Genomic DNA, 173,279 nt, shown 5'->3' on the forward strand with positions numbered 1-173,279 from the left:
GCCGAACAGGCCGAACAATCGAAAAACCCACACCTGTCTCAGACAGGTTGACAACTTCCGAATTGCGGGTGGGCACTGGGAATTCAGATGAGGGTAGACCTCTACCGGTGGCCCAGGGCGGATCAGATCCCATCGATCCACGAGAGCGCATGGTCGAAGAACTCCCGATTGTTCAGGGCGAGGTTCATCGAATGCCCCGCCCTCGGTAGTACGTACGTGCTGAGGTCGGCCTTGGGGAAGAACGGTTGTTCGGACCGGTAGAGGCTCTCGGCATCGGTGCAGTCGGTGAGCGAACCACCTCCGCCCTGGGCGCAGAAGACCTTGTCGGCGCGACCGTTTGCGATGAGCACGGGGACGTCGATGTCGAAGGTCGTCGGGATGAACACCGGGATGGTCGCGAGAACGCCGATCGTCCCGGCAACCCGGCTCGCCTCGTCGGCGGCGACGACCGCCGGATCCGAGTCGCCAGGTGCATGAAAAGCTTTCGCTCGGGCGTCGGGCACGCTGAGGTAGGTGTAGTCGCCCGCGGGCACGGAGTTCTTGGTGAGGGGATCGAGAAGTGCGGGCCGCACGGTTCCTTGGATCTGCAGGATTCCGGCCGGTCCGGGAGCGTGCGAGGCGCCGCTTATCACCAGTCCGTCGACGTCGCGATAGGTGCCGACCTCCATCATGGCCGTGAGGGAACCGAACGAGTGGCCGACCAGCACGATCTTCTCCCAGCGACGGCCCAAGTGGCCGTTGCGGGCGGCTGCGATCACTTCGTGAACAGTCTGCGCGGCCGTGTACGCGGAGACCTGAGCGCCTGGTGGCTTCGAGCTCGCCCCGACGCCGATGGGATCGATCGCCAGTGTCGCGCTTCCGGATTCCAAGGCGTGCGCGACGTACGAGTACCGTCCGTCGAATCCAGGGAAGTCCCAGTACGAGCGGTCATAGGTCGCGCCCGGTATCAGAATCTGCAGAGTGGTTCCCGGATCACCGCTCGGGAGGCAGTAGCTACCGGCTATGTGGGAGGTGTCCGGGCCGCTGGGATCGAGCGTGACCGGAACCGAGACCTCAGTGCACCCGGCGGTCGGAGGTGGGGTTGCGCCGGCAACCGGTGCGCACAGTCCGACGGCCACGGCAGATGCGATCACCGGGACGATGCAATAGCGGAGTGGAAGGGTGAGTTTCATCGCTTTACCTACTTTCCTCGAGCTAGAAGTTCGTGCCACCGTCGATGTTGATGAGGGACCCGGTGAGAAAACCCGCGCGTGGTGACAGGAGGAAAGCGATCAGCTCGCCGACCTCTTCGGGTTTGCCGGGCCGGCCCAAGGCCGCGTCAAATCCCCACTCTTCGACCATGACTCGTTCGAGTGCGGTCTCCAGTGGGTAACCGCGTTGCTCGGCGAGCTGGATACGCAGTGCCGCCATTGGACCGGTCTCGACGGCGCCTGGACAGACGCAGTTCGCTCGGATGCCGTGCTTGCCGTAGGTCTTTGCGATTCCCTTCGTGAAGACCGCGACACCGGCCTTCAGCGAGGCGTAAGGGAGCCTGGCGATTTCGGGGGAGCGGATCGAGTATGCGGCAGTGGTGACGACGGTGCCGCGAGACTGCGTCAAGTAGGGAAGGGCCGCCTCGACCGATCGGGTGGTGGCCAGGAGGACGTCACGGAATGCAGACGTCCAGACGTCGTCCGTCGATTCGACCGGGACCATACCTTCGGTTCCCATGGTCACGGACAGTCCGTCGATACCACCCAGAAGGTCGACAGCGGCGTCGATGGCGGCTTGAGCGCCGCCGGCGACGCTCGCGTCGTGGGCGATTCCGAACGCCTTCGTGGCACCGGCCTCTTCGGCGGTGCGAGCGGCGGATCGGGCTCGCGAATCATCCCGGCCGACGAGGACCAGCGAGGCGCCGTCCTCTGCGAGGACCTTCGCGGTCGCGAGCCCCATCCCCGCGGTACCGCCGATGAGGACAAACCGTTTGTCACGTACCTGCAAGTCCACTGGCAACCAACCTTCTCTAGTGACATTGATGTCAGACACAAACGGTACCTGGTTGGCTCGAGGGCCAGTGAGTTTTCTGTATATCGAAGAAAGATGCTGGTAGGGCTTGACAGTTGTGATCGCTGTCACTAGCGTGACGTAGTGTCAGATACACGGGAACGGCGCCGTAGTCACAGGTGCCCCGTTTCTTCTTCAGCCCGTCATACGTAGCAGGAGGCGTTGTGCCGCTCCAGGATTACATGCATTTGATTTCAGTCGACGATCACTTGATCGAGCCACCGGATGTCTGGTCGACGCGGTTACCGCAGAAGTTCCTCGATCAGGGTCCCCGGATCGTCGAGATGGACATGAGCGAGCAACACGGCGATGAGGGCCTCTCGGCTCTGCTTCTCGACGCCGCGCGCGGCGAGGGTGGCCGTGCCGCTCAGAAGAAAATCGCTGAGGTGTGGACCTACGAAGGACGCATCTACCCGAACATCGGTTTGAATGCGGTTGCCGGAAAGAAGCCGCAGGAGTACGGCATGGATCCGACGCGTTACTCGGACATGCTGCCCGGCTGCTACGACCCCAAGGCCCGTGTCGCCGACATGGACATCGACGGCGTGCAGGCTGCCCTGTGCTTCCCGTCGTTCCCGCGCTTCGCCGGCACGGTGTTCCTCGAGGGCAAGGACAAAGAGCTCGCCCTGCTGTCGGTGAAGGCCTGGAACGACTTCCACCTCGATGAGTGGGCGGCAGCGGCACCGGATCGCATCATCCCACTGATCATTCTGCCGTTGTGGGATCCACAAGAGGCCGCGGCCGAGATCTACCGCTGCGCAGCCAAGGGTGCGAAGGCCATCACGTTCCCGGAAAATACGGTTTCGCTTGGCCTTCCGTCGTTCTACACCGATCACTGGGATCCGGTATTCCGCGCCGCCGAGGAGACCAAACTGCCGTTGTGCATGCACTTCGGGTCGTCGGGCCGTGCGCCCATCACCTCCCCGGAAGCACCGATGGCGGTGATGATCGCGCTGTTTGGTACCAACTCGATGTACGCGACCGCCGATCTGCTGTTCTCGCCGGTGTTCTACAAGTTCCCGAACCTGAAGGTTGCACTGTCCGAGGGTGGAATTGGCTGGATGCCTTACCTGCTCGAGCGGATCGACCTCACGTGGGAGAAGCACCGCTGGTACCAGAACGTCAACAAAGAGGTCCGCCCTTCGGATCTGTTCCGTTCGAATATCTACGGCTGCTTCATCGATGACCACGAAGGCGTGGCCCGTCGCCACAAGGTCGGCATCGACAACATCACCTGGGAATGCGACTACCCGCATTCGGATTCCAACTGGCCCAACAGTCGCCGGTACACCGAGAAGCTCCTCGCCGAGGTTCCCGACGACGAAGCCCACAAGATCGTCGAACTCAACGCGCGCAAGTTGTACAACTTCCCGCGCGTCGAGGCCGCGGCACTGTAGGGACGTCTGACATGGCCCACGGAAAAGACATCGATGCAGCCGACTGGATCGATCAGGACCTGCTCACCCGCGAAGAATCCCGTGATCGTCTCGACGAGGAAATCGAGATCGAGCGGAACAAGCTCAAAGATCTCGAATCTGTTCAAAGCAGTGAGGATTCGCTGACCTTGACGAGGCGCAGACTAGTGGCCATGGAGAACTTGAGGGATTCATTGTGAGCGCACAGGGCCCGCGCCTACAGGGCAAAGTGGCATTGGTTTCCGGTTCCACTCGGGGTATCGGGCGGTCCATCGCTCAGCACTTCGCCGCCGAGGGTGCCAAGGTCGCTGTGACCGGACGAACCGTCGAGCGTGGCAACAAGGTCGTGAAGTTCATCCGCGATGCGGGTGGTGAGGCCGAGTTCTTCCCACTCGACGTCACCTCTGAGGACAGCGTGCGAAGCACGATCGATGCAGTGGTGGCGCGGTTCGGTGGACTGTCGACTCTCGTCAACAACGCGGCTCCGACCGAGGTGGTCGCCACGACGGTGAAGCCGCTGCACGAATACACCACCGCCGAATGGGATTCGATCATGACCGGAACCCTGACCGGAAATGTGTTCTGGGCATCGAAGTACGCCTGGCCACATCTGGTGTCGGCGGAGGGTGCGTCGATCTTGAACATCTCGTCGGGACAAGCGATCGCGGGCTTCAAGGGCTTCGGCGCCTACGGAGCGGCCAAGTCCGCGGTGACGAGCCTGACGCGCTCGCTCGCCGTCGAAGGTGGCCCTGACGGCATCCGGGCGAACTGCATCCTGGTGGGCCGAGTGGTCTCCGGGCGTGGGGATTCCGGGCACCACACCGGCGGGGGTCGCCTCACCCGTATCGGCAACCCGATGGATATTGCATACGCGGCAACCTATCTGGCTTCCGACGAGGCGGCCTTTGCCACAGGTTCGATGGTCACCGTCGACGGAGGGTTCTCCATCAACGGTGATGCGGTGTCCGACGCGGAAGCTGCGGCGTTCGCCACCAACTGAATATCGCGGATCATCACCCCGGCAGCCGGCCGATCACGTCGGCTGCCGGGGTGATTCGCGTCAGCATCGCCAGCATGTTCTTCACCATGTAGTCGTGGCCTTCAGCGGTTGTCCCGGCGGTGCAGTCCTCGGCGAGGACGATGTCGTACCCCCGGTTCACGGCTTCCATCGCCAGTCCGGGAATCGCGACGTTGGTGGAGATGCCGGCCAGGACAAGGGTCTGAACACGCTGTAAACGGAGCATGGCATCGAGATTGGTGCCGTAGAACGCCGTCAGACCGGTTGCGCGCGAGCTGACCAGGTCGGTGGGCTCGGGCCCGAGCTCGGCGGGAATCGCGACGTCCGGGGTCCCCTCGACCATCATCCGGCCACGGATGGCGAGCTTTCCGAGGTAGGAATTGGGCACCATGCCCATCTGATCGGCGCGATGGGAAATGATGCAGTGCACCACGGGTAATGAACGCGCGCGAAAGGCGCGGGCCAGCTCTGCCGTGTGCTCGACCAGCCGGCGGTCCGCGGCCTGCTCGGCGAGCCCGGAGAAGGCACCCGGGGGTGGATCGAGCAGCCCTTGCTGACATTCGCTGATAACAAGGGCGGGTGCGGCGTATTTGGTCATTCTTCCTCCGTGATTGAAGTGACGTGGTAGCCAGTTATGTTCGGATAGCGTGCAATAGAAAAGACTGAACATGCAGTTCAGCACGGTTGCCAAAACGTGACACCAATGCCAGAATGAATCCAGCATATCTATCAGAGGCGGTGCCCATGATCGAAACCGACGAGATCGCGTCGACCCCGTTACATGACCTTTCCTGGTGGCAGCAGTCGCCGGCCGAACGGGACGCGGCCTTCGCAAGCCTGCGCCGTGACCGGCCGCGGATGTTCGTTCCGCTGGGACCGGCCAAGGAAGGCTCGCGACCCAAGGGCTTCTGGGCCTTGACCACCTACGAGGACATCCTTGAAGTGAGCCGGCGTCCCGAGGACTTCTCGTCGGGAATCGGCGGAACGCAGATCTTCGACCAGCCGGCCGAGCTCCAGGAATATCGCGGTTCCATCATCGACATGGACAACCCTGAGCATGCGCGTCTGCGCAAGATCGTCTCGCGTGGATTCACCGCCCGCAATCTGTCGGGGCTGCGAGACGAGATCGAGGAGACCGTCAGCGAAATCCTCGACGAGATGTCCGAGACGGGGGAGTGCGACTTCGTGGAGGAGTTCGCGTCGTTGTTGCCTCTTCGTATCATCGACAACCTGCTCGGAATCCCGCGTGAGCACGAGAAATTCATCCTGGAGGCGACCAACACCATTCTCGGTGCGTCGGACTCGGAGTACATCGAGGACCAGTCGGCCCGAGGAATCGGCAAGGCGGTCACCGCGGCGAGTGAGGCGCTCATCGCGCTCCTCAATGATCTCGCCGAGGACCGGATCGCCAACCCGCAGGACGATCTGATCACCAAACTGGTCGCCGCTGACGATGAGAACCTTACTCCGCAGGAGATGGCGAAATTCTTCATCTTGCTGGTCGGTGCCGGCAACGAGACCACTCGCAATGTGATTTCGCACGGTCTCCACGTTCTGACCCAGCATCCGGAACAACGTGACCTCTGGCTGTCGGACTACGAGGAGTACGCGACGACGGCCATCGAAGAGATGCTCCGCTGGGCGACACCGGTCATCCACTTCCGCCGGACGGTGACGCGCGATGGCGTGATGCTGGGGGACCTCGAATTGTTCGAGGGCGACAAGGTCGTGATGTGGTACACCTCGGCCAACCGCGACGAGACCATCTTCGATGACCCCGAGAAGTTCGACATCACCCGGGATCCCAACCCTCACGTGGCATTCGGCGGCGCCGGCGCGCACTTCTGCTTGGGTGCACATCTGGCCCGGCTCGAACTCGACGTCGCCTTCCGCATGCTCTTCGAGCGGTATCCGGACATCCGGGCAGTAGGGGAGCCGGTGCGGTTGCGGTCGAACTTCCTCAACGGGATCAAGCACCTTCGCGCCGAGTACACCGTGGCTCCGCGATGACGGATGTGACAGACGTGCGGATCGAAGAGGAAGCCATCCAGAGCGAGCTGGCCGACGGCGTCCTCACGATTAATCTGAACCGTCCGAAGGCGGCCAATGCGATCCGGCCCGACGACCGCAACAGGTTGATCGATCTGTTCACCGACGCGAGCGTCGACCATGAGGTGCGCGTTGTGGTGTTGCGGGCCCGGGGCAGACAGTTCTGTGCCGGAGCCGATGTGGTGAAACTCGCCGACGGTCATGCGAAGGACGTTAAGCGGACCACCGGACCGATGAAGACCATCATGGGTGGTGCGCAGCGGCTGGTCGCCTCTGTGCTCGATTGCAGCAAACCGGTGGTCACGGCGGTCCAGGGTGCGGCAGCCGGTATCGGTGCCCATCTCGCGTACGCCTCTGACCTGGTGGTCGCGACCGACAATGCCTACTTCGCGGAGTCCTTCGTCAAACGTGGACTTGTCGTGGACGGTGGCGGCGCCTACCTGCTGCCCCGTCGTATCGGTATGCAGAAGGCCAAAGAGATGGCGTTCTTCGGCGAAAAGCTCTCGGCTACCGAAGCATTCGATCTCGGTCTCGTCAACAAGGTTGTGCCGGCGGAAGACCTCGACGCAGCCATCGACGACTACGTCCACCGATTGGCGGGCGCCCCCACCAGCGCGATCGGCTTGACCAAGCGGCTGTTCAACGAATCTCCCGACGTCGACCGCGCCGGATCGTTCGTGACCGAGGCCATGGCCCAGGAGATCCAGTCGTATTCACTGGATGCCCGCGAGGGTGTCCAGGCGTTCGTGCAGAAGCGGCCGGCGAACTTTGTGGGGTGGTGACGATGGCGGGGACAGCTAAGTCGGATGCGACCAGGCCCGCGAAGCCGCGCGCAGACATCCCGACAGTCGAGACCGCGACCAAGTCGTACTGGGACGCAGCGGCTGAGGGCAAACTCCTCATCGCGAAATGTGAGGACTGCGGCAAGGTCCATCATTATCCGCGGCCGTTCTGCCCGTCCTGCTGGAGCGAGAACGTGACCAGCATCGAATCAACCGGTCGCGGAACGCTGTACACGTACTCGACGGTCTACATGAACGATCTGCATCCGTTCAAAGAACGACTGCCCTATGTTGCGGCCATCGTCGAACTCGACGAGGGCCCGCGGTTGATGACCAACATGGAGGACTGCGAACCCGCCGACCTCGAGGTCGGGATGCCGGTGACGGTCGGATTCCGTCCGATCACCGATGACTTCACGGCGATCATATTTCGCCCGGCCTGATCTTTCGACGGGACCGTGTTCAGACGGTCGCATACACATATCTATTCAAGAGGGAGTACCACCACTATGAGCGGATTGCTCGACGGCAAGGTTGCACTGGTCACCGGTTCCGGACACGGCATCGGACGGGGCCACGCACTCGAACTCGCGAAACACGGCGCCACCGTGATCGTCAACGACCTGGGTACCTCCCTCGATGGTCAGGGCACCGGCAAAGTCGCCGACGAGGTCGTCCAGATCATCGAAGATCGTGGTGGCAAGGCGATCTCGGACTTCAGCGATGTCGGTGACGAAGAGTCGGTCGACCTGCTCGTCGAACGCGCGTACTCACAGCTGGGCCGCCTCGACATCGTCGTCAACAACGCCGGAATCGTCCGGGACAAAGCCATCTGGAACATGAGTGTCGACGACTTCGATCTCGTGATGCGCGTGCATGTGCGCGGCAGCTGGTTGACCAGCCGCGCCGTCGCCCGTAAGTGGCGTGACGAATCCAAGGAGACCGGTGGGAAGGTCTACGGCCGCATCATCAACACCACATCCGGTGCCGGCCTGCAGGGCCACTTCGGACAGACCAACTACAGCGCAGCAAAGGCGGCCATCGTTGGTCTGACGCAGACGCTCAGTCTCGAACTGGCGTCGACGGGTGCAACGGTCAACGCCATCAGCCCGGGTGGGCGCACTCGCATGTCCGCCACCATGGCCGGCGCCGCAGCTCCGATCGAACCCGATGAGCGTTCCGAGGACGAGTTCGATCCCAAGGATCCGTCTCTGGGTTCGCCGGTCGTCGCGTGGCTTGCGAGCCCGGAAGCCGGACACGTCAGCGGCCAGGTCATCAAGGCGCTCGGCGAGAACATCCAGTGGCTCAAGGGCTGGACACCCATCAGCGTGGTGTCCAACGGTGGAAAACGTTGGGATGCCAACAAGCTCGGTAGCATCATGGGTATCGACCTGTTCGGTACGCGCGCCTCGGGTCTACGTATGGGCGGATAGTCGCGATGTCGTCTTCGCCGCGTCCGCCCGAAGGGGACTGGCTGGGCACTCCGTTCCTCGACCTGGAACGACGCGGCCCCTTCGCGGTGGTGACGGTGGATCGTCCGGACGCGCGCAATGCGCTGAGTCCGGCGATGTACTTCGGTCTGCGATACGCCATTGCTCACTGCGAGGCAGATCCGAATATCCACGGGTTGATCCTGACCGGCACCGGTGACGTCTTCATACCCGGTGGCGATCTCGGACGGACCGGTGTCGACGACTGGATGGACATGGGCCATCTCGGAATGGACGCCACTCCGTTCGACTCGCTGCGCGTCACGTCGTTGCCCGTCGTGGTGGCTGTCAACGGCATCTGCCAGGGTGGCGGGTTCATGATCACGCTCTGCAGCGATATCTCGGTGGTCAGCGAGCGGGCGACCTTCCGGGTCCCGGAACTCCTCCGCGGCATCAGCGATACGTACTACGCGCAGATTCTGGCGCGGACCATCGGCCCGGTCCGGACCCGGGATCTCATGCTGACCGGACGGGTGCTCACCGCTGATGAAGCACTGGACTGGGGACTCGTGAACCGGGTCGTACCGCACGACCAGCTCATGGAACGCGCGACCGAGATCTTGACCGGTATCTGCCGGACCGCGCCGGTAGCGCGACTCGACATCAAGAAGAGCCTGGACGACTATCTTGGGCTGTTCGATCGGATCGCCATGCGGCAGAGCCAAACCGGAGCCGAGGCAATCGAGGGATTTCGTGCCTTCAAGGAACGCCGCTCACCCTCCTGGGTGCCCGAAGAGCTTCGCGTCGAAGGCCGCCTCTAATCCGATGATGTGCCCTTTTGGCGGACCCGACCTGGGGTTATGTTCGCCAAAAGGGCACATCATCGGTTGGGTCAGGGACGGATGATGACCTTGCCGAGCGCTTTGCGGTCGGCTACGTGGCGAAGTGCTGCCGCGGTCTCGGCCAGTGGGTACACCTCGTGCACATAGGGCGTCAGTGCACCGGTCGCGAACAGTCGGTGTAGTTCGGCCCGGCCTTGCTTTTCGACGTCGGGATGATGGATGGACATCGTTCCGATGTCCACGCTTGTGATCGTGATCCCCTTGAGTAGAACAAGATTGAGTGGGATCGCCGGTATCTCGCCGGATGCGTAGCCGACGGTGACGAACGTTCCTCCGCGGCGCAGGGCCCGCAGCGCGGATTCCGACGCTGCGCCGCCCACAGGGTCGACGACAACATGTGCGCCCTCACCGGTGATCTCCTTGATTCGACGCCGCAGATCCTCGTTCCGATAGTCGACGGCCGCGGTGGCTCCTCTGTCGAGGCAGAACGCCGTCTTCTCGTGGCCGGAGGCCGCCGCGATCACCCGAGCGCCGAGATGGCGGGCGAGATCGACCGTCGCCAGCCCGACACCACCGGCTGCACCGATGACGACGATCCAGTCACCGCGGCGGATTCCGCCCGCAGTGCTCAGCGCGTGGTAGGCCGTCGTGTACGCGACCCCGAAGCCCGCAGCGGCGTCGAAGTCGACGGCGTCCGGCATTCGCTGCACCTGACCTGCGGGAAGAGTCACACACTCTGCGAACGCCCCGGTGGGGACGGTGCCGTACACACGGTCGCCAGGGGCGAAGCCGCTGTCGGTGCCGGCGTCTGTCACGACGCCGGCGAACTCGCTTCCTGGCACGTAGGGCAACGGGGTCGAGCGCTGGTACTCATCGGCCAGCACGAGCACGTCGGGAAAGTTGACTGCGGCTGACCGCACGGCCACCAGGACGTCATCCGCCGCCGGTTCGGGGTCGGGAAACTCTCCGACCTCGATCACCTCCGGTGGACCGTACTGCCGGCAGATCGCTGCACGCATATGAGAAACCTATTCTGCTCCAAGCCCTTTCAGGCAGAACGAGATGAAGTAATCGACATCGTCGGCGACCGCGGGCTGGTCCAACGAGAGTTGTCTGCGCATCATTCCCAGCGCCGCCGTGAACACCGTGTCGGTGGCGCGATCAGGTTCGTCGATACCCAATTCGGAGACGGGCCGGTACAGCAGATCGCGTAACGGCTGGGTGACCCGCAGGTCTGCCTGCCCCGAGTTCTGGGTGACGCTGAGTTGCCGGGTGACCGCCCGACTCATGTTCGCGAGCTGGGGATCACCCACCTGTGCGAGCACGCCCCTGATCCACCGGGCGATCTGCGCAGTGGGTTCGGATTCCTTGGACATCTGGTGGTCGAGATACGACGCAACGATTCCGATACCGCGCTCCATCACGGCCAGGATCAAATCGTCCTTGCCCGTGAAGTATCGGTAAAAGGTCTTGTTCGAGGTACCCGCTTCGGCAACGATGTCGGACACCCTCGGGTCGGCGGGAGTGGTCCGTTCCATCACGGCAGCCGCGGCGACCAGGATTCGCTCGACATCGGCAGTCGCCTGGCGCTGCCTCTTGTCCAGCGCCCGGTCGACCGCCGCGGTTGCACGTGAACTCATTTGCGACTCCTGATGATGACTGCGAGATTCGAGGATATCGCTCGTCGTCACGGACCGTTCGGAGGTCCGGCCGGTACCGTCGGTACGGCGTCGACCAGATCGCCGTACTTGATCTGCGCCGCCTCGATCTTGCGTCCGAGGAACTGCGACGGCCACATGGGGTCGTCGGCCTTGTAACCCTTGAGCAGGCCGCGAGCCAGATTCATCTTGTGGACGTCGGTGGGTCCGTCGGCCAGTCCCAGGGCGATGCCGGTCATCAGCATGTCCACAAGTGGTAGCTGCTCGGTGGCCCCCAGCCCGCCGTGGATCTGGATGGCCCGCAGGGTGATCGACTGGAGCACCTTGGGTGTGAGCACCTTGAGAGCACCGATGTCGGTTCGGGCCGCGTGCTCACCGCGTTCGTCGATCAGCCAGGCAGCGTGCAGCACGGCCAAGCGGAACGGCATGAGCTCGGTGTAGGAGTCGGCGATCGCGGCCTGCACCAGCTGCTTGTCGGCGAGCAACGAGCCTTTGGTCTCACGACTCAGGGCCCGTTCGGCCATCATGTCGATGGCTTTCTGGGCGACACCGATGGACCGCATGGCGTGATGCAATCGGCCGCCGGCCAGCCGGGACTGGGCGACCTCGAACCCGGCGCCCTCGGTGCCGAGCATCGCATCACTGCTGACCCGGACGCTCTCGTAGCGGACCAGTGAATGTCCGGGTTCGTGCCGGTGGGCTCCGAACAGGTGGTGACTGGCCTCGATGACCACACCTTCGGATTCGGCCGGGACCAGGAAGGTGGTGGCGCCTTTGTGGACCGAGACGTCGGGGTTGGTGATCGCGACGACGATAAAGAACGATGCGACCGCCGCGTTCGACGACCAGTATTTGCTGCCGGTGATGATCCAGTCGTCGCCGTCGCGCTCGGCGCGGGTGGTGAACACACCCGGATCGGCCCCGCCTTGGGGTTCGGTCATCGAGAAGCACGAGAAGACCTCACCGGCGAGCAGCGGCGCGAGGTAGCGCTCACGTTGAGCGTCGGTCCCGAACCGGGCCAGGATCTCGGCGTTGCCGGTGTCGGGTGCCTGGGTGCCGAAGATGATGGGTCCCCAGTCGGTCCGACCGAGGATTTCGTTGATGAGTGTCAGTTTGACGGCACCGTAACCCTGTCCACCGAGCTCGGGGCCCAGGTGCGCGGCCCACAATCCTTGATCGCGGACTCGTTGTTTGAGTGGGTCGACGATCTTGCGACGCTCATCGTCGAGTGGCAGATACTCACATCCGGGGAAGAGGACGTCGAGGGGCTCGACTTCCTGCTCGACGAATGTTTTTATCCAGTCGAGCTTTTCCTGGAATTCCGGTTCGGTGGAAAAGTCCCATGTCATGGTCAATGCTCCTTCGTGTTCACGGGATGCCGCCGTCGACCCGAAGGGTCGCGCCGCTGGTGTAGCTGGATGCGCCGGACATCAGATAGAGGGCGGCGCCGATGATTTCGGGTGGATCGCCGGCCCGCTGTAGGGCGTGGGCTTTGGTTGCCTCTTTGGTCGCCTCGAGATCCCAATGTTTGCTGACGTCGGTGTAGAACGGCCCGGACATCAGTGTGTTGACGCGGACGGTGGGTCCCAGGGTCAGTGCCAGGCCCTCGGTGAGTGCGTTGAGCCCGGCTTTGGCCGCGGCGTAGGGAATGATCCAGGGCGCTGGCCGGATGGAACCAGTCGAGCTGACGTTGATGATCGATCCACCGCCGGCCTTCGCCATCCGCTCACCGAAGAGGACCGAAAGGCGGAAAGGTCCTTTAAGATTGAGGTTGACCACCGAGTCGAACATCTTCTCGCTGATGTCGGACACCGAGTCGTAGACCGGGGACATTCCGGCATTGTTGATCAGGACATCCGCGCGACCAAATCGGTCGTAGACGGCGTCGGTCAGTCCGTCGAGTTGATCCCAGCGACCGACGTGAACCCCGAAAGGCATGGCGGTGCGGCCGGTCGCGTCCTCGATTTCCTTGGCCGTGGTCGCGCACGACTCGAAGTCGCGACTGGCGATCACCACATCGGCCCCGCACTGCGCCGCACCGAAAGCCATCTGACGCCCCAGGCCGCGGCTCCCGCCGGTGACGACGACCACCTTGTCGGTCAGATCGAACAGAGTATCGGCATATCCCATGTCACACACTCTCTTTCTGCGTGGTCAGGTCGGCGGCGGTCGCGATCAGGTCGAGGATCAGTGGGCCGAAAGTCTCGATCTTGTCGTCCTTGCGGTCGCCCTTGACCAGTGCCGCGTAGCTCTTCTCGAGGACCACACCGAGTTTCCAGTTGGCCAGCACCAGGTAGTAGTGGATGTCAGCTGTCGACCGCCCGCTGATCTTCTCGTAATGGGCGATCAGTTCTGACCGTTTCGGCATGCCCTCGAGGTCGACGTAGAAGTCGGTCTTCGGGGATTCGCCGTCCCAGCCCAGCAGTGCCCAACCGAGGTCGAGCAGGGGATCACCGATGGTGGTCATCTCCCAGTCGATGATCGCCGCGAGCTTCGCCGGCGCACCGTTCTCGAACATCACGTTCGCAAATTGATAGTCGCCGTGCATGATTCCCGGAGACCAGCTGGCCGGCCGGTTGTTGCGAAGCCAGTCCGCGGCTACGTCGAGCCCGGGGAGTTCACGGAACCGGTAGCTTTCCAAGAACGCGAGCCAGCGGTCTACCTGACGTTCGTGAAAGTTCTCCGGCCGTCCGAATCCCGTCAGACCGCGGGCCTGCCAGTCCACCTTGGACAGCTGGGCTATTCCGCCGACCAGTTCGAACGCCAGCTCGCCGCGGGCTTTGAGGTCGGTGTCGAACGGCGCGGCCCACGACCCTGTCGGGCTCCACCCGTCGATGGCCTCCATCAGATAGAACGGCGATCCCAGTACCTCGCCGGTCGGCTCGCCACCGATGAGTTCGGCGTGAGGAACTTCAGAACCCTTGAGTGCGGCCAGTAGTCGTAACTCACGGCGCAACCCATCGAGCCGGGCATCGTCGGCGCCCGTCGGCGGCATCCGCAGCACACCGGTGAGGCCACTACGTGTGACAGTGAACAGCTCGTTCTGAGATCCACCGGTCAGGCGTTCGATCTCCGGTGCCTCACCGATGCCGGGTGCCCCGACGTCATCGAGCCATTTGGCCAACGCGGCCTTGTCTTCTTGATTTTCCACAGCTACCTCCGAATCGAGAATGTCGATACCTGGAGAATAGCGTTCTCCATTATGGAGGTCAAGAGGTTCCCAAAATGAGGTTCAGATGTGACCGCCAGCCGTGCTGGATGTTGACTCGCCAGGTCGCACGGCCCTATGGTCGGGGACATCGGTTCGGCGCGTGGATGATTGGATCGCACTCGAACGGATGTGGGTGACTTGGCCCGGTTCTCGGTGGAGAGGATGAGGAATGCCTTCAGTAGTGGGCTTTGTCGGTGCGGGCCAGATGGGTGAGCCCATGGTGATACGCATGCTCGCGGCGGGCCACGAAGTGCATGTGTATGCCCGCAGGGACAAAGTACTGGACAGATTGCGGGCCCGGGGAGCGTATTCGGCACCGTCAGTGGCGGAGCTCGGGCCGTGCGACGTCGTCGTCTGCACGCTGTTCTTAGACCTGCAGCTCGAGGATGTGGCGCTGGGCAACGGAGGTCTCATCGCTGCGATGAAAGTCGGAAGCACGTTGGTCTCGCACACCACGGGTAGCGTCGAGACGATCCGTCGACTCGCCGACGTTGCGGCAGCGGGCGGGGTAAACGTGGTCGACGCGCCCATCAGTGGGACTGCGGATGAGATCCTTGCCGGTACGTTGACTGTGTTGCTCGGCGGAGACCTCGAGCCGATCAACCGCGCAGTGCCAATCCTGGAAAGCTATGCACAACAGATTGTTCGGACCGGAGAGCTCGGATCTGCGTTGAAGGTGAAACTGATCAACAACCTGCTGTTCGCCGCCAACCTCCAACTGGTTGCGGACGCTGTGAGGCTCGGCCGGGAACTCGGCATCGAAGTTGACGGTCTCTTGGATGCGGTGCAGCACTGCAGCGGTGCCAGCTCGGCATCCAAGCGAGTCGTCGAAGTCGGCGGACTGGCGAACTTTGTGGACCGGGCGCGCCCGTTTCTCAGCAAGGACATCGCGGTGTGCCTCGATGCGGTGCGAGATCTCGGTGCACAGGAAGGAGTCCTCGGCGACGTCGCCGTCGACGGACCGCTGGAGTTGCGCGCAGATCCGTCTCGGTGAATGGTCCACGACGAGCTGTCAGTCCTCGACGACCTTGATCGCGCTCATCGGGCAGCGACTTGCGCCGTTGCGTGCTGCGGCCTCCATACCCTGGGGGACAGGAAAATCCGCGTCGGCGGCGTAACCGTCATCGTCGAGTTCGTACAGATCGGGCTCGTGTAGGGCGCACATCCCGTGCGCCTCGCATTCGTCGAGGGCGATGTGGATCCGCATGGTGATCTCCTAAGAGTCGTGTGGCAGTTCAGGGCGTGTCGCCGAGGGTGAGTCGGCGTCGCCAGTGGTGTAAGTCGGTCTCCGCGGCGCCGGCGTCGGCGAACCATCCGTCCACGCCGCCAGGCCATCCGGTGAGATGACCGATCACTTCGTCGATGGCCTCCGGTGACGTGGTCAGCCAACTGCGCGGCAAGGCGATCGTCGGTGCTGATCTGGGTCCCTTGGCTTTCCACCGATCACGAAGAAGCGCCATGTTGGCTGTGGTGGCCAGGTAGTCATCTCGGACCGCGCAGGGTTCGACGCCCGCGACCAGCAGCAGTGCGGCAACGACGAGGCCGGTGCGGTCTTTGCCCGCCGTGCAGTGCACGAGGACCGGTCCGTCGCCGTGGGCGACGATCGCCAGGATCCGGGCGGCCCGATCAGCCTTGGTCTCGAGCGTGGTGAGGTAGAGAGCGCGCAGGTCGGGGGGTAGGACGTCGCCGGGCGCGGCCGCGTCGTTGAGCGGAAGGGGGTGCACGACGGTGCCGCTGTCCCAGTCGAACCCGGTGCGTTGCCGCTCTTTGACCGATCGCAGATCGACGACGGTGGCGGGTGGCCACGCACCGACGTGCGCCGGAACGGAGTCGCCGACATGGGGCGCATCGCTGCGATACAGCACGCCGGAGACGGTGTGCCCGCCTGTGGTCAAGGGCAGACCCCCGACATCTCGCAAGTTCACCAATTGATCGATCGTCGGCGCGCTCATGAGCGCGCCGGGGGTGGATCGGCGACAACGAGTTCCCTCAGCCGGGCCCGATCGGTCTTGGCCATCGCGGTCTGGGGGATGGAATCAACAACGACAACGTGATCGGGGGCCTTGTAGTCGGCCAGCATGGTCTTGGTCCAAGCCCGCAGTTCGGCCAGTGTCGGTGGGTGGGCAGGATCGGCCGGTACGACGAATGCCACCCCGATCTCACCGATGACCGGGGCGCTGTGACCGATGACAGCGGCATCGCGGACGGCGGTGTGGCGGGCGATGACCTGTTCGACCTCGACGGGATGGACGTTGAAACCTCCGCGGATGTACATATCGCCGGAGCGGCCTGCCAACACGAGATTGCCTTGCGGCGTGAACTTTCCGAGGTCGCCGGTCACGAGGAACCCTTCGGAATCGAATGCATCGGACGTCAACTCGGGATCGCGCCAATATCCCCGCATCACGCATCCGCCCTTGATCCGGACGCGACCGACCTCACCGGACGGCAGTGTGGTGCCGTCGCTGCCGGTGACGTGCACGGTCATCCCGTACTGAGGTCGGCCGACAGTCCGGAACTGGACCTCGGGAGAGTCCTCCGGGTCCGTCCCGCAGACTGTGGGCGACTCGGTCATGGCGTAACGGACGACCAGTGGCACCCCGATCAATTCGGCGGTGCGTTGGACCAGGTCGGGGGAGGCCGGTGCCGTGGCGACGACACCGACACGGAGGTCCGGGAAAGACGTGCGATCGAGACCAGGTTGTTCCAGCAGCTTGGCCCACTGGGTCGGTACACCGCCGCCGACCGTGACCCGTTCATCGGTCAGGGTGCGCGCCATGCCGGCTGCCGTCCATGGCGTCGGCGGGATGACAAGGGCAGTGCCCCAGAGTAGTTGGTCCCACAACTTGGACATGTATCCGGCATGGGAGAACGGAGTGGATGTCATCCGGCGGTCGTACGGGGCACTCATGATCCCGGCGGCCTGGGCGGAGGCGGCGAGGTTGGCGGCGTCGAACCAGGCGCCCTTGGGCAGACCGGTGGTGCCGCTACTGAAGATGATGGCCACCGGATCGTCGCGACCGATATCGACGGCCGGCAGATCGCCACCCTGATCGGAATACCACGTTCGGAGTTCTTCGAGGCTCACGCTCGCTCTGGTGGACTCCAATTCGGGCGGCGGCTGCGATCCGTACACCACGAGCGCCGGCGCGGACACCGCCAAGATAGATCGGGTCTCGGTCGGACCCAGTCGACCGTTCACACCCGAGGTGATGGCTCCGAGCATCGCGGCCGCGGCATAGCAGGTGGCGTAGTCGATTCCGGAGGGGAGCAGCAACGTGACTACGTCACCCTTGCCGACCCCGGCATCGACGAAGTGTCGGGCTACGGCCTTCGACTGAGATATCCACTGTGCAAACGTGGTTCGTGATCCTGGCTGGACGTAAGCGTCACGGTCTCCGTGCACCCTGGCGGCGGCGTCGAGCAGTTCGCGAGTATTGGCAAAGGTGTCCTCTAGTGGCGGACGGATCGTTGTCGAGCGCGTCTGGGTGGTCACGGCTCTTCCGAGCCGAGCAGTACCGTGCCACTCGAGCAGAACCAACCCCCGGTTCCGCTGACACAGGCGATTTTCGCGTCCGGGACCTGTCGGGCACCACTCTCGCCCCGCAGCTGTCGGGCCGCTTCGACGAGGAGGAAGAGGCCACGCTGGCCCGGATGGCAGGCCGACAGACCGCCGCCGTCGGTGTTGGTCGGCAACTCGCCCCCGAGGCGCAGGCTCTGCTTGGCCGCAAAGGCACCGCCTTCGCCCTTTTCGCAGAATCCGAGGTCTTCGATGGTCAGCAGGAGCATGTAGGTGAACGCGTCGTAGATCTCGGCGACATCGACGTCGGACGGCTTGAGGCCGGCCCGTTCGAAGGCGAGGGGACCGGTCACCGCGGCGGGACCCACGGTCATGTCGTCCCATTGGCTGGTCAGCATGTGCGAGGTGGCATCGGCCGATCCTAAGACCCAGACCGGTGGCGACTTGAGGTCGGGTACCCGGTCTTCGGCGACCAGGATGACCGCAGCCCCACCGTCGGAGCGGATGCAGCAGTGCAGCTTCGTGAACGGATCGGCGATCATCGGTCCGGACAGCACGTCGTCGATGGTGATCGGATCCCGGTACATCGCTTCCGGGTTCTCGGCGGCGTTGAATCGCGCCGACACCGCGACCTCGGCGAGTTGCTCGATCGTTGTCCCGTACTGGTGCATGTGCCGGCGGGCGGCCATGGCGTACTTGGAGATCAGGGTGTGCCCATAGGGTGCATCCCACTGCAAGGGACCGCGCGCGCCCCAGTTGATGTTCGCGCCGCGCAGTCCCTTCTTGATGTCGGCACGTGCGGTGGATCCGTAGGTCAGCAAGACGACGTCGGCGTGCCCGGCGGCGATCGCGTCGGTGGCGTGGGAGACCATGACCTCCCATGACGCCCCGCCGACCGAGGTGGAGTCGATCCACCGTGGCTTGATGCCGAGGTATTCGCCGACATCGGTGGGGGGCAACGTGCCCTGACTGGTCGACGCGAGCCCGTCGATGTCGGCGGGAGTCAGGCCGGTGTCCGCGAGCGCTCGCCGACTGGCCTGGGCCATGAGTTCGTAGGCATTCTTGTTGTCCACCTTGCCCACATCGGACAATGCGATACCGGCGATGGCAACTTTGCGATTCACTGTGCGGCCTCCAGATCGAGCAGATCGGCGAGTACTTCGGACGCGCCGGCGAACAGCTGCTTGTAGACGATGGCCCGCTTCAGGTAGAGGTGGGCGTTGTGCTCGTAGGTGTAGCCCATGCCACCGTGCACCTGAATGCTGCCGCTGCCGTTGCTGATCGCCGCCTGACCTGCGACCGTCTTGGCCGCCAGGATCTGGAACTCGGTGTCGGGGCGGTCGGCCTTGAGGGCGGCAGCCGCGAACAACGTTTGTGCCGATGCGGATTCGGCGCGAACAGCCATGTCCACGACGGCATGTTTGATGGCCTGGTGGACCCCGATCGGACGCCCGAACTGTTCGCGAGTTTTCGCGTGCTCGGTGCAGATCTCGGTGATCGCCTCGGCCAGGCCCGCGAGATACGCCGAGGCGAGGATCTGACCCCGGCCCCAGATCCACTCGGTCTCCGCCGGAAGCCAGGCGGTGACGCTGCCCGAGGTGACCGTGGCCCCACCCAATCGCGTTCCGGGATCTACCGATTCGGCTGAGGTGATCTCCCCGAACTCGCTGAGTTCGATGAGCGCGGCACCTTCGCGGGAGACGAGCAGGGCGTGGCTGCACCCTGCGCAGTCCAAGAGGTCGAACGACCCCTTGAAGCCGTCGGCCCCGATCTCTCCGTCTCCGCGCAGTTCGGCGAGACCGATCATCGCGGTTCCGGCGCCGATCCGGCCGACGAGTTCGTCCTCTCCGGTGGCGGCGGCGACCCGGGCGCCCAGGGTGGAAGCGAGGAAAGGACCGACCGCGAGGTGTTTGGCCAGCTCCATGAACAGCATGACCTCGTCGTCGATCGACTGGCCGGACCCGCCGAACTCTTCGCCGAGACCGAGTGTCAGCAAACCCAGTTCCGCGCCGTCGCGCCAGACTTCGGGATCGACCAGCGTCGTATCGTCCCGGTGTTTGCGGATCTCGTCGATGGGCGGCCGAGAGCTGATGAAATCTCCGGCGGCAGCGACCAATTCGAGTTGATCGTCAGAGGGGAGCAGATTCATGGTGTGCTTCTTTCCTTCAGCGCGGGAGTCCGAGGACCCGGTCGCCGACGATGTTTCGCTGGATCTCGGAGGTGCCGCCGCCGATGGACTGGGAGAACGCGTAGAGGTAGTTGCCGACCCAACCGTTCTTGTCCCATCGGGAGGTGCTGCGCAGGGCGTCCGTCCCGATGATGTCCATCGCCAGTTCCGCCACCTGTTTGGCCAAGTCGGCGTAGAACAGTTTGAGCATCGACCCCTTGGGGCCCGGGGTGTCCGTCTGCATGCTGCGGCAGATGCCGACGTACGTCATGGCTCGCAGCGAGGTCACGGCCGCGCGGGCACGTGCCAGTCGCCGGGCGATCTCGTCGTCGGCGATGGCGGGGCGGCGGCCGTCCGGTCCGACGTGGTCACGGGAGAACTCGATGAGGTCCTCGACGACCTTGGCGAGACGGACCTGGTTGGCCGTGAATGCGGTGCCACGCTCGAACGAGAGCGTCGACATCGCGACACTCCAGCCGTCATTGATCTCACCCACGACGTTGGACAACGGGATTCGAACGTCGTCGTAGAACACCTCGCAGAACTCGGCGCCACCCTCGATGGTCTCGATCGGACGGATCTCGATGCCGGGCGTTGCCATGTCGCAGATGATCCAGGTGATGCCCTGGTGTTTGGATCCGGTGTTGTCGGTGCGTACCAGCAGCTCTTGGTAGTCGGCGATCGTCGCGAAGCTGGTCCAGATCTTCTGGCCGTTGACCACGAGATGATCGCCGTCGATGACGGCCTTGGCGCGCAGTGAGGCGAGGTCGGAACCGGCTTCGGGCTCCGAGAACCCCTGGCACCAGATCACTTCTCCGCGCAGGATCTTTCGGAGGTGGAAGTCTTTCATGGCTTCGTCGGCTCTGGTGATCAGGGTGGGGCCGGCGTGCGAGAGCCCGACGAAGTTGGCGTCGATTCCTGGAAATCCCTGCGCCGCATACTCTTCGTACCAGATGAGCTGCTGCAGCAGGGTCAGGCCGCCGCCACCGTATTCCTTCGGCCAGGCAATGCCCGCCCAGCCGCCGTTCCACTGGGTGCGCTGCCACGCGGTGTCGTACTCACGGATGCCGTCGGCCTCGCGGGGGCGGGGCTCGGTGGGCTTGTTCTCCCGGAGCCACGTGCGCACCTCATCCCGGAACTCCAACTGTTCGGTGCTGAAGTCCAAATCCATGTGGGGGCCTTCCGTCGTCGTGCGTCGCGTACTTCACTTCTATAGTGACACTATTGTCAGATTATATTCACTCGTAGTCAAGTGTCAGATTTCGTCGGACTGCGGGATGAAGCGCGTGGCCAGTGCCTCGCTGCCGCGAGCGAGCACTGTGACGTCGGCGCCGACCAAGACGAACGAGGCACCTGCGGCCATGTATCGCTGAGCGAGCTCTGGGTTGAACGCGTTGACGCCTGCCGCTTTGCCGGTGGCCCTGATCTGCGACAACGACTTCTCTATTAGGGCAACCATCTCGGGATGTTCGGGCTTGCCCAGGTATCCCAACGACGCTGCCAGATCGGCGGGACCGATGAAGACGGCGTCGACACCGTCGACTGCGGCGATTTCCTCGAGGTGCTCGAGTGCGGCGGCGGATTCGACTTGGACGGTCAGTGACACTGAGCCATCTGCTGTGGCCAGATAGTCAGAAATCCGGTTCCAGCGAGAGGCTCGGGCAAGGGCGCTACCGACTCCACGAATGCCCTCAGGCGGGTAACGCGTGGCGGCGACCAACGCTCGGGCCTCGTCGGCGGACTCGACCATCGGGATGATCAGATTGGTCGCACCGATGTCGAGGAGCTGTTTGATCGCGATCGGGTCCCCGGACGCCGGTCGCACCAGCACCTGCACCGGGTAGGCCGCGAGGGCCTGGAGCTGGGCCAGAGTCGACCTGATGTCGTTGGGGACGTGCTCGAGGTCGAGCATCAGCCAGTCGAGACCGGCCCCCGCGCAGATCTCAGCGCTGTAGGCGTTGCCAGACGCGATCCACATCCCGATCTGGGCGCGATCTCCGTGGATCTGCCGATTCCAGATGTTGGATTGCGCAGCGTTCGTCATTCGGAACTCTCCTTGGCGAAATGTATCGACACGGTCCCCATCGGTCCGTAGTCGGCGACGAAGGTGTCACCGGGCTCGGCGAAGACCGGTGCGGTGAAGGAGCCGGCCAGGATCACCTCGCCTGCGTTCAACGAAACCCCATGAGGTGCAAGTCGGTTGGCGAGCCACGCCACACCGTTGGCCGGGTGACCCAGTACCGACGCCGCCACACCGGAATCTTCGATCGAGCCGTTCTTGAGCAGCAGTGCGGCAACCCAACGAAGGTCGACGTCCATCGGCTTCATCACCCGCCCACCGAGCACGATGCCGGCATCGGCCGCGTTGTCGCTGATGGTGTCGACGATGGTGCGCAGGTGTCCGGTCTCCGGGTCGGCCATCTGCACGCGCGCGTCGAGGATCTCGAGTGCCGGCGTCACGTACTCCGCCGCCCGCAGCACGTCGTACAGGGTCACGCCGGGTCCGGTCAGCGGCTCACCGAGGATGAAGGCGAGTTCGACCTCGATGCGTGGCCGGATGAAGCGGCCGGCCGGCACGATTCCGCCATCGTCGAAGAACATGTCGTCGAGCAGCGCGCCGTAGTCGGGTTCGGTGATGGAGACGGCGCGTTGCATCACCTTGGATGTGAGACCGATCTTGCGGCCGCGCACCACGGCGCCGCCGGCGACCTTCAGGCGGATCAGTTCCCGCTGCACCGCATACGAGTCCTCGATGGTCATCTCCGGATACTGCAGCGAGATCTGCCGGATCGGGACCCGCGTCTGTTCGGCCTCGTTCAAGCGGCGTGCCAGCTCGACGACCTCCGTATCTAGCAGGGTGGTGTTTTTCATCGCCGCAAGAACTCCAGCGCAGCCGGGTTGAAGGCCGCGGGATCCTCGAAGTGCGGCCAGTGCCGGACCGCGGCCATCTGGAACACCTCGGCATTCGGGATCAGGCCGGCGACGATGTGCGCGGTGCTCTGATATTCGCCGTCGTCCTTGCCCGATGCCACCACCATGGTCGGGGCGGCGATGGTCGCCCACTTCTCCTCGGGGATGAGGTTGCGATCACGGGCTTCGGCCTCCTGCAGGATCAGCAGATGGTCGATCGTGGTGCGGGTGTCGTCGCGGCGGTAGATGGCCTGCCGGAGTGCGATGAGGTCGGGCAACCGGTTTGATTCGTCCGCGATCAGGTGCGCGAACACCTTGTGGAGGGACTCCCAGCTCGGGTTGTTGACCGCTTCGGTGCGCTCGGCGCGGATGCGGGCCATGTTCGACGCGGTGGCGATGAGGCCGGCGGGCGACATCAGGATCACCTTGTCGACCCGTTTCGGGTGCTCCACCGCGATGGCAGCCGAGACCCAGGCGCCCAGGGACATGCCGATGAAGTGCGCCTTCTCCATTCCGAAGTGCTCCATCACGCCGAGGATCTGTTTGACGTAGACCGCGATCTCGTAGTCGTAGTCGGGCTTGTCGGAGAACCCATTGCCGACCATGTCGATCGCGACGCAGTGGTAGTCCTCCGAGAGCGGCCCGAGGTTGGGCGCGAAGGTCTCCCAGTGTCCGCCGGTCCCGTGCAGCAGGATGGCGTGGGGTTTGTCGGGAGATCCCGCCTCGACGAACCGGGTTCGCACCCCTCCGATGTCCACGAAGCCCTGGCGGAACTCCAGTTCCCGTAGATGGCTCCAGATGCTGCGGTACTCGTCGGTGTCGGCCGCGGGGGCGGAAATCACTGTCTCAGTCATGGTCGGGGCCTCCGTTGTAGTACGTACTTATCCACTGTGTGCACTTTCAGTCTTAGCACTTTTAGCGCCTTGAACTGGGTAGGTACCAGAAAACTGGGCCCGGATTCTCGGAATCGAGGGATTGTTTCTGACACCCGTATACGATATGACTATGAGGCGGGATCACCGCAAGAGCAAGTGCCTTGGACTAGTTGGTCGCAACTTTTCCGAAAGTCACCAGAACAAGGTTGGGCGAACGGGTCGTCGATGACTATGACCGAACATGAAAGTGCTGACGCCGGACACGGCGACGCCGATGCGCGCCGGGTGCGCCGTCGAGAACTTGCATCCCTGATCAACGAGTTCGCGGCGGTACGCGTATCGCTGGACTCGACCGGTAACGGGGACAGGCTGCTCGTCGAAGACCTCGAGAGTGACGACTACATCTTCCTGTCACCGCTCGAACTCGTCAGCCTGTGCTTGGCGACGCCCGACGACCGGGAGGACTGGCTGCGCGTCGGGAACTACCGGGACGAGCGCCGTGACCGCTCTCTGGGACCCGTGCGCGGGAGGACACCGTGACGGCGACCGCAGCAATCGTTGGCTTGGGTATGACGCCGATGTCCCTCAAGCCGGGGGACAGCCCCCTCGAACTCGCCTGTAGCGCGAGCCGAGATGCAGTGGCCGACGCCGGGATCGAGCTGTCGGACGTGGACGGACTGCTGGTCGGTTCGTCACAGGGGATCCGGCCGGACCGGCTCGGCGTCGGGTTCGCATCGTCGGGTGGATTCTCTGATCTGCGACTGCTCGAGCACGTGGAGATCAAGGGCGCCACCACCATTGCGATGATCCAGCGGGCTCAGCACGCGGTGGAGACCGGGGCCGCACGCGTGGTCATGTGCGTCTTTGCCGACGCGCCCCTCGTTGCCGGGAAGGCTGCGGGCTCCACCTATGCGCAGAGCGGCGGCCAATCCGGATCACGTGGCCTGGAGCGCGCCAGTGGCGTGCTCGGCTCAGTACCCACCTACGCCCTGCTCACTCAGCGATGGATGCATGTCAGTGATGGTTTGCCCGAGGATCTCTGCGCGGTGGCCACGACGACGCGCGCCTGGGCGCTCGACAATCCCGATGCGGTGATCCGCACACCGCTGGACATCCAGGGCTACCTGGACAGCCCGATGATCTCCGATCCGCTGCGACGGCTCGACTGCGCACGGCCCGTCAATGGCGCCGTAGCGGTCATCGTCAGTGCCGACCCGGCAGTGGGAAACCCGGTGCGCGTGGACATCCGCGGTACCGGCCGGGATCATCCGGTCCGTCACCGGCGCACCGGAGCAGAGTCCTGGTTCGGCGGGGGCAGGCGATGCGTGGACGACGCGCTGGCCGAGGCCGGGATGACTCGCGACAACTTGGACACGGTCCAACTCTATGACCCCTTCTCGGTGGTAACGCTGATCCTCCTCGAAGAATACGGACTCACCGGGGGAGCGCCGGCCGGAAAGTATGTGCGCGAAGGCAACACTGCTGCGGGCGGCACTCTGCCCACCAACACCGGCGGCGGTCAGCTGTCCGGGTTCTACTTGCAGGGGATGACCCCGTTGGCTGAGGCGCTCGTGCAGTTGCGCGGTACCGGCGGCGGTCGGCAGGTACCGGGCGCCTCGACGGCGTTGGTCGGCGGCATCGGGGGTCGGATCGATCACCATGCCGCCCTGATCCTGGAGCGTGCGGCATGACCATCGCGACCGATTGGCTGCTCAGCGATTCTCTCGCACCAATGGTGACGGGTGACCCGCTCGAACCGCTGTACGTCGGCGCCGCCCGGGGAGCGCTGGTGCTCCCGTTCTGCGCGGTGTGCTCTCTTGCACTGGACCTCGAGCAGCACGTCTGCGATGGCTGCGGGTCTCACCGGATCGATTGGCTCGAAACAGCTCCGACCGGAGTTGTTCATTCGTCGACCCTGATGCACCGCCTCGAACCGGGACTGGTCACCGCGTCCGGTCCGTACCCGATCGTCGACATCGAACTCGCCGGCGGCCACCGGTTGATCATGACCACGGTCGAGTCGGTGACCCGGGCGCCGCGGATCGGCGATGTCGTCGACATCGGTTTCAGAAATCTCGCCGGAGTAGCGATCCCGGCCGTACAGCCCATCAATTCCCCTGATACGGAGGCCATCAATGACAACCACTGAGTCGAACCCCGGCACCGCCAATGACTTCGACGTGTCGAAGATCGTGCAGGAAGACCGCGTGCATGGTTCGGTTTACACGTCACCGGAGATCTTCCAGCGCGAGATGGACACCATCTTCCGCACCGGTTGGGTCTACGTCGCGCATGACAGCGAGGTTGCCGAACCCGGCGACTACCTGACCCGTCGGATCGGCAGCGAACCGGTCGTCGTGTCCCATGGCAAGGACGGTGAGATCAGGGTTCTGCTCAACCGGTGCTCGCACCGCGCGAACAAGCTGTGCAACGCCGAGAAGGGCAATGCCAGCTCGTTCCGGTGCCCGTACCACGGGTGGACGTTCAGCAACACCGGTTCGCTGACCGCTGTTCCGATGAAGGAGGGCTACGGCGAGGCTTTCCGCGCTGTGAGGTCCGAGCTCGGGATGGCCGAGGCGCCTCGGGTCGACAGCTACGGCGGCTTCATCTTCGCTTCTCTGGCCGCCGAAGGCCCTTCGCTCACCGAACATCTCGGTGGCTCGATCGCGGCCTTCGACCGCCTGCTGAACCTGTCGCCGACCGGGACCATCGATCTGCGTGCCAACTGGATGAAGCACCTGCATCACGCCAACTGGAAAATGGTGGTGGAGAACAACGTCGACGGCTATCACGCGCTGTTCACCCATGCGTCGGTCTACGACGCGATCCGCCCGGCGAAGGTATCGCACATCCCGTCGAAGACCGACGTGGTGGTTCGGGACCTCGGCGACGGTCACTCCGAGATCGACTACTCTGCCGAATATCGAAAGCTGGACGAGGAGTTCATCTGGTATGGCCGGATGCCCCGCACTAAACTGCCCAAATATGTTGCGGCGCTGGAGAAGAAATACGGCGAAGAAAAGGCCCACGATTCGATGGTCGTCGGTCCGCCGCACACACTGATCTGGCCCAATCTGTTCCTGGCTGAGATGAACGTGATGTTCGTCGAACCCATCGGTCCCGACGAGACGATCGCGTACACCACGGCGGCCCTGATCCCGGGACAAGATGATCTGAACGTGCGCACCCTGCGCCGCTCCGAGGGCGCCATGGGACCGGCCGGATTCCTCATCGCCGACGACGGTGAGATCGGCATGCGTAACCAGGCAGGTCTGGCAGCCCGTGATCCGGAATGGCTGCGGCTGTCCCGTGGACTTGAGACCGACATCACCGACGAGACCGGAATCGTGAACAGCGACAAAAGCGCCGAGACACCCCAGCGAGGCTTCTATCGCCAGTGGGCCGGCGTCGTGGGACGGGAGATCAGCAAATGAGCACCATCGATGATACCGACGTCTTCTCGTCGGCTCTGCAGCCGCTGCCGGCGCCGTCGCCGGAGGTGGCAGGCTTCTTGTATCTCGAGGCCCGGCTGGCCGACGAGGCGCGGTATTCCGAGTGGGAGTTGCTGTGGGACGACGACGCGCTGTATTGGGTGCCCATGCATCCCGACGACGATCCCGCGACCAACCTGTCGTACATCTATGACAATCGTCGGCGCATCAAAAGTCGTGTCGCACAGCTCAACACCGGGAACCGGCATTCGCAGACCCCACCGTCGGTGATGCGACGCCAGTTGACCAACATGGAGGTTCTCGACTCCACCGACGACACCGTGACGGTCGGCTCGAACTTCGCCCTCTTCGAATACCGGCACACCCAACGGGTCTGGGCCGGCCGTGTGATCCACAAGGTCCGCCGCCATGCCGGCGGATTCAAGCTGGTGAGCAAAACCGTCCACATGATCAGCGCCGGTGGACCGGTCGACACCCTCGCTTTCCTGATCTGAACCACCATCCCATCCCGCGAAGGCCACCCCTTCGCGCCGAAGTACCTGTGAGGCAACGTGCTTGTAGGCGACATCTCCACGAACAACGCTCGTCGATACCCGGACAAACCCGCCGTCGTCGAGTCCGGGCGGACGCACACCTGGGGTGACGTCGACGAGCGCGCCCGCCGCCTGGCCAATCACATGCATGCCACGGGACTGCGCAAGGGCGACCGGGTCATCGTGATCGCCCGCAACTGCATCGAATGGCCGGAGATCACCTTCGCCTTCGCCAAGGCGGGACTCGTGACCGTCCCGGTGAATATTCGGCTGGCGCCAGACGAGCTGGCCCATGTCCGTGACGACTCGGGGGCGGTGGCCGCGGTGGTCCATACCGATCAGGTCGAGCGGTTCGGTTCAGAGCTGGGCGATCTGAAGGCACTTCTCGAAATCGGCGGCAGCACGATGGGAGCTGACTACGAGACAGCGCTGCGGGCCGCCGACGACAGCGATCCGACGCCGGAATCGCTGCGGCCGGACGACATCCAGTTCATCTTGTACACGAGCGGCACCACGGGCCGTTCCAAGGGCGTGATCAACACCCACCGCGGCATGCTCGCCCAGGCCGTCGACACCAGTCTGGTCACCGAGGCCAACCGCAGCGACGTGTTCCTCGCGACCACTCCGTTCTTCACCGCGGGCGGAATGGTTCGGACGCTGTCGTGGACGTACCTCGGCCAGACCATGGTGATCCACAAGCGATTCGATCCGCAGGCGGTCATCGACGAGATCGAGCGGAGCGGAGTCACCTTCACGACATTCATCCCCACCATGCTGCAGCGCACCCTGCGGATCCTCGAAGAAGGCCCGGCGCGGGACATGTCGAGTCTGCGCCGGATCAGCTACGGCTCGGCACCCGTCCCTCCGGGCCTGGCCAAGAAGGCCATGGATCTGCTCGGATGCGACCTGCAGCAGCGCTACGGACTCACCGAATGTGGCGGTCAGGCAACCATCCTGACGCCGCAGGATCATCGCGACATGGTCGACGGCAAGACGAGCATCCTGACCTCGTGCGGTCAGGAGACCCCCATGTGCTCGATCAGGATCGTCGATGCCGACGGCAATGACCTGCCCACCGGTGAGGTCGGCGAGATCGTCATCGTCAGCGAAGCCAACGCCGTCGGGTACTGGAAACGTCCGGATCAGACCAAGCAGTCGTTCCGCCCGAGCGGCCTGTGGTCCGGTGACCTCGGATTCTTGGACGCCGAGCGCTACCTTCACATCACCGGTCGCAAGACGGACATGATCATCTCCGGTGGCTTCAATGTGTATCCGGCCGAGATCGAACGCGTCATCGGACATCATCCCGCAATAGAGATGGTCGCCGTCGTCGGTATCCCGGACCCGGAATGGGGCGAGACACCCATCGCGGTCGTCGTCCCCAAGGGTGACGTCGACGAAGACGCGGTCACGGCCGAACTCACCGCGCTGTGCCGCGCCGAATTGGCCGGCTACAAGCAACCTCGACGCTTCGAGTTCCGGACGGAACTCCCGCTCGGTCCGGCCGGCAAGATCCTCAAGCGTGTGATCGCCGATTCGCTGGTCCCGGCACCGGAGAAAGTTGCGGCCTCCCAGGTGTCGTCGTGACCTCCACACAGAACAAACCGGTGGTCGCGATCGCAAAGGCGACGAACTACTGGGATCTCCTGAGCGAGCGGGTGGAACTGAGCCCGTCGCGGGAGTTCGCCGTCGACGAACACGGACGCCGCTTCACGTTCGCCGCCCTGTCCGATCTGGCAGAGACCACGGCAGCAGCCCTTCACGGCCACGGCGTCCGCGCCGGCGACGTGGTGTCGTGGCAGCTCCCGAGCAGTGTGGAATCCATGGCGCTGTCGCTGGCCTTGTCGCGCCTGGGCGCGGTGCAGAATCCGATCATCCCGATGCTGCGGGAGAGTGAGGTCGCGTTCATCACCGGGCAGGTCGGCGCCTCGCTGCTGATCGTGCCCACCGAGTTCCGGGGTTTTGATCACGGTGCCATGGCGACTGCGGTCGCCGAGCGGACCGACGGCCTGCGGACGCTGATCGTCGACGACACGTGGATGTCCGGGGATACCTCGACGTTGCCGACCCGCGCGCAACGCGACGACAACGCGGTGAGCTGGATCTTCTATACCTCCGGAACCACGGCGGCGCCCAAGGGCGTCAAGCACGGCGACGCCGGATTGATCTCTGCTGCAAAAACCTTTGTCACCAATGTGCAGGTCACTCCCGATGAGCGCTGCGCCGCCTACGTACCGATCACACACGTCGGAGGCATCGCCCACGTCCTGAGCAGTCTGTTGGTCGGGCACACCCTGATCACAGCTGCCGCCTTTGTTCCCGAGGACAATGCGAAACAGCTGATCTCCGAGGGCGCCACCCTGATCGGTTCGGGCCTGCCGTTCACCACCGAATACCTGCGCATCTCACGTGAGCGCGGTGTCGCGCCGCTGTTCCCGCAGGCGCGCGCCACGCTCGGCGGCGGGTCGGGTCGACCGGCCGAATTGAGCCGGGCGACATCACAACATCTCGGGGGAGTAGGCATCATCTCCGGATACGGGATGACCGAATGCCCGTACTTGACCTGGGGCAGTCCGGACGACACCGACGACGAACATGCAATTTTCGAAGGTACACCCGGTCCGCAGGGCCGAGTGCGAATCGTGGGTGCTGATGGCACCGAACTGCCGGTCGGTGAGATCGGGGAGATCCGGGTTCACGGCCCACAACTGTTTCACGGTTATGTGGACTCGGCCCAGGACGAGGGTGCGCTCGACGAGCAGGGATTCTTCCGCACGGGCGATCTCGGTTTCCTGAACGCTGCCGGCCGACTCTCGGTGACCGGACGGATCAAGGACATCATCGTGCGCAAGATGGAGAACATCTCGGCGCGTGAGGTCGAGGAAGCGCTGATCAACGATCCGTCCATTGCCGATCTCACCGTGATCGGCATGCCCGACAACGCATCAGGAGAGCGAGTGTGCGCTGTGGTGGTGCCGGACGACCCGGCCGCACCACCGAACCTCCATTCGATCCGCACGTACCTCGCGACCACGACCCTGAACAAACGCAAGTACCCGGAACAGGTTGAAGTAGTCGACCGGATTCCCCGCAACTCTCTCGGGAAGATCACCAAGTCGCAGGTGCGCAGCGATCTCCTCGACCCCGCAGCAAAGGTCTCGGTGTCCACGATGACGTCCGAATCGCAGTACACAACAGTGGAGTTCGAGGTCGCCGACCACATCGCCACCATCACGCTGAATCGGCCTGATCGCCTGAATTGTTTCAACGAGACGATGGCCAATGAAATGGCGGAGATCTGGGGACGGGTCCGCGATGACGACGGCATCCGCGTCGCTGTGCTGCAGGCCAACGGCGACCGCGCCTTCTGCACGGGTGTGGACGTCAGCGAAGGCGCTTGGTGGACACACATCAACCGGTTCAACCAGGAAGACCCCGGCGTGCTGCTGGGACCGAAACAACACCGGGTCTGGAAACCGGTCGTCTGCGCCCTGCACGGGATGGTGGCAGGTGGCGCGATGTATTTCGTCAACGAGTCCGACATCGTCATCTGCAGTGACGACACCACCTTCTTCGACCCGCATGCCAACGCCGGCATCGTCTCCGCGCTCGAACCGATGGGCATGCTGGCCCGTGGAATACCACTGGGCGAGGTTCTGCGGTGGGCGCTGATCGGTAGTGACGAGAGGATGACCGCTGACAGTGCTCTGCGGACCGGCATCGTCACCGAGATCACGTCCCGACCCGAACTGCGTGATCGTGCGCAACAACTTGCAGCCGAGATCGCAGGACGGCGACCGGAGGCCATCCAGGGCACGGTGCGTGCGATTTGGGAATCGCTGGATATGACACCGTCCACTGCGCTGCGAACCGGTCTGTCGTACACGCAGATCGGGAATGTGGGATCGGGTCGGAGCGATTCCCGGAAGAACAAGCGAATCCCACGTTTTCGCTGACCCGCCCGCCAGGTTTTCTAAGGAGTTCACGTGAGCACACATATCCTCACCGACCAGATCGCCAGCTATCCACTGCTCATCGGAGGCGACGAGGTGGCGGCGGAATCAGGCAAGACATACGAGAGTGTCGATCCGTTCACCGGTGAGCCATGGGTGCAGGTTCCCGACGCCGGTGCCGCAGATATCGACAGGGCTGTCCGTGCCGCTCGGGCGGCGCTATCGGGTCCGTGGGGTGAACTGACTGCTTCCGCTCGCGGAAAACTGATCTGGCGCCTGGCCGAGTTGATCGCACGCGACGCCGATGAACTGGCTGAACTCGAGGTGCGCGACGGCGGCAAGCTGTTGCGCGAGATGTCCGGGCAGATGCGCGGACTGCCCGAGTACTTCTATTACTACGCGGGTATGGCCGACAAGCTCGAAGGCAGTGTCATCCCCACCGACAAGCCCAATTTTCTCGTCTACACCACCCACGAGCCGGTCGGTGTGGTCGGCGCGATCACCCCGTGGAACTCCCCATTGCTGTTGCTGTCCTGGAAATTGGCCGCCGGCCTCGCCGCGGGCTGCACGTTCGTGATCAAGCCGAGCGACCACACCCCGGCGTCCACCCTGGCATTCGGGAAGCTCTTCGCCGAAGCCGGCTTCCCACCGGGCGTGGTCAACGTGGTCACCGGCTGGGGCCCGGAGACCGGCGCCGCGCTGGCCTCGCATCCCGACGTCGACAAGATCGCGTTCACGGGCTCGACCGGAACCGGAATCCGGGTCGGTCAGGCCGCGGTGGCGAACATGACCCGGTTCACCCTCGAACTCGGCGGGAAGTCGGCGCAGGTGGTCTTCGGAGATGCCGACCTCGATGCCGCGGCCAACGGAGTCATCTCCGGGATCTTCGCCGCCACCGGACAAACCTGTCTGGCGGGCTCCCGGCTGCTCGTCCACGAGAGTGTGGCCGACGAACTGATCAAGAAGGTCGTCGCCCGTGCGTCGACGATCGTCCTCGGCGATCCCAAAGACCCACGTACCGAGATGGGGCCAGTGTCCAACGAGCCGCAGTACCAGAAAGTGCTGTCGCACTTCGACTCCGCGCGCGAGCAGGGCGCAACCATCGCCTACGGCGGTGAGCCCGCCGACGAACTGGGCGGGTACTTCGTCAAACCGACCGTACTGACCGGAGTCACCGCGGACATGCGCGCGGTGTCCGAGGAGATCTTCGGACCGGTGCTCACGGTCTCGACGTTCGCCGACGAGGACGAGGCGATCACGGCCGCGAACTCCACCGAGTTCGGGCTGGCCGGTTCGGTGTGGACCAAGGATGTGCACCGCGCCCACCGGGTCGCCGCGAAGCTGCGGGCGGGCACGGTCTGGATCAATTCCTACCGGACCGTCGCACCACACGTCCCCTTCGGTGGAGTGGGTGCCAGCGGTATCGGCCGCGAGAACGGCATCGACGCCGTCAAGGATTTCACCGAAACCAAATCCGTCTGGGTCGAACTCAGCGGTGCCACGCGCGACCCCTTCACGCTCGGCTGAGGCCGCGCACCCCGAACGAAAGGTTCACACCATGTCAGCCATCGAAGCCGTCATCGTCGCCGGAGCGCGCACACCGGTCGGCACCTCCTTCAAGGGAACCCTGCGCGACACGACGGCGATGGAACTCGCCGAAGTCGTTGTCGCAGAAGTCCAGAAGCGCTCGGGCCTCGAGCCTTCGCAGATCGATGACATCATCCTCGCCGAGTCGAACTACGGCGGCGGCGATGTCGCGCGGCACGCGGCGGTGGTGACCGGGATGACCCAGGTCCCCGGCCAGGCCATCAACCGGCATTGTGCGGGCAGCCTGACCGCGGTCGGAAACGCGGCAGCACAGATCATTTCCGGTGCCGAGCGGGCAATCATCGCCGGCGGCACGCAATCGATCTCCACCAGTCCACTGCAGTCCTTCCGGACGCCCGGCACCGTCGACGAGTTCACCAACAAGTGGATGCCGCCGACCCATCCGGACAGCCCTGAGGCCCCGAACATGGACATGTCGATCACGGTCGGGTGGAACACCGCCACCGAACTCGACCTGACCCGCGAAGAAATGGACGCCTGGGCACTTCGTTCACATCATCGAGCCATCGCCGCCATCGACTCGGGGGCCTTTGTCGAGGAGATCATCCCGGTCTCTGCACGCCGGCAAGACGGCACGTTCGTCGAGTTCACCACGGACGAGCACCCCCGTCGCGACACCACCGCAGATCGGCTGGCAGGTCTGAAGACCCTGCACCCCGAGATCGAGGGATTCTCGATCACGGCCGGTAACTCCAGCGGCATCAATGACGCCGCCGCCGCCGTCATGGTGGTCGGCTCCGATCTTGCCGCGTCCGAAGAGCTCGAGGTCTTGGCCACCGTGAAGGCCTGGGCAGCAACCGGTATCAATCCGGCCCACACCGGCCTTGCCGTGCTGGACGTCATCCCCAAGGTCCTCGACCGCGCCGGCATCGGGGTGTCCGATGTGGCGCTCTGGGAAATCAATGAGGCATTTGCCGCGGTGCCGGTCGCAGCGTGCAAGAAGCTCGGCATCAGCGAGGACATCGTCAACGTACTCGGAAGCGGATGCTCCATCGGTCATCCGGTGGCGGCGTCGGGTGCGCGCATGATTCTCTCCCTGATCAACGAATTACGCCGTCGCGGAGGCGGATACGGCGTCGCGGCGATGTGCGCCGGCGGGGGACAAGCCGGAGCCGTTGTCATCGACGTCCCCGCACCCGTCAACAGCTGAACCCAACTCAACAATCCTAAGGAATTGACATGACGGTAGATATCAACGCAGCAAACAAAACGCTGGCCGGCCTGCGCCCGTTCCCGGTCGCCATCACGACAGTCGACGGCGGGTTCGCCAACGGCCTGATGTCCTTGTCAGCCGGGTCGGCGAGCATCATCCCCGAAGCTCCGAGGGCGATGTGTGGGCTGACCAAATACAACATGACCCATGACATGGTCCTGAACTCGGGTGTATTCGTCATGCACATGCTCAGTGCCGGTGACGACGAGGTCGATGCGTCGATGGAAATCCTGATGACACTGGGCGGCAGCTCGGGCCGCGATGGTGACAAGATCGGGAAGCTGCGAACCAAGACCGGCGAGACGGGAGCGCCGATCCTGCTCGACGCGCACAGCTACGTAGAGTGCCGCGTGGTCGGATCCCTCGACGTCCAGGAGAGCACCATCTTCGTCGGTGACGTTGTCGCCTCCGAGGTGTTCAGCCAGGCTCAACGCATCAAGATCGGTGAGGCCTGGGGCAAACTGCCCGAGGACTGGATCAAGCAATACGACGCCAACCACGTTCCACAGTTGCAGAGCGCCAAGGACCACCGCTTCGGTCAGAAGGTCTGAGGCCACACATGACTGTGGATGCCGTCACAGACGTCGAAGGTCCGCCGCTCGGATCTTGGGAGCTGCCCGATGAGTTGCGCATGCTTCGCGAGACGGTGCGGCGGTTCATGGAGCGCGAGGTGCACCCGCTCGAGGCTACCCTTCCGCACGACGCCGCCGGACTTCCTCGGGATCAGTTGATCCGGTTGCAGGACATAGCCCGCCGACTCGGACTGTGGGCCCTGCAGACCCCGGAGGAGTTCGGCGGTGCGGGACTGAGCGTGCTCGGCCAGGTGGTGGTGGCCGAAGAAGCGTCCAAGTGCCGAATGGGAGCGTTCTTCCCGGCGCTGGGTGCTTTTGGCGGCAATCCACCCAACGTGATGTTCAAGGCGTCGGCCGAGCAGTTCGAGAAGTTCGCGCAACCGATCCTCGATGGCCGGATGACCAAGGCCTACACGGCCATCAGTGAGGCGACCGGCGGTTCGGACCCGGCCCGGGCCATCACCCTCAAGGCAGTACGAGACGGCGACGACTACGTTCTCAATGGCAGCAAGATGTGGACCTCACACGCAGAGAACGCCGACTGGGGTGTGGTGTACGCCCGGACCGGTGAGGGCCGGGCCGGCATCTCGTGCTTCATCGTCGAAAAGGACACACCCGGACTGTCCTTCAGCCGTATCGGTGTGATGGCGTCGTTCTCGCCGTACGAGCTGCATTTCGACAACGTGCGACTGCCGGCGGCGAACCTGATCGGCGCCGAAGGCGGCGGGTTCAAACTGGCCAGCGACTTCCTGATCTACAGCCGGATCATCTACGCCGCCGGGCCGATCGGTATCGCGCAAGAAGCCCTGGACGCGGCGTGCCGCTGGGCCAAGGACCGAGAGGTTTTCGGCGGCAAACTCTCTGACAAGCAAGGCATTGCCTGGATGCTGGTCGACGCTGAAGTTGAACTGCGGGCGGCGCGGCTGCTGATGTATCAGGCGGCCTGGAATGCCGACCTAGGCAAGGACGTCAAGGTCGATGCGTCGATCGCCAAGATGTACGGAACCGAGGTGGCCTACAAGGTCATCGACAAGTGCATCCAGGTCCACGGTGCTCTCGGCCTCTCCGATGAATTGCCCCTGGAGCGGTGGTTCCGTGATCTGCGCGTGAAACGGCTCGGCGAAGGCGCCACCGAAGTGCAGCGTGTCGTGATCGCCCGCGAACTCTTCAAATGAAGGTGTGACGATGGCTTTGAAGTTCAACCTGATGTTCCCGATGCGTGCGGTCAAGCATTACCGCGAATGGATCGGGAACGGCAGTCTCGGTGAGGTCGCGAAGTATTGCGAAGAAGTTGGGTTCGACGGCTTCTCGATGAGCGAACATCCCTATCCGGACCGTGAGTGGCTCGCGAACGGCGGCCACCACGCGTTCGATCCGTTTGTGTCGCTGGCGATCGCTGCCGAGGCGACGAAAGACATCCGACTGATCACTTACCTGATGGTGGTCGGATACCGCAGCCCGTATCTCGGTGCCAAAGCTGTTGCCAGTCTGGATCTCTTGTCCGGCGGCCGGGTGACACTGGGTCTCGGTGCCGGTTACCTGGAATCAGAGTTCGATGCGCTTCGCGTCGACTACAAAGGTCGCGGCAAACTCTTCGACGAGGGCATCGACGCCATGCGCGCGACCTGGCGAGGCGAGGAGCACGACGGTCCGGCGTTTGGTGTCGCAGGCCACGTGGCGTTGCCGTTGCCGCTGACCGTCGGCGGTCCACCGATCTGGATCGGCGGCAACAGCAAGGCTGCGCGGCGTCGGGTGATCGAGAAGGCCGACGGCTGGATGCCCATCGCCCAGAAGGCCGAGATGGCAGCGATCACCAAAACCCCGCCCCTCGAGGACATCGAGGCTCTCGGTGCTCAGGTCACTGCACAGAACAGGCTGCGCGCGGAGGCAGGCAAGTCCGACATCGACGTCTCGTTCGTTCCGTTCGAGAGTGGCGTGCTTCGCACGGGTGGCGCCAAGGAGTTCGTAGCCGCCGTGGCGCCGAAGCTGGCCGCCTACGAGGATGCCGGGGTCACCTGGATCACTATCGAGCCGACCAGCCGCACGTTCGCTGACTTCAGAACAGACCTCGCCGTGATGAGCGATGGACTCGTCAACCGGCCGCCCGCCCGCGCGTAGAAGGAGTCACAGATGACAGAGGCGCAGGCCTACGACACCGACGTTTTCGTCGACATGATCGAAGCGTTCCGAGAACTGCAGGCGACACTTTGCCTGGTCGCGCCGCCGCCCGAGGCGACCACCGAGCTGACGGCGACAATTGAGGATGTGACTAATCGGCTCAAAGAATTCGAGGCACCCGAGGGGGATCGCGTCGCTCGTGAGCTGGGGTTGCGGGGGATCGGACATCCGGTCCTCGTTCCGTACCAGGCGACCGACATGTCCGACACCGGCATGCTCGGATCGGTCACGTTCAGTTACGCACACATGGGAAGCACCAATACCGTCCACGGTGGAGTGATCACTATGCTCTTCGACGACGTCCTCGGGATGTTCGTCAGCCGTAAGGGTCAACCGAATTCCCGAACGGCGTTTCTGAAGGTCAACTACCGCAACGCCACCCCCGTCAACCGCGAACTGCGGATGACCGCATCAATCGACAAGATCGAAGGGCGCAAGACGTTTGTGACCGGCACCCTGTCCGATGGCGACATCGTGTGCGCCGAGGCGGAAGCACTGTTCGTCCAGCTTCTGCCGGGTCGTCCGTGATCGACGGCTTCGGCCGGACCCAATTAGGGAGAAGATGATGACATTTGAGGATGCCGGTGTTTTGGTTACCGGGGCGGGATCCGGTCTCGGCCGGGCAATCGCGATCCGTCTGGCGAAAGACGGTGCGAAAGTAGTTGTTTCGGACATCAGCCAAGAAGGCGGCGCTGTCACGGTCGACGCCATCGAGGCGGCGGGAGGAAAGGCTGCCTTCATCGAGGCGGACGTTTCTGATGCCGACAGCGTCGAGGCGCTGATCGCAGGGTCGATCGAATACCTCGGCGGACTGGATCTGGCCGTCAACAACGCCGGTATCGCCCACACGCCGGGGGATCTGCACCAATTGTCGATCGCGGAGTGGGATGCGGTGATGGGTGTCGACCTGCGCGGCACGTTCCTGTGCATGCGTGGCGAATTGGCACATATGGTGGAGACCGGTCACGGCAAGATCGTCAACATGGCGTCGAATGCCGGCACCAAGAATGCGCCCGGTATGGCCGCCTATACCGCTGCCAAGCACGGTGTCGTGGGTCTGACGAAGAATGCCGCGCTGCAGTACGCTCGTCGCAACATCCAGGTCAACGCGGTGGGCCCCGGGACGATCCTGACCGAAGGGATCATCGCTTTCGGTGCCGACCAGCAGGAAAGATGGGCGGATCTCATTCCGGTCGGCCGCATGGGAAAGCCCGAAGAGGTTGCAGCCGCCGTCGCCTACCTGTTGTCGGATGAGGCAGGCTTCGTCACTGGGCACACCCTTCTCATCGACGGCGGCCTGATGTGGGATTGACCTCCCGCGAGACAGCCGCCGACCGTGCCTTTGATTCCGTTGAGCGGGTCTCTATGCCGATCGAGCGGGCCGTTGAACTCCGCGGCGGCACGTTCGGTTGCAAGAAGGGCACGCTCGGCGGAACGAAAGGCACGGTCGACGTAACCAAAGGCCCGCTCGGCGGAGGGTCAGGTGGTTGTGAATCCGTTGCGCACCAGAGCGAAAGCTTCCTCGAGCAGTCGATCCGGCCGAGCTTCGTCGGAATCGGCCCAGACGGTCAGTGCGGTCCAACCGGCGCTGAAGAGGCTCTGCGCCAACAATTTCGTGAACAGATCGTCAGCGTTGTGATGCGTGCGTTCCGTGATGAACCCGATCACCACGGATTCCCAGGGATTGAACCGGGTCGATCCGAGGGGCCAACCGTTGGACGACTCCGCGATGATCGACACTTGCGTGCGCAAGAGATCGATCTCGGAATCAAGGTAGGTGAGCATCGCGGGGAGCTCGACACAGAGAACGGCGATCGGCTCTTCGGAGTCCGGCACCGTCCGCAGCTTCTCGGCCAGCGCGGTGACTTCGTCGGTGGACCGATCCCAGAGGATGTCGGCCTTGGCGGCAAAGTACCGCAGGAGCGTGCTGCGTCCGATGCCGCATTCCTCCGCGATGTCGGCCATCGTGACCGAGTCGTAGCCGCGATCGGCGAACAATCGCAGCCCGACCGCCGCAATTGCGCTCTTGTCGGTGACGCGGGGCCGTCCGCCGCGGTTCGTCTTCTGTAGCTCGGTCATCGGGCCTCCTTCACGCGAGAACTGTACTACGAACAGGGGTTGTGGACCTGAGGTCCAAAAGGTACCGTATGTGACAGGGGACACAGGTCGCCCCGCACATGGATGTGCGGGATTGGAGGACACAAATGTCAGCAGCACAATCGGTTTCGGTCACCCACGAGGAGCGATTTCTCCTCGATGGCACCCTGAGGCACTCCGGAAACGGAGCGACCATCGACGTCGTGAACCCGGCGACCGGCGGGGTGGTCGGCGTCGTCGCCGATGCCACCGGCGGCGACATGGACGCGGCGATCGCGGCGGCTCGTCGGGCCTTCGACACCACGACATGGGCTACGGACCTCGAGTTCCGGCAGCGGTGCCTGCGTCAGCTTCATAAGGCGATCAGTTCAGAAGCGGAAGAGCTTCGAATGGAGCTGGTCACCGAAGTGGGCGCTCCGCTCATGACAACGTATATGGCACAACTCGATTGGCCCTTGTCCGACGGACTTCTGTGGCCGGCCGAGGCTGTCGGGGATCTTCCCTGGCATCGGCGCATTGCCGACAGTTCGCTGCTCGGGATGATCAACATGCGCTACGTGTTCAAAGAGCCCGTCGGCGTCGTGGCGGGCATCATCCCGTGGAACTTCCCGTTCGAGATCTTGATCAGCAAGCTGGGACCGATTCTTGCGACGGGGAACACGGTGGTCATCAAAGCGGCGTCGGAGACACCCTGGAACGCCACGCGCGTCGGGCGGTTGATCGCAGAGAAGACCGAAATCCCCGCCGGCGTCGTCAACATCATCACGACCGGCGACACCACCGTTGCGCAGCAGTTGGTCACCGACCCTCGTATCGACATGATCTCGTTCACCGGATCCACCAGGACCGGGCAGCTGATCACCGAGAAGTCCGCCCCGACGTTCAAGAAGCTCCTGCTCGAGCTGGGTGGCAAGAGCGCCGGAATCATCTTGGAAGATGCTGATCTCGCGTTGGCTCTGCCATCTGCAATGTCGGCGTGTATGCATGCCGGTCAGGGGTGCGCACTGCCGACTCGTCTGCTGGTTCACCGGTCCAAGTACGACGAGGCGGTCGCCACCCTGGAGCAGGTCTACGCCGCACTCCCGTACGGTGATCCCGCCGATCCCGGCGTGTTCTGTGGTCCGGTGATCACAGAGAAGCAGCGGACCAACATTCTCGATCTGATCGCGCGCGGTCAGTCCGAGGGTGGAAGGTTGGTCGTCGGTGGAAAAATCCCCGAGGACCAACCGAACGGCTACTTCGTGCAGCCGACGCTGTTCGCTGATGTCGACAACTCGGCCACGATCTCGCAGGCCGAGATCTTCGGCCCGGTCTTGTCGGTGACACCGTTCGACGACGACGCCGACGCGATCAGGATTGCCAATGACAGTGTCTACGGATTGTCCGGCAACGTGTTCACGAGTTCGCCTGAGCGCGCGCTGAATGTTGCTCGCGGGGTTCGCACCGGTTCTTTCATGATCAACGGCGGGATGTTCTACGGGTCGGACTCTCCGTACGGCGGCTACAAGCGCAGCGGCGTCGGCAGGCAAGGTGGCATCGAGGGCCTAGAGACCTACCTCGAGACCAAAGCGGTGGCCACCACGCTGCCGCTCGACATCCCCTGAACAACACATACAACACCATCGAGAACTGAACGAGGAGAACACATCATGGCGGGAAGAGTCGAAGGCAAAGTTGCTTTCATCACCGGTGCGGCACGCGGCCAGGGCCGAAGTCACGCAGTGCGACTGGCTGAAGAGGGCGCCGACATCATCGCAGTCGACATCTGCGAGCAGATCGAGTCGAATCCCTATCCACTTGCCACTGAGGAAGATCTGGCCGAGACCGCCAAGCTGGTCGAAAAGCTGGACCGTCGGATCGTGACCGTCAAGGCGGATGTGCGCGACCGGTCGCAGCTGCAGGCGGCGCTCGATGAAGGATTGGCCGCGCTCGGCCATCTCGACATCGTGGTCGCCAACGCCGGCATCCTGCCGATGGCCATGGGTGACCCGCACGCGTCCGACTTCGTTGATGCCGTCGACGTCGACCTCGTCGGTGTGATGAACGCTGTGGCGGTGTCCATGCCGCACCTGGGCAAGCAGGCTTCGGTCGTGATCACCGGGTCGACTGCCGCAATGTTGCCCAACACGACTGACAATCCAGCGATGGGACCAGGGTCTGCCGGATACGGATGGGCCAAGAAGACCTTGATGGGCTACTCAGAGCAGCTCGCGTTGCACCTGGCGCCAGAGTTCATCCGTGTCAACGTAATCCACCCGACCAACGTCAACACCCATCTCCTGCACAACGACGGCCTCTACTCGATGTTCCGGCCGGATCTGGAGAACCCGACCCGTGAGGACGTCGAACCCGCCTTCACGATGTTCCAGGCGATGCCCATCCCATACGTGGAAACAGTGGACATCTCGAACGCCGTGCTCTTCTTCGCGTCGGACGAATCGCGTTACATCACAGGCCAGCAACTCCGTGTTGATGCGGGGTCGCTTCTGAAGATGCCGGGCGGACCCACCAACATGTAGGTAGCTGTTAGTTCCCTGTGGTCACCCTGCGCAAGGGTGACCACAGGTGTGGTCTGCGGTCAGTGCCCGGCGGCATTCTGCGACCGGCCGTGTGCGAAGACCGCTCTGGTGGACTGGGCGACTGCGCTCACTTCGGCGGTCCAGGCCCGGTTGACTTCGGTCTCCCGGGCGAGGGCGTCAGCGATCCCGTCATCGGATCGCCCGTCGTAGAGCGACCACACCTGCTGCAGTGTGGTCGAATCGGCCGCCGGTGAAGGCTTCAGCGACGGCCAGTCCGCGGTCGTGCAACGCTGTCGGTTGTGCTTTCATACTCAGCCATTCCTAGCCCTACGACCGTCCGATACGGGCAGTCCGAACCCAGGAGTTCTTCATGAGTGCAGATGGATCCACGAGTCGTCCGTTGCTGAGGCAATCGGCGGAACCGATTGGGGTGAGCCGCGTTCGCGCACCGTGACTTGGCACGACCCGTCAATTTCATGCGTGGGGTGATACTCGATTCCGGACAATTGGCGGCGCGCGGTTGGGTGAGGAAACGTACGTCATCGGCGGCTCGGGTAGCGGGTGTGCCCGCTCGGCCCGGTAGGCGTCGGGCATGAGATAGAGGTAACGTCGCCATGCCCTGGGGCGCATCAACACTGGTGGCGTCGATGATTCGGCCCTTCGACCAGATGAGGTTGACGATGGCAGCGTAGGTGATGTCGACACGTGCCTCCGAGACACCAAGGAGGACTTCATCATGACGACCACCATCAGCATCATCGGCTCGGCCACGGAACCACCGTCGGCACGTTCGGCGTAATTCCGTCAGGTGACATCGTCTTCGTGGCCGTCCCGTACACCACTGTGGTTCCAGCGGTCGCGAATCTACGGGGAACCGCTGGCCGCAAGATCCTCGTCGACATCTCCAACACGTTCGACGCCGACGCCCGGCGGATTGACAACTGCCACAGGCACATCGGCGGCCAGGAGATCGCGGCTGTTGCCCCTGAGAGCGCACATGTGAAGGCATCTGAATACGATCTTCGGCCACGTCCTTGCTCAAGACAAGCCCTTGGGCGCGTTCGGTGCCATCGACCAGGTAGATTGCCGGTCGTCGAAAGGCTGAGCCCCGGCGTCGGCGCTAATTCGGCACAGGTCGGTGGAAAGTGGCCAGCTGTGCACCTGCGGCAATGAGCCCGAGACCGGCAGTCAATGCCGCAGCGTGATTTCCACTGATAGTGGTGTCGAGTCCGAGCGCCCGATCGACACTCCAACGACCGGGACCGATGCCGGCCAGGGCGACAGCGCCGACGGCGAGGTTGGCGACGTACTCCCATCCTTCCGAGGTTATGAAGAATCCTTTCGAGGCGTGCACTGAGCGGGCCGCGACGGCCATTGTCCCGACCACCGCCGCGGCAGCCAGCGGTGTTGCGGCGCCGGCGACTATCGCAGCTCCGGAACCGACTTCTACGACCGCACTGGCCTGGGCCTGAAGTCTGGGCCGGCGAAAGCCAATCGATCCGAACCAGCCGGCCGTGCCGTCGATGCTGCGGCCGTGCTTGACCCCATGAGCGATCATTGTGGCGCCGATTGCCGCGCGCAGTAGCAGCTGGACGCTGGAGTGGCCGGAATGGGTTGTTGCTGAATCGGGCTTGATTCGGACGCGGGTCATATGTGTAGTCCTTGGATCAGATGATGCGAGATCGGTTTGCGGCACACTCGTTCCGCAAACCCGATCCCCGGTTGCTCACAAGATGGCGGAGCTGATCTTGAGTTCGATGATCTCTTCTTCGCTCAGACCAAGTTCGGTGAGGATCGCGTCGGTGTGCTCTCCATGGCTTGGGGCCCGACGAAGTTCCAGTGGTGCCTCGTCGAATTGAACGGGACTCGCCGCGAGCGCGAACTCGTTTCCGCTGCTGTCCGAAGTCCTCGGCAAGTAGCCGTTTGCGATGACCTGCGGGTCGTTGTGCACCTCGTATGGGGTTCGCAGGACGTCCCAGACGCCGTCAAAGCCGCTGAACGCTGCTTCCCAGTGGCTCAACGGCTTCGACTCGAATGTGCCCCGCAGCTCCGTGATGCATTCGACCCGATTCTGAAAACGGACGAGCGCGTGTGAGAAGCGCTCGTCCTCGATGAGGTCGGTGCGACTGAGTCGGGTGCAGAAATCACTCCAGAATCGATCGGCCTGCAGCAATACGAAGCTGATGAATCGGCTGTCCTGAGTCTTGTAGATGTTGGCCACTGGGTTCGGCATGGCGCTCAGATCGAACTTGGGGATGTCGGCGCCGAGAACCCCGGCGCCAACGATGTCTGGCCCCAGTTGCCAGATGGCGGCGTTCAGAAGTGAGACGTCAACGACAGATCCTTCTCCGGTGCGTTCGCGCTTGAGCAAAGCCGCAGTGATGCCTGCGGCAATCGCGAGCCCGCCATACGAGTCGCCGAAAGCGGGCCGTTGCACCGGTGGGTAGTCGCCGTTGCCGGCCGAATAAGCTTCGGCGATGCCGCCGCGCGACCAGTAGGCCGCTAGATCGTAGCCACCCTGCGCGGCCAGATTGCCCTTCGTGCCGTAGCCGTGCCCGCGCGCGTAGATGATCTTCGGGTTGCGGGAGCGGATGGCGTCGACATCGACGCCCATGCGCGCACGCGAATCAGGCAGCAGGTTTGTCACGAACACATCGGCGGTCTCGACCAGCTTCATCAGGACTTCGAGGCCTTCGGGGGTTCCTGTGTCGATACCGACACTTCGCTTGCCGCGATTGGGTTGTTCGACGAAGTGATTGACGCCTCCGGAGCCGGTGACCACCCCGGAACTGATCAGTCCGCGCTGAGGATCGCCGGTCTCAGGGTGTTCGATCTTGATCACATCGGCGCCCCAGTCCGCGAGCACTGCGCCGGCAGCGGGAACAAAAGTCCAGGCAGCGAGCTCAACTACGCGGATACCGGAGAGAGTGTCGTTCATGGCGTTTCCTTTCATGCCGTCGAATCGGCGAGGCGACAGGCGGCGACCGAATAGCCCTCACAAGCGAGGTTTGGTGGGTCCGACGGGAGCTTGAACCACAACTCGGCCCGCGAACTCTTCTAGTGTACGTCCGTATAGATAACTAATTAACCGGTTTCGCAAAATCGGACATATTCTGACGGGATGAACTACTTGACCGGAGCCTCCTGAGGATTCGGCTGAACTGAGGGTCGCGGCCGGCAGCGGACCGGCGGTGGCAGCTGTGGAGCCGAGCCCTGTCGAACGCAGGTTCGGCATAACAATCGTGGAGGCTGATCCGAGGACCGGTCGCAGTTTGCTGACCATGGATGTCGCCTCTCTCGAGAACACGGAGACGGGAGTGAGGAGCCTGGGGCCACTGGCGCTGATGCTCGACGGATCCGGTGGGTTGTCGAACCATATTGTGCGACCGGACGACACGAGCACGCAACGTTGTTGGAGCAATTGTCACTCCGACTGGACGGCGCCGCGTCAGGATACAGCTTGATTCCGATGCCCTGCAATCGAAGCAGGGTGAGTCGGATGCCCATTATCTTGGCTCGCTGCGTATCAACTACCTCCGGCCGATGAAGGTGGGGGATGGGGCCCGTTACGACGCGACCCCGGTTCGGATCGGGCGCGGCAGCGCAGTGGCCGACAGCGTGGCCATCGGCGCCGATGGCCAGGCATCGGCGATAGCGCGCGTCAAACACGTACCGATGATCGGTGCCACCGACCGGAAGCACCCCGGCTGTGGACCCCGGATGACTCTGCACCGATTGTGATCACCTACCGGAGGCGATCTGCGGTGCTGATCTATGACACCCGCCGCATTCTTTGAAAGTGTTCCGTCTTGTCCGGATCGGGGATAGCGTTATGAGGTCTTTCATTTAACTATTTGCTCCACTAGGGTGCGCAAAGGGAGCATACGGAGGTTATGCGTTGAACGTCGAACATCTCATCGCTCGGGAGCTGGTTCGCGATCGGTATGCCCGATACAACCGGGCGGGTGACAAGGGGCGACTGGACGAGCTTGCGGCATGCTTCACGGAGGATGGGTCTCTGGAGGCGCGAAACTCCTTTGCCACAACGGGGCGTCAGAACATCATCGACACGCTGACCTCGGTGTCTGCGGAACTGGTGGCGCATGCCACCGCTCAGGCGGCGACGACGCGACCCATCGTCCGGCACTTTGTCGCGAGCCTTCGCTTCGATTCGATCACGCCCGACCGGATCGAGTCCTCGGCCTACTTCGCGGTCTTCCATGCCGATGCCGCCGATCACTGGGGCACGTATCGCGATGTTCTGGTGCCGGTGGGAGATGAGTGGTTGTTCAAGCGCCGACTCGTTGTGATCGATGGAACACGCCCGGGTTCGTCTGCCGCGTCGAGCATGATCGGAGGATGAGGACTCGTCATGGATTTACAGCTCAAAGGCAAACGCGCACTGGTGACCGGTAGTAACGGGGGCATCGGCGCGGCAATTGCGCAGGCGCTCGCCGATGAGGGCGTATCGGTGGTGCTGCACGGCCGAAACGAGGAGAAACTGGCGGCGGCGGAGGCCGAGATCTCAGGTCGAGGTGGTGCCGTCGCATCGGCAGCCGGTGATCTGTCGACCGATGAGGGCGCCCACGGCGTCGCCGCGAAAGCCGTCGACGCGTTCGGGGGAATCGACATCTTGGTGAACAACGCCGGGGGCGCCTCGGAGACCGGAGGTGGTTCGTGGTTCGATCTCGCGCCCAGCGAGTGGGCCGCCACCTATCAGAGCAACGTCATTTCGGCGGGCCGACTGATCCACCAGGTCGTGCCGGGCATGAAGGCCGACGGTTGGGGACGGATCATTCAGATCTCCAGCGCCGCAGGCATCATCCCGACGTCTGGTCAACCTGACTACGGTCCGTCCAAGGCGGCGCTGGTCAACATGTCGATGGGCCTGTCGAAGGCGCTCGCCGGCTCGGGGATCACCGTGAACACGGTGTCGCCCGGCATGATCATGACCGACAAGCTCGTCGAGTTCCTGCGCAGATTTGCAGAGAAGCGCGGCTGGGGCGACGATGTCGACCGAGCGACCGACTACGTGCTCAAGGGCACTGGCCAAACCGTCACCCGAATCGGGCAGGTCGAGGACGTCGCGTATGCAGTGACCATGCTCGCCAGCCCTAACTCCGGCTTCATCAACGGGGTGAACCTCCACCTCGACGGCGGCGGAACCGGATCCATCTACTAGCGGTCGGAGACCGAGATGAAACTCAACTTTCAATTTCCCACCGGGTCGGTCAAGCACTGGGACACCTGGATCGGTGCACACGAGTTCGCCGAGATCGCCGTGGTAGCCGAGGCCAGTGGATTCGACATCGTCTCCACCACAGATCATCCATTTCCCTCGGAGGAGTGGTTGGTGGGCGGAGGTCACCACGCGCTCGACCCGTTTGTGGCGCTGTCGTTCATGGCTGCTACAACGTCCAGAATTCGACTGCTGACGTTCATTCTCGTTGCGGGATACCGTAATCCGTACACAACAGCGAAGTCTGCGGCGTCGCTGGATCTGTTGTCCGGCGGCCGGTTGATTGCCGGGATGGGTGCGGGGTACCAGGCAAATGAGTTCGACGTCCTGGGTGCGTCGTTCGATGACCGCGGACCGCGTTTCGACGAGGCGATCGTGGCGATGCAGGAAGCGTGGACCGGCGAAGTGATCGACCGGGAGGGGCCGTTTTTTCCCGCCCACGGGCACCGGATGCTCCCACGTCCGGCGCAGCGTCCGGGGCCACCGATCTGGATCGGCGGGAACAGTAAGGCGTCGATCCGCCGCGTTGCCGAGCTCGCCGACGGCTGGCTGCCGTTCGAGCAATCCGCGGCAATGTCTGCCATCACGAATACGCCTGCGCTGCAGATTGATCAGCTTGCCGAGCGGATCGATCAGATCAGGGATATGCGGAGCGTTCTGGGGCGGTCAGCCGACTTCGAGGTGTGCTTCACACCGACCGCGCGACGCGACTCGGATGAGACGGCCGACGCAGTGGCACAGCAGATCGGCCCGTTGTCCGAGGCCGGCGTCACCCACATCTCGGTGGAATCGAAGACGCGCAGCATGGATGCCTGCCTGGCGGAGATCGAACTGCTGGGCACGCGACTGGCCGGTGTCGGAACAGTCGGCTGAGGTGTCACTGCTGCCGTTGCGCGGACGTTATGACAACCATGTCACCGCTGTGGATGGTCTATAACTGCTTTTCAAGACAGTGATAGGTCGGTCTCACCGACACTTATTGACGTTTTCGTCAAACTCGTGCAAGCTGAACGAAGACTTCAGCCACCCGATAGAAAAGGCGGACCCATGACAGATTTGAACGATGTGCCGATTTTCGACGCCGATACGCACATGTACGAGACGCCGGATGCCCTGACCAAGTTCCTGCCTGAAAAGTTCTCGCCGGCAGTGCAATACGTCCAGGTCGGTAAGCGCACCCGGATCGCGATCCTGAACAAGATCACGGAGTTCATCCCGAATCCGACCTTCGAGAAGGTGGCCGCGCCGGGCGCGCACGAGAAGTTCTACTCCGGTCAAAATGTCGAAGGTCTGACCTTGCGAGAGATGCAGGGAACGGCCATCGAGGCGCCGCCTGCCTCTCGGGAGCCCCGCGCGCGGATCGAAGAGATCAACCGACAGGGCGTGGACGCCGCGCTCGTCTACCCGACCCTGGCCAACCTGGTGGAGCATTCTGCCGCCGAGGATCCCGACCTCACCGTCGCGATGATCCATGCCCTCAACCAGTGGATGCTCGAGACGTGGGGCTTCACCCACGAGAACCGGTTGTTCATGACGCCGGTCATCACGTGCGCTCTTGTGGATGAGGCACGTCGCGAGCTGGAATACCTGGTCGACAACGGTGCCAAGGTGGTGCTGATCAAGCCCGCGCCCGTCAACGGCTACAGAGGCTGGCGGTCGCCGGCATTGCCCGAGTTCGACCCGTTCTGGAAAGACGTCGAGGATGCGGGTATGCCCGTTGTGCTGCACGCCAGCCAGCCCCCGCTCGATGAATACATCAACAAGTGGGAACCGCCGTCCACCAACAACTTCATGACCATGAGCTCTTTCCGTTGGCTGGCGCTGGGCCACCGCGAGATCTCGGACATGCTGGGGTCGCTCATCTGCCACGGCACGCTGACTCGCTTCCCGAAGCTGCGCATCGCGTCGGTGGAGAACGGCAGCGCCTGGATTCATCCGCTGTTCCACGACCTCGCGGATCTGAACAAGAAGATGCCGCAGAACTTCCCGGAGGACCCGCTCGAGGTCTTCCGTCGGAACGTGTGGGTGAGCCCCTTCTGGGAAGGGTCGGTCAGTGATGTCGTGGAAACCGTCGGCTGGGACAAGGTCATGTTCGGTTCGGACTACCCGCATCCCGAAGGGTTGACCGAGCCGAAGGGCTTCTACAAGTATGCCGAGGGCATGAGTGAACGGCGTGCCTACGACTTCATGGGTGACAACGCACGCCGGTTCCTCGGTCTACCGCTGCGCAACCCGAGTCCGGACGCCGCCGAGGCGCCCGCGGACGCCATCTCGGTCTGACCCGCACACACGGGACGACCAGGGTCCGAGCACATTGTGCTCGGGCCCTGGTCCAGTCCTGCTCGGAGGAACTGGCTGTGTCCGAGTCAGCCGCACCCGGTCGCCCGTGCTCAGGGGCCGCTGTCCTGGTAGTTGCCGATCAACCCGTGAAGGGTCTCGAACTCAGAACGCATCACGTCTTCGAGTAACGAGCCTGGCGACCGTATCCACCGGTCGATCGAGCGTTCGACGACCAGCATCCCGACTGAAGCCAGGAGGATGCACCGCTCGTCGGCCACCGCGATCTTGCGACGCTCCGCGATGGCGTCAGTGACCGTCCTGGCGCTGGTGTCGTGGTTTTTTCGTTCTTGGCCGATGAGCTTGACCGATGAAGAGACAGCCTCCCGATAGAGCGTGATGCGCCCCCGTTGTCTCGACAATCCCGGTGCCAAAGTGATGAAAGCCTGTGCCATCGCATCGAGTTCGGACATCGACTCCGGTTGCGCCAGGTACACACCGCTGAAAGCCCGTACGAAGTCGTACTCACCGAGGAAGAGAACCGATTCCTTCGTCGGGAAATAGCGGAAGAACGTCCGCGGTGACACGCCGGCGCCCTTGGCGATCTGATCCGTGGTGGTCTGATCGAAACCGTTCGTGCTGAACAGGTTCAACGCCGCGTCGACCAATGCCAGCCGAGTCTGGGTGGCACGATCTTGCCGCCGTGACCGGTCGCCGGATTGCATCGCTGTGGTGGTCCTTTCGAAGCGGCACCTGCCTTCGGTGGATGTCGCCGGGATGTCGACCGTCCCGCGCGGTGATCACCATACTGCTCTATCGACACTCAACCGTCATTTAGACACGGCGCATGGCGGCACGGACGTCGGACGGCTCCAATACAGATTTGGTTGATTGCAGGCCATCTGGCGAGTCTTCAACCAACATCGTCGTTGACGTGTGACAGTTGACTGCCATAAAGTCGAGAATGCGAACTGCGAAACGTATCAAGCGAAAGTAGGCGCCCTATGGCGGACAGCTATCTCTTTGTCTTCTCCAATCCAACAGAGGGCAACGACGACGAGTTCAACAGCTGGTACGAGACCCGGCACGTCCCTGACGTTCTCGAGGTCGAGGGGGTCACCGCCGCGCAACGCTACGATTTGGCTCCGATCACACCGCCGGAGGTCGAGGGAATCGCCGCGCCCCCGGCCCCGGCACACCGCTATCTCGCGGTCTATGAACTCGGCCGCGACCCAGACATCGTGATGGGGTCATTTCTCGAGCGGGTCGGTTCGGGGCAGATGCCGCTGAGCGATTCTCTCGACCTTGCGGGGGTGTCGATGGCGGTATGGCGGCCACGGGGCGAGCGGAAAGTCGCCGGACCAGTCAGATGAGTTGTGCAGTTGTCGGCATCGGCAGAACCGAGTATTCGCGTCGATCGAACCGAACCCCACTCGCGATGGCCATCGAGGCGTGCCGCGGTGCCATCGACGATGCGGGATTGACGCCTGCGGACGTCGACGGGATGAGTACCTTCATGGTCAACGACTCAGCCCAACCGATCACCGTCGGTTGGGGATTGGGCATCGACGAGTTGTCGTGGGCCAATGCCATGTATGGCGGCGGTAACCTTGTTGCCGATCAGATCGCAACGGCGGCAGCGGTGATCGAGGCCGGGATGTGCCGGGCAGTTCTGGTGTACCGATCCCTCAACGGCCGGTCCGGGCACCGTTTCGGAACGGTAGAAGGTCCGATGCTGGTGGATCAGGAAAACCAGTTCGACGCCGCATCGGGATTCCTTGTGCCGCCGCAGTGGTTTGCGATGTGGGCGCGGCGCCATCAGCATGACCATGGTTCCACCGAAGAGGATCTCGGGCACATCGCGATCACCCAGCGAACCCACGCCGGGCCCAACGACCATGCGCTGCGGCGTGAACCACTGACCATGGACGACTACCTGGCCGCTCGCTGGATCAACGAGCCCTTCCGGGTGCTCGACTGCACGTCTGAGGTCGACGGCGCTGTGGCCGTGCTCGTGGTGGGCGAGGACATCGCCGCCGGCACCGCACACGATCCGGTCTGGCTCGTCGGGTCATCCAATTCGCAGAGCGGGGCGGGCTGGACACAATGGGACGACCCGGCGGCGATGTACGCGCGTTCGGCGGGCCCGAAGATCTGGGAGCGCACCGGACTCCGCCCGGCCGACATGGATGTGGCGTGCATGTACGACTGCTTCACGTACACGGTGATGGCCACCATGGAAGGGTACGGATTCTGTGAGAAGGGAGAGGTCGGCACGTTCTTTGCCACGGGGCGAGCTACCTATGGCGGCGACGTGGTGGTCAATCCGCACGGAGGACTGTTGTCCGAGGGGTACATACACGGTCTCAATCACCACTTCGAAGCCGTGACCCAGCTGAGGCATTCGGCCGGGGTGCGGCAGGTCGAGGGAGCCGAACTCGCGCTGGTCACCGCCGGTGGTGGCCCGTTCGGCGGCGCCAACATCTACAGCAGGCAGCACCCATGACCGACGCACTCATGTCGGCGCCGCTGCCCGTTCCCGATCCTGACTCGGCGTCGTACTGGGATGCCCTCGCGGAGGGCAAGCTCAAGATCTGCCGTTGCGTGGACACCGGAACATGGATCCACCCACCCCTCGAACGCAGCCGAATCACCGGCGGGCCGGTGCGATTCGACGAAGTGAGTGGTTACGGAACGATATTCAGCTTCATCGTCATTCGTCAGCCCACGGTGCCCGGCCACCGACCACCGTATGTGACAGCGCTCATCGAACTCGATGAACAGTCGGGGCTGCGCATGAGCGCGGTGGTGGACGCGCAGCCGCACACGATCCGAATCGGCCAGCGGGTGAGAGCCCGGATCGTCGAGATCGGCGACAGCGGCGTGTATGCGCCCGAGTTCGTCCCCATCGGCACCGACGAAGAATGAAAGCTGGGCCCGAGTGCACACAAGGTCGGCGCGACAGCGTCACATCCGGCCGTGGGAGCGCGACCTGTGTGCAACCAGGCACGCCGATCGACGTGGGTGGACGTTCAGAACGCCGATCGGTGATGGGCGCCGTCGACACAAATGTAATGGCCGTTGAGATATCCGGCCTGGTCTGAGCACAGATAGGCGATCGTCGACGCGATCTCCTCGGGCTCACCCGCCCGGCCTGCCGGCACACCGGCCTTCTCCATGAGCCACTTCTTGCGAGCGTCGTCATCGGTGAGCCCCTCGTGAGTAGAGAGGTACCAGTTGGTGGTCTTGGTCGCGATCCAGCCCGGGGCCACGGTGTTGATGGTGATACCGAACTGGGCATACTCGTCGGCCACGCTCTTGAGGAGTCCGACCGTCGACGGACGTGTCGCGTTGGCGACCGTGTGGGGCGGCAGGCTCTGCGGTTCCTTGGCGGTTCCTGACCCGATGTGGACAAAACGCCCCCATCCGGCCTCGCGCATGGCGGGCAGTACGGCGTGCAGCATGTGCACCTGGCTGAGCGTGTACGTACGGTATGAGTCGACGTAGTCCTCGGCGCGGGTGATCTCCTCGAAGTAACCGCGCACGTGAAAGTCGGCCTGTGTCACCACGATCAGGGGGTTGCCGAGTTGTTCGGTGACTGTCGCGACCGCGGATTCGATGCCTTCTCGTGAACTCATGTCCGCCGGGACCCCGAGTGCCTCGCCGCCTGCTGCGGCGATCTCCTCGACCGCGCGGTCGATGTGTTTCTGGGTACGGGCGACGATGGCGACGCGGCTGCCCTCCGCAGCGAGCATCTTCGCCGTCTCCTTGCCGATGCCCTTGCTGCCGCCGACGACAAGTGCCACTCGTCCTTTGATCCGGTAGTCCATGGATGTGTCCTTTGATCGCTTGTGGTGCTCGGCAGCCGAGCAAGGCCGGGGACTGAGGCCGCACATGACGTGTATCACTAGTAAGTTAGATAAATCAATGAGTTACACCCTTTGTTGACAGGATCTGATCGCGCTTTGCGGTCTGAAAGCGTTTGCCGTGCAGCATGATTAGTGCGGCAGGGGCGTATGTGGAGAAATCCGGCAACGGGTTGGTGTTTACAGAGTGCCGCTCACGGGCGTATGGTCGGGCTATCAATTTTTGACGTCCGCGCCAAAAATGTCAGCCAATTCTTCAGGAGGTCTGATCGATGGGTCAGCTCAGCATGCATCCCACCGGGTGGTTCCAGGTCGCGTGGTCGGCCGATCTGGCGATCGGTGATGTTGTCCCCTTGCACTACTTCGGTGCTGAGTTGGTCGCGTATCGCGGCAACGACGGCCTTGCGCACGTGCTCGATGCCCACTGCCAGCATCTCGGTGCCAATCTCGCCTTCGGTGGTTGTGTTGTGGACGACGGGATCCAGTGCCCGTTTCACGGGTGGGTGTGGGATGGGCGAGGGCGTAATGTCCGGATTCCTTACGAGGCCAAACCGAACCGTGCCCGTAAGGTACGCAGCTGGCCGGTCAGCGAGCGCAATGATTCCATCTACGTCTGGCATGACCTTCTCGGCCGAGACCCGATGTGGGAGGTACCGGACGCTCTGCAGAGTCTGGGTGGCCACATCAGCGCAACAACGTTCCGGCCGATCGAAGCGAACGCACGTGTGCTCACCAAGAACGTGCGGGTTCATCCGCAGACCATTGCGGAGAATGCGGTCGACCCACATCACTTCCGATATGTGCATCGCACACCGATCAGCCCGGTTGTCCTGCGGGAGAGCACCGATGACGCCTCGTGGGCGGCCAAGGTGGGGTTCGGCAACAAGTGGCAGCACGGCGTGGACAACTCTGACGACACCATCAACACGCTCGAAATCCTCTGGAGCGGAGTGGGGTTGAGCTTCAGCGGTGAGCACATGCGCAACGGCATCCGGGTCACCGGGATCTGCCCGACACCGGTCGATGACGAGGTGAGTGACATCTTCGGCACGTACTGGATCGACGAGGGCAGCGACGACCCCGAAGGGTTCATCGAAAACGGGAAGGGCGCGCTCGTCGACGACGTCAAGATCTGGAATCACCAGCGCTACATAGACCCTCCGGGGCTGTCTCCGTCTGAGGCGGCCGGATTCCGCAGATTGCGCTTGTGGGCGCGCAGTTTCTATCCGCCGGCCGAGAACGCCGAGGTCGAACGTCAGACTGTCTCCGCAGAGTAATTCGTCCGGTGAAACTGAGTGAAGCGAAACATCCGAAGTCGGCGGTAACCCGACAAGCTTTCCTTGATGCGGCCCGGGATGTGTTCGAGCGCAAGGGTTATTCCGGTACTCAGGTGAAAGACATCACCGATCGGCTTTCGGTTGCGCGGGGAAGTTTCTACTACTACTTCCGAGACAAGCGGCACATCTTCATCGAGCTGGGTACCGTCACCACACGCGAGACAGCGGACGCCGTGCGGGCGCTCGAGCTCATCGAAATCGGTGCTGACAAGTCCGCCTTCGAAGCATGGGTACGTCAGCTGTTCGACTATCTCGACCGAACCGGAGCCTTCTCGATCAGGTCCGTTGATGATTCGCCACCGGACGCCCGGTTCCAGGCAGCGGTGGCACGAGTTCATGCCGAGACAGCCGGCGTCATCGGTCGCGAGCTGGAACGATTGTCTGGGCGCTCCCTGAGCGATCCCGCCACCTCGGGGGTGTGTGTGATGGCGATGTTGGAGCGGTCGTGGTTCCTCGCACGCAACACCAAGGCTCAAATGACCCGGGAGGGCACGATCGCGGCGATCACCGATTTGATATATGCGATGGTGGGTCCTGCGCGCGTCGAGAGTTCACCGGTGTCTGCCCGTGTCGCCCACTGATCAGGCGACCGGCAGCACGCTTGGGGCGCCCGCACCGAGTTCCCCGGGGGCGGTCGCGCTACGGGTGCGAGAGGTCATCGCCGAGACCCCCGATGCCAAGACGATCGTGTTCGATGCTCCCGGTGATCAATTCTCCTACCGGCCTGGGCAATTCCTCACCCTGAGGATTCCGAGTGATCGCACGGGGTCGGTGGCGCGGTGTTACTCCCTGTCGAGCTCGCCGAGACACGACGACACGCTGATGGTCACCGTCAAGCGGACAGTCGACGGCTACGGGTCCAACTGGTTGTGTGACAACATCGCCGCGGGTCAGATCATCGAAAGTCTGCCTCCGGCCGGCGCATTCACGCCCAAAGATGTCGACCGCGACCTGCTGCTGGTCGGTGCCGGGAGTGGCATCACACCGTTGTTGTCCATCATGAAGACCGCGCTCCTGGACGGCAGTGGACGTGTGGTGCTGTTCTATGCCAATCGTTATCCCGAGTCGGTGATCTTCGCGACCCAGTTGCGCTCTCTGTTCGGCGAGTATCCCGAGAGACTCACGGTGGTGCACTGGATCGAAAGCGTGCAAGGGTTGCCGACACACCTTGCGCTGCGGTCGGTGTTGCAACCGTACGGTGATTTCGAAGCGTTCATCTGTGGTCCGAAACCCTTCATGCAGGGAGCACGCCAGGCGCTCGAACAGATCGGACTGCCGCGGGCCCGGATCCACATCGAGAACTTCGTGTCGCTGTCCGACGATCCGTTCGGCCACCACGGGCCACCAATTGTCACTGCGGACAGCGTTGAGGACAAGCGGGATGCCGCCAGGGTCACCGTCGAGCTCCACGGCGCCACCCATGAACTCGCCTGGCCCCGGTCGAAGACGCTGATCGACGTACTACTCGCTCACGGAGTAGAGGCGCCGTACTCGTGCCGGGAGGGTGAATGCGGGTCGTGCCAGGCCACGGTGCTCTCCGGACAGGTCGAGATGGCGAACGCAGGCGCTCTCGACGAGGAGGACATCGCGGACGGACTCGTCCTCGGCTGCCAGGCACATCCGGTGTCTGACCATGTGGCTGTCGAGTTCTGATTGCCGGCAGTGACTTACGGCTCAGGACCGGCGATCTGGCCGGCGTTTTCTGGAGGTGGCACCAAGGAGAGGTTCATCGAGCTCGGAACGGTGACGTACAAGGAGGAATGCCGGCCGTCGAATAAGTCAGACGTGTTGCGCCCATATAGTGGTCCTGCGGCCCCCTAGCTGACCTTGCCCTCGCTGCCCAGCGCAAATACCTCGCGGACGTGGTGCGTGTCATTGAATCCCCACAGCCGCACAACAGCTTCCCCCTCGAACTCGAAGAGGAAATGGTACATCTGCTGGTAGGCGACGCCACTCACCGTGGTCGCGGCACTTTCTGAAACGACCGCCACCCCGGTTCGCCTCAGCGGTGAACATGATCGTTCGCTGCTCGATGGGGGCGCGCAGCATGCCGTTGTTCACCCGCCGGATCAGGCCGCGCATGTGCTCCTTGTCCGAGAACTGCCGACTCGCAGGAACCACGAACAGTCCGCTCTGAGAACGCCTCTTCGGTTCGGGGACGTTGTCGAACGAGGCGGTTCTGTACCGACGCTGTCGTGGGGCGGTACTGACGATTGGCTTGGCGACTGAAAAACGAGAGCTGCTGCATCGCGCTTCTTGCAAGCGATCCGGGCATCGGCGAGTCGGCGTCACCTACGAACGCTCGGTCACCGGCGGCCGTGAATATCTGGCGGCGTTCGAAACCTACGCCGCGGAAGCGCGGATCGACATCGTGCGTGCGTTGCCGGCGGCCCACATCGGGACTCGAACGCGTCCGGATGCTGCCATCCGCGGGCGGCAGCGAAGGGTTGAGGCTCTCGTTCGGTCCGGTTGGGCATCGTGCCTGGCAGGACGGCCGGTATCTCACTGCCCGCGAGGCGGTCGTACTATCGAATGCCAGCAGGGCATCCTCGGCAAGAAATCGATACTGCCGGACCTGCAATGCGACTCGGCGGCATTGGTTCCGCGATCGATGTCCTGCTCGATGCGGCCCGGACTTCGAGCGCCACCGTGGTGCATGCAATGCTCGAAGGGCCGCTGGATGGTAAACCGTCGGGCACCGCACGGGTGTGGCGCAGCATGGGGCCGGCGACTCGGGACTGGACGCCCGAGTCCGAGCCCACTCGGGTCATCTCGGCGCTGCATGCGCCCGGCGTTCTCGTGATACCGCGCCACCACGGGTGGTTCCCGACCTCGGACTCCGAACTGATAGGCGGTCCTGCGCGGGCGTGGTGTACGGACCGTCGTCCTCGTCGGGGTGTCGCTCAATCTCGCGATCCCGCACACCGTCGGCCACCTGTCGCAGGCGGGCTTCCGGGTATTTGTACCCCGTGACGCCGTCGCGGGTACTCCGGCGGAGTACGGGGACCAGGTCCTGCGTAACACCGTTGCCCTCATGGCCAGGATCACCACCACCGGCGACCGAGCCCCTTGTCGTGGGCCATGCGGAACGACGCAACTACACAAAAGACGATCCGCCCAGCACGCGGACCGTCTTTCGTATCTCGGGGAGTGCAAGGTCTCAGGCGTTACCGGTGATCGGGCTCAGTTCCTGGATCAAGTTGCGACGCAGTATCTTACCGGTCGCCGTGGTGGGAAGTACGTCCCGGAAGACCACTCGGTCGGGGGTTCGGGAACCGCGCAGCGCCTTGCGCGCGTATGCCCGCAACTCTTCGCCGTCTGGCTCGGTACCTGGCTCCGGCACCACGATCGCGACGATGCTCTGACCCCACTCCGGGTCCTCCACACCGATCACGACAACCTGGTGCACTGCAGGGTGTTCGACGAGGACATCCTCGAGTTCGGCGGGAGCGATGTTCTCACCCCCGCGGATGATCGTGTCGTCGGATCGCCCGGTGATGAACAGGTAACCGTCGGCGTCCAGTGTCGCGATGTCTTTGGTGGGAAACCAGCCCTCCTCGTCAAGAACCGATCCGATCTCGTCGTATTTGCCGGATACCTGTTCGCCGCGGACGTACAACTCACCCGGCTCGCCCTGCGGGACCACCTCGCCGTCCGCGCCACGGATCTGCAAATCGATTCCGGGTACGGGTTGGCCCACCGAAGCCAGTCGCGCGGCCACAACGGGATCCGACGAACTGAGCGCCGCCCGATGATCGTCCGGTGTCAGGACGGCGATAGTGGAACTCGTCTCGGTCAGACCGTATGCGTTGACGAATCCGACGTCGGGTAGCAGCGCGAGAGCCTTGCGTACCAGCGGAAGACCCACCTTTGCGCCACCGTAGGCGAGGTTGCGCAGCGTGGGCAGTTCCACCGGATTCTGCTCGAGCGTGGTGATGATCCGGTCGAGCATCGTCGGAACGACGGTGGCAGTGGTGACGCCCTCTTGCCGGATGAGGCGTATCCACTCCACGGGATCAAAACGGCGCAGGTACACCATCTTGCGCCCGGAGTAGACGTTCGACAGCGCGGCGCCCACCCCGGCGATGTGATATGGCGGGACCGCGATCAGAACCGCGTCTTCTGGTGCGGCGCTGTCGAACTCGACGGTTTGCATGACGTAGCTGGTGAGATTGCTGTGCGACAGCTGGACCGCTTTGGGTCGTGACGTGGTGCCGGAGGTGAACAGCACCACCGCGAGATCATCAGGATCGACGAACCTGGTGAACGGCTCGGCGGTATGGGCACGGTCGAGGATTTCGTCGGAATCCTGAAGACGCTGCGCGGGAACGTCGATCATGTCGCGATACTCACGGTCCACGACGACCAGCGGATCCGGCAGGCGCGCGATCAGGCTGTTGATGCCCTCCGCGCTCAGTCGGTAATTGAGAGGGGTGAACGGGATCCCCGCCTGGGCGGACGCGAACAACAGGAACGGCAGATGGGCGCCGCCGGTGCCCACGTACACGACGTGCTGAGCACCGGACTCCGTGATCACACCGGCGCCGCCTGATGCGACGGTGGCCAGCTCGGTCACGGTCAACCTCAGCTCATCGGCCACCACCGCGGTGCGGTCTGGTTGTGCGGATGCGGCCATTTCCAACAGCAATGAGATCGACACGCGTAACCCTTTCCATAGCGCTTCGGCAGCGCAGAACCAGAGACTATTACCAGTCAGCCATATGATTAGACTATTTGGATGCCGGAGCGGAATTGCCCGGCGGGTCAGCCCCGATCGTTCGACAGAATGGTCACAGCCGACACCGCGGTCGGTCCACCGATATTGTGGGCGAGCGCGATCCGCGCGCCGTCCACCTGGTTTTCCGACTCGCCGCGCAACTGGTTGAACAGCTCGTAGCACTGCGCCACCCCGGTGGCGCCCGGCGGATGTCCCTTGGCTTTCAACCCTCCGCTCGGATTGATCGGGATCGATCCGCCCACATAGTGTTCTCGCGCCTCGACCAGTTTGTACGCCTCGAATCGGTCAGCGAAACCGAGGTCTTCGTAGCTGATCAACTCGACGCCGGTGAAGCAGTCGTGGACTTCGGCGACATCGATGTCGGAGGGTGTCACGCCGGCCATCGTCATGGCGGCCTTGGCGGCCTTGACGGTCGGCGGGAAGGTGGTCATGTCCTTCTTGTGCTGATGCATGACCCGGTCCATGCCGAGGCCGACCCCACGCACCCACACAGGACGGTCGGTGAATCGATCCACCGCATCCTCTGATGCCAGGATCACGGCCGCCGCCCCGTCGCTTTGCGGTGTGCAGTCGTACAGTCCGAACGGCGCGACAACCGTCGGTGCCGCCAGCGCCTGCTCGACCGTTATCTCGTATCGCAGTTGCGCTTTCGGGTTGTTCAGGGCGTGGAAGTGGTTCTTGACCGCGACCATCGCCATGTGCTCTTTCGTGGCAGGCGACTCGTGTAGGTACCGCGTCACGTGCAGTGCGAAGTTGGCAGGCGCCACCAGGCCGAGGGGATAGTCCCACGCGTTGTCGCGGGTCATGGCCGCCCACTCCCAGAAAGTGGTGTTCGACGCCGTCTCGCGGACCTTGTCCGCACCCACCACCAGTACGACGTCGTAGAGTCCGGACGCGATCGCGAGCGTCGCGTTCCGGATGGCGTCATTGCCGGTGGCGCAGGCGTTTTCGACACGGGTCACCGGGATGTCGGTCAGGTCGAGGGTGTCGGCGAGAATACCCGACGGAAAGCCGTCGGTGGTGGCGAGCTCGCCGAACCACGCGGCCTCGATGTCGGCCTTGCTGAGCCCTTTGTCCACAGAGCCCGCAGCCTCGGAGTAGGCCATCGGGATGAGGTCCTTGATGCCGAGGTCGAAATGCTCGGCGAACGGCGTCATCCCGGCGCCGACGATCGCAACTTTCCTCATTGACGTGCTCCTTCGGTCGCGGCAGCGGTCACCGCGGTTGTGGGTTCGGCGGGCCGCCCTGGCCAGAATGCGTATCCGTAGTCGGGAATGCCGTTGCGCATCGCGACCCGGCGCAGCACCACTGCTCCGGGCTGACCGATCTCGATGTCGCCGGCGAGTGCGCCGGTGACCTTTAGGAGCACACGCACCGGGCTGTCGGTGAGCTGGACCAGCGCAATGATGTACGGGCTGGGCAGGTCCGGCACCGGGATCTGGATCGTCGTGTGGGTGTAGACCTCACCCGTGCGCGGCAGCGGCTGCAGCGTGTAGTCCGATTGCAGGTTCCCGGCGTCGTCGACCCGTCGCCGCGGGGGGAAGACCGGCTCGTCATCACCGGGGAAGATGGCAGCTTCCCATCGCAATTTGGGTTCGAAGGCGCGCGCGTAGGCGGCCAGTGAGATGGGGATACCGATTCCTGGTGCGATGGTCGCCTTGGGGAGTTCGCCGGAGATCGTCTCGTCGCGGGCAACGACCGGGGGAGTGTCTCCGAGGTGCAGCGTGGCAACGCTTGCAACCGACTGCTCGGTGGCCAGGATCAGCCCGGCCTGGCCGGCTTCGACGGCTTCTGCGAGTACCCGGATCGCGGCGCTCGCCGATGTGCTCGGATCGTTGATCGCAGCTCGACCGAAGGCGCCACCGATGAGTGCGGCCTTGACGCCGGCGACGGCGGCGACCACGAGATCGGGCTGTTCGGAAACGCCGAGCCGGGCCACTGTCGTCTTGACGCCGACCTCCCGTTGGAGGCGCGGGTCGGCGTATTCGCGGCGTTCGCCCTGGTCGTTGCGAATCACCACCGGCAGGCTCCGGGTCTGCCCGCCCGCCGCGACCAGTCGGGTGCCCGTCGGCGCGGTCCCGGTCAGTACGGCCCCGGCCCCGGCCGCTGTCGGAGAGTCGTCGGCCGCGATCACCAGGGTATGCGGATCGGCCGTGGCCACCTGGTCGAGCGCCGCGGGAGCGCCGCCGAGGACTTCGGTGATGGGTACGTCGGGATCGAGCGAGAGACCGGCGAGCAATACCGCCGCATTACCGCCCTCGATGAGTGGCATGTTGCGGGACACCACAACGATCCGCTGGGCGCGGACGTCGGGATCGGCGGCCCGTCCGGCCGCGACGGCCATGGTGACCGCGTCCTCGTCAGGACCGCGAACCCGTTTGCCTGCTTTCGTCCATGGCGGCACATACGTCCCGATAGCTACGATCTCACTCAAGGTTTCGCCATTCATCCAATGTGCGCCAGTGCGGCCCAACGACTTTCTAATAGGGTATATAGTTAGCTGATTAGGGGCAACTGTGCGATCAGTTCGCAACGGTAGGTCGACGGTGCCCGGAAGGGGTCCACGTGAGCGGTTCATATGCCCTGCTGGGCATGCATCAATCCGAGCTGGACGCGGTTCGCGGGCGAATCCGCGACTTCCTGGCGACCGACCGCGATCGGTTCGGCTGGCGTCCGGCCGTGGACTCCTGGTTGTCGCGCTGGGATGCCGACTTCAGCCTCAGACTCGGCGAGGCCGGCCTCCTGGGACTGACCATTCCGGAGAGTTACGGCGGCCGCGGCAGCGAGCATCTACAGCGCTACGTCGTCACCGAAGAGCTGCTCGCGCAGGGCGCGCCGGTGGCAGCGCACTGGGTGGCCGACCGCCAGGTGGCGCCGACACTGCTTCGTTTCGGTACCGAGGAACAGAAAACCCGCATCCTTCCCCAAATCGCCAGCGGCCGTTTCTATTCGGCCATCGGTATGAGTGAACACGGTGCCGGTTCCGATCTGGCGGCGGTGAAGACCAAGGCCACCAGGGCAGATGGCGGCTGGGTCATCAACGGCACGAAGGTGTGGACGAGCGGCGCTCATCATGCGGACATGGTGGTGGTGCTGGCCAGGACCTCGCCCGCCGATCCCGAAGCCCGGCACAAGGGCTTCAGTCAGTTCCTGGTTCCGACCGATGCTGCGGGCGTCGGCATCAGCCCGATCGAATTGCTCTCGGGTGAGCATCATTTCAACGAGGTCGCCTTCACCGACGTCTTCGTCCCCGACTCCGAGGTCCTCGGTGAGATCGGTAACGGATGGCATCAGGTGACGGCCGAACTGTCATACGAACGCAGTGGTCCAGAGCGCCTTCTTTCCACGATGCCGCTATTGCTGGCGGTCATCGGCTGGCTGAGCTCCGACGACGTCTCGCCGTCCCCGTCCGTCACGGCCGCCGTCGGAGACCTGGGCGCGCGGGTGATCTCGCTGCGTCAGTTGTCCACGGCCGTGGCGCGAGCACTCGAGGCCGGCGAATCCCCGGCGAATCAGGCGGCGCTGGTGAAAGATCTCGGGACCAGGTTCGAGCAGGAATCGGTTGATCTCGTCGCGCGTTTGCTCGACGACGTCGAGGCCGAGACAGGCTGGCGACCAACCCCCGAGATCGCCGGCCTGCTGCGAGACGCCCGGCTGCATCAGGCGTTGTTCACCTTGCGCGGCGGAACCAACGAAGTGCTGCGTGGCGTTGTCGCCCGCGGCCTCGGGCTGCGTTAGAGGAAGTCGGGAATGACCACAGTCGACCCTGGAAGGGATGCGATGGCAGCGCTCGGTGACGCGCCGGCAGAAGGCAACGACGATCTGAGGGCACTGGTCATCGATCTGGGCACGCGGTCGCGAGATCGGCTCACCGGACAGCGCAGTCGGCCGGTCGGGCTCGACGAGGTTCTCTGGGCGAACCTCGAGGAAACAGGTCTGAGCCGGCTGACGAGCACCGCCGAGTTGGAGGCGGGGCCCGCGCAGGCGGCGGTGCTGCTGAGCGAGCTGGCCGGGTTCGCGTGTCCGGTTCCGATCGCCGAGACCGATCTGTTGGCGGCGTGGCTGTCGGCAGAGATCGGGCTGGTGGTGCCGGAATCAGGACCTCTGACAGTAGGTTTCGGCACCGCTGCCGCGGATGGCGACGTGCTGATCGCGACGGTGGAGGGCATTCCGTGGGCATCGGACTGTGCGGCAGTGCTGGTGGTGCTCGAGCGCGACGAAGGCCGACGCATCACCGTGATCGACCCGGCCGTGCATCCGGTGAGCACCACTGACAATCTGGCCGGTGAGCCGCGCGGACGCATCGAGGTGTCGGTGCGCGACGGCGAGTGCACCGAACTGCCAGAGTCGACGTACGCCGAACTGATCCGGAGAGGGGCCTGGGCGCGATGTGTGCAAACTCTGGGCAGTGTGCAGTCGGCGGTGGAACTCACCGTCTCCCACACCCGCGAGCGTGAACAGTTCGGCCGTAGCCTCAGCAAGTTCCAGTCGGTGCAGCACCAACTGGCCGCGATAGCCGGCTCACTCGAGAGAGGCAGGGCGGCAGTGGCATTGGCAGTGGCCGCGGCCGACGACATGGGCTTTGGCGCAGACGAGGCGGACTTCGCGGTGGCCGTTGCGAAGGTCACGCTCGGACAATGTGTCGATGAGATCGTCGGTACCGCGCACCAATTGCACGGCGCGATCGGCGTCACTGCCGAACACTCACTCTGGTTGCACACCATGCGAGCTCGCAGCACAATCTCCGAATTCGGGGCGCCGCGCCGCTGGTCCGAACAGCTGGGTCGGCGGCTCCTTGCCGGTAATCCGTGGGACGTGCTGACGGCTTCGATTCGTCTTGACACCGAGCACGCGACGGACGGCTCGCGCCATGCCTGACCACGAGTGGGTGGTCGACGATCACATCGGTACGTTGACGCTGGACCGGCTGAATCGGGGCAACGCTCTCACGTTCACGATGGTCGACGCGATGACCGACGTGATCCGGCGGGCCGTCGCAGACGAGTCCGTGCGCGTCATCGTCATCACCGGCCGAGGTGACCGCTCGTTCTGCTCGGGTATGGATACCCGCGAGTTCGCCGGACTCGAGCTGACGCCGCTGCAGCGCAAACGCCACCTCCACGAGCACGTGCATGAGCTGATCAGGACGATCAATGCGTGCGACAAACCGATCATCGCGGCGATCAATGGCAATGCCCAGGGTGCCGGCCTCGACCTGGCACTCGCGTGCGATATGCGAGTGATGTCGCGTGGCGCCAGGGCTTCGGAGGTGTACGTCTCTCTGGGGCTGACCTCCGGGGCCGGTGGCGCCTACTTCCTGCCGCGCCTGGTGGGTCGGGCCAAGGCGATGGAATTGTTGCTCAGCGGTGCAGCGATCGATGCCGAGGAGGCAGAGAGGATCGGCTTGGTCAACAGTGTTGCCGACAGTGCCGATCTGCCCGCCGCTGCCCACCGGCTCGCGAGATCGATTGCCAGACACGCGCCTACAACAGTTCGGGCGATGAAGCGTTCCATCGATCAGGCTTCGCGCTCGGACCTCGATACCTCCCTGGACCTGCTGTCATCGCACTATGCCGTCCTTGCCACCACCGACGATGCCGCCGAGGCGATCGCCGCGTTGCGGGACAAGCGAACTCCGAACTACACCGGGAACTGAGCGTGCGCTCGTCAATCCTCGTCGCCTGCCCAGACGCCGTGGATTGAGCGTTCGTGCACCGGCAGTGTCGGTGGTGGCGATGGGGTTCGCGAAAAGCGCGGAGCCGCAGCGGGCTGGGTCACACCCTCGAACTCGATGATCGAGTCGCGGTGACGGAACTGCGGATCGTCGGGGGCTTCGGAAAAGTCGAGGACCGGGGTGACGCAGCAGTCCACGGTCGCGAAGATCTGCGCCCACTGGTCACGTGGCTTTCGTTGAAAGCGGTTGGCGATCATTGTGCGCAACGCCGGCCAGGCATCTCGGTCGTACTGTGCCGGTGCGGCGGCCTGGTCGATGTCGAGTGTGGTCAGAAACCGGGAATAAAACTGCGGCTCAAATGCTCCCACTGCCATATATCGGCCGTCGGAGCACTCATAGGTATCCCAGAACGGGCAGCTGCCGTCAACCAGGTTGGTCCCGCGGATGTCGGACCAGTAGCCGCTCGGCCGCAGTGTCCACGCCTGCTGACTCAATATCAGAGCGCCCTCGGCCATCGACACATCGATGACTTGTCCCTGCCCGGATGTGTTGCGTTCCCACAGTGCCGACAAGATGCCGGTCACCGCGAACATGGATCCGCCCGCAAATCCGGCGACGAGGTTCAACGGCGGCGTCGGCCGGGAATCTGCCGATCCCATCGAATGCAAGATGCCGGTGGGCGCGATGAAATTGATGTCGTGCCCGGCAGCGCCGCTCCGCGGACCGTCTTGGCCCCACCCGGTCAGGCGGGCGAAGACGAGGCGCGGATTCCGCGGGAGCAGGTCGCCGGGTCCGAGGCCCAGACGTTCGGCCACCCCGGGTCGAAATCCTTCCAACAGGACATCGGCGCGGGTGGCGAGTGCGACGACGTCGGCGATCGCGGCCGGGTTCTTGAGATCGGCGGTGATGAGCCGACGCCCGCGCAGCATGTGGAGGGGTGTGCCGCCACCATCCCCGGGACGCTGCACTCGAACCACGTCGGCACCGAGGTCCGCGAGCACCATGGCTGCGTGCCCGGTGGGACCGATGTTCGCCAGCTCCACCACTTTCAACCCGGCCAAGGGGCCGAGTGCCCGCTCGCCGGTAGAGTCCCCCGCCGAATTGACCGGACCGCAGGGCGACACCGTCAACGTGCGCTCTTGTTTTGCGCGCGACCGTGTTCGAGGACAGCTTTGGTGGTGTCGACCAGAGCGAGGGCCTGTGCGGACCACGCCTTGTTGATGTCCGCCTCACGGTCGACGGCCTGCGCGATGTGGTCTCGCGACACTGCATCGTAGAGTTGCCAGACCTCGGCGAGAGTGGCGGCATCGGTGGCGGTGAACGCCTCCGCGATGGCCAGCCCGCGTTCGCGCAGGCCGGCGGACTCCACCACCTGGTTGACCAGACCCCAGTCGAGCGCCGTCGTGGCATCGATGTACTGCCCGGTTCCGCTCATCTGCCGGGCGCGCCGGACTCCGATCGCTTCGACGAGTCTCGCGGTGAGGCCGCCGCCGGGCACGATACCGACCCGGGAGTGGGTGTCGGCGAATCGCGCGTTCTCGGACGCGATCAGGAAATCACACGCCAGCGCGAGTTCGAAACCACCGGTCACCGCCGATCCGTCGATCAGACCGATCACCGGCGTGCGGCAGTTCGACACCCGATCGATGCAATTCTCGGTCTTATCGGTCCCGGTGAATCCCCGTTCGGCCAGCTCCTTGAGGTCCATTCCTGCGCAGAACGCGCCGCCGGCGCCCGCCAGGAGGATGACCGAGGTGTCCGCGGCGGTGTCGGCCGCCGCCAAGGCGTCGATGAGCTGCCGATTCAGGGCTTGGGAGAGTGCATTGCGGGCCTCGGGCCGGTTCAGCGTGATGAGGCGGCATGCACCGATCTGTTCGATGAGCACCAGGTCTGGGGATGTCATGACTCTCCTGTTGTGGGCGTGGATGGAATGCGGGTGGAGGAGACCGATCGGCGACGGCTCATTCCGCGGATGCGACGGCGAACGCTGCGAACCGCCGCCACAGTGTCACCGACCTCGAGCGCCTCGACGAGTTCCACGCTGTGTTTGTGTATCCACTGGTGTTCACTCTGCGAAGGACGGACGCCGTGTGTGCGCGCGAGATTGTTTCCGATGTGGATGAACAACGAGAGCACGGGATTGCCCGACAGCCGTGCCAGCTCGGTGTGGACAGTCACCGGCTCGAACCGCAGGTCGCCGACATCGACCTCGGCCGCGAGTACCTCTCGAAGTCGGGCCAGGCCCTCGGCGTCGATGGTTGCCGAAACATGCTCGACAGCAGCAACCTCGAGAAGTTCCATAATCTGGAACAGGTCGTCAGCAGCGAATCCGTCGTATTCCAGGAACAGTGATGCCTGGTCGAGCACGGCCGACCGGTCAGGGGCCGTCACCACAAGCCCTCCACCTGGCCCTCGGCGCGGTGTGGCGACGTGGCGGCTCTCCAGGATCCGGAAGGCCTCGCGCACAACTGATCTGCCGACCTCGAATCGAGCCATGAATGCGGTCTCGGACCCGAGGGCGGTGCCCACACGCCAGCCGTCGGCTATCACCTCGTCTTCGATACGGCGGGCGATCTCGGCGGCGCGGGTGCGTGAACCGTCTGGGCCGATGGTCATACGTGGACGGGGTTTGGCGTCGGCTCGGCGAGACCGATCAGGCGGGCGAGGGTGCTTTTGTGAACGTCGGCATCGCCGAATACCACGGTGTCGGCGAACGCGCGCTTGAGGTATAGGTGGAGCGGATGATCCCAGGTGAAACCGATGCCACCGTGCATCTGAATCGTTTCTTCGACTACTCGCAAGGCCGTTGCACCGCAATAGGTCTGGGCGAGCGCTGCCGCGATCGTGTGGTCGGCGACCGCGTCTGCCAGGGTCGAGGCCGCATAGATCGCCGCCGCCCGAGCATGGTTGATGTCGATCCACAGGTGGGCGGCGCGGTGCCGCAGCGTCTGATAGGAACCGATCGGGCGGCCGAACTGGTGACGAACCGTGAGGTATTCGGTGGCCTGGGCCAACGCCCATTCGCAGACTCCGACCTGCTCGGACGCGAGGAGCGCCGCTCCCGTCTCCAGCGCAGTCGTCACCGCGTCGCCGGCCTCCACGCCTGTCGCGATGACCGTGCCGCTGACCTCATCGAGGCCCAGATCCCGCGTGGGCCGGGTCATGTCGACATTGGATCGCCGGGTGGCCCTGACTTTCGGTGTGTCAGCGTTGACCAGCGCCAGGACAAGTTCGTCGCCGCGTCGCGCCGGCACCACAAGGGCAAGTGCATCTGCGGTACCGATGACCTGTTTGACGGTGCCGGACAACACAACCGTATCCAAGCCGGTGTTCGTTGCCCGTACGGTCGGCTCGGCACCGTCGCCGAACGACTGGGTGGCGGGGACGGCGAGGGCGGCGATCGCACCGTCGGCGAGTCGGGCAACCACGTCTGCGGCAGCAGACGACCCGTTGCGTGCGCAGCGCACCAGCGCGGTGGTCGCGACCACCGCACTCGACAAGTACGGCACCGGTGCCAGCGCGCGACCGAGTTCGATCACTACCGCGGCACTTTCACGCGTTGACGCACCGGCGCCACCGAGGACTTCGGGAATGAGTAGCCCGGTGAGGCCCAGATCATGCGAGAGGGCCGACCACAGCGCGTCGTCGAAATCTGCGCCGCCGGCGACGAATTCGAGCCGGAAAGCGGGTGTATAACGGGCGTCCAACAGCGAACGTACAGTGGCCCGGACTTCCTGGGCGGTCGAGTCTTCCACCATGGGAACCGGCGGGGGAGTGGTAATCGTCATTTCGGATGTCCTGCCACGGGAGGTTCGGATCGAGCTTGAGTTCACGAGGGAGATCGAGGATTCGGTCGGCAATCTGACCGAGGAGGATCTCGGTGGTTCCCCCCTCGATGGTGTTGGCCCTTGCTCGTAGGTAATGGAAGGTCTCCGGCCGGATCGCCGCGTCGTACTCCACCGACCAATCGTCGTAGTCCAGTGCAGCGGACGGATCGAGTTGTGCGAGCAATCTGGTGATGATCTGGTTGTTGGTGGCGGCGGTGACCTTGGCTCCCGAGCCCTCCACCCCGGGCTCGCCGGAAACCATCAGTTGGCGGGTCCGCTCATTCGACAGTCGTGCAACCTCTGCGCGGATCCATGCATCGACCACCACGCCGAACCTGTCGCCGGTTCGCAACTGCGGCCGGTCTCTCCACATCTCGGTGAGTCGACCCATGTGGCCGCCTTCTCGGCATGGCTCGCTGCCCCCGATGATGGCCCGTTCGTTCACCAGTGTTGTGCGTGCGGTGGACCATCCTGCTCCCGGCTCGCTGATCCGGTAGGTATCGGAGATCCTGACGTCGTCCAGGAAGACCTCGTTGAAGTCCGCCTGGCCGGTGGCCTGGCGAAGTGGCCGAGCGTGCACCCCGGGAGTTGTCATGTCCAGCAGAAAATAGGTCATACCGGCGTGTTTGGGCGCGGACGGATCAGTTCGGGCGAGCAGCATCGCCCACTTCGAGATGTGCGCGTAGGTGGTCCATACCTTCTGGCCGTTGATGATCCAGTCGTCGCCGTCCGCAATGGCGCGCGTGGCCAGCCCTGCCAGGTCCGAGCCGGCCCCTGGTTCGGAGAACAGCTGACACCACATCTCTTCCCCCGTCCACAACGGACGAAGGAGCCGCGACTTCAGTTCGGGTGCGGCATGTGCCAGCACGGTCGGTGCCGCCATCCCGAGTCCGATCGGGTTGCGCATGATGTCGGCATGCTCGGCGCCGGCGGCCTCCATGGCCTGCTCTACGTCGGCCTGCAGGCCGCGCTCCCAGCCCAATCCGCCTGAACCCACCGGTGCGTGGACCCAGGCCAGCCCCGCGTCGAAGCGGCGCCCGAGGAACTCGATCGCTGACATCGCGGTGGGATCGTTCTTCGCGAGGAAATCGCGAAGTGTCTGTGCAATACCGTCGCGGTGCGCCGCCGGAGTCTGTTGTGTTGCTGTCATCGCGCCAACTCTCTGGAGTCAATTAGCTACCGAAATATACTGTATCTGCTGTTACATTCTCTGGGAAGAGGCAGAATCGGCCCAATTCCGCCGACGTTATTGCCCGATGAGGAGTGTCATGACAACAAAGACGGAAACCACGGCATCGCTCGACGTGGCGATCGACCCGGGGATGGGCAGTGTTGGCCAGATCGCGGCCGATGTGGAGCGAAGCGGCTTCGGCGGGATGTTCCTCGGGGAAACGTGCCACGACCCCCTGCTGTTGCTGGCGGCCGCATCTCAGACGACATCGACCTTGCGTCTGGGTACCAGCATCTATGTGGCGTTCGCCCGAAGTCCCATGGTGACGGCGATCGCCGCGAACGACGTCCAGGCCCTGTCGGCAGGCCGATTGACGCTGGGTCTGGGAAGTCAGATCAAACCGCACATCACCCGGCGATTCTCGATGCCCTGGTCTCAGCCGGCCGCGCGGATGCGTGAATACGTGCTGGCCCTGCGGGCGATCTGGGCGAGCTGGGAGAACTCTGCCCCGCTGCGATTCGAGGGTGAGTTCTACACACACAGCTTGATGACCCCGATGTTTGATCCAGGGCCCAATCCATACGGGAATCCGCCGGTGATCGTCGCCGGGGTCGGTGAGCACATGACCCGGGTGGCCGGGGAGGTGGCCGATGGCCTGCTGGTGCATTCCTTTGTCACCAAACGCTATCTCCAGGAGGTTCTGTTGCCCAATGTAGAAGGTGCACTCGCGGCGGCCGGCCGCTCCCGGGCACAGTTCGAGGTGATCGTCTCTCCCATGTTCGCCACCGGTTCTACCGACGAGGAGGTTGCCGAGGCGCGGGAGTTCGTCCGCGGTCAGATCGCCTTCTACGGTTCGACGCCGGCATATCGGGGTGTCCTCGATCTGCACGGCTGGGCCGGTTTGCACGAGGATCTGTACCGCTCGTCCAAGCAGGGAGACTGGGCGCAGATGCCGTTGATGGTGTCCGACGAGGTGGTCGACGAATTCGCCGTGTCGGCTCCGGTTGAGCGTGCGGCAGCCGAGGTCGACCGGCGTTGGGGTCCGGTGGCCGACCGGATCTCGGTGACGGCAGCCACCGACGCTGCGCTGTCGGCTTGGCGGGATGCACCGAAGTTCTACGGTGGTCGGTCCCAATCAGATAAATGATTATGCGGTAATCTGTCTGCAACGTGCGCGGTGTGCGGCACCTCTTGCTGCCTGAAACGAGACCGTATCAGAGTCGAATTCTCTGATGCAGAGCGTGAGCGCATTCGGCAGAGAGGTTTTCGTATTGATGTTCAAGACCGATTTCACCGAGGCGTTCGGCATCGAACACCCCATCGTCTGTGGTGGTATGACGGGACTGGGCACCGCCGAGCTCATCTCGGCGGTCGCGGAGGCAGGGGCCCTGGGATTTCTCACCGCCCTGACCCAGCCGTCGCCCGAAGCGCTTGCGAAAGAGATCACTCGCACGCAGGCGATGACGGACAAGCCTTTTGGCGTCAATCTGACGATTCTGCCGACCATCGAACCGGTTCCGTACGACGAATACCGAGCAGCGATCATCGAGTCAGGTATCAAGATCGTCGAGACCGCCGGCAGTAGCCCGGCGCCACATCTGCCGGACTTCAAGGCAGCTGGTGTCAAAGTGATCCACAAGGCGGTCGCCGTTCGGCATGCGGTCAAAGCGCAATCCCTTGGGGTCGACGCGATCAGCGTCGATGGATTCGAATGCGCTGGACATCCGGGAGAGGACGACATCGGCGGTCTGGTGCTCATCCCGGCCGCCGCAGCGCAGTTGACCATCCCGATCATCGCCAGTGGTGGAATCGCCACCGGTGCAGGGCTCGTCGCGGCGCTGGCGCTCGGAGCCCATGCGGTCAACATGGGTACCCGGTTCATGGCCACTGCCGAGGCACCGATCCATGACAATGTGAAGAATCGGATCGTCGCGAACTCCGAACGCGACACCATCGTGGTGTTCCGGCAATTCCACAACTCAGCCCGTGTGGCGCGCAACGCGGTGTCCGAAGAGATCGCGGAGATCGCCACGAGGCCTGGCGCGACATTCAAGGACGTCGCCCACCTCGCCTCGGGTGTTCGCGGTCGCGAGCGCGTGCTCGGCGCCGGCGACACCGGAGACGGCATGTGGTGGGCCAGTCAGGCACAGGGCCTGATCACCGAGATCGGCACGTGCGCCAACGTCGTCGACACGATCATGACGTCGGCTCGCGACATTGTCGCTGACCGGCTACCAGGTATGCTGGCCTAGCACCGCCAGGACGCCGGGCCCGTCGAATGGTCCCCGGATCGACGAGAACGGCGATCCGCACACTGTGCGGATCGCCGTTCTCGATGCAGTGTCGTCAGACGCGCGGGAAGTTGAGCATCCGGCGAGCATTGGTCTCGGTGATCATCTCGACCTCGTTGTCAGGAACGTTGGCGAGTACCTCGGCCGCACGCTTGCGGCTGTTCGGCCAGTTCGAGTCCGAGTGCGGGTAGTCGATCTCCAGCATGATGCGGTCGATCCCCGCCTTGTGACGGTTCTCGACACCGAACTCATCGTCGATGAAGCAGCCCCAGAAGTGCTTGAAGTAGAGATCTGAGGGACGGGCATCGAAGTCGATCGGCTGGTAGTAGCGGTGACGCTCCCAGACGAAATCGGCCCGTTCGAGGATGTACGGAATCCACCCGATGCCACCCTCGGCCAGCGAGAACTGCAGCTTCGGATGCCGTTGCAGCACACCGGAGAAGATCAGATCGACCAGTGACCACATCAAGTTCGTGGAGAACACGGTGATCGCCACCGCGAAGGGTGCGTCGGGCAGCACGACCTGACCGGGTATCGCTTTTGTTCCCGAGAACGAGAAGCCGGGAACATATGACCCGGAGCCGAAGTGCAGGGACAGCACTTGGCCGGTCTCCTCGCAGGCGTCCCACACCGGTTCCCAGTAGGTCTTGTCGTGGAACGACGGCAATCCCAGCGGAACCGGAGCATCCGGGAAGCTGATGGTACGGGAACCCATCGCGGCGGTCCGGCGGATCTCCGCGGCCGACAGTTCCGGATCCCACATCGGGATCAGCGACATCGGGATGAATCGGCTCGGGGCGGTGGCGCACCACTCGTCGATGTAGAAGTCGTTCCAGGCCTTGACGTTCAGCAGCGCAAGGTCTTTGTCCTTGGCACGTTGGAAGACGCCTCCGCCGAAGCCTGGAAGGGACGGGAAGCACAACGCCGCTTCCACACCGTCGACGTCCATGTCCTTCACCCGGGCCTTGGGGTCATAGCAACCGGGAATCATGTCTTCGTAACGGACCGGATCGATGCCCCACTCCTCCGGCGGCTTGCCGGCCACGGCGTTGAGACCGACCGTCGGAAAGATGTCACCGTCGTAGTGCCACACGTGCTTGTTGTTCTGCTCGATGATCCGCGGGCCCCGCTCTTTGAGCTTTTCTGGAAGGCGATCCTGCCACACCATGGGGTGCTCGATGAGGTGGTCGTCGACCGAGACGATCTGGTGATAGTCCTGCAGTGGCATTGTTGCGTCTCCTTTGACGAGGGTCGTTGGCTGCTCGTCCTGAGCGGAAGTATCTAACTGATTGGCCTATTTCGGCCGCCATTCCAGTGAACCAGATCACCTCACCAGATGCGAGGCATTGGCGCACCTTTTTTGGCAATCTTGATTGCCTTCGGGTCGTGCCGCCGGTCAGAGGTCCAGCTCAGTGCCGGCTCGGCGACGCGATGGTCCTCGATAAGGGCATTTATTAACCTGATTATCGGCGGCCGAGTAGAGTGCTGTCCAGATGCCGTTCGAGACGATGGAGGTTGCGATGGCGGAGAACGTTGGTTACGCCCCAGAGCGTGACGACAAGGACGATCACGATCTGCTCACATACAGTGAGGCGGCCGTCCGGTTGCACGAGGAGATCGAGTCCCTCAAGCAGCAGGCGCGCGACCTCATTGCCGCCGGAGAGTCAGAAGCGCTGACGAAAGCCCAAGAGCGACTCGCTGCGCTGGAAGGTGCTCGCGACCGCAACAGCCGCCAGCCCATCAACGACGAGAACTTCGAGAAGTTCTTCGGATACAAGGGTGTTGCGAGACGGAACGTCTGAGTGCGGCCGCCCGCAGCGCCGGTCAAGGTCTACACCGCTCCCCTCACTCACCGTCCTGAGCGCGACGGCACCGTCTCCGGCAGCGCACACGTTCCCTTCTACCTCGCGATGGAGTACTCCGCAGCTGCGTGGCGTTCGCTGCTCGTCGAGACGTGCGGCGATCTGCTCACCGCCGGCGACCTCGGTGTTGTGGACGTGTCCGCGCAGTTCTCTCGCGAGATGTTCGTCGGCGAGGCGTGGGCCGAGGTGAGCCTGGTCCGACTCGGTTCCAGCAGTCTGGGGTTTCGGGTCGTCATCTTCCAGGACGGCGCGGCCTGTGCGGTGATCACCAACGTGCTCGTGCGACTTGCCCCCGGCCGCACCAGTTCATTACCTCTGACGCCCGCCCAACGTGCCACGCTGAACCGAGTTCTGATAGAGCAGTGAGGTAGGGCCACGCGTTGCGCGCGACGTGGCGGGAAAACGTCAACTACGAGACCAGGAGATCCGTTGGGTACAGAAGCCATTGGAAACAAGCGAGTTGATCTACCCGGCGCCGGACTCACGATGGCTGCCGATCGCTGGTCCGACGCCACCGGTCCAGCCAAGGGAGTCGTCGTGCTGTTGCACGGCGGCGGACAGACCCGGCATTCGTGGCGTGCGACGGGCGAGCGGTTGGGCGGGCTCGGTTGGATCGCCTTCGCCGTCGACCTTCGTGGCCACGGCGACAGCGAGTGGTCCGAGCAGGGCGAATATGGTCTCACCGCTCACCTCGGTGATGTGCTGACCCTGGTCGGCGAGATCCGTTGTCGCGAACCCGGACTGCCGATTGCGCTTGTCGGTGCATCCCTCGGTGGGGTGGTGTCGCTGATCGCCACCGGAGAGAACCCGGGTTTTGCGCAGGCACTGGTGCTTGTCGATGTTGTGGTGAAAGTCGAGGAGACCGGGAGCGCCCGGGTGCGCGATTTCATGATGAGTGCGCCTGACGGATTCGGGAGTCTCGAAGACGCGTCGGCCGCCATCGCGTCGTACAACCCGCATCGGCGGCGGAGCGGCAGCCTCGAGGGATTGAAGAAGAACCTGCGTCTTCGCGGCGGCCGGTGGTACTGGCACTGGGATCCACGCAGCATGGAGATCGCCTACACGCAGACCAATCCCGAGCTCCCCAATAGCGCGGTGTCGTATGAGCGGTCCAAGAGTGCCGCGCGCGACATCACCTGCCCGGTGCTGCTCGTCCGGGGCAAGATGTCCGACGTCGTTTCGGACGAAGGTGTGGCCGAGATGCGCGAACTCGTTCCGCAGACGCGTGTGGTGGACATCCGAGACGCCGGCCACATGGTGGCGGGGGACGACAACGATGTATTCACCGACGGACTGGTCGAGTTCCTCGACAGCTCGATCTCCGTGTCTCGCTGACAATCGCGGGACGGGCACACCAAGTCGGTCGAAGGAGCGCCAGACCAGGGGGCGCCGGGCGAGCTCTTCGGCCTCGCCGAGACGGCGTCGCTGTACCTTGCCGACTCCCGGACCGCGGGGAAGTGCGTCCGTCTGGATCATCCACGCCGGTCGCATGAACCTCGGCAGGTCGTCGAGAAGCTGGGACACCGCGGAGGGATCGGGATCGCCGACGACGTAGACGGCCAGCTCTGCGGTGTCCTCGGTGGTCCACGCCGAAGCTTCCTGGACGCCCTCGAGATTCGCGAACATGCTGTCGAGATACGACAGGGGTACGTACTCGCCTCTCATCCGGACCGATTCGCCCATCCGCTCGATGAACACCAGTTCATCGCCTTCGGCCCGGCCAGGGTCACCGGTGCGGAACCATCCGTCGTCGGCGGGGGCCTGGTCCACCACCGCCCGGCAGCGCGGTCATGCCCTCCGGAATGCTCAGCCGTTCTCCGTGACGCCGCAACCTGGTGTGGGTCAATCCACCGAACTCGGTGGAACCATAGCCCGTGACCCCGAGTGGGATACGGAAACGAGTCAGGAGTTCCTCGTTGGCGAAGAATAAGGCCCGCACCGTGTGTGCCCGTGAGGGCCGGATTCTTGAGCAGGATCTGAACCGGGGTCCGTGCAAGATCAGGACGGTCGCATGGTGTTCGGCGACCGTCGCCCAGAACCGGGATGCCGAGAAGCGCGGTGAGGTGGCAAAGTCCGACAGCCCACACAGGGCGCCCATCAGTCCGTATCCGAGTGGGTTGATGTGGAACAGCGGCAACGGCGCGTACACGACGTCGGCGGGCGACAGGCAGAAGGTGTCCGCCACATACTGGCCGATCTCGAGCAGATAGCGGTGCGATTGTGCGCACAGTTTGGGCTTTCCCGACGTACCAGAGGTGTACATCAGCGTGGCGATGTCGAGAGGGTCGCGGTCGGTTCCCCAGTCGCCTCTCCGGTCACCGGTGCGCAGCACCCCGTCAACGGATACGGCGCCGGACAGCACGGCCGAATAGTCGATCTGGTGACCGTCGCCTGCCGCGATTGACCCGGACTCAGAGGCGACTGCAGCGGCACCCACCTCGCCGATGAGGCCGGTTATCAGATCGGCCGGATACTCGGGGTTCATCAGAATCGTCTGCAGTCCGGAGATCTGGGCCGCGAACCAGAACACCGTGTACTGGAGGGGATTGGTGCCGACGAGTAAGAGGGTGGATCCAGGGCTCAGGCCGACATCGGTCAGTGCTGCCGAGACCCGTTGTGCCGCATCGATCGCCACGATTGGGACCAGGTCAGGGGACCGGTACCGAGATCCGATGCCACTTCCGAAGGACTGGCCGTGTCGTTGTCGTGATAGGTCGCGATGGCGTCGATCTAGTCCACCGAGATACCGGCGTCGGCGATGGCGCCCAGGGCGGCCTCGGTGGCCAATTCCAGTACGGTTCGGCCTGATCGACGGGAGAATGCGGTACGACCCACACCGGCGATGACCGAGGTGCCACTCATTGCGGCCACATCGCGGCAGGTCTCGCCGGGATGTCGCGCACTACAGGCGTTCGAAGATGGTCGCGTTGGCGGTGCCACCACCCTCACACATCGACTGCAGCCCGTATCGGCCGCCGGTGCGTTGCAGGTATGCCAGCAGAGTCGTGGCCAGCCGGGTGCCGGACGCGCCGAGCGGGTGCCCGAGTGCGATCGCGCCTCCGGCCGGATTCAGCTTGGCATCGGATGCTCCGGTCTCGATCTGCCATGCCAGCGGTACGGGTGCAAATGCCTCGTTGATCTCGAAGGCGTCGATGTCGTCGATGGTGAGCCCGGATCGTTTGAGAGCCAACGTAGTTGCCGGAATGGGTCCGGTGAGCATCTTGACCGGATCGTCCCCGGTGACCACCGCGGTGTGCACCCGTGCGAGGGGGGTGAGCCCGAGTGACGCCGCCTTCTGCGAGGTCATGACCAGCACGGCCGACGCGCCGTCGGAGATCTGCGACGCGTTACCGGCGCTGATCACGCCACCGTCGAGGAACGGGGTCTTAAGCGTTCCGAGTTTCTCGACGGTTGATCCCGGCCGGATGCCCTCGTCACGGCTGATCACGTCCTCGCCCACGGTGATCGGGACGATCTCCGCGTCGAAGTCTCCGTTCTTTTGCGCTGCCGCCGCACGTTCGTGAGAACGAGCGGAGTACTCGTCAACCTGTTGACGGGACAGTTTCCACTCGCGGGCGATCCGCTCGGCGCCGGCGCCTTGGTTGAACGAACCGAAGAATCCGGGACCGGTGAGTTCCTCGGCGTACCGATCTACGGCCAGCCCACCGGACTTGCCGGCACCTTCGACCGCGGTGGTGGCGCCCATCGGAATCGCAGACATCATCTCCACTCCACCGGCCACGATGACATCGGCCTGACCGGAGATGACCGTTGCGGCCGCGGTCGAGATCGCTTGCTGCGACGACCCACATTGGCGATCGATCGTGAAGCCGGGAACGTGTTCGGGCCAGCCTGCCGCCAGAACGGCCATTCGTCCGACATTGCCGGACTGTTGCCCCACGCTGAGCACATTGCCCCAGTGCACGTCGTCCACCAGATCGGCCGATATCCCGGCCCGCTCGATGAGCGCGTTCAGTATCTGTGCCGACAACGCCACGGCGTGGACACTCGCCAGGCCACCATTGCGCTTGCCGATGGGAGTTCGCGCGGTCTCGACGATGACGGCATCACGCATGCTCGTTCCAATCTTCCGATGAGTATCTTGCTTTCGAGATTATACCGCTAATTAAATTAGCGGTATAATTTTGGGAAGGCAACGGATGGTTCTTCCGTGTCGGTCAACCCCTCGTGTTCGGTGGTAGTGTTCCCGAGTCACCGAGCACGCTCAGCGACAACGATTATTGGAGCCGACGAATGGCAGAGCGGGACCCAGGTGACGCCTCGGACTCGCCCGTGAGCACGGCTCGCGGAGCGGAGAACCTGGCGCTCTTGATCACACTGCTCGAGCTCGAGCCGCTCGACGTCGATCGTTTCCGCGCGGTCAACGACATGGCTCTGACCCCGGACCGACTGTTCGGAGGTCTGATCGCCGCACAGGCGCTGCAGGCCGCGCAGCGGACCGTCCCTGCGGGATTTGCCGTGCACTCGCTGCACACCGCCTTCCTGCGGACGGGCCCCGCCGATGTCCCGCTCACGCTGGTGGTGCATCGGTCCCGCGATGGCCGCTCCGTTGCCTCGCGGACGGTCACGGTCATCCAATCCGACCAGGTGATCTGCACGCTGACAGCGTCATTCCACGTCGAAGAACCGAGCGCGGTTCACGAGGCGCTGATGCCCATCGTCCCCGGGCCCGATGCTGACGGCTGGTCCGAGCCGCTCGACGCGGACTGGGGTCCTCAGCTGGCATTCGAGCACCGGGGACGGGTGGAGAAGGTCGACGGTGCCGTTGTCCGGCGGTACTGGACCCGTCCGGTCGGGGCGGTCCCCGATGATCCCGCGTTGCGCGCGTGCCTGTTCACCGTGTTGACGGACTTCTGGGCAATGCTGCCTGCCGTGGAATCGATCGGGCTCGACCCGACCGGCCCGACCCAGCACATCTCACTCGACCACTCGATCTGGTTTCACCGGTCCGTCCCGCTCGAAGAATGGCTCCTGGTCGAGCAGAGGTCGGTCGCCACGGTCAATTCGCGTGGGCTGGTCTTCGGTTCAGTGTTCACCGCCGACGGTGCGACGATCGCCAGTGTCGCGCAAGAAGCGCTGATTCGTGGACCCCGCGAAGCGTGACTCGGCTGGCTGCTCGCAACTGATCCAAGGCAGAACACCTGCAAATAGCGAAGATTCGCGTTGACCGGAGGGCTCCGCGAGGCGGAACTACTCCCGAATCGAGTAGGTGGCCCGCAACGCTTTCTTGTCGATCTTTCCGTTGCTCAAGGTGGGTAGGTCGGGAACAAAATACATCTTGCGCGGGCACTTGTAGCCGGCCAGCCGGGTCTTGACGAAAGTTCGGATCTCGGTCTCGTCGACGTGTGAGTCCGCAGCCGGCACGATCACCGCGGTCACTGCTTCTCCCCAACGCGGATCAGGCGTTCCGATCACGGCGCACTCCTCGATCCCCGGATGCGTGGCGAGTGCGTTCTCGACCTCCAGTGAATAGATATTCTCCCCGCCGGAGATCACGACATCCTTCTTGCGGTCGACCAGGAACAGCAGCCCGTCGTCGACCACGCCGATGTCGCCGGTATGGCACCAACCGTCGCGCAGGACTTCGGCCGTTCGGACACTGTCGTTCCAGTAGCCGCGGAACATGGCCTCGCAACGGACCGTGATCTCGCCGGGATGCCCAGGGTCCGCATCGTCGCCGCTGTCGGTCACGATGCGCACCCGGGTACCCGGGAACGGATAGCCCACCGAGCGCAGCCGACGCGCGTCCGCGTCCGTATCGGCGGTCCGGTGCAGCTCCGGTGGAAGCCCTGAGGTGATGACCTCGGTCTGTCCGTACAGGTTCATGAAGTTGACGTTCGGCATGGTCTCGAGGGCGGCGGCAAGCGCGGTGCTGGTGATCGGTGCAGCCGAATAGACCACCGTGCGAACAGTCTTCAACGTCGCGGCATCGTGTCGCGCAGCGGCGACGACCTCGGCCAGCATGGTCGGCGCCAGGTGCAGGACGGTGATCTGTTCGTCGGCAGCGGTGGCCAGCACATGTGCCGGATCGAAAGCTTCATGAAGGACGGCACCGCCACCGCGTGCGTGGATGCCCAGCGCCATCGCCATGGCTCCGACGTGGAACATCGGCATACACAACAGGATCTTGTCCGCCGATCCCGATCGCATCTCACCGTTCATGGTGAGGGCGAGGCGGTGCATCTCGTGCTGCCCGAGTATGCAGCCCTTCGGCTTTCCCGTGGTGCCACTTGTGTAGATGAGGCACGCGATGTCGTCGGGACGCGCCTCGTAGGGTGGATCTTCGGCGAGTTCGGCCAAGAGTGCGTCGAGGTTCAGCACCCCAGGGGTCGCCGGACGATCCGGCGCACCCATCCGGACGAACAGCTCCACCTCCGGGAGTTCCTCTCGGACGTCGGCGATCATGTCCTCGTATTCGGCACCGTAGAACAGGACCCGAGGCGCGGCGTCCGCCATGATGTTCACGATCTCGGGAGCGGCGAGCCGGAAATTGATGGTGGCCACCACGATTCCGCTCAACTGCCCTGCGGCCAGCACTCGCGCGAAATCAAGGGTGTTGCGATCGAGAACCGCGATGCGATCCTGTCGCCGGATTCCGCGGGCACTGAGCGCAGTGGCGATGGTCGCCGCATCGATACGAAGCCGGCCATGAGTGAGCACCGAGCCTGCCGATACGTACGCAGGCTGGTCGGGGAAGCGAATCGCGTTGTGGGAGATGGTCTGTCCGAGTGTCGAATCGGGTGACATGGTGATCTTTCGTCAGTCCGCGACTTCAGACGCAGAAGCGATGCCGGTGTGAGACATCTGTGGAATGCCCGGACCGGCGCGGTTGTGGGAGGTTGACGAAACTGTCAAAAACCCATAGCTTAAGTTAGCGTCGGCGCCGTCTGCAGTCAATGACGCGTGGAGTCAATTGGCGCCGGCGAGTCGAACAGACGCCGGCACCGAGTGTGAGGACACAACCATGGGATCGCGTACCGAGTGGGATCTGGCCGGAACCGCGGTGGTCGCCATCGAGTGTCAGAACGGCACACTAGGGGACGACGTGGCCATACCCGCGTTGCGTGACGCCGCGGGAGATCTTGTCGATCGCATCGACGAGGTGCTGCAGGCCGCGCGGGCCCACGGCGTCCGAGTGGTGCATGCAATCTACGAAGGAGCGCTCGGCGCAGCCAATCTCGGCACCGAGCCCCTCTGGCGACATATCGGACCGGCGTCGGCGAACTGGACTCCGGGCAGCCTTCCGACCCAGGTGCTGCCCCGCCTGCTCGACCCGGCCGACGTCGTATCGCCGCGCCACCACGGCCTGTCGCCGGTCCAGGGCACCGAGCTGCTCCCTCTGCTCAAGAACTTCGGTATTCACACGGTGGTGCTCGTGGGTGTATCGGTGAACGTTGCGGTCCTGGTCACTGCGGCCGCCGCGGCTGGTGAGGGTTTCCATGTCGTGGTGGCGCGTGATGCGGTACGTGGCGTCCCGCCCGAGTATGGCGAGATGGTCCTGGAGAACTCGATCCGCCAGGTCGCCCGGCTGGCCCGGTCCACTGATCTGGCTTCCCAGTGGCAGGCTGCTGCAGCCAACGCACAGGTCGCGGCACGCTGAGAAAGCCGTTGACCCTCACCCCCACAATCGGAACCGAGGACATCCATGACTCTTGACAAGTCCGTAGATCTGAGCGGCCGGACCGCCTTCATCACCGGCGGCAGTCGAGGTATCGGCGCGGCCATCGCGCGCGCTTTCTCCGACGCCGGCGCGACAGTGGTGTTGTTCGCGAAATCAGGTTCGGCGCATGCCACCTTGCCGGGAACGGTGTACAGCGTCGCCGAGGAGATCGAGCGGGCCGGGGGCCGCGCATTGGCCATCCCGGGGGACCTCCGCATCGACGCGGATGTCGAATCGGCCATCGCCCGGACAGCGGAGGTCTTCGGGGGCCTCGACATCGTTGTCAACAACGCGGCCGCCTTCGACACGACCCCCACATCCAAGGTGTCGATGAAGCGCTACGACCTCCTGCAGGCCATCAATGCCCGAGGGAGCTTCGCGGTGTCCCGGGCGGCAATCCCGTACCTCACACAATCGCCGGCGGGGCACATTCTCTCTATTTCTCCGCCGCTCGACCTCGAACCGAAATGGCTTGGCGCGCACCTGGCTTACACGACATCGAAGTACGCCGTCAGCCTTGCGACGCTCGGGCTCGCGGCAGAACTCGCCAATTCGGGTGTCGCGGCCAACTCGCTGTGGCCGGCAACGGCTGTCGCCACCGAGGCCATCCGCTCGATCCTCGGCGAGGAAGTCGCCGAACACAAGGCCCGTTCGGTCGACATCATGGCCGATGCGGCGCTGGCCGTCGTGCGCCGGGACCCGCGGACGTGTTCGGGCAATCTCTTCACCGACGAGCAGGTACTCGCGGCCGAGGGCAAAACGGATCTGTCCGAGTACAGCGTCGGTGAGGGCGAATTGTCCCGCAGCTTCTTTGTCGCCGACTCGGCTGAGGTGAGCGCGTGAACACGGTCGCGGTGGCCCGCACGGAATCACGGCGGGCCGAGCATGCCCATTCGGTGATGCACTGCAATCTCAACAGTGCCGACGTGATCCGTTCGCAGCAGTTTTATGCGGATCTGTTCGCGGTACGCGACCGGATGCGTTCGATCAGTGAAGACACCGACGGCCGGTTCATGGGACTGTCCGAACACACCGCGAGCGAGACGGTCTTCCTGTACGACGGACGTGGACCGAGATCCGCGCCGGCCCTCGAACTGGTGCAGTGGCATGATCCCCAGCTCATCCGACGCTCCGATCTGGGTGCCGACGCACCGGGTTTCCGGGTGATCGGATACCGCGTCAACTCGTTGGCATCCGTTCCTGGTGCCGGAGGAGGCGAATCCGTTGTCGTCCGGGGACGGGCGCGGAAGGCGATTCGAGTCACCGACCCCGATGGAGTGATCGTCGAGATCGTGGAAGTCGCAGCGGTGGAATCAGATCCGAAGACACCGATGCTGAGCCACACCCGAATGGTGGTGAGCGATCTGGAACGCTCGGTGGCCTGGTATTCGACCATCGGATTTGTTGTTCGGCCCGACGACACCGACGTGACGCGATCGGTACCCGGTGCATCGCTGTACCTGCCGGAGGATCCGACCTTCTCCTTCGAACTCGAGTGCCCGGTCGAGCAGGTGGAGATCGAGCCGAAGGTCGCCAACACGCAGGGCCTCTACCGCGTCGCAGCTGCGGTCGAGGATGTGAAGGCCGCCTATACGGCGCTCGCGAAAGCTGATCCGGCCACTCCGGAGCCCGGCTTTGTCCCGATGCCCGACGTGCCGACCGGAGGCTTCACGGTTCTGTTCCTGTCCGACCCCGACGGGCTCGTCGTCGAATTGGTCGACCGGCCGCGGAACACTGTTCGACGCCCGCTGCAGCCGCTGTGATGAACCACCGGGCGAAGCCATGATCGAGATGTCGGTCGCCGACCGCGTTGCCCTCGACGCCTTGCTCTCGCGGTACACGGGTCTCGGCGACAGCGGCCGCGTCGAAGAGTTCGCGGCGCTGTTCACCGAGGACGGTGTACTCACTGTTGCCGGTCGTCGGTTCGTCGGCCCGGACGAGATTGTCGCCTTCGCCGAGCAGTCCGGTGCGGCGATGGCCGCCATCACGAGTTTGCTTCCCGGCTCCCATCACGTGTCGTCGCGGATGACCGAGCTCGTTTCCGACGATTCTGCGACGTCGCAGAGTCTGTTCATGTTTGTCGGAACATCCGGTCCCGATCACTGGGGTACGTATCGAGATCACCTGATTCGTATCGGTGATGGGTGGCGATTCCTCTCTCGGAGTGTACGTTTCACCGGTTTTTCGCCGAGTTCCGGCGTGCGCGGCTATGTGGAATCATTGGCGCGGTCCTGAATGTATCGGCCCGGACGGCTGCTGATCTGCGTTGAGTAGATGGTGCGGTGCGGTGCGGTGCTCGCTCCGCCAGGGGCGTGCTGGGGAGCACACCCCTGGCGGAGCGTTGCACGTTATCGCGGACCGGGAGTCGCGTCGTCGAGCACCTCGGGATCGTCGTTGTCGTCCTCGGGTTGCGGATTCGTCGCGTCCGTCACCGTCTTCTTGTCACCGAGGCCCGCTTCTTCGAGACTTGTCTCGTCCGTGACCTGCTGACTGTTGTCCAACCCTGACATAGCCGCTCCTCTCGTGTTATGAATAGCTAACTATTTAGACTGTATCCTTTCGGGTGCGAGACTGGTGCACTTCGCGGCCACCCGATTCGGGAAGCGGAGTCGCCGATCGACTCGACGATTGCGTCAACTGACGGGTAGCCGCGAGTGCGACCTGTTGAAGTGGGAAAATGCGCGGAATATTTAACATGGCGGCGTGGCAGCCTGCGAATTGTCGACGATACTTGACGATAGCGTTGACAATCGCTTCACTGAACTCCTACCGTGTAGGTTCAGCGGGTTGACCGGCGTGACCGCGGTCACGTACGTCGCACGATCACCTTGCGATGGAAAGGGACAACATATGACCGAACAAGTGCCGCTGGCCGAGGGATTGTTCACCTGGCCTGCCGACAAGCCGGCGCTACTCGCCGGAAAATCCTCGGACGGAAAGCTTGTGTTCCCCTATCGGAGTCACAAGATCGTGGGGAAAGTCCGCGAAGAGCTCGAGCAGGTCGAGCTACCTCGGCGCGGAACACTGTGGACCTTCACCACTCAGAGGTTCCGGCCGCCGCAGCCGCCGTACAACGGCAACGACGACGCCAAGACCTTCCAGCCGTTTGCTGTCGGGTACGTGGAACTCGAGGGCGCGCTGCGGGTGGAAGCCCGCCTCACCGAGGCGGACCCCGAGAAGCTCACCATCGGCCAGGAGATGGAACTCGCGATCGTGCCTTTCGGTGTCGATGCCGAAGGCCGCGAAACAATGATCTACGCGTTTGCGCCGGTCGAGAAAGGTCAGGACGATGTCGTCGAGTGACGTAGCGATCATCGGTGTCGGGTTGCACCCCTTCGGTCGGTATCCCGGAAAGTCCGCGCTCGAGATGGGTGAAGACGCTGTCTTCGACGCACTCACCGACGCGGGCATCGAGTGGTCCGACGTGCAGGAGCTGTATGCGGGCAGCATGGAGGTCAAGAATCCAGAGGCCATCGTGGGCCTTCTCGGTTTGACGGGTGTGCCGGGGCGGGCGGTCTTCACCGGTTGCGCCACCGGCGCGACGTCGCTGGCGATGGCCGCCAATTCGATCAAGCTCGGTGAGCACGACATCACCATCGCGGTCGGTCTGGACAAGCACGAACGTGGTGCCTTCGCTGCCCATCCCTCGGTCTCGGGACTGCCGGACTGGTATGGCGAAGCCGGGCTGTTTCTCACGACCCACTTCTTCGGCATGAAGATCAACCGCTACATGCACGACTTCGGGATCACGCCCGAGACCCTTGCCAAAGTGTCCGCGAAAGCGATGCGCAACGGCGCGGCGAACCCGTCGGCCTGGCGGCGTAAGGCTCTGTCGGAGGAAGAGATCCTCAACTCTCAGATCCTCAACTACCCGTTGACCCAATACATGTACTGCGGGCCGGATGAGGGCGCAGCGGCCGTTGTCCTGTGCCGGGCCGACAAGGCGCACTTGTACACCGACACGCCCGTGTACCTACGGGCGAGCACACTGCGCAGCCGACGTGAAGGGGCGTTCGAACTCCTCAGTCCCTCATTGCCGTTGGAGTCCGTGCCGAGCCCTACCGTCGACGCGTCGAAGGAGGCGTACGAGATCGCCGGGATCGCGCCGTCGGACGTCGACGTGATCCAGCTGCAGGACACCGACGCCGGTTCGGAGATCATCCATATGGCGGAGAACGGATTCTGCGCTGACGGTGATCAGGAGAAGCTCATCGCCGCCGGGGAAACCGAGATCGCCGGGCGGCTGCCGATCAACACCGACGGCGGTTTGCTGGCCAACGGTGAACCGGTCGGCGCGTCCGGGTTGCGACAGATCTTCGAACTGGTCAATCAGTTGCGTGGGCGCGCCGGTGATCGTCAGGTCAACGACGCCAAAGTCGGTTACGCCCAGCTCTACGGCGCTCCCGGGACCGCAGCGGTCACGATCCTCTCGACCTGATCGCTCGCTCCGATCCGATCGGGAGTGAGGCGTAGGGTCCCCGTCCACGATTCGCTCGCCAACGGCGTCACCGGCCGTTGGCGAGCAAGTCGTGTATCTGCTCGGCGAGCGTGGAGATCATGTCCTCGTCGTCCACCGGCAACCGCCACACGCGGCTGTAGAAGTACGACTGGTCGAGCATGGCCATCATCGTCAGGCCGAGCGCCTCGGGTGCCTCGTAGCGCCGCTCCTGTCGAGAGACCAGGTTCGTTCCCAGCAGCCAGGCCACCCGCATCTGAGTGCGCTGAGACGTGCGCCGGAACTCGTCATCGGTTGGGGCGGACTGGGTCGAGGAGAAGATGAACGCGCCGTGCCGGTCCATGAAGTCGAAGTATTGACGCACCCACGAGGCCACATCGGACAGCGCGGCCGGAGAAGGGATGTCCGACCACAGCGACACCACCGCGAGGATCTCTTTGTACGTCTCCTCGCCGATCGTGTTGAACACCTCTCGCTTATCGCGGAAGTAAGTGTAAAAGCCTGCGCGGGATATGCCGCAGGCGTCGGTGATGTTGTTTATCCGGGTGCCGGCGTAGCCACGTTCGAGGAACAGTTTGCGGGAGGCTTCGAGAATCGCCTCGCGGGTCCGTACCGCGCGTTCACCGAGAGCAGCGCCGCCCTCGGGCGTCGCCACGGTGCCCGAGGTCGCGCCGACACTATCTGGTGACTCGTGTGATGTCATATGTGATGATCCCCGTGGGTTGTCCGGAGACGGTCTCCGGCGGTCGCTGCGCGAGATCTACAAACGGGCTCTGCCTCCTTGACGTGTGGGTCAACTATACGGCCATCACCTCCGAATGCGGCAACACAAACGCTGGAGGGGATGCTGGCGACGACCCGGAGCGCACTTGACGCTGTCGTCAAAACAGGCATAGCGTGATGGTTGAACCACAATCGGTGTAATCGGTTAACCCGATGCCAGGCACCGACTTCAGATCTCCAGGAGCAGATGTGACCATCCCGTATGTACGACCGGAGTTCCGGATGCTTCCGGCTCCGACACCGCAATCTCAGGATTATTGGGCCGGGGGCCGCGATGGCGAGTTGCTCATCCACCGGTGTCACACCTGCCAGAACTTCTTCCTTCCGGGTGCGCCGGTGTGCTGGCGGTGCCGAAGCACCGACGTGGCGCCCGAACCCGTCTCAGGCTGCGGATCGGTTGCTGCTTTCACCGTGAATCGGCAAACCTGGATTCCGGCATTTCCGCCGCCGTATACCGTCGCGCTGATCGAACTGGCCGAACAGCCGGATACCCGGGTTGTCAGCAACATCGTGGACATCGATCCTGCTGACGTGACGATCGGTCTCGAGGTCGAGGTCTTCTTTGAAGAGTGGGAAGACGTCTGGATTCCCCTATTCCGTCCAGTGGACGTGTCCCGTCCCGCAAAGGAGTCGAACTGATGGGTGGCCGCGGAGGTCCTTTCGAAGGCAAGGCCCTGGTGACCGGCGCCGGCAAGTCCCAGGTGGGACGTAGACTCGGTCGAACCGGTCTCGACCTCACCGTCGAGGCTTCACTCCGTGCGATCGCGGACGCCGGTCTCTCACCCGACGACATCGACGGAGTTGCCAGTTACCCCGGTCCGGGCATGCCTGATCCGGGTTTCTCCGGGGCGAGCGTGCACGAACTCCGCAACGCGCTGGGACTGCGGAGCAATTGGTACGTCAGCAGTTCGGAGACCGCCGGGCAGATCGGTCCGGTGATCGAGGCATGCATGGCCGTGGCGACCGGCCTGGCCGACCACGTGTTGTGCTTCCGGTCGGTGTGGGAGTCAACCGCGCAGGCATCCAAAGGTCGCGGTTCGGTACTGATGGGTACCGGTCGCGCGAATCCCCACCACGAGTTCTTCGGTCCGTACGGCGCCATCTCTGCCGCCAACTGGTTGGCGATGCCCGCGCAGCGGTACATGCACGAGTTCGGCCTCACTCGTGAACAGCTCGGCGCGATCGCGGTCAACGCGAGAAAGAATGCTGCGCTCAACCCTGATGCGATCTATCGCGACCCGATGTCGTTGCAGGACTATCTCGATGCGCGGATGATCTCGGATCCGTTCTGTCTCTACGACTGTGACGTGCCGTGTGATGGCGCGACCGCGGTGATCATCTCACGCAGAGATGCCGCGAAAGGCCTGCCGCGACAGCCACTGACAGTCGAATCGGTGGGTACGGGGATGTTCGAACGGGCCACCTGGGACCAGCGCAAGGATCTGACCACCATGGCGGCGCACGATGCGTCCGCAACGTTGTGGAACCGCACCGACATGACCGTCGGGGATGTGGACTTCGCGCAGCTCTACGATGGTTTCAGCTTCCTGACGGTGCAATGGCTCGAGGCACTTGGTTTCTGCGAGCGCGGCAAGGTCGGTCAGTACATCGAAGGCGGCGAGCGCATTTCGTTGCAGGGTGAACTACCGGTCAATTCCAGCGGTGGACAGCTCTCCGGCGGACGCCTGCACGGTATGGGGTTCCTGCACGAGGCGTGCGTGCAGCTGTGGGGCGAGGGAGGTCCGCGGCAGGTCGGTGGTGACGCAGAGGTTGCCGTCGTTGCCGTGGGTGGTGGTCCGGTGGCCGGGGCGATGCTGCTCAGCACCCGCTAGTCTTCGTCCGTCATCACCCCATGCTGTCGCGGGGTTCGAACAATCGATTCAAACACTGAGAGAAGGAAATTGCACATGGAGGTCTACCGAGGGATCGCCGATCTCGAAGCGGCAGTCGGTAAAGAACTGGGGCCGTCCGATTGGTTCCCGATCGAACAAGATCGGGTCGACGGGTTCGCCGACGTCACCGAGGACCATCAGTGGATTCACGTCGACACGGAAAAGGCCGTGAACGGACCGTTCGGGGCGACGATCGCGCACGGGTTCCTATCTTTGTCGCTCGTGCCCTATTTCGTGAGCCAGTTACGCCGCATCGAAGGCGCGAAGATGGGGGTCAACTACGGTCTCGACCGGGTGCGGTTCCCGTCGCCGGTCCGAGCGGGTAGTCGCATCCGTGCTCGTACGATTGTCAAGACCGTCGACCGGATCGACGAAGACTCTGTCCAGTTGGTCATGCGCACCACGATCGAGGTCGAGGGTAGTGAGAAGCCGGGCTGCGTGGCGGATCTGGTGAGTCGCTATTACTTCTGACCCGCCACCGGTTCGCGCGGCCGAGACGGCAAAAGGCCCGCAGGTCCCAAGGACCTGCGGGCCTTTGTCATGCCTCCTGGACGATCAGACCTCGATGACCATGGCCGCGCCCATGCCACCGCCGGCGCACATCGCGATGACACCGATGCCGCCACCGAGACGGCGAAGTTCGTAGACCATGGTGGTTGCCATCCGCGCTCCGGTGGCCGCGATGGGATGTCCGAGGCTGATTCCCGAGCCCGACACGTTGACCCGGTCCTCGTCCAGCTCGAGCACCTTGGTGCAGGCGATGACCTGCGCCGCGAATGCCTCGTTGATGTCGAACAGGCGAACGTCCCTGAGCGACAAGCCGGCCCGGGCCAACGCGCGTGGGATGGCGATCGTCGGTCCGATCGCCGTCCTGTTGGGTTCGACGCCCACCGCCGACCACGACCGGATCACACCGAGCGTCTCCAGACCCTCTGCCTTCGCGAGCCCGTCAGAGACGACGGTCAGCGCGGCGGCCGCGTCGTTGATACCCGACGAGTTGCCTGCCGTCACCGAGAACCCCTCGATCTCCGGATGGATGACTCGCAGACCGGACAGCACCTCGAGATTGGTGCCGCGCCTTGGGTGCTCGTCGACGGCGAAATCCACGGTCTCGCCGGCCTTGTTTGTCACGGTGATGGGGACGATCTCGGAGTCGAAACGGCCGTCGTCGATGGCCGCGATGGCGCGCTCATGTGACCGCGCCGCCCATTCGTCCTGCTGCTGTCGGGTGATGTCGTACTGAACTGCGGCATTCCAGCCAACGGTGATCGACATGTCCATCGCCGGTGCGTCCGGCGTTCCCGGATGCGACGGCGAAAACCACGGATCAGTCCAGTCGTCGGCGTTCTTTCCGGACGTACCCGGCGTCCGGCGGCGTCCGACGGGCGACATCGACGCGGCCTCGGTTCCTCCGGCGATCACCGCATCACCCATACCGGACATGATTGTTGCGGCGGCGGATGCGACCGCGGTGAGGCCGGTGGCGCACTGCCGGTTCACGGCCATCCCGGGTATCGAGGTCAATCCGTTCGCGGCCGCGACGTAGCGGGCGATGTCACCGCCACCCTGGTACACCTCGCCGAGTACCAGGTCGTCGAAGACCTCCGGTGACAGGCCTGACCGCTTCACGACATTGGTGACGACGTGGCCGGCGAGTTCTTCGGCAGTGGTCTCGGTCAGCGTTCCCTTGCGGGCGGTTCCGATCGGCGTTCGGCAGGCGGCCGTTATCACCGCCCGGGGCTGTTCAGTGCCCACCTGGTCCTCCTCGATGTGCGGCCGACGTCGGTCGCCGGCCGGAGTGAGATCGCCGCATGAGCCTGGGACGGCAATCAGTTATAAGATAATCCCAATTTAGCATGGGAGCCGGGCGATCCTACGCGCTCGCCGAGTCTGCCTGAATTGTCGAAACGGTATTGCCTATTCTCCAAATCATTGTACTGTATGGCCTGTATATCGGTGCCTGCCGTCGGTTGTTCCGGCCGGTCGCGTGCCCTGACGAATCTGTCTCCCTCCCCGGAAAGGACACTGCTGTGGTCGCCGCGACATCGAGCAGAGCGCAATACGGATCCCTGACGGACTTCGCAGCCCGACTGCAGCCCGCAGAAACCTTTTGGGGGGTGGTCGCCGGCCGCGCCGACACAACTCCCGACGGTGTCCTGCTGATCGGCGACGACGGCACAAAGGTGACCTTTGCCGAGTACCGCGATCGGTCCGAACGGATCGCGGCGTCCCTGGCCGAACAGGGCATCACGCCCGGATCCCGCGTTGCCTGGCAGCTGCCGACGCGCATCGGCAGTGCCCTGTTGATTGCCGCGCTTGCGCGCATCGGCGCAGTTCAGGCCCCGGTGATACCGCTGTTCGGGGAACGTGAGACCGTTGCCGCGCTGAGGACTTCAAGGGTGGATTTTGTTCTGGTCCCGCAGGATTGGCCCGGTCTGGCCTACGACAGCCTCCAACAATTGCGCGAGGACCGCCAGGGGTCCCCCGAGATCATCGCCCTCCCGCGTGATCTACCCGAGTCCGGTGAGGTGCAATCGCTTGCCCCGCCCCCGGAAAGCCCGGAGGAGGTCCGATGGATTTATTTCACCTCGGGCACCAGTGGCACTCCCAAAGGAGTTCAGCACACCGACTCCTCCATCTTGGCTGCCGCGCGGGGTTTTGTCCTGAACGGCCGGCTCGGAGAGTTGCCCGACGAAGTCGGGTCGATCCCGTTCCCGATCACGCACGTCGGTGGCGTCGTCTATCTCTCGTCAATGTTGCTCTCCGGGTTCGCCTCGGTGCTGATCGAGGTCTTTCGGCCGGACACCGCCACGGAGATCTTCCGCCGTCACCGGGTCACGTTGTCCGGTGGCAGCACTGTTTTCTACACCATGCTGGTCGCTCAGCAACGAGAGGCCGAACCCGGTACCCGGGTTCTCCCCGACCTCCGGCTTCTCAAAGGCGGTGGTGCGCCATGTCCTCCGGCAGTGTTCGCCGCGGTACGCAGCGAGCTCGGTATCCCGGTTGCGCACGACTACGGGATGACGGAGTGTCCGATGATCGGCGTCGCCTCGCCCCTGGATTCGGACGACGTCCTCGCCGAATCCGACGGCCGTCCCGTCCCGGGCGTCGAAGTGCGGATCATGGAGAACGGCGTACCCGTCTCGCCGGGAGCCGAAGGCGACGTCGAAGTCCGTGGCGTCACCGTCTGCCGTGGATACACCGATCCGGCGTTGGATGCCGACGCGTTCACCGCGGACGGCTGGTACCGGACGGGCGACCGTGGCCGAATTCGGTCCAGCGGCTGCATCGAGGTCACCGGTCGGCTCAAAGACGTCATCATCCGCAAGGGCGAGAACATCTCGCCGCTCGAGATCGAATCGCTGCTGTCTCAACACCAGGCGATCGACGAGGTCGCCGTGATCGGCCTCCCCGACATCGATCGTGGAGAACGGGTGTGCGCGGTTCTCACCGTGGCATCGGGACAGCAGGCACCGTCACTGGCCGACATCGCGGACTTCCTCTCCAAGGCGGGAATCATGAAACAGAAGATTCCCGAGCAGGTGGAGGTCGTCTCCAGCATGCCCAGATCGGGTGTTGGCAAGCTTGCCAAACCGGCTCTCCGGCAACAACTCCTGACCAAAATGGAAACATCGACCAGCTAGGAGTCCCGCATGGGATTGCCCATCAGCACCGAACACATCGAACTCGCTGAATCGGTGCGCAAGGTCTTGTCCGACAGAGGTGCCATCGGCGCAGCCAGGACGACGACCGATACCGGATGCACCACAGTGCCGTTCTGGAAAGATCTGGTCTCCCTTGGCTGGTTGGGGTTGCACATCCCGGAGCAGTACGGCGGACAGGGTTTCGGAACCGCGGAACTCGCGGTTGTACTCGAAGAACTCGGCCGTGCCGTTGCGCCAGGCGACTTTCTCCCGACGGTGATCGCCTCCGAGCTGATCCGACTGGCGGGGTCCGAGGACCAGCGCACCGCGCTGCTCCCAGAGCTCTCTGCCGGTGAAGTCACTGCCGCCATCGGGCTCGGTGGCGACATCACGGTTGACGCCGACGGTGCGGTCGGTGGTGCCGGCGGTGCCCTGCTCGGTGGCGGGTCGGCCGAGGTCTTTGTCCTCCGGTCCGAAGCCGACGTGGTGTTGGTCCGGCGGGGACGTGGAGTCGAGGTCGAGGTCGTGGTCGGGATGGATGGGACGCGCCCGTCGGCGCGCGTGTCGTGTTCCGCTGCAACCCCACTGGCAGTCCTGCCGGGCGCGTGTGCCACTCTCCTCGCGGTGGCACAGGCGTTTTCCGCCGCCGAGGCCGCTGGCGGCGCCCGCGCTTGTACGGAGGCCGCGGTTGCCTATGCCATGACACGGTCGCAGTTCGGTCGCACCATCGGGAGCTTCCAGGCCGTCAAGCACTTGTGCGCGAACATGTTCGTGGACACCGAGATAGCAACGGCTGCTGCCTGGGATGCGTCGCGGGCAGATCTGGACTCGGCCGAAGGCAGGTTTGCCGCCGCGGTTGCCGCAGACCAGGCCATCGGCGCCTTCGCAGTATCGGCGCAGCGCAACATCCAGGTACACGGTGGGGTCGGTTTCACGTGGGAACACGACGCCCACCTGCTCCTTCGCCGGGCCTATGTGCTGCGAGCGGTCTTCGGTCACGATGCCGCTCGTCAGGTGGCACGGCTGGCGATCGATGGGGTACACCGCCCACCGAGTCTCGAGCTCCCGGAGGACGCCGACACATTTCGGCGCGGTGCGCGGGCGTTCCGAGATCAGTATCTGACCACACCTGCGGGTGAGCGGGTGTCACTGCTCGCGCGATCCGGGTTTGCGTTTTCCCATTGGCCCGCGCCATATGGTCGTTCGGCGGGACCAGTCGAGCAACTCGTCATCGAGGAGGAGCTGGCCGTGATCCCGAAGCTCGATCTCGGCATCGGCAACTGGATCGTTCCGACACTGCTCCAGCAGGGAACAGACGAGCAGATCGACCGCTGGATCTGGTCGTCACTCGACGGCGACATCAGGTGGTGTCAGTTGTTCAGCGAACCCGGCGCGGGATCGGATGCGGCGGCGATCAGTACCCGGGGAGTGCGCACAGAAGGTGGCTGGCTGGTTACCGGCCAGAAGGTCTGGACCAGCGACGCGCAGAACTGCAACCGCGGACTCGCGACCGTACGCACCAACAAGGACGCTCCGAAACATGCCGGCGTTTCGATGCTGGTCATCGACCTCGAATCCGACGGGGTCGAGATCCGGCCGCTGCGTGACATCACCGGCGATGCCACCTTCAACGAGGTCTTTCTCGACAACGTCTTCGTCCCGGATGCAGATGTCGTCGGCGCCGTCGACCAAGGGTGGAAGGTCGCCCGGGCCACGCTGGGCAACGAGCGTGTGACGATCGGTGGCGGTGTAGCAGAGTTCGTCGACCTCGATGTGGCGGTCCAGGCTGTCGCCGGCGCCGAAAAGGTAACTGACACAGAATTGTTAAGCAGGGTCGGCCACCTGGTTGCCGAACGGCAGGCCATGCGTATGCTGTCTTTGCGTCTGGCAGCACGTGCGGTGTCCGGCGCCGGTCCGGGACCCGAAGGTAACGTGACAAAGCTGTTGGCCGGCGAACACCAGCAGCGGGTCGCTGATCTGCTTCTGCAGGTGGGCGGTGCGGAATGGGCTCTTGGAGGCACCGCGGATGTGCATGAAGGTGTGTTGTTCGTGCGCGGACTCACCATCGCCGGGGGAACGTCTGAGGTCGTCCGGAATCAGATCGCCGAGCGAGTTCTCGGTCTGCCGCGCGAAAAGATGTGACGTCCCGGGGCGGTTTTCGCGCCGGAGAAAGAAGAGAAACCGATGATGGAGTACCGGCAGTGAGTGTTCTGATCGATCAGCGTGATGCCGTCCTGGTGATCACTATCAATCGTCCCGAAGTGCGCAACGCCCTTGATGCCGAGACGATGGCCGGGATCGGCGAAGCGCTTGTCGCGGCCGAGGCCGACGATTCGGTAGGGGCCGTGGTCCTCACCGGTGCCGGTGACCGATCCTTCTGTGCGGGAATGGATCTGCGTGCGTTTGCGGCCGGCGGTCAGATGGTCGACAAGTCGCGACCGGGCCTCGAGGTCTTCACCGATCGGGTGTATCCAAAGCCGATCATCTGCGCTGCAGGGGGCGCTGCGGTCGCCGGTGGATTCGAGCTGTTGCTGGCCTGCGACCTCGCCGTGGTCGCCGATCACGCGAAGTTCGGTCTGCCCGAGGTCAAACGAGGGCTGGTGGCCGCCGGTGGCGGCACGCGCCTGCCGCGACGGATCCCGCTGGCTCTCGCCCTCGAACTCGGACTCACCGGCGAGATCGTCTCGGCGCAGCGGGTACTCGAACTCGGACTGGTCAACCGGGTGGTCCCGGGCACCGAGGTACTAGACGAGGCAATCGCCCTGGCGGCCACCATCGCCGAGAACGGACCGCTCGCACTTCGAATTACCAAGCAGCTCATGGTGACCGAGGCGGCGGGAATGTCCGCGGCACAGATCGCCGAGGCATCCGCGCCGGCCTTCATCAGTGCGGACGCCAAGGAAGGCGCAGTCGCTTTCGCCGAGAAGCGAAAGCCCCGCTGGACTGGGAAGTAGACCGTGATTCCGTCTTTCGACGGGTGAATGCCATTTCAGATCATCTGATTTTCAGACGTAATCGACATATCGCCGGAGGTTGACATGAAGCTTGCAGACAGCGTTGCCATTGTGACAGGAGGAGCCGGAGGCCTCGGTGAGGCCACCGTGCGGGAGCTGGCCGAAGCCGGCGCATCGGTGGTCATCGCCGACCTCGCCGACGATAAGGCGGAGAAGCTGGCCGAAGACCTTGGTCGGAAGGTCAAGTACGTACGTACCGACGTCACCTCCGAGGCGAGTGTGCTCGAGACCGTCGAAGCGGCGAAGGCGCTGGGCACCCTTCGCTACGCGGTGGTTGCACATGGCGGCTTCGGAGTGGCGGAAAAAGTTGTGCAGCGCGACGGCAGTCCCGCGCCTCTCGCGGGGTTCACCAAGACAGTCGATCTGTACCTGACCGGCACCTATAACGTCCTGCGTCTCGCGGCCGCAGCGATCGCGCAGAACGAGCCCGACGCCGACGGCCAGCGCGGCGCGATCGTCACAACAGCGAGCATTGCAGCCTTCGAAGGCCAGATCGGCCAATCAGCGTACGCCGCGTCGAAAGCCGGCGTGGTGGGTCTGACGCTGGTGGCTGCTCGCGATCTGAGCTCACTCGGAATACGGGTAGTGACCGTCGCCCCGGGCACCATGCGAACACCGATCATGGAATCGGTGGGTGACGAGGCGCTCGCCAAGTTCGCCGCGAACATACCCAATCCGAAACGTCTCGGACTTCCCGCAGAATATGCCTCGCTCGTGCACCACATCCTGGAGAATCCGTACCTCAACGGGGAGACCATTCGCCTGGACGGGGCTCAGCGGTTCGGACCGCGATAGAGGCCACGGTAGACCAGTATCGGCTAGGCTGTACACTGTACAATCAGAATAATCATTGCGCTATATTTGTAGCGCACCGAGAGCGACGTAGGGCACATCATGGCGTTGAAGGCGGGAGCCCGGCTGCGGAGTCAGATCGACACCACCGAGGTCGTTGTCATCAAGCCACCTGCCGGAGACGAAGTTCTCACGTGTGGCGGCCAGCCGATGATCGAGGTGTCGCAAACCCCGGCCGAGGGTCTGACGTCGGAAACCGGCGCCGGAACGCAGATCGGGAAGCGCTACACCTGTTCGTCGGATGCCCAACTCGAGGTCCTCGTCACCAAAGCTGGCTCGGCAGATCTGAGTCTGGGGGCGACAACGCTGGCCAGGAAAGAGGCCAAACCCCTTCCTGCCAGCGACTGATTCACACACGCGACTCGATGAAGGGGTAGCCAAGTGCCATCGACGAGTGGACGCAGCGCCAGGGGTGCAGGTGGCGGCTCCGTCGTCACGGTGCGGGTGCCGAAGATGGCCGAATTGGTTGTCGCGCAGCTGCGGCGTCAGATCATCCGGGGCGAACTCCAGGAGGGTGACGCTCTGCCTTCCGAGTCGGAACTGATGACGCGTTACGGGGTTTCGCGTCCGACCCTCCGAGAAGCTTTTCGGGTGCTGGAGTCCGAATCGCTGATCAGCGTCCGTCGAGGAGCCCATGGCGGCGCGCGGGTGCACACACCGAGCCGTCGGGTCGCTGCCAAGTATGCGAGTTTCATGCTCGAATACCGTGGCGTCACGCTTCGGGATGTCTATGAAGCCCGCGTTGCACTCGAAGTGCCCGGAGTGGGCGAGCTGGCTCGTACCCGCACTCGGGCTGATCTCGCGGCCCTGCTCGACAGCCTCAACCGGCATGCTGCCGCCGAGGAGGAGGATTCGCGCCTGGCGATCATGCTGCACGGCGAATTCCACACGCTGGTCATCCAGCGCGCTGGGAACGGCACGTTGTTGCTCCTCAGTGAGATGTTGCAGGACATCATCGACCTGGGCAACGTGTCTCTACACGCCGACGCAGAAATCACTGAAGAACAGGCTCGTGCGGCCGCAGTGCGAACGCATCGCCGCTTGTACGACCACATTGTGGCGCGCGATATCAGCGGGGCCGAATCCCTCTGGAGGCGGCACCTCGACGAGTCGATGGGCTACTTGCTGGGGGAGAACGCAGCCATGACAGTGTCCGATCTCTTCGACTAGGACAACACGTCCAGTACGGCCTCGGTGGGATCGGTGATCATCAGTTCACTGATTCGGTTGACGTGCTTGCGCCAGTGCGCCGTCGCTTTCTCGCTCTGCTTGTCTCGAATCAAGGCGGCGACCTTTTGGTGCGACCGGAAGGTGGTGCGAATGCCTGCGTCTACATCCGCATCATCCCGGTGTTGCCTGATGTAGCTGGTGTTGTGACTCTCAACGATCGCGAATAGCATCTCTGACAGAACTGCCATGGTCTGGTTTCCGGCCAGTTCCATCAATAATTGGGGAAACGCCAGCAGATGTTGTTCGGCGAAGGCGACCGGGTCGCTGAGAAGGCTCTGGCCTTCGGCCAGGCAGGCATCGATGCGTCGCAGGTCCGCGGCGGTTCGCTTGTTGGCGAGGATTCCGACACCGGCCGACTCCAGACGCGCTCGTGCCTCATACACATCTGCAAGGGTGGTGCCACGGTACTGCAACAGTGTGCCGGCGTACCTGGCAGCGGCTGCGGGATCGGGCACCAGCACGTACGCGCCACCGTGGGCACCCCGCCGGATACGGATGATCTGCTCTGACTCCAAGATCCGGAACGCTTCGCGCAGTGTGGGCCGGGACACCCCGAACTGTTCCATCAATGCGGTTTCGGATGGGAGACTGGCGCCTTCGGTCAGTTCGCCCGTGACGACCTGCCGACGGAGCTGGGCGGCGACCATCTCACCGGCCTTCGGGACGCGGACAGTCTGAGGCGTACCTGTCGGCCTTGCTCTCTGCGTCGCAGCCATCAATCCTCTTCGTTAGACGTGATTCAAGTGAACTCATAGTACCTATTCACTGCATTGTGACCGAGTGCCCCGCCGATGTGCGATGAAAGACTCGATGGCACTGATTGCGCCGGCGGACTTCATCAGAGGTCCGACTACATCCCCGAGAGAGTGCCGGGACCGCAAATATTCGGGGCGCTACTAGTGCAATCAATTATCTGATTGGTAGGGTGGAGTGCATGCCGGCAACGGGTCGGTGGTGCTTTGCGAACTCGCCACGGCAGAGATGGGGCTTCTCCCCGGCCGTGCCGTCCAGCGAATAGTCGATACAGAATAGAGGCCACATGTATTCGGACCTGGGACCAGAACTCCTGGTCGAGAGTGACGGCGGCGTACGTATGGTGACGCTCAACAGGCCTGAGGCTCTCAACTCCGCCAACAAAGCCCTGCACGGCGCGTTGATCGCGGTGTGGGGACGTATCGCCAAGGATCCCGATGCCCGTTCTGTCGTCTTGACCGGCGCTGGGCGCGCTTTCAGTGCCGGAGGCGACATGCACCATCTCCAGTCGTTGCAGACGGATCCGGTCAAACGGCGCGGGGAGATCGACGGCGCGCGCGAATTGGTGACCGCCATGGTCGATTTCCCGCTTCCGGTGGTCGCTGCGGTCAACGGGCCCGCAGTCGGGCTGGGGTGCAACCTCGCGGTCTGCAGCGACATCGTGCTGATCGGCAGCAGCGCATTTCTGGCCGACCCGCACGTCGGTATCGGTCTGACCGCTGCCGACGGTGGAGCGCCGACCTGGCCACTGCTGATGGGCATGTTGCGGGCGAAGGAGTATCTCTACACCAGCGCTAGGATTCCCGCCGAAACGGCGGTATCGCTGGGGCTGGCCAATCGGCTGGTCGATGACGCGGACCTGCAGACCGAGGCACTGGCTCTGGCGAAGCAGCTGGCTGCGCAGCCGCCGCAGGCGATCCAGTCGACCAAGCGTGCGCTCAACCTGCACATCAAGCGCGCAATCGCCGGAGTTCTCGACTACGCCCTCACCGAGGAGTACGTCTCCTTCGATCAGCCCGAACACCAGGCGATCGTGAACAAGTTCGTCGAACGCAGCAACAACGCGGCACCGGCCGCAAGCCGCAGCTGACTGTCGGCAGCTTCGTCTGCACCACCAGATTCACAAATGATCGACCTTGCCGTCGCCCACCAGAAGGAGCCACATGCGCGGGGTATTGACCGAGGAGCAGGAACAACTCGGCGCGGCAGTGAACGCGCTGTTCGCTGACAAGTCGCCCGAAGCGGCCGTGCGAAAGAGCATGGAGAGCGCCGAGGGTTACGACCGGGAACTGTGGGACCAGATGGCCGAGCAGATGGGGTTGTTCGGGCTGGCGATCCCCGAGCAATTCGGCGGTGACGGTTACGGCAGCGAAGAGATCGGTGTCGTGATGACCGAGATGGGGCGGGCTCTCTACTGCGGCCCGTATCTCAGCAGCGTTGTCATGTTCGCCACCGCGCTCGGCGCAGCCGGCGACAACGATGCCGCCGCCCGGTATCTTCCGGCGATCGCCTCCGGTGCCACGATCGGCACGGTCGCGCTGACCGAGGACAAAGAGAGCTGGGAACCCGAGGGCGTCACGCTCTCAGCGCGTGCCGATGGTTCCGGATACACCTTGCACGGGACCAAGACTCACGTACTCGACGGTCACATCGCCGATGTGATCCTGGTGGTCGGACGTACCGATTCCGGCATCAGTCTGTTCCTGGTCGACGCGGCGGATCCGGCGGTCACCAGAACGCCACTGCCGACGCTCGATCGCACGCGCCGGCAGGCAACGCTGACGTTCGACGGTGCCCGCGGCCGGTTGGTGGGCATCGACGGCGAGGGCTGGGCGGCGGTCGCCCGGATGCTCGATGTCGCCGCGATCGCCCTGGCGAACGAGCAGGTGGGGGGTATCGAGCGAGTGCTGGACATGTCTGTGAGGTATGCGCAAGAACGCACTCAGTTCGGGCGCCCGATCGGATCCTTTCAAGCGGTCAAACACAAGTGCGCCGACATGCTGGTCGCTCTCGAATCAGCGAAATCGACTGCGCGGCTGGCAGCTGCGGCCGACGCCGACGGTGATCCGGGGGTGTCCGCGTTGGCCGATTTGAGCAAGTCCGTGTGCTCGGAGGCCTACAGCAGATGTGCGAGTGAGACGATCCAGCTGCACGGCGGCATCGGTTTCACCTGGGAGCATCCGGCGCACCTGTACTTCAAGAGGGCTCGAAGCAGTGAAGTGCTTTTCGGGGGACCTTCACACCATCGGCGCTTGCTGGGTGAGCGGGTCGGGTTGTTACCTGCCCGCTGAGCGGGACCGAACCACGAGTAGGGCCGGAAGAGTGAATACCCTTCCGGCCCTGTCGTTTGCCTCTATCGACGCTATGCCGTGTCGATTTCGGTGACGTGCAAGATCGGCGCGCCTGCCAGCAGGGACGATCCCAGTTGCTCCACCATGATCAGATGCGGTGTGAGCAGCGCGTCGAGGACGGCCGCTCGTTCGACAAAACGGTGCATCGGGTGTTCGGCGGAGATCCCGACCGCCCCGCACACCTGGAGGACCGTCCGGGTGGCGATCGCCTGGGCCCGCCCCGCCAGCGCCTTGGCGACGGTGGCGGTGTCGGGATCCAGGTCGGCCCAGGCCGCGTCCAGCATGCCCTGCGCCGCAGCAATGGCGACGTGAGCCTCGGAGAGTCGGTGGCGAACGGCCTGGAAACGCGAGATCGGCTGACCGAACTGATTGCGTGAACTGGTGTGTTCGATTGCGAGTTGCAGGGCCGCGCCGCAGGCTCCGATGATCTCGGCGGCCAGTGCGCGTCGTCCCGAGGCGACCGCTCTATCCCAGTCCGCGCTCGCGTCGGCGGTGACGGTGGGGACACGGTTGCCGCGCACTCGCACCATGGTCGAGTCGGCTTCGATACTGCCGACGGGTTCGGACTCGACGTCGGCAACCGGTACCACGACGACGCCCGTGCCGTGCGTCGTGGACACGGGCACGATCAGCTCGTCGACGTCGTCCAAGCCCGTCAGCACAACTCCGTCGATCGAGTTCTCGTCACTGGTCAGGCCGGCTGAGGGTGACGGCAACGGATATACGACCGCGCGCATGCCCCGGGGCGCGGGCAGGACATCCGCCAGGCCGCGCACGATCACGGCGTCCAGTGATCGTGAATGTGCCAGCGCTCGTCCGTGTTCGGCGAACAGGAGTTCGGTGGCGGCAGGGTAGGTATCGATGACGTCGTCCCAGCCCAGTTCGGCCAGAGCCGCCTCGATGTCGACTCCCTCACCCTCGAACATCTCCTTGAGCGAGCCGGCAAGGAGCGTTCTGGTCTCGTTGTCCATCTGAGTTCCTTTCACGGCAGCTTCAGGACGCGGTCGGCGATGATTCCGCGCTGCACTTCTGCCGAACCGCCGAGGATCGTGGCGGCGCGGCTGTACCACCACTCGTCGCGCCAGGTGTCGAGATCGGGTCCGGTGCCGATGTCGATCAGTGGTCCGAGCAGATCGCGGGCTGCGTCGTAGAGCGCCTGCTCCGCGGTACCCAGCAGGATCTTGTCGGTGCTGGCTTCGGGGCCGATCGTTTCGCCTTCGGCGAGTCGCTGCACGGTCTGGGCACTGCGGGCCCGCAAGGCGACGATGTCGAGGTAGACGTTGCCGAGTCGAACGGCAGAGCCATCGCGGCGAATTCCGCGGTCGTGCAGTTGATTCCGCAGCGTGTTCAGACGTTGCAGGAGCACGGTGGAGGTGAGCCAGGCGTACATCCCCCGCTCGAATTGCAACAAGTACATCGCCACCGCCCAGCCCTGGTCGTGCTCGCCGATGAGCCGACTCGCCGGAACCCGGACGGAATCGAAGAAGACTTCCGCCAATTCTTCGCGACCACTCGCCAGCGCGATCGGTCGGGTCTGCAGGCCGGGGGTGTCCACGTCGATCAGCAACATACTCAGACCGCGATGCCGGCTCTCGGTGGTGCCCGTGCGCACGAGGCACACGAGTCGGCGTGCGGTGGCGCCGTAACTGGTCCACAGCTTCTGGCCGTTGACGATGTAGTCGTCGCCCTCTCGGGTGGCCCGGCACCGCAGGGAGGCGAGGTCGCTTCCCGCCTCCGGTTCGGAGAATCCCTGTCCCCACCATTCGGTGCCGCCGAGAAAGCCCGGGAAGAGCGTACGTGCGACCTCGGGCGCGAACCGTACCGTCGGCGGTCCGAGGGTCTCCATCACCAAATGCTGACCCGGGACTGGCAAGCCGTGCGCACTGAGTTCGTCGTAGAGGACCGCTCGATGTCGTTCGTCACCGCCGAGGCCACCGGCGGACACGGGCCAGCCGTACCTGTTCCAGCCACCGGTATAAAGCAGTTTCATGAGCTGGGCATGGTGCTGGAGCTCGGCCGGAACCGTCGGATAGTGGCGTCCACGCCACTCGTCCAGGGCGGTGTCGGATTCGAGAAATTCTCTCAGCGCCGCGCGATAGGCCGAGAGACTCTTCCGGTCGTCACCACGGGGTGCCGTTGTGCTGGTCATCTGTCCTCACCTGTCGGTGTTGATGGGTCTCGGGGTAACAGGGTTAATAGTTGTATTATTGTAGTATATTCGCAACAGCCGATCTGGAGGACCCATCGATGCGCCGCCACCATCTCGAAGATGAGCATGAACAGTTTCGCGCAACTGCGAGAACATTTTTCGAAAAGGAGTGCGTTCCGTACACCGAACAGTGGGAACGTGAGGGACGCGTCAGTCGCGAAGCATGGCTTCGGGCAGGCGAACAAGGATTGATCGGGTGGGAGGCACCCGAAGAGTACGGCGGCCTGGGCATCAAAGACTACCGGTACAACCAGATCCTCAGCGAGGAGATGTTCGGAACGGGCGCGGTCGGGATCGGCCTGGGCGTGCAGAACGACATCATGGCCTCCTACCTCGTCGGTCTCACCAATGACGAACAGAAAAAGCGTTGGCTCCCGAAGTACGTGTCCGGCGAATACATCACCTCGATCGCCATGTCTGAGCCTGCCGCGGGATCCGATGTGGCGGGCATCAAGACCACGGCAAAGCGGGTCGGAGACAGCTATGTCATCAACGGTTCGAAGACGTTCATCAGCAACGGACTGTCGTCTGACCTCATCATGGTGGCCTGCAAAACCGATCCGTCAGCGGGCCGTAAAGGACTGAGCCTCATCGTTGTCGAGGCAACGAGGGAGGGCTTCTCGCGCGGGCGCAAACTCGACAAGATCGGGCAACACTCGGCGGACACCGCCGAACTGTTCTTCGACAACGTCGAGGTTCCGGTGGAGAACCTGCTGGGCGAAGAGAACCGTGGCTTCTATCACCTGATGGGTAACCTGCCCGCCGAGCGGGTGGGCATAGCAACCTATGCCGTGCCGATGGCACGGCGAGCCTTCGATCTGACGGTCGACTACGCGGCGAACCGCAAGGCCTTCGGTACCGAGATCGGTAAGTTTCAGGTCAACCGCCACTTCCTCGCCGAGATGAAGACCAAACTGAACGTGGCGCAGAGCTACCTCGACCAGTGTGTGATGGCGGCCAACGCCGGCGAGCTGTCCGCGGAAGAGGCCGCCGGGCTCAAGTGGTGGAGCACCGAGCTCCAGTGGGAAATCCTGGACCGCTGCCTTCAACTGCACGGTGGCTACGGGTACATCAACGAGTACGAGGTGGCGCGACTGTGGCGCGACTCGCGGGTACAGCGTCTCTACGGCGGTACCACCGAAATCATGAAAGACCTCATCGGTCGGTCGATGGGCTTCTAGGCACCGAGAGCTGAATGGACGAGGGGAAGTTATGAGTTCGAAGTCGCCGCTGGGTCAAGACGGTGGAGAAGGCGAAGACTTCCGGTACGAGGTGCAGTCGTGGTTAGCGACCGCTCCGCGTCCTGAAGGTCTGCGGGCATACGGCGGCACCCCGGACGCGGCAGACGTCGCGCCGGGACGGCAGTGGCATCAGACCCTTGCTCAAGCCGGTTACGCGTGCCTGCACTGGCCGACCGAGTTCGGTGGGCGCGAGGCCACTGCGATGGAGCAGGCGATCTTTGCCGAGGAAGCGGCGAAGGCGGGTGTACCGACTCAGCTCGGAATCGTCGGGCCCAACCTGGCCGGACCGGTCATCATGCAGTTCGGCACGGCGGAACAAAAGGCGAAGTACCTGCCTCCCATCGTCTCGGGTGAGCATCTGTGGTGTCAGCTGTTCTCCGAGCCGGGTGCAGGCTCGGACCTCGCGTCGGTGCGAACACGGGTGCGCCCGGGGGACGGGGGCTGGATCGTGGAGGGCCAGAAGGTCTGGACCAGTGCCGCCAAAGCGGCGCAGTTCGGATTACTGCTCGCACGTACCGGTGACGAGCGCTACAAGGGTCTGACCGCGTTCATCGTCCCGATGGTCCTGCCCGGCATCCTGGTCCGGCCCCTCGAGCAGATGGACGGCGAGAAGAAGTTCAATGAGGTCTTCTTGTCGGACGTGCGACTGGGTCCCGAACACCTCCTGGGTCAGGTCGGCGAAGGGTGGCGGGTGGCCACCGCGACGCTCGGCCAAGAGCGACTGAGTTTGGGATCGCAGGCCGTTGGTATGTTCGCCGCGCTCGATGAACTGATCGAAGCCGCAACCGACAAGGGCCGACTCGATGACCTACTGGCGGACAAGTTCGTCCAGCTGTGGAGCCGGGTGTGGATCCTGCGGGCCACCTGGCTGCGGGCGATCTCCACCGGAGACGGGGCGAACTCACCGACGATGTCGGTCCTCAAGCTGATGGCCTCGGAGGTCCATCGCGATCTCGGAGATGTGGCCACCGACGTACTGGGCATGGATGCGACCGTCGACCCGGAGCTGTCACCGATCGTGCACCGGATGTTGGTCGGCCGGGCACAGACCATCCTGGGTGGGACCAGCGAGATCCAGCGAAACATATTGTCGGAGCGGGTGCTCGGGCTGCCCCGAGAGCCCGCACGGTGACGCATTCGTCCGACGACCGTGTCCTCGGAACCCTCCTGCGCAGCGGGTGCACCGTCGCTGTGGGCGACGGATTCGGCACACCACAGGTGGTGTTCGAAGAACTGTCCGAGGCCGCCCGCGCAGTCGGTGGTGTTCGGCTGTTGCTGGGCTGGATGCCGGCAGAGCCCCGCGGACTCGATCTCACCGCGTTCGCCGACGTGCGCACGGTGATGCCGGGCTGGGGACTGCGCAAGGCGGTGGCCGCCGGACTCGCCCACTTTGTGCCGATTCGGTTGTCGCAGGTTCCGGCGTTGATACACAACGTAATTCGGCCCGATGTGTTGGTCGCCACCGTGGTTGCGACCGGCGGTGGGCACACGTTCGCCAATGAGATCTCGTGGCAGAAGGCTGCGGTGGACGCAGGCGCGAGAGTCGCGGCGATCACGTCGTCGGCGGCGCCGATGTGTGCTGCAGGCGCGTTGTTGCCCGCCGACCAGGTCGTCATCGTCGGGAGCACCGACCAACCGCCGGGCGATATGCCCGGCGCCCGCACCGATCCGATCACCGAACGACTGGCCGCGAGATTACTGCCACTCATCCCGGAGGGCACTCGACTACAGGTCGGCCCGGGGTCGCTGGGGTCGCTTCTGCTCAGCACCCTGACGGTCCCGGTGCGCATCGATTCGGGCCTGCTGCCCGATGAGGTTGTCGACCTCGACAACCGTGGCCTGTTGCTCGGCGAACCCGTGACGACCTATCTCGCCGGAGGACCCCGACTGCGCGAGTGGGCAGAGGGCCGTCCGGTCCTGCATCCGGTCGAGTACACCCACGACGTCAGCAGACTGTCGGCCGATCCGTTTGTCGCGGTGAACACCGCCGTCGAAGTGGACGTGCACGGTCAGATCAACGTCGAAGGTACGGCGACCGCAGTGTTCGGCGGTATCGGCGGCCACGGTGACTACGCCGCAGCAGCGGCGACCACCGTTGGCGGTGTCAGCATCATCGCCGTCTCGACCACCCACAACGGCGCATCAACTCTCGTCTCGTCACTGTCGCGTCCGGTGAGCACTCCGGCACATGACGTCGGGATCGTGGTCACCGAGCGAGGTTCGGTCGACCTGCGAGGCCTGGACCGGACCGAACGAACCGCGGCCTTGGCGGATCTGTGGGGCGAGGCCGGCGTTCGCAAACAAGCAGTCGAAAGGTAGAACTCATGGGAGAAGTACGGCTCGACGGCAAGGTCGCCATCGTCACCGGCGGCGGACGCGGAATCGGGCGGGCGCACTGCCTCGAATTGGCCCGGCACGGTGCAACGGTTGTTGTCAACGATCCGGGTGTGTCCCGCGACGGCACCGATTCAGGCGAGAGCCCGGCCGACCAGGTTGCTCGTGAGATCGTCGAGGCTGGCGGCAAAGCGGTTGCCAACAAAGGATCGGTCACCAGCTGGACCGACAGCGACGCTCTCATCGCCCAGGCGGTTGCCGAGTTCGGCCGCCTCGACATCGTTGTCAACAACGCCGGAATCGTTCGCGACAAGCTGATCACCCGAATGACCGAGGAAGACTGGGATGCCGTTGTCTCGGTACATCTCAAAGGTACCTTCGCAGTAACCAAACACGCCTGCGATTACTGGCGGAACGAATCGAAGGCCGGCGCAGACGTCCGAGGCAGAATCATCAACACGACCTCGGGCGCGGGGCTCAAAGGCAATGCGGGACAGGCGGCCTACAGCGCGGCCAAAGCCGCGATCGTCGGTCTCACGCTGACAACTGCACTGGAGATGGAGCGTTACAACGTCACCGCCAACGCGATTTCGCCGGTGGCCGCGACCCGGTTGTCCGCCGATGTCTTCACCGGTGAGAAGGCCAATGATCCAAGCCTGGATCCCGGACAGAGCTCGCCGGTGGTCGCGTGGCTCGCTTCCGACGAGGCCGCCTGGCTGACCGGACAGATCCTGCGGGTCGACGGAGACCTGTTGATCCGGATGATCGGCTGGAACCAGAAGCCGGAGAGGTATCGCGCCCGCGCCGGAGGCAAACTCGATAGCGGCGAATTGACCCAGGCCGCACGCTTACTCTACGGCACGGCACCGGACGGGTTCGTCGCCCAATTGGTCACCAACTGACGCGAGCAATTCGCCAACCGGGCCGAAGTCCCCGCTGACCGGGCCGAAACGGTCAACGGGGGTTTCGGCCCGGTGGACGGCTGGGCTGCGCCGCTGGGTACGGACCGTCGCCGCGTCGTCGGTTCCCTCCCGCGCCCGTACGCCGCGAGAACAACCTCCCGGATCGCCCGCCTGCGACCCGCAGCAGCCGTCCCAAAACACGCTTCCCAATACAGGCAGAGGATTAGACGCAATCGTATAGGAAACCACGCCCGTCGAACGGTAGGGCCAGGCACTTCGCCGGCTCATGAGGTGTTCCTCAGCAATCTCGCCAGCATTTGGTTGCGGGTTGCTAAACAGTTAGATGAAACAACTGTTCGTACTTTTTCAAAACGTGAACACCGGTGTGGTTGCTGTCCTATCGTCAAGCGATACTCGACCGATTTCGATGACAAGGATCGTCACCCTGATGACGCAACACCTCGTATTTCTCTTGCTCGGTCTCGGCAATGGGGCTGTGTTCGGCGCCCTCGCCCTCGCAGTTGTGATGACCTACCGGAGTTCAGGCGTCCTGAACTTCGCAACCGGTTCGATCGCCCTCTACACCGCGTATGCCTATGCGTACCTGCGGCAGGGTGAGCTGCTGATCCTTGTTCCGGGATTCCCCGTCACGGTCGACATCGGCGATTCGATGAGCCTGTGGCCGGCGATGGTGATCGCCCTCGCGATGGCCGCGATCCTCGGACTACTCCTGTATGTGATCGTGTTCCGGCCCCTGCGCACCGCACCGCCCGTCGCAAAGGCAGTTGCAGCGTTGGGTATTTCGCTCCTCATCAGCGGTCTGGTCGCACAGATGATCGGCACCACGCCCATCGCGGTCGACCCGATCTTCCCCACGGAGGTGTGGTCCGCAGGTGACTTCCGCGTGTCCTCTGACCGCATATACTTCGCCATCACCGTGATCGTCGTCGCGGTGTTACTCGCCGCTGTCTTCCGGTTCACCAAGTTCGGTCTGGCGACGCGGGCCGCTGCCGAGAGCGAGCGTGGTGCCTACCTCAGTGGTATCTCTCCGGACCGGGTGGCGATCTACAACTGGATGATCAGCTCGGCCGTTGCTGGTCTGGCTGGCATCCTCATCGCCCCCATCGTTCCGCTGGTGCCGGTGGCGTACACACTCTTCATCGTCCCCGCCTTGGCGGCGGCGATCGCGGCACGATTCCAGTTCATCGTGGTGGCAGCCGTTGCCGGACTCGTCATCGGCATGTTCCAGTCCGAAGCGCAGAACTTGGCTGCCAAGTTCGACTGGCTACCGTCGGCGGGTCTGCCGGAACTGGTACCACTGATCATCATCCTGGTGCTGCTCGTGGTCCGGGCTCAGCCTTTGCCCTCTCGTGGGGCGGTCATCGAGCGCAACCTCGGCAGGGCGCCGCGACCCGAGCACCTGGTCTGGACCACGATCGTGTTCGGAGTCATCGCGCTGCTGGGACTTGTTCTCCTGGAAGACCGGTTTCGCACCGGACTCATCGTCAGTTTGATCATGGCGATCGTTGCGCTCTCGACCGTGGTCGTCACCGGATATGCCGGCCAGGTGTCGTTGGCGCAATTGACGATCGCCGGCGTCGCGGGCTTCACGGTAGGGCCGCTCACCTCCGACCTCCACATACCTTTCCCGATCGCTCCTCTGCTCGCGGCGCTCATCGCTGCTGTGCTCGGTGTCATCATCGGGCTGCCGGCATTGCGAATACGAGGCCTCACCGTCGCGGTGGTCACACTCGCCATGGCCTACGCGGTGGAGGCCGTGTGGTTCCGTAACAGCGACTTCGTCGGGTCCGCGGGTCAGGCGGTGCCGGCCCCGAAGATCTTCGGGTGGGACCTGGGAATCGGTGCGGGGCTGGAGTATCCACGACTGCGGTTCGGGGTCTTGTGCCTCATCGTCCTGATTTCCGTCGGTATCGGGGTCGCCGTCCTTCGACGTAGCAAGCTCGGGGCACAGATGCTGGCGGTGAGGGCCAACGAACGTTCGGCCGCTGCCGCGGGCGTCAACGTGACGGTCATCAAGATCGCAGCGTTCGCGATCGCCGCGTTCATTGCCGGACTCGGTGGTTCGTTACTGGCCTATCAGCAGCAATCGGTCACCTTCGACTCGTTCTCCGCGCTCAACGGCCTGATCCTCTTCGGCGCGGTGTATCTTGCGGGAGCCACATCGGTATCCGGAGGCAACCTCGCAGGTATCACCGCCGCAGGCGGATTGCTGATCATCGTGATCGACGAAGCGTTCACCGTCAGTGGCTGGTACCCGGTGGTGGCGAGTCTGCTGCTGGTACTCACCGTGATCTTCAACCCGGAGGGCGTGGTGGGGCCGGTGCACGCCCTGATAGCCAGGTGGCGGAGCCGGTCGACGGCTCCCGACGACACGGCGACGGGCGCCGCCGCCGCGATCGACGTGCAGGCGCGCGAGCGTCCGGCCGTCGATCCCGACGCTCCTCCGGTGCTCGAGCTGCGGAACGTGTCGGTGCGGTACGGCGGCGTCGTCGCGGTGGACAATGTGTCGTTCTCGGTCGGCAAGGGCACGGTTGTCGGTCTGATCGGACCCAACGGCGCGGGCAAGACCACTCTGATCGACGCGATCAGCGGATTCGCCCCACACAGCGGCGATGTGGTGCTCAACAGCAAGTCGATCGACAAGCTGGTGCCCCACAAACGGATTCGTGCCGGACTCGGCCGGACGTTCCAGGCGATCGAGCTGTACGACGACCTGAGCGTTCTCGAAAACATCAAGGTGGGACTGACGGCTGCGAGTTCCGCCGACGGCCGCGTCTCGGAGATGAACGACGAGGCGAGAGTCGACGCTGTGTTCGCTCTGCTCGGTCTGGATCCGGTGCGGGACCGGCCGGCATCCGAGTTGTCGCAAGGCCAGCGCCAACTGGTTTCGATCGCCCGTGCACTCGTCGGCTCTCCGACCGCGTTGTTGCTCGACGAACCCGCCGGTGGCCTGGATACATCTGAGAGCCGTTGGTTGGCAGAGCAATTGCGGGCAGTTCGGGACAGCGGCGTCAGTATCCTGCTCGTCGATCACGACATGGGATTTGTGCTCGGTCTCTGTGACCGCATCCACGTACTCAACTTCGGCAAGGTGATCGTGTCCGGGACTCCGGACGAGGTGCGAAACGACCGCTCCGTGGCCGAGGCCTACCTGGGCAATGCCCACGCAGAGGAGATCACGTCATGACAGACACCACGTCGACACCGGGGTACGCCCTCGAGTGCAAGGGCCTGACCGTAGGTCACGGGTCGGTGGCAGTCCTGCGTGATTTCGATCTCGCGCTCAGGCAGGGCGAGGTGCTGGCGTTGCTCGGCCCCAACGGTGCCGGTAAGACAACTCTGCTCGCGACATTGGCGGGCCTGTTGCCACGGCTCGCGGGTGGGGTGTCGGTCGGCGGACGAGCGCTGCCCAGCGGCAGACCCGCGTCGGCGAACAAGGCAAATCTGGTGTTGGTGCCGGATGATCGTGCGCTGTTCACTACCCTGACCGTCAAAGAGAACCTGACCATCGCCAACAAGTCCGGTGGTCTCGACGTCGATGGCGCGATGGACCTGTTCCCTTCGTTGACAAAGCGTCTCAAGGTCGCGGCGGGTTCGTTGTCGGGCGGCGAACAGCAGATGCTGGCCGTGGCACGCGCACTCGTGCAGAATCCCAGGGTCCTGCTCATCGACGAGATGAGCATGGGACTGGCGCCGGTCATCGTCGAGGACCTGTTGCCTTTGGTCCGGCGTATCGCCGACGAGACCAACGCGGTGGTGGTCCTGGTCGAACAACACGTCAGCCTCGCCCTGAGTGTTGCCGACCAGGCCATCGTCGTGGTGCACGGCGACGTTCACCTGCGGGGTCCCGCAGGTGAACTCGCGGCCGACCCGGCGCTGCTGGAAACGGCATATCTGGGGGAGACCACCTCGGTATGAGCGCGGTTGAGCCGCAGCCCCTGTGCATCGTCCAGGCAAGCGATCAGTTCGTTTTCGCCGACCCAGTCATCACCGTACGTTCGCAGCCATCGACTGGGTCAAACCCAAAGGAGAAGAAATGAAGTTCCATGGACGCCGGCGGCAAATCGCCTCGGTCCTGTTTGCAGGAGTGTTGGTTGCGGGTCTCGCCGCGTGTGGTTCCGACGACGACGGCGGCGGAGGGGGATCATCAACAGCCGCTGACCAATCGGCGCTGGGGACTGCGAACAAGGCCACCGGGACCCCGGTGACCTTCGGCTTCATCAGTGAGGGTGCCGGGCAGACGATCAACACGACCGACGAGATTAAGGGCGCGCAGGCGGCAGCCGCCTATGCCAACGACTACCTGGGCGGCCTCGGCGGTCACCCCATCGAGGTGAAGGTCTGTGAGACCCTCGGCGTTCCGGCGACGGCAACCGATTGCGCGAACCAGATGGTCGCGGCGAAGGTCTCGGCTGTGTTGGGCGGTTCGATCGGTGTCCTCGATTCGGTGATCTCCGTTCTCGCCCCGGCGAAGATTCCGCTGATCATGCAGACCGCGCCGACGCAGGCCGGACTGACAACACCGGGTGTATTCTCCCTCTTCAACAGTCTGTCGTTGTTCGGCGGTCCGGCCGAATGGGCGAAAGAGGAAGGACTCAAGAAGGTTGATCAGGTTGTCATCGCCGTCCCGGCTGCCCAGGGTGCGGCGAAGGTCGGCGAGACGTTGTTCAGGAACGCCGGGCTCGAGGTCAACACCACGGCCGTCCCGCCGGGTACCGCTGACATGAGTCCGCAGATCGCCTCAGCAGCCGAAGCCGACCCGGATCTTTACCATATCGCCGGCAGTACCGATTTCTGCACGAGTGCGATCAAGGCGATCAAAACCGTGTCTCCTCAGGCCAAGGTCGTGATCATCGAACGCTGCATCTCACCGCAGAGCAGCTCGGCCATCCCCGGAGGTTATGACGGGGTCAAGGTCTCGGCTTCCGCCGACCTCAACCCTGATCTCGAATCGGTCAAGCTGTTCACCGCGGTTCTTGACAAATACGGTGACGGAACGAAGGTCTCGTCCATGTCCAACTACGGATACTCGCCGATGCTGGGTGCGATCAACGCGCTCAACGCTGCGAAGATCGCCGACGTGACACCTGCCGGTGTCATGGCTGCCATCAAGTCGGCACCTCCAACCGAACTGCCGAATTCCAACGGCATCATGTTCCAGTGCAACGGGAAACAGATCGCGTTTTCACCCAATACCTGCAGCGCTGACGGAATTCTGGCGACTGCGGACAAGGACGGCAACCTCAGTGGCTTCCAACGTATTCCGGCCGATCCCGCGCTCTACAAGCTCCCGGGTAGCTGAGCGGGGCGGTGAATAGCCACGCCATGCGCGCCGATACAACTTCGGTGCGCATGGCGTCGGCTGTCAACCAAACTGAGAGCCGACGTGTCTGCGCACTTCACGAGAGCCCTTTGTAAGTGACGTGCGAGTGAAGCGAGCCTCGTCCAGGTCGGGTTGAGCAGCTTGAGCGTTCGGGTGGGCTATACCAAGAATGTACCGCTCGCGGTCACAACGCTCCGGGGGAATCGTCGTCTCCTGCATCGGGGGGCCGAGGTCCGGCGTCGCGACCCAGGGTTGCAGGTGGCGGGTCGTCGATGTTCGCGAGGCGGGCCATCCGGGCGCCGGTGACGACAGTGACGTCTTCACGGCCGGTTTGGGGGATTACTCGATCATCCGGCTACTGCGGCGAAATCGTGAGATCTGTTGGCGTCCTTGCGTAAGAATCCATATCGGCGCTACGATCGGAGTTAAGAGGAGCCAGTAACTCCGTTTAAGCCTGATGGAAGGCAAGCACATGAGCGTGCAGGATCTCAGCGGACGTCGAATCATCGTGACCGGCGGCGCGAGCGGCATGGGAGAGGGAATCGTGCGTGCTTTCCCGGCGCTGGGAGCCCGGGTGGTGTCGTTGGACCTGGTCGAGGAATCGGGCCGGGCCATCGCGGAGGAAGCCGGCGCATCGTTCCACCAGGTCGATGTGTCGGACCAGGCGTCTGTCGATCACGCAATAGATACAGCGGTCACAACCCTTGGTGGCCTGGATGTCCTGATCCACGCAGCCGGCATCGCGCCTTTCGCGCCGTCGGAGTCGACTCCGTTGGACCTTTGGAACACCGTGATGGCGATCAACGCCACCGGAACGATGTTGACCAACCAGGCTGCCTTCCGGCATCTGAAAGCCGATGGCGGCGCGATCCTGAATTTCGCGTCAGCAGCCGGATTGGACGGATTGCCACGCAAAGCCGCTTACTCGGCGAGCAAGGGTGCAGTTCTCGCCTGGACGCGTACCGTCGCGGCCGAATGGGGCCAGCACGGCATCACCGTCAACGCGATCGCCCCGGCGATCTGGACACCCATGTACGACAAGACGCGCTCGGAGATGTCCGAGGAGCAGCTGGTCCAGCACGACGCCGTGATGGCCCAACGGATTCCAATCGGTGGGCAGCTCGGCGACATCGCCAAAGACTTCGTGCCCGTCATGGCGTTTTATTCGTCAGAAGGTGCCGGATTCGTCACCGGGCAGACGATTTCGATCGACGGCGGCACGCTGAAGGTGCGATGATCCGCGCTGACGCTTCAGCACGACGCCGGCCCCGCGTCGACGGACTCCGCAATCGTGAGAAATTGCTTGCGATCGGGCGAGAGCATCTGTGGAACAGGGGATACGAACTCTCGGCTGCGGCAGTCGCATCGGATGCCGGAGTGGGAATCGGGACTCTGTATCGACACTTTTCGACCCGTGACGAGCTGATCGAGGCCGTTCTCGCCGATTTTCTGACCCAGGTGGAAGCCGAGCTCGATGTGGTTGAAGAGATGGCGTCGGCAATCGATGCGATGCAGGAGTATGCACGACGGTTGTCCGGGGTGGGTGGTCGCGGTCTTGCCGATATCGTTTTGGCCGATCCCGACAGCACTCCTGGTCTGACCCGACGTCGCGAGGAAATCCGGAGGCGAGGCCGCGCCCTCATTTCGCAGGCGCAGGTGCAAGGAACGGTACGTGCAGACTTCACCCTGGACGACCTACACGTATTCCTCTGTGCGGTAGCTGGTCTACGGGCCGACGCACGGGTGGACGACGGCTTGGTCGACCGGTTTGTCCGCGACCACCTGGAGGGACTGGCATGATCGTCGACGATCTGGCCGAGATCCTCGATCCTGAATCCTTGGGAAAAAATGTCTTCCGCGCGCGATCGCGTCCTTCGCTGCCTGGTCGGGTATTCGGTGGCCAAATGCTCGGACAGGCGGTCATCAGCGCCGGACGAACCGTTCCGGCGCAGCAACTCCCGCATTCGTTGCACGCATACTTCGAGCGCGCCGGCGACTGGGCTCTGCCGATCGATTATTCGGTTCAGTGTGAGCGCGACGGGCGCTCGAGCTCGCGCAGACGCGTGGTCGCAACGCAGGGAGAGCACCGACTACTGACTGCGGAGCTGTCATTCCATACCTCAACCAATGATGCGCCGGAACCGGTGCGGCAGCCGATCGACGTGGAACAGGCGTCGTGGGCCACCACCGAGTCCGACACCGACATGGTGGAGACGATCAACACCTGGCTTGGCAAGCTCGGTCAGATGCTGCGGCTCGAGGTTCGCTTCTTTGAGGAGCCGATGCGCGCGCGCACCTTGCGGACGGGCTCGGCTCCGGCGGAGCAACGATTTCTGGTGAGGCCGCTCGACCGGCTCCCGGACGATCCATTGGTCAACGCTGCCGCGCTCGCGTACCTGTCCGACATGTTCTTGCTGGCCACTTCTCTGGGGCCGCGGGGCATGATCATGGGTGACCCCCGGGTCCGTGCCGCCAGCCTCGACCACGCCCTGTGGTTCCAAGGGGGTCCGTTGACCGGCGGGTGGCTCCTTCACGAAACGGCGTCCGTGTGGTCGTCGTCGAATCGCGCTCTTTGCCAAGGACACATCCTTGATGTGACCGGTCGACACGTCGCCCGCACGACACAAGAAGGGCTGGTTCGAATCACCCATGACCGACCGTCGTAGTCCTGCGCTCCGGTTCGGCATCTTCATGCCGCAACTGGGAGTTTCCGCCACGGAGATGATCGCCGCCGCCCGCAATGCAGAGGAGGCTGGTTTCGATTCCTTCTGGATCATGGACCACCTCTACGCTCCTGGTGCGCCGCAGTTCGACACACTCGAGAGCTGGACGCTTCTCTCCGCGATCGCAGCCTCGACGTCGACAATTCGTCTCGGGCATCTGGTGGGATGCAATCCCTTCCGCCATCCGTCGCTCCTGGCCAAGATGGCGGCCACCGTGGATCAGATCTCCGGCGGCCGCTTGGAGCTGGGTCTCGGGTGGGGTTCGGTGGACGACGAGTTCGGAATGTTCGGCTTCGACGTCGGCACCCGCCGAGAACGTGCCGAACAGCTCGGCGAGACGATCTACATCCTCCGGATGATGTTCTCGGGAGAACCGTTCGACTATGCAGGCAAACACTTTCAGTTGTCGGGCGCCTATGGTCTACCGACTCCGGTGCGAGGGACGATCCCCATCCATATCGGCGGTGCCGGTAAGCAATTGACGATGCCGCTCGTGGCGGAACACGCAGACTGGTGGAATTGCGTTGCCGCCGCACGCCCGAGATTCGACGAGCTCGCGCCGCTACGCGGAACCGCGAAGATTTCGGTGCAGTATCCGGTCGGTGTCGTGGTCGAGGAAGAATCCCGCGCGAAGGTAGCCGAACGAGCGGCTCGCAGAATGCCCGAATCAGGTTGGGGGCCGACGCTGATCGAGACACCGGGGGAGTTGGCGGCGACGTTCACGTCAGAGGCCGAGCGGGGTGTCGAACTCGCGATCGTGCGGTTCCACGATCGCGCCGACCCGGACACCATCGCCGTGTTCGGCAGTGATGTCATTGCCGCTCTGCGTGGTTACTGACTGATCGTCGGCATCGCGCGCGCAGCCGTCACGCCTCCAGATCCAGATCACGGAGAAGCGAATCCATCTGTGCTCCGCCCCTGCCGCGACACCCGCGCCGGCCACGATGTGCACGGCGTCCGCCTCGATACCGGCAACGTTCAGTTCGGCCAGCTCTGCGGGGTCGATGACCGATCCCGCGAGATCTTGTGTATTCCCGGTCGCCGCAGCACCTACCGAGGGTTGGAAAGCCTGCGGGTTGGTGCCGAGTCCGGTCGCCACGCGGCCCGGGCACAAGACAGACGCGCCCACTCCGGGGGCCACCGCCGCAGTTCGAGATTCAGGGACTCGGTCAGCCCGACCACTGCGTGCATCGTTGCGTTGTAAGGGGCGTCGTCGGCAGCGGCATCAAACCACCGGCAGATGCGGTGTTGAGGATGTGACCGGTGCCGTGCTGGAGTAGCAGGGGCGCGAATGTTGTGACCTCGTGCACCCCGCCCATCAACTTGATGTTGCTGAGCCACTGCCATGTTTGTGGTTGTTGCTCCCACATCGGTGCCCGGGCCCGACAACCCCGGCGTTGTTGCAGACGATGTCGACATGTCGTCCTTGATCGCGGCCAGCACGAGATAGTCGGCGTCAGGATCGCTGCCACCGAGGATGGCAGTCGCCCGGGTGCTCATCGCGGACAGGGGAGGATGATCGTCCCTGTGGGCGAACGTGGCATGACCACGCATTAGATCCCTCTCATCGACATCATCAGTCAGCAAACGACCGGAGCGGTCCTCCAAATTAGCCATCATCACCTTCCCTAGCAATCCTGGCCGCACCTGCGGGCCGCGGACATCGGTAAGAACCCAGCCGCTCGCTGCGAGTTCGTCAAATGGATACACCAACATGAAGGCCGCCCGCTGGAGGAGGTCTTCGGTGACAGTAGTGCTGTGGTGTCGCCGGCCGCCCGCAGCGCGCGCAGCCCTTCACGCTGGCAGCTGACACGGTCGAGTTGGTCGATGACACAGCTTTTGCATTGGTCTGCAACGCTTTTGCTGGTTGTAGAATTCGCTGTCTACGCCCAGTTCTGTTGTCTGTCATCGTAGATGTACAGCGGAGCCCGCGGGGTTCAGGCTTAGGTATCGCTGAAACTCCGGATGTTTGGCGGCCAGTAGCGGCTGGATTCGGTGCATTTACGATCGGCCAACTTCGCGGTCGGCCCGCGAGATGTGAACGAGCACTCGGATCAAGCGTCTAGACGATTTCCCCTAAGCTTCCCCTATGACGGTGGCAAAGAGTTCCGACCCAAGGGTCTCGCGGACGCAAGCCGCAGTGCGCGATACGGCTCGGGCGCTCTTCGAAGAAGAGGGCGCGGCGGGTCTAACGCATCAGCGGGTGGCGCAACGCTCGGGCGTCGGGCGCGCCACGATCTATCGGCATTGGCCCGAAACCGTTGACTTGCTGTCAGAGGCGCTTCAAACGGTCGACGAGCCTCTTCTGCGCCCCGGACGTGGTCCGCTACGGGCGTGGCTGCGTCGAGAGATGACACGGTTGGCAACGGATCTGGCTGAGCCGACCGGGACTCAGTTCGTTGCTGCGATTATCACCAGCGCCGATAGCGATCCGCGGATCGCGAGTATTCGCGACGACTTGATGCGGCGGACTGTACACACCCTGGCGTCGATGCTGGACCGTTTTGAACCAACAGACTCGGACGAGCCGTCGGACCCGGAGCTGTTGTTGACCCAGTTGGTCGGGCCGCTGATCGTGCAGGTGTCGATTATGCGTAATCGGGTTGATCGCCGGTTCATCGACCAAGTAATAAATTCAGCCCTCGCGGGCCGGGGTATCTCCTCACGTGGGCAAGGTTCAGCGCGTACAGGCCCACGACCTGCACGTTGAGGGCTCGTCAGATCGGCTTGAACTCGTCGACGAGCCAGTGGCCGTCGACGTGGACGAGATTGACTTGGACGGTGCTGGCCACCTTGGTCGGTTGCGGGTTGTCGACAGTGGTAGTGGTCTGGTTGATGAATACCAGGACTGTGGCGTTGTGTGCATCCGCGGAGACGACACCGGCGCCGACTGCTTCGGCTTGGGTGTCGACCTTCTTTTCTTTTGCGGCGGGTATCACGACCTCTTTGGTGTATTTCGAGTAGTAGTCCAGGAAGCCGCCAGTCAGGGTTTTGGCCGCCGAATTGAGATCTGCCTCGACGCTGTCGGGTTGGTAGGACAGCAGCGCGACGGTACTTGACTGCGCTACTCTCGCCACGTCGTCGTACGCCGCCGCGGAGGCCTGGTCCTGGCGGTATTGGTCGAAATACTGCGTCGCCACCAGTGTGCCTACCGCCAGGACCGTGGCGGCCAAGACGCCGATCGACCAACCGATCGTTCGAGTCGGCGCGGCTCGGTCTGTTGTGATGACCCTTGTTCCGTGAATTATGTCGGCAAATGTTCGACGCTTCCGATCGCGCAGGGGGTAGAACCATCCGACCAAGAGCGGGACAGTGTCGATCACGTGTGTCACCTGACGTGCCCCGGACCGGACGATACCGATCGGATCACCGGTTTCCGCGCTTTCGGTGGTGATGGACATCGCCGACTTTCCCATCGTAAGACCGGAACGCCCTTGTAGAACAACTACATTGAAAACGAGAAAACCTACGATTGCGACGGCGGCGATCCCGCATACGATTGTTGGCCACGTCTCGACTCCAGTGGTCAGGATGATCCCCACAAGGGAAGTGATGGCGATCGCGGGTAACACCACATCGATGCCGTACGCGTAGAGTTGGCGGCTCCACGATGCGTAGGTAATCGTGTCGTTGTCCATATCGTTGTCGGGGTCACTGGTAGCGCGGTCGTCGGTGCCGGGTGACGTGCCCGGTTCATCTGGCGTGGTGATCAGCCCGTCGTCGGGAGCGTCTGTGGAGAGTTCGGTGTCGGTGGTCATGATGCGATGTACTCCATATTCGAGACTTTCAACCAGTCGCCCTGTGGTGCGACTGTGACGCGGACCCGAAACGTTCGGGGCTCTTCCTGTGCTCCTGCTGAATTAGTGACTTTGGCGGTCGCGGCGATGACAACCTGTGCGCTGTTGTCCGGGTTGACCTTCTCCAGACCTGCGCCGCTGATCGATGCGGTGGTGGTGACCTTCGCCTGTTTCACGACGTCGACGAACGGGGCGGCTTGGGGGCTGAATTCTTCCTGCCACTTGCCGGTGGCGTTGTCTAGGATGCGCTTGATGTCGGCGTCAGCGGAGTTGAAGTTGACTGACAAGATGTTCAGAACGCCTTGCCGGGCGGCCTGGATGTATGCCGTGTGCTTCGCGGTGGTGTCGTCTGCTTGTTGATGCTTGTCGAAAAAATAGGCACTTAGGCCTATTCCGGCGACGACCAGGGCCACCAATACAACCGCAGCCAGTGGGAGCAGCAGCCGCCTCGTCTTCGTCGATGTGACCTCGTTGTCCGATGGATCGGAGGCGTTCTGGGCCCCATCGGTGTCTAAGGCTGCGCCGGCGTCCAGGGTCTGGGCGTCATCGTCGATGGAGTCTGTCGTCTCGGATGATTCTTCCTTTTTGGTGGCGGCAGTGGTCGACGTCGACTCCAACTGTACCGAGGTGGTCGGTGCGCTGTCGGTCTTGTGTGCGGCGATCGCCGCGGCCAGCGCGGCTGAGCGTGCTTGCGCAAGTTTGAGTTCGGCCTCGGCTTCGATGGCCCGGGCCTGGGCGAGTTCGGCCTGTGCCTGTAGTCCGTGTGTGTCAGCGCTGTCTGAGGCAGTCCGGTTCAGCTCTGTGGAGTCATCATTGTCTGCCATGATGTTTCCTTTCGGTTAGGGTCGTCGTTTGTTGCGACGTCAGCCTGTTTGTATGACTTGCCGTCGCTGCCGACGTAACTGCCGGTGGCGGGGTCGTAGGAGGCGGTGCCGACGGCCGGTGCTCCCGCAGGCCGCCCGCCCGCGACGGTCGAGGCCAACTGGTCGTATAGGGGGTTGTCTACATAGGGCCTGGGATCACCGATCCACGGGTTTGTTCCTACCGGCTTGTAGGTTTGGTCGCTCTTGCAGATGTCCACGGTCGGGGCGCGCTTGCCAGGTTTGTCCATGCAGGGGTAGTTGCGTGCCCCGCGACTCGCGTTCTGATCGTCCTGCGGTAGTGCGCAATACAGTGATTCCGGGGTGCGGACCGGGGAATCGACTGCGGCAGCGCTGCGTCGTTCTGAGGCCGGAAGGAAACCGACGGTGCAAGGTTCTGGCAGGTTCAGGTTCAAGTTGAATGACAAGTAGCCAGCTTTGTTCCCGCTGCGGTTCGGATAGGTGATGGTATCCATCGCGGCGGCTCCGAGCGGCAGGATCACCAGTAACTGTTCCAGGCTCGCGTTGTAGGTCACCGCGACCTGTCCGAGGCTGACCAGATTGGCCAGCAGTATGGGTGCGGTCGGTTTGAGTTGCTGGAAGAGTTTGGTCGATTCGTCCAACGCGGGCTTTCCCGAGGTGATCAGGTGTCGGACGGTTGCATCGCTGCCGGCCAATTGGCCAGTGAGTGACTTGACGTTGCCCGACCACTGTCGGATGGCAGGGTCGCTGGCTTCGATGGCACCGAGCAGCGGCGCGGCCCCGTCGATCAATCCAGTGATCGGTTGCAGATTTGTCGCGGCATCCTCGACGACCGCATGCGTGGAGTCGAGGAGTCGTTGCCAGGTCGGTCCGGCGTTGTTGAAGGCGAGGTAACTCTCGTCCACGACGGTCTGGAGTTGGTCACGGGGCAAAGCGTCGAGGCTGGTGTTGACGGTGTCGATCAGCGGCCCGACCTCCTGTGGGACAGAGGTTCTGTCCAGGCCGATCAGGTCGCCATCACGGAGGTAGGGTTCGTTGTCGTTGCGCGGGACGAGATCGATGAATTGTTCGCCGATGGCCGATCGACTGTGCACGTCGGCGTTCAGATCGGCTGGTACCGGGGTGTCGCTGGACAGTTTCATGGTCGCCTGGACCCCGGACGGTGTGATGTCGATCTTCTCGACCTTGCCGATCTGTGTTCCGCGGTAGGTGATGTTGGCCGTCGGGTAGAGCCCGCCGGTGCTGGTGAACTCGGCACGGACCGTGTAAGTCCCCCACCCCGCAAGGGTCGGTACCTGCAGATACTTGACCGCCATTGTGACCACGGCCACCATGGTCAGCGCGGAGAAGATCACCAGCTGGATTCGGATGAATCTCGAGAGTTGCACTACTACCCACCTCCGGTGACGGGGTCGGTCAATGGATTTGGGGTTCCGAGACCGGGCTGGCGGACCTTCGTTCTACCCATCGCAGTCTCCAGCGCCGTGAGCTGGCCTTCGACCGGTGTGCCCTGCAGCATGGAGTTGTCGATCCGCCCCAGCGTCAGATCGATGATCGCCGACAGGTTCGCGTAGTCGCCGCGCACCCACTTCGACAGAGTTGTCTCCGGCCACGGCCAGGTGGCGTACAGCCCGAACGCCTTGGTGAGGTCGTCGCCGGGGGAATCAGCCAGCGCCTTCATCACCGGGCCCAGGTTGCGCAGATTGTCGATGATGTCGTTCTTGCTCGCGGTGAGGACCTCGTCGCTCACCGCCGCAAAGTCACCGACGACCTGGACAGCACCGAGAATGTTCGCGCGTTGCTTGTTGAGCACCTCAAGGGCCGGAGGGATGGCCTTGAGAGCATTGGCGAGGACGTCGGTCTGCCGATTGACGTTCTCCGACAGCCGGTTCAAGCCCTCCATCGCTGAGATGATGTCGTCTTTCTGGTTCACCAGGCGATCGGAGAAGGTATCGAGATCACCGAGCAGAGACCGCACCTGGGACTCGCGTCCGGACAGAGCGGCATTGACCTCACCGGTGATCTCTTGGATCTGGCCCAGGCCACTGCCGTTGAACACAGTTGATACGACGGCCAGAGTCTGTTCGGTGGTCGGGTAGTTCGCCGCCCGCTCCAGTGGGATCGTGTCGCCATCGACGAGCCGACCTTCAGGCCTGGCTTCGATCGGAGGAGCAAGTTCGATGTGCTGGCTGCCGAGCAAACTTGTCTGACCCACGGTGGCCGTGGAGTTTGCGGGAAGCTCGACGTCCTCGGCGAGGGAGACGGTTACCCGGGCGTGCCAGCCTTCCCGCTGGATGTCGGTGACGTTTCCGACCGTGACGTCAGCAACCCGCACTCGTGAGTTTTGTTCTATGGCAGTGACATCGGGCATTTGGATGTACACGTGATAGGCGTCGGAGCCGCCGCCGGTACCCGGCAGTGGCACAGAGTTCAGACCCCGCCACTGTCCGCACCCGCTGAGTACGAGAACAGCGACGGTCGCAGCGGCGATTGTCATCTTCCCGCCCAAGGACAAACGCATGATGTGGCGGATCATCTAATTACCTCCCAGCAGTCCCGGTAGCCCTGCACGAGGGTCGACCGTGCGCGATCGGGTCACCGGTGCACCGATGTTCGGGTTGAGGAAAGGTTCGGAGTAGTCGACCTGCTCCTTGCGAGCCTGCACACCCTCTACGGGATTCACCCCGAAAGGCGGGTAGTTGAACTGGATGCTCTTGAGGACCGGGGCGAGATACTGGACACAGAGTTTGGCGGACTCCTCGGCACCCTTTTGGCTGGCTGCTTGGATGGCACCGCAGATGAATTGGACTGGATTCTGGAATTGGGTTACCGCGAGCGCGCCGGTGAGCGCGCCCTGGGCCGGCTGATAGATGTTGAGCGCGTTGGCGAAGGCGTTCGGCGCGACGTGGAGGAGCTGTTCGAGGGCTGGTTTGCTGTTGTTGAGGGTCGTGGTGACCTCGGTCAAGCGCTCTACCGCGTGGCTGAGTTTGTCCCGATTGTCGGCGACAAAGGTTGTGATCTCGTCGGTGACATTGTCGATGTCGGAAAGAGCGCCGCTCAGTTCGTTGTCGGTGTTGGTCAACACCTGCGTCACCGAGGCGAGCCGTCCGTTAAACTGGACGATCTGCTGATCGCTCGAAGCCAGCGCGTCGACGAAGACCTGGAGATCGCGGATCACCGCGAACAGGTCGTCGCGGCCATCGGAAAGCGTTGTCATCGCATCGGACAGCTTGGAGACGGTGTCGTTGATCTGCTGGCCCCGCCCGTCGAGATTGTTCGCCGCGGAATCGATGAATCCTCCGAGCGGGCCGCTGGGCTCGGATGTGGTGGGGGCCAACGACGACGCGAGACGTTCGAGTTGGGCCCGGAAATCGTCCCACTCGACCGGAACTGCGGTCCGGTCCAGGCCGATCCTGGCGCCGTCCACCATCGTTGGTCCGCTGCCGTATGCAGGAGTCAGCTGGATGGCACGCGAGGACACCAGGCTCGGCGAGAGGATGACCGCTTTGGCATCAGCCGGTACTTTGACCGACGAGTCATAGTGGAAGGTGATCTTGACCTTGTCGCCCTGGGGAACGATCGTGTCGATCGCACCCACCTTGATTCCGAGTACGTAGACGTCGTCGCCCTCGTAGATCCCCGATGCGGTGGGGAACTCCGCTGTGACGGACGTTCGTCCGACCGACTCGTAAAGATGCCAGCCGCCGGCAACGGCAGCGCCGACGACGAGCACTGCCACCGTCACCACCGCCACGCTCGCAACGGTGCCCAGGCGACCCCACGCCGCTGATAGTCTGCGCTTCATCAGTTCCCTCCCGTGCTGGGTGTCGCCGGGATGGTCGGGAAAGGCGGCGCCGGTGAACTGGGTACCGGGGTACGCGCGCCACCGCGATCGCTGGGCGGAATGGTGCCGGCAGGTGCGTTGTTCCCGCCAGGGACCGGGAAGTAGTTCGATCCGAGCACGCCCGGATTGACTCCTTGCTGCGAAAAGGCGGCATCGATAAACGGCTGCAGGAACTGTCCGGGCAGCAAGTTCGGGATGTATGCCTTGAAGAACGGGCCCGACGCCACAGACTCTCCGAGTGAGGTCGCGTACTGGCTCAAGGGCAACAGTGCGTCGGCCAGATCCTGCCGTCGCCGGCTGAGCATGTCGACCAATGTGTTGACCTTGTCCAGGGTCGGAGCGAGCGTGGCCTGATTCTCGTCGATCAGACCTCGCAGCTCGGTCGCGACCGAAGACAGGTTGGTCAGCAGGAGGTCGATGGCTTGGCGTTTGTTGTCCAGGGCGCCGAAGAGGGTGTTCCCGTCCAGGATCAATTGATTGATCTGCGTCGATCGCTTCGACAGTATGTCGGTGACGCCCGATGCGTTCGACAAGAGGTTTCTGAGCAGGTCGTCACGATTGTTGATCGATGACGACAGCCGAGAAACACCCTGTAGCGCGACATCGAGATTCGGCGCTGTCTTGTCCAGCGTTTGGCTCATCACATCGAGCGATTTGGTCAACGAACCGGTGTCGATCCCACTGATGGTCGTGGTCAACTCGCCGAGGATATCGGTCAGGATGTACGGCGTCGTGGTGTGATCGAGGTCGATGATTGCATCGGCTCCGAGCTGTTCGCCGCCACGCGGCTCGATACTGAGCGCTTTGCTACCGAGCACGGTACTGGTGACAATCGAGGCCTCGGTCTGGGTGCCCAGCTCCACGCCGTTCGCCGAGAACCGCACGAGGACTTTGTCTCCGGCCAGTTCCATCCCTTCGACGTTGCCGACTTTGACGCCGGCCACCTCGACCGTCGCGCCGGATCGCAAGCCGGCCGCATCGCCGAAGTAAGCGCTGTATTCCCGGTTGTCGCCCAGGAGCGGGACTTTGTCGTAGTTTTGTGCGCTGATGACAACTGCGACGATGAGCACCAAGCCGATGATGCCGATGCGCAGTGTGTTCGGTGATCGCAGCGATTGTCCGATACTCATTCTGGTGTGCACCTCCCCGCTTGCTGGCCCGCCAAGTCGATGTAGACGGGATCTCCGTTGGGGCCGTTGACCTTCAAGGTGACATCGCACAAGTAGAAGCTGAAGAAATCGCCGTAGAGGCCCAATCGCGACAGCCGTCGGTAGTCGCCGGGCAAACGGCCGAGTAGACCTTCGAACCACTCGCCGTCGTTGTTGATGTTGGTACTGAGCCGGTTTAGTTGGTTGACGTCGTCGGCGATTGCCGGCCGGGTGGCACCGAGGAGGTCGGCGACCGTTTTCGATGCCCCTGAGACGTGTTCGAGGGCAGCGGCGACCGGATCGGCGCGCTCGGCGATTCCCGAGACCAGCTGTTGCAGGTTGTCGATCATTGAGTCGAACTGACCGTGGTTACGGTTCACTGTGGTGAGGGTGGTGTTGAGGTTGGTGAGGACCGCGCCGATCAGTTGGTCGCGGTCGGCCAGCGAATTGGTGAGCTCGCCGATTTGAGAGAGAACGTTTGCCACGGTGCCGCCTTGGCCTTGGAACACCGCGATTAGCTCGCCGCTGAGCCGGTTGACGCTGTCGGGGTCCAGAGCTTTGAACAATGGCCGAAAGCCCCCCATCAGGGCGTCGAGATCCAGTGCGGGGTCTGTCCTTTGAACGGGGATCACCGAGCCTTTGCGTAGCGGCGCCGACGAGCCGACCCCCTCTGTGAGTTCGAGGTAGCGGTCGCCGGTCAGGTTCTTGTAGCGAATGACGGCGCGGGTCGATTGGGTCAGTTTCACATCTCGGTCCAGTGTGAAGTCGACGTTGGCCCGGACGTTGCCGGCCACCGACACCCCGGTCACACGTCCCACCTCGACCCCGGCGATGCGGACGAACTCGCCCGATTTCAGGCCCGATGCGCTGGTGAACTCCGCATGGTAGCCGTCCTGTTTGTCGAATCGGAGTTGACCGAAGACCACGATGATCGCGACCATGAAGAAAATCATCACGATGACGAAGGCCAGGAAACGGATCAGTACCGCTCTGCCGCTGTTCATGGGCGTCCGGTACCTCCCCCGGCAGAGGTGCCGTTGGTGTAATCAAGCAGAAACGGAGACCCCAGCCGCGGCTTGTCGGTGCCCGGGCCGTTGAGCGGTGCGCCGGTGTCCATCCGCAGGTAAGGCGCCGGATAGGTATTCCAGCTCTGCGTTGGATAGCAGCCTGGTTTGCCGCCGGGCCCGTTTTCTGCGCTGACCTTCGGCAGGTTTTCCGGGTAGGTGTAGGCGGCATCGCCGAACAGCAGACCAGCGTCGAGCAGCGCCGAGTAGTTGGTGGCGTCGACCACGGGCAGTTCATTCTTGAACGCCGTTGCACCGACGTGCGCCAAGCACGCGAAGGTGGGGCTGTACTTGGTGAGCAGCTCGGTGGTGGGGGTGAGCAGCTGCATCGAATTGACGAAGTTGGCCTTGTTCGGGCCGAGCAGTTCGGTTCCGTTCTGTCCAAAGCCTATCGCCGACAACAGCAGAGCCTCGGTGTTCTTGTCTTCTGCGGAGATCGTTTGGGCGGTTACCGTCGAGTCGCCGAGGATGCCCATGATCTCGTCACTGACGTCGGCGAGATTGTTGGCAACGACATTGGTGAGGCGCAGATCGTGTTGCAGGGTCTTCATGTGGGTGTTCACTTCGCTGGTGACGATCTGCGCGTCGGACAATGTTTCGCCGAGCTCCGCGCCTCGGCCGCGTAGTCCGGCGGCGATGCCGCCGAGCGCTCCATTGAGTTTGGCCGGGTCGACCTTGTCCAACACTGACGTTAGGTTCTCGAAGACCGTGTTGATCTCGGTGGTGACGTTTTGGGCGGAGATGGTGGCATGGGCGTGCAGAGCGGTTCGTGCCGGTGTCGCGGGGTCGAGGAACTCGACGTACTTGGCACCGAAGACCGTCGTGGGCTTGATGACTGCGACGACGTTGGCCGGGATCGCGCTGAGCTTGCCCGGATCGATACCTAGCTTCAGGACCGCACGCGAGTTCTCTAGTTCAACTGTCTGCACTTTACCCACCTGCAGGCCGTGGTATTTGACCTTCGACCCGACGTCCATCACCAAGCCAGATCGCTCTGATTCCACAGTCACACGTGTGGTGTCGTCGAAACCTCCTCGAAACGCCGTGACGCAGACTCCCACCACGAGTACCAGCAAGATGATCATGATCAGACCGGCCGTCTTATACGGCGGCGTCTTGCGATGCCCGACCTGTTTGATGCTCATCGTCATCAGCCCGCCAGATCGAAGTTGCCGGAGGTGCCGTACACCGCAAGGGACACAAGCAATGTGACCATTACGACGGCCATCAGTGATGCCCGCACGGCGCGACCAACGGCTTCGCCCACACCCGAAGGGCCACCTGAGGCATTGAATCCGTAGTAGCAGTGGATCAGCATGACAGCCAAAGACATCGCGATCGCCTGCACGAATGACCACATGAGGTCTGTAGGACGGAGAAACGTCATAAAGTAATGGTTGTAGACGCCCGCAGATTGACCGGCGATGAACGTTGTGTAGACCTGTGTGGAGAGGAAGGACATCAGGATCGCCATCGAGTACAGCGGCACGATCGCGATCAGTCCGCCGACGATGCGCGTCGACACGAGGTAGGAGATACTTTGGATTCCCATGACCTCGAGGGCATCGATCTCTTCGCTGATCCGCATGGCGCCGAGTTGCGCCGTCGCTCCGGCGCCGATGGTTGCCGCGAGCGCGATACCGGCCACGACCGGTGCGATGATGCGGACGTTGATGAATGCGGCGAAAAATCCGGTTAGCGCTTCGACACCGATGTCGCCCAGTGATGCGTAGCCCTGAATCGCCAGCAAGGTGCCACCGGCCAAGGTCATGAATGCCACGATCACCACGGTGCCGCCGATGATGGCCAAGGCTCCAGTACCCATGCCGATTTCGGCGATGAGGCGGATTGTCTCTTTGCGATAGCTGCGCAGGGCGTGCCCGATGGACATGAGTCCCCGGCCATAGAAGTAGCCGTGCTCGCCGACCGTCCGGAGCATTGCAGAGGGGCGGCTGAGGTTTTTGGTGGCCTTGGGGTATCGCGCTTTGAGCGTGGAGGAAACAGTCATGTCAGCCCAGTGTCGCTTTCACTCCGATGGCGGTGACGACGACGTTCACCGCGAAAAGCGCAAGGAAGGCGTAGACAACGGTTTCGTTGACCGCGTTACCAACACCTTTGGCGCCGCCCTTGACCTTGAGTCCCATGTGGCTGGCGACAAGCGCCGCCACCATGCCGAACAGGCCGGCCTTGATCTCCGAGATGATCACCTCGGGAAGTCCGGTGACCAAGGTCAGGCTCGAGACATAGGCGCCGGGCGTCACGTTCTGCGCGTACACGGAGAAGAAGAAGCCGCCGATCAAGGCAATGGAGATGACCAACCCGTTGAGCAATACCGCGACCAGGGTCGATGCAAGCACCCTCGGAACCACCAGGCGCACGATCGGATCGATCCCCAGAACCCGCATGGCGTCAATCTCTTCACGCACAGTGCGTGATCCGAGGTCGGCGCAAATGGCGGTCGCGCCGGCGCCGGCCACGATCAGCACCGTCACGAGCGGCCCGACCTGGGTGACTGCACCCAGCCCGGCACCCGCGCCCGATAGGTCGGCAGCACCGAACTCGACGAGAAGGATGTTCAGGGTGAAGATGACCAGAACGGTGAAGGGCATGGCCACCATCAGTGTGGGGAACAGTGCCACCCTGACCAGGAACCACCCCTGCTCATAGAACTCACGCCACTGGAACGGGCGCTTGAACACTCCCGTCGCTGTCTGCTGACAGATGACGAAAAAAGCGCCCACCGACCGAACCGGCGACTCGATCAACCGTGCCACTGCCACTGTGTCCTCCCATGGGTGTCTCTCTGGCCGACCGATCGTCCAACGAGGCAACCAGTGAGACATTCTGTATTGCAAGTCACACTACAACAAGTATCAAACGTGATTGTCAGAAATCGCGAAGTTGTTGTGCCGGGACGGTTCGGGGAGGCAATGTCCGGTTCGTGCCCGATGGCACAGTAGGTCAGTATATGTAGTGCTAGAGCCTTATCGCGTCATCGTTAGGGCACGCGCATGCCCGCTATGTCAATAGTGTTTAGAGGTGTCAGAAATGGAACCGATTCGGCTAGAGCCACAAGTAGCTGGCAGCCAATACAGCCCACAGCCCCAGGCAGTAACCTTCGAACGCGAGGCGTAAGGCCGGGGGCGCGTGGCGAAGTTCCATGAAGTCCAGGCCGACCAGGCGCATCTTGATCGCCGCGACCCCGAGGACGGCGACGCCGACGAGCGAACTGGTGCTGTGTTCGATACCGATGGCGAACGACAGCAGTGTCGCCGCGATCAACATGCTCCAGGTGAAGGCTGCGCGACTTCGAAAGAGGACGGGAAACACTGCCTTTGCGTTGTTTTCGGGCATGTCAACTCACCACGTAGAGGAGCGGAAACAGCATGATCCAGAGAAGATCGACGAGATGCCAGAAGCTGGCGCCACTCTCAATCATCCCCATCCTCGTTGCGCCGAATGTGTCTCGCCTCGCCTGTCGCACCAGGGCCGCGAGCACGCCAATGCCCAGCAGCACATGGAAAAGGTGCAAGCCCGTCAGAACGAAATAGAACTGATAAAACGTGTTCGACCCTGGCCCGTGCCCGTCATCGAGTTTCTGCGTGTATTCGAGGATCTTGAGCGCGACGAATATGAGTCCGCACGTCAGCGCAGCGGCAAATGCGTAGCTGCCGATGGAGCGGACGTGCGAGCGAATCGCCGTCAGACCTGCATAAACGAACAGCGAACTCGTCAACAGGACGACGGTCATGGCCAAGCCCAACCCGAGGTTCATCTGACGCTGCGCGGTCTCGAACACATCTGGATCTTTGCCACGTTCGACGAGGAAGATTGTGAAGAAGGCCGCGAACACAACCATGTCACCCATGAGGAAAACCCAAGTGCCGGGTTCGCCGGGAACTCGACGTTCAGCTTGGGTGTCACGGTGAGATGGATCGGTCCGCCTCGGCAGCACGGTCACGTCGCCACCGGGTGCCGCATCTCGGGTGACTCGGATCGGGGGCAGCCATCCAGGGTGCCGCTGTCGTGGCGCTCGCGAGTATTTTGTTCGTTGATCGACCGCAGCATCATGACGGGCATCAGCACCATCCATGTGCCGAAGACGACAAGCGGCACCCAGAACGCGAATGCGCCATTCCAGGCCAGCGGGCCGTCATTGAACAGCACAATCGATCCGCCGGGCACAAACAACACCGCGCACCACAGGTTGAAGTAGCCAACCCAGCGCGGCAGTACCGGGTGCGGTCCGCGGTCGATGAGCACCCCCAGTGCCACGCACACAGCCTGCACTACGAGCGTCCCGACGATGCCGACGAAGATCATCCAGAAGACGTCGTTGAGCATCAATGTGAGCTCTGGTGGACGGGATTCAGGACGGTAGGTTGCGACTCCCAGGATCATGGCGGGAAACATGAAGCCGATCGGGAAGACGATCCCCGCGGCAAACTGGCACAACGACAAGACCCCGAGGCGCCCCTCGATCTGACGCAATCGCAGGGTGATGGCGACGATGAAACCGAACGCCAAAGGGGATGCAAGCATCATCACCGCGATACCGAAACGCATCCGTATCTTGTCGTTGATCAAGTGTTGGCGGATTTCTTGGGCGCTGGACGTCGGCGACAGTGGCGGGATCAGGCCGGCGATGAGACAAAACGACAGACCGAAGGCGACCATGAACACCAGGCCGGCCCACGCTGCGATCCGTTCCAGTTTCAAATCCACGGCAGCGCTACTCGTCGACCAGGGTCAGGGCACGTTCAGGGCAGGCTTTTACTCCGGCGATTGCCTGCTGGCGAACGATGTCCGATATCTCCGCCGCGGGCGGTATGCAGTAACCGTCGTCGTCCAGGTCGAAGACGTCGGGAGCCGCGACGTTGCACATGGCGTGTCCGACACAGCCATTCAGCTCGATCCTCGCCATCATTCGACGGTGAACTCGAGCGGCAACGAGTCAAGGTGCAAGGTCCCACCGGGGAACACCACCTGCGGAGTGAACCCTTCGGGGATGTGATAGTCGGTGATGCGGGCGTGAAATTCTTCGATGGTCAACCGCAGTTCCCGACGAGCAAGATGCGAGCCGAGGCACCGGTGCACACCGCCCCCGAAGGACAAGTGGCTCACGGGGTCTTCGATGTCGATGGTGTCCGGATGATCGGAGTTCTCCGGCTCGCGGTTCGCTGTTGCCAGCACCAACATGACACGTGAATCAGCTGGGATCGTGAGCCCATCGACCTCGACCTCTTCTGTGGTGATGCGCGGCGTCAACGGTGCCGGCAGTTCCAGTCGCACCGACTCCTCGATGAACGGAGCGATGAGATCGGGGTCGGCAATGATCGCACGTCGCAGTTGCTCGTTTTCGGCAAGGTTCATCATCGTGAAGCCAATGGTCGCGGTCACCGTATCTAAACCGGCCAACACGAATAGGAAGCCGAGTCCCAGGACCTCGGAATCCTCCCAGGCATCGTCGCCGCTGAGAGACAAGATGTCGCTGAGCATGTCATCGCCGGGATTCGCACGTTTGCGTTCGATGTGCGTCTGGAGATATCCGAACAAGCCGAGCGCGGCCGTCATCTGCGCCTCGCTCGGCGCTGCCAATTCGGCAACGGCTCCACCGATCAAAGCGTCGACCCAATCGAGGAATTGTTGCAGATCCTCCAAGGGCAACCCGAAGAGTGTCAAGATCGCCTGAGTCGGAAACTTGAGCGCAATGTCTTGTACCACATCGCATCTACCGGTCGTAGCGAATGCGTCAATCAGTTCGCGGACCTGGTCTCGCAGGCGGTCTTCGATGCGATCGATCATCTTTGGCGCCAGCATCGGGTCCAAGATGCGTCGGTACCGCTTGTGCTCAGGCGGATCCACCGCGAGTGGTATCAGTTTGACGACCGCGCTGATCGCATCGAACGCCTTTGCGGAGGAAAAGATCTCCGGGTTCCGTTGGGCGTAACGGACCGCGTCGTAGCTCGTGAGGTAATAGGTGTCGCCGGCTTGATACGCAGAGCCTGGCTTTCGCATGTAGTTCCACCCGGTCGTGCGGTTGTCGGCAATCGGCGCCGAGTCGTAGTAGCCCTGTTTCAGTTCACTGGTAGTCGTCATGACAGTACATCTCCTCGCGTCTCCGGGACCGATCGTTCCGGGAATCTATGAGACAGGATGACCCATAAGTGAGGCGTTCGTCAATCTTTTCGGAGATTAGGTATTGATCAGCCCGGTGGAAGTTGCCCTCGGAGGAGACCCCATGCGATGAGCTTGATGAAGTACTCGATGGGTTCGATCAGATCGATGATCATGTTAGGCAGTTCCTCTGAATGAGATTGACGGACAGATGTTATGGATATGGCTGCGTCCGGCCCTGCTGCACCTTGTTGCGGTCGCCAAGCCGCCGGAGGATGTGGTCTGTGAGACAGAATGCCTCTCAGGTGTGGAGGAGTCAATGGCTCGACCTAGATTGAACCGCCACCGCGACACTCGGTGTTCTCTCGCAGTGCGTCACGAGACTCAGCGTCCTCGCAACGGGGGGTGTCCTTATGGTCTTCGTCAAGCCGCGGTCGCTGTCGGGTGACGGCAGAGCTCGTGGTCTTCGAGCATGGCGTAGAGGACGTCGCAGCGGCGTCGGGCGAGGCAGATGAGGGCTGCGTTGTCGCTTTTTGGCCTTCGGCTCGTTTGCGGTTGCCTGATCGAGCGGGGTGTTCTGCGCGGATCGAGGTTCCTGATCGGTGGGTGACCGGGGCGATTCCGGCGTAGGCGGTCAGGTGGCCGGCGGAAGCGGATGCTGATCCGTCACCGACTTCGAGCAGGATCCTCGCTCCGGTCCTGACTCCCACGCCCGGCATGGAGGTCAGGACCCGGGAAAGAGGGTGGGCATCGAGCATCCTCTCCACGTCGTCACCGATGGATTTGCGTTGCTGCAGAATCGCGTTCAGCGAGACCGCGAGCTTCGGTAGCACGATCTCCGCCGGCTGCGGGTCCGGGTACGACAACGGTTGCGCCTCGGGCGCTGTACGTATGTCTGCGGCCAGACGGGCACCCATACGTGGCGCAGGTTTGGTGGCGAGCGCAGTGAGTTTGCGGGTGCCGGCCGCGCGTATGCCGATCGGGCCGCCGCAGCGAGACAGAATTTCCAGCAGCGCTCGATGGGTTACCCACGGACCCAGGACGCGTTCCTGAGCCGGATGTATGCCGGTCAACCAGCTCTCGGATTCGGTTGCTGATGCGATTGGCTTCGCCAGGGAGGTCGTCGTCGAAACCGACGAGCACGCCTAGCTCGGTGAGGGTGTCATCGCCGGTATCGCCGGTCGCAATGTGTGCGGTATGGTCCGGGCAGTGTCGGCGATGATGAACGCATCACGAGCATCAGTCTTCACGTTCCCGGGATACAGATCGGCGATCCGGCGCATCAACAACCAGGGCAGGTAGGCCACCTGACGTCCGCAAGCGCGGGCCACGGTCACCGGCAACGCACCGATGGTGTGGGTTGATCGACCACGATTAACACCGGACCGTGCGCGGCGAGCTGGTCGAACACCGCCCGCAAACGATACTGGGGGTGTGGTTTGGCTGCGCTCCGTGCTTGTCCAAGATTTCCACCCGGGGCCTTGTTGATCGATTGGAACTGGCGCCTTTGCGCACTTCGCAGCTGATCGGGCCGTTGAACGGGGGCGGCGGTTGGCTTTTAGCTTGGTGCGCACAGACGAGGTACCGCCGGCAGAAGCCCACGCTGAAGCGTGTCGACTCGAGACGTGATCGGCGAAGCCGCGGAATGGCATCCCTTTAAACGCTAACCCCGGACGCGGCAGATGCAAGGCTTCGATGAGCACCCGGCCGTACGCGTTCATAACAAGAACTACACTGCTCCGATTCGAGTGTTGTTTCGGAACTGGCGACATAACCCATTTCGTGGGTAGTGGATAATACGCCGGCTAAAGGCTCCGGCGCTTACTGAGACGATGTTGACGGGCAAGCCGGTGACGCGTTCCCGTGAACCTCTCGACGCGGGGGAACGGCGACTTGCGCGGCAGACGCAGCGGGTCAACTGCGATGTCGGGCATGTCTGGCGAATGATGGAGTTTTCCACACTCGCCCAGATATGCACATAACCCGAGCAAGCGCCTGGCCGTTCGAGAGCCGGTCCGAGCAATCAAATCCGACTCGACGTCTTGCCCCCTGTTCCGATTGGCGCATCGCGATTCATGGGGCAAATGGGGACTGACTACGGGGTAGATATGGGGTTAAAATATTGGATAGGGTGGTTTGAGGGGTCTTAACTGCGGCGCGTGGACTGGCTGGCCTAGGCAGACTGGTTTCGCCAGGTGTTACCTCCATTTGACGAGCGGAAGGGCACCGCGCGTGCTAAGCCGATAATCGGTAACTATGTCGGGTGATGCCAGTCCACCGGGCCGGTGGTCTAGTCGTCGGCGTCAGCAGTCCGCACGCCAGTCACGGTGATCTCGATATCGTTGTGGTAGAGCTCGAGGATGATTGCGGCAAGGTCGATCGCCATAACGGTGATCTCGTCGCGAGTTCGGGCTTGGGTGAAGGCGGTGCCGAACCCGTTGATTCCGTCGAGTTCGGGAAGTCGGACCAGCCAACAGTGTCCGACTGGCTCGACGTCGGCTCGTATCGTTCGCATTCGTGAAGGGTAGGCACTGCCTCCGACAGTTGCGTCCGTCCGAGCATTGTGGCTCGGTCGTCGGTTTAGCGCAGGCCGCGGGCGTGTCACCTGCAGCGACAATCTGCTGTCGGTAGCCTGCAGTAGGACTGGACGCAGGTGACGGTAGGAGGGTGCGAGGTGAGGGCAACTGAACCGGTCAGTGCCGCCCTTCACTGTGCGATCGGCCCCTGCCCGACGTGGGTAGGTGCGGTGTTCGCGGACATGTATCCCGATGACGCGACGGTGCTGCCTATCGTGAGCACGGCCACGGTGTTGGCGCGTGACGAGGATTGGGAGTGGATCGCCGATCACGCTGCCGCTGTCGCTGCTGCCGTCGACGAGGCGTGCATGACGGTCGTGGGAGCGGGCGCTGGTGAGTGGGTCGTAGGCCGCGGCGGTGTCGACGGCGACGGGTTCTTGGTGTGCACGGCCGCGAACGCAGTAGGCAGTGTCGTTGCCGGGGTGGGGAATGTGGTGTTGGTGCTGCGTCCGGCTACCGCGGGAAGCTTCGTCGACACCATCGGTACGGTGTCGCGATGACCGATGTTTTGCCTGCGCCGATATCGGCACAGGCGCTGGGACTGTCGCAGGACTTGCTGGCGCGAGTGGAGACATCGCTGCTCGATACGCGGGCCGAGTCCACCCGCCGCAATTACACCCGCGCCTGGGCCGCGTTCGAAACCTACTGCCGCCGCGGTGGCCATCAGGCGCTTCCGGCGAACCCGCATGTGGTGGCAGACTACTTTCTGTCGCTGGAGAACACGGTCAAAGGTGATGGGAGCGCGGCGTATTCGATGTCGGCGATCGAGGGCGCGGCGGCGGCGATCAAGTTTGTCCACAAAGCCCACAGCCCCCACCAGCAGGAGGCGGACGCGGTGGGGGAGTCGGCGCCGTTGTGGCTCAGCCCGGTGGTGTCGGGGACGCTGTCGGCAATCCGCCGCCGCGGCGCCGACTCGGGCCGGCGGCCCCGCCGCCCGGAAGATCCCTTCGACCTGGTCGATTTGCGAGAGGCGGTGTCCGTCGCCCGGACGGGCGCGTTGACGTGGCGGACCAAGCTGCGGGAGCGCCGCGACACCGCCGCCCTGGTGTTGGGGTGGGCGGGGGCGATGCGCCGCTCGGAGATCGTGGCGTTGGCGGTGGGGGATGTGCGCCGCACTCGCGACGGCTGGATCATCAGTGTCCGCAAGTCCAAGACCGACCAGGACGGCGCCGGGTTCAAAAAAGCCTTGCCAACGGGGGAGCACCTGGAGACCTGTGGGCCGTGTGCGTATCTGCGGTGGCTGGACTGCCACCTGGCTTACGACCGCCTCGGAAGGGCCGGGCTGATCCGGCTGCTGGCCGCCGACCGACCGCACGAGAAGCATATCTGCGGCGGCACCCTCCCCGAGACCAATCCCGCGGTGGATCTGTTCCGCAGCATCACCGCCGCCAGCGACCTCACCGAGACTGCCCCGGGCGGGCAACTGATCCACACCATCGTCCGCCGGCGGCTGGCGGCGGCACGCCCCGACCTGGACATCACCCGCTACGGCGCCCACAGCCTGCGGGCAGGGTTTGTCACCGAGGCGTTCCGTACCGGACATGAGCCGACGACCATCATGAAGCAGACCGGCCACAAATCGGTGGAATCACTGTTGAACTACGCGCGCGAGAACAACATTCACCACCAGAACGCCGCCACCACCATCGGCATGTGAGCTGCGACCGTGACCATCCCTTCTGCGTCGGCAGCACTGTCCGACGCCGCGATGATTTACCGGATGCCGGCCTCGCACCGCGGGCACTGGCTGTTGTTTACTGACTGGGCCGCCGCGTTCAACCTGGCGTCGTTGCCGGCGTCTGCGGTCACGGTCGCCCGGTTCCTCGACTGCGAACCGGGAGTCTCCCGCGCAACGTTGCGCCGGCGGGTGTCAGCGATCAACGCCGCGCACCGGATCGCCGGACACACTCCACCCGGGACTGTCACCGCCGTGCGCGCGTTGTTGTCGGCGCGCGATCGCTACGCCGGCACCGCCCGCCAGGTGATCGAGCGGTTGCCGGTCAGTGGCTGGCCTGCAGGGCTTTTCGGGCGCCGCGACGCACTGGTCCTCACTTTGGTGTGCCGCCTCGGGATACCGATCGCGCAGGTAGGGGAATTGCGGTGCGGGGACATCACCGTCGACGTCGCCCGTGGTGTGCTGCGGATTGGCGGTGGACACGACATCACCGCGCCGTTGGAGGCAGACGATCCGTACGGCGTGCATGCAGTGTGGGCCCGGTGGGCAGGCGTCCGCGACCTCACGGTGCGGCGCCCGTCGCCGATGGCGTGGGCACCGGTCCTGCACACCGCGCCGCCCCGCGCCCAGGCGCCGCAGGTCTCGTGGCACGAGCACTATGACCCCGACGCTGCGTTGTTGCCGACGTTCGACCGCTGGGGTAATCCGACCGCTCCGATCGGCGACACCACCACCGGGCTTTCCAAGCGTGCGGTCGATGCAATTCTGCATACCCACCTGCGGGCACCGGGCCGGCCGAACACAGGACGGACCGCGTGGACGGCGGGGGTCCTCGAGCGCCGCGCCCGCCCCATCGAGCCTGCACCGACTCCCGTTGTTGTGCCTGTCTTGGACGACACGCACGACGACGGGGTCGATGCGCGCCGCCGCGCCGCCGCCGAATTGGAGGACCTCGACGCCGTGTTCGACGCACTCGATCACCAGATGACCGCGCTGCTGGCCCGCACCGAGCAACTACTCGACGACACCGACTGAAAACCGCTGCCGTACAGCCACTGCCGAGACTGGCGGCTTGCCCGGCTAGTCGTATCCTCCCCGCCCGAAATGCTGTCACAGGCGGATGTGGGCCAGTGCAAGCTGACGTGCGCCCGCTAGTGGGCGCACGTCACCGGAGTGGACGTGGCGACAGCTGCCGACCATCGGGAGAACGCCTCGGTGAGACTTGGCATCGGCGGTGCTGTGCGCGAGGATCCCCAGTTCGCTCTGCATCGCTGGTCGGCGGTACGTTCGGGCGAACGATCAACGACTCAATACATCCCGCGCTTCCACGCGCCACCACGACACGAAGGGGCCAACCACTGTGGCACGCAGGACTATCGAGTACATCACCGACGACTTCGACGGATCTGAACTCGATCCTTCGGAGGTGATCGTGGAAACGTTCACCGTCAACGGGGTGGACTACTCACTCGATCTCGGTGGCAAGTCGGCAGAAAAGTTCGACAAGGACATGCAGAAGTGGATCGACAAGGCCACCAAGATCGGAGGCCGGCAAAAGCGGTCCACGACCAAGCAGGCACCGGCACCCGCTCGCGCAGCCACCCCCGCAGCCGTCAGGGGCGGCGACAAAGCGCAACTATCAGCGGTCCGCGAGTGGGCACGCGCGAACGGTTACGAGGTCTCCGACCGCGGCCACATCCCGCGCGCCATCGTCGAAGAATTCGACGCAGCGCACTGACGTGCCCTCGCCAAGGAGGTGTTTCTGTTGAACTACACAAAATCGTGACAACTATTTCCCCTCGATATAGAGAGCGCGCTACTTCGATTCGTGGAAGGGCTTCGCGAGGCTGCGCGCCACATTTGCAGTGCCGGTCGGTAAGCTCCTTGCGAGTCCGGTCACGTTCCGGCGTGAATCGGGGAGCTTGTGGACATGACAACGAACACCGCAGGCACGTACGAGATCAAGACGGTTCGCGCGGTTCGCGGCATGGAGTCCCGACCATCGAGAAGTGGGAAGACACAGGCTGGGAGGTTGTTGCTCGGACGCCCGGGGAGATCCAGACGAAGATCACGTTCCGACGCCCTGCGCCCCGGTCTCGCCGGCTCCTCTGGATCGTCGGTGGCGGCGTGTTCACGCTTGCGCTCGCGACCATCATCGTAGTCGGAGTGATCGGCGAAAATGAGACCGCGTCAGCAGAATCGGCCGGCCATGCGTCAAGTGAGGCAGCTGCATCGAGCGAGCAACCGGTCCCTCAAGCGATAGGCACGGCGCCGACATCATCGCCGGAGCCGAATGACTTTGTTCTCACGCCTGAAAACAGTTCGGAGCTCGCGACTGTGCTCGCATCGACTGACTATTGTTCATTTGAAATCGCAGCGTTCGCTGCGGCTCATCGTGGTCAGACGATCTCGTTCCCGGGCAGCATCGGCGCGATGGCACCCCACGAGGGCGCAAGCACAAGATACGACATTCTCATCAACGCGGGCGACTTCAGCGAAGCATCCGCGCCCGGGCCTGCTTTCCAGTTCCGCGATGTGAACACCACGAACGACCTTCACTGGGTCGGCTCGGTATCAGACACGATCAGCGTCAGGGCGGACCTAAGCGTCACGGCGAAGGTCGACCGCTACGAGGAGAAGTCGTGCCTGTTCCTTCTTGAGCCGGTTGCCACTGCCGCCCGTTAGCTTTAGTGCACTCATGCCGATCTGACTTGGACGTGCCGGAGTCCGGGAACCCCAGGCAGATGTGGTCAATGTTCTACGGAGCGAGCGCACGGTCTCGTGACTGAACACGCCACGGAAAGCGGCCACGGCGCTGCAGAGATGAACCCTTGAAGCTGTTGTAGTACAAACGAACTACGTGGCGGATGAATTTTTCTGACCCGGTATTCTTCGGGTGCGTCGCAGAAGCGGCTACCCCTGATTCTGGCAAGGATTTTAAATGAGGACACGTGCACATCGCACTCTGCGGGCATCGGCCATTGTTACCGCCACCGTGGCAGTTATATTCGGATTGTCATCAGCTCCCGCCTCGGCTGAGACGTACGCGATCGATCTTCAAAACGTCCCCACGACAGTAGAAGTAGGAGCACGGGTAGCGCTCACCGCCCAGATCACACCGGAGTCCAACTACGGGTACATCAGCATCTACGGCACAGATGTCAACGGGCGTGTCGTGCCGCGACCTGCGGGCGAGGCCTTGCAGAAGGCGCCAGTCAATGGAGCCGCTACATTCACCCTTACTCCCGAGGTGCTTGGCCCTACGAAGCTCTCTGCTTTCGGCGACGATCCGAGCGGACGAACTCTCGCCGACTACGACACAACAACCGTCGTACTCACTCCAAGTGAAGTTGAAATCGCCGCGGTTCCACCGGCGCAGCGAGGCAGCACGGTAGCTGTCCATCTGCGTGCGTTTGTCCCGCGAGCGGCCCGCGTTCAGGTCGAGTGTGCTCCGGTAGACGGCACCGCCAGTTCAACCTTCAGTGGTCAGAACATTGTTGACGGTGAATGGACGTTCGACTGCCCGGTGACTGACCGGGCAGCAACGGAATACTACGTTAAAGCGTGGACCATTGGGAACAAGTGGGAAGACTCGATCACTAAAGAGATTCGCTTTCCGGTAGTCGGCCAGGTCTTGCCTGAACAGCCCGGCGGCGATGGCGGAGCCGGCAGCCTGTCTGGTGTCGGCATCGCCGATCTGGCAGGGAACCTGGTCGAGGTTGCCGGGCAGCGGTAGACATGCGGTGGAGGGTTGGCATGAGCTCGTCCGTTCCCGCCGAACCAGTGCCCGCAACCACTCGGCGTTCGTTGATGTCGAGGAAGTCGAACACGTAAGGGTCGCGGACCAGTTGATGGGCCAGGTCGGAGTCCGCCGGCGGTAGGTGGTCGCCGAAGTTGGTGGGCGCTGCACCGACCCGCTGGTCGAGGTGGTTGCGGATCTGGTGCGTCAATACTGCCCCGTGACCAGCCGTGCTGGACCGCTGCGGTGGCGTACCAGTCGCGGGTAGCGTGGTCGTCGAGCTTGTCGATCAGGACGGTGAGGTGGCCCCACGGCAATTGTCCAACAGGCTGTTGGACAATTGCCTCCCGCGGCCACGTGCTGGCGATGGTGCGCATGTAGTGCAGGTTGCTGCGGGAGAATCCCCGCATGTCGGGGAACTCGGCCCGCAGATCGGCCGCTAGCCGATCGATGACCCGGCTACCCAGCCGCGGGCGTCCTGGCGGTCGAGCATCGTCCAGCCGATATCCCAGTACAACACCAACAGCTGAGTGTTGACGGTGCGGGTGGCCTGCACCCGAGCGCTACGAACCTGGGTCTTGAGCTGCTCGAGTACCTCGCTGTAGTCGTCGGGTACCTGCGCCAGTTCGCTCACACCGGCCATCTTCCCCCACCACCGTTCATGTAGCCGAGATCACCCAACCTGCGGGTCGTGACCGCGGTTACGCAGGTGGCGGGACCCTACCGGCGTGGGGCCGCGGCACCGCCGTGACTGGCAGTCGCAGTGGGCATGCCTTGATCGTCGCCGGAGCTGGTGCGGGTGACTACCCAGCCAAAGATGGCAGCCAACGGGTACATCACGATGGAGTAGACGGCAATGGGGATGGCGACGTCGATGCTGTCGAGAACACTGAGTGCGATGGTCAGGGCGACGGTGGTGTTGTGCACGCCCACTTCCATCGACGTAGCAATGGCCTGGCGGTCATCAAGCCGCAGCAGGCGCGCGCCGAGGTACCCGATGGTCAAGCTCAGGGCGCAGAACAGTGTCACCGCGCCCCCGGCCTGGCGAACACAGTCGAGCGCGTTCTCGCGTTCGCTGATCAGCGCGCCCACAGTGACCACGAACAGGACAGCGATCGAAAAGATCCGCACAGGTTTGTCTGCCCTGGCAGCGAACGCGGGCGCGACGTGGCGAATGGCCATCCCAATCAGCACCGGTATGAGGACGATCGCGATGACCTGTACGATCTTCGCGAACTGCAGTCCGAGTGTGCCGCCGCTGTCGAAGTGGTCGATCGCCAGGTTGGTCACCACGGGGATGGTGACGACGGCCAGAACCGAATTGACTGCCGTCAGTGTCACGTTGAGGGCGACATCGCCACCGAAGAGGTGGCTCAGCAGGTTCGCGGTGGTCCCGCCGGGGGAGGCAGCGAGCAGCATGATCCCTACCGCGATCAAGGGTGGGAGTTCGAAGGCGACCGCGAGTCCGAACGCGATGGCGGGCAGGATGAGGATCTGCAGGACCAAGGCAATCACGACCGCACGAGGCGATCGAAGGACGCGGACAAAGTCGCCCGGGGTCAGGGACAGGCCCAGACCACACATGATGATGGCCAAGGCGATCGGCAGTCCGATCGAAATCAGCGCGGAATCCTTCATGCGACGAAGTCTGCACTACACGTCCGTAGAGTGCGGACACCCCAGCCCGCCGACGGACGCGTACGAGGCTGTCGACCGCTATCGGCGGGTGAGTAGCTCGTTCCGGTGCTGTTGGCTCAGGTTGTCTGCGCGGGGGCCTACGGGGACTGGCCGAGCGTGGGCACAGCTACGTGCGTGTGCTGGGGCCGCCCTCAGCTATTTTCTTGACCTGATGGGACGTGGGGGTCTTGGTCTTCTTATTGGCTGCAATCACGACCCGGGCGGCAGCTTGGCGTACGCGTGCTGTTCGCGCTGGTTTGCGTGAGGGCGCGGCTTGTGCGCTGGTCATGGCCGGTCCCTTTCCTGGTCGGTTGGATCGTTGTCTTCATTATCGGCTTCGAGTGCCTGTTGCGCTAGTGCGGTGACCATGTCGCGTTCGGTGGCTGTGATCAGGTTGGACTGAACCAGCACGGCCAGCACCGCAAATCCTGTGGCTGCTTCTTCTTCGGTTTCGCTGAACGTTCGCTCGACTGCCCATGTCGCTCGCCGCCACCACTCACTGCGGCGGTCGGCCCGGTCGCGTTGGTACAACGTGATGAGGACACCGACGATTCCTACGGTCCCGACCACGAGTGTCACCCACGCTTGCGCGGTCACGGCAGCCCTGCGTGCTGGATATGCCCGACGCGCACCTTGAGGTGCGCGCGGCGCTGCAACTGCTGGACGGGCGATGAACGCGATGTCATCGCCGCAGACTATCGCCCCCGGGGCCCCGGCACGCGATGGCTTCTACTTCTATGACCACAATATGGATCGCACGGACGGACCTTGGGCAACATTCGGCTCGCCTGGCACAATAGCCTTCTTCGTGGTCCTCTGCGCGTCTCGGCGCAGGTCAGGCGGCTCGCTATCTGCGCTATAACCATTTAGCGCGGACAGCCAGCGTCCTACCAGCATGAGGGCGCGATCAGTAGGCAACGGCCGACGCTCGCGTGGCTTTCGTCCTCGACCACCACGCGGCGACGAGGTTCAGCGACTCGCACAGTTCCACGTTGCTTCTGACGAGTAGGTAGGTCGCGGAATCCACCTCAGTGCCGTTGATCTCGGTTTCGTAGGTGACCTCGCGTGCGAGGTGCTTGATCCACGAGTGGCTGGCCCGTGTTCGGGTGGATTTGCGGGCATCTCCGACGACAAGAATGCGACAGGAATCCGGCATCGAAGTGGCGTCGGCCGCGGCTGCGAGCAAACGCGCCGTCTCGACGCGTCGGTGGCACCGACGTCGCCACCGACCCAGCAGCGACCGGTGCTCGTCATCAATCTCTTGGGTGACGGTGACGACATAGGACGGCTCGGCGTCGCGGTAAGCGTTGGGAACGTCGTCGAGGTGACGCGCCCGATGGTGTCCGCTGTGTTGAGTTCGCAGTCCAGGCCGGTCGGGGTCGATGACCTCGACAACCGCACCCGAATCGACCAGCGCGTTACATACCCGTCGTCTGAGGTCGCCGGCGTAGCCGATGACCACTACCGGTACTCCGCCTGATGTTGAGGAACTGTCGACTGGCCCGGTCACCAATGGTGGTGAACGCAGTCCACTACCGTTGCCGTGCATACCCGTCCCGTCGGCAGTACGTAGGTGCGTTCGTCTCCCACTGCCGAACCCAGTATCGCTTGGCCGAGTGGCGAATTGGGAGAGCAGATTTCGACATCGACCAGCTCGTGCTGTTCATGTGCACCGAGCAGAAATCGGGCGCGATCGAAGTGATCGTGATCGAACTCGACGGTGACTACTGAACCGATCCGAACGGTGTCGTCTCCGAGGTCCGGTTCATCTATGACCTCGAGCACAGCGTGGATGCGAGCTATCTGGCCGTCGAGGGCTTCGAGGTCTGTCACGCTTCGGTGGTAAGCGTCGTTGTTGTCTAAGTCACCCATGCGGCGATGGCCGATCATCTCGGCACTGACTTCCGTCCGCAATCGACGCAGTTCAGACAACTGTTGCTCGCGGCGACCCTCGGGGCGTTCTTTGGATAACGGAACGGTGGTCATTGCATGACTTCCTGCGTAGCGAAATTCTTGAAGCGCGTCACATCGTCAGGAACGGTGCTGGCGCTGGTGTGCAGAGTCGGGTGTCTGTCGGTCATCTGACGTCGGTACGCAGCATCGACGTGTGTCGTCAGCGTGAGGATCCACGGAACAGTCTCGATCGACGTCTCCACTGTGCTGGTATCGAGTGTGGCCAGGATGTCGCGGGACAGCGCCTCGAGTTTCGCCGGGGTCACCCGGGCCGGATTGCCGGCGAAGGCCAAACACAACTCTCGGCACTGCGGTTCACCAAGACGTGTTAGGTCGTTCAGCATGTGCCACTGCCGCAGCAACAGGCGGGGCCCCGCATCGACCGTCGCGCTCGAACGCCGCGTTCGTCCCGAGAACGCCGCGTTGGCGAGTCGCTCCGCGTCGTGTCGAAACGCCAGAAACCGCGCCGGCGTCGCGCAGACCCGAATACAGCACTCCATGACAACCGCTTTCACGGCCACACTCCTTTGTTTATCTGTTCCTCGGACTCTAGCCGGAAAAAAAATAAATGCCAGTCGATCCTCTCTGCAGGGGTTGCCCCGAAATCTACTGGGGAAGAAACGATGTCGAAATTCTGTGGTACGCGCTGAGGTCTGAGCGGAGCCGTCCGGGGGCAGGCTGGATTTTATTTATTCTTGGGCTATGGTCGGTCGGTGAGCGGTCCTTGCGGCCGCGATTGACCTATGGCATTGAGGGACGATGGCAGAGAAGAATTCGAGCTCGAAGAAGAAGCGTCTAGCGATCAAGGAGAAGCGCGATCAGAAACGGGCAGTGGCGGAACGGACGATCGTGCGAAGGCGTAAGAATGCCTGACCCCGGTCGACGCAATTGGACACTCGCTCAGGTACTAGCTGCTTTACACGAGCATTTCTCGACCACGGCGCGCTTGGACCGTCGTGCGTCGCTGTTCTGTGTCGGCCACGAGGCCGGCATGCGCTTCGCCAGGATCTGCGTGCTTGACACATTGGCGTCGGAGGTCGGGCACACCGACGCCTCAATACCCAGAGGACGCTCCGATGGTCGACGTGAGCGGGCGAACCTGCAGGCCATCGGAGATCGGTTGACCAGTGCGCTCAGTACGGCCCCCAAGCGTGATCCCGAGTATGACGCGGGGTACAGAACGGGTGTGGAGTTGGCACTGCGCTACCTAGCTCTGGCTCACAGCACGCTCGACTTGGAAGCGGCCGCCGTCGACGGCACGTCGAACCGAAAAACGAAAGGCCCGCTGACGACCAGCTGCTGAGCGACGCGAGGCCCCATGAACGCTCTCGGTTACTGGTTGATGTCGCGGTGTGCTGAGGGGTCCGCTCGGGGACCCATACTGCGGATGCAGCGGCGTAGGGGACGGGAGCCTACGTCGTTACCGGCGGTCGGGATCGCCGTCCCAAATTATGTGTCCGTCCGCTCTGATGCGGGCGCCGGCTGCCGGTGAGTGTGGCGTGAGTCGTCCGGTATGCATGAGATGTTCAACGGGTGCGTTCCATCGCATCACGACGACGTCGGCCACGAGTCTGCGGTGGCATCGCCACCACACGCTTTCACTGCACATCATCGCGGTGCGTCCCCCAGAATCGAGGAGTTCACGAACGGCGGCCGTGAACTCTGGTGTGCGGGTATGGGCTGCGTAGGCAGCGAACTGCTGTACTCGCCACCAGGAATCCTCGACCACAGTATCGGCTGGGAGGCGACGCCGCCCTCCGAGTCGAGGATCGGTGCGGTATCTAATACCGCCCTGAGCCACCCACTGAGTCATGGCATCGCTACCGACATCTGGATTGTGCCGACTACCCGGGAAACGACGAATATCAACAATCTCGTCAATCGAGGATTGCTGCAGCAGCGCCAGTAGTTCGTCTTTGTTCAGACGTCCGTGACCAACAGAAATCAGCATGTTCTGGCACCTGTTTGTTCACGATGAGACCCTGACGTTACGACTCTGCCGGAGCGGAATGCAGTGGGCAAGGGGGTTGTCCCATGCACCCTCACCCTGAGCTCGTGCTTCCTTGTCGAGGCGGTAGGCGGTTGTGACAGCCGGCGTATCAACTCATCAGCACAATTCCGGTGGCCAATAGGCCCAGGACCTTGGCCACCTCGAGAGCGATATAAGCATGGTGTGCGTACGAGCGGGGTACGTCGTTCCCGGCAAGAACAAGGTTGGTTCGGCGCGTTAGCCGGGGCCGTACAAGGACTACTTGTATGGCGAGAATCGCTACCGTCACACCGGCCGTCACTGCTGTCGTTGCATCTGGACGGTCGGTGACAAGTACGGCGACGAGCGCTAACGCGAGCACTACTTCAACCGTGTTCAATGCACGAAAAACCAGCCGGCCAATTCCAAGACCCGTTGGCACGTCCACACCCGGCGCCCGGAATTTCAAGGGGGTTTCTAGGAACGAGATAGCCAACACCATGCCTAACCAGACAAAGACAATTGCTATCGCGAGGGATTGCTCGAGATTCATGACGGTGACGCTTCCCATTGTCGAGGCATTCTCACCTGTGCCAGAGGGTGGACGACCGCGTGATGGCCTTCCTCGTCACGAGGTGAACTCGTCCAGTGAGCTTCTTCGCCGGCGTTCGTGTACTCCGGCTACACATCATCGTTCACATCCCCGACCGCTGCGCAGAGATGGACGTTGCCGTCTGCGAGGCGGTAGGTGAGACCAATGATCCCTATGTCACCATCGGCCACACCTGCAGAAATTATTTTGCTGCGTTCCATCAGTAACTTGCCGGTTTCTTGGACATGGCGGGCCTCGAACTCGTCGACAGTGGTGAGGCCTTCACTCCGGCCCAGCAGAATGCTCGGTGTGACGCGTTCGACCAGGTCGCGAATATGACCGCCGGCGATGTCCAAGTTATCGAGGGCGACGAGTGCTGCTTCGACCGCACCGCAGCTGTCGTGCCCGAGGATCACGATCAGAGGTACGTCGAGGATGTCTACGGCGTACTCGATCGAACCCAGCACAGAACTGTCGATGACATGTCCAGCAGTGCGGACTACAAATACAGCACCTAGTCCCTGGTCGAAGATGATCTCAGCAGCTACCCGGGAATCTGCGCATCCGAATATGACCGCTTTAGGGTGTTGTCCGTGAGCCAGTCGCTCACGATCACCGATGTCTTGGCTGGGATGATGCGGGCGTCCAGCGACGAATCTGTTATTGCCCTCGCGTAACTGTGCCCACGCATCCGCCGGTGCCAATGCTGCCACGTTCATACCGAAGCCTCACTGTGCGTCATAGAATTGAACCTCTCCTTGTGCCGCCGCCGGGTGGGATGTCCGGACGATAACGACGTGTTGTACGTCAGTCGTAGTTTTACGTTGTCAGGTCTTCAGGTGACGTAGCACCGCGCCTGATATTCGGCTGGGGCGCTGTTGGTCCTGGGCACAATCGCCCCATCTGGATTGGGCGGCTGTGTGGTGGGCGGGTCCTCAGGTGGGGTCGCACGTTCGAGAAACCGCAGCAGCTCCACCGGGAACGGAAGTACCAACGTCGAATTCTTCTCGGCAGCAACTTCTACCACGGTTTGCAACAGGCGAAGCTGTAATGCTGCGGGATGCTCAGTCATCGCTTCGGCGGCCTGCGCCAACTTTGCCGATGCTTGGAGTTCGCCATCGGCGGTGATCACTCGTGCCCGCCGCTCTCGTTCGGCTTCAGCCTGTCTGGACATCGAGCGCTTCATCGAATCGGGGAGCACGACATCTTTGATCTCGACCCGGTCGATGTGGACGCCCCATCCAAGGGCCGGGCTGTCGATCATCAACTCGAGGCCCTCGTTGAGGCGCTCGCGGTTCGATAACAGGTCGTCGAGGTCACTTTTACCAATGATGGAACGTAGGGACGTCTGGGCGACTTGACCGATAGCGGAGATGTAGTCTTGCACATCCACGGCCGCGCGTACGGGGTCAGAAACGTTGAAGTAGACCACAGCGTCCACTCGGACGGTGACGTTGTCACGGGTGATCCCATCCTGGGCCGGGACCGGCATGGTGACGATCTGCATGCTCACCTTCTCCAGGCGGTCGACAATGGGAATCAGCGTGACCAGGCCAGGAGCACGAACGTCAGGCATCACTCTGCCGAGTCGAAACACGACTCCCTGCTCGTACTGCTTGATGACGCGCACGCTCATCGCCGCCAACAACGCGGCGAGGCCGCCTATCGCGGCGAGTGCATACAGAAGTATTGCGATCATTGCCAACTCCTACCTAGTCAGTGGCGTCCCTGTTCCACCTGGGGAGCCGCAGCAGCCAGGTAACGAGGATTACGCGACCTGCGGCGGCGCGCGCCGCCTGACGGTCGTCTGTCGTACCTGTCAACCGGTCAGCACTTCAGCGTGACAGGTACATCGTAACACGATAGAAATTAGTTTCGACCTACCTGGCGGCAGGGCGGGGTGGGGTGTTGAGCGAACGACGAATGCGCCGTGCAGCGGCTTATTTGAGCCTCGACTTATTTAGACAGCGCGGAATGCTAGCCCCCGAGCTGTATCGTGTAACGATGGAAGTGAGGTGACTGTGAGTGAAATGATGACCCCTGACGACGATGCTTGTAGGGATGGTGAGCACGACCCAGAGCCGCTATCGAAGCGGGAGTTTGAGGCGCTGGCGCGCTTCCGGTTTGGCATCCGGCGCTACTTGCGGTTCAGTGAGGAAGCGGTTCGGGCTCATGGAATTGCGCCTCAGCAGTACCAGATGATGTTGGCGCTCAAGGGTTACCCCGATCGGGAATGGGCGAGCATAGCTGAGCTCTCCGATCGCTTGCAGCTGCGTCATCACAGTGTGGTGGAACTGGTGAACCGGGCGCAGAAGCAGCAGCTTGTGGAGCGGGCAGTCCATCCGGACGACGCCCGCATGGTGCGGGTCGAGCTCACTGAACAAGGCCAACGGATTTTGGCACGTCTGAGTGCGATGCATCGAGACGAACTCAAACACCTCGGGTCGATGCTGACGTTGCCGACGTGGGACGACCGTGGGCGGTAGGTGAGACATGTCGCTACAGCGAGGTCGGTCACTGTGCATGGTTGGGAACGCTCCGTTTTGGAGTTCTGTAGTGGAAGGCTGACGATGACATCGACCGAGAATTGCGGGAACGTCCTTGCGGATCTGCCCATTCCGATCGTCGGTGCGCCCATGGCCGGCGGGCTACAACAGTCGATCTGGTGACCGCCGTCTCTGGCGCTGGCGCGTTGGGCTTCCTCGCGGGGGCAACGATCAGTCCCGCGGCGATACGCTACGCCGTCGCCGGGGTCCGCGATCGTGGAGTGGAGCGGTTCGGCGTGAATGTTTTTGTCCCCGAACCAGGCTTCACACCTGACTACGCTGCCCTGCGCGCCTATCGTCATCGCTTGAGCCCTGTAGCCGCCGCTCTGGGCGCACAGGTGCCCGACGTGGTGGACGGTGTCAATGACTATGCGGCCAAAGTCGACGTCCTCGTTGAATCACGGGTGCCGTGGGTGTCGTTTACCTTCGGGCTACCCCGTATGGTCGACGTGGCTCGCCTCAAGGAGGTGCACGCGCAGGTGGTGGTGACCGTCACCTCGCCGCACGACGCGCGCGACGCGGCAGATCGAGGAGCTGACTACCTCGTAGTGCAAGGCCCCTTAGCGGGCGGGCATCGGTCAACATTTTCCGTTGGTGCGGAACCGCCCGACATCGAACTGCGCGTGCTCCTCGACAAAGTGTCACAGGTGACGAGTCTGCCGCTGATTGCCGCCGGGGGAGTCTCAACCGGCGCCGACGTCGCACAATTGCTCAACGCAGGTGCTTCAGCGGTCGCCGTCGGAACCCTGCTGTTGCGCTGTCCCGAAGCTGGGACCCATCCCGTTCGTCGCGACGCTTTGGCCGACCCCCGGTTCAGTGCAACGGTCGTGACGAGGGCGTTTTCCGGCCGACCAGCGCGAGGGTTGTCGAATCTTTTCCACCGCGAGTTCAATCGTTACGCACCCGCGGCCTACCCAGAGGTCAACGCGATGACCGGACCGCTACGAGAGGCCGCGATGCACGCCGCCAATGCAGACATGACCAATGTGTGGGCCGGTGCGGGCTATCGATCAGCCCGCACCGACCCCGCCGCCGACGTCATCAAGCGACTGTGGGACGAGGCGCAAAGCCACCTCGCCAATCCCGGCAGCTAAATGCCAGAGGCACATCAGCGGCCCTTCTGGAGCGAGGCGGGTGCGGGAATGCTGTAGCCGTAGCCAAACGTATTGCACTGTGCAAGACTTGCACTATGCAAGAGAATGCTGTTTCTGCACCCGTCACCGAAGGCGACCTCGACGTATTCGAAGTGGCTACCCGCGACCTGATCGGTGTCGCGCTGCGCAGCCTCACCGCGATCAACGATGTGCTCACTTTGCCGCAGTTTCGATTAATGCTGGTCTTGCATGAGCAACGCGCGCTTCCCTCCACCCACGTGGCCCAAGCTCTGGGATTGGCGGGTTCTTCTGTGACCAGGATGGCCGACAAGCTCTGCGCAGCAGGCTACGTCGAGCGCGGGAATGAGCCTTCGCACCGGAGTGTGGTGACATTGAGCTTGACCACCCGCGGTCATGCTGTGGTGCGCGAGGCTGTCGCTGATCGACGGCGTGAACTGGCGCAGTTGCTCGAGCGGCTGGATCCACAGACACGCGCAGCGTGCGTCGCCGGGCTGCGTGAGTTGCATTTCCACGCCGGCGACGAGTACACCATTGGTACGCAGAGCCCGGTGCCGCTATGACTGCAGGAGCGACTCCTCGAGCGCGTCCCCGAGCAGTCCGCACTCGCAGTGAGGGGCAGTGGGCTCATGGGTATCGTGAACCGCTGAACTCCACCGAACGGTTCAAACGCGGCAGCGACGGCCTCGATGTTCGCGATCGCATCATCGGTGTGTATGCGCGCAACGGGTTCGCCTCCATTGATCCTTCTGATCTGCGTGGCCGTTTTCGGTGGTACGGCTTGTATACCCAGCGGCGCCCAGGGATCGAGGGAGGCAGGACAGCCAAGCTCGACGCCGAGGACCTCGAGGACAGCTACTTCATGCTTCGGGTTCGCATTGCCGGCGGTCAACTGTCGACCGCCCAAATGCGGGTCATCGGTGAACTGTCGCGGCAGTACGCCCGAAACACTGCCGACATCACCAACCGGCAGAACATACAGTTCCATTGGGTACGCATTGAAGACGTCCCGGCGATCTGGGAACAGTTGGAGTCGGTGGGGCTCTCGACCATCGAAGCCTGCGGGGACACGCCCCGGAACATGCTCGGCTGCCCGGTCGCCGGCATCGCTGCCGACGAGGTGATCGACGGCACACCATCGCTCAACGCACTGGCCCCGTTCGTCGGCGACCCCGCCTTCTCCAATTTGCCGCGCAAGTACAAAACCGCCATCTCCGGATGTTCCCGGCACTGCACCATTCACGAGATCAACGATGTCGCGTTTGTAGGAGTTTTTGGGCCAGAAGGGCAACGAGGTTTTGATCGGTGGGTGGGCGGGGGCCTGTCCACCAACCCCATGTATGCCCAGCGGCTCGGAGTGTTCGTCCCGCCAGAGCAAGTACCTGCAGTCTGGGTGGCTGTCACGTCCTTGTTCCGTGACTACGGTTACCGTCGCGCACGGGCCAAAGCGCGCCTGAAGTTCCTGCTCGCGGACTGGGGAACCGAGAAGTTCCGCACCGTTCTGCAGGAGGAATTCCTTGGGTTCACTCTTGCGGAAGGGCCGGCAGCTGCACCACCCAGCACCCTGCGACGCGACCATGTCGGTATACACCCGCAAAAAGACGGCCGGTTCTACGTGGGTGTGACACCGAGCGTGGGACGCACATCAGGCGACATGTTGACGCGAGTTGGTGAGCTGGCAGAACGCTACGGCTCCCAGCGGGTACGCACCACGATCGACCAAAAACTAATCATCCTCGACGTACCAGAAGCACACACCACTCCACTTGCCGAGGAACTCGAAAAGCTGGGACTGTCGGCTAATCCCAGCGTCTTTCGCCGGCACACCATGGCGTGCACCGGTATCGAGTTCTGCAAACTCGCGATCGTCAACACCAAAGACCGCGCGGAACAGATCATCGCTGAACTCGAACGTCGGCTACCTGACTTTGAGGTACCGGTCACCATCAATGTCAACGGGTGCCCCAACTCCTGTGCCCGAATACAAACCGCCGACATCGGCCTGCGGGGGCAGATCATCACCACCGATACCGGCCAGCACGTCGAGGGGTTCCACGTGCAACTGGGAGGCGGTCTCTCCGCCGACGTCGGCTTCGGACGGAAAGTACGCGGCCTCAAACTGACTGCCGACGACCTACCGAGCTATATCGAACACCTTCTCCAGACGTATCAAAAGAATTGCTTACTGCTGAGACTTTCGCTGCATGGGTTCGGCGGGTTGACGAATCGACTCTTACCCCGGCACCGCGATGAAGTCACACCACAAGGTCAACCCGGACATGGAGTTCTTCTACTGCCCCTATTGCGGCGAACAAGATCTCTACCCCCGCGAGGACCGGGGATGGGAATGTCACCAGTGTCAACGTGCTTTCACCCTCACATTGACAGCCACCCGACTGGCCGACCGGCCACACACTATTGCGCCGCCCACCCGCCAGGAGCCCACTCTGCCATGACATCGACGCGAACGTACGACTCGGAGCTGCTGACCACGGTGGCGCAGCGGGTCATCGTCGGAGACGGCGCGATGGGAACCATGCTGCAAAACGCCGACCTGTCTGTGGACGACTTCGCTGGTCTCGACGGTTGCAACGAAATCCTCAACGACACCAGACCGGATGTCCTTTCCGCCATACACCGGGCCTACTTCGAAGCCGGTGCGGACGCAGTAGAAACGAATACCTTCGGTTGCAATCTATCGAATCTCGGGGACTACGGGATCGGTGATCGCATTCGTGAACTCTCGCGTAAAGGCACCGAAATCGCCCGCGTCGCAGCTGATGAATGTACTTCGGCCTCTGATGCGAGCCCCCGCTTCGTGTTGGGCTCGATGGGGCCGGGAACCAAGCTGCCTAGCCTGGGTCACACCACGTTCGCGGTCTTGCGTGATGCCTACATCGAGTGCGCCCTAGGAATGATCGAGGCCGGCGCCGATGCGCTGCTCATCGAGACATCGCAGGACCTACTCCAAGTCAAAGCGGCAGTACTCGGGGCCCGACACGCGATGACGTCGTTGGGCCGCCACATCCCGGTCATCACCCATGTCACTGTCGAGACCACCGGCACCATGCTCCTGGGCAGCGACATCGGCGCAGCATCGGCAGCGATCGAGCCACTAGGTGTAGACCTGATCGGATTGAACTGCGCTACCGGACCAGCAGAGATGAGTGAACATCTGCGGTACCTGTCCACCCACTGCGGCGTCCCAGTGTCCGTCATGCCCAACGCCGGACTCCCCACGCTCGGCCCCGATGGGGCGCTCTACCCGTTGGGCCCGGAAGAACTCGCCCACGCGCTGCAAGGATTTGTCCGCGACTACGGACTGTCACTGGTCGGTGGGTGCTGCGGCACCACGCCTGAGCACATCAAGCACGTCTGCCAAGCACTGCGCGCGATGACCCGGCCATCGCGCACGATCGAACACGAACCCGGAATATCGTCGTTGTACACGGCAGTGCCCTTCCACCAAGACTCCAGTTTTTTGGTGATCGGGGAACGCACCAATTCCAATGGATCCAAAGCCTTTCGCGAGGCGATGATCACCGAAAACTACCAGCAGTGCCTCGCTATAGCGAAGGACCAAACCCGCGACGGTGCACACATGCTCGATCTCAACGTCGACTACGTCGGACGCGACGGCGCCGCGGACATGTCCGCATTAGCCAGCCGTTTGGCCACCAGTTCGACGCTGCCGATCATGCTCGACTCGACTGAACCTGCAGTACTGCAAGCTGGGCTGGAGGCACTCGGCGGTCGATGTGTGGTTAATTCTGTGAACTACGAAGACGGAGACGGCCCGCAATCACGATTCCAGCGCATCATGGCGCTGGTGTCACAGCATGGCGCTGCCGTCGTGGCACTGACCATCGACGAGCAAGGACAAGCACGCACCGCGACGGGGAAAGTCGCAATCGCTCAACGGCTGATCGCTGATATAACGACCAACTGGGATGTGGCTGAAGAAGACATCATCATCGACACGTTGACATTTCCGGTATCCACCGGACAGGAGGAAGTGCGCCGCGACGCTATCGACACCATCGAAGCCATCCGAGAGCTGAAGCAACTTCACCCCAAAGTGCACTTCACCCTAGGGGTTTCGAACGTCTCCTTTGGTCTCAATCCCGCTGCACGGCAAGTGTTGAACTCGGTGTTCCTCCATGAATGTGTACAAGCCGGCCTCGACACGGCGATCGTGCACGCCTCTAAAATTCTGCCCATCGCGCGGATCCCCGACGAGCATCGAACCATTGCTTTGGACGTGGTCTACGACCGTCGACGCGACGGCTACGATCCTCTGCAAGAGCTGATGGCACTGTTCGAGGGTGTCTCAGCGGCCTCCGCTCGTGAAAGCCGCGCACAAGAGCTTGCTCAACTGCCGTTATTCGACCGTCTCGAGCGACGCATCGTCGACGGCGAACGCGAAGGCCTGAGCAGCGATCTCGATGCCGCTATGGAGCGCACGCCGCCACTGGCAATCATCAACGACACCCTGCTATCGGGCATGAAGACAGTCGGCGAACTCTTCGGCTCGGGTCAGATGCAACTACCGTTCGTGCTGCAGTCTGCCGAAGTAATGAAATCCGCTGTCTCACATCTAGAACCACATATGGAGGCAGCTGAGGCCGACGGTAAGGGTCGCATCGTGCTCGCGACCGTCAAAGGCGACGTCCACGACATCGGCAAGAACCTCGTCGACATCATCCTGTCGAACAACGGCTACGACGTAGTCAACCTCGGCATCAAGCAACCCATCACCTCAATCCTCGACGCCGCCGAAGGCGAACGGGCCGATGTCATCGGTATGTCCGGGTTATTGGTCAAATCCACCGTTGTCATGAAAGACAATCTGCACGAGATCAGCGCGCGAGGTCTCGCCGAAAGGTATCCGGTATTGCTCGGTGGAGCCGCACTGACGCGCGCATTTGTTGAAACCGATCTCGCCATCACCTACCCCGGCCAGGTCCACTATGCCCGCGACGCGTTCGAAGGTCTACGACTGATGGACGACATCATGGCCACCAAACGTGGGCACGGCCCGCCACCGAACAGCCCCGAGGCCGACGCTGCCGCAGCGAAACTCGCTGAACGTAAGGCACGCCACGAACGTTCACAACGCATCGCACTGCAGCGCAGAGCCACCGAGATACCTGTAGAGGTGCCAATTCGGTCCGACGTGAAGGACGATCACCCCGTCCCGACCCCACCGTTCTGGGGAACCCGCATCGCCGCCGGCGTGCCCGTCACCGACTACCTCGAACTCCTCGACGAGCGTGCACTGTTCTTAGGTCAATGGGGGCTGCGCGGGACGCGCGGCGCCACCGGCCCCAGCTACGACGACCTAGTCGAATCCGAAGGACGACCACGGCTACGCCAATGGATCGAACGCCTCACCACCGAAGGCATCATCCAACACGCAAAGGTGGTCTACGGATACTTCCCGGCGATCAGCGACGGCGATACCGTCCACGTCTTGGAGCATCCATCGCCAACAGCGAAAACCCGAGTCACCTTCCAGTTTCCGCGGCAGCAACGAAGTCGGTTCCTGTGCATCGCAGACTTCATTCGATCGCGCCGCAGCGCGCTCGCCACCGGTCAGGTCGATGTCTTCCCCATGCAGTTGGTCACGATGGGCCAACCCATCGCCGACTATGCCGCACAGTTGTTCGCCGACAACGCATACCGCGACTATCTGGAAGTCCACGGCATCGGGGTGCAACTGACCGAGGCGCTCGCAGAATTCTGGCACCAGCGGGTCCGCGCAGAACTAAACTTCGGCGGACGAACCGCGGGTGCCGACGATCCCGACACACCACAGGGATTCTTCGACCTCGACTATCGGGGCGCACGTTACGCCTTCGGTTACGGAGCCTGCCCCAATCTCGACGATCGCACCAAGCTCGTCGCACTGCTCGACGCACAGCGCATCGGGGTCCACCTGTCTGAGGAACTACAGCTACATCCCGAGCAGTCGACCGATGCTTTCGTCCTTCATCACCCCGAAGCGAAGTACTTCAACACCTGACCTAGTGGAGGTACTCGATGTATCCAGAATTTGAGGAACGCTCGAGTCAATTACCGATCATAGTCGGCGTGGACGCCTCGTCGGCATCGCGCCAAGCACTATTGTGGGCTGCGCACGAGTCCCGGCGACGGCGAACCCGGTTGATGCTTGTACCGACCACACGACCACCCGTCCTCTATTACGGCAACGGAATGGGAGTCTGGGCCTCGATAGACGTCGATACTTTCCGCACAGACGAGTGCCAAGCACTGTTGGACGAAGCACTAACGGTTGCCGCCGACGTCACCAAGGGCGCAGTGGCAGCAGAGATCACGAACAATCAGCCCACAGTTCAGCCCGTCGTAGACCTCATCGAACGATCACACCGGGCGCAAATGATCGTCCTCGGGGCCCACGGCCCGGGCAAGCACGTGGGCGCTCTTGCTCGATCAGTAGCCGCTCACTCACCATGTCCGGTAGTGATACTTCACCACAGCCCGAAACATCAAATACCAGCGACTGGGCCGGTAGTCCTTGGCATCAACGACGCCACCACGAGTGCGCCGACGGTGGAAGCGGCGTTCGAGGAGGCGTCGTTGCGGTGCGTGGATCTCGTGGTGATTCACCGATGGAGCACCGACGCGACGGAGGCCTGCGACGATTCTGTGCTCGAGTGGGCGCTCGAACTCGAGGAGTACACCGCATTGTCCGAGGAGCTCAAGCCATGGCAACAACGTTTCCCCAGTGTCACAGTGCGTTTGGGAGCCGTACGAACCTCAGCCCGCCGTGCCCTGGTTGAAGCAGCAAGCGACGCTCAGTTGGTCGTCGTCGGCCGCCGGGATACGACGTGGCTCGGGGCCTTGCGCCCCACCACGGCAACGGCACTGCTGCGACGACTCGAATGCCCGCTGATGATCGTGCACCACAGCTGAAGCGACGCACACCGAAACGGTGACGAATACATCAACATCACCGCTGACGGCCAGCGAGAAAAATCGCACTGATGATACCGAGAGGCTAGCTATGAACGAGAAAGTGTTCCACATTGCATTCGCCGACGACTGGGAGGGTGCGCAACGCTTCGGCGAGTACGAAGTGTCCACTCGCGGCAAGACCCTCGACGATGTCGGATACATCCACGCCACCACAGAGGACAAAATATGTCAGACCGCCAGCACCGTCTATCAGGACGCCGGCCTGCCCCTGGTCGCCCTCGTCATCGACTGTCAGGCACTGCGCGCAGCCGGAGGCAGCATCGCCTGGGACGACCACGAGCAGCAGGCCGCCCCCCATGCCCAACGTCCCCGAATCATGGGTCCGTTACCCGTTGACTCCGACGTTGTAGAGCCCCACACGCTGGTGGAAACATCCCCGGGCGAGTGGATACTGGGCTGACCGGCGACCTGCACTGTAGTGCTGAGTCTGTTGCGGTGAAGGCGCCTATTCGCAGGTCTCCACACATGACCTGACGTGGCAACTTCGCCGCTGACACGATCACGCACGATTACCGAAACGCGCACACCGTCGCGGTTCGTAGAGAGCCGATGCGAGAGAACTGGTTTCGCCATACTCTTCGGCGAACGGATTCGCCGAGACGAACGTACATATGTCTCCGCTCACATAATTGGTATATAGGATGCCAATTCAAGTAACTTCGCAGTGTGCAACTCACTCGATTCACCGACGTCGGACTTCGCGTCGTCATGCGCCTCGCGGTGGATGATAGCGAGGACCGACCGGGCACTCGCCAGATCGCTGCAGAGCTCTCGGTGTCGTACGCGCATACGGCAAAGGTCATATCCAGGCTCAGCGAGCTCGGCATCGTGGATGCCCAACGCGGACGCAGCGGTGGGCTCGCGATCACCGAGTTGGGTCGAGTCGCTTCAATCGGGTGGATCGCGCGTCGCCTCGAAGGTGATGGTGAGGTCGTCGACTGCGACGGCGCGCAGCCCTGCCCGCTGCGCGGAGGATGCCTCTTGCGGTCTGCGCTCCGCGGTGCCCAGGAGTCCTTCTTCGAGTCCTTGGACACCGTCACAGTCGAGGACCTCACACGCAGTCCTACACGCGGCGTATTGCTGTCGCTTCCGCGATTTGGTGGTAGTGATCCTCAGATTCCCTCAAAGACAGGAGATTGAAATGCTCTCGGCCACTTCAACGGAACTCATACGGGCGACTCTACCGGCGGTCGGCGCGGCCATCGACGAGATAACGACCCTCTTCTACCGGAACCTATTCACTGCCGAACCCGACCTCGAACGAAATCTCTTCAATCGCGGCAACCAAAAGCAGGGCGAGCAGCAACGCGCGCTCGCCGGGGCAATCGCAGCATTCGCTGCGCTGCAACTCGAACCAGATCAAGTACGGGTGGACCGGATCCTTTCTCGGATCGCTCACAAACATGCTTCGCTGGGTATCGAGCCCGCCCAGTACGAGGTCGTACATACACACCTGTTCGCAGCCATTGTCGAGGTGCTGGGCGACGCCATCACGCCACCGGTGGCAGCGGCATGGGACGAGGTCTACTGGCTGATGGCGGAGACGTTGATCGCGATGGAGGCCGGACTCTACCAGCGGGCCGGCGTCGCTGTGGGGGATGTCTGGCGAGACGTCCGCGTCCGCGATCGACGGCACGAATCACCCGATACACTGTCGTTTGTTCTTGCGTCCCTGGACGGCTCTGCGCTACCGAAATTCGCGCCGGGGCAGTACCTGTCGGTGGGAGTGCTTCTTGCCGACGGCGCGCGTCAGATACGGCAGTACAGCCTCTCGTCGGCACCGTCTAGTTCCGACTGGCGCATCACTGTTAAGCGAATCGCCGGTCAATTGGACGACGAGCGAGTGGCAACCCCGGCCGGCGAGGTTTCGAACTATATGCATGACAACGTTTTCGAGGGTGATGTTCTCAGTGTCACCACACCCTTCGGTGATCTCACTCTGCAACCGGACAATTCTCCCATCTTGCTCGCCTCGGCGGGTATCGGTTGCACGCCCATGATCGGAATGCTGCGTCATCTGGCAGAGACAAGTGATAGCCGACCCATTTCGGTGCTTCATGCCGACCGATCGCCGAACAGTCATGCCCATCGGGTGGAGCTGACGCAGCTGGTCGAGAAGTTGCCCACGGCCGTCATGCACCGGTGGTACGAGGATCTGGGTGGTCGTGTTCCGGAGTCCGGCCTGCAGGTGGGTCGCGCCGACTTGGACAACGTAACGATCACAAAAGGCACCCACGCTTACCTATGTGGTCCGCTGCCGTTCATGTTGGGTCTGCGGTCAGCTCTTCTCGAGAAGGAAGTCGCGGACGAGAACATTCACTTCGAGGTTTTCGGACCCGACAATTGGACGAACGGAAAGGCCGACGAACTGACGCCGGTTGCTGGCTGACCCATATTCGCACCCCGGGAGTGTGATCGGCCCGCGGTTCGGCCGTCAACCTGGTGCGAGAGCTGTGCGTATGCCACCATTAACGCAATGGGTCCGATTGAATTGGAACGAACTTACGACAAGCGATCAATCAAGAAGACCTCGCCAACCTTCTTGATAGATCGGCTGTGGCCTCGGGGGATTGCGAAATCCGATCTCGACGTCGACGCCTGGGTCAAAGCCGTGGCACCGAGTCCAGAACTTCGGTCCTGGTTCGGCCACCGGGCAGACCGCTTCGTTGAATTCCGTCAGCAATATCTCGCTGAGCTCGATGCCAACCCGACACCGGCAGAGCCGATTATCGAGGCGGCGACGGTCAGCTCCATTGTGTTGCTGTATTCAGCCAAAGACGACGTACACAACCACGCAGTAGTGTTCCGCGACTGGTTACTGGGTGATCGGTGATACACAGCTCATACCACCTAGATCCCTCCGGCACGGGGGTGGGCGGTGGTGGATGATGTCGTGCAGACCCTGGTCCGTTGGTCCGATTCAGGCGGGATATGGCGTGTCGTGGCGAAGAACTCGTCCGCGGTGACATTGACCTTACTCACCTGCGACGGTGGGGAGGAAATGCAGCAGATTCACTCATGCGACCCGGAAGTTGTTGCGTGGATTGGGAATCGCAGCTCCAGCGAAGACTAGAACCATCAATCCCTCATGTCGGGCAAGTCCGGTGTGAACGCGGTTCCGGCGTGATCACTCGTACGCGTCCACGCTCGAAGGTCAACGGCGTGGGAGTATTGCCGCGGCAGTTCTTCCGGGGCCTGCGCCATCGTGAAGGCTGACTACCCGCGAGGTCAGGTGACGGCGCGGATCGACACTTCGGCCGGGCAGTCGTACTTCAACCAAAACGGGATCGAGTCCAACGTCAGCAGCTCGAACAGTCTTACTCCACTCGTACAGAACAAAGGACACTCCATGATGAAGCGCTCGTTGGAAGCACTTGCCCGCGAACAACTCGAGAAGGCGGCATCGGCCACGAGCGGACGCGCCGCGCACACGGTGTACGGCGGTCACGAACACGTCCTGCGTCAGACGCTGCTCGCGCTGACGGCGGGCCAAGAATTGAGTGAGCACGAGAATCCAGGCGAAGCGACAGTGCAGGTCCTCTTTGGGCGAGTGCAGCTCCGAGCAGGGCCCGACTCGTGGGAGGGCCGTCGCGGCGATCTTCTCATAGTGCCGCAGCTACCGCACTCCTTGGAATCCATCGAAAATTCTGTAGTGCTCATGACCGTGGCGAAACTTCCCTGACTATCGATAACCATTCTCGGGCTCGGTGAGCTGCATACGGCGTCTGATCCAGTATTGTCAGACTTCTGAGACTGACACCTGGCCAGCCACGAACAATGTTGTGTTCACAAACGGCCTCTGTCAGTGATCGCTCCAGCACGTGGATTGCTCAGCCGACAATGGTCTGTCGTGCGCGTGACATGTCGACTCGAGTGCCGCGCATCGGGGTTCGCTCCTGGGCCAGCAGCAGTGGCGCTTGCCCGTCGTGGCAGCGTGCAGGGGTTCCGTCGCTGTAGACAACACGCCACCAGGGCATTCCTTGTGCTGCGATGAGGGCCATTGCACGGCCGACCTGCCGGGGGCCGAGTCCAACAAGTACGCCGATGTCGCCGTAGGACATCACGTGTCCTGATTCGATGGCGAAGACAACCTCGCATACCTCGTCGAGGCGCAAGTTCGTCGTGCTGGGCGCTACGCTGCCGACCGGCACACGCCCACGCACACGCTCGATGATCACCTGCCCACGTTAGCGCAGGCAGTGCGCTTGACGGGCGTCCTGGAATGACTCTGTGATGCTCACCTGCGACTCGCTCACCGTGTGACGCGCCAATGCGGCAATCAGGTCTGTCTGGGTAACGATCCCAACAATGATGTCGTCGTCAAGAATCGGAACTGCATCGCAGTCGCTGGCGGCGAGCAACGGTAGCAGCGCAGCCACAGGTGTTCGCACGGAAGCCGTCGGCGACCCCACATCCATGATGTCCGCAGCGCATACTGCTGACCGTTCACGGGCATTCCCTCGTCGGAACAGGGTATCGAGCCTGCCTTTGATCGATGACTCTCGAAGTCGGACAAGCAGATGAATTTGGAAGACCACGCCCGCCAAGCGGTCTGCCGGGTGTACCACTGGCAGACAGGTGAACTCGTGGCGGTGAAATAGATCGACCAATTCGTTGACCGATGCCGTTGGTCTAACCGTCACCAGGTCCGTGGACATGATGTCGCCGGCAACGATGGGTTCGGTTCGGTGCCCGGCCGCTTGTATTTCGGCGGCACCTACCAATCGTGCAAGATCGGCTACGCCGAGATTCAGTGATTGCTCATACCGAGCCAGGATGTCGTGCAACTCACTTTCCGTGAGACCTATCCGCTCCACCGCCGCCGGAGCAGACTCAAACTGACGAAGTGGATAGCGATGTCGTGTTATGCGACCGTAGACCGCGGCGACGATCACGAGTAAGAGAGTGCCGGCGGCAACAGGAACAAAAGCAAACAAAAAACCGAACGAATGTCCAGCCTCGGGTGCTAGAGCAACGGTCATGGCAACGGCCCCAGCAGGCGGATGAACGGCCCGAAGCGTCAGCATCACCGCCACCGTCACCGCAACGGCGACGCACACCCGGGCAATCGAACTAGCCATCAGTGGCGTGACGGTAATACCCACGAGTGCCGCAGATGTGTTGCCGACCACAACGGGCCATGGTTGCGCTAAAGGGCTGCTCGGCGCGGCAAATAGCAGCACAGCGGTCGCACCAAAGGGCGCAACCAGGTACAGCGCGGCATCGACATGGGCGTTAAGAACGAAGAACGTCAGACCCGTCAGTCCAAGGCCAACCGACGCGCCGACGCTGGCACGCACGACCTCGACTGACAACCCCGGCGCGCCGACGGGACGCAACGTGCGAAGAGCCGTGTAGAGCCGGCGACGTCCGGGATGAGGCACCGGCCGGCCCTGTCCACTTACCAACGTCTATCCAGGTTGATCCGCACCCGACGAAGACTATGCGACGCTGACCACGCCACCGAAAAGCCCCCAAAGGTACCGACTACGGGCGTTGACTGTTAAGAGGCGGATCGCACGCACATCCGTCGCGACGTCAGTCGCCAGCGGAGGGTGACGGTGGCGGCGACGGCTTCGTGCACTGCGAGGACGATGTCGGCGCGCTGCGCGGCCGTGCAGCGACATTCGTCAGTGAGTCACGGGGTGAAGTGGTGGCGGAGGGCGGCGGCACTGGCGGCGTCGGCGGGTACCTCGTGCAGGGTGAACCCGCAGGTCTGCGGCGGTGCGCCGGATCTGGGGTGTGGGGGCCATAGGAGGTAGCTACCCACCGCCGAACGGTTCTAAGGGTAGGGCGCACTCACGCCATGTCGGCGATCGCCTGATCCAGGGTGGGGTAGAGGGTGAAAGTCTGATTCAGACCGACCAGGTGCAAGGGTCGCGAGGTGGCCGGCCCGTCTGCGACGACTCCGAACAGCCCGGTCGGTGCGATCGCCTCGTAGGCGGTCACCAGGGCGGTCATACCTGCAGAGGCCAGGAACTCGGTCGTCGACAGGTCGATGATCACACCGCGTGGGGCGCCGGTGAGGGCGTCATTGATCGACTCGGACAGCTGGGGTGCGGTGAGGGCGTCCACGGCGCCCTGCACGGTGAGAATGACTAACTCGCTATGCGCGACGGTCACCACGGTGAGAGCGGCACTGCCGACGGTGTCTGCGCTGTCGTCGGCAATGAACGCTTTGTTGTTTCCCTCCACTGGCACCGGGCGATCCCCTCTTCGACGAACAGCAGCGAACTTGCACCCATCGGGCGGCGAGCGTCGGTCCCGATCAGGGCGGCGGCATCATCTCTACCGGCATATCATCCTGTCACAATCTGTCCCGGGTGCATCCACGAAAGCTGTCCCGACCTGCCCACGAGGGTGCCTGTGCCGGATTCGCACGAGGGCACCCAGAGTGCGTGCATGCGTGTTGCACAACATCGCTGATGCGCCCGGCAGTCGAGCGTGCGCTCGCAATCGGTCGGCGAGCTTGCGCCGCACAGGTGGCGTGCGCGATGCCCTCGCCCCGCCAGCCAGCTCTCCTATGTCATCACCGTTGTAATGGGCGATGAGCAACAGCAATTGACCTGACCGTCGACGATCCCGGCGCCACATATGACGGCTGGCCAAGAGGCGTTCACCAACATCGAGCCGGTGCGGCGTACGCGGGCCAGGAATGGCTTGGCCCGGAAGTGGGTTAGTCCTTCTGCGTCGGGCATGCATCGACCGCGACGTTGATAGTGAGGGTTCCTGCCCGTTCGAATTGGAACGCCACGGGGACGGACTTTCCCGGTTGCAGGGTGTTTTTTACCCCTTGAAGGGTGACGTGGAAGGGTTCGTCGGGCGCTGTCGTTTCGTTGGTGTTCTCGACCGGTTGACCGGCAGCGATCGAGCTTTGGGGCTCCATGGCGAGAACACTGTCGGGTGCGGTGATTGTGACGTCGGAGGCTGCGGGGGTTGAAATCCTCTGCAGTGTTTCGGTGGTGGTCGAGCTGTTGTTGGTGGCAGTGAAACTCAAGTCTGCAGGCGCATCGGTTTGTAGGGCACACGACTGATCGAAAGCGGGGACGATGTAGGCATTGTCGATCGAGGTGTCGGCGGGTTCTGCAGTGTTGTCCGACTGATTTTCGCTGCACCCTGACAGTGCAATTGCTAGTGCAGTGACGGCAGCGGCAACAGCTGGTCGAGCAAAATGGGTGCTCATATGACCGAGGTTAGAACGCCGTGGACGGCACGTGCCGGACTCTTACGATATGCACCGACAACTTTCAGCCAGCACCAAGGCGTCCTCTACCGCGGCGCGGCTTCACACTCAGCACGTCCTCGCCGTGGTGTGTGGCCGGGCGAGCCAGCGTCCGGACGTGATTGTTGTGGAAGACATGATGGTGCAGGCCGCACACGGTCAAAGCCGAACGGTGAAGGCGTGTACCACCGCATGTGCCCACAGCTACGTCATTGGCGACGACATAAGTTTCGTAGTAAGTGATTACGTCAAGCGAGCATGGCTACGTGCTGGGTGAGGTCTCATGGAGGACGCGGTGAACCGATAGCCAGATGGCATCGACGTGACGGAGCGGCGCCGCGCCCGCCTCTCCCGCCGCGAGCACGCGGTCGCGCCCGGCCCGCAACTGTTGCGCTTGTGCAAGATAGTCTGCACGATAAGGGTATGGCGAGAGGCGAGGTATCGGCTGGTTCGGCCGCAACGGCATCGTTTGATGCACAGGTGGATGCGGTGTTGTCGGCGTCGAGGGCCTTGGTCGGGATTGCTGCAACGTCGATCGCTGATATCGAAGGAATCGTGACCATTGGGCAGTTGCGGGTGTTGATGTTGCTGGCCACGCGCGATGAGGTGAATCTTGCGGCGGTGGCGCGCGAGCTTGATGTCAATCCGTCGAACGCCAGCCGTACCGTGGATCGGTTGCACAAAGCGGGCCTGCTCGATCGCTACGACTCTCCCACGGACCGCCGCCATCTGGCGCTGACCCTGACCGACGCCGGGTCAGCCCTGGTGCAGGGGGTCAACGGCCGGCGACGCGCGGCCGTCGAGTCGATCTTGCACACCATGACACCCAGTGCCCGACAGAGTTTGGCGGCGTCGTTGCGCAAGTTCGCGGCCGCCGCCGGCGAGCCCGCCGAAGGGGGAGCGGCCGCACTGCTGTGGCCACCCATCACGTAGGACCTGACACATCCGCTGCCCCACCCATTGCGCTGCCGCAAGCATTGCGAGTAAGCAGAAAGGGTAGGGAAGGCGTTCGAAACGGATGGAAGGGGCGCAGGATGAAGCAGGAGCGCGGCACTGGCACCGATCGAGTGGCGCAGCCGTGGGGTACCCGAACCCCATACGGCCCCGGCCAGCCGTGGCCGGCGCGGGTAGACATGTACCTGGCCGACGGGATCAAAGAGGAAGAGGTTGATCGGTGGGTGCGGTCGGCGTCGGTGTTGCACTCCAACGGCGACGGGTTCGATATCGCGGTCAAAGATGAACAGATCGTCGGGGTCCGCGGCCGCGAAATGGATCGGGTCAATCACGGACGCCTGGGTCCCAAGGACCTGTTCGGTTGGCAGGCCAACAGTTCTCCAGACCGGTTGACGCAGCCGCTGGTGCGGGTCGACGGCGTGCTTGTCGAGACGGACTGGGACACCGCCATGGACCGGATCGTCGAGCACACCCGCCACCTTCTCGATGACCAAGGTCCCAGCGCCATCGGCTTTTACACCAGTGGCCAATTGTTCTTGGAGGAGTACTACACCCTCGGGGTCATCGCGCATGGGGCTATCGGCACCAATCATGTGGACGGCAACACCCGGCTGTGCACTGCTACAGCCGCCGAAGCCCTCAAAGAATCGTTCGCCAGCGACGGACAACCCGGCTCGTATGCCGACATCGACCACGCCGATGTCATCGCGCTGTACGGCCACAATGTGGCCGAGACGCAAACCGTGCTGTGGACCCGCATGCTGGACCGCCTCGCGGGCCCCAACCCGCCGAAACTGCTGTGCGTGGACCCCCGCCTGACCGAGGTGGCCCGACACGCCACGGTGCACTTGGCGCCGCTCCCGGGAACGAACATGGCCTTGATGAACGCACTACTGCACGACATCATCGCCCAGGGGTGGATCGACGAGCAGTACGTGGACGCTCACACCGTGGGATTCGCTGACCTCAAGGCCTGTGTCGCCGAGTACCCACCCGAGCGTGCCGCCGACATCTGCGGACTCGATGCCGCCGACATTCGCTCAGCAGCACGGCTTCTGGGCACTGCGGAGAAGTTGTTGTCCACTGTGCTTCAGGGGTTTTATCAATCCCACCAGGCCACCGCTGCGGCGGTGCAGGTCAACAATGTGCACCTGGTGCGGGGAATGCTCGGTGCGCCCGGTTGCGGTGTGCTGCAGATGAACGGTCAACCCACTGCGCAGAACACCCGAGAATGCGGTGCTGACGGCGACCTGGCAGGGTTTCGGAACTGGTCCAACGATGAACACATCGAACAGTTGGCGCGGTTGTGGAACATCGACTCCCACCAGATTCCGCATTACGCGCCGCCCACCCATGCCATGCAAATGTTTCGGTACGCCGAGCAGGGCTCGATTCGTATGTTGTGGATCAGTGCTACCAATCCGGCCGTGTCGATGCCTGAGTTGGCGCGTATCCGCGCCATTCTCGGCCAAGAGCGGGTCTTCGTCGTGGCCCAGGACATCTTCCCCACCGAAACCACCGAGCTCGCCGATGTGGTGTTGCCCGCTGCGGCCTGGGCAGAAAAGACCGGCACCTTCACCAACGTCGATCGCACCGTGCACCTGTCGGACAAGGCCGTCGAACCGCCCGGGCAGGCGCGACCGGATCTGGACATTTTCCTCGACTTCGCCCGGCGCATGAACTTTCGGGACAACGACGGACAGCAGCTGCCGCCGTGGACGGACGCCGAATCAGCCTTTGAGGCATGGAAGAAATGCAGTGCCGGACGACCGTGCGACTACAGTGCCATGAGCTACGACATGCTCCGCACGCGTGATGGCGTGCAGTGGCCCTGCACCGCCGACGCCCCGGATGGAACTGAACGCCTCTACGCGGGCGGCTCTTTTTTCAGTGCACCGGACTATTGCGAGAGTTACGGCAAAGACCTGGTCACCGGCGCCCCCGTCGAACCCACCGACTACCGGGCGCTCAACCCCGACGCGAAAGCGATCGTCAAAGCGGCCCACTATGTCCGACCCCACGAAGTTCCCGACGCCGACCACCCACTGGTCTTGACCACCGGACGTACTCTGTTCCATTTCCACACCCGCACCAAAACCGCACGAGCTCCGCAACTGCAGGACGCCGCCCCGCAACCGTGGGTGGAGGTGTCGGCCGCCGACGCTGCCCGGTACGACATCTCCGAAGGGGACCTGGTGGAGGTGTTCACCCCACGCTCGTCGATCCGCGTGCACGTCCGGGTCAGTGGCATCCGCCCAGGAGTGGTGTTCGTGCCCTTCCACTACGGGTATTGGGACACTGGCAACCCCCACGCCCAACATGAGCGGGCCGCCAATGAACTCACCCTCACCGACTGGGATCCGGCTTCGAAGCAACCCTTGTTCAAGACTGCTGCCGCCGGGATCCGCAAGATCTCCACGGGGTCGGCGCCCTCTGCGGCGCCGACCAACACCGCCTCAGCCCCCGTCGACCCCGCAGCAGCACCAGCAACAGTGGGCACGGCCGCGGCCACCAGCCTCGACCGGGTGGTGCAGCGATGAGTCACCTGACGATGGCTCTGACCGAGCTGCACCGCTCCGAAATCGGTCTGGCCCGACTGCTGCGTGCGGTGGCTGCCCGCCATCGGGTCGAGCACGAAATCCACCACGTCGCCCTCGATCTCGCACACTGGTCCGACGACCACATCGAGCAACTCAGCGACGCTGGAGCACGATACGGATTGACCCTGAAAGCTCCCTCCGCCGCAGTCGATCTCGCTCACACCCTGACCGACTCAATGCAGCAACAGCTCAGTGAGGCACTCGGGCGGCGCCCCGAACCGGCTCTGCTGCTCCTGGTGGATCTGCGGCACCTTTACCGCACCGCAGCCGGGGTCGCGATGGATTGGGAACTGCTCGCCCAAGGCACGCAAGCCATGAAGAACACCCACCTGCTCGATCTGGCCGAACGATGCCACCCCGAATCGCTGCGACAGATGCGGTGGGCCAATGCAATGGTCAAAACCCTGTCCCCGCAGGTGCTCGCCACGTAACTCCTGGCTGCGTTCTTGTGGGCAAGGGGGACTGCCCAGAAGCACAATGGCACGGCGCGCTCGGTGCGGAGCAAAAATCACACCGACAGCTGCCCCAGACTTTTGGTGGTCCGATGCGGATAGTGACCCCGGGTTTGGTGCACTCCTTCATGTGAGGGAAGTTGGCATCATGCCGAAGAAGTACGACGAGGCAACCCTGCCGAAGGCTGTGCGGTTGGTGGTCGAGCATCGAGATGAGTATCCGAGTGAGTACGCGGCGATCACCGCCACGGCCAAGCGGTTGAAGTTGACACCGGAAACGCTACGTAAGTGGGTTCGCCAGCAGGAGGTCGCTCAGGACGACAAGCCTGGGGTCACGCGGGAGGAAGCGGCTGAGGTCCGCGCCCTCAAACGTAAAGTCCCGGAGTTGGAGGAGACAGTCGAAATCCTCAAGGCGGTAACGACTTTCTTCGCGTGGGAGAGCGACCCGCGACAGCAATAGTGTGCGCGTTCATCGCCGAGCATCGTGCTCGGTTCGGGGTCGCTCAGATCTGCCGTGTGCTGACCGCACACGGTGCGAAGATCTCCCCGAGAACGTTCTACGCATGGGCGGCGCGACCGCTGTCTAAACGGGCCCTGTGGGACACCACGATCACCGAGATCATGGCCGGCTACTACGAACCCGATGCCGAGGGTAGACGGCCACCGGAATCGCTGTACGGGGCCGTGAAGATGTGGGCCCATCTGCAACGACAAGGCATACCGGTAGCGAGGTGCACGGTGGAACGGCTCATGCGCAGCAACGGCTGGCAGGGAGTCACTCACCGCAAACGAGAACGGACAACCGTCGCCAACCCCTCCGATGAGCGGGCACCGGACCTCGTTGATCGGCAGTTCAAGGTCCCAGCACCGAACCAGCTGATCGTCGCGGACTTCACGTACGTGCCGATGGCCGGTGGGTCACACATGTACACCGCGTTTCGCTATCGATGCATACGCTGGCCGGATCGTGGGCTGGGAATGCTCATCGACCAAGACCGACACGTTCGTTCGCACCGCGATTCGCCACGCTGCAGAGACTCCGCAGATTCGAAGGTAAGCCGTTCTTGGGCAACACTATTCATCATTCCGATGCCGGTTCGCAGTATACGTCGGTGCGGTGTGCGTTGAGCGCTCCCGCAACTACGACGCAGTCACCAACATGGTCGACGAACGCGTCAAGAGATCGACCGGGAGAATGCGAGCACAGCGCGGAACACGTGCAGGCCGCCGACGACGGCCCAATCGATGACCAGATAGTCACCCGGCGCCCACACCGCGGGACGCCGACCGCGGTGAAGATCTCTGCGCCGCGCAATACGTCCGATTCGCCAAGGTCGCGGCTGGCCGCGACGACGTGGTCCTGGATGTGCATCAGGCCAACGCAGCCGCCCGGAAGTGGTGCGTCGAGGTCGATTCTAGGCAGCACTCGGATACGTTCGCCATCCCGAACGAGCGACTAGAGGCTGAGCGGGACGTGTTGGGCCAGTTACCTTCTCTGCGGATGCAGGTCGGGCCGCCGCCGGTGACCCGCAAAGTCGACCGACTCTCGTGCATCCGGTACGCCTCGGCCCGCTACTCGGTGCCCACTCGGCTGATCGGAACCACCGTCACCCTCGTGCAGGACGCGGGCCGGTTGCTGATCATCGAACCGAAGTCCGGAGAGGTGGTCGCCGATCACCAGCTCGCCGCACGGGTGAAGCGATCATTCTCGATGAGCACTACGGCGGCCCACGCCCGGCACCGAACCGCGGACCCAGACCGAAAAATGCTGTGGAGAAACGGTTCTGCGCACTCGGTGAACCCGCTGAGCAGTTCCTCATCGGTGCCGCCGCGATCGGCAAGACCCGCCTGAGCTCGGAGTTGGATGCACTGTTGGCGTTGGGCGCGGCCTACAGCGACACCCTGCTGCTCGAAGCGCTGACCGGGGCGGTGGCGTTCAAACGGTTCCGGGCCGCTGACGTGCGTTCCATCCTGGCCACCGGCGCCGCAGCACCCACCCCACGCCCACCCGGCGACGCCCTGATAGTGGACCTCCCCTCGGCGCCGACCAGATCGCTGCAGGCCTACAAACACACCCCGGCCACCGATAGCGAGGCCTCCTCATGACCGCTAAGGCACCTACAACAGCACACAGACGATCCCGGAACTACCAGCCGATCTGGACCTTGCCCTGCGCCGGTTGAAGTTGGCGACGAGCCGCCGCACCGCACCCGAAGTCCTGCTGACCGCGAAAACCCACCGCTGGACCCCCGAAGAGGTGGTGCGGACCCTGGTCGAGACGGAGATCGCTGCCCGCGATGCCTCCAACATCCGCACCCGACGCAAAGCCGCGGCGCGTTCCCGGTGGCCAAGGGTGGCCATCGGAACGCGCCCGTTTTCGATCTTGTCAAGGTGTGCGGTCGTGGTGTCCAACTCGTAATCGGTTCCTTGCCAGGATCATTCGATTCTGACCGCGTTCTGCGGATCTATGGAATCACCGTCAAGGTCATCAAAGTACTCAATAGCGATCTTTGTTGCCATAGCTGATGACATTGCTATATCAAGCGGGGATTGCTAGTCGAGCGCGCCATAACGAAGACAGTCGGGGCACCCTCGCGCACCATGGCACATCCTCGAGCCCGTCGGTCGTCGTAACCCTGCACGGGCCGTGCGGCTCGACGAAGCGATTGAAGTGCGCCGGCGGGTGTCCGCCGAAGGCCCTGGCCACGGCAACGAAATGGTTCATGTCCGACCGCCTGGGGCCTACCAATGATGAGGTGCTAGGGCTGGGGAACGTCTGGCGCTGGTTCGCGATGCGGCGCTGGCGAGTGGATTTGATTAATCAGATCTCCGGAAAGCGGTTCGCGACCAGGCGGATCGCCCTACCGTGAGTAAGCAGCGGACGCGGCAACAGCGTCCTGATCACGTTGAGAGGGCGAAACATGAAGCGATCAGAAATTACAGGACTTTGTGCGGCTGCTGCTGCCACGGTTGTCGCGTCGTTTGCCGGGGCCGGCGCTGCATCTGCTGCGACCAAAGGCACGGAGATCGGTGGCGCCAATAACGGCAACTGCACCGCCACGATCACGGAGATCAATCACACGAATTCGACAAACTACCAGCCTGATTGGTGGTTCGAGCAGGAGAATGATGTGGCGTTGGTCAACGCCACCCAGCTTCCGGCGAGCATGCCGACACCGTGGCGTGCGGTCAACGGCATTCCGTGGCCAATCGCCAGGTGGGTCGGCACCGAGTCTCCGTACCTCACGTCGGGTCTCGCTCCGGGGATTCTGCCATGGGGATCTGGCAACCCGTATAACGGCAGCGCACAGCCTGAAGGATTCGTCACCGAAAGGACCATCGACCTGAAGACCGCGGTCGATGCTCCACCGGCATCAGCCGACGGAACGAAGACGATCTGGTTCCGTATTCGCACGGGTCCGCAGACTGCTGACAGAGCCCCCACCCCACAGCAGCTCGTCGTCACCGGATGCGAGGAGACACCAGGAGGTGGGTCAACCTCCGGGTCCAGTGGCGGAGGATCAAGTATCGGTTCGTTCGATCTGGGTACACTCTTTAACTGAAGCCCGCATTGGCACGCCTGGCGCAGGTCTTGATCCAAGGTTCGTTTCGTCACTATCGACGAAGGACGTTGTGCTACAAAGGGTTACGCCGATTTTAGATATTACGGCGGCTCAAGGCGCTGGCCTTGACTGGGACGATGTCACGGCGAACCCGGGGCGCCCAATACGGGAAACTCTCATTCGGCGTCGGTGCCCTGCGCGGACCGAGCAGGCGCAGATCTTCAACTGCGATATCTGGGGATGTCTGGTGGAGTATCTAGTTTTTCCCATACTTGCCCAGATATGTAGATATTCCAGCGGAGGGCTGCCGTTCGGGAGCCGGTTGGAGCAATCAAAACCGAGTTGACGTGTCGCACGGACCCACTGGTCAGTCCGGGAGGCGTCATCTATGGGGCATATGGGGCACCCGCCATGGGGCAAAGATCCCGGATGGGGTGGTCCGAAGGTCTGAACGGGCGGGTGCGGACCGGTCTGACCTGGGCAAACCGTTTTCACCTGGTGTTACTTTTATCTGAAAAGCGGAAGGTCATTACGGCGGACCGCGCGCCGATAATCGGTAACTATGTCGGCTCCGGGTTGAGCTTGGAACACCCCAATCCGTCGGAGCAGCTGCTATGACCAGTTAACTCGGATGGCCTGGCAAACGCCGGAGAGACAATGGATCCTCCGCTACGTTGGCTGACTCGGGCAGAATGTTTGCGTGATGCGTGCGGTCGAGGGGTTCGGCATCCGGTCGGTCCCGTCGTCGGGTGCGCGTGTCAGCCCTGTCTGGAAGGCAATGGCGACGAGCTGCCCTAACGCGCGTGGAGTGGTTCGGCCTCACTTGAGGAGTGCGCGCGACATCACCACGCGCTGGATCTGGTTGGTGCCCTCGTAGATCTGGGTGATCTTGGCATCACGCATCATGCGCTCTACCGGGAAATCGCGGGTGTAACCGGCGCCACCGAAGAGTTGCACGGCGTCGGTGGTGACCTCCATGGCGACATCGGAGGCGAAACACTTGGCCGCCGCAGAGATGAACCCGAGGTTTTTCTCTCCGCGCTCGGCACGCGCGGCGGAGGTGTAGACCATCAGCCGGGCGGCCTCGATCTTCATCGCCATG

At 63.2% G+C, this 173,279-nt stretch carries 169 protein-coding genes and 7 pseudogenes; 100 read left to right on the top strand and 76 right to left on the bottom strand.

Annotated elements, in window-relative coordinates:
* Window positions 1-122: 122 nt before the first annotated feature.
* Window positions 123-1,172 (bottom strand): alpha/beta hydrolase, encoded by a 1,050-nt coding sequence (locus tag BH683_RS11770; RefSeq protein ID WP_084836460.1) that lies wholly within the window; start codon window positions 1,170-1,172, stop codon window positions 123-125.
* Window positions 1,173-1,194: 22 nt separating this feature from the next.
* The gene (locus BH683_RS11775) at window positions 1,195-1,986 is read right to left on the bottom strand and encodes an SDR family oxidoreductase (RefSeq protein ID WP_084836461.1); all 792 of its coding nucleotides are present in this window, start codon (window positions 1,984-1,986) and stop codon (window positions 1,195-1,197) included.
* A 221-nt stretch (window positions 1,987-2,207) separates the two neighbouring features.
* On the opposite strand from BH683_RS11775, the gene BH683_RS11780 reads away from it, so the two are divergent.
* The 3 genes from BH683_RS11780 to BH683_RS11790 are packed head-to-tail and all read left to right on the top strand — an operon-like array spanning window position 2,208 to window position 4,458.
* The gene (locus tag BH683_RS11780; protein WP_084836462.1) at window positions 2,208-3,440 is read left to right on the top strand and encodes an amidohydrolase family protein; all 1,233 of its coding nucleotides are present in this window, start codon (window positions 2,208-2,210) and stop codon (window positions 3,438-3,440) included.
* Between the two features lie 11 nt (window positions 3,441-3,451).
* Window positions 3,452-3,658: a hypothetical protein gene (locus tag BH683_RS11785; RefSeq protein WP_084836463.1), complete on the top strand. Its 207-nt coding sequence runs from the start codon at window positions 3,452-3,454 to the stop codon at window positions 3,656-3,658.
* Window positions 3,655-4,458 (top strand): SDR family NAD(P)-dependent oxidoreductase, encoded by an 804-nt coding sequence (locus BH683_RS11790; RefSeq protein WP_084836464.1) that lies wholly within the window; start codon window positions 3,655-3,657, stop codon window positions 4,456-4,458. Before BH683_RS11785 ends, BH683_RS11790 begins: the two co-directional genes overlap by 4 nt.
* A 13-nt stretch (window positions 4,459-4,471) precedes the next feature.
* Here BH683_RS11790 and BH683_RS11795 read toward each other — a convergent pair whose 3' ends face one another.
* Window positions 4,472-5,074 carry a cysteine hydrolase gene (locus BH683_RS11795; RefSeq protein ID WP_084836465.1) on the bottom strand — a complete coding sequence of 201 codons (603 nt, stop codon included), beginning with the start codon at window positions 5,072-5,074 and terminating at the stop codon, window positions 4,472-4,474.
* A gap of 146 nt (window positions 5,075-5,220) precedes the next feature.
* Here BH683_RS11795 and BH683_RS11800 point away from each other — a divergent pair, with 146 nt between their 5' ends.
* The 5 genes from BH683_RS11800 to BH683_RS11820 all read left to right on the top strand — a co-directional run bounded on the left by BH683_RS11800 (window position 5,221) and on the right by BH683_RS11820 (window position 9,558).
* A complete protein-coding gene (locus tag BH683_RS11800; RefSeq protein WP_084836466.1) occupies window positions 5,221-6,486 on the top strand; it encodes a cytochrome P450 in 1,266 nt (421 codons plus the stop codon).
* Window positions 6,483-7,307 (top strand): enoyl-CoA hydratase-related protein, encoded by an 825-nt coding sequence (locus tag BH683_RS11805; protein ID WP_084836467.1) that lies wholly within the window; start codon window positions 6,483-6,485, stop codon window positions 7,305-7,307. Before BH683_RS11800 ends, BH683_RS11805 begins: the two co-directional genes overlap by 4 nt.
* A gap of 2 nt (window positions 7,308-7,309) precedes the next feature.
* Window positions 7,310-7,750, top strand: coding sequence for a Zn-ribbon domain-containing OB-fold protein (locus tag BH683_RS11810; protein WP_084836468.1), 441 nt, complete (start codon window positions 7,310-7,312; stop codon window positions 7,748-7,750).
* A 66-nt stretch (window positions 7,751-7,816) separates the two neighbouring features.
* A complete protein-coding gene (locus BH683_RS11815; protein ID WP_084836469.1) occupies window positions 7,817-8,740 on the top strand; it encodes an SDR family NAD(P)-dependent oxidoreductase in 924 nt (307 codons plus the stop codon).
* Between the two features lie 5 nt (window positions 8,741-8,745).
* Complete coding sequence (locus BH683_RS11820; protein ID WP_084836470.1) at window positions 8,746-9,558, top strand: enoyl-CoA hydratase/isomerase family protein; 813 nt, start codon at window positions 8,746-8,748, stop codon at window positions 9,556-9,558.
* A 71-nt stretch (window positions 9,559-9,629) separates the two neighbouring features.
* Here the strand turns inward: BH683_RS11820 and BH683_RS11825 are convergent, their stop codons facing one another.
* The 5 genes from BH683_RS11825 to BH683_RS11845 are packed head-to-tail and all read right to left on the bottom strand — an operon-like array spanning window position 9,630 to window position 14,388.
* Window positions 9,630-10,598 (bottom strand): NADPH:quinone oxidoreductase family protein, encoded by a 969-nt coding sequence (locus BH683_RS11825; RefSeq protein ID WP_084836471.1) that lies wholly within the window; start codon window positions 10,596-10,598, stop codon window positions 9,630-9,632.
* A gap of 9 nt (window positions 10,599-10,607) precedes the next feature.
* Window positions 10,608-11,219 (bottom strand): TetR/AcrR family transcriptional regulator, encoded by a 612-nt coding sequence (locus BH683_RS11830; protein WP_084836472.1) that lies wholly within the window; start codon window positions 11,217-11,219, stop codon window positions 10,608-10,610.
* Between the two features lie 47 nt (window positions 11,220-11,266).
* Window positions 11,267-12,586 carry an acyl-CoA dehydrogenase family protein gene (locus tag BH683_RS11835; protein WP_084836473.1) on the bottom strand — a complete coding sequence of 440 codons (1,320 nt, stop codon included), beginning with the start codon at window positions 12,584-12,586 and terminating at the stop codon, window positions 11,267-11,269.
* Between the two features lie 19 nt (window positions 12,587-12,605).
* The gene (locus BH683_RS11840; protein WP_084836474.1) at window positions 12,606-13,367 is read right to left on the bottom strand and encodes an SDR family oxidoreductase; all 762 of its coding nucleotides are present in this window, start codon (window positions 13,365-13,367) and stop codon (window positions 12,606-12,608) included.
* 1 nt (window position 13,368) lies between these two features.
* On the bottom strand, window positions 13,369-14,388 hold the full coding sequence (locus tag BH683_RS11845) for a phosphotransferase family protein (protein ID WP_084836475.1): 1,020 nt from the start codon (window positions 14,386-14,388) through the stop codon (window positions 13,369-13,371).
* 229 nt (window positions 14,389-14,617) lie between these two features.
* Between BH683_RS11845 and BH683_RS11850 the strand changes: the two genes are divergently transcribed.
* Entirely contained in the window at window positions 14,618-15,442 is an 825-nt protein-coding gene (locus BH683_RS11850; RefSeq protein WP_084836476.1) for an NAD(P)-dependent oxidoreductase, read from the top strand.
* Between the two features lie 18 nt (window positions 15,443-15,460).
* On the opposite strand, the gene BH683_RS11855 is transcribed toward BH683_RS11850, so the two are convergent.
* The 9 genes from BH683_RS11855 to BH683_RS11895 form a co-directional block, all read right to left on the bottom strand.
* On the bottom strand, window positions 15,461-15,655 hold the full coding sequence (locus BH683_RS11855) for a ferredoxin (RefSeq protein WP_084836477.1): 195 nt from the start codon (window positions 15,653-15,655) through the stop codon (window positions 15,461-15,463).
* A 28-nt stretch (window positions 15,656-15,683) separates the two neighbouring features.
* Window positions 15,684-16,400: a tyrosine-protein phosphatase gene (locus BH683_RS11860; RefSeq protein ID WP_084836478.1), complete on the bottom strand. Its 717-nt coding sequence runs from the start codon at window positions 16,398-16,400 to the stop codon at window positions 15,684-15,686.
* A complete protein-coding gene (locus BH683_RS11865; RefSeq protein WP_246833330.1) occupies window positions 16,397-17,944 on the bottom strand; it encodes a class I adenylate-forming enzyme family protein in 1,548 nt (515 codons plus the stop codon). Before BH683_RS11865 ends, BH683_RS11860 begins: the two co-directional genes overlap by 4 nt.
* Complete coding sequence (locus tag BH683_RS11870) at window positions 17,941-19,092, bottom strand: acetyl-CoA acetyltransferase (protein ID WP_084836479.1); 1,152 nt, start codon at window positions 19,090-19,092, stop codon at window positions 17,941-17,943. The genes BH683_RS11865 and BH683_RS11870 overlap by 4 nt, the downstream gene beginning before the upstream one ends.
* Window positions 19,089-20,117 (bottom strand): acyl-CoA dehydrogenase family protein, encoded by a 1,029-nt coding sequence (locus tag BH683_RS11875; protein WP_084836480.1) that lies wholly within the window; start codon window positions 20,115-20,117, stop codon window positions 19,089-19,091. The genes BH683_RS11870 and BH683_RS11875 overlap by 4 nt, the downstream gene beginning before the upstream one ends.
* 16 nt (window positions 20,118-20,133) lie before the next feature.
* Entirely contained in the window at window positions 20,134-21,306 is a 1,173-nt protein-coding gene (locus BH683_RS11880; protein WP_084836481.1) for an acyl-CoA dehydrogenase family protein, read from the bottom strand.
* A gap of 84 nt (window positions 21,307-21,390) precedes the next feature.
* A complete protein-coding gene (locus BH683_RS11885) occupies window positions 21,391-22,179 on the bottom strand; it encodes an aldolase/citrate lyase family protein (protein WP_084836482.1) in 789 nt (262 codons plus the stop codon).
* Window positions 22,176-23,006, bottom strand: a complete 831-nt coding sequence (gene hpaH / locus BH683_RS11890) for a 2-oxo-hept-4-ene-1,7-dioate hydratase (RefSeq protein WP_084836483.1) — start codon at window positions 23,004-23,006, stop codon at window positions 22,176-22,178. Before hpaH ends, BH683_RS11885 begins: the two co-directional genes overlap by 4 nt.
* The gene (locus BH683_RS11895) at window positions 23,003-23,899 is read right to left on the bottom strand and encodes an alpha/beta hydrolase (RefSeq protein WP_084836484.1); all 897 of its coding nucleotides are present in this window, start codon (window positions 23,897-23,899) and stop codon (window positions 23,003-23,005) included. The genes hpaH and BH683_RS11895 overlap by 4 nt, the downstream gene beginning before the upstream one ends.
* Window positions 23,900-24,151: 252 nt before the next feature.
* Between BH683_RS11895 and BH683_RS11900 the strand changes: the two genes are divergently transcribed.
* The 15 genes and pseudogenes from BH683_RS11900 (at window position 24,152) to BH683_RS11965 (ending at window position 38,741) form a co-directional block, all read left to right on the top strand.
* On the top strand, window positions 24,152-24,460 hold the full coding sequence (locus tag BH683_RS11900) for a hypothetical protein (RefSeq protein WP_084836485.1): 309 nt from the start codon (window positions 24,152-24,154) through the stop codon (window positions 24,458-24,460).
* Window positions 24,461-24,489: 29 nt separating this feature from the next.
* The gene (locus BH683_RS11905; RefSeq protein WP_084836486.1) at window positions 24,490-25,611 is read left to right on the top strand and encodes a thiolase family protein; all 1,122 of its coding nucleotides are present in this window, start codon (window positions 24,490-24,492) and stop codon (window positions 25,609-25,611) included.
* Complete coding sequence (locus BH683_RS11910; RefSeq protein ID WP_084836487.1) at window positions 25,608-26,069, top strand: OB-fold domain-containing protein; 462 nt, start codon at window positions 25,608-25,610, stop codon at window positions 26,067-26,069. The genes BH683_RS11905 and BH683_RS11910 overlap by 4 nt, the downstream gene beginning before the upstream one ends.
* A complete protein-coding gene (locus BH683_RS11915) occupies window positions 26,056-27,354 on the top strand; it encodes an aromatic ring-hydroxylating dioxygenase subunit alpha (RefSeq protein ID WP_210405201.1) in 1,299 nt (432 codons plus the stop codon). The genes BH683_RS11910 and BH683_RS11915 overlap by 14 nt, the downstream gene beginning before the upstream one ends.
* Window positions 27,351-27,866: an aromatic-ring-hydroxylating dioxygenase subunit beta gene (locus BH683_RS11920; RefSeq protein ID WP_084836488.1), complete on the top strand. Its 516-nt coding sequence runs from the start codon at window positions 27,351-27,353 to the stop codon at window positions 27,864-27,866. Before BH683_RS11915 ends, BH683_RS11920 begins: the two co-directional genes overlap by 4 nt.
* A 57-nt stretch (window positions 27,867-27,923) precedes the next feature.
* Complete coding sequence (locus BH683_RS11925; RefSeq protein ID WP_084836489.1) at window positions 27,924-29,492, top strand: AMP-binding protein; 1,569 nt, start codon at window positions 27,924-27,926, stop codon at window positions 29,490-29,492.
* A 71-nt stretch (window positions 29,493-29,563) separates the two neighbouring features.
* A pseudogene (locus tag BH683_RS28940) lies at window positions 29,564-31,000 on the top strand (AMP-binding protein); the annotation flags it as partial.
* 75 nt (window positions 31,001-31,075) lie between these two features.
* On the top strand, window positions 31,076-31,861 hold the full coding sequence (locus BH683_RS28945; protein WP_246833344.1) for an enoyl-CoA hydratase/isomerase family protein: 786 nt from the start codon (window positions 31,076-31,078) through the stop codon (window positions 31,859-31,861).
* Between the two features lie 57 nt (window positions 31,862-31,918).
* Complete coding sequence (locus BH683_RS11935) at window positions 31,919-33,385, top strand: aldehyde dehydrogenase (RefSeq protein WP_210405204.1); 1,467 nt, start codon at window positions 31,919-31,921, stop codon at window positions 33,383-33,385.
* Between the two features lie 31 nt (window positions 33,386-33,416).
* On the top strand, window positions 33,417-34,616 hold the full coding sequence (locus BH683_RS11940; RefSeq protein ID WP_084836601.1) for a thiolase family protein: 1,200 nt from the start codon (window positions 33,417-33,419) through the stop codon (window positions 34,614-34,616).
* Window positions 34,617-34,645: 29 nt separating this feature from the next.
* On the top strand, window positions 34,646-35,230 hold the full coding sequence (locus tag BH683_RS11945) for a flavin reductase family protein (protein ID WP_084836491.1): 585 nt from the start codon (window positions 34,646-34,648) through the stop codon (window positions 35,228-35,230).
* Between the two features lie 8 nt (window positions 35,231-35,238).
* Window positions 35,239-36,426 carry an acyl-CoA dehydrogenase family protein gene (locus BH683_RS11950; RefSeq protein ID WP_084836492.1) on the top strand — a complete coding sequence of 396 codons (1,188 nt, stop codon included), beginning with the start codon at window positions 35,239-35,241 and terminating at the stop codon, window positions 36,424-36,426.
* A gap of 10 nt (window positions 36,427-36,436) precedes the next feature.
* Window positions 36,437-37,369, top strand: a complete 933-nt coding sequence (locus BH683_RS11955; protein WP_084836493.1) for an LLM class F420-dependent oxidoreductase — start codon at window positions 36,437-36,439, stop codon at window positions 37,367-37,369.
* 12 nt (window positions 37,370-37,381) lie between these two features.
* Complete coding sequence (locus BH683_RS11960) at window positions 37,382-37,957, top strand: PaaI family thioesterase (protein WP_084836494.1); 576 nt, start codon at window positions 37,382-37,384, stop codon at window positions 37,955-37,957.
* A 37-nt stretch (window positions 37,958-37,994) separates the two neighbouring features.
* Window positions 37,995-38,741 (top strand): SDR family NAD(P)-dependent oxidoreductase, encoded by a 747-nt coding sequence (locus tag BH683_RS11965; RefSeq protein ID WP_084836602.1) that lies wholly within the window; start codon window positions 37,995-37,997, stop codon window positions 38,739-38,741.
* A 167-nt stretch (window positions 38,742-38,908) separates the two neighbouring features.
* Here the strand turns inward: BH683_RS11965 and BH683_RS11970 are convergent, their stop codons facing one another.
* Window positions 38,909-39,508 (bottom strand): TetR/AcrR family transcriptional regulator, encoded by a 600-nt coding sequence (locus BH683_RS11970; protein WP_084836495.1) that lies wholly within the window; start codon window positions 39,506-39,508, stop codon window positions 38,909-38,911.
* A 125-nt stretch (window positions 39,509-39,633) separates the two neighbouring features.
* Between BH683_RS11970 and BH683_RS11975 the strand changes: the two genes are divergently transcribed.
* Together BH683_RS11975 and BH683_RS11980 are read left to right on the top strand one after the other, a co-directional pair.
* Complete coding sequence (locus BH683_RS11975; RefSeq protein ID WP_084836496.1) at window positions 39,634-41,130, top strand: aldehyde dehydrogenase family protein; 1,497 nt, start codon at window positions 39,634-39,636, stop codon at window positions 41,128-41,130.
* Window positions 41,131-41,175: 45 nt separating this feature from the next.
* Window positions 41,176-42,045 carry a mycofactocin-coupled SDR family oxidoreductase gene (locus tag BH683_RS11980; protein ID WP_084836497.1) on the top strand — a complete coding sequence of 290 codons (870 nt, stop codon included), beginning with the start codon at window positions 41,176-41,178 and terminating at the stop codon, window positions 42,043-42,045.
* A 59-nt stretch (window positions 42,046-42,104) separates the two neighbouring features.
* Here BH683_RS11980 and BH683_RS28670 read toward each other — a convergent pair whose 3' ends face one another.
* From BH683_RS28670 to BH683_RS11995, 3 genes are all read right to left on the bottom strand, one after another.
* Complete coding sequence (locus BH683_RS28670) at window positions 42,105-42,266, bottom strand: hypothetical protein (RefSeq protein ID WP_158539960.1); 162 nt, start codon at window positions 42,264-42,266, stop codon at window positions 42,105-42,107.
* A gap of 899 nt (window positions 42,267-43,165) precedes the next feature.
* Entirely contained in the window at window positions 43,166-43,696 is a 531-nt protein-coding gene (locus BH683_RS11990; RefSeq protein ID WP_084836498.1) for a DoxX family protein, read from the bottom strand.
* 75 nt (window positions 43,697-43,771) lie between these two features.
* Window positions 43,772-44,983, bottom strand: coding sequence for a CaiB/BaiF CoA-transferase family protein (locus BH683_RS11995; protein ID WP_084836603.1), 1,212 nt, complete (start codon window positions 44,981-44,983; stop codon window positions 43,772-43,774).
* A 422-nt stretch (window positions 44,984-45,405) separates the two neighbouring features.
* On the opposite strand from BH683_RS11995, the gene BH683_RS29155 reads away from it, so the two are divergent.
* The 5 genes from BH683_RS29155 (at window position 45,406) to BH683_RS12020 (ending at window position 49,564) form a co-directional block, all read left to right on the top strand.
* Entirely contained in the window at window positions 45,406-45,786 is a 381-nt protein-coding gene (locus BH683_RS29155) for a hotdog fold domain-containing protein (protein WP_281492303.1), read from the top strand.
* Between the two features lie 157 nt (window positions 45,787-45,943).
* Window positions 45,944-46,408, top strand: coding sequence for a nuclear transport factor 2 family protein (locus BH683_RS12005; RefSeq protein ID WP_084836500.1), 465 nt, complete (start codon window positions 45,944-45,946; stop codon window positions 46,406-46,408).
* Window positions 46,409-46,417: 9 nt separating this feature from the next.
* A complete protein-coding gene (locus tag BH683_RS12010; RefSeq protein ID WP_084836501.1) occupies window positions 46,418-47,227 on the top strand; it encodes an SDR family NAD(P)-dependent oxidoreductase in 810 nt (269 codons plus the stop codon).
* A gap of 15 nt (window positions 47,228-47,242) precedes the next feature.
* Window positions 47,243-48,157 carry an LLM class F420-dependent oxidoreductase gene (locus BH683_RS12015; RefSeq protein ID WP_084836502.1) on the top strand — a complete coding sequence of 305 codons (915 nt, stop codon included), beginning with the start codon at window positions 47,243-47,245 and terminating at the stop codon, window positions 48,155-48,157.
* A 174-nt stretch (window positions 48,158-48,331) separates the two neighbouring features.
* Window positions 48,332-49,564, top strand: a complete 1,233-nt coding sequence (locus BH683_RS12020) for an amidohydrolase family protein (protein ID WP_084836503.1) — start codon at window positions 48,332-48,334, stop codon at window positions 49,562-49,564.
* A 110-nt stretch (window positions 49,565-49,674) separates the two neighbouring features.
* Here BH683_RS12020 and BH683_RS12025 read toward each other — a convergent pair whose 3' ends face one another.
* The gene (locus BH683_RS12025; protein WP_084836504.1) at window positions 49,675-50,286 is read right to left on the bottom strand and encodes a TetR family transcriptional regulator; all 612 of its coding nucleotides are present in this window, start codon (window positions 50,284-50,286) and stop codon (window positions 49,675-49,677) included.
* Between the two features lie 279 nt (window positions 50,287-50,565).
* On the opposite strand from BH683_RS12025, the gene BH683_RS12030 reads away from it, so the two are divergent.
* Genes BH683_RS12030 through BH683_RS12040 form a run of 3 tightly spaced genes read left to right on the top strand, consistent with a single transcriptional unit; the run spans window position 50,566 to window position 52,489 of the window.
* Window positions 50,566-50,934, top strand: coding sequence for a DUF4286 family protein (locus BH683_RS12030; protein ID WP_084836505.1), 369 nt, complete (start codon window positions 50,566-50,568; stop codon window positions 50,932-50,934).
* On the top strand, window positions 50,931-52,067 hold the full coding sequence (locus tag BH683_RS12035) for a nonspecific lipid-transfer protein (RefSeq protein WP_084836506.1): 1,137 nt from the start codon (window positions 50,931-50,933) through the stop codon (window positions 52,065-52,067). Before BH683_RS12030 ends, BH683_RS12035 begins: the two co-directional genes overlap by 4 nt.
* Window positions 52,064-52,489 (top strand): OB-fold domain-containing protein, encoded by a 426-nt coding sequence (locus BH683_RS12040; protein ID WP_084836507.1) that lies wholly within the window; start codon window positions 52,064-52,066, stop codon window positions 52,487-52,489. The genes BH683_RS12035 and BH683_RS12040 overlap by 4 nt, the downstream gene beginning before the upstream one ends.
* Window positions 52,490-52,593: 104 nt before the next feature.
* On the opposite strand, the gene BH683_RS12045 is transcribed toward BH683_RS12040, so the two are convergent.
* Window positions 52,594-53,391, bottom strand: a complete 798-nt coding sequence (locus BH683_RS12045; protein ID WP_084836508.1) for an SDR family oxidoreductase — start codon at window positions 53,389-53,391, stop codon at window positions 52,594-52,596.
* Between the two features lie 308 nt (window positions 53,392-53,699).
* On the opposite strand from BH683_RS12045, the gene BH683_RS12050 reads away from it, so the two are divergent.
* The 3 genes from BH683_RS12050 (at window position 53,700) to BH683_RS12060 (ending at window position 56,417) form a co-directional block, all read left to right on the top strand.
* A complete protein-coding gene (locus tag BH683_RS12050; protein ID WP_084836509.1) occupies window positions 53,700-54,704 on the top strand; it encodes a Rieske 2Fe-2S domain-containing protein in 1,005 nt (334 codons plus the stop codon).
* Window positions 54,705-54,712: 8 nt separating this feature from the next.
* Window positions 54,713-55,345 carry a TetR/AcrR family transcriptional regulator gene (locus BH683_RS12055; RefSeq protein ID WP_158539959.1) on the top strand — a complete coding sequence of 211 codons (633 nt, stop codon included), beginning with the start codon at window positions 54,713-54,715 and terminating at the stop codon, window positions 55,343-55,345.
* A 64-nt stretch (window positions 55,346-55,409) separates the two neighbouring features.
* Window positions 55,410-56,417 (top strand): ferredoxin--NADP reductase, encoded by a 1,008-nt coding sequence (locus tag BH683_RS12060; RefSeq protein WP_245937942.1) that lies wholly within the window; start codon window positions 55,410-55,412, stop codon window positions 56,415-56,417.
* Window positions 56,418-56,581: 164 nt separating this feature from the next.
* On the opposite strand, the gene BH683_RS28675 is transcribed toward BH683_RS12060, so the two are convergent.
* Window positions 56,582-56,755 (bottom strand): hypothetical protein, encoded by a 174-nt coding sequence (locus BH683_RS28675; protein ID WP_168187027.1) that lies wholly within the window; start codon window positions 56,753-56,755, stop codon window positions 56,582-56,584.
* A gap of 905 nt (window positions 56,756-57,660) precedes the next feature.
* Between BH683_RS28675 and BH683_RS28950 the strand changes: the two are divergent.
* Window positions 57,661-57,759: pseudogene (locus BH683_RS28950) on the top strand (cysteine hydrolase); the annotation flags it as partial.
* A 165-nt stretch (window positions 57,760-57,924) separates the two neighbouring features.
* On the opposite strand, the gene BH683_RS12070 reads toward BH683_RS28950, so the two are convergent.
* The 3 genes from BH683_RS12070 to BH683_RS12080 form a co-directional block, all read right to left on the bottom strand.
* Window positions 57,925-59,424, bottom strand: a complete 1,500-nt coding sequence (locus BH683_RS12070; RefSeq protein ID WP_084836512.1) for an AMP-binding protein — start codon at window positions 59,422-59,424, stop codon at window positions 57,925-57,927.
* A gap of 104 nt (window positions 59,425-59,528) precedes the next feature.
* Window positions 59,529-60,689 carry a beta-ketoacyl synthase N-terminal-like domain-containing protein gene (locus BH683_RS12075; RefSeq protein ID WP_084836513.1) on the bottom strand — a complete coding sequence of 387 codons (1,161 nt, stop codon included), beginning with the start codon at window positions 60,687-60,689 and terminating at the stop codon, window positions 59,529-59,531.
* Window positions 60,686-61,936, bottom strand: coding sequence for an OB-fold domain-containing protein (locus tag BH683_RS12080; RefSeq protein ID WP_084836604.1), 1,251 nt, complete (start codon window positions 61,934-61,936; stop codon window positions 60,686-60,688). The genes BH683_RS12075 and BH683_RS12080 overlap by 4 nt, the downstream gene beginning before the upstream one ends.
* 158 nt (window positions 61,937-62,094) lie before the next feature.
* Between BH683_RS12080 and BH683_RS12085 the strand changes: the two genes are divergently transcribed.
* The 3 genes from BH683_RS12085 to BH683_RS12095 are packed head-to-tail and all read left to right on the top strand — an operon-like array spanning window position 62,095 to window position 65,158.
* Window positions 62,095-63,240 (top strand): acyl-CoA dehydrogenase family protein, encoded by a 1,146-nt coding sequence (locus BH683_RS12085; protein ID WP_084836605.1) that lies wholly within the window; start codon window positions 62,095-62,097, stop codon window positions 63,238-63,240.
* Between the two features lie 12 nt (window positions 63,241-63,252).
* Window positions 63,253-64,380, top strand: coding sequence for an acyl-CoA dehydrogenase family protein (locus BH683_RS12090; protein WP_246833331.1), 1,128 nt, complete (start codon window positions 63,253-63,255; stop codon window positions 64,378-64,380).
* A complete protein-coding gene (locus BH683_RS12095) occupies window positions 64,373-65,158 on the top strand; it encodes an enoyl-CoA hydratase-related protein (protein WP_084836515.1) in 786 nt (261 codons plus the stop codon). Before BH683_RS12090 ends, BH683_RS12095 begins: the two co-directional genes overlap by 8 nt.
* An 11-nt stretch (window positions 65,159-65,169) precedes the next feature.
* On the opposite strand, the gene BH683_RS12100 is transcribed toward BH683_RS12095, so the two are convergent.
* From BH683_RS12100 to BH683_RS12120, 5 genes are all read right to left on the bottom strand, one after another.
* Complete coding sequence (locus BH683_RS12100) at window positions 65,170-66,237, bottom strand: CaiB/BaiF CoA-transferase family protein (RefSeq protein WP_084836606.1); 1,068 nt, start codon at window positions 66,235-66,237, stop codon at window positions 65,170-65,172.
* 65 nt (window positions 66,238-66,302) lie between these two features.
* Window positions 66,303-67,079 (bottom strand): enoyl-CoA hydratase, encoded by a 777-nt coding sequence (locus tag BH683_RS12105; protein ID WP_084836516.1) that lies wholly within the window; start codon window positions 67,077-67,079, stop codon window positions 66,303-66,305.
* The gene (locus BH683_RS12110) at window positions 67,076-67,792 is read right to left on the bottom strand and encodes an FCD domain-containing protein (RefSeq protein WP_246833332.1); all 717 of its coding nucleotides are present in this window, start codon (window positions 67,790-67,792) and stop codon (window positions 67,076-67,078) included. The genes BH683_RS12105 and BH683_RS12110 overlap by 4 nt, the downstream gene beginning before the upstream one ends.
* Window positions 67,789-68,883: an acyl-CoA dehydrogenase family protein gene (locus tag BH683_RS12115; protein WP_246833333.1), complete on the bottom strand. Its 1,095-nt coding sequence runs from the start codon at window positions 68,881-68,883 to the stop codon at window positions 67,789-67,791. Before BH683_RS12115 ends, BH683_RS12110 begins: the two co-directional genes overlap by 4 nt.
* Window positions 68,792-70,153, bottom strand: a complete 1,362-nt coding sequence (locus tag BH683_RS12120; protein WP_246833334.1) for an acyl-CoA dehydrogenase family protein — start codon at window positions 70,151-70,153, stop codon at window positions 68,792-68,794. The genes BH683_RS12115 and BH683_RS12120 overlap by 92 nt, the downstream gene beginning before the upstream one ends.
* A gap of 118 nt (window positions 70,154-70,271) precedes the next feature.
* Here BH683_RS12120 and BH683_RS12125 point away from each other — a divergent pair, with 118 nt between their 5' ends.
* Both BH683_RS12125 and BH683_RS12130 read left to right on the top strand, forming a co-directional pair.
* Window positions 70,272-71,321: a TIGR03617 family F420-dependent LLM class oxidoreductase gene (locus BH683_RS12125; protein ID WP_084836518.1), complete on the top strand. Its 1,050-nt coding sequence runs from the start codon at window positions 70,272-70,274 to the stop codon at window positions 71,319-71,321.
* 127 nt (window positions 71,322-71,448) lie between these two features.
* On the top strand, window positions 71,449-72,426 hold the full coding sequence (locus tag BH683_RS12130; RefSeq protein WP_084836608.1) for a nitronate monooxygenase: 978 nt from the start codon (window positions 71,449-71,451) through the stop codon (window positions 72,424-72,426).
* Between the two features lie 94 nt (window positions 72,427-72,520).
* On the opposite strand, the gene BH683_RS12135 is transcribed toward BH683_RS12130, so the two are convergent.
* The gene (locus tag BH683_RS12135; RefSeq protein WP_084836519.1) at window positions 72,521-73,693 is read right to left on the bottom strand and encodes an amidohydrolase family protein; all 1,173 of its coding nucleotides are present in this window, start codon (window positions 73,691-73,693) and stop codon (window positions 72,521-72,523) included.
* Between the two features lie 292 nt (window positions 73,694-73,985).
* Here BH683_RS12135 and BH683_RS12140 point away from each other — a divergent pair, with 292 nt between their 5' ends.
* From BH683_RS12140 to BH683_RS12150, 3 genes are all read left to right on the top strand, one after another.
* The gene (locus BH683_RS12140) at window positions 73,986-74,267 is read left to right on the top strand and encodes an acyl-CoA synthase (RefSeq protein WP_094647437.1); all 282 of its coding nucleotides are present in this window, start codon (window positions 73,986-73,988) and stop codon (window positions 74,265-74,267) included.
* Window positions 74,268-74,693 carry a hotdog domain-containing protein gene (locus BH683_RS12145; RefSeq protein ID WP_084836520.1) on the top strand — a complete coding sequence of 142 codons (426 nt, stop codon included), beginning with the start codon at window positions 74,268-74,270 and terminating at the stop codon, window positions 74,691-74,693.
* A gap of 120 nt (window positions 74,694-74,813) precedes the next feature.
* Window positions 74,814-75,662: an alpha/beta hydrolase gene (locus BH683_RS12150; protein ID WP_084836521.1), complete on the top strand. Its 849-nt coding sequence runs from the start codon at window positions 74,814-74,816 to the stop codon at window positions 75,660-75,662.
* A gap of 391 nt (window positions 75,663-76,053) precedes the next feature.
* Here BH683_RS12150 and BH683_RS12155 read toward each other — a convergent pair whose 3' ends face one another.
* The 3 genes from BH683_RS12155 to BH683_RS12160 form a co-directional block, all read right to left on the bottom strand.
* On the bottom strand, window positions 76,054-76,962 hold the full coding sequence (locus BH683_RS12155; protein WP_158539958.1) for an AMP-binding protein: 909 nt from the start codon (window positions 76,960-76,962) through the stop codon (window positions 76,054-76,056).
* A gap of 95 nt (window positions 76,963-77,057) precedes the next feature.
* Entirely contained in the window at window positions 77,058-77,189 is a 132-nt protein-coding gene (locus tag BH683_RS29160) for a hypothetical protein (protein ID WP_281268339.1), read from the bottom strand.
* Between the two features lie 40 nt (window positions 77,190-77,229).
* Entirely contained in the window at window positions 77,230-78,402 is a 1,173-nt protein-coding gene (locus tag BH683_RS12160) for a thiolase family protein (protein ID WP_084836523.1), read from the bottom strand.
* Between the two features lie 179 nt (window positions 78,403-78,581).
* Between BH683_RS12160 and BH683_RS12165 the strand changes: the two genes are divergently transcribed.
* Complete coding sequence (locus tag BH683_RS12165) at window positions 78,582-79,451, top strand: acyl-CoA thioesterase domain-containing protein (RefSeq protein ID WP_084836524.1); 870 nt, start codon at window positions 78,582-78,584, stop codon at window positions 79,449-79,451.
* A gap of 87 nt (window positions 79,452-79,538) precedes the next feature.
* Here the strand turns inward: BH683_RS12165 and BH683_RS12170 are convergent, their stop codons facing one another.
* Window positions 79,539-81,095, bottom strand: a complete 1,557-nt coding sequence (locus BH683_RS12170; RefSeq protein ID WP_084836525.1) for an AMP-binding protein — start codon at window positions 81,093-81,095, stop codon at window positions 79,539-79,541.
* 217 nt (window positions 81,096-81,312) lie between these two features.
* Between BH683_RS12170 and BH683_RS12175 the strand changes: the two genes are divergently transcribed.
* From BH683_RS12175 to BH683_RS12190, 4 genes are read left to right on the top strand one after another with little or no spacing between them, the layout of a single operon-like run.
* Window positions 81,313-81,948: an isochorismatase family protein gene (locus BH683_RS12175; protein WP_084836526.1), complete on the top strand. Its 636-nt coding sequence runs from the start codon at window positions 81,313-81,315 to the stop codon at window positions 81,946-81,948.
* Between the two features lie 45 nt (window positions 81,949-81,993).
* Window positions 81,994-82,851: an SDR family oxidoreductase gene (locus BH683_RS12180; protein ID WP_084836527.1), complete on the top strand. Its 858-nt coding sequence runs from the start codon at window positions 81,994-81,996 to the stop codon at window positions 82,849-82,851.
* A complete protein-coding gene (locus BH683_RS12185; RefSeq protein WP_084836528.1) occupies window positions 82,848-83,771 on the top strand; it encodes a VOC family protein in 924 nt (307 codons plus the stop codon). The genes BH683_RS12180 and BH683_RS12185 overlap by 4 nt, the downstream gene beginning before the upstream one ends.
* A 19-nt stretch (window positions 83,772-83,790) precedes the next feature.
* On the top strand, window positions 83,791-84,243 hold the full coding sequence (locus tag BH683_RS12190) for a nuclear transport factor 2 family protein (RefSeq protein WP_084836529.1): 453 nt from the start codon (window positions 83,791-83,793) through the stop codon (window positions 84,241-84,243).
* A gap of 113 nt (window positions 84,244-84,356) precedes the next feature.
* Here BH683_RS12190 and BH683_RS28680 read toward each other — a convergent pair whose 3' ends face one another.
* The gene (locus BH683_RS28680; RefSeq protein ID WP_157366779.1) at window positions 84,357-84,518 is read right to left on the bottom strand and encodes a hypothetical protein; all 162 of its coding nucleotides are present in this window, start codon (window positions 84,516-84,518) and stop codon (window positions 84,357-84,359) included.
* Window positions 84,519-84,858: 340 nt separating this feature from the next.
* On the opposite strand from BH683_RS28680, the gene BH683_RS12195 reads away from it, so the two are divergent.
* Both BH683_RS12195 and BH683_RS12200 read left to right on the top strand, forming a co-directional pair.
* Complete coding sequence (locus BH683_RS12195; protein WP_084836530.1) at window positions 84,859-85,311, top strand: OB-fold domain-containing protein; 453 nt, start codon at window positions 84,859-84,861, stop codon at window positions 85,309-85,311.
* Window positions 85,298-86,446, top strand: a complete 1,149-nt coding sequence (locus BH683_RS12200; RefSeq protein WP_084836531.1) for a thiolase family protein — start codon at window positions 85,298-85,300, stop codon at window positions 86,444-86,446. Before BH683_RS12195 ends, BH683_RS12200 begins: the two co-directional genes overlap by 14 nt.
* Window positions 86,447-86,513: 67 nt before the next feature.
* On the opposite strand, the gene BH683_RS12205 is transcribed toward BH683_RS12200, so the two are convergent.
* A complete protein-coding gene (locus BH683_RS12205; protein WP_084836532.1) occupies window positions 86,514-87,167 on the bottom strand; it encodes a TetR/AcrR family transcriptional regulator in 654 nt (217 codons plus the stop codon).
* Between the two features lie 269 nt (window positions 87,168-87,436).
* Between BH683_RS12205 and BH683_RS28685 the strand changes: the two genes are divergently transcribed.
* From BH683_RS28685 to BH683_RS12215, 3 genes are all read left to right on the top strand, one after another.
* Window positions 87,437-87,886, top strand: a complete 450-nt coding sequence (locus tag BH683_RS28685; protein ID WP_342766732.1) for an OB-fold domain-containing protein — start codon at window positions 87,437-87,439, stop codon at window positions 87,884-87,886.
* Window positions 87,886-89,079 carry a thiolase family protein gene (locus BH683_RS12210; RefSeq protein WP_168187029.1) on the top strand — a complete coding sequence of 398 codons (1,194 nt, stop codon included), beginning with the start codon at window positions 87,886-87,888 and terminating at the stop codon, window positions 89,077-89,079. Before BH683_RS28685 ends, BH683_RS12210 begins: the two co-directional genes overlap by 1 nt.
* Before the next feature lie 75 nt (window positions 89,080-89,154).
* Window positions 89,155-89,610, top strand: a complete 456-nt coding sequence (locus BH683_RS12215) for a MaoC family dehydratase (protein ID WP_084836533.1) — start codon at window positions 89,155-89,157, stop codon at window positions 89,608-89,610.
* Between the two features lie 84 nt (window positions 89,611-89,694).
* Here the strand turns inward: BH683_RS12215 and BH683_RS12220 are convergent, their stop codons facing one another.
* The gene (locus BH683_RS12220; protein ID WP_084836534.1) at window positions 89,695-90,894 is read right to left on the bottom strand and encodes a thiolase family protein; all 1,200 of its coding nucleotides are present in this window, start codon (window positions 90,892-90,894) and stop codon (window positions 89,695-89,697) included.
* Between the two features lie 275 nt (window positions 90,895-91,169).
* Between BH683_RS12220 and BH683_RS12225 the strand changes: the two genes are divergently transcribed.
* From BH683_RS12225 to BH683_RS12250, 6 genes are all read left to right on the top strand, one after another.
* On the top strand, window positions 91,170-92,783 hold the full coding sequence (locus BH683_RS12225) for an AMP-binding protein (RefSeq protein ID WP_084836535.1): 1,614 nt from the start codon (window positions 91,170-91,172) through the stop codon (window positions 92,781-92,783).
* 9 nt (window positions 92,784-92,792) lie between these two features.
* On the top strand, window positions 92,793-94,925 hold the full coding sequence (locus BH683_RS12230) for an acyl-CoA dehydrogenase (RefSeq protein WP_084836536.1): 2,133 nt from the start codon (window positions 92,793-92,795) through the stop codon (window positions 94,923-94,925).
* Window positions 94,926-94,984: 59 nt separating this feature from the next.
* The gene (locus tag BH683_RS12235; protein WP_084836537.1) at window positions 94,985-95,737 is read left to right on the top strand and encodes an enoyl-CoA hydratase-related protein; all 753 of its coding nucleotides are present in this window, start codon (window positions 94,985-94,987) and stop codon (window positions 95,735-95,737) included.
* Window positions 95,738-95,821: 84 nt separating this feature from the next.
* A complete protein-coding gene (locus BH683_RS12240) occupies window positions 95,822-96,592 on the top strand; it encodes an SDR family NAD(P)-dependent oxidoreductase (RefSeq protein ID WP_084836538.1) in 771 nt (256 codons plus the stop codon).
* A 99-nt stretch (window positions 96,593-96,691) separates the two neighbouring features.
* Window positions 96,692-96,997, top strand: a complete 306-nt coding sequence (locus tag BH683_RS12245) for a hypothetical protein (protein WP_084836539.1) — start codon at window positions 96,692-96,694, stop codon at window positions 96,995-96,997.
* Window positions 96,998-97,030: 33 nt separating this feature from the next.
* The gene (locus BH683_RS12250) at window positions 97,031-97,819 is read left to right on the top strand and encodes a GntR family transcriptional regulator (protein ID WP_246833335.1); all 789 of its coding nucleotides are present in this window, start codon (window positions 97,031-97,033) and stop codon (window positions 97,817-97,819) included.
* Here the strand turns inward: BH683_RS12250 and BH683_RS12255 are convergent.
* Complete coding sequence (locus BH683_RS12255) at window positions 97,816-98,595, bottom strand: GntR family transcriptional regulator (RefSeq protein ID WP_084836540.1); 780 nt, start codon at window positions 98,593-98,595, stop codon at window positions 97,816-97,818. The genes BH683_RS12250 and BH683_RS12255 overlap by 4 nt on opposite strands.
* A gap of 323 nt (window positions 98,596-98,918) precedes the next feature.
* Here BH683_RS12255 and BH683_RS12260 point away from each other — a divergent pair, with 323 nt between their 5' ends.
* Both BH683_RS12260 and BH683_RS12265 read left to right on the top strand, forming a co-directional pair.
* Window positions 98,919-99,722 carry an enoyl-CoA hydratase/isomerase family protein gene (locus BH683_RS12260; protein ID WP_084836541.1) on the top strand — a complete coding sequence of 268 codons (804 nt, stop codon included), beginning with the start codon at window positions 98,919-98,921 and terminating at the stop codon, window positions 99,720-99,722.
* Between the two features lie 73 nt (window positions 99,723-99,795).
* The gene (locus BH683_RS12265; protein WP_084836542.1) at window positions 99,796-100,923 is read left to right on the top strand and encodes an acyl-CoA dehydrogenase family protein; all 1,128 of its coding nucleotides are present in this window, start codon (window positions 99,796-99,798) and stop codon (window positions 100,921-100,923) included.
* A 71-nt stretch (window positions 100,924-100,994) separates the two neighbouring features.
* Here the strand turns inward: BH683_RS12265 and BH683_RS12270 are convergent, their stop codons facing one another.
* Window positions 100,995-101,954, bottom strand: coding sequence for an acyl-CoA dehydrogenase family protein (locus BH683_RS12270; protein WP_084836543.1), 960 nt, complete (start codon window positions 101,952-101,954; stop codon window positions 100,995-100,997).
* Between the two features lie 11 nt (window positions 101,955-101,965).
* A complete protein-coding gene (locus tag BH683_RS12275) occupies window positions 101,966-103,132 on the bottom strand; it encodes an acyl-CoA dehydrogenase family protein (protein WP_084836544.1) in 1,167 nt (388 codons plus the stop codon).
* A gap of 98 nt (window positions 103,133-103,230) precedes the next feature.
* On the opposite strand from BH683_RS12275, the gene BH683_RS12280 reads away from it, so the two are divergent.
* The 12 genes from BH683_RS12280 (at window position 103,231) to BH683_RS12335 (ending at window position 118,446) form a co-directional block, all read left to right on the top strand.
* Window positions 103,231-104,373: an acyl-CoA dehydrogenase family protein gene (locus BH683_RS12280; protein WP_084836545.1), complete on the top strand. Its 1,143-nt coding sequence runs from the start codon at window positions 103,231-103,233 to the stop codon at window positions 104,371-104,373.
* A 31-nt stretch (window positions 104,374-104,404) separates the two neighbouring features.
* Window positions 104,405-105,565, top strand: coding sequence for an acyl-CoA dehydrogenase family protein (locus tag BH683_RS12285; protein ID WP_084836546.1), 1,161 nt, complete (start codon window positions 104,405-104,407; stop codon window positions 105,563-105,565).
* Window positions 105,562-106,752 (top strand): acetyl-CoA hydrolase/transferase C-terminal domain-containing protein, encoded by a 1,191-nt coding sequence (locus tag BH683_RS12290; RefSeq protein WP_084836547.1) that lies wholly within the window; start codon window positions 105,562-105,564, stop codon window positions 106,750-106,752. The genes BH683_RS12285 and BH683_RS12290 overlap by 4 nt, the downstream gene beginning before the upstream one ends.
* A gap of 5 nt (window positions 106,753-106,757) precedes the next feature.
* The gene (locus BH683_RS12295) at window positions 106,758-107,669 is read left to right on the top strand and encodes an SDR family NAD(P)-dependent oxidoreductase (RefSeq protein ID WP_084836548.1); all 912 of its coding nucleotides are present in this window, start codon (window positions 106,758-106,760) and stop codon (window positions 107,667-107,669) included.
* 448 nt (window positions 107,670-108,117) lie between these two features.
* Window positions 108,118-110,877 (top strand): branched-chain amino acid ABC transporter permease/ATP-binding protein, encoded by a 2,760-nt coding sequence (locus BH683_RS12300; protein ID WP_084836549.1) that lies wholly within the window; start codon window positions 108,118-108,120, stop codon window positions 110,875-110,877.
* On the top strand, window positions 110,874-111,608 hold the full coding sequence (locus BH683_RS12305; RefSeq protein ID WP_084836550.1) for an ATP-binding cassette domain-containing protein: 735 nt from the start codon (window positions 110,874-110,876) through the stop codon (window positions 111,606-111,608). The genes BH683_RS12300 and BH683_RS12305 overlap by 4 nt, the downstream gene beginning before the upstream one ends.
* Window positions 111,609-111,726: 118 nt before the next feature.
* Window positions 111,727-112,992, top strand: a complete 1,266-nt coding sequence (locus tag BH683_RS12310) for an ABC transporter substrate-binding protein (protein ID WP_084836551.1) — start codon at window positions 111,727-111,729, stop codon at window positions 112,990-112,992.
* 493 nt (window positions 112,993-113,485) lie between these two features.
* A complete protein-coding gene (locus BH683_RS12315) occupies window positions 113,486-114,250 on the top strand; it encodes an SDR family oxidoreductase (protein WP_084836611.1) in 765 nt (254 codons plus the stop codon).
* Window positions 114,247-114,813, top strand: a complete 567-nt coding sequence (locus BH683_RS12320; protein ID WP_084836552.1) for a TetR/AcrR family transcriptional regulator — start codon at window positions 114,247-114,249, stop codon at window positions 114,811-114,813. Before BH683_RS12315 ends, BH683_RS12320 begins: the two co-directional genes overlap by 4 nt.
* Window positions 114,810-115,679 carry an acyl-CoA thioesterase domain-containing protein gene (locus tag BH683_RS12325; protein WP_084836553.1) on the top strand — a complete coding sequence of 290 codons (870 nt, stop codon included), beginning with the start codon at window positions 114,810-114,812 and terminating at the stop codon, window positions 115,677-115,679. The genes BH683_RS12320 and BH683_RS12325 overlap by 4 nt, the downstream gene beginning before the upstream one ends.
* A complete protein-coding gene (locus BH683_RS12330) occupies window positions 115,663-116,574 on the top strand; it encodes an LLM class flavin-dependent oxidoreductase (protein ID WP_084836554.1) in 912 nt (303 codons plus the stop codon). Before BH683_RS12325 ends, BH683_RS12330 begins: the two co-directional genes overlap by 17 nt.
* A gap of 1,251 nt (window positions 116,575-117,825) precedes the next feature.
* Window positions 117,826-118,446, top strand: coding sequence for a TetR/AcrR family transcriptional regulator (locus BH683_RS12335; protein ID WP_084836555.1), 621 nt, complete (start codon window positions 117,826-117,828; stop codon window positions 118,444-118,446).
* A 7-nt stretch (window positions 118,447-118,453) separates the two neighbouring features.
* Here BH683_RS12335 and BH683_RS12340 read toward each other — a convergent pair whose 3' ends face one another.
* The 17 genes and pseudogenes from BH683_RS12340 to BH683_RS12420 all read right to left on the bottom strand — a co-directional run bounded on the left by BH683_RS12340 (window position 118,454) and on the right by BH683_RS12420 (window position 135,063).
* Window positions 118,454-119,494: an RDD family protein gene (locus BH683_RS12340; protein ID WP_084836556.1), complete on the bottom strand. Its 1,041-nt coding sequence runs from the start codon at window positions 119,492-119,494 to the stop codon at window positions 118,454-118,456.
* Window positions 119,491-120,357: a hypothetical protein gene (locus tag BH683_RS12345; RefSeq protein WP_084836557.1), complete on the bottom strand. Its 867-nt coding sequence runs from the start codon at window positions 120,355-120,357 to the stop codon at window positions 119,491-119,493. The genes BH683_RS12340 and BH683_RS12345 overlap by 4 nt, the downstream gene beginning before the upstream one ends.
* Complete coding sequence (locus tag BH683_RS12350; RefSeq protein WP_084836558.1) at window positions 120,327-121,763, bottom strand: MlaD family protein; 1,437 nt, start codon at window positions 121,761-121,763, stop codon at window positions 120,327-120,329. Before BH683_RS12350 ends, BH683_RS12345 begins: the two co-directional genes overlap by 31 nt.
* A gap of 2 nt (window positions 121,764-121,765) precedes the next feature.
* Window positions 121,766-122,911: an MCE family protein gene (locus BH683_RS12355; RefSeq protein WP_246833336.1), complete on the bottom strand. Its 1,146-nt coding sequence runs from the start codon at window positions 122,909-122,911 to the stop codon at window positions 121,766-121,768.
* A complete protein-coding gene (locus BH683_RS12360) occupies window positions 122,912-124,180 on the bottom strand; it encodes an MCE family protein (RefSeq protein ID WP_084836559.1) in 1,269 nt (422 codons plus the stop codon). It abuts the gene before it with no gap.
* On the bottom strand, window positions 124,180-125,349 hold the full coding sequence (locus BH683_RS12365) for an MCE family protein (RefSeq protein ID WP_084836560.1): 1,170 nt from the start codon (window positions 125,347-125,349) through the stop codon (window positions 124,180-124,182). The genes BH683_RS12360 and BH683_RS12365 overlap by 1 nt, the downstream gene beginning before the upstream one ends.
* A complete protein-coding gene (locus tag BH683_RS12370) occupies window positions 125,346-126,371 on the bottom strand; it encodes an MCE family protein (protein WP_084836561.1) in 1,026 nt (341 codons plus the stop codon). The genes BH683_RS12365 and BH683_RS12370 overlap by 4 nt, the downstream gene beginning before the upstream one ends.
* On the bottom strand, window positions 126,368-127,576 hold the full coding sequence (locus tag BH683_RS12375; protein ID WP_168187030.1) for an MCE family protein: 1,209 nt from the start codon (window positions 127,574-127,576) through the stop codon (window positions 126,368-126,370). The genes BH683_RS12370 and BH683_RS12375 overlap by 4 nt, the downstream gene beginning before the upstream one ends.
* A 5-nt stretch (window positions 127,577-127,581) precedes the next feature.
* Complete coding sequence (locus BH683_RS12380) at window positions 127,582-128,439, bottom strand: ABC transporter permease (protein ID WP_084836563.1); 858 nt, start codon at window positions 128,437-128,439, stop codon at window positions 127,582-127,584.
* Window position 128,440: 1 nt separating this feature from the next.
* Window positions 128,441-129,205 carry an ABC transporter permease gene (locus tag BH683_RS12385; RefSeq protein ID WP_094647443.1) on the bottom strand — a complete coding sequence of 255 codons (765 nt, stop codon included), beginning with the start codon at window positions 129,203-129,205 and terminating at the stop codon, window positions 128,441-128,443.
* A 289-nt stretch (window positions 129,206-129,494) separates the two neighbouring features.
* Complete coding sequence (locus tag BH683_RS12390; RefSeq protein WP_246833337.1) at window positions 129,495-129,785, bottom strand: cytochrome C oxidase subunit IV family protein; 291 nt, start codon at window positions 129,783-129,785, stop codon at window positions 129,495-129,497.
* 1 nt (window position 129,786) lies between these two features.
* Window positions 129,787-130,299 (bottom strand): cytochrome c oxidase subunit 3, encoded by a 513-nt coding sequence (locus BH683_RS12395; protein ID WP_084836614.1) that lies wholly within the window; start codon window positions 130,297-130,299, stop codon window positions 129,787-129,789.
* 89 nt (window positions 130,300-130,388) lie between these two features.
* The gene (locus BH683_RS12400) at window positions 130,389-131,156 is read right to left on the bottom strand and encodes a hypothetical protein (RefSeq protein WP_210405202.1); all 768 of its coding nucleotides are present in this window, start codon (window positions 131,154-131,156) and stop codon (window positions 130,389-130,391) included.
* A gap of 7 nt (window positions 131,157-131,163) precedes the next feature.
* Entirely contained in the window at window positions 131,164-131,355 is a 192-nt protein-coding gene (locus BH683_RS12405) for a ferredoxin (RefSeq protein ID WP_246833338.1), read from the bottom strand.
* Window positions 131,355-132,530 carry a cytochrome P450 gene (locus BH683_RS12410; protein WP_084836566.1) on the bottom strand — a complete coding sequence of 392 codons (1,176 nt, stop codon included), beginning with the start codon at window positions 132,528-132,530 and terminating at the stop codon, window positions 131,355-131,357. The genes BH683_RS12405 and BH683_RS12410 overlap by 1 nt, the downstream gene beginning before the upstream one ends.
* 441 nt (window positions 132,531-132,971) lie before the next feature.
* A pseudogene (locus tag BH683_RS12415) lies at window positions 132,972-133,992 on the bottom strand (IS110 family transposase); the annotation flags it as partial.
* 846 nt (window positions 133,993-134,838) lie between these two features.
* The gene (locus BH683_RS12420; protein WP_084836567.1) at window positions 134,839-135,063 is read right to left on the bottom strand and encodes a hypothetical protein; all 225 of its coding nucleotides are present in this window, start codon (window positions 135,061-135,063) and stop codon (window positions 134,839-134,841) included.
* 159 nt (window positions 135,064-135,222) lie between these two features.
* Between BH683_RS12420 and BH683_RS12425 the strand changes: the two genes are divergently transcribed.
* The 6 genes from BH683_RS12425 to BH683_RS28955 all read left to right on the top strand — a co-directional run bounded on the left by BH683_RS12425 (window position 135,223) and on the right by BH683_RS28955 (window position 140,535).
* Entirely contained in the window at window positions 135,223-135,624 is a 402-nt protein-coding gene (locus BH683_RS12425) for a hypothetical protein (protein WP_143696049.1), read from the top strand.
* The gene (locus BH683_RS12430; RefSeq protein ID WP_084836569.1) at window positions 135,621-136,781 is read left to right on the top strand and encodes a hypothetical protein; all 1,161 of its coding nucleotides are present in this window, start codon (window positions 135,621-135,623) and stop codon (window positions 136,779-136,781) included. Before BH683_RS12425 ends, BH683_RS12430 begins: the two co-directional genes overlap by 4 nt.
* A gap of 9 nt (window positions 136,782-136,790) precedes the next feature.
* Window positions 136,791-137,834: a hypothetical protein gene (locus tag BH683_RS28690; protein ID WP_168187031.1), complete on the top strand. Its 1,044-nt coding sequence runs from the start codon at window positions 136,791-136,793 to the stop codon at window positions 137,832-137,834.
* A gap of 325 nt (window positions 137,835-138,159) precedes the next feature.
* Complete coding sequence (locus BH683_RS12445) at window positions 138,160-138,537, top strand: Lsr2 family protein (RefSeq protein ID WP_168187032.1); 378 nt, start codon at window positions 138,160-138,162, stop codon at window positions 138,535-138,537.
* A gap of 389 nt (window positions 138,538-138,926) precedes the next feature.
* Complete coding sequence (locus tag BH683_RS28695) at window positions 138,927-139,484, top strand: DUF4839 domain-containing protein (RefSeq protein ID WP_168187033.1); 558 nt, start codon at window positions 138,927-138,929, stop codon at window positions 139,482-139,484.
* A 256-nt stretch (window positions 139,485-139,740) separates the two neighbouring features.
* The gene (locus BH683_RS28955; RefSeq protein WP_246833346.1) at window positions 139,741-140,535 is read left to right on the top strand and encodes a hypothetical protein; all 795 of its coding nucleotides are present in this window, start codon (window positions 139,741-139,743) and stop codon (window positions 140,533-140,535) included.
* 275 nt (window positions 140,536-140,810) lie between these two features.
* On the opposite strand, the pseudogene BH683_RS28960 reads toward BH683_RS28955, so the two are convergent.
* The 7 genes and pseudogenes from BH683_RS28960 to BH683_RS28835 all read right to left on the bottom strand — a co-directional run.
* Window positions 140,811-140,948 (bottom strand): annotated as a pseudogene (locus BH683_RS28960) (DUF1016 N-terminal domain-containing protein); the annotation flags it as partial.
* A 29-nt stretch (window positions 140,949-140,977) separates the two neighbouring features.
* Window positions 140,978-141,181 carry a hypothetical protein gene (locus tag BH683_RS28965; RefSeq protein ID WP_246833339.1) on the bottom strand — a complete coding sequence of 68 codons (204 nt, stop codon included), beginning with the start codon at window positions 141,179-141,181 and terminating at the stop codon, window positions 140,978-140,980.
* 77 nt (window positions 141,182-141,258) lie between these two features.
* Window positions 141,259-142,176 (bottom strand): bile acid:sodium symporter family protein, encoded by a 918-nt coding sequence (locus tag BH683_RS12460; protein WP_084836573.1) that lies wholly within the window; start codon window positions 142,174-142,176, stop codon window positions 141,259-141,261.
* Between the two features lie 324 nt (window positions 142,177-142,500).
* Window positions 142,501-142,812, bottom strand: coding sequence for a hypothetical protein (locus tag BH683_RS12465; protein ID WP_084836574.1), 312 nt, complete (start codon window positions 142,810-142,812; stop codon window positions 142,501-142,503).
* 310 nt (window positions 142,813-143,122) lie between these two features.
* On the bottom strand, window positions 143,123-143,677 hold the full coding sequence (locus tag BH683_RS12470; RefSeq protein ID WP_084836575.1) for a hypothetical protein: 555 nt from the start codon (window positions 143,675-143,677) through the stop codon (window positions 143,123-143,125).
* Between the two features lie 44 nt (window positions 143,678-143,721).
* Entirely contained in the window at window positions 143,722-144,201 is a 480-nt protein-coding gene (locus BH683_RS12475; protein ID WP_084836576.1) for a GreA/GreB family elongation factor, read from the bottom strand.
* Window positions 144,198-144,683: a hypothetical protein gene (locus tag BH683_RS28835; RefSeq protein ID WP_210405203.1), complete on the bottom strand. Its 486-nt coding sequence runs from the start codon at window positions 144,681-144,683 to the stop codon at window positions 144,198-144,200. The genes BH683_RS12475 and BH683_RS28835 overlap by 4 nt, the downstream gene beginning before the upstream one ends.
* Before the next feature lie 350 nt (window positions 144,684-145,033).
* Here BH683_RS28835 and BH683_RS12485 point away from each other — a divergent pair, with 350 nt between their 5' ends.
* Window positions 145,034-145,471: a hypothetical protein gene (locus BH683_RS12485; RefSeq protein WP_143696050.1), complete on the top strand. Its 438-nt coding sequence runs from the start codon at window positions 145,034-145,036 to the stop codon at window positions 145,469-145,471.
* 117 nt (window positions 145,472-145,588) lie between these two features.
* Here BH683_RS12485 and BH683_RS12490 read toward each other — a convergent pair whose 3' ends face one another.
* From BH683_RS12490 to BH683_RS12505, 4 genes are all read right to left on the bottom strand, one after another.
* Window positions 145,589-146,119, bottom strand: coding sequence for a DUF488 domain-containing protein (locus BH683_RS12490; protein WP_084836578.1), 531 nt, complete (start codon window positions 146,117-146,119; stop codon window positions 145,589-145,591).
* Window positions 146,120-146,267: 148 nt separating this feature from the next.
* Window positions 146,268-146,690: a hypothetical protein gene (locus BH683_RS12495; RefSeq protein WP_084836615.1), complete on the bottom strand. Its 423-nt coding sequence runs from the start codon at window positions 146,688-146,690 to the stop codon at window positions 146,268-146,270.
* A 128-nt stretch (window positions 146,691-146,818) separates the two neighbouring features.
* Window positions 146,819-147,448 (bottom strand): carbonic anhydrase, encoded by a 630-nt coding sequence (locus tag BH683_RS12500; RefSeq protein WP_084836579.1) that lies wholly within the window; start codon window positions 147,446-147,448, stop codon window positions 146,819-146,821.
* Between the two features lie 116 nt (window positions 147,449-147,564).
* The gene (locus BH683_RS12505; protein ID WP_084836580.1) at window positions 147,565-148,428 is read right to left on the bottom strand and encodes a slipin family protein; all 864 of its coding nucleotides are present in this window, start codon (window positions 148,426-148,428) and stop codon (window positions 147,565-147,567) included.
* A 331-nt stretch (window positions 148,429-148,759) separates the two neighbouring features.
* Here BH683_RS12505 and BH683_RS12510 point away from each other — a divergent pair, with 331 nt between their 5' ends.
* The 11 genes and pseudogenes from BH683_RS12510 (at window position 148,760) to BH683_RS12560 (ending at window position 161,068) form a co-directional block, all read left to right on the top strand.
* Window positions 148,760-149,215, top strand: coding sequence for a MarR family winged helix-turn-helix transcriptional regulator (locus tag BH683_RS12510; protein ID WP_246833345.1), 456 nt, complete (start codon window positions 148,760-148,762; stop codon window positions 149,213-149,215).
* A gap of 179 nt (window positions 149,216-149,394) precedes the next feature.
* Entirely contained in the window at window positions 149,395-150,369 is a 975-nt protein-coding gene (locus BH683_RS12515) for a nitronate monooxygenase (RefSeq protein ID WP_246833340.1), read from the top strand.
* 95 nt (window positions 150,370-150,464) lie between these two features.
* Window positions 150,465-150,950: a MarR family transcriptional regulator gene (locus BH683_RS12520; protein ID WP_084836581.1), complete on the top strand. Its 486-nt coding sequence runs from the start codon at window positions 150,465-150,467 to the stop codon at window positions 150,948-150,950.
* A gap of 299 nt (window positions 150,951-151,249) precedes the next feature.
* Window positions 151,250-152,548: pseudogene (locus BH683_RS28700) on the top strand (nitrite/sulfite reductase); the annotation flags it as partial.
* A gap of 291 nt (window positions 152,549-152,839) precedes the next feature.
* Window positions 152,840-156,412 (top strand): methionine synthase, encoded by a 3,573-nt coding sequence (gene metH / locus BH683_RS12525; RefSeq protein WP_168187034.1) that lies wholly within the window; start codon window positions 152,840-152,842, stop codon window positions 156,410-156,412.
* 374 nt (window positions 156,413-156,786) lie between these two features.
* A complete protein-coding gene (locus BH683_RS28970; protein ID WP_281492307.1) occupies window positions 156,787-157,323 on the top strand; it encodes a universal stress protein in 537 nt (178 codons plus the stop codon).
* A gap of 91 nt (window positions 157,324-157,414) precedes the next feature.
* Window positions 157,415-157,786, top strand: coding sequence for a DUF952 domain-containing protein (locus BH683_RS12535; protein ID WP_084836584.1), 372 nt, complete (start codon window positions 157,415-157,417; stop codon window positions 157,784-157,786).
* Window positions 157,787-158,052: 266 nt separating this feature from the next.
* Window positions 158,053-158,526, top strand: a complete 474-nt coding sequence (locus tag BH683_RS12540) for an Rrf2 family transcriptional regulator (RefSeq protein ID WP_084836585.1) — start codon at window positions 158,053-158,055, stop codon at window positions 158,524-158,526.
* Window position 158,527: 1 nt separating this feature from the next.
* Window positions 158,528-159,775, top strand: a complete 1,248-nt coding sequence (locus tag BH683_RS12545; RefSeq protein ID WP_084836586.1) for a globin domain-containing protein — start codon at window positions 158,528-158,530, stop codon at window positions 159,773-159,775.
* An 87-nt stretch (window positions 159,776-159,862) separates the two neighbouring features.
* Window positions 159,863-160,219 (top strand): DUF488 family protein, encoded by a 357-nt coding sequence (locus BH683_RS12550; RefSeq protein ID WP_084836587.1) that lies wholly within the window; start codon window positions 159,863-159,865, stop codon window positions 160,217-160,219.
* 516 nt (window positions 160,220-160,735) lie between these two features.
* Entirely contained in the window at window positions 160,736-161,068 is a 333-nt protein-coding gene (locus BH683_RS12560; RefSeq protein WP_084836617.1) for a cupin domain-containing protein, read from the top strand.
* Window positions 161,069-161,216: 148 nt separating this feature from the next.
* Here the strand turns inward: BH683_RS12560 and BH683_RS12565 are convergent, their stop codons facing one another.
* From BH683_RS12565 to BH683_RS12580, 4 genes are all read right to left on the bottom strand, one after another.
* Entirely contained in the window at window positions 161,217-161,564 is a 348-nt protein-coding gene (locus BH683_RS12565; protein WP_246833342.1) for an MGMT family protein, read from the bottom strand.
* Window positions 161,565-161,573: 9 nt separating this feature from the next.
* Complete coding sequence (locus BH683_RS12570) at window positions 161,574-162,686, bottom strand: HPP family protein (RefSeq protein ID WP_246833343.1); 1,113 nt, start codon at window positions 162,684-162,686, stop codon at window positions 161,574-161,576.
* 499 nt (window positions 162,687-163,185) lie between these two features.
* Window positions 163,186-163,587: an STAS domain-containing protein gene (locus tag BH683_RS12575; RefSeq protein ID WP_084836590.1), complete on the bottom strand. Its 402-nt coding sequence runs from the start codon at window positions 163,585-163,587 to the stop codon at window positions 163,186-163,188.
* 475 nt (window positions 163,588-164,062) lie between these two features.
* The gene (locus BH683_RS12580; RefSeq protein ID WP_084836591.1) at window positions 164,063-164,569 is read right to left on the bottom strand and encodes a copper chaperone PCu(A)C; all 507 of its coding nucleotides are present in this window, start codon (window positions 164,567-164,569) and stop codon (window positions 164,063-164,065) included.
* A 462-nt stretch (window positions 164,570-165,031) separates the two neighbouring features.
* On the opposite strand from BH683_RS12580, the gene BH683_RS12585 reads away from it, so the two are divergent.
* The 6 genes and pseudogenes from BH683_RS12585 to BH683_RS12615 all read left to right on the top strand — a co-directional run bounded on the left by BH683_RS12585 (window position 165,032) and on the right by BH683_RS12615 (window position 171,033).
* Entirely contained in the window at window positions 165,032-165,541 is a 510-nt protein-coding gene (locus tag BH683_RS12585) for a MarR family transcriptional regulator (RefSeq protein WP_084836592.1), read from the top strand.
* A 101-nt stretch (window positions 165,542-165,642) separates the two neighbouring features.
* Window positions 165,643-168,102 carry a nitrate reductase gene (locus BH683_RS12590; protein WP_084836593.1) on the top strand — a complete coding sequence of 820 codons (2,460 nt, stop codon included), beginning with the start codon at window positions 165,643-165,645 and terminating at the stop codon, window positions 168,100-168,102.
* The gene (locus BH683_RS12595) at window positions 168,099-168,593 is read left to right on the top strand and encodes a hypothetical protein (RefSeq protein ID WP_084836594.1); all 495 of its coding nucleotides are present in this window, start codon (window positions 168,099-168,101) and stop codon (window positions 168,591-168,593) included. Before BH683_RS12590 ends, BH683_RS12595 begins: the two co-directional genes overlap by 4 nt.
* Before the next feature lie 169 nt (window positions 168,594-168,762).
* A pseudogene (locus BH683_RS12605) lies at window positions 168,763-169,732 on the top strand (IS3 family transposase); the annotation flags it as partial.
* 242 nt (window positions 169,733-169,974) lie between these two features.
* Window positions 169,975-170,720 (top strand): annotated as a pseudogene (locus BH683_RS12610) (IS21 family transposase); the annotation flags it as partial.
* Window positions 170,721-170,793: 73 nt separating this feature from the next.
* A complete protein-coding gene (locus BH683_RS12615) occupies window positions 170,794-171,033 on the top strand; it encodes a hypothetical protein (protein ID WP_281492305.1) in 240 nt (79 codons plus the stop codon).
* A 1,963-nt stretch (window positions 171,034-172,996) separates the two neighbouring features.
* On the opposite strand, the gene BH683_RS12625 is transcribed toward BH683_RS12615, so the two are convergent.
* On the bottom strand, window positions 172,997-173,279 hold a 283-nt coding region (locus tag BH683_RS12625), incomplete at its 5' end, for an acyl-CoA dehydrogenase family protein (protein WP_281492306.1).

Source organism: Williamsia sp. 1138, assembly GCF_002095435.2.
Lineage (GTDB): Bacteria > Actinomycetota > Actinomycetes > Mycobacteriales > Mycobacteriaceae > Williamsia.

Bases quoted from the DNA above. Each gene is read 5' to 3' on its own strand.
- BH683_RS11770 (WP_084836460.1), bottom strand. From the start codon at position 1,172: ATGAAACTCACCCTTCCACTCCGCTATTGCATCGTCCCGGTGATCGCA.
- BH683_RS11785 (WP_084836463.1), top strand. From the start codon at position 3,452: ATGGCCCACGGAAAAGACATCGATGCAGCCGACTGGATCGATCAGGAC.
- BH683_RS11795 (WP_084836465.1), bottom strand. From the start codon at position 5,074: ATGACCAAATACGCCGCACCCGCCCTTGTTATCAGCGAATGTCAGCAA.
- BH683_RS11800 (WP_084836466.1), top strand. From the start codon at position 5,221: ATGATCGAAACCGACGAGATCGCGTCGACCCCGTTACATGACCTTTCC.
- BH683_RS11805 (WP_084836467.1), top strand. From the start codon at position 6,483: ATGACGGATGTGACAGACGTGCGGATCGAAGAGGAAGCCATCCAGAGC.
- BH683_RS11810 (WP_084836468.1), top strand. From the start codon at position 7,310: ATGGCGGGGACAGCTAAGTCGGATGCGACCAGGCCCGCGAAGCCGCGC.
- BH683_RS11815 (WP_084836469.1), top strand. From the start codon at position 7,817: ATGAGCGGATTGCTCGACGGCAAGGTTGCACTGGTCACCGGTTCCGGA.
- BH683_RS11820 (WP_084836470.1), top strand. From the start codon at position 8,746: ATGTCGTCTTCGCCGCGTCCGCCCGAAGGGGACTGGCTGGGCACTCCG.
- BH683_RS11825 (WP_084836471.1), bottom strand. From the start codon at position 10,598: ATGCGTGCAGCGATCTGCCGGCAGTACGGTCCACCGGAGGTGATCGAG.
- BH683_RS11830 (WP_084836472.1), bottom strand. From the start codon at position 11,219: ATGAGTTCACGTGCAACCGCGGCGGTCGACCGGGCGCTGGACAAGAGG.
- BH683_RS11835 (WP_084836473.1), bottom strand. From the start codon at position 12,586: ATGACATGGGACTTTTCCACCGAACCGGAATTCCAGGAAAAGCTCGAC.
- BH683_RS11840 (WP_084836474.1), bottom strand. From the start codon at position 13,367: ATGGGATATGCCGATACTCTGTTCGATCTGACCGACAAGGTGGTCGTC.
- BH683_RS11850 (WP_084836476.1), top strand. From the start codon at position 14,618: ATGCCTTCAGTAGTGGGCTTTGTCGGTGCGGGCCAGATGGGTGAGCCC.
- BH683_RS11855 (WP_084836477.1), bottom strand. From the start codon at position 15,655: ATGCGGATCCACATCGCCCTCGACGAATGCGAGGCGCACGGGATGTGC.
- BH683_RS11860 (WP_084836478.1), bottom strand. From the start codon at position 16,400: ATGAGCGCGCCGACGATCGATCAATTGGTGAACTTGCGAGATGTCGGG.
- BH683_RS11875 (WP_084836480.1), bottom strand. From the start codon at position 20,117: ATGAATCTGCTCCCCTCTGACGATCAACTCGAATTGGTCGCTGCCGCC.
- BH683_RS11880 (WP_084836481.1), bottom strand. From the start codon at position 21,306: ATGGATTTGGACTTCAGCACCGAACAGTTGGAGTTCCGGGATGAGGTG.
- BH683_RS11885 (WP_084836482.1), bottom strand. From the start codon at position 22,179: ATGACGAACGCTGCGCAATCCAACATCTGGAATCGGCAGATCCACGGA.
- hpaH (WP_084836483.1), bottom strand. From the start codon at position 23,006: ATGAAAAACACCACCCTGCTAGATACGGAGGTCGTCGAGCTGGCACGC.
- BH683_RS11895 (WP_084836484.1), bottom strand. From the start codon at position 23,899: ATGACTGAGACAGTGATTTCCGCCCCCGCGGCCGACACCGACGAGTAC.
- BH683_RS11900 (WP_084836485.1), top strand. From the start codon at position 24,152: ATGACCGAACATGAAAGTGCTGACGCCGGACACGGCGACGCCGATGCG.
- BH683_RS11905 (WP_084836486.1), top strand. From the start codon at position 24,490: ATGACGCCGATGTCCCTCAAGCCGGGGGACAGCCCCCTCGAACTCGCC.
- BH683_RS11910 (WP_084836487.1), top strand. From the start codon at position 25,608: ATGACCATCGCGACCGATTGGCTGCTCAGCGATTCTCTCGCACCAATG.
- BH683_RS11915 (WP_210405201.1), top strand. From the start codon at position 26,056: ATGACAACCACTGAGTCGAACCCCGGCACCGCCAATGACTTCGACGTG.
- BH683_RS11920 (WP_084836488.1), top strand. From the start codon at position 27,351: ATGAGCACCATCGATGATACCGACGTCTTCTCGTCGGCTCTGCAGCCG.
- BH683_RS28945 (WP_246833344.1), top strand. From the start codon at position 31,076: ATGACGTCCGAATCGCAGTACACAACAGTGGAGTTCGAGGTCGCCGAC.
- BH683_RS11940 (WP_084836601.1), top strand. From the start codon at position 33,417: ATGTCAGCCATCGAAGCCGTCATCGTCGCCGGAGCGCGCACACCGGTC.
- BH683_RS11945 (WP_084836491.1), top strand. From the start codon at position 34,646: ATGACGGTAGATATCAACGCAGCAAACAAAACGCTGGCCGGCCTGCGC.
- BH683_RS11950 (WP_084836492.1), top strand. From the start codon at position 35,239: ATGACTGTGGATGCCGTCACAGACGTCGAAGGTCCGCCGCTCGGATCT.
- BH683_RS11955 (WP_084836493.1), top strand. From the start codon at position 36,437: ATGGCTTTGAAGTTCAACCTGATGTTCCCGATGCGTGCGGTCAAGCAT.
- BH683_RS11960 (WP_084836494.1), top strand. From the start codon at position 37,382: ATGACAGAGGCGCAGGCCTACGACACCGACGTTTTCGTCGACATGATC.
- BH683_RS11965 (WP_084836602.1), top strand. From the start codon at position 37,995: ATGACATTTGAGGATGCCGGTGTTTTGGTTACCGGGGCGGGATCCGGT.
- BH683_RS11970 (WP_084836495.1), bottom strand. From the start codon at position 39,508: ATGACCGAGCTACAGAAGACGAACCGCGGCGGACGGCCCCGCGTCACC.
- BH683_RS11975 (WP_084836496.1), top strand. From the start codon at position 39,634: ATGTCAGCAGCACAATCGGTTTCGGTCACCCACGAGGAGCGATTTCTC.
- BH683_RS11980 (WP_084836497.1), top strand. From the start codon at position 41,176: ATGGCGGGAAGAGTCGAAGGCAAAGTTGCTTTCATCACCGGTGCGGCA.
- BH683_RS11990 (WP_084836498.1), bottom strand. From the start codon at position 43,696: ATGACCCGCGTCCGAATCAAGCCCGATTCAGCAACAACCCATTCCGGC.
- BH683_RS11995 (WP_084836603.1), bottom strand. From the start codon at position 44,983: ATGAACGACACTCTCTCCGGTATCCGCGTAGTTGAGCTCGCTGCCTGG.
- BH683_RS12010 (WP_084836501.1), top strand. From the start codon at position 46,418: ATGGATTTACAGCTCAAAGGCAAACGCGCACTGGTGACCGGTAGTAAC.
- BH683_RS12015 (WP_084836502.1), top strand. From the start codon at position 47,243: ATGAAACTCAACTTTCAATTTCCCACCGGGTCGGTCAAGCACTGGGAC.
- BH683_RS12020 (WP_084836503.1), top strand. From the start codon at position 48,332: ATGACAGATTTGAACGATGTGCCGATTTTCGACGCCGATACGCACATG.
- BH683_RS12025 (WP_084836504.1), bottom strand. From the start codon at position 50,286: ATGCAATCCGGCGACCGGTCACGGCGGCAAGATCGTGCCACCCAGACT.
- BH683_RS12030 (WP_084836505.1), top strand. From the start codon at position 50,566: ATGGCGGACAGCTATCTCTTTGTCTTCTCCAATCCAACAGAGGGCAAC.
- BH683_RS12035 (WP_084836506.1), top strand. From the start codon at position 50,931: ATGAGTTGTGCAGTTGTCGGCATCGGCAGAACCGAGTATTCGCGTCGA.
- BH683_RS12040 (WP_084836507.1), top strand. From the start codon at position 52,064: ATGACCGACGCACTCATGTCGGCGCCGCTGCCCGTTCCCGATCCTGAC.
- BH683_RS12045 (WP_084836508.1), bottom strand. From the start codon at position 53,391: ATGGACTACCGGATCAAAGGACGAGTGGCACTTGTCGTCGGCGGCAGC.
- BH683_RS12050 (WP_084836509.1), top strand. From the start codon at position 53,700: ATGGGTCAGCTCAGCATGCATCCCACCGGGTGGTTCCAGGTCGCGTGG.
- BH683_RS12075 (WP_084836513.1), bottom strand. From the start codon at position 60,689: ATGAGGAAAGTTGCGATCGTCGGCGCCGGGATGACGCCGTTCGCCGAG.
- BH683_RS12085 (WP_084836605.1), top strand. From the start codon at position 62,095: ATGCATCAATCCGAGCTGGACGCGGTTCGCGGGCGAATCCGCGACTTC.
- BH683_RS12090 (WP_246833331.1), top strand. From the start codon at position 63,253: ATGACCACAGTCGACCCTGGAAGGGATGCGATGGCAGCGCTCGGTGAC.
- BH683_RS12095 (WP_084836515.1), top strand. From the start codon at position 64,373: ATGCCTGACCACGAGTGGGTGGTCGACGATCACATCGGTACGTTGACG.
- BH683_RS12105 (WP_084836516.1), bottom strand. From the start codon at position 67,079: ATGACATCCCCAGACCTGGTGCTCATCGAACAGATCGGTGCATGCCGC.
- BH683_RS12110 (WP_246833332.1), bottom strand. From the start codon at position 67,792: ATGACCATCGGCCCAGACGGTTCACGCACCCGCGCCGCCGAGATCGCC.
- BH683_RS12120 (WP_246833334.1), bottom strand. From the start codon at position 70,153: ATGACAGCAACACAACAGACTCCGGCGGCGCACCGCGACGGTATTGCA.
- BH683_RS12125 (WP_084836518.1), top strand. From the start codon at position 70,272: ATGACAACAAAGACGGAAACCACGGCATCGCTCGACGTGGCGATCGAC.
- BH683_RS12130 (WP_084836608.1), top strand. From the start codon at position 71,449: ATGTTCAAGACCGATTTCACCGAGGCGTTCGGCATCGAACACCCCATC.
- BH683_RS12135 (WP_084836519.1), bottom strand. From the start codon at position 73,693: ATGCCACTGCAGGACTATCACCAGATCGTCTCGGTCGACGACCACCTC.
- BH683_RS12140 (WP_094647437.1), top strand. From the start codon at position 73,986: ATGGCGGAGAACGTTGGTTACGCCCCAGAGCGTGACGACAAGGACGAT.
- BH683_RS12150 (WP_084836521.1), top strand. From the start codon at position 74,814: ATGGCTGCCGATCGCTGGTCCGACGCCACCGGTCCAGCCAAGGGAGTC.
- BH683_RS29160 (WP_281268339.1), bottom strand. From the start codon at position 77,189: ATGAGTGGCACCTCGGTCATCGCCGGTGTGGGTCGTACCGCATTCTCC.
- BH683_RS12160 (WP_084836523.1), bottom strand. From the start codon at position 78,402: ATGCGTGATGCCGTCATCGTCGAGACCGCGCGAACTCCCATCGGCAAG.
- BH683_RS12165 (WP_084836524.1), top strand. From the start codon at position 78,582: ATGGCAGAGCGGGACCCAGGTGACGCCTCGGACTCGCCCGTGAGCACG.
- BH683_RS12170 (WP_084836525.1), bottom strand. From the start codon at position 81,095: ATGTCACCCGATTCGACACTCGGACAGACCATCTCCCACAACGCGATT.
- BH683_RS12175 (WP_084836526.1), top strand. From the start codon at position 81,313: ATGGGATCGCGTACCGAGTGGGATCTGGCCGGAACCGCGGTGGTCGCC.
- BH683_RS12180 (WP_084836527.1), top strand. From the start codon at position 81,994: ATGACTCTTGACAAGTCCGTAGATCTGAGCGGCCGGACCGCCTTCATC.
- BH683_RS12190 (WP_084836529.1), top strand. From the start codon at position 83,791: ATGATCGAGATGTCGGTCGCCGACCGCGTTGCCCTCGACGCCTTGCTC.
- BH683_RS28680 (WP_157366779.1), bottom strand. From the start codon at position 84,518: ATGTCAGGGTTGGACAACAGTCAGCAGGTCACGGACGAGACAAGTCTC.
- BH683_RS12195 (WP_084836530.1), top strand. From the start codon at position 84,859: ATGACCGAACAAGTGCCGCTGGCCGAGGGATTGTTCACCTGGCCTGCC.
- BH683_RS12200 (WP_084836531.1), top strand. From the start codon at position 85,298: ATGTCGTCGAGTGACGTAGCGATCATCGGTGTCGGGTTGCACCCCTTC.
- BH683_RS12205 (WP_084836532.1), bottom strand. From the start codon at position 87,167: ATGACATCACACGAGTCACCAGATAGTGTCGGCGCGACCTCGGGCACC.
- BH683_RS12210 (WP_168187029.1), top strand. From the start codon at position 87,886: ATGGGTGGCCGCGGAGGTCCTTTCGAAGGCAAGGCCCTGGTGACCGGC.
- BH683_RS12215 (WP_084836533.1), top strand. From the start codon at position 89,155: ATGGAGGTCTACCGAGGGATCGCCGATCTCGAAGCGGCAGTCGGTAAA.
- BH683_RS12230 (WP_084836536.1), top strand. From the start codon at position 92,793: ATGGGATTGCCCATCAGCACCGAACACATCGAACTCGCTGAATCGGTG.
- BH683_RS12240 (WP_084836538.1), top strand. From the start codon at position 95,822: ATGAAGCTTGCAGACAGCGTTGCCATTGTGACAGGAGGAGCCGGAGGC.
- BH683_RS12245 (WP_084836539.1), top strand. From the start codon at position 96,692: ATGGCGTTGAAGGCGGGAGCCCGGCTGCGGAGTCAGATCGACACCACC.
- BH683_RS12255 (WP_084836540.1), bottom strand. From the start codon at position 98,595: ATGGCTGCGACGCAGAGAGCAAGGCCGACAGGTACGCCTCAGACTGTC.
- BH683_RS12260 (WP_084836541.1), top strand. From the start codon at position 98,919: ATGTATTCGGACCTGGGACCAGAACTCCTGGTCGAGAGTGACGGCGGC.
- BH683_RS12265 (WP_084836542.1), top strand. From the start codon at position 99,796: ATGCGCGGGGTATTGACCGAGGAGCAGGAACAACTCGGCGCGGCAGTG.
- BH683_RS12270 (WP_084836543.1), bottom strand. From the start codon at position 101,954: ATGGACAACGAGACCAGAACGCTCCTTGCCGGCTCGCTCAAGGAGATG.
- BH683_RS12275 (WP_084836544.1), bottom strand. From the start codon at position 103,132: ATGACCAGCACAACGGCACCCCGTGGTGACGACCGGAAGAGTCTCTCG.
- BH683_RS12280 (WP_084836545.1), top strand. From the start codon at position 103,231: ATGCGCCGCCACCATCTCGAAGATGAGCATGAACAGTTTCGCGCAACT.
- BH683_RS12285 (WP_084836546.1), top strand. From the start codon at position 104,405: ATGAGTTCGAAGTCGCCGCTGGGTCAAGACGGTGGAGAAGGCGAAGAC.
- BH683_RS12295 (WP_084836548.1), top strand. From the start codon at position 106,758: ATGGGAGAAGTACGGCTCGACGGCAAGGTCGCCATCGTCACCGGCGGC.
- BH683_RS12300 (WP_084836549.1), top strand. From the start codon at position 108,118: ATGACGCAACACCTCGTATTTCTCTTGCTCGGTCTCGGCAATGGGGCT.
- BH683_RS12305 (WP_084836550.1), top strand. From the start codon at position 110,874: ATGACAGACACCACGTCGACACCGGGGTACGCCCTCGAGTGCAAGGGC.
- BH683_RS12310 (WP_084836551.1), top strand. From the start codon at position 111,727: ATGAAGTTCCATGGACGCCGGCGGCAAATCGCCTCGGTCCTGTTTGCA.
- BH683_RS12315 (WP_084836611.1), top strand. From the start codon at position 113,486: ATGAGCGTGCAGGATCTCAGCGGACGTCGAATCATCGTGACCGGCGGC.
- BH683_RS12320 (WP_084836552.1), top strand. From the start codon at position 114,247: ATGATCCGCGCTGACGCTTCAGCACGACGCCGGCCCCGCGTCGACGGA.
- BH683_RS12325 (WP_084836553.1), top strand. From the start codon at position 114,810: ATGATCGTCGACGATCTGGCCGAGATCCTCGATCCTGAATCCTTGGGA.
- BH683_RS12330 (WP_084836554.1), top strand. From the start codon at position 115,663: ATGACCGACCGTCGTAGTCCTGCGCTCCGGTTCGGCATCTTCATGCCG.
- BH683_RS12335 (WP_084836555.1), top strand. From the start codon at position 117,826: ATGACGGTGGCAAAGAGTTCCGACCCAAGGGTCTCGCGGACGCAAGCC.
- BH683_RS12340 (WP_084836556.1), bottom strand. From the start codon at position 119,494: ATGACCACCGACACCGAACTCTCCACAGACGCTCCCGACGACGGGCTG.
- BH683_RS12345 (WP_084836557.1), bottom strand. From the start codon at position 120,357: ATGGCAGACAATGATGACTCCACAGAGCTGAACCGGACTGCCTCAGAC.
- BH683_RS12355 (WP_246833336.1), bottom strand. From the start codon at position 122,911: ATGATCCGCCACATCATGCGTTTGTCCTTGGGCGGGAAGATGACAATC.
- BH683_RS12360 (WP_084836559.1), bottom strand. From the start codon at position 124,180: ATGAAGCGCAGACTATCAGCGGCGTGGGGTCGCCTGGGCACCGTTGCG.
- BH683_RS12365 (WP_084836560.1), bottom strand. From the start codon at position 125,349: ATGAGTATCGGACAATCGCTGCGATCACCGAACACACTGCGCATCGGC.
- BH683_RS12370 (WP_084836561.1), bottom strand. From the start codon at position 126,371: ATGAACAGCGGCAGAGCGGTACTGATCCGTTTCCTGGCCTTCGTCATC.
- BH683_RS12375 (WP_168187030.1), bottom strand. From the start codon at position 127,576: ATGAGCATCAAACAGGTCGGGCATCGCAAGACGCCGCCGTATAAGACG.
- BH683_RS12380 (WP_084836563.1), bottom strand. From the start codon at position 128,439: ATGACTGTTTCCTCCACGCTCAAAGCGCGATACCCCAAGGCCACCAAA.
- BH683_RS12390 (WP_246833337.1), bottom strand. From the start codon at position 129,785: ATGCCCGAAAACAACGCAAAGGCAGTGTTTCCCGTCCTCTTTCGAAGT.
- BH683_RS12395 (WP_084836614.1), bottom strand. From the start codon at position 130,299: ATGGGTGACATGGTTGTGTTCGCGGCCTTCTTCACAATCTTCCTCGTC.
- BH683_RS12405 (WP_246833338.1), bottom strand. From the start codon at position 131,355: ATGGCGAGGATCGAGCTGAATGGCTGTGTCGGACACGCCATGTGCAAC.
- BH683_RS12410 (WP_084836566.1), bottom strand. From the start codon at position 132,530: ATGACGACTACCAGTGAACTGAAACAGGGCTACTACGACTCGGCGCCG.
- BH683_RS12420 (WP_084836567.1), bottom strand. From the start codon at position 135,063: ATGCGAACGATACGAGCCGACGTCGAGCCAGTCGGACACTGTTGGCTG.
- BH683_RS12430 (WP_084836569.1), top strand. From the start codon at position 135,621: ATGACCGATGTTTTGCCTGCGCCGATATCGGCACAGGCGCTGGGACTG.
- BH683_RS28955 (WP_246833346.1), top strand. From the start codon at position 139,741: ATGAGGACACGTGCACATCGCACTCTGCGGGCATCGGCCATTGTTACC.
- BH683_RS28965 (WP_246833339.1), bottom strand. From the start codon at position 141,181: ATGGCCGGTGTGAGCGAACTGGCGCAGGTACCCGACGACTACAGCGAG.
- BH683_RS12460 (WP_084836573.1), bottom strand. From the start codon at position 142,176: ATGAAGGATTCCGCGCTGATTTCGATCGGACTGCCGATCGCCTTGGCC.
- BH683_RS12475 (WP_084836576.1), bottom strand. From the start codon at position 144,201: ATGACCACCGTTCCGTTATCCAAAGAACGCCCCGAGGGTCGCCGCGAG.
- BH683_RS12485 (WP_143696050.1), top strand. From the start codon at position 145,034: ATGCCTGACCCCGGTCGACGCAATTGGACACTCGCTCAGGTACTAGCT.
- BH683_RS12490 (WP_084836578.1), bottom strand. From the start codon at position 146,119: ATGCTGATTTCTGTTGGTCACGGACGTCTGAACAAAGACGAACTACTG.
- BH683_RS12495 (WP_084836615.1), bottom strand. From the start codon at position 146,690: ATGAATCTCGAGCAATCCCTCGCGATAGCAATTGTCTTTGTCTGGTTA.
- BH683_RS12500 (WP_084836579.1), bottom strand. From the start codon at position 147,448: ATGAACGTGGCAGCATTGGCACCGGCGGATGCGTGGGCACAGTTACGC.
- BH683_RS12505 (WP_084836580.1), bottom strand. From the start codon at position 148,428: ATGATCGCAATACTTCTGTATGCACTCGCCGCGATAGGCGGCCTCGCC.
- BH683_RS12510 (WP_246833345.1), top strand. From the start codon at position 148,760: ATGATGACCCCTGACGACGATGCTTGTAGGGATGGTGAGCACGACCCA.
- BH683_RS12520 (WP_084836581.1), top strand. From the start codon at position 150,465: ATGCAAGAGAATGCTGTTTCTGCACCCGTCACCGAAGGCGACCTCGAC.
- metH (WP_168187034.1), top strand. From the start codon at position 152,840: ATGACATCGACGCGAACGTACGACTCGGAGCTGCTGACCACGGTGGCG.
- BH683_RS28970 (WP_281492307.1), top strand. From the start codon at position 156,787: ATGATCGTCCTCGGGGCCCACGGCCCGGGCAAGCACGTGGGCGCTCTT.
- BH683_RS12535 (WP_084836584.1), top strand. From the start codon at position 157,415: ATGAACGAGAAAGTGTTCCACATTGCATTCGCCGACGACTGGGAGGGT.
- BH683_RS12545 (WP_084836586.1), top strand. From the start codon at position 158,528: ATGCTCTCGGCCACTTCAACGGAACTCATACGGGCGACTCTACCGGCG.
- BH683_RS12550 (WP_084836587.1), top strand. From the start codon at position 159,863: ATGGGTCCGATTGAATTGGAACGAACTTACGACAAGCGATCAATCAAG.
- BH683_RS12560 (WP_084836617.1), top strand. From the start codon at position 160,736: ATGATGAAGCGCTCGTTGGAAGCACTTGCCCGCGAACAACTCGAGAAG.
- BH683_RS12580 (WP_084836591.1), bottom strand. From the start codon at position 164,569: ATGAGCACCCATTTTGCTCGACCAGCTGTTGCCGCTGCCGTCACTGCA.
- BH683_RS12585 (WP_084836592.1), top strand. From the start codon at position 165,032: ATGGCGAGAGGCGAGGTATCGGCTGGTTCGGCCGCAACGGCATCGTTT.
- BH683_RS12590 (WP_084836593.1), top strand. From the start codon at position 165,643: ATGAAGCAGGAGCGCGGCACTGGCACCGATCGAGTGGCGCAGCCGTGG.
- BH683_RS12595 (WP_084836594.1), top strand. From the start codon at position 168,099: ATGAGTCACCTGACGATGGCTCTGACCGAGCTGCACCGCTCCGAAATC.